Below are 184,029 nucleotides of genomic sequence, written 5' to 3'. Positions count from 1 at the left end.
TTGACCCACTCCAGCAGCGTGTGGGTCGAGCAGCCGATCTTGGCGGCGATCGAGGCGCAGGCGACCCAGCGCGAGGAATGCTCGGCCTCCTGGTCGAGCACCAGCCGCACCGCGCGCTCGCGGACCTCAGGGGAAAACTTGTTCGTCGTCTTGCTCGTCATGGCTCCATCCTACTTGGAAGTTGGAGCCTCCGGCAGACCCGGGGCGGTTCAGCTCTTGTCGAGCGAACACTTCAGCGTCGACGGCACGCTCGTCGCGGCCTGGGCGTCGATGAAGAGCTTCAAGGCCAAGGACGGCCCCGGGGACAGCTCCGGTCCGGCCGACCCGCCGGCCCCGGGCGGGCGCAATGCCGAGGCCGACTTCCGAGGCGAGAAGCGCTCGAACGCGACCCATGCCTCGACCACCGACCCGGACGCCAAGCTCTACCGCAAGGGTCCCGGCATGGAGGCCAAGCTCGCCTTCCTCGGCCATGCCTTGATGGAGAACCGCTCCGGCCTCCTCGTCGATGCTTGCCTGACGAAGGTCTCCGGCCACGCCGAGCGCATCGCGGCGCTGGCGATGATCGAGCCCCGGGCCGACCGCCCACGCCCGATCACCCTCGGCGCCGACCGCGGCTACGACGCCGAGGACTTCGTCAACGAACTGCGCTCGATGAACGTGCGGCCGCATATGGCGCAGAACCTCACCCGAAGCCGCGGCCGCTCGGCCATCGACGGCCGCTCGACCCGTCATCCCGGCTATGCCGTCAGCCAGCGCATCCGCAAGCGCATCGAGGAGGGCTTCGGCTGGATGAAGGCCGTGGCCGGGCTCGACCGGCCGAAGCTGCGTGGGGTCGATCGGGTCGGATGGGCCTTCACCTTCGCGGCCGCCGCCTACAACCTCGTGCGACTGCCCAAGCTCATCGCCGGAGCATCCTGATGGCCGCCCGCGACTGCGCCCTGATCGGCCGCTGGCGTATCGTCCAATCCGATCGGTGGGGGGCGGGCGATCTCGACCTCCTCGGTCCTGCGACGATCGCCTTCGACGACCGCGGACACGGCGAGATCACGGTCGGAGCACTCACCGCGTCGCTCCGACTCGAATGGCTCGGACCACCGTCTTCTTCCGCTGGCACGGCTCGGACGACATGACCGAGGTCACCGGAGAGGGCTCCGCCGAACTCCAGGACGACGGCACCATCGAAATCGAGTTCACCTACCACGACGGTGACGACGTGATCCTCAAAGCCGTCCGCGAGCCGACTTCTTCAACAGCCTGCTAGTCGACCCCCACTCATTCTGGTGCGGAGTCACTTTGATGCTGGCTCTCTTCCGAGATCTCTTGCCGAAGCTTCGGCCCGCGAGCGAGTCGCCGTCCGAGCGCTGTCACGAACGCCTCGTACCGCTCGCCGGCCTTGGCGCGAGCGGCTTGAGCGGCAGGCTCCGGCAATGCCGGCGTCGTCGTCAGCCAGAACCGTACGAAGATGGCCAGCGTCTCGACCGAGATACCGATGTCGCGCTCCACGCGGGTCATGCGCCGGTCGAGCTGGTCGAGCCGCTTGGTGATGGCTGCCTCCTGCCGCTCCGCCGCGTCCGGTGAGAGAAAGGATGCAATGCCGGCCTCTGCGACCAGCGACAGAGAGTGACCGCGCCGGGCGGCGTGCGCAGAGAGGGCCTTCATGACGTCCGGCTCGAGATAGACGGAGAGCCGCTGCTTCTTCGGTGATTTCGTCATCGCTGGCCTCCTAAAGCTCGATGCCGTCGCCCGGATCGAGCGAAGCCTGACGTGCGACCTGCCTCATGTTCTGGTTCATGCGGCTGAGACGCGCGGCGTCGTCATCGGCATCGTCCGCCGGGTCGATCTCGAACTCGTTCTCGATCGGCGCCACCTTGGCGATCGGCTGCACTCGGCTCAGTTCGGGTTGGCGGCGACGCTCCGAGTCGGTCGTGTCCTCATCGTCCGGATTAGCTCCAGTTGCGGAGATCAGGATCTCCGGTGAAGGCGGCAATGCCAGTTTGCTCCAATCGTCGGTCGAGACCGTGACCGGCTTCGTTATCGTGGGCGGCGGCAGCACTCGTTCCTGAAAACGGCGGTCCTCGTAATAGCGCGCCTTCTTGGCGCGGATCGGCGGGGTGCCCGCGACCATGACGATTTCGTCGCAGGGCGGAAGCTGCATGATTTCGCCGGGCGTGAGCAACTGCCTGGCAGTCTCCGACCGCGACACCATCATGTGGCCGAGCCAGGGCGAAAGCCGGTGGCCGGCATAGTTCTTCATCGCCCGCATTTCGGTTGCGGTGCCGAGCGCATCTGACACGCGCTTGGCCGTTCGCTCGTCATTGGTCGCGAAGCTGACGCGGACGTGGCAGTTGTCGAGGATCGAATTGTTGGGCCCGTATGCTTTTTCGATCTGGTTGAGCGACTGAGCGATCAGGAAGCTCTTGAGGCCGTAGCCCGCCATGAACGCGAGCGCAGATTCGAAAAAGTCGAGACGCCCGAGCGCCGGAAACTCGTCCAGCATGAGCAGTAGTCGATGCCGGCAGCCCTTCGCCTGCAGGTCCTCGGTGAGACGCCGGCCGACCTGATTAAGGATCAGGCGGATCAGCGGCTTGGTCCGGTTGATGTCCGACGGCGGCACCACGAGGTAAAGCGTGGACGGCCGCTTGCCGCCGACGATATCGGCGATGCGCCAGTCGCAACGGCGCGTCACCTCGGCGACGACGGGATCGCGGTAGAGGCCGAGGAACGACATGGCGGTGGAGAGCACGCCGGACCGTTCATTGTCTGATTTGTTCAGGAGCTCACGCGCGGCCGATGCGATGACCGGGTGCGGTCCGGCTTCGCCGAGATGCGCGGTCTTCATCATGGCCGCGAGCGTCGACTCGATCGGCCGCTTCGGATCGGACAGGAATGCGGCGACACCCGCGAGCGTTTTGTCGGCCTCGGCGTAGAGGACATGAAGGATCGCGCCGACCAGCAACGCATGACTGGTCTTTTCCCAGTGATTGCGCTTCTCGAGCGAACCTTCCGGGTCGACCAGGATGTCGGCGATATTCTGGACGTCGCGAACCTCCCATTCTCCTTTGCGGACCTCCAGCAGCGGATTGTAGGCGGCCGACTTCGCGTTGGTCGGGTCGAACAGCAGCACGCGGCCGTGCTGTGACCGGAAACCCGCTGTCAGCGTCCAGTTCTCGCCCTTGATGTCATGGACGATCGCCGAGCCCGGCCAGGTGAGCAGCGACGGTACGACCAGGCCCACACCCTTGCCGGAGCGGGTCGGCGCGAAGCACAGCACATGCTCGGGCCCATCATGGCGCAGATAGTCGCGATCGAGCTTGCCGAGGACCACGCCATCGGGACCGAGCAGGCCGGCGGCCTTTACTTCGTAATCCCGCGCCCAGCGTGCTGAGCCATAGGTCTCGACGTTCTTCGCTTCACGCGCCCGCCAGACCGACATGCCGATGGCCACCGCGATCGAGATGAAGCCGCCGGATGCGGCGATATAGGCGCCCTCGACGAAGATCGGCGGCGCATAGGCGTCGTAGAAGTACCACCAAGGGAAGAAGGACCAGGGATAGTAGATCGGCCAGCCGGCGATCTCGAACCAGGGTGGCCCGAGCTGGGACTGGAAACCGAGCCGGTAGGCCGTCCACTCTGTCGCCGCCCACGTCGTGAAGAGCACGATCATTAAGACGGTGAGGATCTGGCCCCAGAGGATTTTCGTCGCCGACATGGCGTGGTCCTTTCTTGATTACGGTCTACAGGCCGAGGCCGCGCTTGCGGCCAAAACTCCAGTCGACCCCGCCATCGCCGCGGGCGACGCCGGAGACCTGCTGGCCAAGGTGCTTTTCGAGCGAGGGCGACCAGGGCACGAGCTGGAAGCCGAGACCGTCGTCGATCATGGCGAAGCGGCCCGACGCGAGCGCGATGCGCTGCCGATAGGCGCCGGCGACATAGTCACCGGTCCCGGCCTTGGCGAACGGGCGCCCGGTCTCGGCCGCGAGCGTCGCGCCGAGCGCTTCGACTTCGCGCTGGCGTAGCGTGTCGATCAGGTTGCGTGAGAAGATGACGCTGCGGCCGTGGCGTTCGGCCAGACGTTGCTCGATCAGATGCTCGGCGCGTCGGTCCATCGCGTCGCGCACCTCGGCTCCGAATCCGCCGCCGCCAAGCGCAACAGGGTCGCGGGCGATCACCTGCCGGTCGAGCCAGGTCGCGCCGGTCGCGGTGACCTGAGCGGAGATATCGAGATCGGAGCGCACGGCAAGTGCGACGCGGCGCTGCCCCCGCGCGTCGTCGAATTTCCGGAGCTCGACGATCGAGCCCGGCGCGCTATCGCCGGCTGCCTCGAGATCGGGAAGTTTGATGTGGTGGGTGCGGCCATCGACCCCGTCGACCACGGCATAGGCCGTGCCCTTCAGCTCGTCGTCGAGGCCCCGCGTCACCAGCCGGCCGACGACAGGGTCATTCAGACTTTCGCCGGCAAGCACATAGCTCGCGGCGCCGCGCTCGATGCCGCGGTCGGTCAGCGCACGATGCATGCGCTTGATGATATCGCCGCGCTCGCCGAGCTCGCGCAGGGTCGCCTCCGCCTTCTCGGAGATCGTCCATTGGCCGGGACCAATCTCGTCGGCGAGGCCGAGCCCTTCGAGCTTGCGCAGCCGCCCGACCTTCAGGGCGTGGAATTCATCCGGCTGTCGATCGGGATGCGGGGCGAGATCGACGACGCCGGTCCTGGAGGCATCGCGCGCGAGCTGACGATCAAGATTGGTCCAGCGCTCGGACTCGACCTGGTGCTCAATGGTGCGACGGATTTCCTGGTCGGTTCGCGGGCCCAGTTCTTGGGTGATGAGATCGCGTGCCCGATCCCGCATGCCCTCCTTGATGTAGTCGCGCGAGATAACGAGGTTCTCGCCGTCGTCGCGCACGCCGCGCATGATCAGATGCACATGCGGATGCTCGGTGTTCCAGTGATCGACGGCGACCCAGTCGAGCCGGGTGCCGAGATCCTTCTCCATCTGCCCGACCAACTCACGGGTGAAGCCCTTGAGGTCGGACATCTCCACCGCGTCGTCGGGCGACACGATGAAACGGAAATGGTGGCGGTCATTCTCGCACCGCTCCGCGAACGCCTTGGGATCGGCGTCATCCCCGCCGGGACCGAACAGCCGGGCCTTCTCTCCGTCGCGGGTCACGCCTTCGCGGCGGAGATAATTGAGGTGGGTGCCGAGCGGCGCGTTGCGTCCGCCTTGGCGCACGACGCGGGCCTTGACGACGGCGCCCCGCGAGCGGGCGGTCAGCAGCCGATTGGCCTGCACCGCCGCGCGCTGACCGCGGCCGAAGCGCGAGCGGTTGCCGGGCCCGATCCTTCCTTGCCGCGATACCGCGCCGCCGGCCTTCTGCGCGGCGGCGAGTGCCTGCGCGATGAAGGGTCTGGCCTGCTGGGCGCGGGTCGAACGAATGCGGCCTGGGCGGATGCGGAAATCGTCCTCGGCGCTCATGGGCAAGGCCCCGCACATCGCGCAAAGCCGAGGAAATTATTGGGAAAGCGCGGCGCGCGCAGGCTGTGCCGATCAGGCGCACATCGCGTAAACGCGCTATAACCTCTTGAAAAACCACAACCGCATAAGGCCGCACATCGCGGCCCTTTATCCTGCCATCGTACGGTTGTGGTGACTGCCCCTCCCACTTCTGACGCCAATTCCACGCCAGAACCCGACAATGCCACAGGGAGTGCGAAGCTCATCATCGCGGCCCCGCACTGTCGGGTCGCGCCACGAAGAGACCATCCGATCGCGATGCAGGCGGCGTTTGATCGCGAACGGACTCCGGCGCGGGTGGTGCAACCGCATCACTCTCGGTCTGCTGCGGATTTGCACGCGGTCTGCTATCGACCTGCACGATGAAAATCGGCGCACGGGTCCAGGCGAGCGGATCGGCGGTCGCTACCGTGACGGGGGCGGCAAGATCGCCGCCGCCGATGATCGGTGCGAGAGCGGCGACATAGGCGCGCGTTTCGGCCGGCAATGGGCGGCCGATGGCGCGATATTCCTCGTAGCGCCCGGGACCGGCATTGTAGGCCGCCAGAAAGCCAGGTGAGCCGTAGCGATCGTGCATCTCGCGCAGATACGCCGCGCCCGCCATGATGTTGTCGCGCGGGGCGTAGGGATCATTCCCGAGGCCATGTCGGGCGCGCAAATCCGTCCAGGTCGCCGGCATGATCTGCATCAGGCCCATCGCGCCCTTGGGCGAGATCGCGCGCACATCACCGCGGCTCTCGACGCGCATGACCGCGCGAATCCACCGCTCCGGGATGCCGAACCGGCGCGCGGCGTCTGCGATGTGACCGGCGTAGGGATCGCTGGGTGATGCGCGCTCCACCGGCGTGTCCTGTGCGACGGCCGGGGCTGCCAGCGGAAGGGCGGTAAGCAGGCCGGAAAGGAGAAGGAAGGCTGTGCGTCGGACGGTGGGAAACCGTTCGACGACAGCGCGATGGCGGCGGGCCGGCATCGCTCAGTCCCGCTCGCTGCGCCTGGGCGGGCGGTTCCAATGCAGCCCCCAGGCGGACTTGTCGTCGGCCGACTGGAACAGGTTGGCGCGGATCGGCTGGCTGAACGTCGGATCGTCAAGCTGCAGTGAAACGTATTCGCCGGCCTTCTCGCCGGTGCGTTTCCAGCCCGCTCCAACCTCGGGGCCATCGTCATCCGGTCCGAGATGGACGCGATAATCCGGCGCGTTCTCCGCGTCAGATTGCTCGGCGGGCACGAGCACGAGCACGAGTTCGGCGTCGAGGCCGAGCGTTTTGACACGCCCGGCATAGCCAGACGTGGTGCGACTGAATTGACCGATCAGGGACATGATTGCCTCCTTGGATGTGCGGTGAGGTCGGAAATGGGTACGTCGTCACCGCGTCGACGCGCGCCAGACGAAGCGGCCGTCGCCGTCCTCGTCGGTGTAGAGAGGGATGGCCCGGCCGATCACGGCGGAGGCGGGAAGCGGGCCGAAGTATCGGCCGTCGAGGCTGTCGCGGACCTGCCAGTTCATCAGGAACAGTTCGCCCTCAGCCACGACGCGGCAGCCCTGCCAGACGGGCAGCGGATTGCCGCGACGATCGCGGTCCAGCGCCTCGCCCATCGACACTGCGTCGACGGTGATCGCGAAGCCGGTCCTGCAAACCCGCTGCCCAGGAAGCGCCACGACGCGCTTCACCAGCGGCACGCCGCGGGGCAGGTAGCCGCCCTCGGCGAGGAAGGTCGCGAGCGGTTCGGGCGCACGCACGGCGACCAGATCGGTGACGTCCGGGGACGGGTCGGGCTCGATGGCGTAGAGCCCGATCGGCGTGCTGGCCGACGCGTTCCAGACCAGCTTCGGCGCGAAGGACACGAGGGACAGGATACCGAGCACGGACACCGCACCCGTCGTGGTGATGGCGTAGCCAAGCCGGGTCATGCGCCGATCCTCCGCGCCAAGAGGAAGGCGCGGTGGCGCTGCATCGTGTAGGTGCGCGGCGTCTCGCCGACGGCAAAGCGATTGTGGACGTGCCGCCAATGATCGGGCGCGACCTCAAGCGGATCGATGCCGGTCGCCTCGATCCCGTCGATGTGCTGGAGCACGCGCTCCACCTTCGGCCAGCCATCGACGCGCAGCAGGATGTCGCCGCCGGGCGTCACGGTCGGGATGGTCTGGCAGGCTTCGCCGGGAGCGACGGCGCGCAGAATGTCGAGCCGAGAGAGCACGGTGCCATGCTCGTTCGCGGCCCAGCGCACCAGCGCGAAGGCAGCGCCGGGAGGGAAGAAGAGGATGCGGCGGCGGCGGTCGAGAACCTGTTCGCGGACCTCGTGGCCGAAGCGGATCCAGTGCTCGGTCTGCTTCTCAATCCAGACGAGCTCGACCTGAGTGAGATCCTCCGGCGGCGCGTGAGGGGCGCGGCCGGCGCGCGCGGATGCGGCGGCAAGGCCGGTCATTGGGCGTCTCCTTGGGCTGGTGGGAATTCGCGCTCGAACAGCGCGCGCAGCATGTCGGCGACCGTCTGGCCGCGCTGGAAGGCCGCGATCTTGATCCGGCCACGCATGTCGGCGGTGACATCGATGGTCAGCCTGGCCGAGAAGTCATCGGCGGGCAGAGCGCGCTGGATCTGGCGATCGGGCGCCTTGATCCAGCTCTCCGGATCACCGGGCCGGGATGCGAAGCCGCGCTTTGGGGATCGTTCGCTCATACGCCGATCCTCGTCACCTCGGCCGCAAGAGCGGCGATCTCGCGCGCGCCCGGACAATCTTCGTCCTGCTCGGCGGCGATCCGTCCGGTCTGCACGACATCGGCGAAGATGATGCGCTGACCGATGGTGGTGGCGAGCAATGGCGGATCGTGGTCGGCAAGCGTCTCGGCGGTTTCGCGGGCGAGCACGGTGCGCGCCGCGCAGCGGTTCAGCACGAAGCGGGCGGCGAGCCGCGGGCGGTAGATGCGCGCCTCGCGCAGCAGCGCCAGCATCTCTGCCGACGCCCAGCCATCGAGCGGCGACGGCTGCACAGGGATCAATACGAGATCGGCGGCAAGCAGCGCCGAGCGCATCAGGCCGGCGACGCGTGGCGGCCCATCGATGATGACATGGTCGGCGTCACGAGCCAGCTCGGGCGCCTCGCGATGCAGGGTGTCGCGCGCCAGGCCGACGACACCGAAGAGCCGCTGCAATCCCTCCCGGCTGCGCTGCTGCGACCAGTCGAGCGCCGAGCCCTGTGGGTCGGCGTCGATCAACGTGACGCGCTTGCCGCTGCGGGCCCATTCGCCGGCGAGATGCAGTGCCAGCGTCGTCTTGCCGACGCCGCCCTTCTGGTTGAGGAGCGCGACGATCATGACGGTCTCCCGGCGATCGGGGACTCGTCCACACGGGGCGAATAAGCGGGTTCCGTTAGAAAGATTCCGAAGGAATCTAGGTTAGATAAGTTACGGGGCTCGCAAGCTGCTGATTCAGCGCGAGGAATCGGCGATTCCGGTCCCCGATAGCACGAGAGTCTGGTCCCCGATGGCACGATAGCGCCGGTCCTTGATAGCACGAGACTATTCACAGCTTATCCCCAGGGCGAGTTGTCGAGCGGCGATGGCGGCGCGGGATGCCGAGCGCGTCGGGATCGGTGGGTGCGAAGGACAGAATTTCGGGCCCGCCGAGGCATTGCTCGATGGTGAGGCTGTAACCCGGCAGCGGCTGGCGGCGGACGATGTCGCGCAGGTCGTAGGCGAAGTGCTTGAGCGGCGAGAGGCTGCCGGACTTGGCGTGCAGATGCGGGAAGTCGAAGCTCCACCCGAACTCCTGCTTGCCGCCGTGCTTGCGCACGAGGCGATAAAGCCAGCGCTCCAGCCCGCCGGTGAGATCGAAGTATTTGCGGTCGATCGTCAGCACGAGCGCGTCGTCGAGGACGGCGCCGTAAAACCAGTCGGGAATGATCAGTTCGAGGCCGAGGGGACGGCCGCGGTGATCGGCGCGTTCCTTCCATTCGTTGATCCAGGAGAAGCGGTGCATCCGCCGCTCGGTCGGCTGGCGGATCGAGGTCGCGACCGTTGTCGATTGCAGCCGATCCAGGGCGGCCTTGAGGCGGTCGTAGTCGCGAAGCGACACGCCGCGGCCAATGAAGTTCAGAATTTCGTAGGGGGTAGTCGCCATCAGGCGCGAGGGGCGCAAGCCGACGTCGCGCGCTTCGACGATCTGCGAGGCGGCCCAGATCAGGACGTCGGCGTCCCAGATCGTGGCCATGCCATGCTCAGGAACGGCTTCGACGCGGATCTTCACCGAGCCGGCCTTGAAGTCGATTGGCGCGAGGCGCTTCGACTTGGCGAGCGAGAAGAACGGGTAGGCCATGAGATCCTGCGCATCGCGCGGCGCGAGATCGCCGGGCAGCGCCCGGAAGAGATCGAGCTGCGCGCGCTCATCGGGATGGGTGTGGCGGGACGACACGGCAGGCCACCTCAGCGCGCGTAGCGGCCGCCGGCGGTGGCGGAGGAGGCGGTGGCCTGGCGCTTTGCGGGCAGGACGGTGCCGCCGCGCGGATCGGAGGTCGAGGTGACGAGACCCCGGTCGGCCCAGCTCTGCAGGTCCTCGACGGAATAGACGACGCGGCCACCGAGCTTGCGATATGTCGGGCCGGTTCCGTAGGTGCGGTGCTTCTCAAGGGTGCGCTCGGACAGACCGAGGAAGCGGGCCGCTTCCTGAGTTCTCAGATAGCGCGGCGGTATATTGGCGGCTTTTTCGGCCATGATCGAACCTCCGTGGTCTCGCGGGTGGCCGCTGCGAACAAGCGGCGGGTTGCGAGCACGGTGGCGTGGCGACGGCGCCTCGGGCAGGAACGAAGTTGGGAAACTATTTTCGATACCGAGCGCAGATCAGCGGGAGCGGCGCGGACGGCGGAGCAGCGTGCGGTAGCCGCCGCGCACGTAAGACATGCCGTCGCGCGCAAGCCGGGCGATCGTTATCCGAACCGGGCTTTCGACCCACGTCGCGGCATCATGTTTGAGGTTGGGAAAGAGTTGTTCGGCGATCTTTCGGTAGCTCGCGCTCGCCAACCGGGCGTCGAAAACGCGGAGCATCAGGCGTGCCCGGTGACGGCGCTGCGGTGTGAGGCGTGGATCGGGCGGCACACGCTTTCCGAACATAGCCTGCCAGAGACGCTCGATGGCGATCAGTCGGTCCAGCGTCAGTTCGTCGAACATGACGAACGCGCCGAGGGGACGACTATCATCGGCATCGGCGAGGACGACGTCGTAGGGCTCGCCCCGTAGCGCAAGCCGGATCAAAGCCGCATCGTGCTCGACAATGGCATGGGCCTGCAGATCGTCAACGCGGACGCTGAGATCTCCCGCTGGGCTCGGCCCGGCCGTGAACGGAAGCGTCGCCGGATCGGTTTGCGGGGTCCAGAAGATCGGCTGAAAGAGCGCGGACTTGCCAGGGGCAGCGGCGAAATCGCAACCCCCATTGTTCAGCGAATTCCCGGGAGACATCCTCTGTCAGCCGGCCGTTGGCCAGCAGTTCCTGATAGGATTTTCTATATTCGGGATTGCGACGCAAGAACTCCCAGGCAAGATCGCCGGGCGTCAATTTGTCAATATAGTCGTAGGCGGCTTCAGACCGCCAACTTTCATCCTCGGACATCCTCCACCGCCTCTACGCAATATTTTACAACGCGAGTTGCGCAGCGGATACGATTCCCGGTTGAATTGAGCGCGGGAAGAACGAAGTGGCCGCAACGTGATGCGGTTTGTGCATCACCTCAGTGCAGGCGGCCCTGAAGCAGCTCGCAGAAGCCGCTGGTGGTCATCCATTTCGCGCGGTTGAGATGGCTCGTGTAGATGCGCTGAGCGCGCTCGGGTTCGGCCTTGGCGTCGAGACCGAATAGGAGTTCGACGACCTCACGCCAATCGGCGCTTTCCGCGTCGGCATCGAGCAGCCGAACATAGAGCTTCAGATGCGCCTCGTCATAAGCGGTCAAAGCCGCGCCGGCCGGCGGTTGATCAAGAAAATCGTCTTTGGTCACAACATCCCCCGATCGCGAGATGTATCCAAACTGGAGGAGAATGTTAACGATGAATTCATCGGAAAAATGACGCAAGGCCCTGATGCGGGAAGATGTGGCAACGCCACGATCTGTCGAACGTCAGGTTTCCTTCTTTGCATCAACGAGCAGCACTCCCTTGCCCTGATCGGAGTTCAGGAAGACGATGCCCGCGTGCTCGAAAGCCCTTCTCACCTCATCGCGCGTACTCTCAAAGACCTCGAGGCCACTGGCGGATTCGAGGCGCTTAAGCGCGGTCAATGAGACCCGGGCCTTGTCAGCGAGCGTCTCCTGTGTCCAACCCAGCAACGCGCGTGCGGCCCGAAATTGTCGGGCGGTGATCATGCATGATCACCTCCCACACGGACCTACGCGTACGCCAAGACTACGACTATAATAGTCGTTCTTGGCAGGATCTTCCAGCCGGAAGTGGCTGTTTGGGCTCTCTACAGTCGATTGGGCCGCAACTGATTCGGTCGCCGCAGAGCCGAAGGCCCCGGCCTTCCGGCCGGGGCCTCGCGCGGGGCCTCAATCGCCCCGCCGCCCGTTGGGGCGGGACCAGATCAGCGAGAAGGTCTCGCCTTCCTCGTCGTCGAAGAGGTTGGCATAGATCGGGGCGTTGAAGCTCGGATCGTCCAGCTTGAGGCCCAGATAGTCGCGGCCCTCGTTGGAGCGCTTGGACCAGGCGGCACCGATCTCGGCGCGGCCGACCAGAACCCGGTGGCTGGGGGCGTTCTCACCGGTGGCGCGCTGGTCGGGGACGATGCGCACGTTCTTGGCCTGGACGCTGAGGGTGACGATTTCGCCGGTGAACTCATTCGAGCCGGTCTTCTTGAAGGTGCCAATGGTCGCCATTGTAAGTCTCCGTTTTCCGTTCCCGAGCCCGCACCATTGCGGCCTCGATGGCGATCGGCAGGCCGGAGGCGATCGACGGCGCACCCCGGAGGGGCCTGACAGCCAAGGAGGGCTTTCTTGTCTCGCGAGGAATGGCGGCGCAGCCGGCAGGGGAAGAAAGTTTGACGCGGCTGTTGCGTCATAGGCGATCGAGGCGCAGCCGGTCTTCGGCCAGATCAGGCCATAGAAGAGCCGTTTGGAGCGGTCGAGGCACGGTCAGATAACGGAGAAGATGGCGGCGGTCCCGCATCGGCAAACCGGCGTCACCGCAGTCTCACCGGCTTCGTTTCCTCCGGCCGGGCATCAGCGCTGCATTGTGACCCGCCGCCGCTAAATGGCAAATCGCCACGCCGGCTGTTCGGTGTGGCGCCAAGAGATGGTCCTGACACGGCCACCGCTCCAACGAGAGCCGCTTTCCTGGGCCGGCGTCGATCCGCGCTCCACGCTTCATCCCAATCGCCTAAGACGACGTCGGCGACCGCTGCCATCGCTGGCCTCGCCCGCCAACGGCGATGACGATGATTAGGCTCGCGCGAGATCCCGGCCAGAAGGGCCCGGGGCCGCTACTAGTCCTGCAACCCGAACAAAGGCGGTGATGCCGACCGCGATCGCACTAATGACGGAGAAGGTGATCTGCCATCCGGCGGACGGCATGAGGTGTTTCACAATGCCATGCGTGGCGTGGAATCCAGCAATCGCCGCCGGCGCGACGAAGGCGATGGCTACGAGGAGCTTTAGCCACATCGGCCGGACGAAGGTGATCAGTAGGTAACCGGCCGCTAGCGTGAGGGCAGCGGCGACGGCCCCGACGAGGACCGCGCCGGGGATGCCGGCGCCGGTGCCGTGCGCCCAGGCGCCCGCGGTCACGCCGACGAACGCCAGCAGCGCGAAGACGGCCAGCGTGAACAGCAGCCAGCAAAGCAGGCCGATGGCTGCGAGGGATGCAAGTATTGCGAGGATGATCATGGTGGTGGACTCCGTGAGAAAAAGTCTGACGGTCGCGCCTCCACCACCACCACCACGGCGCGCTCGAACTATAGCTGAAAATCGGCTGCACGGGGAGCGGAAGTCGCGTGCGACTTCCGCGCGGCGGCGCCGGTTCGCCCCGGTTGTGGGGCGAAGGGATCGATCTCATGGACGATCGCGGCCATGTCGCCGTCGTATACTCGCTGGCAGGCGTCACCGAGAGGGTGCTGTCGCCGGCTTGGAAGATGACGATGGCGGTGATCAGGCTGGTGGCGAGGCTGAAGGCATAGGCGTGTGCATCGTTGAAGGACATCGATCCGGCTCCTGTTATGAGCGGAGGACCATCCCCCGCTGACAGGCGCCCGACGTGTCGGACTGAGCGCTGCAATCACCGCACAGGCGCAGCCGCAGCGGCGGCATGCTCGCATAGCCGACCCTTTATGGGTTGATGGCGTCAGGCGATCAGTCTGACCAAGGATCAGCGCAGAAGAGAGGGGGGTGCTCGGCGTCGAAGGCGCACAGGTCGGCCTCGGATCGCGCTAGCCAGCGAAACGCTCGAACAAGAAAGGTATAGCCGCTCTCAGTTATCGGCTGACCGTGAGCGATCAGGATTTTCTCGGTGGGCCATCCGTGACGTCGGCGGCCGATCTGCGGGACGTTGCGGTTCTTCGCCCAGAGCGAGGCGATTTTTTCGGCGCCCTTCGGTGGCTTGCCGTGGATTAGCACCATGTCGGGATGCTTCTCGTGGACCTGTTCTAGCTTGGCCCAAATTAGCCGATGGTCGTCATAGTCGAGCCCGCTCAACTACCAGTCTGCAAGTCGAGGTTTTTCAGCGGCAGCTGCCGCACGCGCTTGCCCGTGGCGGCAAAGATCGCGTTCATAACCGCAGGAGCCGCCACAGCAATCGTGGGCTCGCCGACACCGCCCCAGAACCCGCCCGATGGCATGGCGATAACCTCGACCTCCGGCATCTCGTCGAGCCTGAGCACGTTGTAGGTGTCAAAGTTCTGCTGCTCGATGCGGCCCTCTTTGACCGTGCACTCGCCGTAGAGCAAGGCGGAGAGGCCATAGACGAACGAGCCGGAGACCTGAGCTTCCACCTGCTGCGGGTTGACGACGTGACCGGGATCGGTCGCCGCGACGATGCGGTGGATCTGCAGCTTGCCCTGGGTGACCGAGACCTCCGCGGCACCGGCGACGTAGGCGCCAAAGCCCATGATCTGGGCGATGCCGCGATGGCGGCCAGCGGGTGCCGGGGTGCCCCAGCCGATGCCTTTCGCCGCCGCCTCGAGTACCGCGAGGTGTTTGGGATGACGGTTCATCACCCGGCGGCGAAACTCCAGCGGGTCAACGCCGGCGGCCTGCGCCAGCTCGTCCATGAAGCACTCGAGATAGATGGCGTTCTGGTTGAGGTTAACTCCGCGCCAGGCCCCTGGCCTCACGTGCGTATTGCGCATCGCGTGGTCTATCAGGAGGTTCGGGATCGTGTAGCCGATCGCCATCTCGCTGCCGTCCGCAACCAGGCCCTGGAACACCAGGGGATCACCATTGGCGCTCATCAGGTTGGGCATCGCGTAGTGGGCGATGGATTGCCCAGAGATGCGCATGTGCAGCGCTTCGAGATTGCCCTGGGCGTCCAGCGAACCGCGCAGGCGGCACTGCGTGATCGGATGGAATCGACCCTGCATCATGTCCTCTTCGCGGGTCCACATCATCTTCACTGGCGTGTCGGGGACTTGTTTGGCGATGAGGGTCGCCATCCGCACGTAGTCGCTCTGCAGCCGGCGGCCAAAGCTGCCGCCGATGCGCATGGTATGGATCTCGCACGCCTCGGGCGGAACGCCTGCCGCGGTCGCCATGATCGCGAGCGCCGCCTCGGCCATCTGGGTCGGTCCCCACATCTCGCAACGCTCGGGGGTCCAGCGCACGGTAGCGCACAGTACCTCCATGGGTGCGTGGTTCTGGTAGGGATAGCTGTAATCGGCCTCAATGATCCGCGACGCCTTCGCGAGCGCGGCGCGGGCATCGCCCTGGCGGTTGCCGATGAAGTTGGTTTCGGCGGTGAGACCCCCCTTCAGCTGCGCGGCAATGGTCTCGCTGGAGACCTTGGCGTTCTCGCCCTCGTCCCAAACGATCGGCAGCGCTTCGAGCGCGGTCTTGGCGCGCCAGAAGGTGTCGGCGACCACGGCCACGGTTTCATCGTCGACCTTCAACACATGCCGTACGCCGCGCATGCCGGTGACTTTGCTGGCGTCAAAGCTCACCAGCTTACCGCCATGCACGGGACAGGCCTTCGGCAGCGCGACCAGCATGCCTGGCATTGTGAAATCGGTTCCGTAGACCAGCGAGCCGTTGAGCTTGTCGGCGGTGTCGAGCCGCTTGAGCGGCTTGCCGGCGATCGTCCAGTCCTTCGGATCCTTCAGGGTCACATTGGTCGGCACCGGTAGCTGGGCTGCGCGCGTGGTCACCGCGCCATAGGTCACGCTGCGGCCGGTGCGCGCATGGGTGACCAAACCGTTGGCGCCGGCGCATTGGGACGCGGGGACGCCCCACGCTTCGGCTGCAGCCTGCACCAGCATGACGCGCGCGGTGGCGCCGGCCATGCGGACGTAGTCCTGTGATCTGCGGATCGCGGTTGAGCCGCCGGTGGCCATGTCGCGCCAGGGCCGGTTGCGGCGGCGGTTCTCGCCGGGCTTCACCAGCTCGAATCCGACATCTGCCCAGTTACAGCCGAGTTCCTCGGCAATCAGCTGTGCCAGGCCCGTAAGCGCGCCCTGTCCCATCTCCGCGCGCGCGGTACGGACGATGACCTTGTTGTCGGGCTGGATGACGATCCAGGCGTTGACCTCGCGGTCGGCCGTCTGTGCGAGCGACTGGCGCGGACCCGAGAGAGAGAACGCCAGCGTGAACGCACCGGCTGCCGAGGTTGCCAGGAACGCGCGGCGGGTGGGCGATGGGAGGGTGGTCGTGTTCATGACGGGCGCTCCTTAGCCACGGTTGGCCGCAAGACGGGTCGCCGCCAGCTTCACGCCGGCGAGGACGCGCGGATAGGTCCCGCACCGGCAGATGTTGCTGATCTCGCTGCGGATCGCCTCGTCGGTCGGGTTGGGGTTCTGGGCGAGTAGGGAAGCGGCCGCCATGATCATGCCGGTCTGGCAGAAGCCGCACTGCGCGACGTCGAGCTCTGCCCACGCCTCCTGAACAGGATGGGGTTTCTCGTTGCCCAGGCCTTCGATCGTGACGATCTTCTGGTCCTCGGACACCGCGCTGGCGGGCATCGCGCAGGAACGCACTGCGCCGCCATCGATATGCACGGTACAGGCGCCGCACTGGGCGACGCCGCAGCCATACTTGGTGCCGGTGAGACCGGCGTGCTCCCGGATCACCCACAACAGCGGGGTATCGTCCTCGACGTCAAAATCCACGATTTTGCCGTTGATGTTGAACTTGGCCATGCGGTTCTCCCAACCGTTGCAAGCGTCAGTTTAAGGCGTTCAGGCTTTGCGGATCGGCGTTTATGCTGGCGCGCTCGCCGGCATTGGGCATCCTTCCGTGAACGCCCCTTCGAACTACATTTCTTGTTCCCACCAGCCGCGGGTGTTCACGTTAGCGGCGTCAGCGAGAGCCTCCAGTTCGACAATGTCGTCGCTGGTGAGCGTCATGCGGGTGGCTCGGACCAGGCCATCGATGTAGTTGGGCCTGGTGACGCCGATGATCGGCGTCGCGCCCTTGGCGATGGCCCAAGCTGTCGCGACATCAGGCGCTGCTGCACCGTGGCTTTGGCCGATCAAGGCGAGCTTGTCCGTCAGGGCCTTCAACTGAGGCAGCATGCCATTGTAAGCCTGCGCCCGGTTGGTGCCTTCCGGCAGCGGGTTGTCCGGACTGTACTTGCCGGTCAGGGCGCCCTGTTCCAGAACCATATAGGCGAAGAACGGGATGCCCTGGTTGCGGCAGTAGTCCAGGATTCCGGCATCCTCAGGGCTACGGTAGACAAGGCTATAGTGGTTCTGGATGGCCTCGACCCGGAACCCGGCTTCGCCGAGGATCTGGTTGGCTTGCTTGATTTCGCTCAGGTTGTGATTTGAGACGCCGACATGTTTGACCTTCCCGTTTTTCAGCAACGGGATCAGGTGCGGAGTCCAGCGCGCTACGTCGGCTGGATTGTGGATCCAGTAGAGGTCGATGTAGTCGGTCCCAAGGCGGGTCAGGCTCTGCTCCAGCATGTCCGTCACCGGATCGTCGCCGGCTCCCGCGGCCTGCGGGGTGAACTTCGTGGAGAGCTGATAGTCGCTGCGGGCGAAGCGCTTCAACACTTCCCCGAGTACGGTCTCTGAACGGCCCATGCCGTACACGATGGCGGTGTCCCAGAGAGTAAGTCCGGCCGCATGTGCCTTGTCGGCCACCTCTTCCAGGCCAGCCTGAGTCATCGGGCTGCCGAAGTAGCCGTCGCCAGTCTCGCCGCTGTCACCCCAGGCCCAGGTGCCCAGTGCGACTGCGGGTATCTTGAGATTATCTATTGCCATGTTTGTCCCATACTTGTTCTGCGGCCAGGGCCTGCTGTGACCCCACGCGTCCCAGACATTGTGATACGCGGGAGCCCAGACCGTTAGCCTGATGCGCCGAGATTTCTGCCCGATCCTCCGGGACGCTGCGGTTTCGCGTTGCCGCACTTCCGCGCGCGTGAGATGGTCGGCTCATGGAAACACTGAAGGAAATTTCTGCGATAATCGCTGGGTACGTCTCGAAGGATGGCTTCCAGGCCACCCCCATCGAACGCGTGACGCTTGTTCGATCCTCCACGGTCACGATGCCGATGCCGAATGTTTACCGGCCGCAACTGTGCCTCGTCGCGCAGGGGCAGAAGGAGGTCACGCTGGGCGACCGCGTATTCAGATATGCACCGGGGCGCTATGGAGTCGTGACTTACGACCTACCCGCTGTCGGCCATGTGGTCCAAGCGACGCCTGACAAGCCCTATCTCTGCCTCAACCTCGATTTCGATCCGGTGATGCTGGGGGACTTGGCGTCGCGCGTGCCGCCGCCACCGGGAGCACCATCGCCGCCCATAGGCAAGACGGTGTCCGATGCCGGCGCCGGTCTGCTCGACGCGGCGCTGCGCCTGCTGCGCCTGCTCGACGATCCGGCAGCACTGCCCGTGCTTGGGCCGCTTGCCGAGCAGGAAATACTCTATCACCTGCTCGCCGGCCCGGACGGCGCCAGGATGCGTCACATCACCTCTGGCCAGGGTAGAGTGGCGCAGGTCGGCCGCGCCATCGCCTGGATCGGGAAGAACTTCCGGGAACGGTTCAGCATCGAGCGGCTTGCCACGGAAGTAGGCATGAGTCCGTCGAGCCTGCACGAGCATTTTCGCGCCGTGACGGCGATGACACCGCTGCAGTTCCAGAAGCAGCTCCGGCTGCAGGACGCGCGCAGTCTGATGCTAGTCCAAGACATCGATGTCGCGACTGCCGCCTTGAGCGTGGGTTACGAAAGCTCATCGCAGTTCAGTCGCGAATATCGCCGCCACTTTGGAGAACCGCCTGCGCGCGACATAGCACGCTTACGCGCTTCGCCGGACTTGGCAGTGGTAGCTTGAGTTCAGCTTACCGACGTCGGCGTACCAACGTTTAGCTAATTACAGCAATGTGAGGTGGTCCCGGAGTTTTGGACAGGGGCTAAGATATCCTGAACGCGAAGAACGGACGGGAATGAAGATGACACGAAAGCGCTATTCGGGTAAAGATTCGCCCGTGCGCTTCCATTCGTAAGTAAAAGAGAAAGCGGGCGTGGCCCGGCGCGAGCGCGCGTGGCAACACGCTAAGTGTAGGTCGGGAGACAGGCGGCGCTCACGCGCCGCCGAACTTCCAGACCGGGATGCCGAGCTTCCTGGCCTTGTCGGCGAGGTTGTCGTTGATGCCGGTGCCGGGGAAGTGCATCACGCCCTTGGGCAGGATTTCCAGCATCTCGTCGTTGCGCTTGAAGGGCGCTGCGCGGCCGTGCTTCGTCCAGTCGGGAGCGAAACCGATCTGCGGCACGTTCCGGTTCGTCGCCCAAAGGGATGCGATCTTCTCCGCGCCCTTCGGCGACTTGCCGTGGATCAGCACCATGTCCGGGTGCTTTTCGTGCACCTGGTCGAGCTTGGCCCAGATCAGCCGGTGATCGTTGAAGTCGAGCCCGCCGGTGACGAGAATTTTCGGACCAGCGGGAAGAAGGATCGTCTGCTCAGCGCGCCGCTTTGCCGCCAGGAAGTCGCGGCTGTCGATCATCGCCGAAGTCAGATTGCGATGGTTGACCCTTGACCCGCTGCGCGGAAGCCAGGTCTTGCCGACGTGGCGCTCGTAATGTTCGGCCGCCTGGTCGCGCATCAGCTCGAAGGCGTTCTGACGTTCGATCAGGGTCTGCCCCTCGGCGATATGGCGCTCCAGTTCGACCGCCTTCACTTCGCTGCCGTCCTGTTCACGCTGTCCACGGCGTTGCGCCTGCTCGTTGTCGTCGAGTTCGCGCGCGATCCGGTCGGTGGCGCGGTGAAAGACGTTGACAGTCGACCAGAGGAGATCATCGAGGTCGGGTTCGAGGCGAGTGTCCTCCAGCGTCCCGATCAGGGCGTCGAAGATGTCGGCGATCGCCCCTGCGACTGCATTGCCATCGGGGAGAAGTCGCTGGTCTGGTTCATCCTCGAAGGGACGGTAGCCGTGGAGCTGGAGTTCGTGGAGGACATGGTCCGTGGGAGATGAGGCGTGATGCGGTTCGAAGTCGTCGTGCTCGCTCATGGGATGCTCCGTCGGTTGGACCGCGACCGTCGCGGCCTTCATGGCGACGAAAGCCGGCGGGCGGGCCGGCCCTGCACCCGGAGCGCAGCACAGGGCTGGAGCGTCAGCGGAGGATGGCGAAGGCCGACGATTTTGCTTCGCGATGGAAAGGCGCGGCAAGCGCCGCCGGAAAATCGTCGGCCGCAGCCATTGCTGGGCAGGCCCGTTTGCTGGCCGATCGCCCTCTCGAAGGCCGAGGCGCGGTCCCCCTCTGATGGTTGGTGCATCCGCGCGAGCATGACGACGCACCGCTGTTGCCGTTCTGGCGTGCCGGGCTATGCCGCCAGCGCCATGAACCTTGCGACGTCCTGAGGTGCGATCTGCATCCGCGACCGATGCCGGAGATGCTCGATGCCCAGGGCGCGGAGATCCTCGTTGAAGTCGCCGAGCGCCGGCGAGATGACGATCGCCTCGATCCCGACAGCGTTGGCCCGTTCGACCAGGCTGTCACGCGCACCGTCACCCGCCGGATCATTGTCGCGCACGATGTAGAGCCGTCGCAGCGTATCGGGGAACAGGATGGCGGCGAGATGTGCAGCCGAGAGCGCCGCCAGCATCGGCATGTCGGGAAGCACCTGTCGGAGCGACAAGACCGTCTCGATGCCTTCGCCGGCCGCCATCACCTCGCCGCCGATGCCGAAGCGCACCGCGTTGCCGAGCAGGTCGCCCATGGCTCGCCTCGGCGTGTCGATCGGCGCCTTGTCGCGCGATCGGGGATCGAGCCAGGTTCGGTGCGCGCCCGTGATCTTGTCGTCGAGATCGGTGACAGCGGCGATCATCGCCGGCCATGTCTCGGTCGGCGCGTGCTCGTCGGGCCGATAGTAGCAGCGTGGGTGGAAGCGGAGGTTTCCGGTTCCTCGCAAATCCGTAATGCCGCGTTCGCGTAAATACGCTTGCACGATTGTGCCCGTTATCGGCTGCGACATGCCGATCAGACGCCGCGCTGCTTCCGGCGAGCCGCTCGGTGCCGGGCGTCGGCGCTCCTGAAATCGTGGCTCCGGCTCGGCTAGTGGCATGCTGAGGAAGGTCCTGGCTTCGTCGGCGACGTCCTTGAAGTCGATCAGACCGCAGCTCTCGCGGATGACGTCAAGAAGGTCGCCATGTTCTCCGGTCGCGGCATCGGTCCATTTGCCGGCGGCGCCTTTGCCGCTGTCGCCGCCCTTCAGCCGCACGAACATCGAACGGCCAGGCGTGTTGCGCGTATCGCCAACGAGCCAGTAGCGGCCTTCGCGGTGGCCGTTGGATAGATAGTGGCGACAAACGGCCTCGGCCTGAGCCGCCAGCCGTCGCGCGAGGTCTGTGGCGGGTTGCATCACTGACTCCGAGATGAAAAATGGGCCCGCCGTTGCCGGCGGGCCCTCGGGGGACGTGTTGCTCCTTCGGCTATTCAGCCGCGATCACATGCATGTCGATCTCGGCCGGCTCATCTTCGATCTGCGGCTCGGTTTCCGCCATGGCCGTTTCGCCGCCATCCTCCGCCGTATCTTCGACTTCACGGCCGCCGGACTGGCCAGTCTCGACGGCTGATACGTCATCGACCGCGGTGACGAGGTGGCCGGGCGTGCGCAGCGGCTCCGGCAACCAGCCGGATCCGGCGAGCAGTTCCCGCGCCTTTTCGGCCATGTCGCCCTTCTTGAGGTGCTCGATACGATCGCCAGCACGCGTGCCCTTCGCCTCGCGCACCGACGCGAGAATGCGCGCCTTGGTGACGCGACCGAGATAGGTGTCGATCGTCGGCTCCCATCCGGCCGCCACCATGTCGAGATCGACCGCCTGGGCGAGCTGGTCGGCGTGGGCGAGCGCGCGGGGCCGACGATTGTAGGCCTCATAGATCGCGTTGACCGACAGCGACACGCAATGGGCAAACAGGCTGTAACGGCTGTCGCCGTCGAACGCCTGCAGCGCTTCCCACAGATCGCCAGGCTCCTTCGGAAGCGCCGCCACCCAGGTCTGATGGCGGCCATCGATCGCCGAGGCCAGGCTGCTGTCATTCAGTCCTGGCGCCTGCGCGCCGAAATTGACGCTCTTCAGGTCGAGCTCCAGGCAGGTGTCCGAGCCATAGTGATAGAAGGCCCGAAGCGTGAGCGCATGGAGCGCAGCGAGGAAGGCGACATCGGGCTGCTCGCCGAGCGCGTGGCGCAGGGCCAGCGTGCGATGGGCGGTCAGCTCAGTCATCAAGCGGTCCGGGATCGGCTTCAAGCCATCGTCTTCCTCGGAGTCTGCCGCAGTCTCGATGTCCGCAGTGAGGTGATCGTCTTCATTCTCCGCGCGCGCCGCGATGACGTTGGCGCCGCCTTGGATATCAGGACCAGCTTCCGGCTCGATCGGGCGTTCGTCCTCGGGGCGGACATAGCCACGCTCGACCCGCAGCTTGCCCGACCCGTCAATGCTGACGAAGGCGCCGGCGTGCGCGATCTGTTCGGGATCGAAGACCATCGGCCGATCGTCGAGCGCGCTGATTGCGGTCTCGATCTCACCGAGCCGTTCGTCCACCTCGTCGGGCAGATCCTCGGCGTCGGCATAGGCTTCCTCCAACGCGTCCAACTCGGCTTGCAGGGCATTGCGGGTGGCCTGTTCTTCCTCGGTGAGAGCGGGCTGCTCGCCACGGAGGTGACGCAGGCCGTAGGTGTGTCCGTAGGGGAAGTCCGGCGCCACATCGATCCACTTCCATCCTTCGGAGGAGATGGCTTCGGACTGCTCGCGCAGCTTCTCGGCCACCAACATGTCGAGGAGGCCGACATCCTGCAGCCAACCGCCGTCGTCGCCCTGGAACAGGTCGTGCATGATGATTCCGCCAGCTTCGGCGTAGGCTTCCGGCCCGACAAACTGTGCACGCTTGTCGGCCGCGCGGACCGCGCCCTCGGTGAGCATCCGGCGGATGAGATGCGGTTCCTTGCTATAGGCCTGCGCAAGGCGCTCGAAGACTTGCTCCTGCCGCTCATGGTCGCCGTTGACCGTGAACGCCATGAGCTGATCGAGCGTCATGCCGTCGGCGGCATAGACGTCGAGGAGTTTGGGCGAGACCGACGCCAAACGAAGGCGCTGCTTCACGACCGACACCGAGACGAACTGGTTGGCGGCGATCTCTTCTTAGGACATGCCCTTCTCGCGAAAGGCCAGGAAGGCCCGGAACTGATCGAGCGGATGCAACGGCGCGCGCTGGATGTTTTCGGCCAGCGAATCCTCCTCCGCCATGCCGCCTTCGCGGATGACGCAGGGGACGGGCGCGTTCTTGGCGAGGCGCTTTTGCTTCACGAGAAGTTCGAGAGCACGATACCGGCGCCCACCGGCCGGAATCTCGAACATACCGGTCTCATTGCCGTCGGCGTCGCGCACCGGCCGAACCGTGATGCTCTGCAGCAGCGTTCGCCGCGCGATGTCCTCAGCCAGCTCCTCGATCGAGACGCCGGCCTTGATCCGCCGGACGTTCGCCTGGGAGATGACGAGCTGGTTGAAGGGGATGTCGCGCGACGACGACAGGGTGATTTTCTTCGCAGCAGTAGCCATGGGGATGTACTCCGCGACGGGCGCCGTGAGACTCTCTCTCAGCCCTAAACCCGTCACGGAGCGAAGCGCCGCCCTCTTCCTCTAAAGGGGGCAGCACCACGAACCGGCAACCGGAAAGACACGGAAGCGCAAAGCCAGAGACGCGGAAAACCGCATCCCCGGCTTCACGGAAGTCAGGCCGCTCGGTCGAGCAGCTTCTTCGCCTTGGCCTCCATGTCGAGGCGGGCGTCCTGATGCGGCTTGTCGCGGGCCACGGCGGTGATGCCCTGCACGAAGTCGAAGATGCTCTCGGGCGGGCGGCCTTCCTCGGCCAGCACCGTGTCGATGATCTTGCCAGCTTCGGCCTTGGAGAAGCCGCGACGACGCAGGAAGTCGGTGCGGTCCTCGTCGGTTCTTGCCACGATCCGCTCGCGGGCCGCCCTGATGCCGTTTACGAAAGGCATGGGCGACGAGTTGGCGAAGTTCAACAGCGCTGGGGCAGCCTCATGGGCGAACCGGTTTGCGGCGTACTTGCTGTGGCGGATGGTGATTTCCTCGAAATCCTCCACGCCCCACAAATTTCGATTTTGGCAGACAGCGCGGAGATAGAAGCTCGCCATGCCAAGCGTCTTGGCGCCGACCTCGGAATTCCAGCAATAGAAGCCCCGGAAATAGAGGTCGGGCGATCCGTCCGGCAGTCGGCCGGCCTCGATCGGGTTCAGGTCGTCGACCAAGAACAGGAAGACGTCGCGATCGGAGGCGTAGAGCGTCGTCGTGTCCTGGGTGATGTCGACGCGCGGATTGTAGACGCCGGTCGACCAGTCGAGGACGCCCGGCACCTTCCAGCGCGTGTCGCCCGTGCCGTTGCCGGCGATGCGTTGCACGGCTTCCACCAGTTCCGCGTCGAATATCCTCCCATAATCCGGGCCAGTGACGGCGCGCAGTTCCATGCGGCCGTCATCGGTTTCCAGCGTCTTGATCTGCTCGGCGCGATTGGAGGTCAGGCCATATTGCAGATTGATCGCAGCGAGCGGCGCGGGAAGCTGGCGCAGATAGGCTGCCGGGGCACCGACCAAGCTCGCGAGTTGGCCGAAGCTCCAATGGGTCGGCGCGATGGGAGTATCCGTGCCGGGCAGGGTCAATGCCAGCCGTTCCGGGTCGCTGCGGTTCGCCTCGACATGGATAAGCGCGCTTTCCACCACGCGGGCCCGGCTGCGATCGGCGCGGTCGCGCACTGATCGCCCCAGTTCGGAGAGCGAGAGGTAGCGTTCGTCGGCCGGACGCGAGAACCACTCAGACGAGACGCGGCCGACGCGCTCGCCGCGGCTGACATCCACCTTATAACCGCCGGTCGTGTCACGGCGCGCATCGAGAAGTTGCATGTTCATGGGACCAATCTCCGCGACGGGCGCGGGAGCCTCTCTCCCAGCTATTCACCCGTCACGGAAACCAGTCCGCACTCTCACTCTCGGGGGGCGTTGCGGGGCCTCCCCGCAGAAGGGGTCGGTCGAGACCTTGGGCTCGGCCGCAGGGGAAGGCTTTCCCCCTTTTGATAAACCGGTGGAAACTCAGCAGGATTGCTGCTGATATTTGCGCTACAACTGCAGGAACAGAGAAATGATTTGGGGGTGGAAATGAAATGCGCGTTCGGCGACTGACGATTACGAATTTCCGCGGCATCTCTCAGGGCAGTGTAGATTTCGCCGGCCATACGCTTCTGGTGGGTGGCAACAATATTGGAAAGTCGACCGTGTGCGAGGCGCTCGACCTCGTCCTGGGACCGGAGAGGCTTTTTCGAAGACCCGTTATTGACGAGCACGACTTCCACTGCGGCCGATATTTGGCGCCGGACGGAATCCCCGTCGAAATCCGCATTGAGGCTCTCCTTGTCGATCTCTCCGAAGAGGCAACACGCCGGTTCGGCAGTCATCTGCGCCGGTGGGACGATCAGGCAGGCACTTTCATCGACGAAGGGGAGAACGGGCTCGACCAGGCCGACGCGCCTGGCGCGGTCTGGGCCCTGCCGCTGCTGTTCGTCGGCCGCTACGACCGGGACGAGGATGATTTCGTCGGGAACACCTTCTTCGACCATCCGACCAAGGAAGTGGATGCTCTCGACGAGGAGACCGAGATCAAGCTCGGCCAGGGGCGCGTTCCGTTCACGCGCGTGCATAAGCGGCTTTGCGGCTTTGTGTTTTTGCGGACCCTTCGGACGGGGTCCCGAGCGCTGAGCCTGCAGCGGGGCTCGTTACTCGATTCTGTCCTGAAGCTCGGCGGGGCTGGCGCAGTCGAGATGTGGCAGGACACGCTCGGACGGCTGCAGGCGCTCGACCCGGCAATCGGTGAGATCGAGCAGTTAAAGCACATTCGCGCCGAAGTCCGGTCGCGCATGGGCCGCTTCGTCAACCTCGCGCCAGGCGATAATTCCACGGCGTTCTTCGCGTCGGATCTGACCCGCGAGCATCTGCGCGAGGTCGTGCGCCTGTTCATCGCAGCACAGCCGGGGCAGCATCTCGTGCCGTTCGGCCGGCTCGGCACCGGCTCGATCAACCTATTGGTCTTCGCGCTGCTGACCTTCATCGCTGAGCTGAAGGACAAGCAGTCTGTGATCTTCGCAATGGAGGAGCCGGAGATCGCTCTGCCGCCGCATACGCAGCGCCGTGTCACACGCTTCGTGCTGGCCGAGATGGGGCAATCCATCGTCACGTCCCATTCGCCCTATGTGATCGAGCAATTCGATCCGGCGCAGATTGTCATCCTCAACCGCGACGAAGGTGGTGCGCTGACGGGCCAGCCAATCGACGCTCAGGCGGTGAAGCCGAAGACGTACCGGACCGAGCGGCGCCAGTTCGCCGAAGCGATCCTGAGCCGGGCGGTGCTGGTGGTCGAGGGCTCGACCGAGGCGTCGCTGTTTCCGGTCGCATCTTCGATCATGGAAGACTCGCTGCCTGCGGACTCTTACATGCATTTCGATCTTGCCGGCGTCAGCGTCTTCGACGCCGGCGCGGACAATGCAGTGCCGCGTCATGGCCCGATTTTCTCGGCTCTCGGCAAGCTCGCCTTCGGCTTCTACGACAAGCCGAACGCCGCGTTTGGTCAGGATTCCCTCGACAAGCTGAAGAGCTACACCCAGGTCTGGGAGTCACCCGAGAAGGGGATCGAGAACGTCCTTATCAAGCAGATGCCGATCGCGGTCGTGCGGCGCTTTCTCAACGAGGTGAAGGATCGGTCCGATTATCCCGCTGTCGGGGCCTATGATCCGGCGGCCGGCGATGCCGACGTTGCGGCGCTGGCGACCAAAGTGCTCAAGGCCCGCAAGGGCGAGGCTTATGGCTATGCGGCGATGCTGATCGCGCAGTGCCAGACCGCGGCGGAACTGCCCGCGACGATCCGCGAGATCCTGGAGGCGATCCATAAAACGCTCAGCGCCGTGCCCGAAGACATTGCGGCACCTGTGCCTGGCGATTTCGAGGACCTGCTGGGATGAAGCTGGAGCTGTGCGACAAGCGAAAGGCGATCATCGCGCAGGCCGGGCACCTGCTGGTGCTCGGTGGACCGGGCTCAGGCAAGACGACGATCGCGCTATTCAAGGCACAAGGCCGATTCGCGACGCTTAAGCCCGGTCAGGAAGTTCTGTTCCTGAGCTTCTCTCGCGCGGCGATCCGTCAGGTCCTCCTACGCTGCAAGGAAATCCTGACGCCGAGCCAACGCCGGGCCGTCGTGGTCCAGACCTACCACGCTTTCTGCATGGAGATGCTGGAAGCACATGGGCGGCTGTTGCATGGGCGGCCGGTGCGTTTTCTTTATCCCGGCGAGGAACGGCTTCAGAAGTCCGCGTTCGACGGGGACTGGAGCGTCGAGCGCCAGCGTCAGGCAGCAGAAATGGGGCTTTATTGCTTTGACCTTTTTGCGGCGGGCACGGCCGATCTGCTCGAAGGGTGCGCGGCGCTACGCGGGCTGGTCGCTGATCGGTTCCCGATGATCATCGTCGATGAGTTCCAGGACACCGACGACAATCAGTGGCGGATCGTGCGGGCGCTCGCCCAAGTGACCGACGTGTTCTGCCTGGCGGATCCCGAGCAACGGATCTTCGATTATCGGGACGACATCGATCCTCGTCGGCTGGACATTCTGCGCGAGGCTGTCGCGATTGCCGAATTCGATCTCGGCGGCGAAAACCACAGGAGTCCGAACGCCGGCATCCTCCAGTTTGCCGATGCGGTGTTGCGCAATCAAAGTCCGCTGCCGGTGACACCTGACGTCAAGCAGGTGAGCTATTGGGGGAACGCGTTCCCCGCGACGGTGCATGCGGCGGTGATCTGGACGTTCAGCGCGTTGCGAAAAAAAGGTATCGAGAAGCCGAGTGTCGCGGTGCTGTCGCGGAGCAACTCGCTGATCTCCGACCTCTCGGTGATCCTTTCGGAACCTCACACCTACAACAATCAGCCGCTCTCCGTCATTGAGCATGATGTTGTATGGGATGCGGAGCTATCGGCTGCGGCGGCAATCGTCGTCGCGTCGATCCTGGAGTGGCCGACGGGGCCGGCTGCGGAGAGCTTGGCGCGGACACTTCGGGTGATCGCCGGCTTCTACAAGCTGAAGAACGCGGAAGAGCAAACCAACACAGCAGCCGAGAACGCTCGCAAATATGACGAGGCTGCGGCCAAGGTGGCGAAAGGTGAGGAACCGCGGATCAAGGCCGCGAAGGCATTGGTCGCCGCTCATGCAGCCGGTCTCGCGTTGATCGGCGAGCCGGTGGCGGACTGGAAGGCGGCGCGTCGACTGCTCCAGGATATTCCCGCGCTCAGCGAGCTGTTCCGTGAGGTGCGGCTTGTCCGCCTCTTCAGGGCGACGGATACTTTGGCGTCGGGGCTCGGGGAGCGCTGGCTCGTTTCAAGCAGTTATGCGGGCGCGAGCGATCTCGTGAAACGCATTCTCGAGCAGGAACGCCTCATCGCTGCCGAGCGCGACTCTCAGAGCGGCTGCATTCTGATGAATATGCACAAGGCCAAAGGCAAGGAGTTCGATGGCGTCGTGCTAGTGGAAGGCGCCTTCAAGTCGGGCTTCTTCGACGAACGCACCGAGCAACCCCCGTTCGAGCGCAGCCGCCGCCTGTTGCGGGTAGGGCTGACGCGGGCCCGGACCCTGGTGACGATTGTCCGGCCGCAGAACGCCCGGGCGATGGTCGACTAGACGTTGGGGGCGGCATGGCGACGGAGACCACAGGCACGGGAAAATGGACGCAAGCGGGCGTGCCGCACAAGGGCTGGACATGCGTCGATATCGAGGAGTTGGAGGAGCAGGATCACCTCTGTGAGATGTGCGAGGCCCGCCACGTCCGCTTCGTTCATGTCATGGAGCATCCACGCTACGCGGCCGCGCTGCGGGTCGGGTGTGTCTGCGCCGGTCACATGGAGGAGGACGTCGCCGGCGCCCGCAAGCGCGAGGCCGGATTTAAGGGCGAGCGAAACCGTCGCAGGCGCTGGCTGAGTCGCGACTGGCGGATATCGACATCCGGGAACGAGTTCCTGAACACCAACGATGGCTTCAACATCGTCGTCTATCCAAAGGGATCGATCTGGGGCGCGCGGGTGGAGCATCGCGCCAGCGGTTATCAGCGTACCTCGAAGCTGCCCTATCAGACCCAGGACCAGGCGAAGCTCGCCGCGTTCGACGCAATGATCGGCATGAAGCACAGCGAGCCTTGGCGGCGACCATCGGTTCAAAGTGACCGTGGAGGCACTGCATGAAGGCCGATCCAGCCGAGATCATCCGCCTTCTATCCAAATTCACCGGGCCAGATTTGACCCACACACTAGGGCAGATCGAAGGGGCTGTGCGAGGTGTGTCAGCTGATGACTGCGACGCCTTCTTGGAAGGCGCCGGCGCCGGACGGGAGGTGCTCGCCGCCGCTGGGGAAATGAAGCGCCTTGCTGGTCAAATCAATGTCACGATCCACGCTCTCGGCATCTTGCTGTGCTTGCCGCATATTCTGGACCCGGGTGAGAAGGTTGAATATGTTTCGCTTGGTGCCGGCAACACCGGGCGGGAATTCGACTTGGAGACAAACCTGCGGGTAGCGGAGTTCAAGTTCATCCGCTGGCGGGGCGGTGCGGAAACGATCCGCCAGAATTCGATCTTCAAGGATTATGTGCTGCTGGCGGAGAGTCCGACGCCCAAGCGCAAGTATCTCTATGTTCTCGGGACACATCATGCGCTCAAGTTCCTGCATGGCGGGCGTGCTCTGAGCAGCGTCCTCAGCCGGAATGACAAGCTGCAGAAGATGTTCTTTGATCGCTTCGGAGACAGGTTTCGGACGGTGCGGGAGTACTATGCTGCGCATGCTGGCGTTGTACGGATTGAGGACGTTTCCCCGTGGCTGTCGGAGTTGGCCGAGGACCTCCTCGACGAGACTCTATTAGAGGAGGCCACAGGGTAGTGGCCGGTCGCATTAGGCTCGAGCAGCAGGTTGTTCGGCGGAATAGAGGACTGGTTTCCAGTCATCCGCCATGGCGCTCACTCATACGGTAGCTCGCCCAGGAGGCCGATCATCAGATCACCGTCGTAAAGCGAGAATGGGATCTCAACGTAGTGGTCGGGATGGCGTGGCAAGGCCCGCCCGTCGTTCGGGCCATTTTTGGTATGGCCACACACCTGTTCGCCGTCTTCCTTGATGTAAGGCAAAATTACCAAGCGCCCGTGGTTGGTCGATCGGATCGTGCCTTCCTTCCAGATGGTCGCACCGTCGGATTCCCGCGTCGACGAGGTCTCTTTGACCTGCCAGCCGATTCCTCCATCCTCCTCGTACCAGAAGACGATGCCGTTGGAGACCAGCACCCGCTCGCCGCGCGCTAAGGCTTCAGCAAGCAGCCGTTGGACGCTCGCGAGCTGGAGCAACTGGTTGGCGCGGGGAAGAAGGATTTGGCGAATTTTCGCTTTTGCTTTTCCCCAATGCGCGTCGGCGGGGAGATCAAAGCCATTCGCGATCTTGGCACGCTCAGCGGTCATCGCCGCCTTCTCGCCGGCGATATAGGGTTTTGACCAGACGCCATCTAATCCTCTGTACAGAAGCACCTGGGTCCAACGGCTATTCGACCTACCGACCTTGGCAAGCCTCAGATAGGGCATCTTGCTAAGCTGTTCGGCGAGATCGTGGCGGTAGTGCTCAGACTCTGGCGCGAGCATCAGCGACGCGGGTTCTGGCCGTTCGTCGGCCTGGTGCCGGCGTAAGGCCTCCGCGAGCATCAGCGCCTCCTCATCTTGAAGGCGTTGTTTAGACTGGAGAGCTTTATTGATCTTTAGCTCCAGCGATCGTTTGGCGACGGGGTTCATCTCGCGAGCGGCGAGCGACTGTTTCAAGGTCGGATTGAGCGCGTTTGCGGCGGCGATCGCGGAGGGCTGATCGGGATAGTGATCGGCGAAGACCGCGTCGTTTTCACCTGGAACCAGACGTTCTCGCCAGATCGGGGCAAGTTCACCCTTATCAACGAGCTCTTGCATGAACCAGCGCTCGTGCAGGGGCCGATAATGCGGCCAGACCGCGAGAATGATGTCAGAGGAGCGGTTTAGGTCGGTCCATTTTAGCATTCTATCTCCGGCCGACTGGGGACATCTGTATTTCTATCGTTTCGTTCAGGATGAGCACGGTTCTGTCTGGCACATACTCAGGAAACCGCTAACTGCCTTCAATCGGAAGCGGCTTGCCGCTGAAGACGATGAGGCTGTCCGGCTCGGATGCGAACCACGCGTAGCTGCCCCAAGCGAGGCTGCTGACCGTCTTGCGGAAGGGCTGTCCCGCACGATCAAGATAAGCCGTCACGAAGGCGACGTGCTCGGACGGAAACCCGGCACCCTCCGAAATCTGGAGTAGGGCGGCCTTACGTGCCTCGTTAACCGGCCCATCGGTGTGCACCACCTCGATAAAGACAAGCAAGGGATGGGAGGGACCCAAGTCAACAAGAACGATATCTGGTAAACTCTTGTCGGCCGGGATCGTGAGGCCGATGGCCTTGGCCAGCTCGTCATCGCGCGCGACAACCTTGTTGCCGCTCTCGCTCAAGGCGATCACACCAGGCTTCCGAAGGAATTTCGGGGCAAAGACCTCGATAACGGCTTTTGAGATGTCCGCGCTGGGACCAGTGGTCATTCGGCGGGTTTCGCCGTTCGGAAACGTAACGAGTTCATAGTCTCCGCCGCCGGCCGCGCCTTTGCGGACGATAGCGATACGGGCCAGCGCGCCCGCATTTAGGTGCTTTGCCCGCCAGGCGGCCGCCTTTGCAATGAACGTCGCTTCATCCAGGTCGGGTGCCAGCAAGGCCGCGAAATCAGACTGCAGTGCATACCGCCCGGCCGGAGACGTCGTCGACAGTCCAGGCCGCTCGATCACGGCGCCGTTCTGAATAAGCGCATATCGGATCGTGTCATCGCGGATCGATTCCCGCGTGTTGACGGCATACCAGCGGCCCGGCACGTCCGCCTTGCTCGGCCGGATCGATGCCTTCGCCCACTCGAGGCGCGCGTCGTCGCTGGCTTGTCCGGCTTGCTGATCGGTCATGCGCGTGACCTGATCCGGGCGTATCCAGTTGCCTGTTCCTTCCACCGCGCCGGCGTAGATCATGACGAAGATGGTTTTCGCCGATATCTCCCAAATCGAGCGATCACGATTGGCCGACCCTTCCGGAAAAATTACCGGTAGGCGGGCATGAATTTCGCCCCAAGATAGAAGCGGCGGGAGGCTCATGCTTTGAGTCCGTAGAGGCCGCGCAGAGCCTTTTCGATCGCGGCCCGCGTCGCGCCCTGGCGGACCAGCCGTTCGATCGGGGCCATCGCAGAAGCCTGAGGAAGAGGGATGGCCTCTAGCTCGAAGGCGGAAACGGCGACGCTCCCGCTAATGCAGCGGAACACCTGATCGACCGTTTCGCTGTTGAGCACTGCGGCTACCGCAGCGGGCGAGACCTTCGGCGTGCCGATCGCGCGCACCATGTTGAGGTGGTTCTCAACGACCACGCCACCATGCGCCTCAATGAATTCCTGCGACAGCTCAGCCGCGATGAGGCGACGCTGCTGCTCTTTCGCGGTGGTTCGTTGGACGAGCACACAGCTCCGGTCGACAACCAGCCATTCATCGCCCTTTTCGGGTTTGAAGAAAGGAGCGTGGTTCTTCTTGTCGGCGCGGAATACGAAGCGGCCGTCGGCAGTCACAGCTTCCGCCCAGATGAGAGGATGAAGGCCCCGACCAGCTCTGGCGCGCATCTGTGGCTTGAAGCGATTCCATACGAGCGGGCCCGTCGAAACCCCATAGCCCCAATCGGCGAGCCGGTATGGCAGATCTTCCGCCGCGGCGATCAGCGCCACGTGAGCCGGCTCCCGGGGAGCGAGCCAGGGTGCGGTCGCGTCGGTGGGCAGGCCCACCTTGCCGTTCTTCGTGAGCCGCGCCTGCCGCTCGCTGTCGACGTTGAGGTAATGGACTTGGAATCGCGTGCGGGCGCCGCCCTTCTGATAAAGGGCGAGGAGCGTTTCCTGCAGCACGTCCTCAAAAACGCCCTTGCGCGCATGGACGAAGTCGATGGCGACGGGCGGGGCTTCCTCGGCTAGCAGTTGCCTTAGCGCCGCGTAATACTGCCCGCCCAGCACACTCGTTGGCGTGAGGTAAGCGATGACGCCGCCGGGCCGTGTCCATCGCAGCGCGATGTCCGTGAAAACACCATAAAGATTGGCATGGCCGTAAAGGCTACGAGCATAACGGACACGCTGCGCGGCCGTCAGTTGTACCCGGCCATAGGGTGGGTTACCGACAACGAGATCGAAGATCGCATGCGCCTGCTCCTCCAGCGTGTCGCACACCTTGATGAATACGGGAACCTCGCGGCCGCTGGCCTGTGCGAGGTCGGAAAGAGTAATCTCCAAGGCGGCCTGCGAGAGGGAGGCTGCGTGAGGGTCCAACTCCATGCCAGAAAGCCGTGTGCCGAGTTGGGCGAGGATGAAGGCCGGTTCGCTGCCTTCTAGGCTCGCGCGCATCCTTGCGGCCGCTTCCAGAAGGAAGGCGCCGCCGCCGCTAGCGGGATCGAGTACGCGCGCCGTTCTCCAATCAACGCCGCCCTCAGTTGCCAAATCAAGAAGGCGCTGAGTCAACGCAGCGGGTGTGTAGAACGCACCAAGGGAGCTGCGCTCCTTGCCGGGGAGCAGGGTTGTGTAGAGGCTGGTGAGGACATTGCAGCCCTCCGTGACAGGCAGGGCGGCAGCAAGGCGGCCCATGGAGTCGGCCAATTGCTCCGCCGTGGTATCCAGCTTGCCCTTCGTGATCGCGAATGGGGGGCTCAACTTCGCCCCCGGGGCGACTTCCTCGGCGAATATCTCTAGGGCGGCGCGAGCGAACCTCGCAGCGTAGCCGGTGCGTCGTGTTTCCGGGATAGTCTCAGACCACGCGCGTGCCATTATCCGCGCACGGGCCAATTCAATACGGATCGGCTCCAGATCCAGAGCCTTGGATTTGCTGCGCGTATTCGGTTTCGACAGCGCTACGTTCATGCTGCTTGGCCCCCACCCGCATGTTGAACGTCGAGTGCGCGATAAAGCGTCGATCGCCCGACCTGCAGCGCACGCGCAATATCCGCCGGACGTTCGCCAGCCTCCAGCAAGGCGCGCGCACGTCTCACCTGCTCGGCATTCATCGCCTTACGGCGCCCGATTTGGACGCCGCGCATGCGCGCCGCTGCCAGTCCGGCTTTTGTGCGCTCTGCAATCAGCGCCCGTTCAAATTCGGCCAGGGAGCCCATAAGATGAAACACGAGGCGACCGCCATCGGTCGTCGTGTCGATGTTCTCGGAGAGAGATTGGAAGCCGCAGCCCTTGTCGCCCAGTTCTTGAACAATGGTGATGAGGTGGGAGAGGGAGCGGCCGAGGCGGTCAAGTTTCCAGACCACGAGAATATTGCCGGGGCCGCACCGCGCCAGCGCTTGGTCGAGACCAGGGCGCTTGGTTGACGCGCCGGAAACTCGATCTTCGTAAATCTTCTTGCAGCCGGCAAGGCGCAAGGCGCGGCGCTGAAGATCCAGGGTCTCGACGTCGGTCGAAGCTCGCGCATATCCTATTTTCATGCGCCTGTTCTGGGACAGCGTTTCGGGACTCGCAAGCATCAGATTCTATTTGCCCCCTAAAGCGTCCCAAAAACGGTCCTTTTCAGGACGGTGTTGCTGTTTCGCAACGCGCATGAGAACATAGCATGAACAAGAGTACAGGTCTATAGCCCAGGGGTGAAGCTGGCTTTTCACAACGGGGGAATAGGGTAGAGTCGGCAGTTGAACGTGTGTTGATGAAGTATCATTCAGCTTCCGTGCTGGACGATAGTCCCCGAAACCTCGATTCATGGAATAAGCCGAAAAAATCCAATGATTTCAAAAGCGGCGTTTTTTGACGGGGTAGCTGACGGTATATGTCAGATGCGAATATTTTTTTCTGTTCGTTTTCAACGGATTATGGAGGCGATTGATAATCGAGTGGGAATGAGGGATACAGGCAGCGGCATCAGCTTTGGCTCGGTGGTGGTTTTCGCCGTTGCCCGGTCGCCGCGTCCCGACGTCCGCCAGCGGGAGCGGACGCCAGGGCCACAACTCAGACGGTCTGAACGGTGCCACCGTCGATGACGAACTCGGCGCCATGGATCGCAGCGGCGCGCTCCGAGGCCAGGTAGGCGATCAGATCGGCGACCTCATGGGGTTCGGCCGCACGGCCGATCGGGATGCCGCCAAGACTGTCCAGGACGACCTGCCGCGCCTCCTCGATCGTGCCGCCATTGGCTGCCTGCAGACGCCTGAGCAGGTCGTTCGACGATTCCGTCATGATCCAGCCGGGGGAAACGGTGTTCACGCGAACGCCTTTCGGACCCAACTCCTTGGAGATCGACTTGCTATAGGTCCTGAGCGCGGCCTTGGCCGCGGCATAGGCGGTGGTCGATTGGGGAAGCGGCAGGACCGACTGGATGGAGGTGACGTGCACCACCACGCCATTGCCCCGTTCGATCATCTGCGGCACCAGAAGGCGATCGAGACGGACCGTGGCCAGAAGATTGAGGTTCATCTCGGCAAGCCAGTGGTCGTCGGTCAGGGCGACAAAGCCGCCGCCCGGCGAGGCCGAGCCGCCGATCACGTGGGCGAGGATGTCGATGCCGCCCAATCGCTCGAGCGCCACCCTGGCCATCAACTCGCCGCCCGCAGCCGTCGTCAGGTCCGCCTGCACGAACTCAACGCCTTTGATCGGCTCCACGGAAGCGCGGGCGGCCGTGATCACGCGGGCGCCGCCGGTCCGGAAGCGGTCGACGGTCGCGCGGCCCAGACCCTTGGTGCCGCCGCTGACGAGCACACGCTTTCCCGCAAACTCGCTCGGATCAGCCTTGAAGGTCATAGCGTGATCTCCAGGGCCCTGATCGCGTCGTGTTCAAGCGTGAAGCGATAGGTGAAGCGGATCGGACTGCCCTTGAAGTCGCCATGGGCAGGGCCTTCGGCCACGACCTGACCATTCTCCTGGCGGACGGCAGCCGGCGTGAAGATCGCCCTGACGGGGATCACCTCGTTTTCGAACAGTTGCCGCAGTTCGGCCTGACCCTCGAACCGCTTTCCGTTGTCGAGGATGACCGCGTCGCGGGTGAAGGGTTCCAACATGCCGTCCACGTCGAGACAGGCATTCGCCTCGACGTAGTCTGCGATGGGTTTGGGCAGTTCGATGGGCATTGCTCGGCTCCTTGATGGTGACCGGGCCAATCTAGGGATCGACATTGAACGCGATAATCGGGACAAAGCAGCATGTGTCATTTCGAAAGTCAGGACAGTGCCGCGGCAGACCTTGATCGAACTTGAGGCCGTGCTCGCCATCGTGCGGCGCGGATCGTTCCGGGCTGCGGCGCTCGATCTTGGCGTCTCGACCACGGCACTCAGCCATGCGATCGGCAAGCTTGAGGGTCAGCTTGGCGTCCGGCTGTTCAATCGCACCACGCGCAGCGTCTCGCTGACCGATGCCGGACGAATCTTCGTCGAGCAGGTCGGCCCGGCGCTCGAGGCCATTCATGGGGCGATGAGCACGGCGCGTGCGCAGCAGGAGACACCCTCCGGCACCTTGAGAATCAACGCCTTCGCCACCGCCGCGCGGGAGATCCTGGCGCCGCTCGTGCTGGAATTTCTCCGGCGCCATCCAAAGGTTCACGTCGATCTGGTCACCGAGGGGCGGCTCGTCGATGTGTTCGCGGAAGGTTTCGATCTCGGGATCCGCAGCGCGGACCTCATACCGAACGACACGATCGCCATCCCGCTCGGGCCTGTCCGGCGGTTCGCCGTGGTGGCGACGCCCGCATTCCTGGGCAGCAGGGAGGTCCCCGGCCTGCCGCATGACCTGCTGAAGCACCCCTGCATCCGCGTTCGCCTGCCGAGCGGCGCGCTCTATCGGTGGCAGTTCGAGAAGGACGGGCAATCCATCCAGCTCGACGTCGAGGGACCGATCACGCTCGATGAAGCAACGCTTGCGCGGATCGCAGTTCTCGACGGTGCCGGATTCGGGTTCTTCATGGAGCCTGACATTCGTGAGGATGTCGCCGCCGGTCGCGTCGTGCGGGTCCTGGCGGATTGGACACCGCCTCTGGCCCCCCTGTGCCTATACTATCCCAGCCGCAAAAATCCCTCGGCCGCGTTCAGGGCTTTCATCGGGCTTGCTCGCGAACTCGCTGCACGTCCGGACAAGCGAGCCGGAACGGGAAGACGTGCCATGACTGAGGCCTTACCCAGATGAGCTACAAGGCGTCGATCCCCTCCCGCGAGCGCCGCATCAAGCGAATCTGCGTCCGGGTCGGCCTTCACCTGATGACCGCGCAGAAGCCGGACAAGCAGGTTCTCGCGCACGGCGGCTACATGCTGCGTGACGCAGAGACGATGACGATCGTGCTGGGAGACAAGGGCTATCTCTTTTCCGCCGACCTCGACGAGGTCGAGGCCTATCTGGACGCTCTGGCCTGACGCCGATGCGCTCCCTCCAGCGTTGACGGCCTGTCAGTTCGCGGCTGGTGACCACGGCCATGGCGGCTTGATCTTGGCGGACTGGGCGCCGACAAGGGACGGGCCTCGGGCGATCGCAAAGCGCGATCCGCCCGGCGGACAGGGGTGCCGGGCCGGATGAGCAAGCTTTATGAGGAACTGGATTATCAACCGACGCCGATCGGCGCGCTGAGCCTGCGCAGGCGGCGCCAACTGTCGCTGGATGTCGATGTCTACGAGATCAAGCTCGGCGAATCCTATCTCATGTCGAGCCTGTTCACCGCCTCGGAGATCGCGCTTGCGGAGCGCGGGCTTGCGCTGCTGGACGGGCAGGGGCTCGACGTGGTCGTCGGCGGGCTCGGCCTCGGCTACACGGCGCAGGCTGTGCTGAGGAACAAGGCGGTCGCCAGCCTTGTGGTCGTCGACATGCTGGAAGCCGTGATCGACTGGCACCGGTCCGGGCTTCTGCCGATGGCGCCGGAAGTGGTGAGCGATGGGCGCTGCACGCTGCTGCACGGCGACTTCTTCGCCATGGCGGCCGGCCAGGCCCCGTTCGATGCCGAGGCCCCCGGCCGTCGTTTCGATGCCATCCTCGTCGATATCGACCATTCGCCGGAGGACCTTCTGGACGAGCGCAGCCTCGGCTTCTACCGCCCGGACGGCTTGCGGGCGCTGGCCGCGCAGTTGCGACCCGGCGGCATCTTCGGACTGTGGTCGGACGCGCAGCCCGATGAGGCGTTCACCGGCCGGCTCGCCGAGGTCTTTGCCGAGGCCTGGGCCGATCCGGTGACATTCCACAATCCGCTTCTGGACAGCCCCTACACGCAGACCGTCTATTTCGCCCGCAAGGGGCCCGATAGCCAGGCCCCGTCCTGACCCTGCGCCGAGGGGTTTTCGCGCCGGTCCGGATCAGGTTGCCGGCTCCCGGGGAATCGCGTTCAACCGGGCGGCTCACGAGGCCAGCCGATGTCCGTCACCCTCTCTGGGATCACCACTTGCGACACGGTGCGCAAGGCGCGCGCCTGGCTCGACCGTGAAGGCATCGCCTACCGGTTCCACGATTTCCGTGCCGAGGGGCTGGATGCAGGGCGTCTTGCAGGCTGGCTGGACATGCTCGGCTGGGAGACGGTGCTCAACCGCCAGAGTGCGAGCTTCAAGGCCTTGCCGGAGGCGGACCGCGCGGGGCTCGACGAGGCGAAGGCTGGCCGCCTGATCCTGGACAATCCGACCCTGGTGAAGCGCCCGGTGCTGGAGCACGCCGGACAAGTGACCGTTGGTTTCAAGCCGGAATCCTACGCCCGCATCTTCGATCGAGGGTAAGCGCCCGTCACCGACCCGGCTCGTGACCCCGCTTGGAGGAAGGCCTTCCGTGCGGCAGATTCCGGCGCCTCAGGCCTGGCTGGCCCTCCGCCGCAGGACGATCCAGGCACCGAGCGCGGCGCCCGCCAGCATGACAATCGTCGAGATGTGGCTGAGCGCCAGGGCGGCCGCGTAGTTGTCGAAGCTGCGCGAGCCACGGATGGCAAGTGCGAGGTGCAGGAGCGCAAGCCCGATCCAGTATCCCACACCGCCCCCCGCCACCACGGCGACGACCAGGCGCAGCGACCGGGAACTGGCGGGATTTGTCCTCTCGCCGGTGACCTTGTCTGCGATGGCCCTGGTCGAGCGGCGGGCAAACCAGACGGCGAAGGTGGCCCCGATGATCGCGCCGATGACGGCCCCGACGGGTCCGATCATGAAGACAAGTCCCATCGCGGCTGCGCCCTCGCGCTGGGAGACCTTGAACACCTCGAAGGCGACAAGCCCGATGGCGATGGTTGCGGCAAACCCGGCCACGAGACCGACGAGCCCCCCGGCAATTCCCCAGCCCCACGGCTTCATGCGACAGCCCCCGCGGCCCGGAAGCGGCCGACGGCGGTCTGTCTAGTGCGTGCGGATTTCGGGCCTATGGCTCGCCCTTGCGGGCATGTTTCCGCCAGCCGTGCCTGTCAGCCGGGTCCTCGGGTTCAGGGCGCGTTGGCCGGCCGTGGCGGCGGCACGGGAGCAACGAAGCCAAGGGCGGCGGCTGGCGGCGCCGGGGCTGCTGCCGGAGCGGCCTGATCGATGGCGCGCCCGCCGCCCAGCGGGATCTGCCGGATGCCAGGAGCACCCGCCGCCTGCTGCGTCTCGGTGGCGGCAGGTTCGGCTGCAGGATCCTGCGACGGTTCCGGATCGGTGGATATGACCGGCGGGCGGATCGGCGCCGGCTCGGCGGGTACGATGATGCGGGCCTGTACCTTGGCCGGTTGGGCGGGCGGGGCGGGCAGCGCGACGGCTTGCGAATGCGCCGAGGCGAGGGCCGGCGCGACGGGAGCAGCCGCGACCGGCTGTGCAGGACCGGGTGCCGCGGCGGCAGGGGCGGCGGCCTGAGGCGCTGCACCGCCACCGGACAGGGCCGTGACGATGGTGTCGCGATTGGCAAGCGTGAAGGCACCGGCCGCCACGGCCGCGAGGCAGATGGCGGTGGTGGTCAGCGCGATCCTGCGCCAGCGCTGGCGCTTCATCCGCCTCGCCACGGCACGCTCGCGTGCCGGATCGTAGGCGTTCAACATGTCCGGGCCGGCTTCAGAAGCCAGCGTCGCATCGGTCATGGTGGTGCGGGAAGGGGTCATGCCATCCGTGCCTGTTGGGGAGGGTTACGGCTAGCATCGCAGCGAGGGCGATACCAGCGGTTCGATGTTTTGCCTCCATGGCAGGCCGCCTTACGCGGCAAAGGTGCTGTGAGCCTCAAATGTGGCACGGATGCGGTGGCGCGGGCGCTTTTCCTCCGTGTCGAACTTCGGTTCGCATGCTCTGCCCCGAACCTGCCCGGTTTGCGTCGCAACAGGGGAGTTGGTAGGGTCCGCGCCGCTCCGGTCCGGCACCGCCGCCCGCCTGCGGGCTTCACGTCTGGATGTTCCGATGCCCGATATTTTCGACGAGGTCGAAGAGGACCTGCGCCGCGCGCGCTTCGAGGCCCTGTTCAAGAAGTACTGGCCAGCCCTCGCGACCGTTGCTGCCATCATCGTGGTGGTGGTCGGCGGATGGCGCTTCTACGACTGGCGCCAGGCCCAGCAGGCCGCTGCGGCGGGCGCCCGCTTCGAGCAGGCGATCCGCGCAACGGGCACCAGCGCCGAAGAGGCTGACCGCATTCTGGTGGCGCTGGCGGCCGACGCTCCGTCGGGCTACCGCATCCTGGCCCGTTTCCGGCAGGCGACGCAGGTTTCGGCTGCTGATCCCCGCGGGGCTGCGCAGGCCTTCGACCGGCTTGCGGATGATCCCGGCATCGGCCCGCTGTTCCAGGATCTCGCCCGCATCCGGGCGGCCTATCTGCTGATCGACATTGCCGATCCCGCCGAGGTGACGCGCCGTGTCGAGCCGGTGGCGGCTTCGGGCCGTGGATTTCGCCATTCCGCCCGCGAACTCATGGCCATGGCGGCCCTCAAGGCAGGCGACCGCCAGGGCGTCGAGCGCTGGGTGAAGGCAATCCAGGACGATCGCGAATCGCCGCAGGGCGTGCGCGGCCGGGCCGAACTCATCGCCACCGTGGCGGGGGCCACCGGCTCCTGACCCGTTTTCTTCCGACTTTCCGGACCTGATTCATGACCGCTTCCATGACCACCCGCCGCCAGGTGCTCCGCGCCGGCCTTCTCGGCTCTCTGGGTCTCGGCCTTGCCGGCTGCGAGACCCTTCAGGACATTCCCGCCATGTTCGAGCGGCGCCCGCCGCCACTGCCGGGACAGCGCGAAGCCGTCTTCCCCGAAGGCGTGCCGGGCATCGACCGCGGCATTCCCCAGCCGGCCAATGCGCCCCCGGACGTCGCGCCTCCGCCGCCCTCGGCCGAGCCTCCCCCCGAGGAGCAGCCCCGGCGCGGGCGCTGAACCTGAAGGACGATGGCATCATGGCCTTCACCCTCGCCATCGTCGGCCGACCGAATGTCGGCAAGTCGACCCTGTTCAACCGCCTCGTCGGCAAGCGCATCGCGCTGGTCGACGACCGGCCGGGCGTGACGCGCGACCGCCGCGAGGGCGATGCCAGGCTTGGCGACCTCGACTTCACCATCATCGACACGGCGGGGCTGGAGGACAGCCGCGAAGGTTCGCTCGAGAGCCGCATGCGCGGGCAGACGGAGGAGGCCATTCGCCTTGCCGATGCCGTGCTGTTCATGACCGATGCCCGCACCGGACTGACGCCGGACGATGCCGCCTTTGCCGAGATGGTCCGCAAGTCCGGCAAGCCGGTGATCCTTGCGGCCAACAAGAGTGAGGGCAAGGTCGGCATGGCCGGTGCCTATGAGGCCTTTTCGCTCGGGCTCGGCGATCCAGTTCCCCTGTCGGCCGAGCATGGCGACGGCCTGAACGAACTCTACGAGGCGCTGGCCGCCCTGATGCCGGCACCGGTCCACGAGGACGACGAGGAAGAGGACGGCGAGGACGACGGAATCAGCGCCGGCGACAAGGTGGTGCCGCCCGAGGATCCCGAAAAGCCGATCCCGGTTGCCATTGTCGGCCGGCCCAATGCCGGCAAGTCGACACTCGTCAATGCGCTGATCGGCGAGGAACGCATGCTGACCGGCCCCGAGGCCGGCATCACGCGCGATGCGATCGCGGTCGACTGGGACTGGGGTGGCCGCCGGTTTCGCCTCGTCGATACGGCGGGCCTGAGGAAACGCGCCCGCATCGAGGACAAGCTGGAGAAGCTATCGGTTGCCGATGCCCTGCGCGCCATCCGCTTCGCCGAGGTGGTGGTGGTCTGCATGGACGCCGAGAAGCCCTTCGAGGACCAGGACCTGCGCATCGCGGACCTCGCCGCCAAGGAGGGCAGGGCCGTGGTGCTGGCCTTCACCAAATGGGACCTCGTGCCCCACAAGGGCGGCAAGGCGGCGAAGCTTCGCGAGGAGGCGGACCACTGGCTGCCGCAGATCCGCGGCTGTCCGGTGGTTGCCAATTCAGCCGCCACGGGGCAGGGGCTCGACCGGCTAATGCAGGCGATCCTCGATGCCCGCACGCCCTGGCAGAAGCGCATTCCCACGAACACGCTGGTGCGCTGGCTGCAGGAGACCATCGACCATCACCCGCCGCCGGCGGTGTCGGGCCGGCGGATCAAGCTGCGCTACATGACGCAGGCCAAGACCCGACCGCCGACATTCGTCGCCTTCTGTTCGCGCCCCGAAGCGCTGCCCGAGAGCTATCTGCGCTATCTGGTCAACGGCTTGCGCGAGAGCTTCGACCTCGTCGGCACGCCGATCCGATTCCACATGAAGAAGACCGACAACCCCTATGCCGAGACCGGTCGGAAGATCCGGTAGCGGGGCGGCAAGGTTCTTCAGCGGGGTTTCCGGTACCTGGCCGCGATGGCGGCGTTGCCGTCCGCATCGACCAGCCGTGGCGCCTTTCGAGCCTCTGCCGCCTCAGGCCGGCTCGCGAAAGCTCTTCCAGCTCCTCGCCGGGTAGTCGTAGAGGCGGCCCGTCTCCGTGACGCCGGGCAGGCACATGGCAAGGATGGCCGCGGCCGGGCCTTCGGGACCTTCCAGCGTCTGCGGGTCCTCGCCGGGCATGGCCTGCGCGCGCATGGCGGTGCGGATCGGGCCGGGATTGAACAGGTTGACCCGGATGGCCGTGCTCCCGGTCTCGGCTGCATAGGTCCGGGCGAGCGCATCGAGCGCGGCTTTCGTGGCCGAATAGGGCCCCCAGAACGGCCGGCACTTGCTCGCTGCGCCAGAGGTGACGAACACCGCGCGGGCCGCGCCCGCTGCCTGCAGCAGCGGATCGAACGAGCGGATCAGCCGCCATTGCGCCGTCAGGTTCACGGCGACCGTATGGTCCCATTCCTTGGGGATGACGTGCCCGAGCGGCGCGATGGGACCGAGAATGGCGCCATTCGCCACCAGCACGTCCAGCCGGCCCCAGCGCTCGTGGATGGCGAGCCCGAGGCGGTCGAGCCCCTCGGAATCGCGGATGTCCAGCGGCACCAGCGTCGACGGCTCGCCGCCGGCCGCCCTGATGGCATCGTCGAGCGCCTCGAGACCGCCCTGGGTGCGCGCCACGGCGACGACATGTGCGCCGGCCGCCGAGAGCGCCAGTGCTGTCGCCCGGCCGATGCCACGGGACGCCCCTGTGATGCAGGCGATCCTTCCGGAAAGAGGCTTTTCTGCCATGGGCTTGCGCGCAAATCCTGAACTTGTCTCTCAGCTTGCCTCGGCCAGCAACGAGAGCTGCTTGGCGGCTTCACCGACCAGATCCGTGATCGGTGTCGGATAGTCGCCGGTGAAGTAATGGTCGGTGAATTGCGGGTTCACCGGGTCGCGGCCCTTCTCGCCGAGTGCCCGATACAGGCCGTCGATGGAGATGAAGGCGAGCGAATCGACCCCGAGATAGGCGCGCATTTCGCCGATGCTCATGTGAGAGGCGAGCAGTTTGTCCTGTTCCGGCATGTCGATGCCGTAGAAGTCGGGAAACTTGATCGGCGGGGAGGCAATGCGGAAATGCACCTCGCGCGCGCCGGCATCGCGCATCATCTGCACGATCTTGCGGGAGGTGGTGCCGCGCACGATGGAATCATCGACCAGGACGATGCGCTTGCCGGCAATGACGGCGCGGTTGGCGGAATGCTTCAGCCGCACCCCCAGTTCGCGCACCGATTGGGTCGGCTGGATGAAGGTGCGCCCGACATAGTGGTTGCGGATGATGCCGAGCTCATAGGGAACGCCGGCGGCCTGGGCGAAGCCGATGGCGGCCGGAACGCCCGAATCCGGCACGGGAACGATGACATCGGCCTCGACAGGGGCTTCGGCGGCCAGGATGGCGCCGATCTGCTTGCGCAGGCCGTAGACATTCTTGCCGTCGACGATCGAATCCGGCCGGGCGAAATAGACATACTCGAAGATGCACGGCCGTTTGCGCCGACCGGGGAAGGGCTTGATCGATTCCAGGCCCTTCTCGTCGATCACCACCACCTCGCCGTTCTCCACCTCGCGCACGAAGCGGGCGCCGATGATATCGAGTGCCACCGTCTCCGAGGTGAGGATGAACTTGCCGTTCAACTCGCCGATCACCAGCGGGCGGATGCCGAGGGGGTCGCGCGCGCCGATCATCTTCTTGTTGGTCATGCCGACGAAGGCATAGCCCCCCTCGATCTGGCCGAGGGCATCGATGAACCGGTCGACGAAGCGGTTGCGCCGCGAGCGGGCAACGAGATGGAGAATGACTTCGGTGTCGGATGTCGCCTGATAGATCGCTCCGTCGGCGATCAGCCGGCGGCGCAGGGTCAGGCCATTGGTCAGATTGCCGTTGTGGCAGACGGCAAAACCACCGGTCTCCAGTTCGGCGAACAGGGGCTGGACGTTGCGCAGGATGGTCCCGCCGGTGGTCGAATAGCGTGCATGGCCGATGGCGTTGTCGCCCGGCAGGCGCTCGATGACCTCGCGGCGGGTGAAATTGTCGCCGACAAGGCCAAGGCGGCGCTCGGAATGGAAGCGCGCACCGTCGAAGGAGACGATGCCGGCTGCCTCCTGCCCGCGGTGCTGGAGTGCGTGCAGGCCAAGGGCGGTCAGCGCAGCCGCATCCGGATGGTCATAGACGCCGAAGACGCCGCACTCCTCGTGCAGACGATCTGATTCCAGATCCCGGTCGTCTGCCATGGCGTGGCCGTCCGCCTCGTGATGGCGGACTTCAAGGGAATGCGTCATCGCATCCTCGTCCTCTGGAGGCTTCGGTCGTCAGCCCGTCGCGTCATATGCGGGCTGATCCGCCGGATCAACAGGGTCCACCCCATGCACTGCGGTCATGCGTTCAGCGAAGGCCGCCGTTCACGGGCGGGGAGCCGCCGGTGCCGGCGTTCCGGCCGGCGGTGTCGCGGGTGCGCCCGCGGCGGGTGCTCCGGTCGCCGGCGCCCCGGGCGTCGCCGGAGCGGTGCCGCGGCCGAGCCGGCGCAGGATGTCCGAACCCTCGATATCCTGAGGCAACTGGGCGATCAGCCAGTCCTTGGTGCGCTCCAGGACGGCCAGGGACTTGGCCTCCTTCACCCAGTTCGGCCGGGTCGCGTCCGGCACGAGCCAGACGAAGAAGGCATAGGCGACGACGACGATGACCAGGCCGCGCGCAAGCCCGAACAGGAAGCCGAGCGAGCGATCGAGGACGCCGATCTTGGAATCGAGGATGGCGTCGGAAATGCGGATCGTGATCAGCGAGACGACGACAAGCACCACCAGGAACACGCCGGCAATGACGGCTGCCTTGGAGAGGAGTTCGTTGGGAATGTGCTGCTGGGCGATCGGCAGAAGCCGCGGATAGGCATACCAGGTGGCGAAGGCGGCCAGCGCCCAGGAGGCGATCGACAGAACCTCACGCACGAAGCCGCGGACCATGGCCAGCAGCGCGGAAATCAGCATGATCGCGGCCAGGCCGATATCGAGATAGGTCACCGGCATCGCATGGGGCTCCGCATGGACTGACTGCGCCGGGCGAGTCGAGGGCCCGCGACCTCGCGCTTATAGCGGGGCGGGCTGGCCGCGTCACCCCGTCGCGGGGGTGGTTTCAGGGCGCGAGGGCACGGCAAAGCCGGGCGGAAACGACACGCCCATCGAGACATAGATGCTGACGAGCTGTTCGACGCCGATGGCGGACGGCCGCACCCATTCCTCGGGCACGAAGATCAGCCCCCCGCCGATCGGCACCGGAGCGGTGGGAACGAGGATGCCGAGATAGCGCCGGCCATCGACCATGACAGGCTCGTGGCTCGGCAGGAGGGCGAGAACGGCCGCCCCGTCGGACTCGCCAAAAAAGCACCAGACGGGGCTCATGGATTTCAGCCCGTCCGCGTCCTTGTTGCGGTCGACCATCGAGACGAAGCGGCGGGACAGCTCATAGACCGTGCCGACGAGCGGAATGCGGCGCATCACCTGGGCGAGCGCCTCCTGCAACCGTTCCTGCAGCAGGATGGCGATGAGGCCGAGCACATAGACCACTGCCATCACCACCAGCGTGCCGATCAGATAGGCCACCGCCGAGGAGGACGAGAAGCCGAGCCCGATGGACGTCAGCGAGCGGCCGACGAAGGTTCCAGGTCCCACGAAGCCGTAGATGAAGACGACCGCCCAGCCGATGACGCCGGCCGTCACCGCAAGCGGCAACAGCAAAAGAACGCCCGCGAGGAAGACGCGGCGCATATAGGCCATGTTGAGGGCTCCGAACCGGTGGCGATGCCGACATGGATCATCCTATTCGGACAGTCCTGTGGCAATCGCGCCGGGTGACGCGGATCGCGTGTCCAACGCCGCCTGTCGTGTGGCGGCCCCTTGCTCGCTCAGGCCGGCGGCGATCCGGCGCGCGCTGCTAGTTGAACCAGATCGCGAAGCCCAGGAAATTGCCGCCGAAAATGCGCTGCCAGGCCTGCCACTCGTCCCGCGAGAGGGTGTCTCCGGCGCGCAGATAGGGAATGGCGGCATGGCCGGTCACCCACAGCACGAAGTCGAAATCGCGCGGCTCCGCAAAGACCCTCGACAGATCGATGCCATGGGTAAAGCGCCAGTGCGGCACCAGCCTGCGGCCCTCGAGAACGGCTTCGAAGGAGTCGAGCGCCTGGAACCAGGCGGCGACCCGCTCGGGCGTCACGGTCAGCGCCTGGACCGCCGCGTTCCGCTGGCTGGGGGAGGGCACCCACTCCAGGTCGTCGTCGGTTTCCGCCTGGATGGCCGCCCAGTTTATCCGGCTGAGGGTCACGACCTGCTTCAGGTGGTCGCGCACGGCCAGCATGCCGCGGGTGAGATGGTGGCTGGCGATCTCGGCGGAACTGTCCTGGGCCTGCGCAAGGACCGGCGTGCCGAACGCCAATGCGGCGACCAGCACCAGATGTCTGAACGTCGTCATCAAACGTCTCCTCAGGGCGAAGGCCGTCAACCGTCGCGCCCGCGCCGGATGGACGCTCTCCGGGAATGGATTGTCCCGCCGCGATGTTTCTGACGCACGACGGGCGTCGGCATCATCCGAAACAGCCCGGGCGGCTCACATGGTACTGGCCGTCAGCCGCCTTCGACGGAAATGCCAAGCTCGCGGATCAGCTTGCCCCAGCGGTCGAGCTCGGAGGCCATGAAGGTGCGGAACTCTGCGGGCGAGGAGGATCCCGCCTCCATGCCCATCGTGGCATAGCGCGCCTTCAGGGTGGCATCGCCCATGGCGGTGGCGATTGCGGCCTGCAACTCGTCTGCGAGCGCCGGCTGCGCGCCGCCCGGCAGATAGACGCCAAACCAGGCGGCGAAATCATAGCCGGGCACGGTCTCGTTGGCGGGCGTGTATTCGGGCGCCAGCGGGGAGCGCGCCTTCGAGGTGATGGCGAGCGCCCGCATCTTGCCTTCGCCGACATGGGGGCGGACCGAGGTGAGGATATCGACGATCATGTCGATGCGGCCGCCGAGAATGTCGGCGGTGGCGAGCGCCGCGCCGCGATAGGGCACGTGCTTCACGTTGATGCCGGCCATGCGGATGAACACCTCGGTGGACAGGTGCAGGCCGCTGCCGACGCCGGCGGAGGCATAGGACAGTTCGCCCGGCTTCGACTTGGCCAGATCGATCAGTTCCTTCAGCGTGCGCACCTGCATGTGCGGGCCGACGCAGATGAGGCTGGGGCCCGAGCCGATCATCGAGACCGCGACCACCTGGTTCATCGGGTCGAAGTTCCGCGAGGGATAGAGGAAGGGCATGGTGGCGATCGCCGAGGAGGTCAGCAGCACGGCGGTGCCGTCGTTCGCTGCATTGAGCGCGGTGCGGTAGCCGATCGAACCGCCGCCGCCGGGGGCGTTCTCCACGACGATGCGGGCCTTCAGGACCGGCGCCAGCTTCTCGGCGAGCAGGCGGGCCGCAACGTCCGTGCCGCCGCCGGCCGGGAACGGCACGATGAGCCGGATCGTCTTGTCGGCGAAGCGGCCCTGGGCGCGGCCGAGGGAAGGGGCTGCCACGGTCGCGGCAAGGCCGGTCAGCAGGGTGCGGCGGCGAAGGGTCAGGGCCATGACGATGCTCCGGTCGGGTTCTGACGTCACTGTATCAAGAACCAGACCGGCGTCCATGGTTCGTGCAGGCGGTCTCAGGATCGCGGCTCGGGCGGCCTGCCCGCCACGCCGGCCGCCGCGATGTCCGCGACCATGGTCGACAGGTGGCCCACCGTCTGGGTGGCAAGCCCCGGCTCGGCAGCATCGCCACGGGAGGTGTCCGGCATGACGGCGCGGGCAAAGCCGAGCTTGCCGGCCTCCTTCAGGCGCGGCGCGGTCTGCGCCACCGGCCTGACTGCGCCCGACAGGCTTACCTCGCCGAAATAGACCGCATCGGCGGGCAGGGGCGTGCCGGAGAGCGAGGAGACGAGAGCCGCCGCCACCGCAAGGTCGGCCGCCGGCTCGCCGATCCTCAGGCCTCCGGCGACATTGAGATAGACGTCATGGCCGCCGAGGCGGATGCCGCAATGGGCGTCGAGAACCGCCAGCACCATGGCGAGGCGGGCCGGATCCCAGCCGACCACCGCCCGCCGCGGCGTGCCGAGCGAGGAGGCGGCGACCAGCGCCTGGATCTCCACGAGCACAGGGCGCGTGCCCTCCATGCCGGCGAAGACGGCGGTTCCCGGCGCCCCGAGATCGCGGCCGGCGAGGAACAGTTCGGACGGGTTCGGCACCTCGCGCAGGCCCTTGCCGGTCATTTCGAAGACGCCGATCTCGTCGGTCGGTCCGAAGCGGTTCTTCATGGCGCGCAGGATGCGGAAATGATGGCCGCCCTCGCCCTCGAAGCTCATGACCGCATCGACCATGTGCTCGACCACGCGGGGGCCGGCGATCTGACCGTCCTTGGTGACGTGGCCGACGAGGATGATGGCCGCGCCGGACTTCTTGGCATGGCGGATCAGCACCTGGGCCGCCGAGCGGACCTGGCTGACCGTGCCGGGCGCGCTTTCGACGGTCTCGGTCCACATGGTCTGGATGGAATCGATGACGACGAGGCGCGGCGTCGCGCCCTCCGAGAGCGTCGCCACGATGTCCTCGACATTGGTCTCCGCGGCCAGTTCCACCGGCGAGGCGGATAGCCCCAGACGTTCGGCCCGCAGCCGCACCTGGCCGACGGCCTCCTCGCCCGAGATATAGACGACCCGGTGGCCCATGCGGGCAAGGCGGGCGGAGGCCTGGATCAGCAGGGTCGACTTGCCGATGCCGGGATCGCCGCCGATCAGGATGACCGAGCCCTTGACCAGTCCGCCGCCGAAGACGCGGTCGAGCTCGCCGACCTGCGTCTGCGTCCGCGGGGCATCGTCGTTGGCGCCGTCAAGGCCGGCGAGGGCGAAGGTCCGCCCTTTCTTTCCGGGCTTGCCCGGCCGCGCGCCGACGCCGGTCGCGGCGCTCTCCTCGGCAATCGTGTTCCAGGCGCCGCAACTGTCGCATTTGCCCTGCCAGCGGGTATAGGCCGCCCCGCAGGACTGGCAGACGAAGCTCGTGGGGGAGCGGGCCATCTCAGCCGGCCGTCTGGCGGTGATAGCGGCGGCCGAGGCTGGTCAGGATCTCGTAGCCGATGGTGCCGGCGGCATCGGCCACATCGTCAACGCCGATGCCGTCGCCGATCAGCACGACCAGATCGCCCGGCCGAACGTCGCCGGCCTCGGTCACGTCGATGGCGATGAGGTCCATGGAGACACGCCCGGCCAGCGGGCAGAGGACCTGTCCGATGCGCACGCTTGCGCCAGGCTTCGCATCGCTTGTCCCGGCGGCGCGCAGATAGCCGTCGGCATAGCCGACCGAGATGATGGCGATGCGGCTCGGCCGCGGGGCGGTCCAGGCGCCGCCATAGCCGACCGTCTCGCCCGCGCGGACGGCGCGAACCTGCACGACGGGCGCTTCCAGCCGCACGACCGGTTCGAGCGGCGCCCGGCCCGCGACGAAGCGGGCGCCATAGAGGGCGATGCCCGGCCGCAGGAGGTCGTGGCGGGTGGCGGGCAGGGTGCAGCCGGCCGAGTTGGCGAGCGAGGCCGGCACGCCGGGATACAGCGCCCGTACCTGCGCGAAGCGGTCGGTCTGGCGGGCGGTGAGCGGGTGGCCCGGTGCGTCGGCGCAGGCCAGGTGGCTCATGACCAGGGCCGGCTCGAAAGCGAGTGCCGCCGGGCCGGGCTCGGCCAGCAGGGCGGCTTCGGCAAGGTCGAGGCCGAGGCGGTTCATCCCCGTGTCGACATGAACGGCGGCGGGCAGGCGCCGCCCGACGGTCGCGCAGAAGGCGGCAAAGACCTCGACCTCCTCGCGGCTGCCAAGCACCGGGCGGATGTCGAGGGCGGCATAGGCATCCAGCGCGCCGGCGAACAGGCCGTTCAGAACATAGACAACGGCTCCTGGCGCGACCGCCCGCAGGCGCCGCGCCTCCGACAGGTGGGCGACGAAGAAGGTGCGGCAGCCGGCGGCGGCGAGCGCCGGCACGGTCGTCTCGATGCCGGTGCCATAGGCGTCGGCCTTGACCACCGCAGCGCATTCGGCCCTGGGGCCCATGGCCGCGAGAGCCCGCCAGTTCCGGGCGAGCGCGCCAAGGTCGATGGTCAGATGCGCGCCGGCCTCGTCCGGCGGAACGGCCGCCGCGGGTGTCTGCGTCATGGCCTCACTCGAACCGCTCGGGCAGCCGGTCGGCATCGGCGATGTCGGAGAAGCGGGTGACCGAGTCCTCGAACTGGAGCTGCACCGTGCCGGTCGGACCATGGCGCTGCTTGCCGATGATCACCTCGGCGCGGCCATGGACCTGCGCCATGTCGGTCTGCCACTTCAGGTGCTCCTCGGTGCCGGCCTTCGGCTCCTTGTTCTTCAGGTAATATTCCTCGCGGAACACGAACATGACGACGTCGGCATCCTGCTCGATCGACCCCGATTCGCGCAGGTCCGAGAGTTGCGGCCGCTTGTCGTCGCGCGACTCGACCTGGCGTGACAGCTGCGAGAGCGCCATGATCGGGACGTTCAGTTCCTTGGCGAGAGCCTTCAGGCCCGTGGTGATCTCGGTCAGTTCCTGCACCCGGTTCTCGCCCTTCTTCGACGAGCCCGACAGCAGCTGGAGATAGTCGACCACCATGAAGTCGAGACCGCGCTGACGCTTCTGGCGCCGGGCGCGCGCGGCCAACTGGGCAATCGCCAGGCCGCCGGTGTCGTCGATGTAGAGCGGCAGCGACTGGATGGTGCGGGCGGCCTCGCTGAGGTCGTAGAACTCCTGCTCGGTCATGTCGCCGCGCCGGATCTTGTAGGAAGGGATGCCGGCCTGCTCGGCCACGATGCGGGTGGCGAGCTGGTCGGAGCTCATTTCCAGCGAGAAGAAGCCGACAATGCCCCCATTGGTCGTCTTGTGGCTGCCGTCGGCCTCCACCTCGAAGCTGTAGGCCTTGGCGATGTTGAAGGCGATGTTGGTGGCCAGCGCCGTCTTGCCCATGCCGGGTCGGCCGGCCAGGATGACCAGGTCGGAGGATTGCAGCCCGCCCATCCTCTGGTCGAGATCGCGCAGGCCCGTGGAAATGCCCGACAGCTTGCCGTCGCGCTGATAGGCCGCCGCCGCCATCGAGATGGCATTGGCCATGGCGTCGGTGAAGCGCTTGAAGCCGCTGTTGTATCGTCCGGTCTCGGCCAGCTCGAACAGGCCGCGCTCGGCCGTCTCGATCTGGTCGCGCGGCGTCAGGTCGACCGGCGCGTCATAGGCCGAATTGACCATGCCCTCGCCGATCTGGATCAGGCTGCGCCGGATCGCCAGGTCATAGACGGCCTGCCCGTAGTCGCGGGCGTTGATGACGGTGGTCGCCTCGGCCGCGAGCCGCCCCAGATATTGCGGCACGGTCAGCCCGCCGACCTCGATGCCGGCATCGGTCAGGTAGGTCTTGAGCGTGACGGGCGTGGCGATCTTGCCGGCATGGATCAGCTGACCAGCGATCTCGTAGATGCGCTGGTGCAGCGGGTCGAAGAAATGCAGGGGCTTCAGGAACTCCGAGACCCGGTCGAAGGCCTCGTTGTTCACCATGATCGCGCCGAGCAGGGCCTGTTCGGCCTCGATGTTATGCGGGGCCTGGCGAAACGGCAGGTCGGCCGGACCGATCGGCTTCAGGGCAGGCAGGGCGGACATGGCGGACAGGGTCCCGGGTAGTGGCAGCGTGGCCCCGTCCTAGCAGGGGCGGGGCTCCGGCGCGTCACCAGCGATCAAGAGGGGCTCACTTACCCCCGATTCGCACAGGGCCACCAGATGCAAGGCCGCCGAGGGGCCGCGCGGCTTGACTCCGCGAAGTCCGGCAGCGCCGGGGTCGACGGGCACCGTTGCCAAAACAACACGCAACGCCTCAAGCATTCGAAGGTGATTCATGTCTTCACCTGGCCTGCGCATTCGGGCTGCGAAGGAAACTGAACGTTAAGATTAACATGCGAACCCTTGGGGCGATCCCGCTGATGCGGTGAACAACTGGTTAAGGGACGCTCCGATGTTCAAGCGTGTTGCATTGCCTGTCGCCGCCGCTGCGGCGCTCTTCGCGTCCGGGGCCCAGGCGGCCGACCTGGGCGTGCCGCTGCGTGGCTCGGAGGTCGTTGCGCCTCACTACGAGCAGGTCGACAAGTGGAGCGGGGCCTATATCGGCGGCCATGTCGGCATGCAGATGTGGCGCAATTCCGGATTCCATTCGGATGCGCTCGGCGCCGCCAACCCGAACTTCCCGAACTATTCCTACGACTACGGCGGCGCGCGCTTCAGCTACGGCCTGCACGCCGGCTTCCAGCGCCTGTTCGGCACGTTCCTGCTCGGCGCCGAAATCGACATCGACGGCCCGCAGGGCGCCGTCGCATCGCCCTGGTACAACGGTGACGTGGCCTATTCGGGCGGTGTGGCCGGCAACATCTACCAGCAGCGCATGCGCGCCGACTTCCAGGGCTCGCTGCGTGCCCGCTTCGGCTTCGTCCATCACAAGACGCTGTTCTACGCCACGGCCGGCCTTGCCTGGGGCCGGTTCACGGTCTGCACCGTGCTCGACGACTGCATCAACGGCGCCAACCACGTCGTGCGCTATTCGTCCTGGCGCATGGGCTGGACCGTCGGCGCCGGTATCGAGCACAAGTTCAGCCAGAACTGGTCGGTGCGCGCCGAATACCGCTACACCAACTTCGGCTCGCGCACCTGCCTCGGCAACGATCCCTGCTCGATCGATCCCAATGCGTCCGACATCAGCAACCGCATCGAAAGCCATGCGGTGCGGGTCGGCGTGACCTACCTGTTCGGCGCTCCTGCCGCGCCGGTGGTTGCGCGCTACTGATCCTCCAGCGCATCTCTCCAGACAGAAACGCCCGGCGCAAGCCGGGCGTTTTCGTTTTCAGGGGAGGCCGGCCGCAACCCGGGCCGGCCGCCGTGCCGTTACTGGCCGCTGTCGCCCTCGTCCCCGAACTCTTCCGGATTGAAGGTCTCGAAGGTCGGCTCCTCGGCCCGCTGCGTCAGGTCCTCGCCCATGATCTGGCGCTCGGCTTCGGCGTTGGAGCGGGCCACATTGACCGTGATCGTCGCAGTGACTTCCGGATGGAGCGACACGACGACGCGATGCAGGCCGATGGTCTTGATCGGCGTGTTCATCTCGACCATCGAGCGCGAGATCGTGATGCCGGCAGCGGTCACCAGGTCGGTGATGTCGCGGGGCGACACCGATCCGTAGAGCTGACCGGTCTCGCCGGCCTGGCGGATGACGCTGTAAGACGTGCCGTCGAGGCGCTCGGCCACGGTCTGGGCCTCGTTCTTCAGTTCGAGGTTGCGGGCCTCGAGCTGGGCCTTCATCGAATCGAACTTCTTGCGGTTGGCCTCGGTCGCGCGCAGGGCCTTGCCGCCGGGCAGCAGGAAGTTGCGGGCATAGCCGGGGCGAACGGCAACGACTTCGCCCATCTGGCCAAGCTTGGCGATGCGCTCGAGCAGGATCACGTCCATCTGTCTTCTCCTTGTGGTGTCCGGACGGTTGTCAGGAATTGGCCGGCGGGGTTGGGGGGCTCCGGCGAGCCCGTATGTCGAAAAGCACGTCGGCGAGGCCGGCGAGCGCCACGAAGATCATGGGCCAGCCGATCACGAAGGTGACGGCATAGAGGAGGCCGAGGGCGAAGCCGCGCGCCGACCAGCCACGGGTCAGGTCGTGCAGCAGCGCGAACCCGGCCAGGGCATTGATGGTCAGGCCGACAGCCAGCACGATCATGCCGACATGGCCGAGCAGGCCGGGTGCGAACGAGGCGAGCGACCCGAACAGCAGCGCGCCGGCCGTCCATTTCGGCAGACGCAGGGCCGGCAGGTCCGGCCAGGGGCGGGCGAGGCGGCCGGATGCGCGCACCACCCTGCCGGCGATGAACAGATTGAGGGTCGTGACGAAGGTCCAGACGATCCCCGCGGCCAGCGGCAGCGCGGCCGCCATGAAGGTTGCGAGCGCGGCCGGATCGACATTGCTCAGGTTCATCAGGCGAAGCGTGCGCTCGACCGACTGGCGCAGGGAGGCCTGGTAGGTGTCGAAGTCCAGCCCGAACACCACGGCGATGCCGAACAGCGTGAGACAGATGGCAAGGGCGCCGATCGCCGACAGGATGACGCCCGGGGGCACCCAGACGGCCTCCTGCTGCTCCGTGCCGGCGGCGGTGACGCGCATGCTCAGCGCCAGATAGGTCAGGATCCAGGCGGGAAGGCCGATCGAGAAGAAGAAGAACACACCGAGCTGCGAGCGCAGCGCCAGCGACAGGGCAAGCGCGCCGATCGTGCTGGCGAAGGCACCCGCGTAATGCCCCCAGCCCAGGCCGACGATGAGAACGGGAAGCGCGGCGAAATAGAAGAGGACAAGCGCCAGCGGGCTGCCCGACGCCAGCGTCGAGAAGAGAAAGGCGGAGGCAATGCCTGCCCCGAAGGCTGTGGCGAGGGTCGGTCCCATCGTCAGCTGTCCCGCTCGGCTCCCGAGGGTTAGGGGTTATCCCCAACTCCAGCCGCCGTGGCGATCCTTGCCCGGCGACCGACGATCAATGCACGTCGAATGCGGTCGGAATGCATTCGGGTGGCGTCCGGCGCGGGATGAGGGTCCCGCGCCGGCCAGCCGGTTACTTGATCACGTAGGGCAGCAGGCCCAGGAAGCGGGCGCGCTTGATCGCCTGGGCGAGCTCGCGCTGCTTCTTGGCCGAGACGGCCGTGATGCGGGACGGCACGATCTTGCCGCGCTCGGAAATATAGCGCTGCAGCAGACGCACATCCTTGTAGTCGATCTTCGGCGCGTTCGGCCCGGAGAACGGGCAGGTCTTGCGGCGACGGAAGAAGGGGCGACGGGCGCCACCGGATGCCATAGACATGCTCACTCCTCCGTCGTCTCGGCGTCGCCGCCGGCATCGCCTTCACCGTCACGCTCGCGGAACCGGCGGGCACCGCCGCCGCCACCGCCGCCGCCCGGACCGCGTCCGCCACGATCGCCGCGATCACCACGATCCCCGCGGTCGCCACGATCGCCGAAGCCACGGTCGTCGCGCTCGCGCTTCTGGAGCATGGCCGAGGGGCCTTCCTCCAGAGCCTCGACGCGCACCGTCATGAAGCGCAGGATGTCTTCGTTAATGGACATCTGGCGCTCCATCTCGGCCACCGCCGCATGGGGGGCGTCGATGTTCATGAGCGTGTAGTGCGCCTTGCGGTTCTTGCGGATGCGGAAGGCGATCGACTTGAGGCCCCAGGGCTCGACCTTGGCGATCGAGCCGCCATTGGCCTCGATCACGCTGCGATACTGGTCGGCCAGGGCTTCCACCTGCTGGGACGTCACATCCTGACGCGCCAGGAAGACATGTTCATAGAGAGCCATACGGCCTGTCTCCGGTTCGAGTGACGCTCAATCGGCGCGAAGCCCCTCGAGCCCTGGACAGGCCCGACAGAATTCTCGAAGGCGGAGACACCGGATGACGGAGGGGAGGACCCCGACCTGCAGGCACGCCTGCCATCCGTTCAGCCACCGGCCGACCGAAGCGAAGGGGCTCTCATACACGAAAGACCTCGTGAAGCAACCCGAATCGGCGATCCGCGGGCCCGCCGTGGCCTTTGCGCCTTGACACCACCGCAGGCGGATGCCAGTCGGCAGCCCCTTCTCTCGTCACGGGGCCATCCATGAGCGCAGCGTTCACCTTTCCGGGGCAGGGCAGCCAGGTCGTCGGCATGGGCAAGGCGCTCGCCGACAGCTTCGCGCAGGCGCGCGCGGTTCTCGATGAGGTCGACGACGCGCTCGGCCAGAAGCTTTCCACCCTGATGTGGGAAGGGCCGATCGAGACGCTGACGCTGACCGAGAATGCCCAGCCGGCGCTGATGGCCGTCTCGCTCGCGACGATGCGCGTGCTTGAGGCCGAGGCCGGCCTCGACCTTGCCCGCGACGCGGCCTTCGTCGCCGGGCACTCGCTGGGCGAATATTCCGCGCTTGCGGCCGCCGGGACCTTCACGATCGCCGATACGGCGCGGCTTCTGCGCGTGCGCGGGCGCGCCATGCAGGCGGCCACGCCCGTCGGGACCGGCGCCATGGCTGCCATTCTCGGGCTGGAGTTCGGCGACGTCGTGACGGTTGCGGCGGAGGCTGCGCAGGACGAGGTCTGCCAGGCGGCCAATGACAATGGCGGCGGGCAGGTCGTCATCTCCGGCCACAAGGGGGCCGTCGAGCGCGCCTGCGAGATCGCGAAGGCGCGGGGCGCCAAGCGCGCGATCCCGCTGCCGGTCTCCGCTCCGTTCCATTGCGCGCTCATGCAGCCGGCGGCCGATGCGATGGCCGAGGCCCTGTCGCAGGTCGCGGTGAAGGCGCCGGTGGTGCCCCTGGTTGCCAATGTGCTGGCCGCGCCGATTTCGGACCCCGCCGAGATCGTCCGCCGCCTCGTCGAGCAGGTCACCGGCACGGTGCGCTGGCGCGAATGCGTGGCGGCCATGGCCGGACACGGCGTGACGACATTCTATGAGGTCGGCACCGGCAAGGTGCTCTCCGGCCTCGTCCGCCGGATCGCCGACGGGGCGAGCGGCATCGCCATCGGAACGCCCGAGGACATCGCGGCCTATACGGCATCGCGGGCCTGAGGAGGACAGCATGTTCGATCTGACGGGACGCAATGCCCTCGTCACCGGAGCGACCGGTGGAATCGGTTCGGCGATCGCCACGGCGCTCCACCGCCAGGGCGCCACCGTGACTCTGTCCGGCACGCGCCGCGAGAAGCTGGAGGAGCTTGCCGCAACGCTGGGCGAGCGGGTCCATGTGATTCCAACCAACCTCTCCGTCGCCGCGGAGGTGGAAGCCCTCGTGCCGGCCGCCGAGGCGGCCATGGGCGGTCTCGACATCCTCGTCAACAATGCCGGGATCACGCGCGACAACCTGTTCATCCGCATGAAGGACGAGGAATGGGACCAGGTGATCGCCGTCAATCTGACCGCCACCTTTCGCCTCATGCGCGCTGCGTCGAAGCTGATGATGCGCAAGCGCTGGGGCCGGATCGTGTCGATCACCTCGGTGGTCGGTGTCACCGGCAATCCCGGTCAGGCCAATTACGCGGCCTCCAAGGCCGGGATGATCGGCATGACGAAATCGCTCGCGGCCGAGGTCGCCAGCCGCAACGTCACGGTCAACTGCCTGGCGCCCGGCTTCATCGAAACGGCGATGACGGATGTGCTGAACGACAAGCAGAAGGAAACGATCCTCACCCGTGTGCCGGCCGGCCGGCTCGGCCAGGCGGAGGAGATCGCGGCCGGGGTCGTCTACCTCGCCTCGGCGGAGGCCGCCTATGTCACGGGCCAGACACTGCATGTCAACGGCGGTATGGCTATGATTTAAAACATGTTTTTGCCAGCACGGGCGCCCGCTGGCAAATCGCTAAGCCCTGTGATAGAGAGCCATCAGGTTCGGGCAGGGGGCGACCCGCAGCGATCCGAAATTCACGGCGAAGCGGCTCGCCACCACCCATTTTCGAAAGCCGCTCACCGGTCCGGCACGTGGACGGTGGTCAATCGTCGGATGGAACGAGGAATATCTCATGAGCGATACCGCTGAACGCGTGAAGAAGATTGTGGTCGAGCAGCTCGGCGTCGATGCCGAGAAGGTCGTTCCGGCCGCGAGCTTCATCGACGACCTGGGAGCGGACAGCCTCGACACCGTCGAGCTGGTCATGGCATTCGAAGAGGAGTTCGGTGTCGAAATCCCGGACGATGCCGCCGAGACGATCCTGACCGTCGGCGACGCGGTGAAGTTCCTCGAGAAGGCGGCCAGCGCCTGAGTGGGCGCAGGCTGGCCGTACGGACTGTCCGAGAGGGCCGGGGAGCGCCCAGCGCCTCCGGCCTTTCTTTCTCCGGCTCCAGGCAGGTGATCAGATGATGCGGCGCGTTGTGGTGACCGGACTCGGCCTGCTCTCTCCGCTCGGCTGCGGCGTGGAGACGACCTGGTCGCGGCTGCTCGCCAGCCGCAGCGGGGCCGCGAAGGTCGAGAACTTCGACGTTTCTGACATCGCAGCCAAGATCGCCTGCCAGATCCCGCGCGGCGATGGCACCGACGGCACCTTCAATCCGGACCAATGGATGGAGCCGAAGGAGCAGCGCAAGGTCGACGACTTCATCATCTATGCCATGTGCGCGGCCAGGCAGGCGCTCGATGATGCCGGATGGCACCCGAAGACCCCCGACGAGCAGAATGCTTCCGGGGTGCTGATCGGATCCGGAATCGGCGGCATTGACGGCGTGGCCGAGGCGGCCCTCATCCTGCGTGAGAAGGGGCCGCGCCGCATTTCGCCGTTCTTCATTCCCGGGCGGCTGATCAACCTCGCCAGCGGCTATGTTTCGATCGCCCACGGCCTCAAGGGGCCGAATCATTCCGTCGTCACCGCCTGCTCGACCGGCGCTCACGCCATCGGCGATGCGGCCCGTCTGGTGGCGTTCGGCGATGCAGACGTGATGGTTGCCGGGGGTACCGAATCGCCGGTCAGCCGCCTGTCTCTGGCCGGCTTTGCCGCCTGCCGGGCGCTGTGCACCGATTTCAACGACGAGCCGACGCGCGCCTCGCGTCCCTATGACCGCGACCGTGACGGGTTCGTCATGGGCGAAGGCGCCGGCGTCGTCGTTCTCGAAGCCTACGAGCACGCCAAGGCGCGTGGCGCCAGGATCTACGCCGAGGTGATCGGTTATGGTCTGTCCGGCGATGCCCATCACATCACCGCGCCCGCCGAGGACGGCGATGGCGCCTTCCGCTGCATGCAGTCCGCTATCAAGCGCGCCGGCATCGGCGCCGCCGATATCGACTACATCAACGCCCACGGCACATCGACCATGGCCGACGGCATCGAACTGGCCGCCGTCGAGCGGGTCGTCGGCAACGCGGCCTCGCGCGTGTCGATGTCCTCGACCAAGTCGTCCATCGGCCATCTGCTCGGCGCGGCGGGGGCGGTCGAGGCGATCTTCTCGATTCTCGCGATCCGCGACCAGGTGGCGCCACCCACGCTGAACCTCGACAATCCCGCCTTCGAGACGACGATCGACCTGGTGCCGCACCAGGCCCGCAAGCGGTCGATCGAGACGGTCCTGTCGAACTCCTTCGGGTTCGGCGGAACCAATGCCTCGCTGGTGTTCCGGGCCGCGGCCTGAGCGTCGAACCCGTCTTTCGCCACATTCCCTGCCCATCAAGGGGCGAGCGAAGAGCAGCGATCCAGGCCAGCTGAATGAATGATTTTCCCGGACCGGGCCCGTCGCGGAACAGCCCCCGGCAGACTGTCGAAACACCACGGGCATCGCTTCAGCCGGAGGCCGCGCGTTCGGGGCCGCCGGCATCCCGCCATGCGCGCAAGCAATGGGTGGTCGTCGGCAATCTCATCATGTCATTGCTGCTGGTCGGGCTCGTCGGCGGGTTTCTGGCCACCGTCTATGCGCGCCAGGCCTTCGTCGCGCCCGGCCCGCTGCCGCAGGAAAAGGCGGTCTTCATTCCGCGCGGTTCGGGCATCGACCAGATTGCCGAGACATTGGAACGCAACAACGTCATCTCCGATCGCCTGCTGTTTGTCGGTGCGGTGCATGTGCTCGGCCGCAGCAACGACCTGAAATGGGGCGAATACCTGTTCCCGCGCAATGTCTCCACGGCCGAGGCACTGGCGATCATCATCGAGGGCCGGTCCATCGAGTATCGCCTGACGATCCCCGAGGGGCTGACCTCGGAGCAGATCGTCGGCCGTCTGCGCGACAATGAGGTGCTGACCGGCGAGATCGCCCGCGTCCCGCGGGAAGGATCCCTACTGCCCGAGACCTACCGGTTCACGCGCGGCACGACGCGCCAGCAGATGATCGACCAGATGACGCAGCACCAGACGCGGTTGCTGCAGCAGATCTGGAACCGGCGCGCCCAGGATCTTCCCATCCGCAGCGCCGAGGAACTGGTCATCCTCGCGTCCATCGTGGAGAAGGAGACCGGCCGCGCCGACGAGCGGGCGCGGGTCGCCGGCGTCTTCATCAACCGGCTCAACCGGCGGATGCGGCTGCAGTCCGATCCGACCATCGTCTATGGCGTTGTCGGCGGCCGCGGCACGCTGGGTCGCCCCATCAGCCGGGCCGACATCAACCAGTTGACGCCGTTCAACACCTACCAGATCGACGGCCTGCCCCCGACGCCCATCGCCAATCCCGGCCGGGCGGCCATGGAGGCTGTCGCCAATCCGGCCCGTCACCGCGACCTCTATTTCGTCGCCGACGGCACCGGGGGCCATGCCTTCGCCGAGACGCTGGAGCAGCACAACCGCAACGTGGCCCAGTGGCGCGAGATCGAACGCAACCGTGCCAGTCCCGAGGCCGTCCGCGACCGCACCTCGGCCGATATCCTGCCGGCGGCGCCGGCCGTGCCCGCGGCGCGCACCACGCCGGCCGGCCGTCCCACCCGCTGATCGGGCAGCGCCTGCCAGCCGGGCTTGACCCCGCCCCGTCGGCACCGTAACGCGGGAGCCCGGTTCGCCCTGCGCGGTCCGTTCGAGGTGACAATGGCCCTTTCCAGCATGACGGGATTTGCCCGCACGGACGGCGCAACCGGACCCGTGTCCTGGGCCTGGGAGGTCAAGTCGGTCAATTCCAAGGGGCTCGACCTCAAGCTGCGCCTGCCTCCGGGGCTGGACGGGGTCGAGGCCGCCGCCCGGACGCTCGCGTCCTCGCGCCTGTCGCGCGGCAGCGTCTTCGCCAATCTCACGGTCAAGCGCGAGGCGGCCACGAGCCGCGTGCGCGTCAACGAAGAGGTCCTGGCGCAGGTGCTGGAGGCCGTCCAGATCATCTCCGCGCGTATCGATGCCCGCGCACCGTCGATCGACGGCCTGCTGGGGGTCCGCGGGCTGGTCGAGATGGAGGAGCACGAGGACACGCCCGAGGAGCGGGCCGTGCTCGAGGCAGCCATCCTGGCGGGACTGGAGCGCGCGCTGGACGGCCTTCTGGTCATGCGGCGGCAGGAAGGTGCGGCGCTCGCCGCCGTCCTCGGCCAGCGGCTCGACGAGATTGCCGCGCTGACGCGTCAGGCCGAGGACAATCCGTCCCGCAAGCCCGAGGCGATCCGTGCCCGGCTGGCCGAGAGCCTTGCCGCGCTCCTGGAGCCCGGACGGGGCTTCGATCCGGACCGCTTGCACCAGGAGGCGCTTCTGATGGCCGCCAAGGCCGATATCCGCGAGGAACTCGACCGGCTGGTCACCCATGTCGCGGCCGCGCGCAAGCTGGTGGCAGAGGGTGGGGCGGTCGGCCGTCGCCTCGATTTCCTCGCCCAGGAGTTCAACCGTGAGACCAACACGCTGTGCTCCAAGGCCAACGATGTGTCGCTGACGGCGATCGGGCTGGAGTTGAAGGCGGTTGTCGAGCAGTTCCGCGAGCAGGTGCAGAACCTGGAATGATCCCGCTATCCGGAGGGGAACCATGGACCCGGTCACGGCCCGCCGCGGACTGATGCTGATCCTGACCTCGCCGTCGGGTGCCGGCAAGTCGACGCTGACCCGCCAGCTCCTGCAGGAAGAGACGGACATCGCCCTTTCGGTCTCGGTCACCACGCGGCCGCGGCGCAAGGACGAGATCGACAAGGTCCACTACCATTTCATCGACCAGCAGCGCTTCCTGCGCATGCGCGAGGCCGGTGAACTGCTGGAATGGGCGGAGGTCCACGGCAATTTCTACGGCACGCCGCGGCAGCCCGTGGAGGATGCGCTGTCCGCCGGCAAGGACGTGCTCTTCGACATCGATGTGGCCGGCGTGCGCCAGCTTGCCGAGATGGTGCGCGAGGACATGGCGACCGTCTTCCTCCTGCCGCCCTCCGTTGCCGAGCAGATCGCCCGGCTGCGGCGGCGGGCGAGCGACGAGGAGGCCTCGATCCTGCGGCGCCTGAAGACCGCCCGCGACGAGATCGGCCACTGGAGCGACTTCGACTACATCCTGGTCAATGACGATCTCGGCCGTGCCTTTTCGGAGCTGCGGGCGATCCTGCATGCCGAGCGGCTGAAACAGCGGCGCCGGCCGAAGCTGGAGGCGCTCATTGCCCAGCTCGCTGACGATCTCGACCGGGTGCTCGATGCCGGCAGCCTTTCCGGGTTCGGACCGTCGCCGCCCTGATCCCCGTCAGCCCGCCTCGACGAGCCGGGCCAGGGTGCAGAAATCCGCGACGGAAAGAGTTTCCGCGCGCGCCGTCGGATCGAGACCGGCAGCGGCGATGAGCTCGGCCGGATCCCTGCCGAGGCCCTTCAGGCTCTGCCGGATCATCTTGCGCCGCTGGCCGAAGGCGGCCTGGGTCACGCGCTCCAGCGTGGCCGTGCGGCAGGGAAGCGGCTCGGCACGCGGGACCAGGTGGACCACGGAGGATGTCACCTTCGGTGGCGGCACGAAGGCATTCGGCTTCACATCGAAGGCGATCCGCGCCTCGGTCCGCCAGCCGGCCAGGACGCCGAGACGGCCATAGGCCTCCTCGCCCGGTCGGGCGACGATGCGCTGGGCGACCTCCTTCTGGAACATCAGGGTCAGCGACTGGAACCAGGGCGGCCAGGGGCCGGCCGTCAGCCAGCCGATCAGCAGGGGGGTGGCAACATTGTAGGGAAGATTGGCGACGATGCGGGCGGGGCCCGACCCGACGAGGGCCGCGACATCGGCCTCCAGCGCATCGCCCTCCACCACGGTGAGCCGCCCCGGATAATGACCGGCTATTTCCGCCAGCGCCGGCAGGCAGCGCCGGTCGCGCTCGACGGCAACGATCCGGGACGCGCCGGCGGCGAGAAGGGCGCGCGTCAGCCCGCCGGGGCCCGGACCCACCTCCAGGACCGTCACGCCCTCCAGCGGCCCCGAGGCACGCGCAATGCGGCTGGTCAGGTTGAGGTCGAGCAGAAAGTTCTGGCCGAGCGCCTTCTTGGCCATCAGATCGTGGCGGGCGATCACCTCGCGCAGCGGCGGCAGGTCGTCGATCGGTCCCATCGTGAGCGGTCCGGAGGCGTCAGGAGCGGGGGGTCGCCAGCCGTCCGGCGAGCGCGATAGCATGGATCAGGCTCGTCGGCAGGGCTTTTCCGGTTCCGGCGAGGGTGAATGCCGTGCCGTGGTCCGGCGAGGTGCGGATGAAGGGCAGGCCGAGCGTGACGTTGACCCCCTCGTCGAAGGCCAGCGTCTTTGCCGGCACCAGAACCTGGTCGTGGTACATGCCGAGCACGACGTCGTAGCTTTCACGCGCGCGCGCGTGAAACAGCGTGTCGGCCGGGTGCGGCCCCGTCGCGACCATGCCGAGGCGGTTCATCTCGGCAATGGCCGGGGCGATGATGTCGGCTTCCTCGCTGCCCATCAAACCGTTCTCGCCGGCATGGGGATTGAGCCCGCAGACGGCGATGCGCGGGCGCGCGATGGCGAACCGCGTCGCCAGGTCATGGGCGACCACCGCCGCGGTCTCGACGATCAGGTTGACGGTCAGGCGGCCCGGCACGTCGCCAAGCGGGATGTGGATGGTCACGGGAACGACGGCCAGCGCCTCGCTCCAGATCATCATCACGGGCCGGACCGGCCCGGCGCGGAACGGCCGGGACAATTCGCCGAGAAACTCGGTATGGCCCGGATGGGCGAACCCGGCGGCGGCCAGCACTGACTTGGCGATGGGGCCTGTGACGATCGCCCGCGCCCGCACGGAGCGGATGTGCTCGACCCCCTGGCGGATGGCTTCGATGACCAGCTCGGCCGTATCGGATGTCGGCTCCCCGGGGCGATCGGCTGTCCCGCTGGCAATCTCGACCACCGGCAGGCCGAAGGTGAAGCTCTCCACCGCTTCCTCGGGCAGCGCGGGGACGACGGGAACACCGAGACCAAGGCGGGCCGCCCGCGCCTCGATCAGATCGGCATCGCCGAGCACGTAGAAGGGCGGCAGGCGGTGTGCCGCCCGGTCGCGCCACGCCATCAGCGCGATATCCGGTCCGATCCCGGCCGGCTCCCCCATCGACACGGCGATCGGCAGCATGGCGTTCGTTCCCTGAAGGACTGCGACCGGCGCGCCCGCCGGCCCTGTGGCTCTCGCATCCGGGACGACGCGGCTGCGCTCAGCGCCGGGCCGGACGGCCGCCGCGTGCAGACCGATGCTCGATGACGGCGGTCCGCCGCAGGCGTGCCAGATAGTCGGCCGAGATGCGGCGCATTTCGGCGGTCTGGAGCTCTTCGCGAACCTGGTTGCGGACGGTCGTGTCGCTGGTGTTGATCTCGGAGCGGGAGCAGACCGCGATCATTTCGATGCCCTGCTGCGAGCGGCTGGGCGGTGTCAGCTTGCCGATCGCCGTCTGTTCCAGCACCTGGCGAAAGGCCGCACTCAGTTCCGCGCTCTGGCGGCGGAACTGCTCGCGCACGGCCGCATCCGGCAATTGCCGGACCTGATCGAGATCCGTGGCGCAGCTGGAGAAGCGGCTGCGCAGGGCATTGGCCTCCGCCATGCGCCGCTGCACCCTGGCTGCGGGGGCCGTGGGGGGAACCAGCAGGACCACCGGGCGAAGGACATATTCCATTGGGCGGCTGGAGCCGCTCTGGCGGCGGGCAATGGCGTCGGCGAGCTGGGAGTCGGTGACAAAGATCGTGCGGCCGTAGCGCGCGCCCACGATATTGGACCACGACAGATCGGCTCGAAGCTTGCCCTTGTAGACGCGCGGCTCGATCCCCTGCGAGCGCAGCACCTGGTCGAAGCCGCGCGGATCGATGCCGGACCGCTGGGCGACCTGCGCATAGGCGGCATTCACCTGGGCCTCGGTCGCCGCCGCGCGGAAGCGCAGCGCCTCCGAGTACTTGACGCGGTCGGAAATCAGGTCCTCCAGCGCCTGCTCGCGGGAGTGCGCACGGCCTTCGCGGAGCTGAAGCAGTCGCTGACGCTGGGGAATGTCGAAGCTGGTGATCGGCAACCCGTTCACCACGACGATAACCTGCCCCTCCTGGCTTCTGGCCGGCGACGGCGCCAGGCCGAGAGGGATCGCGAGGGCGGCGGCCAGGCCTGCAGCCAGGACCGGACGGAAGAGCGAATGCATCGCGGGCATGTCAGCGCCTTCCCTTTCTTGGGTTCGATGATCGGGTTCGTGAGACGGTTCTCCTGCCGCAAGAGCTTGGCGCAATCGGGGCGCCGGGATCACTGCGAAGGCGGATTGAACCAGTTGGAAGCGTTTTGTGACAGGGAGATCTCGCCGATGGTCCGCAGGTTGAAGCGGAACATGAAGCGGTGGACGTCCCGAGTGGCCAGCGCACCGCTCTGTGTAATGATCTCGGCGCCGAAGTCGCGGGAATAGTAAACGCCGAGCTGCATGGCATCGTCGAGATAGTTCAGGCCAAGCGTCAGGCCCTCGACCTTGTTGCGTTCGACCAGCTCGGATGCATTGGCGGCAACGAGATTCTGTCGCTGGAAGGCAAAGCGTGCCGCCCCATAGACGGTCCAGTTCGTTGCCAGATTGTAGGACATGGCGGCGCCGATGCCGCTTCGCGCGACAAGTTGCCCCAGGACGGGCTGCGGAGCCAGATAGGCGAGGGTGCCGGTGAACGCGACATTGCCGAAGCGGCCGGTGGCCTCGAACTCGCCGCGCTGCATCGCGAAGGTCCGCTCATCGAAACGCCCGCGGGCGGAGAAGCGGAAATCGCGGTTCCACATATAGGTGAACCGGCCAACATAGTCCGAGCGCTGCTGGTCGAGACCCGAGTTTGCGCCGACGCTCGCCATGTCGAGGGTCGTGCCGGTGACTGCGGGGTCGCCATAGGCGAAGGAGTTGATGCCGAACAGGTGCATGGACTGGCCGAACAGCACGTTCACGGTCGCGCCATTCACGAAGCGATGGGTGATGTTGAGCCCGTAATTGAGCCGGCCACCGCCCTCGATGCGGTCCCATCCGGAGAACTTGTTGTAGCGGAACAGGCTGGTGTCATCGAAGACCAGGCTCTGGGCATCCTCATTGGGGATGAAGCCGATATTCTGCTCGCTTGGCCGTGCAATGAACTGGACGACCGGTTCGATGGTCGTCGTTCCATACTGGCTCGCCGCGATCCACGGGTAGCGGTAGGTCATGCCGACGGTCGGCATGAAGCGCGTGTAGATCCGGTCGTCACGGGCCAGATTTGTGAAGGAGCCAAGGACCTGGCTGTTGTCCTTCAACTGGTGATAGGTGATGTCGCCGCGCACCGAGACGAAGGGTTCCCAGACCTGGCCGAGCGCATCGGTGATGCGCCGCCGCCAGGCAATCTCCGCCGAGGCGCGGCTGTAATTGCCGTCGATGCCGTGGACGATGCAGTTGCGCGGATCGAGGTTGGTCGACAGAAGGGTCTGGCCGCGCGGCTGCGTCCGGTCGCAGATCATGGGCGCGAGCGGATTGTTCGGGTTGGTCGGATCGACCGCGAAGGGATTGCGCACCGAGACGTCGGCCGCTTCGCGCGACAGGCTCACGACGCTGGTGCGCCAGGAGAACTCGCCCCCCGCCACGGAGCGGTCCAGCACGCGGAAATAGTCGAGGACGGGGTGGGTGACCGGCAGGATCTTGTTGTCGATGTCGGTCGCGGTAATGCCGATGTAGCGGGTGGCTGACAGATTGAACCAGCTGCGCGGGCCCTGGCCGCGCAGGAACACCGTGGAATTGGCCTCGGTCTGGTTCGGCAGCAGCAGCGAATAATCCCGCAGGAAGGCCGTATCGGACATGAGGTTCAGGTCCCAGCCGACCGACCAGCGCTCGGTGACCCGGAACATGCCGGTCGTCTGAAGGATGCCGCGGAAGTCGCGGTTGCCGACCTCAGGCGTGATGCCATCGGAATAGGTGAATGCGTTGCGGTCCTGCTGCCAGATGGCGGCGCCGCGCAGCGTGTAGTAGCCGCTCTCGAAGCCGTGCCGCCACTCGAAGATCGGCATGAAACCCTGGCGGGCAAAATAGCGCGGCGACAGCAACAGGTCGTAGTTGGGCCGGATGTTCCAGAAATAATTGACTTCGACGCCCGGGCCCGTGCGGTTGGAACCGGCGACGCCAGGCATCAGGAAACCCGACGCCTTGCGGACGGTCGGATCGGGCACGGACATGTAGGGCAGGTAGGCCAGCGGCAGCCCGAACATCTCGAACTGGCCGTTCTCCATGTAGATCGTGCGCTCGGACTCGCGATGGATGATGCGCTTGGACTTGATCTGCCAGGTCGGCGGGCGCGTCTGGTCTGCGCGGCATGAGTCGCATGCCGTATAGACGGCCCGGTGGAAGACCGTCGTCTCGCCGCCCTCGCGGGTGACGTGGGCCGCGCCGATGAACCGCCGGTCCGGCGTTTCCAGGTTCAGCGAACGGACGAAGCCGTCCGCGAAATTCTGGTCGAACTCCAGATCCTGGGCATGCGCGATCACGCCGGACGGCTCGGTCACCCGGACATTGCCGGTCGCGCGGATCCGGTTGGCGCGCCGATCATAGGTGATGGTGTCGGCCTCGACGGTGCGGCCGTCATAATAGATCTGGACGCGGCCGCGCGCGGACACACGATCCGTCCGCTCGTCATAGACAAGCTGCTCGGCATTCACCTGCATCTGGCTGCGCGACGACGTCGTGCTGAAGGTCGGTGCCGGGCCGCCCACGCCGAACAGCGGAGCCGTCAGCGGACGCGCAGCCGGACGGCTTCCGATCTGGGTCGGATCCTGAATGAAAAGATGCGAGTCCGGGAGCGGAACCAGGGTGGTCTGGGCAAGGACCATGGAGCCAAAGCCGAGCGCTGCCGCGATCGCCAATGCGCTCGCGGACAAAGCCAGGGCCGGCCGTGCGATTCGGGCCGCGGAAGCCCGGAGGTGTCTGGGTGTGCCAGACATCACCCGTCCTCCTGCTTCAAAAGCACCATGAAACCCATTAACGCACCAAGAAATGCAGGCGACCAGGCCGCGAGCACCGGTGGGACGAGATTCGTCCTGCCCAGGTTCCCGGCAAGTTCGGACCCCACGTAGAGCAAAAATCCCGCGACGACGCCACCCAGAATCGTCCGCCCCAGTCCTCCGAGCCGGGCAAAGCGCAGCGTGGCCGCGGCCGCGACCAGCACCATGGCGACCAGCAGAAGCGGCCTTGCCAGCAGAAGCTGGTACTGCAGTTCGAAGCGGGCGCTCGGCAGACCCGTCCGTCGCGCGATCTCGATGAACTGCGGCAGGTCCCAGAACGACACCTGCTCCGGCATGACGAAGCTCTGCTGGACCTGTGTCGCGGTCAGCTGTGTCGGTAGCACATGGCTCTCGTGATTGGTCGCTTCCCGATCGACCGGCGTGATGCGGACCTTGCTGAGAAGCCAGTGGCCGTCGCCGAGGGCGGCGCTCTCGGCGTCGATGCGCTGACGGAACTGGCCCTGCTCGGAGAAGACGAGAACGGAGACATTGTTCAGGATGCGGCCGCGTTCGGTGGCCGACGCGGCGTTGATCACGGCCTGGCCATCGCCGGTCGCCTGACGAATCCAGAAGTCCGAACGCTGCTCGGAGAAATAGAGGCGGCCGAACAGCTGCGTTTCTAGCCGCATGCTGCGCTCGCGGAAATCCGAGGCCATCGGATTGTAGAGCGTGGTGGCGGCGACCCCGATCAGCGCCGCAGTCAGAATGGCAGGGGTGAGAAACTGCCAGGCGGAGAGGCCGGCGGCCCGTGCCACCACCAGTTCCAGCTTTCGCGACAGGCCGAGGAAACAGAGCATGGCCCCGACAAGCACCGCGAAGGGCAGGATGATCTCCACGAAGGCGGGCACGCGGTACAGCGCCAGCAGCGCGACCATCGCCGTTGGCGATCTGGTGAAATCCTCGACGCGGCGCAGCTGCTCGACGAAATCCACCGCCAGCACCAGCGAGAATGTGCCGAGGAACGTGCCGCCGACGGCCGCCAGGAACTTCCACGTCATGTAGCGCGAGAAGGTCGAGACCAGCGTCATGCGCCGCGGCCCTCGGCGAACCGCTGGGCCAGGCGCTGGCTGATGGCATCGTTCCAGGCGGCGAGACGGCGGGGTATCCTCAGCCTGAGCCAGCCCATCGCAACGGCGCCGAAGACGATGATGGCGCTGAGCGGCACGGCATAGACCAGCGGCACCGCCCAGGGCTGGCCGGCGACCATCCCGGAAACGGCAAAGCCGAGCCCGCGGATGCCGGCCATGGCACCGATCGCGCCTGCGATCGCTGCGCCGCGGCTCTGCCGCGTCGTGCGGGGCTGTCCCAACATGGCGAACGCAATACACATCATGGCCAGGGGATAGAGCGGCGCGGCGAAACGGTCGTGCAGCTCCTGCCGGAACCGTCCCCGCCACCGTTCCGTCATCGGATCGGCGGGGTTCGGGCTCAGCAGTTCGGAAGTGTGCCGTTCGGAAGGTCTATAAATGGTTTCCGCGGTCTGGGTGAGCTGCGACAGGTCGAAGGCATAGCGGTCGAACACGACGATCGAGGTGCTGCCGTCCCTCAGTTCGCGCCTCTGGAGATTGCCGTTTTCCAGCACGAAGAACGTGCCCTGTGGCTGCTCCGAGATGACCCCGCGCTCGGCCACATAGGTCATGTGAACCTGCTGGTCGCGCCTGTCGGCGACCACGATGCCCAGCAATACGCCCCCGGGCGCGCGGTCGCGGATATGGAAGGTCAGGCCGGCAGTGGCCTGCGTGAACTGGCCGGGCCGGACGATGGCGGTGAGGATATTGGCCTGAACCTGCGTCAGCAGCTGGCGGAAATAGCGGATCGAGGAGGGCGTCACGTAAAGCGACAGTGCCGCCACCATGGTGGCGACCAGGACGGTGAGGATGATCAGCGGCCGCGCCAGCCGGGCCGGCGAGACGCCCGCTGCCGCGACGACGATCAGTTCGGAATCGCCGTTCAGCTTGTTCAGCACCTGGACGATCGCGATGAACAGGGCGATTGGGGCGATGAGCAGGACCAGGACCGGGACGCCGAGGCTGGTCATCAGGAAGAACAGGGCGATCGTCTGGCCGCTGTTCGTGACGATATCGAGCTGCCGCAGGACCTGCGTGATCCACACCACCAGCGTCAGGACGAACAGGCCGCCGACAAAGGCGATGGCCGCCTGGCGGAAAATGTAGCGCTCGAGCGATCCCACGTGCTGCCCTGACTGCCGAGCCCGGTGAGGGCAACGCCGGCGCAAAGGGTTAAGGTTGGAAAGCGGCAATCGCAAGACCCGCGCCCGCACAGACGCCTCCCGTCGCGGCAGGCTACGCGCTAGTGTGGCAGCAACGACCGTCTGCCGATTCCCACCTGCGATGTGACCGGACCATGCCAGATACCCTCAAGATCGCCTTTGAAGCCCTGTCTGCGGACCCGTGCGACCAGGCCGTGATCCTGGTCGGGCCAGACCTGAAGCCGCCCGCGACCGCCGCCGACCTGCTGGCGCCGGTTCCCGATCTGCTCAAGCGCGCCGTGGCCGCCGACGGCTTCAAGGGCAAGTCCGGTTCCTTCGTCGATCTGCTGGCCCCCCAGGGCCTGTCCGTGTCCCGGCTGATCGCGGCCGGCACCGGCAAGGTGGAGGACTGGAAGGAGCAGGACGTGGTGCGTCTCGGCGGCGGGATCTGCGCCAGGCTGCCGGACGCTGCCCTTTCGGCCACCATCCTGTGCGAGACGACGGCCGGCCCGCTCGATGCCGGGCAGGCGGCCGATCTGGCGCTTGGCCTGCGCCTGCGGTTCTATGCCTTCGACCGCTACAAGACGAAGCGCGGCAATGGCGAGGAGGGGCCGAAGCGGCGGACGGTCACGTTCCGCGTCGCCGACCCGAAGGCCGCCCGCAAGGCCTTCAAGGCGCGCGAGGCGGTTGCCGACGGCGTGGACCTTGCCCGCGACCTGGTCAACGAGCCGCCGAACGTGCTGTCGCCGCCGGAATTTGCCCGTCGCGCCAGCGCACTCGACAAGTTGGGCGTCGAGGTGGCGGTGCTCGGCGAGCGCGAGTTGAAGAAGCTCGGCATGGGTGCGCTGCTGGCCGTCGGCCAGGGCTCTCGCAAGGACAGCCAGGTGGTTGTGATGCGATGGGACGGCGGCCGCGATGGCGCCGCTCCGGCCGTTTTCATCGGCAAGGGCGTGTGCTTCGACACCGGCGGCATCTCGATCAAGCCGGGTGAGGGCATGCAGGACATGAAGGGCGACATGGGCGGCGCGGCTGCCGTCACCGGCCTCATGCATGCGCTGGCCGCCCGCAAGGCAAGGGTCAACGCCATCGGCATCATCGGGCTGGTGGAGAACATGCCGGACGGCAATGCCTACCGCCCCGGCGACATCCTCACCTCCATGTCCGGCCAGACCATCGAGATCATCAACACCGATGCCGAGGGCCGGCTCGTGCTCGCCGACCTGCTCTGGTACGCGAGAGAGACCTTCAAGCCGCGCTTCATGGTCAATCTCGCCACCCTGACCGGCGCCATCATGGTCGCGCTCGGCCAGGAGCATGCCGGGCTGTTCTCCAATGACGATGACCTGTCGGGCAGTCTCACCTCGGCCGGTCTTGCCACCGGCGAGCGGGTCTGGCGCATGCCGCTGACCAGCGAATACGACAAGCTGATGGACAGCCAGTTCGCGGACATGAAGAACGCCGGCGGCCGCCATGCCGGCGCCATCACCGCCGCGCAGTTCCTGCAGCGCTTCGTCGGAGACACCACCTGGGCCCATCTCGATATTGCCGGAACGGCCATGAACTCGCCCAAGACCGACCTCAACCGTTCCTGGGGCTCGGGCTGGGGTGTGCGCCTGCTCGACCGGCTGGTGAGCGAGACCTGCGAGGGGTGAGCCATACGCCTGCGCACGCGCCCGCTATCGGATGCACCATGGGTGCCATGAGCGATCGTGTGACGTCGTGACCGAAATCCTCTTTTACCATCTCGACCGGCAGCCGCTGGAGCGCGTGCTGCCGGTTCTGCTCGAGAAGTCGGTGGAGAGAGGCTGGAAGGTTGTGGTGGAGGCGGCGACGGCGGAGCGGGTCGAGGCGATCGACACGCTTCTGTGGACCTATGCGGATGACAGCTTCCTGCCCCACGGCACCGACCGCGAGGCGGATGCGAACCTGCAGCCCGTGCTGGTGACCAGCCAGCCCGGCCGGGCCAACGCGGCCAGCGTGCGCTTTCTCGTGGATGGTGCAGGCTTTCCGGACGATGCAGGGACCTATCAGCGCATCGTCGTGCTGTTCGACGGCCACGACCCGGACGCCGTGGACGGTGCGCGGGTCCAGTGGAAACTGGCCAGGGCCGCCGGCCACGATTGCACCTACTGGCAGCAGGGTGAAAGCGGCCGGTGGGAGCGCAAGGCGTGAGCGAACCTCCCGAACGCCCGATACACCACGGCTTCGTGGATGCCGGCGCGCGTCCCGAATTCGCGCGCATCGGCCTTGCCATCTTCCTGACTGCCATGACCAACCAGCAGGCCGTGCTGCTGGCCGTGGTCTGGCAGGATGCCGGCTTCGCCCATGCCGATATCGGTCTCCTGATCGCGGTCTATGGCGTGCCGCTGGTGCTGATGAGCCTGTTCTCCGGTGAGGTGGCGGGCCGCATCGGGCTCCTGCCCACGGTGCGGCTCGGCGCGGCTCTGGTGGTGCTCGGCCATGCCAGCCTGTTCCTCACCTACGAGAGCTTTGCCGGTTCGTTCGCCTCGCGCCTGATGCAGGGCATCGGCTTCGCGCTGTTCCATGCCCCGATCATGAGCTACGGCACCACGCGCATCACGCAGGTGCGCTTCGTCCAGCTTTTCGGGCTGCTGTCGGCCATGGCGCCGCTGCCCTATGCCTTCGGGCCGATCCTGGCCGAATGGCTCTATCACACCTTCGGCGCGCGCCAGTTCTTCCTGGCCGGGGCGGTGCCGGGCCTGCTGGCGCTGCCGCTGCTCTTCACCATCCGCCCGGGCGAGAAGGCCGAGCCGCCGGTTGGCGGTCTCCTGGGGCTGATGACGTCGCGGCGCATCGTGATGCCCATGCTGGCGGCCATCGTCTATGGCTCCACCTTCGGCTTCATCAGCGCCTATATGGCGCCAGTCATGCTGGAGAGGGGGCTGACGGTCGGGGCCTTCTTCACGGCCTTCACGGTGTCGATCTTTGCAGTGCGGCTCGGCCTTCTCGGCCTGGTCGAGAACATCGACCGCCGGCTGGTGATTGCCGGTGGCGCCGCGTCGCTGGCGGCCGGCATTGCGCTCGCCGCCTTCGCGACGACCATGCCCATGGTGGTTGCGGCCGGCCTCGTGTTCGGCCTCGGCCATTCCATCGGCTTCCCGGTCATCTCGGCCTGGGTCTGCGACGGCACGCCGCCCGAGCAGCGCGCAACGCCCCTTGCGCTGTTCAACGCCACCTTCTTCGCGGCCATCACCTTCATTGCCCTGCCGGCGAGCCTTGCCATCGACCGCTTCGGCTACGTTCCCGCCATGATGGCGATCTCGGTCTTCGGCCTGACGCTGTCCGTGGTCATGACCGCCGCCTGGTCGCGCCGGTTCCGCAGGCCCTGACACGCGCCGATCCGCAACTGCCGGACAAAACTGGCTTAAGTGCGGTATGCTGCCACGCTGCTGTCATAACGCTGGCAGCAGACCTGCGCGACAACAGCATCGGGCACGGATGCGACAGCGTCCGACAATGACGGGACGACAGCATGCGACCCTCCGACCGACTGTTCCAGATCATCCAGATCCTGCGCCGCTCGCGCCGTCCGCTGACGGCCGAGGCCATTGCCGGCGAGCTCGAAACCTCCAAGCGCACGGTCTATCGCGACATTTCGGCCCTCGTCGGCCAGCGCGTGCCGATCCGGGGCGAGGCGGGTCTCGGCTATGTGCTCGACGGCGGCTTCGACCTGCCGCCGCTCATGCTCAGTGCCGAGGAGATGGAGGCGGCGGTGCTGGGTGCGCGCTGGGTAGAATCTCGCGCCGATCCCGCCCTTGCGAAGGCTGCCGGCGACCTGATCGGCAAGCTGGCGGCCATCGTGCCGGAACATCTGCGGGACCTGGCCTTCGACCCGGCCTCGCGCATGGCCCCGGCCTGGGAACAGGCGCCCGACCTCATCGACCTGGCGCGCGTGCGCAAATGGATCCACGAGGGCCGGAAGATCGGCCTGAGCTACAAGGACGAGCAGGGCCGCGAGAGCCAGCGCATCATCTGGCCGGTTGTGGTCGGCTATTACGACTGCGTGCGCCACCTGATCGCCTGGTGCGAGTTGCGCAAGGATTTTCGCTCGTTCCGCACCGACCGGATCGTCGGCGCCGAGTTTCTCGAGATGCGCTATCCGGAGCGGCCTGGCGTTCTGCGCGCCCGCTGGCAGCGGACGCTGAAGGAGGCCTAGCCGGCCGCCTCCATCTCGCCGCTCAGGTCCAGCCAGCTCTCCTCGGCATCGGCGAGTTGCTGCTCCTTCGCGGCTCGGGCCTTCAAGGCGGTGGCGGCATTGGCGGCATGGGCCTCGAAGTAGCCGGGCTGCGACAGGATGCGGTCGATGCGGGCGATCTCCTCCTTCAGCCGCGCCATCTGTGCCTCGGTCTCGGCAATGCGCCGCGCGAGCGCCTTCTGCTCGGCCCGCGGGGCGGGCGGCGGCGCGTCGGTTGCTGCGCCTGCCGCTGCGGGGCGCGCCACGGGCGCTTCCGGCTCGCTGCCCGAGAGGACGGCACGGCGATATTCGTCGAGATCGCCGTCGAAGCTGCGCACCGAGCCGCCCGCCACCAGCCATAGCCGGTCCACGGTCGCCTCCAGCAGGTGCCGGTCGTGCGAGACGATCATCACCGCGCCGGAATAGGCGTTGAGCGCCTCGACCAGCGCCGCGCGGCTGTCGATGTCGAGGTGGTTGGTCGGCTCGTCGAGGATCAGCAGGTGCGGCCCCTCGAACACGGCCAGCGCGAACAGCAGGCGCGCCTTCTCGCCACCCGACAGGGAGGAGACGCGGGTATCGCTGCGCTCGCCGGAAAAGCCGGCACGGGCGCAGGCGGCGCGCACCTTCGCTTCCGGATCGGCGGGCATCAGCCGGCGCATGTGCTGATAGACCGTCTCGCCCGGCCGCAATTCATCAAGCTGGTGCTGGGCGAAATAGGCGATCGTCAGCTTGTCGGCGCGGACGATCCGGCCGGCCATGGCCTGCAGCCGGTCCGAGACCAGCTTGAGAAAGGTCGATTTGCCGTTGCCGTTGGCACCCAGAAGGCCGATGCGGTCGTCGTCGTCGATGCGCAGCGACAGGCGCGCCAGGATCGGACGGCCCTCCGCATAGCCGACCGATGCTCCCTCCATGGCAATGATCGGGGGCGAGGCCTTGCGCTTCGGCTCCGGGATGATGAAGGGCGGGACGTCGGTCTCGACGATGGCGGCGACCGAGTCCATCTTCTCCAGCATCTTCAGGCGCGACTGGGCCTGCCGGGCCTTGGAGGCCTTGGCGCGGAAGCGGTCGACGAAGGATTGCAGATGTGCCCGCCGGTCCTCCTGCTTCTTCGCCGCCTTCTCGCGCACGGCCATCTCGATCGCGCGCGAACGGGCGAAGGTCGTGTAGGAGCCGCGCCAGAGCGTCAGCTTCTTCTGGTCGAGGTGCAGGATGTGGTCGACGGATGAGTCGAGCAGGTCCCGGTCGTGGCTGATCAGCAGCACGCTGTGCGGATAGCGGGACAGGTAGTCCTGCAGCCAGAGCGTGCCTTCGAGGTCGAGATAGTTGGTCGGCTCGTCGAGCAGGAGCAGATCCGGCTCGGCGAACAGGACGGCCGCGAGCGCCACGCGCATGCGCCAGCCGCCGGAAAAGTCCGAGCAGGGTCGCATCTGCGCCTCGGCATCGAAGCCCAGGCCGGCGAGGATCGAGGCCGCGCGTGCCGGCGCCGAATGGGCGTCGATGTCGACAAGCCGGGTCTGGATCTCGGCGATGCGGTGGGGGTCGGTGGCGGTCTCGGCCTCGGCCAGGAGGCGCGCGCGCTCGGTATCGGCCTTGAGCACGAAATCGACGAGACTCTCGGGGCCGCCGGGAGTCTCCTGCGCAACGCCGCCGATGCGCGTGCGGGCGGGCAGGCGGACATCGCCCTCATCGGCCTGCCAGTCACCCTGGATCACCCTGAACAGGGTGGTCTTGCCGGTGCCGTTGCGGCCGAGGAAGCCGACGCGCGCCCGGGGCGGCAGCGAGACGCTGGCCTTCTCGATCAATACGCGCCCGGCAACGCGCACGGTCAGGTCGGTGATCTGCAGCATGCGCCGCCTTTTGGCCGAGGACGGCGCCCGGCGCAAGGCGGCAGCGGTCTCCCGACGTTTTGCCACCCATCCGTGTGGCCGGATGTGGCGTTTGCCTCATCGGTGCTAGGCTTTGTCTGCCCCGACCGCTGAACGAGTCGGACACGGAGATGCAGCACATGAACGGGTCCATGAAGAAATATCTTGCCGAATTCATCGGTTCGGCCGCGCTGGTGATCATCGGCTGCGGCGCGGTGGCCATTGGCGGCCTCGGCGGTGCGCTGGGGGCCGGCCAGCCCCTGTCGCCCCTGGCCATCATGCCCATCGGGCTTGCCTTCGGCCTGGCGGTCACCGCCATGGCCTATGGCATCGGGCCGGTGTCCGGCTGCCACATCAATCCGGCCGTGACGGTCGGCGTCTGGGCGGCCGGCCGCATGCCGACCTCCGAGGTTCCCGGCTACATCATCGCGCAGTTCGCGGGCGCGATCGTGGGTGCCGCCATCCTCTATGTCATGCTGGCCGGCAAGGCGGGCGGTTATGACGTGGCCACCGCCGGCCTCGGTCAGACCGGCTGGTCCGGCTATTCGATGGGATCGGCCGTCATCGCCGAGTTCGTGGCGACCTTCCTGTTCCTGGTGGTCATCCTCGGCGCGACCTCCAAGGCGGGGGCCGGCCCCGCAGCGGGACTTGCCATCGGCCTGGCGCTGGCGGCGCTGCATCTCGTCTTCGTGCCGATCTCCGGCAATTCGGTGAACCCGTCGCGCTCGTTCGGGCCGGCGCTGTTCGTCGGCGGCACGGCGCTGACGCAGGTCTGGATGTATCTGATCGTGCCGACGGTTGCCGGTGCTGCTGCCGGCTACCTGTTCAGGTCTAAGACCCTCGAGGGCTAAGCCGGCGGGCTGCCACCGAAAGCTGAAGGCCCGCCGCCCCGGTCTCGGGATGGCGGGCCTCGCAACCGCACGGGCCTTGTGGGTGGGGGGCGATGACAGCCCGCGCGACTACCCGGAATGGTCAGCGGCAGATGCGCACGCGGCGCGGCTCCGGACCCCAGGGCGTTTCAACCCAGCGACGCTCGACCCAGCAGGTCGGGGCCACCGGATAGGGACGGTAGGCGCCGTAGTGGGGCCGGTAGTAGCCATGCGGGCGCGGATAGCCATGAGGGCGGCCGTAGCCATAGTGGGGCCGGTGCCAGCCGCCGCCGTACTGAACGGCAAGCGGGGCGGGCCCGATGCCGATACCGATCGACACCTGCGCGTCGGCCCTGGACGGGGTGAAGGCCGCGGCGCCGAGAGCGGCCAGGCCAGCGAGAGCGGGAAGAAGGAACTTGCGCATCCTGCATATCTCCAGTCGCCACGGCCACATCACACCGGCCGTCATGGAGCGATCATCGTCGCGGAGCGCTGAACCCGTTCTGAGCCGGGGCTTCATCCCGGGTTCATCGAATTGCGGCAAGGCGGGGGCTGCGTCTGCGGACGCGGCGCCCGGCACCGTTGCGGGGGCACCGCCGCGCTGCTAGAAGCGCGCACCTCAACCCCCACAGCCTCCCAAGGGACCCGCAAGAATGGCCATCGAGCGCACGTTTTCCATCATCAAGCCGGACGCCACCCAGCGTAACCTCACCGGCGCCGTCAACGCCGTGATCGAGGAGGCGGGCCTCAAGATCGTCGCCCAGAAGCGCATCCGCATGTCGCTGCCCGAGGCGCGCCGCTTCTACGCCGTGCACAAGGAGCGGCCGTTCTTCGGCGAGCTCGTGGATTTCATGGTCTCGGCCCCGGTGGTTGTGCAGGTTCTGGAGGGCGAGAACGCCGTCGCGAAATATCGCGAGGTAATGGGCGCGACCAACCCGGCGCAGGCGGCCGAGGGCACTATCCGCAAGCGGTTCGCCCTCTCGGTTGGCGAGAACTCGGTTCACGGCTCGGATTCGGTCGAGAACGCGAAGATCGAGATCGCCCAGTTCTTCTCCGAGAACGAGATCATCTCGGCCTGAGCCATCGGCGCAGGCGACGCATGCGAAAAGGCGGGCTCCGGCCCGCCTTTTTCATTGGCCCGCTGTGGCATAGACTGGAAGACCTCCAGTCCAGCCCGTTCCCCGGAGCCGCCGTGAACGCCCCGCTCAAGATCGAACGCCTGAAGTCGACCTGCCCGCACGACTGCCCTTCGGCCTGCTCGCTGGAGGTTGAGGTCATCGACGGCCGCATGATCGGCCGCGTCCATGGCGATCCGGACCAGAGCTACACGGCCGGCGTCGTCTGCGCCAAGGTCGCGCGCTATGCCGAGCGCATCCACCATCCCGACAGGCTCCTCCATCCGCTGATCCGCAAGGGGCCGAAGGGGTCGGGCGAGTTCCAGCGCATCTCCTGGGACGAGGCCATGGCCATGACGGCCGAGAGGTTCCTCGACGCCGAACGCCGCTACGGCCCGGAGACGGTCTGGCCCTATTACTATGCCGGCACGATGGGCTTCGTGCAGCGCGACGGCATCAACCGCCTGCGCCACGTCAAGAAATATTCCGGCTTCTACGCGACCATCTGCACGAACATGGCCTGGTCCGGCTTAATCGCCGGAACGGGGCGGCTCGCCGGTGTCGATCCGCGCGAAATGGCCAAGTCCGACGTGGTGGTGATCTGGGGCACCAACCCGGTGTCGACGCAGGTCAACGTGATGACCCACGCCATGAAGGCGCGCAAGGAGCGCGGCGCGAAGATCGTCGTCATCGACATCTATCGCACCGACACCGTGAAACAGGCCGATCTCGGCCTCGTCGTCAAGCCGGGAACGGATGGGGCGCTCGCCTGCGCGGTGATGCACGTGCTGTTCCGCGACGGCTACGCAGATCGCGAATATCTCAAGGAATACACTGACGTACCGGACGATCTTGAATCACATCTTCAGGCCAGGACGCCCGCCTGGGCGGCGGCCATCACCGGATTGTCGGTTGAGGAGATCGAGGCCTTCGGCAAGCTCGTCGGCCAGAACCGCAAGACCTTCTTCCGCCTCGGCTATGGCTTTGGCCGCCAGCGCAACGGCGCGGCGAACATGCATGCGGCCTCCTGCATCCCGGCGGTGACCGGCGCCTGGAAATATGAGGGCGGCGGGGCCTTCCACAACAACGGAGCCATCTATCACTGGCGCAAGTCGCTGATCGAGGGGCTGGACGTGAAGGACGCGGCCATCCGTGTGCTCGACCAGTCGCGCATCGGCCCCGTCCTGACCGGCGAGCGGGCAGCACTCGCCCGCCCCGACGGCTCGGACGGGCCGCCGGTCACGGCCATGATCATCCAGAACACCAATCCGGTGAATGTCGCGCCCGACCAGACCAGGGTGGTTGCCGGCTTTGCCCGCGAGGACCTGTTCACGGTCGTCCACGAGCAGTTCATGACCGATACGGCGAAGATGGCCGATCTCGTCCTGCCGGCGACCATGTTCATGGAACACGACGACATGTACCAGGGCGGCGGGCACCAGCACATCATGCTCGGCCTGAAGCTGGTGGATGCGCCGGGCGAATGCCGCTCGAACCACGAGGTCATCACCGACCTTGCGACCCGCGTCGGCGCGGACCATCCCGGCTTTGCCATGAGCCCGCGTGAGATCATCGACTGGACGTTGCAGAATTCGGGCTGGGGCACGCTGGCGGAGCTGGAGACCACCAATTTCCGCGACGTGCAGCCGAAGTTCGAGGAGGCGCATTACCTCAAGGGTTTTGCCTATGGCGACCGGAAGTTCCGCTTCCGGCCGGACTGGCCGAGCGTCCCTTACGCCAATATCGGAACGCTCGGGCCGGTGGGGTCCATGCCCAGCCTGCCGGACCACTGGGAGGTGACCGAGGCGCCGGATGCCGAATTCCCGTTCAGGCTCGCGACCTCGCCGGCGCGCAGCTACCTCAACTCGACCTTTGCCGAGACGCCGTCGTCGCGCAAGCGCGAGGGCCGCCCGGAGGTGATGATCAATCCGGCCGATGCCGGGCGCCTCGGCATCGCGGCCGGCGCGAAGGTCGAGGTCGGCTCGCCGCGCGGCACGGTCATCCTGCATGCCAAGGTGACCGACCAGACCCGGTCCGGCACGCTGATCGCCGAGGGGCTGTGGGCCAATTCCGACCACGAGGGCGGCCGCGGCATCAACACGCTGACCGGGGCCGATGCGGTGGCGCCGTTCGGGGGTGCGGCCTTCCACGACAACAAGGCGTGGGTGAAGGCGGTCTGACCGCGCTCACGCCAGCCGGTATTCCGTCGCGATCATCCGGAGCGCTTCCGGGTAGATCCGGTGCTCGGCTGCCAAAACGCGCCTGCCGAGCGTCTCGGCCGTATCGTCCGCCAGCACCGGCACTGCTTCCTGCAGGATGACCGGCCCGGCATCGAGGTCCGGCACGACAAAATGCACGGTTGCGCCGTGGGTCGTGGCGCCATCCGCCAGCGCGCGCGCGTGCGTGTCGAGGCCCTTGTAGGCGGGCAGCAGCGAGGGGTGGATGTTGATCATCTGTCCCTCCCACTTCGCCACCAGCCAGGGGGTGAGGATGCGCAGAAAGCCGGCGAGGCAGACGATGTCGATCCGGTGGGCCTCGAGTTCCGCCTGCACCGCGCGCTCGAAAGCCTCGCGATCCTTGCCGAAGCGCGTGTGGTCGACGGTCGCGGTGGCGATGCCGTTCGCCTCGGCCAGCGCCAGCCCGCCGGCGCCGGGCACGTTCGACAGCACGAGGGCGATCTCGGCGGGATAGTCGGGCGCCTTCGCCGCCTCGACGAGCGCGGCCATGTTGGATCCGCGCCCGGAGATCAGCACGGCGACGCGCTTGCGGCTCACAGCGCCAGCGCCCCGGTGAAGGTGACGCGCGGCTCGCTGGCGGCCGGCACGATCGTTCCGAAGGTCACCACCGTCTCTCCGGCAGCGGCGAGGGCGGTCCGCACCGCTTCCGCCTCGCTGGGCGCAACCACCACCACCATGCCGATCCCGCAGTTGAAGGTGCGCACCATTTCGGCCTGGTCCAGCCCGCCGACCTTTGCCAGCCAGCCGAAAACCTTCGGCACCGGCACGGCGTCGAGGTTCACCGTCACACCCAGCCCATCCGGCAGCACGCGCGGAATGTTGTCGACGAACCCGCCGCCGGTGATATGGGCGAGCGCCTTGATGGCCCCGGTGCCGCGATGGGCGGCCAAAATGCTCTTCACATAGATGCGTGTCGGCTCGAGCAGCGCCTCGCCCAGCGTGCGGTCCGGCGCGAAGGGGGCAGGGGCGTCCCAGCCGAGGCCGGAGACGGTCACGATCTTCCTGACCAGCGAATAGCCGTTCGAATGGACGCCGGAGGAGGCAAGCCCGAGCACCACGTCGCCTTCAGCCACATCCGCGCGCGGCAGCAGCGTGCCCCGCTCGGCCGCGCCGACCGAGAAGCCGGCCAGGTCATAGTCGCCCGCGGCATAGAGGCCCGGCATTTCCGCCGTCTCGCCGCCGATCAGCGCGCAGCCGGCCTGCCGGCAGCCGGCGGCAATGCCGAGCACCACCTCGGCGGCCGCTTCAGGCGCCAGCTTGCCGGTGGCGAAATAGTCGAGGAAGAACAGCGGCTCGGCACCCTGGACCACGAGATCGTTGACGCACATGGCCACGAGGTCGATGCCGATCGTGCCATGTCGGCCCGTCTCGATGGCGATCTTGATCTTGGTGCCGACGCCGTCATTCGCCGCGACCAGAACGGGGTCCGTGAAGCCGGCCGCCTTCAGGTCGAACAGGCCGCCGAACCCGCCGATCTCGGCATCGGCCCCGGGACGTGCGGTCGCCCTCACCATCGGCTTGATCATGTCGACCAGCCGGTTGCCGGCGTCGATGTCGACGCCCGCCTGCGCATAGGTGAGGCCGTTGGTCGGCCCGGTCTTCGGAGTATCGGTCACATCGCGCCTCTTCTGTCGGCCCGATTAGCCCCAGTTGATCCCCGCCGCAACGGCCGGGCGCGGCTGGCGCCGCCTTTTCCAGAGGCGAAGAACTGATTGTCACGCCCGCGCGGCTTTCCCTCGCCGCCCCGCTGTCACATGGTTGACGCCGGCATGGCCGCATCGCATGAGCGCGGCAGAGGGGGCAGGCATGACGAAAGCCATCACAGACGACCTGAAATCCGGCGCGCTCGTCTACCACCGGCTGCCCCGGCCCGGAAAGCTGGAGATCCAGCCGACCAAGCCGCTGGCAAACCAGCGCGACCTCGCACTGGCCTATTCGCCCGGGGTTGCGGCCGCCTGCGAGGCGATCGTCGCCGATCCCGCCCAGGCGGCGGAACTGACCGCCCGCGCCAATCTCGTGGCGGTCGTCTCCAACGGCACCGCCGTACTCGGCCTTGGCGATATCGGCCCTCTGGCCGGCAAGCCGGTGATGGAGGGCAAGGCGGTCCTGTTCAAGAAATTCGCCGGTATCGACGTCTTCGATATCGAGATCGACGCCCGCGAGGTGGACCGGATCGTCGACGTGGTGGCGGCGCTGGAGCCGACCTTCGGCGGCATCAACCTGGAAGACTTCAAGGCCCCGGAATGTTTCGAGGTGGAACAGCGCCTGCGCGAGCGCATGGGCATTCCGGTCTTCCATGACGACCAGCACGGCACCGCCATCATCGTCGCCGCCGCCGTCACCAATGCGCTGGCGCTCGCCGGCAAGCAGATCGGCGCGGTGAAGATCGTCGCCTCGGGCGCGGGCGCCGCCGCCATTGCCTGCCTCAACCTGCTGGTGGAACTCGGCGCCAGCCCGGACAACATCTGGGTCTCCGACATCGAGGGTGTCGTCTACAGGGGCCGCGAGAAACTCATGGACCGCTACAAGGCGGTCTATGCCAAGGACACCGCCGCCCGCACGCTGGCCGAGATCATCGAAGGCGCCGACATCTTTCTCGGCCTGTCGGCGGCTGGCGTGCTGAAGCCGGACATGGTCAAGCGCATGGCGCCGGGACCGCTCATCATGGCGCTGGCCAATCCCAATCCGGAGATCATGCCGGAGGAGGTGCGCGAGGTGCGCACCGACGCGATGATCTGCACGGGCCGGTCGGACTATCCGAACCAGGTCAACAATGTCCTGTGCTTCCCCTACATCTTCCGCGGCGCGCTCGACTGCGGGGCGACCGCCATCAACGAGCCGATGAAGCTGGCCGCCGTGCGCGCCATTGCGGGGCTTGCCCGCGAGGCGCCGTCCGATGTGGTCGCGCGCGCCTATGGCGGTGAGGTCGGCACGTTCGGTGCCGGCAATCTCATTCCCTCGCCCTTCGATCCGCGCCTGATCCTGCGGATCGCGCCGGAGGTTGCCAGGGCGGCCATGGAAACCGGCGTCGCCACCCGGCCGATCACGGACTTTCCCGCCTACGAGGCCCAGCTTTCGCGCTTCGTGTTCCGCTCCGGCCTCCTGATGAAGCCGGTCTTCGACAAGGCCCGCCAGGCCCCGAAGAGGGTCATCTACGCCGAAGGCGAGGACGAGCGGATCCTGCGTGCCGCCCAGGTGGTGGTGGAGGAGGGGCTGGCCTATCCGGTGCTCATCGGCCGGCCGGCGGTGGTCGAGCAGCGGCTGGAACGCTTCGGGCTGTCCATCCGCAGGGACACGGATTTCGCGCTCATCGATCCGCAGTCGGATCCCCGCTACCGCGACTATGTCGCGACCTATCACGACCGGGTCGGCCGGCGCGGTGTCTCGGCCGATGCGGCGCGCACCATCATGCGCACCGCCACCTCCGCGATTGCCGCGGTGGCTCTGGAGCGCGGCGACGTCGATGCCATGATCTGCGGCGTGGAGGGGCGTTTCAACACGCATCTGCGCCACATCCGGCAGGTGATCGGCCTGAAGGACGGCGCCGACGGGCTGGCGGCGCTGTCGCTGCTCATCACCTCCAAGGGGCCGCTGTTCATCGCCGACACGCATGTGACGCCCGATCCCTCGCCTGAGGAACTGGCCGACATGGCCTGCACGGCCGCCGAGCACGTGCGCCGCTTCGGCCTTGAACCGAAGATCGCGCTGGTCGCGCATTCGGACTTCGGCAGCTACGACGACGACACCGCCACCAAGATGCAGGAGGCGCTGAAGCTGATCTGGGAGCGCGCGCCGGAGCTGGAGGTCGACGGCGAGATGCACGCCGACACGGCCTTGCTGCCGGAACTCAGGGAGCGGATCCTGCCGCAATCGCGATTGAAGGGCGTCGCCAACGTCCTGATCATGCCCAACCTTTCGGCCGCCAACATCGCCTTCCAGGTCATCAAGGTGCTGGCTGATGCGCTGCCGGTGGGTCCGATCCTTGTCGGTCAGGCCAAGCCCGCGCACATCCTGACCTCGTCGGTCACGGCACGCGGCGTCGTGAACATGACGGCGCTGGCGGTGGTGGAGGCGCAGGGAGCGATCGTCGCATGACCCTGCGGCAGTCAAGACACCATTAAGGCGGCCGCCCTAAACTGTTGAAGAACATGCGCGATCAGGCTGGCAGGCATCCCTGTGCGCATCCTTCGGTGGGGCGAATGTGAGCGTCGGCTCGGGGACGAGAAAGCTGGCACTGATCCTGGCTGCGGTCACGGCGATCAGCGTCCCCGCAGCCGCGTATTTCGCGGCCGAGGCGTTCATGCGCCACAAGCTGCAATCCTATCTCGACACCACGGCCCAGACCGTTCTGCAGCGCATCGACGGCGCCGTCGACCGGGCTCTCGTCAGCCTGCACGATGCCGAGACGCGCAATGTCGCCGGTTGCTCGCCGACGGATCGCGAGGCCCTCAGGGTGCTGGTGTTCGAATCGCCGGTCCTGAAGGAACTGGCTGTCCACGGACCGGACGGCGCGGTCCGCTGCAACAATATCGGCTCGCTGGTGCAGATCACGCCGGCGTCCACGCCGTTCGTGACCGCCAATCCGCGGGTCAGCCTGGCCGTGGCGGTGACCCGGGGCGCCCACGGGCGCGCACTTCGGGTGTTCTGGAACCCCGACGGCACCATCCTGTATGGCGGCATCATGTCGGTCGGCCTGTTCGTCCCGCACCAGGTCATCCAGCGGGGCAATTCGGGTCTCGGCATCGACGTGGAACTGGTGCCGGGCGGCCGGCTGGTCTCGGTGCGCGGGGCCGGCGCCGTCGAGGGCAGCAGGCAGTTCAGCGCCGTCGCCGTGTCTGGCAGCTATCCGATCCGGGTCGTGGCGACCGCATCGGAGGGCGCCTGGCGATTGGAGCATGGCGGCATCATCTGGCTGGCCGTGGTCGTCGGGATCGTGCTCGCCGGCCTGATGGCGGCGGTCCTGCTGGCCATCTGCCGCCGGCGCGACCCCATGGCCGACATGCACCGGGCGCTCGTCAATGGCGAGTTCATTCCCTACTACCAGCCCATCCTCGACATCGATACCGGCCGGATCATCGGCTGCGAGGTGCTGGTGCGCTGGCGCAAGCCGGACGGAACCATCATCCCGCCGGGGGCCTTCATCGGCGAGGCCGAGCGCTCGGGCTTCATCTTCCCCCTGACGCTCGACCTGATGCGGCAGGCGGCCGCCGAAGTCGGGTCGCTCTATGCTGCGCGGCCGCACATGAAATGCGGCTTCAACCTGTGCGCCGCGCATTTCCAGGACCAGTCGATCGTGGAGGACGTCATCAACGTCTTCTCCGGAACAGAGCTGAAGCTGAATCAGGTTCTGCTGGAGGTCACCGAGCGCGATCCTCTACCTGACATGGAACTGGCGCGCGCGATCATCGCGCGGTTCCAGGACCTCGGCGTGCGCGTGGCGCTCGACGATGTCGGAACGGGCCATGGCGGCATGAGCTACCTACTCAAGCTGCGCGTCGACGTGATGAAGATCGACAAGCTGTTCATCGACGCCATCGGCTCCGAACGCCAGTCGACCGCCATTGTCGACAGCCTGATCGACCTTGCCGCGCACCTGAACCTGGACGTGGTTGCCGAGGGGGTCGAGACCTTCGACCAGGTGGAGGCGCTGCGCCGCCGCGGTGTCAGGAGCGCGCAGGGCTATGTGTTCGCGCCGCCGCTGCCGGGCTCGTCCTTCGTCCAGCTGGTCGAGGCCATGGAGCCGGCCGCCGCGACCGCCTGGCTGCCGAGGAAGAAGTCCCTTCGGGGATGAGGCCGCCATATGCAGGCTGAGGCGATGCCGTAGCCGGGTCCGTTCAGGTGACGCAGGCTTCAGTCAACGCAGTCTTCAATTGACGCGGCCGCGCCTGAGATCGGCCTCGATCCTCAGCGCCGAGCCGCCGCCCAGCCGCGCGCGATAGACCTGCACGTTCTCCATGACCCGCTGGACGTAGTTGCGCGTCTCGGAGAAGGGGATCATCTCCACCCAGTCGACCGGATCGACGGAGGGGTCGCGGGGATCGCCGAAGCGCTGGATCCATTCGCGCGCCCGCGCGCGCCCGGCATTGTAGGCAACGAAGGTCAGCACGTAGCTGCCGTTGAACTCGGCGACCAGTTCGCCAAGATGGGCGGCACCAAGCTGGGCATTGTAGGCAGGGTCCGAGGTCAGGCGGCCCTGGTCGTAGGACAGGCCATACGTGCGCGCGGTCGCGCGCGCCGTGCCGGGCATCAATTGCAAAAGCCCGCGCGCGCCCGCGTGGCTGACGGCCCGCGGGTCAAAGGTCGATTCCTGCCGTGCGATGGCAAAGACCACCGCCCGGTCGACCTCCGGCCCGACATGGCGGTAGGCCGGGATGCCGATGGTCGGGAAGGCGTGCAGGTCGAAGGGCAGGCCGCGATTGTTGGCGAGCCGGCCGAGGACGGTGGCGCCGCGCGCATCGCCCGCGCGGACCGCCCGCTCGCCGGCCGCCTGCAGCAGGCCGTGATCGGTTGCCCTGAGGCCGAGATCGGCGAGCACCGTGCGCGCCAGCACCGGCTCGTTCAGCCGGTAGAGGATGTCGAGCACGCGCACGGCGGGGGATGCCGCCGCAGCGCTGGCCTGGGGACGACGGACCGGCTGGTCCTGCATGCCGAGGCGGGCACGGGCGAGCTGGCCGTAATAGTGGCTGGAATGGCGGGCGGCCGCCTCGAAGGCCTGGCGCGCCGCACCCTGCTGGCCGGCCGCCTCCTGGGCGCGGCCGATCCAGTAGAGGGCCCTGGACTGCGACATGGGCGTTGAGGATGCCTGCCGCACGGCCTGGAAATGGCGCAGCGCCAGAGCCGGATCGTTGAGGCGGCGCAGCGCCAGCCAGCCGGCATGGAACTCGGCATCGATCCGCGCGGTCCCGGAGCGGACCGGATGGGTCGCGACAAGCTGGTAGGCGGCCCGGGTGTCCCCGGCCTCGAGCAGCTGGCGGGCGACGATCCGCCGTTCGGTCCACCATTCCTCGGGCTTGCCGAGCAGGGCGGGATCGCGCGGCGCGGCCATGAGGATGGCCGCGGCCTCCTTCGGCTTGTCGCCGCGGCGCAGCACCTGGGCCCGGGCGAGCAGATAGGCCGGGTCGCGGTGCAGCGAGGAGGGCACGGCGGCCAGCAGGCCCGGCCCGTTCGGCCGGCGCGCACCGACGGCGAGCACGGCGCGGGCCAGCGCCACCTGGCCGCCGCCGAGCCGCTGGGCGGCGCGCAGGGCGGTCGCCTCCTGGTTGTCGTGCAGCATGCGGTCCATGCGCGCCTTGTGGTCGGCGCGGGTGATAACCGATCCGAAGCCGGCGAGCAGGCGCCGCTCGTTGTCGGCGGAGAGGTCCTGTTCGCGCCAGATCTCGCGGGCCATGCGCGCCGAACGCTGGCCGTCGCCGGCCTCCTTCAGGGCGAGGGCGAGTGCAATGGAGCCCTTGGCGCTCTGCGGCTGGCTGCGGGCGAAGAACTGGCGCACCTGCGAACCGGCCACGTTGTTTTCCAGCAGCATGCCCTCGGCCCGAAGGCGGATGCGGCGGCTTGCCGGGAAGGCCGGATGCTGGCGCAGGAAGGCGGCGGCGCGTTCGAACGAGACGCCGTCATTGGCCATCAGGATCGCCCATTCGCCGAGCACCTTCGCCACCGGATCGCGCACCTCTGCGAGGCCAGCCGTAGCCTGGTCGATGCGGTTGCCGCGAGCGGCGGCGAGAATGCGGCCGAGCGCTGCGACATCGGCATCGCTGACCGCCGCCGACGACGGGCTCCAGCTTCGCGAAGCCGGCGGGATCGAGCCGGTGGTGTCGGGTGCGGCGGCGTCGCGGCTCGCCATCTGGACGGGAAGTTCCGGCTCGACGTCCTGGCTCATGGCGCAGCCGGAAGCGACCAGCGCTGCGGCGGCCACCCCTGCCAGCAGCCAGAGGCGGGGCAGCGCGGGGATCAGCCCCGCAGGGGTCCGATGCACGGGAATCGCATGCGAAGGGATCATGATCGACATGGAGCTCCGTCCTGATACGCGACGCTGGACGGCCTCATCCGGCAGAAGGATTGCGGCCTTTGCCCGGCCGTTATCGGGCCGTTTTCCTTGACGAGTTCTGAACGGGAGGGGGACAAACCGACCGGCTTGGTTAAAAGCGCGTTGATGCAAGCCCCGGCGCCGCCAGCGGTTTTCGCCGATCAGCGGATTTTTCGGCGGAAAACTTGCTTCCCCGTCCGCGGCCGGTGGCATGATGGCCGTTCTCGAGCCGAACCGGGCCAGAACTGCCCCATCCCATCCGACCGGAGCCGCCGCCGTGACAACCGCCCGCCCTCGACCCTTGACGTTGCCGCCGCCACAAGGCTTTGTGACCGGCCTTTCGCGGCCCGTCCGCACGCTTCGCCCCTGAGACCCGCCTTCCGGGAGACTTCCGCCATGACCGCCGCCATGTTCAGGGGCTCCATGCCCGCCCTCGTGACACCGATGCGCGACGGCAAGCTGGACGAGAAGGGCTTCCGCGCCCACGTCAACTGGGTGATCGAGGAAGGCTCGCACGGCATCGTTCCGGTCGGCACCACCGGCGAGAGCCCGACCCTGACCCATGACGAGCACAAGCGCGTGGTCGAATGGGCCATCGAGGAGGCCGCCGGCCGCGTGCCGGTCATGGCCGGCGCCGGCTCCAACAACACGGCCGAGGCCATCGACTTCTCGCGCCATGCCGAGAAGGCCGGCGCGCAGGGCCTGCTGCATGTCACGCCCTACTACAACCGGCCGAACCAGGAAGGGCTCTACCAGCACTTCAAGGCGATCGCGGAAGCCACCTCGCTGCCGATCTTCATCTACAACATCCCGCCGCGCTCGGTGGTGGACATGACGGTGGAGACCATGGCGCGGCTCGCCGAGATCCCGAACATCGTGGGCGTGAAGGATGCGACGGCGAAGGTCGACCGCGTCTCGGCCCAGCGCGCCGCCTGCGGCAAGGACTTCATCCAGTTGTCCGGCGAGGACGGCACGGCCCTGGCCCATATGGCCCATGGCGGCCACGGCTGCATCTCGGTGACGGCCAATGTCGCCCCGAGGCTCTGCGCCGAGTTCCAGAACGCCTGCATGGCCGGCGATTTCGCCAAGGCGCTCGCGATCCAGGACACGCTGTTCCCGCTGCACCAGGCGGTGTTCCTCGAACCGAGCCCGGCGCCGTCCAAGGCGGCGCTCGCCCTGCTCGGGCGCATGTCGGAGGAGACGCGCCTGCCCATGGTGCCGGTGACGGAGGCAACGCGCGGCGCGCTGAAGGCGGCGCTCGTCCATGCCGGCCTGATGAACTGACGGGGATCGATAGCAAGCGCCATGGCGGCCAAGCCGGACCCCAAGATGAAGATCATCGCCGAGAACCGGCGCGGACGCTTCGACTACGAGATCCTCGACACATTCGAGGCCGGCATCCAGCTGACCGGCACCGAGGTGAAGTCGCTGCGCGCCGCCAAGGCGACCATCGGCGAGAGCTATGCGGGGCCTTCCGGCGAGGAGTTCTTCCTCTTCAACTGCAACATTCCGGAATATCTGCAGGCCAACCGCTTCAACCACGAGCCGAAGCGGCCGCGGCGCCTGCTGCTGCACAAGCGGCAGATCGCCCGGCTGACCGGGGCGGTGCAGCGCGACGGGCTGACCGTGGTGCCGCTCAAGCTCTATTTCAACGAGAAGGGCCTGGCGAAGCTGCAGATCGCGCTCGCTCGCGGCAAGAAGCTGCACGACAAGCGCGACACGGAGAAGAAGCGCGACTGGCAGCGCGACCAGGCGCGGATCATGCGCGACCGGGGGTAGGGGCGCGGCCGTCGAGGGGAAGGTGGGCTGTCGCGGATCGGCCTGCAGATCGGTGCTGCGTCCTTCGAGGCTCGCTTGCGCTCGCACCTCAGGATGAGGAATGCCGGTGAGTGGCCCATGCGGCGACGACGAGCGATTGCGGCTTGCGCATCGGTCCTGCGTCCTTCGAGGCTCGCTTCGCTCGCACCTCAGGATGAGGAATGCCGGTGAGTGGCCCATGCGGCGACGACAAGCGACAGCCGCGCCCGTGCGTCGGGCATGCCAGTCTCCTCCGTCCTCATCCTGAGGTGCGAGCGAAGCGAGCCTCGAAGGACGCATCAGCCAGCCTGCAGGGCGTGCTCCACCCGGGACCGGCAACCATCAGGCCTGCCCCCAACGAAATCGGCCCCACCCGTGAGGATGGGGCCGGCGATGGCCATCGGTCCTGCTGCACCCATGGGGGGCATCAGGCGCAGCAGGGGCGTCAGGCCATGGCCTTCTGGAAGTTGGCGGCAGCCTTGTCCCAGTTGACGACGTTCCACCAGGTGGTCACGTAGTCCGGGCGCCGGTTCTGGTACTTGAGGTAATAGGCGTGCTCCCACACGTCGATGCCCATGACCACGCCCTTGACACCGTCCATCAGCGGGTTGTCCTGGTTCGGCGTGGAGACGACGGCCAGCTTGTTGTCGCGGCCGACCACCAGCCAGCCCCAGCCCGAGCCGAAGCGGCCGACGGAAGCCTGGTTGAACTGCTGGCGCATCTTGTCGGCATCGCCGAAGGCGGCGGTGATCGCCTGGGCGAGGGCACCGGAGGGCTGCTTGGCGCCGCCGGGGGTCATGATGTCCCAGAAGTGGACGTGGTTCCAGTAACCGCCGAGCGCGTTGCGCACGCCGGTGCGCAGGCTCTCCGGCACGGCGGACAGGTTGCGCAGCACCTTCTCGGTGTTGGCGGGGGTCAGGTCGGTATAGGTGCGGGCGGCGTTGTTGAGGCCGGCGAGGAAGGCTGCGTGATGGCGGGAGTGATGAATCTCCATCGTCATCTTGTCGATATGCGGCTCCAGCGCATCATAGGCATAGCCGACCGGAGGCAGCGTGAAGGGGCCGGGGGCGGCCTGCGCCCAGACCTTGTGCCCGGCCGGGATCGACATGGCAGCGCCAACGGCAGCAGCGGTTCCGAAGAGCCTGAGGGCGTGACGGCGGTTCATGGCTTTTTCTCCCGTGAATTGGGACCTGCCTTGCGTGCGGGTCCTGACGGGAACACCTGACGACGCCTTCATGGATGCGGGAGGGCGGATCACGAAACCGTGAATTCAGCCGCGGTCAGGAGCCGAGCGGCCCGAGAGGCGCCCACGGCACCACCGCGTGCAGCCCGATGGCGACAGCCGCCAGCCCGAGCAGGAGGGCGACGACCGGCCAGCGGTCGAGCAGCGCCAGCACGAAGGCCGGCAGCACCAGGACCAGGGCATAGACCGTGGCGAGGATCAGCCCGAACGACGCATGGCCGTCGCGCGGACCCGGCGGCGTCGTGAGGCTCGCCACCATGGCCGCCAGCCAGAACAGCGCGCCGACGGTGGCGGCGAGAAAGGTCGCCAGGCGCAGCGCGCGGCGGGTTCCCGGAGACATGGGCCGGCCCTTTCGTCCTTTGGGCGCCTTGAGGAGGCGCCCGGCTTGCAGTCGTGACGCGGCCGGATGGCCGCCTTGTCAGGGCGCCGCGTCGAGGTGCCGGCGAACCGCCGAGAAGACGGCGCGGAACATGGTCGGCGTCAGCACGCCGGTATTCGTGTTGTAGCGGGAGCAATGATAGCTGGAAAACAGGGTCAGCCGCCCCAGCACCTGCACGCCGCCATGGGAGAAGGGCAGGCGGGACGGCCGCTCGCCCAGCGCCCGGACCGTGCTGTCATGGCCGATGCGTCCGAGCGTGACGATGGCCGACAGCTGCGGCAGGTCGGCGATGGTGGCGGACAGGAACGGCCGGCAGGTGTGGATCTCCTGCGTCGTCGGCTTGTTCTCCGGCGGCACGCAGCGCACCGCATTGGTGATGCGCGTGCCGACCAGTTCGAGCCCGTCATCGGCCCGCTCGTCATAGGTTCCGCGGGCGAAGCCGAAGGCGATCAGCGTCTCGTAGAGCAGGTCGCCGGCCCAGTCGCCGGTGAACGGCCGCCCGGTGCGGTTGGCGCCCTGCAGGCCGGGCGCCAGCCCAACGATGAGCAGGCGCGCGTCACCGGGCCCGAAACTGGCAACCGGGGCGTTGTGCCAGTCGGGACTGAGGCCGCGGTGCTTCTGGCGGAAGGCGGCCAGCCGCGGGCAGAGCGGGCAGTCGCGGGACGGATCGGTGCCGGTGGTCATGCCAGCGCCGTTCAGCGCTCGCCTTCGTCGGCCAGCGGCCGGGTCGGGGCGATCGGCCGCGGCGGGCGCGGGCGGTCGCGCACGAAGCCGGGCATCTCGCCGGCCGGCCGGACCGGGCGCTCGGAGGGGTCGCGGCCGATCCGCTGCGACAGATGCGCCAGGTCGATGAACTCGTCGGCCTGGCGGCGCAGCTCGTCGGCGATCATGGCCGGCTGGACCGAGACGGTGGACACGACCGAGACCTTCACGCCGCGGCGCTGGAGCACCTCGACGAGGTAGCGGAAGTCGCCGTCGCCGGAGAAAAGCACGACATGGTCGACGCGCGCCGACAGTTCCATGGCATCGACCGCCAGCTCGATGTCCATGTTGCCCTTCACCTTGCGGCGGCCCATGGCATCGGTGAACTCCTTGGCGGCCTTGGTGACCACCGTGAAGCCGTTATAGTCGAGCCAGTCGATCAGCGGCCGGATCGAGGAATATTCCTGCTCCTCGATCAGCGCCGTGTAGTAGTAGGCGCGCAGGAGATAGCCGCGCGCGCGGAACTCCCCGAGCAGGCGCTTGTAGTCGATGTCGAAGCCGAGGGTCTTGGCCGTGGCGTGAAGGTTCGCGCCATCTATGAAGAGCGCAATGCGTTCCTGTCCGGTTGACATGGCCGGAAATCCTTTCGTCGGGGCAATCGGCGCGGGCCTTGAAAACGGATCGTCAAAAAAGAGCCGCACGCGGGCAATGGATCGGGTTGACTGACCGCGCGGGCCGCGCAGTCCGGAATGGTTCTAGCATGAGACCGGATCGGTCCGGCAAGCCTGTTCTTGCGTTTTCAAGCCTGTTCTTGCGTTTTCAGGCCTGTTCTTTCGCTGCCGGGCCTGTACTTGGGCCAGCCAAGTCTATCAGAGTGGAAGTCTGGTGGCGGTTCAGGCCGGCCGCAGGCGCTGCGCGAAGAAGGCGAGGATCGCGTCGCGGGCTGCAAGCGTCGGCTCGCCGTCGGCGTCGATGAGATGAGCCGTGACGACGCTGTGCGGGGTCGCGACGAAGCGCGCGAAGAACGGCGGCACGTCCGGATTGGCCGCGCTGTCGGGCAGCACATGGCCGATGAAGCGGTGTCCGAGCGCCCGCTCATAGGCGGCGAAGCGCCCGGCCTGGCAGAAGCGGTCGCCGGCAAAGCGGTAGGCGAGAACGGTGAGGTCGTCGCGCTCCAGCCGCGCGCGGACGGCGGCAAGCTCGTCCGGCGGGCTTTCCACCGCGTCTGGGTTGTCGAGCGGCAGGGAGGGTTGGGCGAGGACGGGCGCCAGCACCGCCGGCTCGAGCATCATGGACAGGGCGAAATTGCCGGTGAAGCACATGCCGATGGCGCCGACACCGGGTCCCCCGCAGGCCGCATGGGCGTGGCGGGCCAGCGCCTTCAGCCAGTCGGTCACCGGGCTCGACCCCTGGAAGGCGAGGGTGCGGAACTCCGCGCTGATGCAGGCGTGCTGGAACACCGCGCCGCCCTCCCGTGCGGTGGCCACCGCCCCGTCGCGCCCGAACAGCGACGGCATCCAGACGGTGAATCCGGCCTCGCGCACCCAGCGGGCGAAGCGCGCGACATGCGGGCTGATGCCGGGCATCTCGGCCATCACGATGACCGCCGGGCCCGTGCCGGCGACGTGGACGGTCTTCGTCACGCCGGCGCAGGTGATGAGGCGGGCCTCGAAATCATCCAGCGGATCGTCCTGCGTCAGGTCGCGTCCCGCCATCGGGTCCTCCGCCATCTGGTTTCGGATTTTGAACCGAGCCGGTTCTCCGCTATCTGAAACCGGATGTCAAACCCAGATACCGACCGATCGCCCCGCCGCCGCGCCATGGTCCCGCGGCAGGACTGCCCGATGGCGCTGGCCGCCGAGGCGATCGGCGACCGCTGGACTCTGCTCATCCTGCGTGAGGCCTTCTATGGGGTGCAGCGCTATGACGACATGCGGCAGGACCTCGATGCGCCGCGGTCCATGCTGTCGGACCGGCTGGCCCGGCTGGTGGAGCGGGGCATTCTGGAGCGGCGGGCCTATCAGGAGCCGGGGGACCGGGCGCGCCACGCCTATGTCCTGACGCCATCCGGACGGGATCTGGCGCTAACCCTTGCGGCACTGACGCAATGGGGCGAGGCGCATGTGCTGGGGCGGCCGGCTCCCGTCGGACTGGTCGACAGGCAGACCGGCCGTCCGCTGCGTGTCGCGCTGGTGGACGAGGCGGGCAGGGCGGTCGATGCCGCCGCGGCGCGGCTGGTGAGGCGCCCGGAGTGATCGGGCGAGGCTTGAAGCAGGCAACTAGGCCTCGATAGCCGGCAAGGCCTCGGTAGCCAGCAAGGCTTGCAACGGGCGGCCGGTGCGGCTATACACCCGCTCTTTCCGGACATCCGCCCCTACGGGGCCCGTCACGATTCCAAGGATAACCGATGGCTCGCGTCACCGTCGAGGATTGCATCGACAAGGTCGAGAACCGTTTCGATCTGGTGCTGGTCGCCAGCCACCGCGCCCGCATGCTGGCCGCTGGCTCGCCGATCACCATCGATCGCGACCGCGACAAGAACCCCGTCGTCGCCCTGCGCGAGATCGCCGATGCGACCATCTCGCCGGACGACCTCAAGGAAGACCTGATCCACTCGCTGCAGAAATATGTGGAAGTGGACGAGCCGGAGCCGGATACCGTGCCGCTGATCGCGGCCGGCGGCGCCGATTCCGACGATGTCGATGTCGCCATGGACCGCATGAGCGAGGAAGAGCTGCTGCGCGGCCTCGAAGGCCTCAAGCCGCCGGAAGACACCGACGACGACGACGGCCTGTAAGTTTCAGCGGGACGCCGCCCCTGAACGGCTTTCGGAGGGCGGCCACGGGCCGCCCTTTTGCATGGCAGGGCGTCCGAGGCGGCCTCAACTGCCGTGCGCATTGAAAAGGCCGGCGGAAGCGCTGATCTTCTCCTGATGATCCCCGCGAAGGCGCCGCGCCCATGATGCGGCAGTACGAACTGGTCGAGCGCGTCAAGCGCTACAATCCGCAGGCCGACGAGGCCCTGCTGGACCGCGCCTATGTCTATGCCATGCTCGCCCATGGCAGCCAGAAGCGGGCCTCGGGCGACCCCTATTTCTCCCATCCGCTGGAAGTGGCGGCGATCCTCACCGATCTGAAGCTGGACGATGCCACGATCGTGGCGGCGCTGCTCCACGACACGATCGAGGACACCGACGCGACCAAGGACGACATCCGCGACAAGTTCGGCTCGGCCATCGCCGAACTGGTGGACGGGCTGACCAAGCTGAAGAAGCTGGACCTCGTCTCCAAGCAGGCGGTGCAGGCGGAAAACCTCCGCAAGCTCCTGCTCGCCATCACCTCCGACGTGCGGGTGCTGCTGGTGAAGCTCGCCGACCGCCTGCACAACATGCGCACGCTGCACTATGTGCCGGCCCCCAAGCGCGACCGCGTCGCCCAGGAGACGCTGGACATCTATGCGCCGCTCGCCGGCCGCATGGGCATGCACGACATGCGCGAGGAACTGGAGGACCTGGCCTTCCGCCAGATCAACCCGGACGCCTACGAGGCGCTGACGTCGCGGCTGTCGCGCCAGCGCGAGGCGAGCGGCCGGATCATCGAGGAGATCGAGGCCCAGCTGACCCGCAAGCTGGCCGAGCAGGGCATCGTGGCCGATGTCACCGGCCGGCAGAAGAAGCCCTATTCGATCTACCGCAAGATGGAGCGCAAGTCGGTCTCCTTCGAGCAGCTGTCGGATGTCGTCGGCTTCCGCGTCATCGTCGAGACGGTGTCCGACTGCTACCGGGCGATCGGCGTGGTCCACACGACCTGGCCGGCCGTTCCCGAGCGCTTCAAGGACTATGTGTCGACCCCGAAGGGCAATGACTACCGCTCGATCCACACCACCGTGATCGGGCCCGGCAGCCAGCGCGTGGAAATGCAGATCCGCACCCGCACCATGCACGAGGTGGCCGAATACGGCATCGCCGCCCATGCGCTCTACAAGGACGGGGTGGAGCTTGGCACGTTCGAGACCGAGAGCCGGGCCTATGCCTGGCTGCGGCACACGGTGGACATGCTCGCCCATGGCGACAATCCGGAGGAATTCCTCGAGCATACCAAGCTCGAGCTGTTCTCCGACCAGGTCTATTGCTTCACGCCCAAGGGCCGGCTGATCGCCCTGCCGCGCAAGGCCAACTGCATCGACTTCGCCTATGCGGTGCATACCGATATCGGCCACCACTGTTCGCGGGCGCGGATCAACGGCGCCGAGCGGCCGCTGGTCACCGAACTGCAAAACGGCGACGAGGTGGAGATCATCACCGACCCCAAGGCGACACCCTCGCCGGCCTGGGAGAACATCGTGGTCACGGGCCGCGCGCGCTCCGCGATCCGCCGCGCCACCCGCACCGCGACGCGCGCGCAATATTTCGAGCTTGGCCGCCGCATCGTGCAGAACCTGTTCAACCGCGCCGGCAAGGCCTTTTCCGACGAGGTGGTGAAGCTCGGCCTGAAGCGCCTCGCCCGCAGCACGGTGGAGGATGTGTTCTGGGCGGTGGGACGCGACGAGATCCCGGCCGAGGATGTGCTGAAGGCGGTCTATCCCGACTTCAAGGCCGAGACCCCGCTGGGACCGAAGCCGACCGCCGACTGGTTCGGCGTCGACGGCACGAGCGACATCAAGTTCCAGGTGCCCGAGACCGAGGGGGCCATCCCCATTCGCGGCATCAATTTCGACCTGCCGGTGAAATTCGCCGCCGATGGCGGGGCGCTGCCGGGCGACCGCATCGTCGGCATCATGACGGCGGGCGAGGGCATCACCATCTATCCGATCCAGTCGCCGGCGCTGGCCGCCTTCGACAACGAGCCGGAGCGCTGGCTGGACGTGCGCTGGGACCTGGATGTCGCCAAGCCCGCGCGTTATCCGGTGCGGATCGCGGTCATGTCGCGCAACGAGCCGGGCTCGCTCGCCCGCGTTACCCAGGTGATCGCCGACAATGACGGCAATATCGACAACCTGCGCATGCAGCGGAAGACCGCCGACTATACCGAGGTGGTGATCGACATGGAGGTCTGGGACCTGAAGCACCTGACGGCGATCCTCGGCGGCATCAAGAGCCTGTCGATGGTGGCATCGGTGGACCGGGTCTTCCAGTAAAGCGTCGCGGCCTGCCGCCCGCCCGCCGGCGGTTGGGGAACGATGCGCCCCGGCCGGGGTTGTTTCTCCTGCCACCCCATTGCGACGATGCCGGCGACCTCATGCCGGCCCGCGCGTGCGGCGAGGAGAAGCATCATGCCCCATACCGTTTCCTCCCTGTTCAGGACCTATGCCGAAGCTGCGGAGGCCGTGGAGCGGCTGCGTGCGGCGGGCTTTCCCGACAGGGCGATGTCGCTTCTGTCCAACGACCCGACCATGGACCGCTCCGAGCTTGCGCCCTACCAGCCCCATGAGGAGCCGGAGGACGGCGATGCGGTCGCCACCGGCGCGGGCGTCGGCGTCCTGGCTGGCGGCGCGGCCGGGGCCGTGGCTGGGCTCGGCGTGCTCGCTATTCCGGGGGCTGCGCCGCTGGTGGCGGCCGGCTGGCTTGCCTCCACGCTTGCCGGGGCGAGCGCCGGCGGGGTTGCCGGCGGCCTCATCGGCGCGCTCACCTCGGCGGGGGTCACGGAGGACGAGGCGCGCGCCTATGGCGAGGGCCTGAAGCGCGGCGGCACCTTCGTCGTCGTCCGCGTCTCGCGGTCCGATGCCGGTGACCGCGCCGTCGACATCCTCAGCGAGGTGTCCGCCGGAACGGGTTGATCCCGGCCGCGTTGGCCTTCGGGCAGTCCGCCCGACAGGAGACGACGATGGCAAAGGGTGGCGCCGGGGCAGAGGCCGTGATGCCCGATCCGATGATCCGGCAGGGGGTGCTGAATCTGCACGCGGTGCACGTCACGAGCTACAATCTGGAACTGCGCGACGAGGACGGGTTCATCGGCGACAAGGCCTCGCGCGGGGCCTTTTCCGAGGGGCTCGACGCCTGGCGCAGGCGGCTGCGCAAGATCGACGCCGATCCGATCGGCGATGTCGGGACCGAGGACCTCTCCAAGAGCCAGATCGACAAGCTGATGGAGAGCGACGACGTCGAGGCCGCGGCCCTGATCCACGGCGCCATCGAGGCGTTTTCGCAGGACCTCGCCGAGGTCATCCGCCGCTATCGCCGCACCAAGGGCTGGAAGCCGGTGGAGCGGATCGTTGCCGGAGGCGGGTTTCGCGAGAGCCGCGTGGGGGAACTCGCCTTTGCGCGCACGGCGCTGCTGCTGAAGGCCGACGGCATCGACATCGACATCGTGCCGATCAGCAGCCATCCCGACGAGGCGGGCCTGATCGGCTCGGCCTATCTCGTGCCGCATCCGATCCTGGCCGGCCATGACGCGCTACTGGCGGTGGATATCGGCGGCACGAACATCCGCGCCGGCATCGTGCGCTACAAGATGAAGAAGGATACCGCCTCGCTGAAGGCCAAGGTCTGCCATTCCGAACTCTGGCGCCATGCCGACGATGCCCCCTCGCGCACCGAGGCGGTGAAGACGCTGGCCGGCATGCTCGAGGACCTGATCGCGCGGGCGAAGAAGAAGGAGCTGAAGCTCTGTCCGGCCATCGGCATCGCCTGTCCCGGCATGATCGGCGAGGACGGCGCGATCCACAGCGGCGGCCAGAACCTTCCCGGGGGCAATTGGGAGAGCGAGCACTTCAACCTGCCGGCGGCGCTGGAAAAGGCGGTGCCGGAGATCGACGGCCAGCAGACGGTGGTCGTCATGCACAATGACGCGGTGGTGCAGGGCCTGTCCGAACTGCCGGCCATGAAGGACGTCGACCACTGGGCCGTGCTGACCATCGGCACCGGCCTTGGCAATGCCAGCTTCCGCAACTGGTCGGCAGAGGACTGACCGGCGCTTGCCACCTGAACGGTTTCCCGGTCCACCGGCTGCCCGGCACGCCCGGCAGGGTGGGCCGGCTTGAACAGGGGCCGGCTTGTTCACCGCCCGCACCCATTGCCGCTCCCGTCAAACCCGGACGGAGCCGTGACCGGGGGCCCTGACGATGGGCGTGCCGGGTTTTGCATTGCCGCCACAGATTCCCAGGGATTGTTCAGCAGCCGTTCAGGTGCGGCCTCCGACTGTGGCGTCATGGTCTTGAAGTGGATCAGCTGGCAAATTGTCCAGACGATCTTCCATGGACCATGTATCGCCTCTGAAAGTTCTGACGAATGGAAGACATCGCTGCGCCAGGTGATGCGTTGTGATCTATTGGTCAGCGTGAAGGATGCGATACGGGGCTGATCGTCATCTGAAGTCTGCTATCGTTGTTGTCTATATGGCAGTTGCCGACATCATTGCGTTGTCATTCTGCCGTAGCGTCAATGCGATTGCAGGGTCCGGGGGGCCTGTGGTAGGTGCGTAACGGGGCAGTCGTGTGGTCAACACCCAGGGGGCATTCCTTTGAATCAGCACGTTTGTGTCGTGGCTGCTTCCGCGGCCCCTGTTGTCGTGGCCCGTCGGGGCCGGTCGTCGCACAGGTTGAGCCATTCGGCGGCAATGTCCCCAACGGGCCGACCGGCCTGTCTGTTTCCGCACAGGCCAGCCCCCAGGTGGAACGCTCCGCCGAGGGGAAAGGGCATGCAAGCGCCCGCAGGGACGAACGACCCGGAGATCATCGGGATCGCAACGATCCCGTCCGGTGCGGCCAGCCTCACTTCCACACTGAACGGGGCCGGCGACCTCACGCAAACGCTGCGGACAGAACCCGTGCATCCGACCGTCACGTCGCGACAATGCGAAGCCAACGCCACTGGGGGGCTCACATGAAATATTCGACCATTCGTCTTTTGCTCGGTGTAGCGGGGCTCGCCTCCCTGTCTCTGGCGAGTCCGGTGCTCGCACAAGGCAACCGGGACTTCTGCGGGCGCTATGCCGCCAATATGGCGGGGGTCGGCCAGGGCGCCGTCGCCCGCAATCCGGCCTGCCTCGACTACAACAGGGGCATCCACGGCAATTACCAGACCCATTTCGACTGGTGCATGCGGACGTCGCCGGCAGCGGTGCAGGGTGCGGAGGCCCACATCCGCCGCCTTGTTACGCAGTGCACCGGCAATGCACAGCCTCCGCGTCCGCAGCAGGCCGCACCGAGGCCCCAATCGTCGCCAGGAACGGTCCGGTTCACCGGGACCTGGCGCTGGTCGAACGGCAATATTCTGCCCGCCACCTTCGAGCTCTATCCCGCTCGCCGTGGCGAAGCAGGCTACTGCTACGGGACCGGCGGCGGCCGGCGCTGCTTCGACGTGCGCTACACGCTGCAGGGCAACTCCTACACCTTCACCAACAACGGCACGGACTGGTTCGTCATGACCTCTCCCGAGCCGGGCGTGATGAACGGCCGCTACTGGCATCGCCGCTCCGACAGCATCGGTCCGCCGGCTGCGACGATCAGCATGCGCTAGGACGCCGTCGCGGGGCGCCCGGCCAGCACTGGGTTCTCAACACGCCGATCGCGGCGCTCCTCGCGCGGCCCTGACGCCGTCTATCCAGCCCTTTTCGAACCTCCGCCGGTTCGCCGGCTCTTCCAACCGGAATCCCCATGTCGAGATTGTCTCTGCTGACCCTCGCCGCCCTGCTCGTCTCCAGTACCGCTTTCGCGCAGGGAGCGCCGGGAGATGCCACCTTCTGCCGGCAATATGCCGACACGGTCGCCACCGCCGCCGAGGACGCGATCCGGTCCAACCCCGCCTGCCTCGACCCCGGCCGCGGCGTCCACGGCGACCGCGACATGCACCGCCAGTGGTGCGCCCGCACGCCGCAGGACCAGGTCGAGGGCGCGTCGGTCCATGTCCGCCGGCTGGCGGCCCGCTGCGGCGCCCTGCTCGTGGCACCGCAGGAATACGGCGGCTATGCCATCGTCGGCGACGGCCAGATGGAAGAGCCCTACGGCCGCGCACGGCAGTGGCAGGTGAGCGCCGCCTTCAGCGGCCGCCTGTTCATGTACTGCGTGGCGGAGACCCGGATCGGCGACAGCACCGTGCGCATCGGCGTCGACCGCGCCATGCCCGGCGACGGCAGTCAGTGGCAGCTGGCGGTGCCGGTCAAGTCGAACCCCAACTGGCAGGGCCGCCTCGAGATCGACGGCAGCGAGCCCGCCGGCCGCGCCGGCGCCGACGTCAGCGGCACGGCCGTCTTCGACTGGACCATTGCCTGGCTGAACATGGGCCAGGTGGACGCGCTGCGGAACGGCGGCCAAGCTGCGATGGGCGTCGGCCGCGCTGATTTCGCTTTCAGCCTCCAGGGCATCGCAGCCGCCATCACCAAGGTGGAGGAATGCCGCCAGCGCCTCGGCCGCGCGACGCCGGCCTCCGCCCCGGCCGCACCGCAGGTTCAGGGCCGGCCGCAACCCGTCGCGCCCGCGCAGCGCCAGGCGCAGGCCCAGGCGCCGCGCCAGCCAGCGGTGGTCAACGCGCCGACCATCTTCGCCCTGCGCTCCAACACCGGTCTGTGCGTGCGGCATGTCGGCGGCAATGGCCCCGGCGCCTCCGATCTCGTGCTGTCGCCGTGCGACGCCGCCACCACGTTCAACTTCGTCTCCACCGGAGACGCCATCCGCCTGTGGCAGCGCCATGGCACCTGCGCCAGTGTCAACCGCATGCCGGAGCCGCCGGAGGAGGTCATGATGATCTCGTGCCGCGACACGCAGGACCGCTGGCGCTTCAACGAGGGCACCGGCCAGATCCGCAACGGTGACAACTACTGCTGGACCGTGGACCGCGCCCCCCGGCCCGGAGCGAAGATCGTCGGCACTCCCTGCCGGCCGAATGCCGCCAACCAGCGCTTCGACGTCCAGACGTGACGGAGGCGGGCCCCGCCGTCGTGGCGGGGCCCGTTGCGCCGGGGTCCATGAAAGTCGCGGGCATCGCACGTCCCGGCGCGACCCTGCCACCGTCGTCCGGTGCTCGCCCTCATTGACTTTCCACCCCCATTCATCGTCTCTCCCGTCAAACCCTGACGGACGCGCCACCCATGACCCCTGACGACGTGCTTGCCGAATTCCGCGCCGCCGGCGCGCTGCTCGAAGGCCATTTCATCCTGTCCTCGGGGCGGCGGAGCCCGGTCTTCCTGCAGAAGATGTTCGTGTTCCAGGACCCCGAGCGCACGGCCCGGCTCTGCGCGGCGCTGGCGGAGAAGGTGCGCGCGCGCTTCGGCCGCATCGACTATGTCGTCTCGCCGGCGGTCGGCGGCATCGTGCCGGGCTACGAGACGGCGCGGCAGCTCGGAGCGAAAGCCATCTTCGTCGAGCGCGAGGAGGGACAGTTCCGCCTGCGTCGCGGCTTCGCCATTCCCGCCGGCGCGCGCGTGCTGGTGGTCGAGGATATCGTCACCACCGGGCTGTCGACCCGCGAGTGCCTCGCGGCGATTGCCGGCCATGCCGGCGAGACGGTGGGGGCGGCCGTGCTGGTCGACCGTTCCGGCGGCACGGTGGATGTCGGCGTGCCGCTGGTCTCGCTGCTGTCCTGGTACGTGTCCGACTATGCCGCGGACGCCCTGCCGCCGGAACTTGCCGCGCTTCCCGCCGTGAAGCCCGGTTCGCGCGGCATCCAGGGCGCGTCTGCCGGTCCCGGGGCGGCTTCGTGACGGAGGAGGGCGCCGGGCCGGCGCCGGCCTCGCGCTCGAAGCTGCTGGTCGGGCTGTTCGTGGTGCTGATCGGCCTCGTCGTGGCCGTGCCCAATGGCTGGCCGCTGGTGCGCTACTGGCAGGCGGGCCAGGGCGAGGCGGTGACCGCCAGCTGGGCCGGATCGCAGACCACCTCATCCTCGCGCGACACGGTGGGCGTGCCGGCCTACACGTTCCAGCGGCGCATCGGGCCGATCGTGCAGGACTGCCGGGTCAATCTCGTCCAGTACCGGCATGCCCCCGACGGCCGGCCGGCGCGCGAGACGCTGCAGGTGGTGCCCGGCACGACCTGCGAGGACATCGTGGTGCTCGACGATCCGCCGCGCGAGCGCATCCCGCTGGTGCTCATCGGACTTGCCACCATGCTGGCCGGGCTCGCCCTCACCGGCCTCGCGCTGAGGAGCCGCCCGACGTGATCATCGGCATCGGCTCGGACCTCTGCGATATCCGGCGCATCGAGCAGTCGCTGGCCCGCCACGGAGAGCGCTTCACCCACCGGCTGTTCACCGAGGTGGAGCGGGCGCGCGCCGAGGGCCGGGCGCACAGGGCCGCCACCTATGCCAAGCGCTTCGCGGCCAAGGAGGCATGCGCCAAGGCTCTCGGCACCGGCATCCGGCGCGGCGTGTTCTGGCGCGACATGGGGGTGGTCAACCTTGCCTCCGGCCGGCCGACCATGGAGCTGACCGGGGGCGCAGCCGCCATGCTGTCGGCGCTCACGCCGGCCGGGCACACGGCCGTCATCCATCTGTCGATCACCGATGACCAGCCCTGGGCGCAGGCCTTCGTGATCATCGAGGCGCTGCCTCTGACCATTTCCCCCGACATGTCCGCGGCGGGCTGAACGGGCGTTCAGGCACGCGCCACGATGCCGCCACTCTTCATTCAGAACGGGTTCAGCGCGGAACCGCTAGGTTTCCTGCACGTTGATCGGTGGAAACCGGCTTCGCGGCGATCTTCGCCTGCGGCCGTCCGTTCACGAGAAAGGGGATTTCCATGATCTCTCGCACGATGAAGATGGCAGCGGCCGGCCTTGTGGTCGCCACCGGCCTCGTCGCCACCATGGCGCCGGCCGAGGCTCAGCGCTATCGGCGCGGCAATCCGGGCGCGGCGATCGGAGCCGGCATCGCGCTTGGCATTCTGGGGATCGGAGCGGCGGCCATCGCCGCCGACCAGCGCCGCCAGGCCTATGAGCGCGGCTATGGCTACTACGGCGGCCCCGGTTATGCCTACGGCCCGGCCCCCTATGCCTATGAGGAGGCGCCGGCCTATTACGCGCCGCCGACCGTCTATTGCCGCCCGAACCGGTCTGCGGACGATCGCTACCCGCACACGTTCGATCGCTGCCGCCGCTACTGACGGCAGGACGGCTTCACGGGAACGGGCGTGGCCTTGCGGCTGCGCCCGTTGTCGTTTCAGTTCACCAGCGTCAGCACCAGCGGGATGGTGATCACCGCGATCAGCGTCTGGACGGTGAGGATCTCCGCCATCAGGGGCGCGTTGCCGCCCATCTGGCGGGCGAGGATGTAGGAGCCGGACGCGGTCGGCATGGCCGCCGAGAGCACGGCGACCTGCAGCGGCACGCCCGAGACGTCCAGCAACATGGCGATGCCGCCGGCCATGGCCGGCATGAGGAACAGCTTCAGGGCCGTGGTCAGCCAGGTGACGGGGCGCGGGCGCAGCGCCTTGCGCACCTCCAGGCCCGCGCCGACCAGCAGCAGGCCGGTGCCGAGCGCCGCCGCTCCGATGATGTCGCCGAACCGCATGACGATGACCGGCAGCGAGACGCCGGACACGTTGAGCAGGATGCCGATGGCCGACGACCAGATGAACGGGTTGGTGACGATGGCCCTGAGGGTCGGCCCGAGCACGATGGGCTTGTCCTGCCCGTAGCGCTGCAGCATGACCACCGCCAGCACGTTGAGCAGCGGGATCATGGCGGCGACCGAGATGGCGGTCAGCGTCAGCCCGGTCTGGCCGTAGAGCGCGCCCGCCGTGGCGATGGCGACGAAGGAGTTCCAGCGCGTCGCGCCCTGGAACACCGAGGTGAAGGCCGGCCCGTCGACCCCCATGCGCCGCGCGAGCAGCGGCTTCAGCGCCAGCAGCAGCGCGGTCATGAGCAGGATGCCGGCGATCAGCGCGAAGCCCATCGCGAAGACCGGCACCGTGCGCAGGTCCGCCTTGGCCATGGTCATCATGATCATGGCCGGGAAGAAGACGTAGTAGGTGGCGCGCTCAAGGCCGACCCAGCCGGCATCGTCCATGAGCTGGCGCGCCTTCAGGATGGCGCCGAGCACGATGACGAGAAAGACCGGGGCAAGGCTTGAGACGACGGTGAGCATGGGGCGGGCCGGGGCACGGGCGCTCCTTCCACCACGCGGCGATGCGGCGCGCAACTGCGCGATGCGCATGGGGGATGTCTGAAAGGGGCGAGAAGGAGGCCGGGTAAAGCGGGAGCAATGGATGTTTCGGCCTGATGCGCGCCGCCTTCGCAGGGTGGCGCCGGCGGTGATCCCCATGGTGCCGGGAGCAATGCCCTTGGCGCCGGCCGTCATCCCCGGCGAGGCCGAAGGCCGAGGGAAGGGGATCCAGATGCCTCCTAATGCGGGGCGCGGCCTGACCTCTCGCACGGCATGGAAGCGACAGGGCTGGATCCCCTTCCCCTCGCTGCGCTCGGCCGGGGATGACGGATAATCCGGCCATCCACGATGTGGTCCCGGTGGATCAGGGGACTTGAGTTGCCTTGCAGACGGGTCCTGCGTCCTTCGAGGCTCGCTGTCGCTCGCACCTCAGGATGAGGAGGGAGCGGATGGCATCCGGGCCGCGAGTGATATCGGCATCGCGCTTCAGACCGTGCTGCAACTAACCTCCCTCCTCATCCTGAGGTGCGAGCGACAGCGAGCCTCGAAGGACGCAAATGGCCGATGCAGGGCGCGAGCACCGGTCGCGGCTATTTCTCGAGGAAGTCGAAGTCGCAGCCCCGGTCCGCTTGCGTGACGTGGTCGAGATAGAGCTTCCTGTAGCCGCGCTGGCGCTGGCGCATGTGCTTCGGCTTCTTCCACGCCTTGCGGCGAGCGGTCAGCTCCTCTTCCGATACCAGAAGATCCACGCGGCGGTTCGGCACGTCGAGGCTGATGCGGTCGCCGGTGCGCACCAGCGCGAGCGGCGAGCCCTCGGCGGCCTCGGGCGTGACATGCAGAACGATGGTGCCATAGGCCGTGCCGGACATGCGGGCATCGGATATGCGCACCATGTCGGTGACGCCCGCGCGCGCGAGCTTCTTCGGGATCGGCAGCAGGCCGGCCTCCGGCATGCCGGGATGGCCCTTCGGACCGGCATTGCGCATGACGAGAATGTCGTCGGCGGTGACGTCGAGATCCGGATCGTCGATGCGGTTGGTCATGTCCTCGACATCCTCGAAGACGACGGCGCGGCCGGTATGGACCATCAGGTCCGGCGAGGCCGCCGCCGCCTTGATGACCGCCCCGCCCGGCGCCAGCGAGCCGCGCAGGACCGCATGGGCGCCGGTCTTCTTCAGCGGCTGGCCGAGCGGGCGGACGATCGTCTGGCCGGGCACCTCCTCGGCGCGCGCGGCCCAGTCGCCGAGCCGTTCGCCGGTGACGGTCGGCGCATCGAGGTCGAGATGAGCGGACAGTTCCTTAAACAGCTTCGGCACGCCGCCGGCCCAGTGGAAATGTTCCATGTAATTGGCGCCGGCGGGCTTCAGGTCGAGCAGAACGGGCACCTCGCGGCCGAGCCGGTCGAGTTCGTCCAGGTCCCAGGTGAGCCCGAGCCGGCCGGCGATAGCGGCCATGTGGACCACCGCATTGGTGGAACCGCCGATGGCCTGCAGCACCACCATGGCATTCCTGAGCGAGCCCTGCGTGATGACATCCTTCGGCTTGCGGCCGCCGGTCGCCATCTTGACCGCCTCGCGGCCGGAGGCTTCCGCCGCGCGGATGCGGTCGGCATGGGTGGCGGGAATGGTGCCGGTATGGGGCAGGGCCATGCCCAGCGCCTCGGTCAGGCAGGCCATGGTCGAGGCCGTGCCCATGACCATGCAGGTGCCGACGGTGGGGGCGAGGCGCTGCGAGACCGCCTCGATCTCTGCCTCGTCGACCTTGCCGGCCCGGTGCAGCGCCCAGAGCCGGCGGCAGTCGGTGCAGGCGCCCAGCACCTCGCCCTTGTAGTGGCCGACCAGCATGGGCCCGGTGATCAACTGGATCGCCGGCACGTCGGCGGAGGCGGCCCCCATGAGCTGTGCCGGCACGGTCTTGTCGCAGCCGCCGATCAGCACCACCGCGTCCATCGGCTGGGCGCGGATCATCTCCTCGGTGTCGATGGCCATGAGGTTTCTCAGGAACATCGAAGTGGGATTGGCGAAGCTCTCGTGGATCGACACGGTGGGGAAGGCGAAGGGCAGCCCGCCGGAGAGCATGATGCCGCGCTTCACCGCCTCGACCAGCTGGCGCACATTGCCGTGGCAGGGATTGTAGTCGGAGAAGGTGTCGGTGATGCCGATGATCGGCCGGTCGAGCGCATCGTCGGAAAAGCCGGCCGCCTTGATGAAGGCCTTGCGCAGGAACAGCGAGAAGCCGGGATCGCCATAGGCGGTCAGCCCCTTGCGCATGCCGGTCGGACCCTTGGGCTTTTTCGCCATGATGCGGTTCCCCGAGTTCTTCTGGAATCGCACCAAAGCACGGCCGGTTCGGCAGAGCGAGGCACGGCGGAGACGGGCAGGGTCGCGCCGTCCGCCCCTCAGGTCGCTTTCTGTCGCGGGCGGGAAGCGAGCGCCCGCTCGACCGTTTCCGGAGCGTGATCGATCACCCTCAGCAGGTTGAGGGCCATGCGGTCAGGCCGGCGGCGCTTCTGCTCCCAGTCCCTGATGGTTGCGGCGGACAGACCGAATCGCGCTGCGAACCTGTCCTGCGAAAGGTTGAGCCGCTTGCGGATGGCTGCGACATCGACCTCGTCGACATCGAAACTGCGTGCCGCCGACGCCTCGCCGCGTGCAATGGCATGGGCCTCGCGGGCGCTTTCGATCAGCCTCGAACCGAGTTTCGACATGGACCTATCTCCGCTTGATGCCTGCCCGATAGTCCCTGGCAATCATCGGCAAGATGGTCGCCAGCTCATTCCTCTCGGCCCTGGAGAGATTGGCTTTCTCGCCCCTGCCATCGATCGCCAGAAGGAAGACCGGCACGTCGTCTCCACCGAAATAGTAAATCGTCCGATAGCCGCCGCTCTTGCCAGCGCCTGACGGGCGAACCGCATCTTCCGGGCACCGCCCGTCCCGGCAATCAGGTCGCCAGCCAGAGGATCTGCGGCGATGACCGATGCGATATGCTGCAGTTCATCGTCCGTGAGTCCGGCCCGTTTGGCATCGCTATCGAAAGTCGGGGTCGCCAGCACGCCCTGCATGGCTGATATATACGGCAATGCCGTATAGTATGCAATGGCGGGTTGCGTTCTGGCACATCAGTCCGGAGAGTTCGACTGTGCTCTATTTCGCCTACGGCTCGAACATGAACGTGGCCCAGATGGCCCGCCGGGCGCCGCACGCCCGGCCGCTGGGCATCGGCAGGCTCGATCATCACCGGCTCTTCTTCACATGCGACGGCTATGCCGCCGTCCGCTTCCGCCGGGGAGCGAGCGTCTATGGCGTGGTGTGGCGGATCGAGGCCCGGGACGTGGCGGCACTCGACCGCTACGAGGGGGTCGCGGAGGGCTGGTACGTGAAGCGCATGGTGCCGGTACGGATCGCCGGCCGCTCGGCCCTCTGCCTCGTCTATGACGGCGGCACCGTCCTGGAGGGTCGCCGGCCGCGCCGGACCTATTTCAACGAGGCGGTGGTCGGCTCCGCGCTCGCATGGAGCCTTCCCGACCGCTATATCGCGGGGCTTGGCCGCTTCGCGCGGCACGGTTTCCGGGGCTGATCCGACATGAGCATGCTTGCCCACCTGCTTTCGCGCTTCGTGAAGAATGGCCGGCTGACGGTCATCCACCACGACGGCACCCGCGAGGCGTTCGGCTCCGGCGGGAACGGCCCCGAGGTGACGGTGAAGCTGCATGACGCGCGCGTGCAGCGCGAGCTGTTCTTCAACCCGGAACTCGCATCGGCCGAGGCCTATATGGACGGCCGGCTGACCATCGAGGGCGGCAAGGTGCTGGACCTGCTCACCCTGTTCTCGGTGAACCGGGCAGGTCTCGGCGCGCATCCGGTCCAGCAGGCGCTGCGCAAGGTCTGGCGGGCGCTGAGGCGGCGCCACCAGTCCAACAAGGTCGGACAGGCGGCGGCGAACGTGTCGAGCCATTACGACCACCCGCGCGCCTTCTACGAGCTCTGGCTCGATGAGACGATGAGCTATTCCTGCGCCTATTTCTCGCAGCCGGACATGACGCTGAAGGATGCGCAGGTCGCCAAGATGCGCCATATCGCGGCCAAGCTCGCGCTCGAGCCGGGCATGACGGTGGCCGAGATCGGCTCGGGCTGGGGCGGGCTTGCGACCTATCTCGCCGCGGTCTGCGGGGCGAAGGTGACGGCCATCAATGTCTCGCCGGACCAGCTCGCCGCCTCGAAGGACCGCGTGGCCTCGGCCGGCGTCGCCGACCGCGTGACCTTCTTCGAGAAGGACTATCGCGAACTCACCGGCACGTTCGACCGGGTCGTCTCGGTCGGCATGATGGAGCATGTCGGCGTCAATCACTTCGACGACTATTTCGCCACCGTGAAGCGGCTCTGCGGGCGCGACGGCTATGCCATGATCCACGCCATCGGTCGCATGTCACCGCCCGGCACCACGGCGCCGTTCATCCGCAAATACATTTTTCCGGGCGGTTATGTGCCGGCGCTGTCGGAGGTCTTCGCCTCGACCGAGCGGACGGGGCTGTGGGTGGACGATTGCGAGGTGCTGCGCCTCCACTATTACTGGACCATCAGGGCCTGGCGGGAAAATTTCGAGGCCGTGCGCGACCAGGTGGTGGCCATGCAGGGCGAGCGTTTCGCCCGCATGTGGGAGTTCTACCTTGCCGCCGTCGAGCTCGGTTTCCGCGACGGCTCGAACATGGTCTATCAGCTGCTGCTGTCGGAACGGCGCGACGCCGTGCCGGTTACCCGCGACTTCATTACCCAGCGCGAAGCGGAGCTGACGGGGCGGGAGGGCGTGCTGCCATGGCGATCCACCTGACCATTCGCGGTCTCGTCCAGGGGGTCGGCTATCGCCAGTGGTTCCGCCGGCGGGCGCTGGAGCTCGGGGTCTCCGGCTGGGTGCGCAACCGCAGGGACGACACCGTCGAGGCCCTGATCTTCGCGGGTGACGAGGCCTACGAGCAGCTCCTGCGCGACGCCATGAACGGCCCGCTCGGCGCCAAGGTCGATGCCATCGAGGAGAAGTCGATCACCTTCAGCCATCCCGAACGGGAGCAGGTCGAAGGGTTCGAGATCCGGCCGACGGTCTAGACGCCCGATCGTGCTCCGGCCGGCGGCCTGCACCAGGCAACTGCATCCTTCGAGGCTCGCTGCCGCTCGCACCTCAGGATGAGGGGGGCGGTGCATGGCGCCTCGGATAGCTGAAGCGGGACGGCCGGTCTGCAGGCGACACGGATGCCAGTCACCAACGGTGCTCGTCCCGAGGTGCGAGCGAAGCGAGCCTCGAAGGACGCAAATGGCTGGTGCAACGCAATCTCCCCGGCAACGCCACCATGACCCCCTGCAGCTTGAGCCCGGCGTCAGCTTGCCCCCGGCCCCCAGATGGTCTCCTCCGTCCAGCCGAGCTCCGCGAACTCGGCGGCCCTGAGCGGCGCCTCGCCGATGGAGAAGAACTCGTCGAGTTGCGGCGGCCTGACCGATGTTCCCGCCAGCATGGCGTGAGCCTGTCCGCGATGGTGAGTCTGGTGCTGGAAAAGGTGCAGCAGCAGCCGGTCGCGGCGCTCGACCTGCACCCGCCGGATCCGGTTGACGTGGACGGTCTCGCCAAGGGCGGCCTCGGTCAGCGCCTCGCAGACCGCGATCAGCCGGCGGTCGACCGCCGCCTGCTCGCGACGGAGGTCGTCGATGGCCGGGCAGGGCACCACGACATCCCAGGCGCGGGGGCCGAGATCGCCGCCCTCCAGCGCGTCGACATAGAACCAGTCGATGGTCAGGTTGTGGTTCAGCGTGGCGGCAAGGCTTGGAAAGAAGCTGGTGCGGGTCGCGGCAAAGGCTTCCGGCGTCAGCGCCGCGCAGGCGGCCAGCAGCCGGTGGTTGGCCCAGGCATTGTTGTAGGCCATGGCGCGGTAGGTCTCGACCATCGAGGCGGGCATGGCATCTCCTGCGGTCTGGCGGTCCATCGTCCCCGAACCCTGCCCGACCGCCATGCGCTGCGTGGCATCAGCCTCACGGGCGGCACGGCCGCTGTCAGGCAGACCCTTCTCAGGCCAACCCGTCGCCGCGACCCGCCCGCATGCGCCGGAAGCGCTGGACGATCGCCCACAGGGTCGGCGACTGCTTGACCTCGCGCTTGGCGGCGGCCCTGGCGGCCATTGCGCGGGTGGCGAGCTGGCCGCGCCAGGTGACCGCAATGAACTGGTCGAACAGCGGCTCGACCCGGTCGCAGAGGTTCTGCTTGTACTGGGCCTCGCCCGCACCCAGATCGAAAACCGTCAGACCTCGCTCGCAGCAATAGCGCACGAGATGGTGCAGCAGCAGCTCGCCGGGGCTGTCCTTCTGGATGTCGCCGGGCGCCATCGCGTTGAACATGCCTGAATAGCGGCCGCGGGCGATGGTGCCGCCGAAAATGGCGACCGGCTCACCGGCAACGGTCAGGGCGCAGAGTTCCAGCGCCGGGTCGGCCTGGCCGAGGCCCGCCCCGGCCGCATCCAGGATGAAGCTGCGCATGCCGGGTTCGGCAAAGACGTTGTGGATGCCGAGAGCCCGGAAACGTTCGGCCTTCCAGACAAGGAAGAGGTCGGCAAGGCGCTGGATGTCGGACGGTGTTCCGGCAACCGTGAAGGCGACCGGGCCGATTTCGGCCAGGTTGCGCTCCTTCTTGCGCATCTTGCGCCGCGAGTTCGGCGAGACCACCCGCGCCAGCACGGCTTCGGCATCGGCATCGAGGTCGAGCCCGTAGCCGAAGGAGGGCGAGGGGCGGTGGGACAGGGCCGCCAGCGGGTTGTCGACCCCCTCCCAGACATGCGGCTGGCCGGTCAGCGCGAACAGGTCGATGCGCGAGGGGGCCGCCTGGGCGATCTGGCCGAGGACGGAAGCAGCGCCTGCGGCGCCCAGCACGCGACCGGCATCGGGCCGCCACAGGCCCATGGAGAAATTGACGTGGCTGCCGCCGATGAACCGGGCAAGGCCCAGCCCCTGACGTCGCTCGATCGACAGCGGCATGAGCCCGAGCGGCGCCCCGAGGGGATCGTGAATGGCGGCAAGGCAGAGGCTGCGGGTGCCGCCGAGATGGCGCTGGAAGGCCTCCTGCCAGGCGAAGAGCTGATAGCCGCTGTGCGGACAAAGCTGCTGCAGGGCGGTCCAGAGCGGGGCGGCGGCGGCGAAACTGTCAAGGATCCGGACATGGCCCCTGCGACCGGCCGATGCGGCACCGGAACTTCCGGCCGGATCGACGGCCAGGGCGTCGATCGTTGGCGTCTCGACCGTCTGCGACATGATGCACCACCGCTTGGATGGGCGCATGCCTATCAAACAAGTCTCAAGATTTCGTTGGCAGGATGGTGAGCCGGTCCGGTTCGGGCCGACGGTTCGGGGGTGAGCGGGATGGGCGATCTGCGCAACACGGTGTTCAGGGCAGGGCTCGAGGCCCTGTATTTTACCGGCGCCCACCGGATGCTCCGCCCTGTCTTCGGCGGGCTCGGCGCCATCCTCATGCTGCACCATGTCCGCCCGGCCGCCCCGTCCGACTTCGCCCCCAATGCGCTGCTGGAGGTGACGCCGGACTTTCTGGACAGCGTGGTCGAGCGTGTCCGCGCCTCGGGCTTCGACATCGTGGCCATGGACGAGGTGCCCGGCCGGATCGCGGCCGGCGGCGAGGGCCGGCCCTTCGTCGCCTTCACCTTCGACGACGGCTATCGCGACAATGCCGAGCACGCGCTGCCCGTGCTGAAGCGCCATGGCGTGCCCTTCACCATCTATCTGCCGACCGCGTTTGCCGAGCACGAGGGCGAATTGTGGTGGCTGGTCCTGGAGGAGACGATCCGCACGCAGCGGTCGGTGACGGCCCGCATCGGCGGCGGCATCGTCCATTTCGACTGTTCCACCGCAAGCCTCAAGAACGAGGCCTGGGGCGAGATCTACTGGCACCTGAGAAGCCAGCCCGAGACCGAGCTGCGGGCCTATGTCCGCGACCTCGCCGAGCGCCACGGCATCGATTTCCGCGAAACCTGCCGCAAGCTGTGCATGGACTGGGACGAACTGGCCGCGCTCGGCCGCGACCCGCTGGTCACCTTCGGCGCCCATACGGTGAGCCACATCATGCTCGCGAAATATCCGGACGACGTCGCCCGGCAGGAGATGCTGACCTCGCGGGAGGTCATCGAGGCGCGGCTCGGCCGGCCGATCCGGCACTTCGCCTATCCGGTGGGCGATTCGACCTCGGCGGGGCCGCGCGAGTTTGCGCTGGCCCGCGAACTTGGCTTCGCGACTGCCGTCACCACCCGGCCGGGTCTGGTCTATGCCGAGCACCGCGACCATCTCACCGCCCTGCCGCGGGTCTCGCTCAACGGCCATTTCCAGGCGCTGCGCTATCTCGACGTGCTGCTTTCGGGCGCGCCCTTCGCCTTTTTCAACAGGTTCCGGCGGGTCAATGCGGCCTGATCGGGCTTCCCTTCAAAATCCGCCGCGACCCCGTCGCGAGAAGGCCTGAATCAGATAGTTTGTGCATCCCGCGCGGCGAGCCGCCGCACGCCTTGCACGAATGGCCGATGTCAGAGCCCTCCGGAACCAGACCCTTTTCTCCCTTCGAATGGATGCTCTCGCTGCGCTACCTCAGGGCGCGGCGCAAGGAGGGCTTCATCTCGGTCATTGCCGGATTCTCGTTCATCGGGATCATGCTTGGGGTTGCCACCCTCATCATCGTGATGGCGGTGATGAACGGCTTCCGCAAGGAACTGCTCGGCAAGATCCTGGGCGTGCAGGGCCATATGGTGCTGCAGCCGATCGACACGCCGCTGACCGACTTCGCCGAGGTCGCGGCCCGGCTGATGCGGGTGCAGGGGGTGCGGCTTGCCGCTCCCGTCATCGAGGGCCAGGCGCTGGCCTCTTCGCCGTTCAATGCGGGCGGCACGATCGTGCGCGGCATGCGGGCGGAGGACCTCACCCGCCTGCCGCTGATCGCCGCCAACATCAAGCAGGGCGGCCTCGACGATTTCGACGCCGGGCAGGGCATCATGGTCGGCCAGCGGCTCGCCAACCAGCTCTCGCTGCGGCTCGGCGACAACCTGACCCTCGTGTCGCCGCGCGGCGCGGCGACGCCCATGGGCATGACGCCGCGGATCAAGTCCTATCCGATCGTGGCGATCTTCGAAGTGGGCATGACGGAATATGATTCCGCCTTCATCTTCATGCCCTTCGCGGAGGCGCAGGCCTATTTCAACCGGGAGGGGGATGCGTCCTCCATCGAGGTCTATACCGACAATGCCGACCGCATCGAGCACTACCGACGGGTGGTGTCCGAGGCGGTCGAGCGACCGGTCTTCATCGTCGACTGGCGCCAGCGCAACGCCACCTTCTTCTCCGCCCTGCAGGTGGAGCGCAACGTCATGTTCATGATCCTCACCCTGATCGTGCTGGTGGCGGTGCTCAACATCATTTCCGGCCTGATCATGCTGGTGAAGGACAAGGGCCGCGACATTGCCATCCTCCGGACCATGGGGGCGACGCGCGGCGCGGTGATGCGCATCTTCCTGATCACCGGCGCCTCGATCGGCGTGGTGGGCACGCTGGCCGGCTTCGTGCTGGGGGTGGTGGTGTGCCTCAACGTGCAGCGCATCCAGGAGTTCATGTCCTGGGCGACCGGCACCACGTTGTGGGACCCGACCGTCCGGTTCCTGACCCAGATCCCGGCCGAGATGGCGATGGGCGAGACCATTTCCGTGCTGGTCATGGCGCTGATCCTGTCGCTGCTGGCAACCCTCTACCCGTCCTGGCGGGCGGCCAGGCTCGATCCGGTCGAGGCGCTGCGCTATGAGTGAGAACACCGTCGTGACCAGCGAACCCGCCGCTGCCGCTGCGCCGGCCGGCCAGCCGCAGCCGGTGCTCTGGCTTCAGGCCGTCGTGCGCACCTACCGGCAGGCCGGTGCGCCGCTGGAAATCCTGAAAGGCGCCGAGTTTGCCGTCTGGCCGGGCGAGAGCGTGGCGCTGATGGCCCCCTCCGGCACCGGCAAGTCGACGCTCCTGCACATGGCCGGCCTCCTGGAACTGCCCGACGGCGGTGAGGTGTTCATCGGCGGTGCGGCAACCTCGAAACTGCCGGACAGCGAGCGCACCCGCATTCGCCGCGACGAGATCGGCTTCGTCTACCAGTTCCACCATCTGCTGCCGGAATTCTCCGCGCTCGAGAACGTCGTGCTGCCGCAGATGATCAAGGGCCTGACGGCGGCCGAGGCGCGCAAGCGGGCCGCCGAACTGCTCGGCTATCTGGGGCTGGGCAGCCGGGTGCATCACCGCCCCGCGGAACTGTCGGGCGGCGAGCAGCAGCGCGTGGCCATCGCCCGCGCCGTTGCCAATGCGCCGCGCATCCTGCTGGCCGACGAGCCGACCGGCAATCTGGACCCGAAGACTGCCGACCATGTGTTTTCGGCGCTCGGCCAGCTGGTGCGCGCCTCCCAGCTCGCGGCCGTCGTTGCCACCCACAATGTGGATCTGGCCGCCCGCATGGACCGCCGGGTCACCATCCGCGACGGTCAGGTGGTCGAGGTCTGACCGACGGGTTCGCCCGGTAGATATCTGAGAGTCCTGACGATTGCACGCGACTGCGGCGGCGGCGCAGCCGTTAGTCGCCGCTCGCAAATCCAGCATGTTCTTTTTTTGTTCGCACCTCTTGCAATGAGAACAAAAAGCGAACATAGTCGCTTCGTGGCGTTGTGGAGGAGTGAGCGATGATCCGGTCTCTGATCGAGGATGTGGCGGCGCTGGTGGCCCTGGGCCTGTTCACGGGCATGGTGACGGTCTGGGCGCAGGCCCTGCAGGGTCTTTGACGCCGGCGGCAGCCTCTGCCGTGGATGACGGACGGTTTGCAGTCCGTCAGTGGTTGAAAGGGGCGGGTGGTGCCGTCCATGGTCGGGCGGTTCGGGGGCGTGGCGAGTCGGACAGGAAGGGACGGCACGATGACGATGAGGACCTTTGTCCATCTGCGCGTCCATTCGGCCTTCTCGCTGCTGGAGGGCGCGCTGCCCATCGGCAAGCTCGCCAAGCTGGCGGCCGCCGACCGGATGCCGGCTTTGGCGGTGACCGACACCAACAACCTGTTCGGCGCGCTCGAATTCTCCGAGAAGATGGCCGAGACCGGCATCCAGCCGATCGTCGGCCTGACCCTCGCGGTCGATTTCGCCGATCGCGAGGTTGACCCGCGCCGGCCCGGTCTGGCCGTGGCGCGGCCGCGCATCGCGCTTCTGGCCCGCAGCGAGGCCGGCTACCGCAATCTCATGGCCCTCACCAGTCACGGCTTCATGACCGGCGCCGATCAGGGCGATGTCGCCGTGCCCCTTACGGTGCTCGCCGGTCACGGCGAGGGGCTGATCGCGCTGACCGGCGGTCCCGACGGGCCGCTCGACCGGGCGTTTCGCGACGGCCAGCCGGCCCTCGCCGCCAGCCGCCTCGACCGGCTCTCGGCGATCTTCGGCGACGGGCTCTATGTGGAGTTGCAGCGGCACGGCCTCGAGGAGGAGCGTCAGGTCGAGCCGGCCCTCGTGGAAGAGGCCTATCGGCGCGGCCTGCCGCTGGTCGCCACCAACCAGTGCTATTTCGGCGCAGCGAGCGACTACGAGAGCCACGACGCGCTGATCGCCATTGCCGAGGGCCGCATCCTGGCCGATCCCGACCGGCGCAGGCTGACCCCCGAGCACCGCTTCAAGAGCCAGGCGGAGATGGCCGCCCTGTTCGCCGACCTTCCCGAGGCAGTCGAGTCGACGGTGGAGATCGCCCGGCGCTGCCACGCCCGGCCGCGCAAGCGCAAGCCGATCCTGCCGCGCTTCACGCTGGAGGCGGGCGGGGTCGTGGTGGACGAGGCGGCCGAACTTGCCCGCCAGGCCCGCGAAGGGTTGGCGCTGCGCCTTGCCGCCCATGGCCGGGCGCCGGGACTGACCGATAAGGACTATGCCGACCGGCTCGATTTCGAGCTCTCGATCATCGGGAAGATGAAGTTTCCCGGCTATTTCCTCATCGTTGCCGACTTCATCAAATGGGCCAAGGCCCAGGCGATCCCGGTCGGGCCGGGGCGCGGCTCGGGCGCCGGCTCGCTGGTCGCCTATGCGCTGACCATCACCGACCTCGATCCGCTGCGCTTCGACCTTCTGTTCGAGCGCTTCCTCAATCCCGAGCGCGTGTCGATGCCCGATTTCGACATCGACTTCTGCCAGGACCGGCGCGACGAGGTGATCCGCTACGTGCAGGCGCGCTATGGCCGCGACCAGGTGGCCCAGATCATCACCTTCGGCACGCTGCAGGCCCGCGGCGTGCTGCGCGATGTCGGCCGGGTCCTCGAAATGCCCTATGGCCAGGTCGACAAGCTGTGCAAGCTGGTGCCGCAGAACCCGGCTGCGCCCGTCACCCTGGACAAGGCCATCGAGGGCGAGCCGAAGCTGCAGGCCGCCCGCGACGAGGAGCCGGTGGTCAGGCGGCTGTTCGACATCGCCACCCGGCTGGAGGGTCTCAACCGCCACGCCTCGACCCATGCGGCCGGCCTGGTCATCGGCGACAGGCCGCTGGTCGAGCTGGTTCCGCTCTACCGCGATCCGAAGACCGACATGCCGGTCACCCAGTTCAACATGAAATGGGTTGAGAATGCGGGACTGGTGAAGTTCGACTTTCTCGGGCTGAAGACGCTGACGGTGCTGCAGACGGCGGTCGACCTGCTCAAGGCCCGCGGCATCGCCGTCGACCTCGCCGCCATACCGCTCGACGACGCGAAGTCCTACGACATGCTGGCCCGCGGCGAGACGGTCGGGGTGTTCCAGGTGGAAAGCGCCGGCATGCGCAAGGCGCTCGTCGAGATGCGGGCGAGCCGGTTCGAGGACATCATCGCGCTGGTGGCGCTCTACCGGCCGGGCCCGATGGCGAACATCCCCGTCTATTGCGCGCGCAAGCACGGGCTGGAAAAGGCCGAGTATCCCCATCCGCTGCTCGAGCAGGTGCTGGCCGAGACCCACGGCATCATCGTCTATCAGGAACAGGTGATGCAGGCCGCGCAGATCCTCTCCGGCTATTCGCTCGGAGAGGCCGACCTTCTGCGCCGCGCCATGGGCAAGAAGATCAAGGCGGAGATGGACCAGCAGCGCGAGCGCTTCGTCACCGGCTGCGTGAGGCAGGGCATTGCCAAGGCCAAGGCCGACGAGATTTTCGACCTGCTCGCCAAGTTCGCCGATTACGGCTTCAACAAGAGCCACGCGGCGGCCTATGCGCTGGTCGCCTACCAGACGGCCTGGCTGAAGGCCAACCATCCGGTCGAGTTCATGGCCGCGTCCATGACGCTGGACCTGTCGAACACCGACAAGCTGGCGGAATTCCGCAGGGAGGCGCTGCGGCTCGGCATCAGGGTGGAGCCGCCCTGCGTCAACCGCTCGGGCGTCACCTTCGATGTCAGCGAGGGGCGCGTGCTCTATGCGCTGGCGGCGGTCAAGGGGGTCGGCGCCCAGGCGGTCGAGGCCATCGTCGCGGCGCGTGGCGCGCGGCCCTTCGCCGACCTTGCCGATTTCGCCCAGCGCATCAATCCGAAGGCGCTCAACCGGAAAACGCTGGAAAACCTTGCGGCGGCGGGTGCCTTCGACGCACTGGAGCCGAACCGCGCCCGTGCGATGGCGGCCGCCGAGCGCATCCTGGCGGAGGCCCAGCGGCGCGCCGAGGGCCGCGCCCTCGGCCAGGACGAACTGTTCGGCGGCGGCGGCGGGCAGGGCGGACTGGCACTCGCGGAGGTCGAGCCCTGGCTGGCGGGCCGGCGGCTCGACGAGGAGTTCAAGGCCATCGGCTTCTTCCTCTCCGGCCATCCGCTGGACGATTATCGCGCGGCGCTCCAGCGCCTGAGGATCGAACCCTTCGCCGCCTTCGCCCAGAGCGTGCGGCGCGGCGCGAGCGCGGGCCGGCTCGCCGGTGTCGTCACCGGCCGGCAGGAGCGGCGCACCCGCACGGGCAACAAGATGGGCATCGTCACGCTGTCCGACCCGTCGGGCCAGTACGAGGCCGTGCTGTTCTCCGAGGGGCTTGCCGCCTATCGGGACCTTCTTGAGCCCGGCCGCGCCGTGCTGATGGCGGTGGGGGCCGAGTTGCAGGGCGAGGAGGTGCGCGTGCGCATCCAGAGCGTCGAGCCGCTCGATGATGCAACCCTGCGCGTGCAGAAGGGATTCCGCGTCGTCGTCGAGGGGCCCGGCCCCGTCGACAGCATCGCGAAGCGGCTCACCGCACGCGGGGACGGCGAGATCAGCCTTGTGATGATGCTGCCGGACGCCGGCAGCGAGGTGGAGCTGAAGCTGCCGGGCCGCTTTGCCGTCTCGCCGCAGATCGCTGGCGCGATCAAGGCCGTGCCGGGCGTGCTGGAGGTGGCGGAACTCTGATCGCTGCGCGCACGCCCTCGCTCATGGCCTGAGACCCCTCAGCCGGCCGGGCAAGGTGGCGATCGCCGTCTCGTCGGCATTGGCGAAGGCAAGGCGGATATGGTCGTCCTGTCCGGGACCGAAGAAGGAGCCGGGCAGGCCGAGCACGCCCCGTTCGACCGCCAGCCGCTCGGCGACGCGTTCGGCCGGCACGCCGTCGAACGGGTGGCGCAGATAGGCGAAATAGGCGCCGATGGAGGTTGCCGACCAGCCGGGGGCCTCGGCCACCACCTGTTCGAAGGCGGCGATGCGGGCATTGATGGTCGCGCGCATGGCCTGCCGCCAGGGCGCAACCGCCTCGATGGCCCAGGCCAGCGCGGCCTGGGCCGGCCGCGCCGCGCAGATCTGGAAGCTGTCGAGCACCTTCAGGATCGAGGCCATGGCCTTTGGACCTGCGGTGATCGCGCCGGTGCGGTGGCCGGGAATCGCGTAGGATTTCGAGAAGGAATAGAGCTGGACGACATGGTCGCGCCAGTCGTCGCGCGCCAGCAGGCCATGCGCCCGGACGGTGCCGTCGGGCAGGAAGTCGCGATAGGTCTCGTCGAGGATCAGGGCCAGTCCGTGCCGGCGGGCAAGCGCCGCGAATTCCGCGATCAGGCCCTCCGGATAGATGGCTCCGGTCGGATTGTTCGGCGTCACGAGCACGATGGCGCGCGTCGCGGGCCCGATCAGCGCCTCGGCGGCGGCGGGGTCCGGAACGAAGCGGTTCTCGGCCCGGCAGGTGAGGGGCTGGACGGTCACGCCGAGCATCTGCAGCGTCATCTGGTGGTTGAAATACCAGGGCGCCGGCAGGATCACCCCGTCGCCGGGAGCGGCGACCGCCAGCACCGCCGCCACGAAGGCGAGGTTGCAGCCGGCCGTGATGGCGACGTCCTGTGGCCCGACATCGCCGCCATAGATCGCCGACACCTCGGCGGCATAGGCGCGCCTCAGCGCCTCGTCGCCGAGGATCGGGCCGTAGCGCGCCACCTCCGCCGTGCCGGCCGCGCAGGCGAGGCGCTCCAGCAGGTCCTGAGGCGGCGGCGCGCCGGGGGCGGCCTGCGAGAGGTCGATGGCCGGCCCGAAGGCGCCGTCATAGCGGCTCATCCAGGCCCGGGCGGCCGGGATCGGCGGCGTGCCGGTATCGACGACGCCCGGGTTCAGCGCGAACAAGGGCTCACCACACGCCGGTATTGGGCATGGAGGCCCAGGGCTCGGATGGGGCCTTGGCCTCGCCCTTCTGCAGCAGTTCGATGGAGATGTTGTCGGGCGAGCGGATGAAGGCCATGACGCCGTCGCGCGGCGGCCGGTTGATGGTGATTCCGGCGGCCATCAGCGCCTCGCAGGTGGCATAGATGTCATCGACCTCATAGGCGAGATGGCCGAAATTGCGCCCGCCGGTATAGGTTTCGGGATCCCAGTTGTAGGTCAGTTCCAGTGTCGGGGCCGGCCGCCGGCCGGCTGCGATGTCGGCCTTGGCCGCAGCGACATCGTCCGCCGCGCACAGGAAGACCAGCGAGAAGCGGCCCTTCTCGACGTCCATCCGGCGGACCTGAACCATTCCGAGCCGGTTGCAGTAGAAGTCGAGGGACTGGTCGAGATCGGTCACACGGACCATGGTGTGCAGGTAGCGCATGGGGCCTCGCAGGGGATGGAAGGGCGATGGACGCGGAGTTGACGACGCAGGTGGACGATCTGGCAAGCCTGATCCGGCAGGCCAGCCGTGCCGTGGCCTTCACCGGCGCCGGCCTGTCCACCGAATGCGGCATTCCGGACTTCCGTTCGCCGGGCGGGCTGTGGACCCGGAACAAGCCGATCCCCTTCGATGCGTTCCTGGCGAGCCGCGAAGTGCGCAGCGAGGCCTGGCGGCGCAAGTTCGCGATGGATGCGACCTTTTCCGCCGCGGTGCCGGGTCGCGGTCACCGGGCGCTGGCCGGCATGGTCCGCTCCGGCCGGCTTGCCGGCATCATCACCCAGAACATCGACAACCTGCACCAGGATTCGGGCGTGCCGGACGGACAGCTGATCGAGCTTCATGGCAACGGCACCTATGCCCATTGCCTCGACTGCCGGCAGCGCTACGACCTGGACTGGGTGCGTGGGCGCTTCCATGCGGCCGGCGGTCAGGCGCCCGACTGCGAAGCCTGCCTCGGCCCGGTCAAGGCTGCCACCATCTCGTTCGGCCAGGCCATGCCCGAAGAGGAGATGCGGCAGGCCGTGCGCTGGACGCTGTCGAGCGACCTTTTCCTGGCCATCGGTTCCTCGCTGGTGGTCTATCCGGCCGCCGGCCTGCCGGCCTCGGCGCGGCAGAACGGCGCACGCCTCGTCATCATCAACGGCGAGGAGACGCCGCTCGACGCCATGGCCGACCTGGTGATCCGTGCCGATATCGGCACGGTGCTGGAGGCGGCGGGCGATCGCCTTGCGGCATCAGGGCTCTCCTGATCCCCCGTCAACACGCTGTGCACCACTTTGTTGCCGAAGCGGTGGACGGGCCGAAATTTGGGCTTCCCGCAGGCAGGACGGGTGTTATCCTTTCATCGAGAATCAGGGCGGGGTGGGATCGAGGCCAGCGATCCCGATACAGCGGCGGTGAGTGCGATGACGTCGGACAAGTCCGACCCGGAGGGCCTGGGCGCCAAGAGCGCCGACATGGTTCGCAACCAGAGCGCGACGGTGGCCGACGAGGTTCCCGCCAATCTGGTCGAGGTGTCCGGCACGATCAAATGGTTCGATGTGGCCAAGGGTTACGGCTTCATCGTGCCGGATGACGGCGGACCCGACGTGCTCCTGCACGTCACCAGCCTGAGGCGCGACGGCTACCAGACAGCCTATGAGGGCGCCCGCATCGTGGTCGAGGCGATGGCGCGCCAGCGCGGCCTCCAGACGTTCCGCGTGGTCTCCATGGACGACAGCACGGCGGTGCATCCCTCGCAGCTGCCGCCGCCGCGCACCCATGTGTCGGTGACGCCGACGAGTTCGCTGGAGCGCGCCGAGGTCAAGTGGTTCAACCGGCTGCGCGGCTTCGGCTTCCTGTCGCGCGGGCCGGGCACGCCCGACATCTTCGTGCACATGGAAACGCTGCGCCGCTACGGCATGACCGAGCTGCGGCCCGGCCAGTGGGTGCTGGTGCGTTATGGCGATGGCGACAAGGGCCTGATGGCGGCAGAGGTGCGTCCGGACGGCGCCTCCTTTCCCTCTTCCCACTGAGCCGCTAGAACAGCGGTCATGCTGATCGATCGCCGCCTTGTTCTCGCTGCCGGCTTCGCCTCGCTCGCGGGGGGGACGGCCCTTGCCCGCACCCCGCTCACCCAGCTGACCATCGTCACCCGCGCGGGCGCACGCCATCCCTTCCAGCTCGAACTGGCGGACACGCCCGAGAAGCGGTCGCGCGGGCTGATGTTCCGCCGCAGCCTGCCGGACGGGCAGGGCATGCTGTTCGAGTTCGGCGCCCGGGAGACCGAGGTGACGATGTGGATGAAGAACACCTACATCCCGCTCGACATGATCTTCATCCGCGCCAACGGCGTCATCCGCAACATCGCCGAGAACACCACGCCGCTGTCGGAGGCGATCGTGGCCTCGGACGGGCCGGTGAAGGGGGTGCTGGAGGTGATTGCCGGCACGTCGCGGCGCCTCGGCATCGCGCCCGGAGACCGGGTGGAGCATCCCTGGTTCGGCGGCTGAGCGGGCGGCACCGCGCGCCTTGCCCCCCGACCGGCGCTCGGCTATGTGCGGGTGAGACGGGGCGTAGCGCAGCCTGGTAGCGCGAGAGTTTTGGGTACTCTAGGTCGCTGGTTCGAATCCAGTCGCCCCGACCAAACCGGAGGATGAACGTGGTCGCGCGCATCTACAGGCCGGCCCGGACCGCCATGCAGTCCGGCCAGGCCAAGACCCATTCCTGGCGTCTGGATTTCGAGCCGGAGGCGCCGCGCACGGTCGAGCCGCTCATGGGCTATACGAGTTCGACCGACATGCGCCAGCAGGTTCGGCTTGCCTTCGACACGAAGGAAGAGGCGATCGCCTATGCCGAGCGCAACGTCCTCGCGTATCAGGTCTTCGAGGACGAGCAACCGAAGCGGCGCATCGCCGCCTATTCGGACAATTTCAGGTTCAACCGCGTCGGCGCCTGGACCCATTGAGGGCCGGCGGCGGGGCGGGCGGACATCAGGTCCCGTAGCTCAGCCGGATAGAGCGACAGCCTTCTAAGCTGTTGGTCGCAGGTTCGAATCCTGCCGGGATCGCCAGCCGTTCAGGCCGTGCCGGCCGACTCAAGCCGCCTGCGCGCCAGCCAGATGCCGACAGTGGCGAGCGCCACCATCCAGACCTTGCCGAGCACAAGGCCGGGAAGAAGCGCGACCGAGCCGAAGGCGAGGTAGAGGAACAAGGCCGAATCGATGACGGTGCCGACCAGGCTGGATGCCAGGACGGCGGCGATCAGGCGCTTGCGGGCAAGCGGGGTATAGACCGCCGTGTCGGCCAGTTCCGAGAACAGGAAGGCGGCGGCCGATGCGATGGCGAGCGCGGCGGGCGCCACGGTCCATGACAGCGCCGCGCCTATCGCGATGCCGGCCAGCGACCAGCCGATGCCGATGGTGCGCTGGACGATGTCGCGCAGCACCAGCGCCAGTCCGATCATCAGCACGCCGCTCGGGGCCATCAGCCCGAAGCCGACGGGGATGAGGCACGGGCCGCCGGGTACGCAGACCGTGCCGGCATTGCCGATCAGCCAGTTGGCGGCGGGGATGGTGGCGACGAAGCCGGCGAGGGCGAGATATCCGATCATGATGGGTGCAGTGCAGCGAAATCCGGGGAGGGGCGGCTATAGCCGGACCGTCGCGCCGGCGCCAGCTCCGCCGGCGTCAACCCTGCCCCGTGACAGTATGCCCCGCCGTGACAGCGCCCGCGCGCGGGACTAGAAGGCATCGGGGCCGGAGGGCCGCCGGACGGGGAGGCAAGGCCTCTGTCCTTGTCGGCGGCGCGGGCCGGCAGGTTGCAGAAGGATGCCGATGACGACCGGGGCCGAGAACCGACCGCTGCCCGAATCGCCCGCCCGTCAGTTGACGCCGCGCGGCTTCGGCGAGGCGCTGGCCGGGGGACTTGCCCGGCTGGTGCGGCCGCCGCGGCCCATGGCCACGCCGGCGTTCCGGATCTTCGCGGGCTGGCCGGAGCGCATCTGCGCGGCGCTCGTCGGGCTCGCGCTGGTGCTGTTCGGCATGGCTTATCTCGACACGCCGATCCTGCGCATGGCCGGCCGGTTCGAGGGCTGGTGGGGCACGGTCTTCACGATCGCAACCGATATGGGCCGCTCCGACTGGATCCTGATTCCGTCCGGTGTCGCCCTTCTGGCGCTGCTGGCACTGGCCTCACCGGCGCGCTCCCTGGCCGACCGCGTGCTGCTGGCGCTCGCGGCGCGCTTCGCCTTCGTGTTCCTGGCCGTCGGCGGTTCGGGCCTGATCATCTCCATCGTCAAGCGCATCATCGCCCGCGGGCGGCCGCGATTCTTCGACGAGTTCGGCGCGCTCTACTTCCAGTTTCCCTCGTGGAGCCCGCATTTCGCGAGCTTTCCCTCGGGCCATTCGCAGACCGCCTTTGCCTCGGCGCTGGCGCTGGCCTTCCTGTTTCCCCGCTGGCGCCTCTGGCTGATCGGGGCGGCCTTCGTCATCGCCTACAGCCGCGTGGCGGTGGACGCGCACTATTTCACCGATATCGTGGTTGGGTCCCTGTGGGGCGCGTGGTTCACGCTGATGACGCGCGAATTGTTCGCGCGCCGGGGCCTCGTGTTCACGCCGGGCGCGGACCGGCGGCCCTTCGCCCTGCCATGGCGGCGCGTGCGGGCAGCCGTTGCCGCCCGCCTCTCGCGCGCGGGCTGATCAGACGGAGGCCTTCATCCGCTCGAAGCCGGCGGCCAGGTCCGCCTGCAGATCGGCCACGTCCTCGAGGCCGATCTGGAAGCGCAGGGCCGTGCCGCCGGGGTTCCAGGTGGTGACCGAGCGATAGGGCGAGCAGTCGAAGGGCACGACGAGGCTCTCGTAGCCACCCCAGGAATAGCCCATGCCGAACAGTTCCAGCCCGTCGAGGAAGGCGGCAAGCTGCTGTTCGGAGACCGGGTGCAGGATGACCGAGAACAGGCCGGAGGCGCCCTTGAAGTCGCGCTTCCAGATGTCGTGGCCGGGATGGTGCGGCATGGCCGGGTGCAACACGGTCTTGACCTCGGGCCGGGCGGCGAGCCAGTCGGCCATGGCGCGGCCCTGACGGCCGGCCTCGTCGAGGCGCAGCTTCATGGTGCGCAGGCCGCGCAGGGCGAGGAAACAGTCCTCCGGCCCCGGCACGATGGCCATCAGGTCATAGGTGTCGCGCAGCATCTTCCAGCAGCGCTCGTTGGCCGTGACCATGCCCATCAGCAGGTCCGAATGACCGCCGAGATATTTGGTGCCGGCTTCGATGGCGATGTCGACGCCGCGCTCGTGCGGCGGGAAATAGAGGGGCGTGGCCCAGGTGTTGTCCATGACGACGATGGCGTCGCGGGCATGGGCGACCTCGGCGATGGCCGGGATGTCCTGCATCTCGAACGATTGCGAGCCGGGCGCCTCGGTGAACACGACCTTCGTGTTCGGCCGCATCAGGTCGGCGATGCCCGCGCCGATGACCGGGTCGTAATAGGTGGTCTCGACGCCGAACCGCTTCAGGATGGTGTTGGAATATTCGCGGGTGGGCCGATAGACCGAATCCGTGACCAGCATGTGATCGCCGGCCTTCAGGCAGGCTTGCAGCGCCACCACGATGGCGGCGAGGCCCGAGGGCACGAGCACCGCGCCGGCGGCGCCCGAAATGTCGGCCCAGGCCTCCTCCAGCGCGCGCGTGGTCGGCGTGCCGCGGGTGCCATAGACATAGGGCTGCCGCCGGGCCTTCAACTCGTCATAGGTCGGATAGAGGACGGTCGAGCCGCGGTAGATCGGCGTGTTGACGAAGCCGAACTGGTCGGCCGGCTTGCGCCCGCCGAGCACAAGGCGCGTGCGGTCGGCGAGGCTCTTGGGGTTGGACGGACCGGCCATGATCGCCTCGATGTTCGCAATGCGCGGATTGCAGGGAGCGGGAAGGAACCGGTTTTCCCCGGCGGGGATGCGACCCGTCAAGCCCTTGACCCCCGCCAGAAGATGGCCTGTGATGCACGAATGCGGGGTCTCGGGACCGTGCAGCCCATCGAGAGGCCACACCCGATACCCGCGGAAGACAACAAATCTGCCTTGAGAACAGAGTGGAAAGGCTGCCCCCCATGAAACGGATTGTCTCGACCATCGCGCTTGGCGCGGTCCTCGGTCTCGCCGCCTCGGCGGCCCAGGCCCAGGCACCGACAACGCTGCGCAACATCCAGAACAAGGGCTTCGTCCAGTGCGGCGTGACCCAGGGTCTGGCCGGCTTCTCCATGCCGGACAGCGCCGGTAACTGGACCGGGCTCGACGTGGACCTGTGCCGGGCGCTCGCCGCGGCCATCTTCAACGACCCGACCAAGGTGCGGTTCTCGCCGCTCTCGGCCAAGGACCGCTTCACGGCGCTCCAGTCCGGCGAAATCGACGTGCTGTCGCGCAACACCACCTGGACGCTGCAGCGCGACACTTCGCTCGGCCTGAACTTTGCCGGCGTGAACTATTACGACGGCCAGGGCTTCATGGTCCGCAAGTCGCTGAACGTGAAGAGCGCGCGCGAACTGTCCGGCGCCTCGGTCTGCGTGCAGACCGGAACGACGACCGAGCTCAACGTCGCCGACTTCTTCCGCGCCAACAACATGCGCTACGAGCCGGTGGTCTTCGCCAGCGCCGACGAGACGGTGAAGGCCTATGATGCCGGCCGCTGCGACGTGTTCACGACGGACGCGTCCGGCCTTTATGCCGAGCGCATCAAGCTGGCCAAGCCGGACGACCACATGGTTCTGCCGGAGATCATCTCCAAGGAGCCGCTCGGCCCGGTCGTCCGCCACGGTGACGACCAGTGGTTCGACATCGTCAAGTGGACCCACTTCGCGATGGTCACGGCCGAGGAACTCAACATCACCAAGGCCAATCTCGACCAGATGATGCAGTCCACCAATCCCGAGATCCGGCGCGTTCTCGGCGTGGAGGGCAATTTTGGCGAGGCGCTCGGCCTGACCAAGGACTGGGTAGTGCGCATCGTCCGCCATGTCGGCAATTACGGCGAGATCTTCGACCGGAATGTCGGACCCACGACCCGCCTCGGCATCCAGCGCGGCCAGAACGCGCTCTGGACCAAGGGCGGCCTGCAATACGCCCCGCCGATCCGCTGATCGCGACGTCACGTTGCGGTGCAATTACGACTGGACATAATCACCGTCCCGGGTCCACGATCCGGGACGGTTTGCCGGTGAAGAGTATGGCTGGGCCGCCTCCGGGCGGATCAAAAGCCCCTCACCGCACCAGAGAAGGGGATGGCGATTATGACGGACGGCACATTGCCGGCTCGCGGGGGCAGTGCGCCCAAAGTGGCGTTCTTTAACGATCCGAAGACGCGAAGCCTGATCTTCCAGACCCTGGCCCTGGCGCTGCTCGTCTTCATCCTGTTCACGGCGGTGAACAACGCCGTCACCAACCTCAGAAACCAGAACATCGCGGGCGGCTTCGGCTTCCTCAACCAGACGGCCGGCTTCGGCATTTCCCAGACGCCGATCGCGTGGGAAGAATCGATGTCCTACGGCCGGGCCTATCTCATCGGCCTGCTGAACACGCTGCTGGTCGCCGTCGTCGGCATCTTCTTCGCCACCCTGCTCGGCTTCATCGTCGGCGTGGCGCGCCTCTCGCCCAACTGGGTGATCGCCAAGATCGCCTACTGGTATGTCGAAATCATCCGCAACCTGCCGCTGCTGTTCCAGATCCTGTTCTGGTACCTGGCCGTGCTGGCGGCCATGCCGACGCCGCGCAATTCCTATTCGCTGTTCGGGCTGCTGTTCGCCAACCAGCGCGGCATCACGGTCCCACGGCCCGTGTTCGAGACCGGAGCGGGGCTGATCGGCATCGCGCTGATCGTCGGCCTCGTGGCGGCGTTCGCGGTCCGCCACTGGGCGCGCAAGCGCCAGGAGGCGACCGGCGAACAGTTCCCGGTGGTGGCCACCATGACCGGGCTCATTCTCGGGCTGCCGATCCTGGCCTACCTCGTCTCGGGCATGCCCATCTCCTTCGACCATCCCCAGCAGGGCCGCTTCAACCTGACCGGCGGCATGACGCTGATCCCGGAATTCGTCGCGCTGACGGTGGCGCTCGTCGCCTATACCGCCGCCTTCATCGGCGAGATCGTGCGCGCCGGCATCCAGGCGGTCAGCCACGGCCAGACGGAAGCCGGCCGGTCGCTCGGCCTGCCGGAGGGGCGCATCCTCAACCTCATCGTGATCCCGCAGGCGCTGCGGGTCATCATCCCGCCGCTGACCAGCCAGTACCTCAACCTGACCAAGAACTCCTCGCTGGCGGTCGGCATCGGCTATCCCGACGTCGTCTCGGTCGGCGGCACCATCCTCAACCAGACGGGCCAGGCGATCGAGGTCATCGCCATGTGGATGGGCTGCTACCTGACCATCTCGATCGCCACCTCCATCTTCATGAACTGGTACAACCGGCGCATCGCGCTGGTGGAACGGTGAGGAGCGGGACATGACCACCTCCTTCACCCGCGGAGAGATCCTCCAGCCGCTGCCGCCGCCGGCCAGTCTCGTCGGCCCCTGGGGCTGGGCCCGGGCCAAGCTGTTCTCCAGCCCGCTGCAGACGCTCCTGACGCTGGTGGGCGCCTATATCGCCTATGTGCTGATCTGGACCTTCGTCGATTTCACCATCATTCGCGCCGTGTGGACCGGCGAGGATCGCGATGCCTGCCTCGACGAAAAGGTGGGGCGCAGCGTCGGGGCCTGCTGGCCCTTCGTCTGGGCCAAATTCGGCCAGTTCATGTACGGCTTCTATCCGGTCGAGGAGCGCTGGCGGGTCAACCTGACCTATATCATCGCGATCATCCTGCTGATCCCGCTGCTGATCCCGAGCCTGCCGCACAAGGTGCTGAACGCGGTGCTTTTCTTCGGCGCCTTTCCGGTCCTCGCCTTCAACCTTCTCTACGGCGGCTCGATCATCAATCCCTGGCTGAGCGCCATCGGCTGGCTTGCCCTGATCGGCGGCGTCACGCTGATGGTCGGCTATCTGATGAGCCGCGTGGAGGAAAATCCCAATACGCTGTTCCTGCAATACGGCTTCGCGGCGCTTGCGGTCGGCGTGCTCGCGCTGGTCATCGTGCGAACCGGCATCGTCGATGCGCCGGCGCTGCCCATCGTCGAGACACGGCAATGGGGCGGCCTGCTGGTGACGCTGGTGGTGGCAACCACCGGCATCGTGGCGGCCCTGCCGATCGGCGTGGCGCTGGCGCTCGGCCGGCGGTCGAAGATGCCGATCATCCGCTTCCTGTCGGTTGGCCTGATCGAGATGGTGCGCGGCGTGCCGCTGATCACCGTGCTGTTCTTCGCCACCTACATGCTGCCGCTGTTCCTCGAGCGCTCGCCCGACGCGATGGTGCGCGTGCTGGTCGGCGTGTCGATCTTCTCCGGCGCCTACATGGCCGAGACGATCCGTGGCGGCTTGCAGGCCATCCCGAAGGGCCAGTTCGAGGGCGCCATGGCGCTTGGGCTCAACTATCCGCGCATGATGGGGCTGATCGTCATGCCCCAGGCGCTGAAGCTGGTGATCCCCGGCATCGTCAACTCCTTCATCGGCCTGTTCAAGGACACGACGCTGGTCTCGATCGTTGCCATCTTCGACCTGCTCGGCGGCATCCGCGCCGGGTTCACCGACCCGCAATGGGCAAGCCCGGTGACGCTCTACACCGGCTTTGCCTTTGCCGGGATCATCTATTTCGCCTTCTGCTACTTCATGTCCCGCTACTCGATCTTCGTCGAGAACAGGCTCAACACCAGCCTGCGCCGCTGACGGCGCCGGACCGCGACGACAAGGCCTTCCAGGAGTTCCGCATGTCCAGCCCGTCTCCCGCCCGGATGCCGACGACGACCAACGAGGTCGCCATCTCCATCACCGGCATGCACAAGTGGTATGGCGAGTTTCATGTCCTGAAGGACATCAACCTGACCGTCCATCGCGGCGAGCGCATCGTCGTCTGCGGGCCGTCGGGCTCCGGCAAATCGACCATGATCCGCTGCGTGAACCGGCTGGAGGAACATCAGCAGGGCCAGATCATCGTCGACGGGATCGAACTGACCGACGACCTGAAGCGGATCGACGAGATCCGGCGCGAGGTCGGCATGGTGTTCCAGCACTTCAACCTGTTTCCGCACCTCTCCATCCTGGAGAACTGCACGCTCGCGCCGATCTGGGTGAAGAAGATGCCCAAGAAGGAGGCCGAGGAGGTGGCGATGCACTACCTCAAGCGGGTGCGCATCCCGGAGCAGGCGCTGAAATATCCCGGCCAGCTGTCCGGCGGCCAGCAGCAGCGCGTCGCCATCGCGCGCGCGCTTTGCATGAGCCCGAAGATCATGCTGTTCGACGAGCCGACATCCGCCCTCGACCCGGAAATGGTCAAGGAGGTGCTCGACACCATGGTGAGCCTCGCCGAGGAAGGCATGACCATGATCTGCGTCACCCACGAGATGGGCTTTGCCCGGCAGGTGGCGAACCGGGTCATCTTCATGGATTACGGGCAGATCATCGAGATGAACGAGCCGAACCAGTTCTTCTCGAACCCGCAGCACGAGCGGACCAAGCTGTTCCTCAGCCAGATCCTGCACTGACCGGCTCGACGGAGGGGCGGCCGTGACTGCCCTCGCGAGCCATCTGCTGCCCCTGTTTGCTGCCGCCTCGCTCGGCCTCCTCGCCGGCGCGCTGCTCGCCGAGGACCGGCTGCTGGTGCCCTACTGGCGCACGCTGCCGGCGGAGGCGTTCTATGCGCTCCACCCGACCTATGGACCGCTGCTGTTCCGCTTCTTCGCGCCGCTGACGATGGTGGTGCCGCCTGCGGCCGTGCTGGCCGCCGTCCAGGTGACCCTCCAGTCCGGACTTGGGCCGCGCAGCCTCGCGGCCATCGCGGCGGCGGTGCTGAGCTGCAGCCTGGTCGGCATCTACCTCGTCTATTTCAGGGCGGCGAACGAGGCCTTCCTGCGGCGCGCCGTGCCGGCCACCGAGCTTGCGGCGGTCCTGGCCAGCTGGGCCGCCTGGCACCGTGCGCGCGTCGTCGTGTGCGTGGCCGCCTTCGGCCTGTCGCTGGTGACGCTGGTCGCCTGAGGCGGGCGCCGCGACGGGCCGACGAAACGGCCGGCTCAGGCCTTCGGCGGCGAACCCGCCGGCGGCCCGGTCTCGACGGCACAGTCGTCGCGCGCGCCCCATTCGGACCATGAGCCGTCATAGAGGCCTGCCGGCTGCTTGCCGAGCGCATCGATCGCAAGCCAGAGGATGGCGGCCGAAACGCCCGAGCCGCAGCTGGTGATCACCGGCCGGTCGAGATCGACCCCGGCGGCCGAGAAGGCCTCGCGGATGCGCTCCTGCGACACGAGCCTGCCGTTCTCGACGAGGCCGGCGAACGGCACGTTGAGCGCGCCGGGCATGTGGCCGGACTTCAGGCCGGGGCGTGGCTCGGCCGTCTCGCCGCGGAAGCGGTCGGCGGGCCGGGCATCGACCACCTGTGTCCGCCCATTGGCCAGCGCCTTCTTGACGTCGCCCAGATCGGCGACCGCGCCGTGGTTCTTGCGGGCGGTGAAATGACGGGCCTCGCGCCGGCGTGCCGGGCCGGTCTCGACCGGCCGGTCCTCGGCGACCCATTTCGGCAGGCCGCCGTCCAGGATGAACACGCGATCGACGCCGAAATTGCGGAACATCCACCACACGCGCGGCGCCGAGAACAGGCCGATCGCGTCGTAGATGAGCACCGACTTGCCGTCGCCGATGCCGAGCGCGCGGCAGGCCGAGGCGAAAGCCGCCGATGACGGCATCATGTGCGGCAGGTCGCTGTCGGCATCCTTCACGGTGTCGATGTCGAAGCGCTGCGCGCCCGGAATATGGGCGGCGGCGAATTCGGCCTCGGCGTCCCGCCCCATGGTCGGCAGGAAATAGGTGCCGTCGAGGATGACGAGGTCCGGATAGTCGAGGTGCTGGGCCAGCCAGTCGGTGGAGCGCAGCCAGGGCGAGGGCAGGGCGGTCATCGTCACTCCTTACGCGAACACGACGCGCACGCGCCGGTTCTGCTTGCCTTTTTTCTCGATCGACGAGACGACGAGCTGGCCGATCTCGCGGGTGTTGCGCACATGGGTGCCGCCGCAGGGCTGCAGGTCGATCCCCTCGATGGCGATGAGCCGCACGCGGCCCGAGCCCATGGGCGGCTTCACCGACATGGTCTTGACCAGGCCCGGATTGGCTTCCAGCTCGGCATCGGTGATCCAGCTTTCGGTGATGGCTGCATCCTTGGCTATCAGGTCGTTGAGCCGGGCGGTGAGCTCGTCGCGGTCGAGGCCGGCCTCGGGAATGTCGAAGTCGAGCCGGCTCTCCTCCGCGCCGATGGCGCCGCCGGTCACCGGGAAGGGCAGCGCGACCGAAAGCAGGTGGAGGCCGGTATGCATGCGCATGCGCGCGAACCGCACCGGCCAGTCGAGGCGCGCGGTGACGGTCTCGCCGATCGCCGGCAATACCGCGCCCGGTGCCAGGACGTGGGCGATCTCCTCGCGGCTGGTGCCATAGACGGCGGTGGCCACCGTCAGTGCGCCGCCGGCGGTCTCCAGCAGGCCCTGGTCGCCCGGCTGGCCGCCGCCGGTGGGATAGAACACGGTGCGGTCGAGCACGACGCCGTGGGCGCCATCCTTTTCGGTGAAGCCGATGACGGTCGCCTCGCAGCTCGGGAGGTAGGCGTCGTCGCGGAACAGGAACTGCGTGGCCATCAGGTCACCGGCATGAGATCGACGAGCGGGAGGGAGCCGCGCTCCAGCCAGGCCGGCACGGGCAGGCCCTTCGAGCGCAGGAAGGCGGGGTTGTAGATCTTGGAGGCATAGCGGAAGCCGTAGTCGCAGAGGATGGTCACGATGGTGTGGCCGGGGCCGAGCTGGCGCGCAAGGCGGATGGCGCCGGCGACATTGATGCCGGTGGAGGGGCCGACGCACAGGCCCTCGTGCTCCAGCAGGTCGAACATGACGGGGATCGCCTCCTCGTCGGGAATCTGGAAGGCGATGTCGACGGGCGCGCCCTCGATGTTCTTCGTCACGCGGCCCTGGCCGATGCCCTCGGTGATGGACGAGCCGGCGGACTTCAGCTCGCCGTCCGTGAACCAGGAATACATGGCGGCGCCGAGCGGATCGGCACAGCCGATGGTGACCTTGGGGCTGCGCTCCTTCAGCGCCATGGCGATGCCGGCCAGCGTGCCGCCCGAGCCGATGGCGCAGATGAACCCGTCGATCCTGCCATCCGTGTCGCGCCAGATCTCCGGGCCCGTGGTCTCGATATGGGCCTGACGGTTGGCGACATTGTCGAACTGGTTGGCCCAGAAGGCGCCGTCCGGGTTCTCGCGGGCGATGCGCTCCGCGGTCCGGGCCGAGACCTTCACGTAGTTGTTGGGGTTGGCATAGGGGACGGCAGGCACCTCGATGAGGCTGGCGCCAAGCTGGCGCAGGGCGTCCTTCTTCTCCTGGCTCTGGTTCTCGGGGATGACGATGACGCAGTCGAGCCCGAGCGCGCGCCCGACCATGGCGAGACCGATGCCGGTATTGCCGGCCGTGCCCTCGACGATCGTCCCGCCGGGGCGCACGAGGCCCCTGGCCATGGCGTCGCGGATCAGGAACAGCGCGGCCCGATCCTTCACCGACTGGCCGGGGTTCATGAACTCGGCCTTGCCGAGGATCGTGCAGCCGGTCGCATCGCTCGCACGGCGCAGCCGGATCAGCGGCGTGTTGCCGATGGCTTCGACGACCGAGGGATGGAAGGGCATGGGGCACTCCGGGCCACACAGGGCGGAGGGCGGACGCTATCCGAGGCCCGCAGGCCGCTCAAGCCTCCGAAGGGCAGGGGCGCCGGCAGTCCCCGTCACGATCGCGCATAGACGAATTGCCGGACGTCGATGGTGCCGGCCCTGAACCCCGCCTCGCAATAGGCGAGATAGTAGGTCCACATGCGCTTGAACCGATCGTCGAAGCCGAGCCGGGCGACATCCTCCCAGACGGCGAGGAAGCGGCGGCGCCATTCCTCCAGCGTGCGCGCATAGTCCCGGCCAAAGGCTTCCTCGTCGACGAGGGCAAGGCCGGTGGCGCGCGGCAGGTCGCGCATGTGGGAGGCGGTCGGCAGCATGCCGCCGGGAAAGACATAGGCGCGGATGAAGTCGATCTCGCGCAGGTAGTCGTCCCACAAGGGCTCGTCGAGCGTGATGACCTGGATGCCGGCCCGACCGCCGGGCTTCAGGCTGCGGGCGACCGTGTCGAAATAGGACGGCCAGTACTCCCGGCCCACCGCCTCGAACATCTCGATGGAGGCGATGGCGTCATAGGTGCCGGTCTCGTCGCGGTAGTCCTGAAGCTTGATGGTGACGCGGTCGGACAGGCCGGCCTCCGCCATGCGGCGCGTGGCATAGGCATGCTGCTCGTCCGACAGGGTGAGGCCGGTGACGCGGGCGCCGAACTCGCTGGCCGCAACCTCCGCAAAGCCGCCCCAGCCGCAGCCGATCTCCAGCACGTGGTGGCCCGCCTTGAGCCCGATCTCGCGAGCGAGCCGGCGATATTTGTCGCGCTGAGCAGAGGGCAGATCAGCCGCCCCGGCGCCGAACCATGCCGAGGAATAGGTCATGGAGGGGTCGAGCCAGGCCCGGTAGAAGGCATTGCCGAGGTCGTAATGGGCGATGATGTTGCGCCGCGCCTGCGCCTTCGTGTTGCGGTTGCGCCAGTGGCGGAAGCGCTGCATCAGCCGCGCGAACGGATTGTAGCGGGTCAGGTGGCGCACGGCCTCCATGTTCACGCAGAAGAAGTAGAGAAAGCCGGCGGGGTCCGGACTGTCCCACTCGCCGCGGATGAAGGCCTCCGCGAAACCGGCATCGCCATCCAGGATCAGGCGGCGCGCGAAGGTGAAGTCGCGCACGATCATGTCGGCCTGGGGGCCGGGTTCCCGACCGCGGAACACCAGGCGCCGGCCGTCGGGCAGGGTCAGGGTCAGCGTGCCGGCGCGAATCTTCAGGGGATAGCCGAGGGCATAGCGCGCGAAGCGGGGCAGGCCGGCAGTGACGCGGCCAAGGGTCTCGCGCGTGACCTCGATCGTCTCTGACAATCCACCGCCGGGGTGGCCGGTCGTCTGGCTGGTCATGACATCATCGCCCATTGCCGAACGGATGACGGGTGGATCCGCCTGGCTCGCGCGCCGGAACAGTTCCATGCGTTCGGCGCATGCAAGCCAAACGGCGAGGGGCCCTTTCCGGTTCCCTCCGCCACAATCCTAGTAGAAACACCTGCTGAATCAACGCCGTCCTGCAACCGGGCATTGTGCGTTGCATCATCGCGGCGCGCGGTCATGGCGAGGCCTCGGCACGCGGAGCGAGCGAACCGAAGGCCTCCAGCGCGCGCTGGCGGGCGCGGTCGTGGTCGACCACCGGCCGCGGATAGGTCTCGCCAAGCCGGATGCCGGCGCTGGCGAGCACCTGCGGGGAGGCGGTCCAGGGCGCGTGGATGGCGCTTGCCGGCAGGCCGCCAAGCTCCGGCACCCAGCGGCGCACATAGGTGCCGTCGGGATCGAAGGTCGTGCCCTGCTTCACCGGGTTGAAGATGCGGAAATAGGGGGCGGCATCGGCCCCGGAACCGGCCACCCACTGCCAGCTGGCCGGATTGTTGGCGACGTCGGCATCCACCAGCGTGTCCCAGAACCAGGCCTCGCCCTCGCGCCAGTCGATCAGAAGGTGCTTGGCGAGAAAGGAGGCGACCACCATGCGCACGCGATTGTGCATCCAGCCGGTCTGCCAGAGCTGGCGCATGCCGGCATCGACCAGCGGATAGCCGGTGAGCCCGCGCTGCCAGGCCCTGAGCGCGCCGGGATCGCCGTGCCAGGGAAACGCCTCGAAGCGCGGCTGGAAGCTGGTGCGGTGCAGGTCCGGCCAGTGGAACAGCAGGTGATAGGCAAATTCCCGCCAGCCGATCTCGGACAGGAACTTGTCGAGGCCGCGGGCGCTGCCCGTGCCAGCGGTCATGGCGGCCGCGTGCCAGATCTGGACCGGCGAAATCTCGCCGAACCGCAGGTGGGGCGACAGGGCCGAGGTCGAATCGCGATCGGGCCGGTTTCGGTCGGCCGCATAGCTGTCGAGCGGCCCGTCGAGGAAGGTGGTCAGGCGTTCTCGGGCTCCGGCCTCGCCGGGCGTCCACCAATCGGAAAAGCCGGCGGCCCAGTCCGGCGAGGTCGGTTCGAGGCCCCAGTCGTCCAGCGCCTCGCTGGCAAGGCCCTGGCTGCCGTCAAGAAGGCGTTTGGGCGCGGACAGGGCCGGGCGCGGGTCGCCGAGTGCCTGATGGGCGCGCCAGAACGGCGAAAACACCTTGAAGGGCTCGTCGGAGCGGGTGCGCACCTGCCAGGGCTCGCGCAGCAGATTGGCGGAAAAGCTCTCGGCGGCGATGCCTTGGTCCTTCAGCGCGGCCTTGATCGCCTGATCGGTCGCGACGCCGGCGGCATCGTAGCGGCGGTTCCAGGTCACCAGACCGGCGCCGGTCTCGCCAGTGAGTGACAGGATGACCTCGCGCGGGTCTCCCGCCCTGAGCAGAAGCCGGCCGCCACGGGCAGCGATGTCGGCCCCGAGTGCCCGCAGGCTGCGCGACAGCCACCAGCCGGCCGCGCCCTGCAAGGGGCGCCGCCCGGTGCCGGTCTCGAGAATGTAGATCGCAACGACCGGACGCCCGTTCTGGCAGGCGGCATCGAGCGCCGGATTGTCAGCGAGGCGCAGGTCGTCGCGGAACCAGACGATGGCGGGGGCGGGGGATGACATCGGGAGGTTTACGTGTCCGGCAGCGGACCGGATCAGGTCACGATCCCCAACGGGCGCCCGCATCATCGGACCCGGGACGACGGCCGCGACCGACAAGGCCGGCCCGTTCAGAAGACGGCATGGTCGCCCCGTTCGATCGATGCCTCGCCGGCCAACAGTCGCTCATAAAACGCGAACAGCGACTCGGTCCCGGTCGAAGGGGTAGCCGAGGCATCGTAGCGCCCCGTCGCCGGATCGAGCACGAGCATTGATTCGGTCGCGTAATAGCGCCCGATGCGCGCCAGTTCGGCCTTGTCGGCCAGGCGAGGGAAAACATGCCCGAGGGCGCCCAAACCGCCGACGATCGTGTCGAGCAACCGCAAGGGCACCTGCCTGAAGCGCGGGGGGCGCCCGCAGAGGCGAAACAGATGCTCCCCCTGCTGTCGCGGCGTGATCGCATCGCCCGGTCCGCCGATCGGCAGGATGCGATCATGGCGGCCCGTGTCGCTGAGGCAATCGGCAAGGTATCGACCCAGATCCATGTCGCCGATCGGCTTGCAGGCGGTCAGCGTGCCATCGCCAAACACCAGGAACGGCTTGCCCTGCCTGACCCGGTCAACCTGTCCCGACAGGGATTTGAAGAAGGCTGTCGGCCTGATGATGGAATAGGTGAGGCCGGATTCGACCAGTTCCGTCTCGAATGCCAGCTTGGCCTGCTGAAAGGCCAGAAGGGGCTTCTGGACGCAGATTGCCGAGAGCAGCACCATATGGCTCACGCCATGGTTCCGGGCGGCCGCAAGCGCTAGGGAATTGGCCCGGTGGTCGATGGCCCAGGCATCCCGCGGCGCGCCGGTGCGCGAGGCGAGGCACGACATCAGGGCGTCGAATGGCTCGCCGCAAAAGCCGTCGCGCGCGATTGATTGGGGATCGGTGACGTCGCCGAAGCGCAGACGGGTTCCGGCGAGCAGCCTGGCGCTGTCGTCCGGTGTGAGGGAGCCGCCCGTTCCGGCACGCGGGCGCAGGAAGCAGACGACCTCATGGCCACGCTCGACCAGCGCGCGTGCCGTGGCCCGACCGATCGTGCCGGTCGCGCCGAGCAGGAGCACGCGCCTGCGGGCGGGACCGTGCGATGAACCCGGGCTGGCGGTCTCGATCATGGGTCCTTCGCGGGAATGGATGGGTCCTTCGCAGGCGTGAAGGGGCGCTTGCGCCCACGAAATTTGAGCCGGCCGAACGCCGCCATGGCACACTCTGCCGACGATCGGCCGCGTATGATGGAGACATGCCGCGGTCCGACCCGCAAGTCGATCAGAATGGGTGACCCATTGCGTGCATTCTGGCCTTCGGCGATCGCGGCCCTTGTCGGCGTCGCCTGTATCGGTGCCGGCGTCTGGCACCTGGAGGGCGAGCGCTCGGGGCTTGTCATCGTGCATGCCGATGTCGGCAGGACGCCGGTGACCGTCTACCAACGCCCCGCAGGCGCCACCGCTCCGGCCGTTGTCATCGCGCACGGCTTCGCCGGCTCCCGCCAGCTCATGGAGGCCTATTCGCTCACGCTGGCGCGGGCCGGCTATGTCGTCATGGCCTTCGACTTCGAGGGCCATGGTCGCAATCCGACCCCGATGTCGGGCGATGTCACGCGCATCGATGGCACGACCCGGCTGCTCATGCGTGAGACCGGCCGGGTGATCGATGCCGCGCTGGCCTGGCCGGGCGTGGACGGGCGTGTGGCCCTGCTCGGCCATTCGATGGCGTCGGACATCATCGTGCGGCAGGCGATCGCCGACCGCCGGGTGTCGGCGACGGTGGCCATATCGATGTTCTCCGAGGCGGTGACCGCCACCGACCCGCCCAACCTGCTGATCGTTTCGGGAGAATGGGAAGCGACGCTGCGGCAGAACGCCCTGCGAAACGTGCGGCTGGCAGAGCCTTCGGCAGTCGAGGGGGCGACGGTCGGCGATCCGTCCGCCGGCACCGGGCGCCGGGCGGCCGTCGGACCCGGGGTCGAACATGTCGGGGTGCTGTATTCGACCACCGCCTTGCAGGAGGCCCGCACCTGGCTCGATGCGGCATTCGGACGCGTGAGCAGCGGCCCGGTATCCGCCTCGGGCGGTCCCATCGTCCTGCTGCTGCTCGGCATCGTTGTTCTCGGCTGGCCGCTGTCGCGCCTGCTGCCCCGCGGCGAGATCGAGCCATCCAGGCTGTCGCTTCGCACCTTCCTGATCGTCGTCGCCTTGCCGGCGACCGTCACACCTGTCCTGCTGCGGTTTGTCGATACCCGCTTTCTGCCGGTCCTGGTGGCCGACTATCTGGCCGTCCACCTGTTCGTCTATGGCGTCCTGTCCCTCGTCCTGCTGGCCTGGTGCCGCATCCGGATCGGCCCCATTGCATGGATTCCGGCTCTGGCGCTGGCAGCCTGGGGCATCGTCGTCTTTGGCGGCGCGCTGGATCGCTACGTCGCGTCGTTCTGGCCGATTGCGGCCAGGCTGCCGATCGTCGCCGCCATCGCTGTCGGGGCGTTGCCCTGCATGCTGGCCGACAGTCTTGTCACGGAGGGCGGGCGCGCCGCGCTCTGGCGGCGGTTTGCCGCGCGTGCAGCCTTCATCGCCTCGCTGGGTGCCGCCGTGGCGCTTGATTTCCAGCGGCTGTTCTTCCTGCTGATCATCATCCCCGTGATCGTCCTGTTCTTCACGATCTTCGGCCTGATGGGAGGCTGGGTCGGCCGCAGAACGGGCTCTCCGGCAGCGGCCGGCGTCGCGCTCGGTCTGACGCTGGCGTGGGCGATCGGCGTCAGCTTTCCGATGTTCGCGCCCGGGTGAAGCGTCCCGGCGGCTGGTCTCGGTCGCCTGTCGCCAACGCCTTGCGGGGGCGATGGCCGGGACCCGAAACGAAAACGCGCCCGGAGGCGTTTCCGAGCGCGTTTTCTGAAAATTGGCTCCCCGGGCCGGATTCGAACCAGCGACCAACCGGTTAACAGCCGGTTGCTCTACCACTGAGCTACCGAGGATCACTGCCTGAAGCGAGTGAGCGGCGCGAATAACACAGGACGTTCGCGCTTGCCAAGCGCTAATCTCGTCGCCCATGCGCAGGGCCGCGATCCTGACGCCAACAGGCATGGCGGCCTCATGACGGGCCCGATGGCGGCAGCAAGGCAGGGATCACGGGAGGCAAGGTGGCGGGCGGCAGCACCATGGACGGACAGGCTCCGAGCCGGATCGTGATTCTCGGCCGGACCTTTCCCCTGCCGCGATCGCGCCTGCGTCGCCGCCTGCTTGGCTGGGGGTTCATCGGCGGCGGCATGCTGAGTTTCCTGCCGGTCCTCGGCCCGTGGATGTTTCCGGTCGGCCTGTGGGTTCTGTCCGTGGACAGCCACCGTGCGCGGCGCATGCGGCGCCGCCTGACCATCCGGGTCGGCCGGCGCTGGCCACGGCTCAACGAGCGGCTGAAACCGCCGCCGGCAAGCGGCTGAGATCGGGCAAGCCGCGGCCCACCCGGCGTCAGGGACCGAAGACGGCGAGCAGAATGCCGGCAATGAGGATCGCGCCCCCGAAGTGGAGCAGGATGGAGACAAGCAGGCGTCCGATCGGAAAGGGCCTGCCGGGCACATCCTCGGTCCCGCCCGCGCGGCGGTTCAGCCAGACCGAGAGAGCGAGGAGAAGAGGCCCCAGGATCAGGGCGGTGACCTTCAGGACGGTCATGATGCGCCGGAGCCCTCGGAATGGTCCCCCATCGCCCGTCGGCCGGTTGCTGGCTTCGCACCGGTGAGCCGCCTTCCGACCGGTTCCGATACCCGCTGCAAGCCGGCTGCGCAGCAAACAGGGCAGTTCAGGAGATTGGGTGGAGGCCTCGCCCGGTCCCGCGGGGTTTCGGCGGATCAGGAAGTAAGCGCAGGTGAGGGGCAGGGTTCTGGACGGCACTTTGCGGCCTTCGTCAGTGGTCAATCCCTCACCTTTTGGGGGGTCTGATCGTGGTGTACGGCCGCAAGTTCACTGACGAATCACGCCGGGCTCTCTCCCAGAAGGTCCGCGCCACGATGGCCGACCCAGAGGTCCGCAAGCGGATCTCCGATCGGACGAAGGAGGGCATGCTTGCCGCCGCTGGCATGGCGCCGGAGTTGACGGCGCTGCGTGTCGCCTGGCTGCACGCGCGGCCAGCTGTTCGCAACCGGTTTCTGGTCGAGCTGATGAACGCCATGGTCGAGGCTGCCGATGTCAGCCGCACCTGAATTGCCACTGCCAGCGAAGGTCCTGATCCCAAAACCGCTTCGCATGGATTGGGTGGATGACATGGCGCTTGATGGCAACCTGTCGCCCACGGCCTTCCGCGTGGCTTGCGTCATCGGGACGTTCTTCAACAGTCGTTCGGGCGACACGTTCGTGAGCTGCGAAACCGTCGCCGAGCGAATGGGAAAATCGGTTCGCACGGTATGGGCTGCGATCGATGAGCTTGAGCGTGCCGGATATCTCGCCGTCGAGCGCCGGGAGCATCGTCCGCGCACCGAAGACCAGGCGCGGATCGCAGGCGGCCGGGGCGCGAAGAACCACTATCGGCCCGTGCTCAAAACCTCGCAGAAAGTTGCGACGTTTAGGGGTGGAAACCCTGCAACTTCTTGCGAGGTTTCGGGGGCAGAAACCTCGCAACTTTCTGCCGTAAACCTCGCAACTTTTCGCAGTCGCTCTTTATGTAACCCTGAAGATATTAACCCAAGGCGCGCGCGAGCGTCTGCGCGTGAGGCCGAGCCGGCAGCACTTGGCACGGCGGGCGAGCGTCTGCGGCAGAGCATCGGCGAGGCCCAATTCCGGAGTTGGTTCGGACACGTCGTGTTCGAAGGGGCCAGCGACGGGGAGCTGCGGCTAAGCGCACCGAGTGCCTTTGTCGCTTCTCGCATCCGGCAAGACTTCGTTGCTGCTGCCCTTGCCGCCTGGCGCGCCGAGCATCCCGGTATCCGGGCGCTGGCCGTGGCCGTCAGGCCCGATGAGGCCCGCCGATGACGCTCCCCGACCATCTGCCCGCCTTCCTCTCCCCACGCCCCCCAGGAGCCCAGAATGCTGACCGACGAACAGATTGCCGACGAGCGGCGCACCGCAATCGCCGAGTGTTTCCGACAGGAAGCGAAACGCTTGATCGATGCCGGGAACGACCCACGCGAGATCATCGATGAGCTGATCCTGCTCGGCCTCAGCGGTTCTCTCGTCGTACATGGCATCGGCTTCGCGACCAACCTTCACAGCCTCCTGGAGGCCGCGACCGTGCGGCTTCACCAGCGGCTTGAGGCAGACCAACCTGGCCGCACTAGCCACTGACGATCCGGGGTTGACGAAATGCCGAATCGGGGCAACTGTCTAATCGTCCACTGTTCGGGAGGGCACCAGCGGGATGCTGGGCCACTCGTTCAGGGCACCTTCGGCACCAGCGGGATGCTGGGTCAGGGCTTACAGGGTCGGTTTACGGCCCCGTCGCTTTGTGTTCGCTGAGGGCGCCCTCCATGACACCACAGAACCAATCTCCAGCCATCCATGCCCTGCCGATTGCGATTGACGTTGCCAGCGCCCAACGCGCGGCCGGCCGCATCGAAGGCTATGCCTCCGCCTTTGGCGGGGAGCCGGACGCCAATGGTCGCATTATCGCCGCCGGGGCGTTCGCCAAAACACTTGCCGAGCACAAGGCCGCCGGGACGATGCCGGCGATGCTCTGGGCTCACGACATGGCTCAGCCAATCGGGCGGTGGCTTCACCTAGCGGAAGACAGCTACGGCCTGAAGGCCGTCGGCCAACTCAACCTTCGCACTGCCCGCGGCCAGGAGGCCTACCAGCATATTCAGGCTGGCGATGCGCTGGGGCTCAGCATCGGCTGGGCTGCTCGCCGCGGAGGCATACGCCGCGACGAGACGCGCGGTGCAACCATCTTCACCGATGCCGATCTGCTCGAAATCTCGGCCGTGACGATCCCCGCAAACAAGCGGGCGAAGATCCAGCAGGTGGCGTCGATCGGCTCGCAACGTGAACTCGAACAGGTCCTGCGATCGCACGGCATGCCGCGCGCCGCTGCTGTGATGGTGGCGACTCGAGGATGGTCTGCGCTGGCAAGCGAAGACCCGCGCGCCGCGACACGCGCGGCTCTTGCTGAACGTCTCGCTCAGGCCACCGAGCGCATCAAACGTCTCGGCCAACCGAGGGGGTAGGACCCTCGAAAAGTCCAACGAGATCGCGCTTCGGACCGGTCCTTCAACGCCGGAAAACCGGCCGCGAAATTCCCGGAAATCTTTTTTTCTTCAAGGAGATCGACCATGAGCCGTGCAGCAACTGCTCCGAAAATGTTTGTGGCCAGTGTCGGCGGCGCTGCCACGAGCGAGGATGACCTCACCGCCGCTTTCGAGGCACACAATGCCGAGGTGATGTCGGCGCTGGAGCGTATGGAGGCCGAGAACGGCCGCCTTCGTGCCGAGAACGAGCGTATGGGCAAGGTTGTCATCCCCGCCGCCGCCCGTCGAGGTGCGAACGCAGGCGCATCGCATTCGGCCGGCGCTTCACCGCGCCGCAGCTGGGAAATGGTCGGCAACGTCGCCGACCTGCAGGCCGCCGAGCGCCGCGCCGAGCACGAGGCCGCGCTCGCCAACTTCATGCGCAGCGGCGATGCTGTCGACCTCATCACCGATCGTGCTGCCAACTCGGTCGATTCCGATCCCGATGGCGGCTTCCTCGCGCCGATGGAAGTCAACGCCACGATCATGCAGATGCAGCGCGACATCAGCCCTATGCGGCGGCTGGCGCGCGTCGTCCAGACCTCGGCCGACACCTATGCCCATCCCGTCAGCCGGGGTGGCACTGAGGCTGGCTGGGTCGCCGAGAAGGACGATCGCCCCGAGACCGATGGCCCGCAGCTGTCCTTGCTCACCATCCCCTCCAACGAGGTATACGCTCAGCCTGCGGCGACGCAGAAGCTCATCGACGATGCGCGCTCGAACATCGCCGTCTGGCTGGAATCGGAGATCTCGACCACCTTCGCCGAGAAGGAGGGCGCGGCCTATATCTCGGGTAACGGCGTCGGCAAGCCCATGGGCCTTCTGTCGCTGCCGATCGTCGCCGAGCGCGATAATGTCCGCGACTGGGGCAAGTTCGAGTATGTCCCCACGGGCGCCTCGGGCGCTTTCCCTGCCGCCCAGGCCGATCCGCTGGTGGACCTCATGTTCCGCCTCAAGGCCGGCTATCGCCGCAACGCGCGCTGGCTGATGAACTCGGCCACCGGCGCGGTGATCGCCAAGTTCAAGGACGAGAACGACAACCTCATCTGGCGCCAGTCGCTCGATGCCGCGACGCCTTCGAATCTGCTCGGCTATCCGGTCGAGTTCGACGAGAACATGCCGGACATCGGCGCCGACGCCCACGCGATCGCCTTCGGCGATTTCCAGCGTGGCTACATCATCACCGACCGGATGGACGTGCGGTTGCTGCGCGACCCCTACACCAAGAAGGGCTTCGTCCTGTTCTACGCCACCAAGCGGGTCGGCGGCTCGCCGGACGATACCCAGGCCATCAAGTTTCTGAAGTTCTCGGCATCCTGATTGGCGGCGCGCCGCCGGTAACGGCGCGCTTCCATAGGCCGGTCGGGTGCCGGCACACCTGGCCGGCCTTCTCTTCAAGCCGCGGCACTAACCCGCCGCGCATCTCCGCCGGCCGGGCCGGATGTACGCCCGGCCGGCGGAACCATCGAAACCGCTCGGAACCTCTGAAGGGTTGAACCATGGTCAAGCCGCTTGTGATGCCCTTCCGGGCCGACGTCGAGCCCGCCACCCGCGCGATCGCCACGCTGGCGCGGGCGGTGGCCACCGGCATGGGTTCGGTGTCGGCCTCCGCCCTTGCCTCTCACCAGGCCACCGGTTCTGCGCTGGGCGGCATCACCACCAAGGCGGGATCGACGGCGCGCGCCATCGCCGGCCTGGCCGTCGCCTATCAGGGCACCATTGCGGCCGTCTCGGCCTTCGCCGCGGCCACGGCCGCCGGGGTCGCGCAGCTCGATCGCTTCAGGGAGATCGCTGAAAAGGCGGCGGCCTCCGGAGTCGGCACGACCTTTTTCCAGAGCTTCGTCGTGGGAGCGGAGCGTCTCGGCGCCAAGCTCAGGGACGTGGAGCGCGATTTCGCGGCCCTGGAGCGATCCACCCGCACGCGCTTCTCTGCCGAGTCACTGACCGGATCGTCGAACAAGGCGGTCGAGGCCTTCGAGAGGGCGTTTCTGGACGTTCCGGTCTCGATGACATCGACCGCGCTGCAGGGCCTCAGGGACGCTACGGACCCACAGGAGGCGATCCGACAGGTGCTGCAGGGCCTGACGGACCTGGAGGCGCAGGGCCGCCGCCTCGAGGCGATCGACATCGCCCGCAATCTCGGCCTCACCGACATGGCCGAGCGGGTGGAGGCGGGCCGCGCCAAGTTTGCCGACCTCTACTGGCAGGTGCGCGAGCTCGAACAGTCCGGCCTGCGCGATGGCAGTCTGGTCTCGCCAGAGCTCATCAAGCGGGCCGAGGAGCTCAAGCTGAAGTTCGAGGAGAACGCCCGCGTCCTCGGCCAGAACATGCGTCCGATTCTGGACGAGTGCGTCCGCCTGGCGCTGGCCATGGGCGAAAACGCCGCCTGGACGGCCGAGCAGTTCAACCGTGTTGTCGGTGTCCTCGGCGGCATTGTCGGGTTTCTCCGGGAGGCCGCCAATCTGGTCGGAATGCTGGGCCGCAGCGACCTTGGCGTCCGCGTAACCGCCGAGGCCCGCATCGCCGGACTCCGCGAGGAGATTCAGGAGGCGCAGCGTCAGCTGGACGCCCTTCCGCGTCCCAGGGTGACCGAAGAGGTGCGTCCGGATGGCGGTGGCTTCGGCCTGGCGCCGGATCCGCTGGGCGCGCAGCGCGAGACGCTGCGGGCACGCGTCGTCCAGATGCGCGGCGAGATCGAGGCCATCAGCCAGATGGCGGCCGAGGAGCGCCGCGGCCGGGCGCTGGCCGGGCTTCCGCCTCCGCCCGGTGTTCCGATCGATCCGACGAGACGGTCGCAAACGGGCGCGGCCACGGGGGGCACTGCTGGCGGCTCCTCGGCCGACGAGACCGACAAGCGCACCGAGGCGGTCGAGAAGTTCATGCGCGCCCAGGAGCGCGCCATTGCCCTGTCGCAGGTCGAGCTGGCGACGGTCGGCCGATCGGCGGTGGAGCGCGCCCGGTTGACCGAGGTGGTCAAGGCCGAGGCCCAGGCGCGCGAGCAGGGCGGCCGGCTGACCGAGGCCGAGCGCGACAAGGTCGCGGCACTGGCGGCCCAGCAGCAGATTCTGAAGAACGCCATCGAGGACGCGACGGCGGCCCAACGGGCGCTGTCCGACGCCCTGAAATATGGCGGCGACCGCCTGATCGATCTGGTGTTCCGCGGCGGCAAGGCCTCCGACATGCTGCGCGGACTGGCCGCGGAGCTGGCGCGCGCCGCGCTGACGGGGCAGGGCATGTTCGCCCAGCTCATGGGGCTCGCCCCGGCCGCCGGCTCGCCCGCCGGCGCCCTTGGCGGGCTGCTCGGCCTTCTCGGCGGGCTGTCCGGCGGTGGCGGCGCCGGTGGCGCGCTGTCGCTGTTCAGCCTGTTCCATGCGGGCGGCGTCATCGGCGCCGGCGGCGCGCCGGTCCTGGCGCCCACGGCCCTGCTGGCGGGTGCGCCGCGCGCCCATTCCGGCCGGCGGCTCGGCGCCGACGAGGTGCCCATCATCGCCCAGCTGGGCGAGGAGGTGCTGACCCGCAACCAGCGCCGGGCCACCGCCCGCGCCCTGGACATGGCCGACCGCGCGGCCGAGGCCGCTTCAGGCCGCGGTGGCGGCAGCAGCGTGACGATCGGCGATATCCGGGTCGATGCGCCTGGCGCCAGCCGTGCCGATGCCGAGGAGATCGCCCGGCGGGTCGATCAGCGGATCCGAGAGGTGACCGTGCCGTTCCTGCAGAGCGAGAACGCCCGAGGGGTTGAGATCGATCCGTATACGCGGGTTAGTTAGCTCGACCCTCTCCCTATCATTCTGCAAAATAATCTAATATTTTCAGCATAGTGACAGGGACGAGCCTCAGATGATAAATAGAATATGATCTTTTATCCAATGCATCGCGAGACAAATGCAGTGCCCGCTGGTATCACGATCATTCCGAAAATAAATAAGATCAGATAACCTATATCCGCGCCGGTGTTAGGTGGGACATCAACCGGAATCATTATTTTTCTTATCTCGCTCTCAATATATTCTGTGTGTGATGTGATTCTTGCATGAAAATCATCAAGAAGCGCAATAATTTCATTATCAGCCCCATCGGCCGTGAAATTGTGGTTGCCTTTCGTAATGTCATCAAGTCGCTTATGAAACCCCTCTGCAATGAAGGCAATTATGTTCATCTTGATTGCTGTTGATTTGCTGAATAGCAACTTGTTTAGCGGTGACCATGCCTTGAATTCTGCGAACTTCTGAGCGAATGCATCACTGTTGCTCGCGTCCATTAGATCGCGAAATCGCTTGTAGGCCTCATACCGTTCTTTGGTTATATCCAAGCGCAACTTTTCCCTCGCGATCCGCATCTGCGCGAACGCGACGATTCCGGCGCCAAGTGCCACCATTGCGGCGATGATCGGCCCCGAGAACGCTTGGACGTATTGAACGCAAACGGAGAGTGTTGATCCGCTCAAGGTGCCTTCCTTAGCCGAACGCCCGGACCTTCCCCGTTCTCATCGACGAAGATGACGCCGGCTGCTTCGAGCGCGGCGATCACCGTCGCTGCAGCGTGGCCTTGGCCTGAGCTTACTTCCGTTTCAAGTCGGGTGACGGTGTTGCGGTGGACCCCTGCGCGCTCGGCCAGGTCACGCACCGTCCAGTTGAGAAGCCCGCGCGCTGCCCTGAATTGTGCACTTGTCACCATAATGATCCTGAACTATTGTGCGTCTGTCACCATCATGGTGACGGTAGCACAATCGAAGGGCTCTACCAATGCCGAACACCCCTGTTCCGGCAGCCGCTACCGGCTTGCCGTCTGCCAGCTCATCCCGCCGCGCATTCCTCGGCGCGTCGATCGCCGTGGCGCTTGCCGGCTCGCCGGCGGCTGCGGAGGCCGCTGAATGCCCTGCCGTGCTGGAGCTTGCCCGGCGCCGCGGCGAGGCCCTGGCGGCCATCAGCGCCGCCCAGGCGGCCATCCCGCCGGCCTACACGCGCTGCCTGGCCCTGTGGCCGGTGGCGCCGGGCACGCTGCGCGTTGCCATCGGCAGCCCGCATGACCGGATGGGGCTGACCGAACGGGAAACCGACCTGGACGGGGAAGCCGTGCTGCTGGACGGCGACGGGGCGGGATCCGGGCCGGCGGTGCGGCAATGCATCTATTCGGCCGAGGCGCTGGCTGACGCACTGGCCGAGCGGCCGATGCTTCCCGGTATTCGCAGGCTGACGGCAAAGCTGCAGCTCGCCAGGCAGCACGAGGCCCGCAAGATCGAAGCGCTCGAGGTGTCCGGATATGCCGGGGCCGGCGAGCGGTTCTGGCGGGCGCTGCGCGATTATGACGAGGTGGTCTATGCCCTTGCCGAGGCGCCGGCGCGCACGCTTGCCGGCGTGCTGGCCAAGGCGGAGGCGCTGGCCGAATCGCAGGCGCTGGCGACGGCCGCCACCGAGGCCGCCGAGCGGCAATGGGACGGGCCGAAGGGCCTGCGCAAGCTCGTGGGCCTGCCTGCCGAGCAGGCTTTCACGGCGCGGCAGATGCTGGGGCCTGCGATCGCGGACGATCTCGTGCGGCTGCTGCGTTCAAGCTTGACAAGTTGAGAAAGTGCCAACAATTATGTTGGTGATTTCTCAAGATCGGAGTTTGGCCGTGAGCCTCCGCACCCTCTACGCCGTCGCGATGGCCGATGCCACGGGTATCGATGCCAAAGAGCTCTATGAATACGAGCGGGCGATCCGCGAGGCCGGCAGCTTCCCTGGCGCGGTGAAACCTGGCCCCGGCGGAGGCACGGCCGCGACCGCCGCCAACACTGCCATCCTGCTGCTGGGGCTGCTGGCGAGCAGCTCCAAGCGCAACTGCGGGCCGAAGTCGGACCTGGCCGGCGCGGCCGAGCCGGTTGACCAAAACGGTCACATCATCGTTTGCCCCCTGACCGCGAAGCGCACGCTTGCCCAGGCTTTGACGGTGCTGCTCGATACCCCGGACATGGCCAACGGCATCGAGCGCATCGAGCACGTCGAGCGCACCTATGTTACGCGGATCGTGACGAAGGGCGGCCAATCGGTCGACTACCGTTCGGGCGATCCGGCCGTGCCGGCTGGCTTCCGCGCTGTTCGAACGCTCGACGGCAATGCTCTCCACAAGATCGCCCTTGCGATAGAGCGCCTCGGCGAGGGAGAGCCGGTTGCGGAGGAGGCAGCCTGATGGGGCGCCGATCAGCCGTGCTGGCGGGGCGGGCCGAGCCGCCGATTCGCTTCGGCCTCTGCGATGTCGAGGCCGCCGCGTCGGTGGGGGTCGGGGTCAGTCTGTTCCGCTCGCTCGTGGACAAGGGCCATATGCCCCGCCCGCGAATGATCGGCAGCCGGCGGATATGGGACGCCGAGGAGGTGCATGCCGCCTTCAAGCGCCTTCCGCATGACGGGCCGGAGATCCTGCAGGACGATGACAAGTGGGGAAGGGTGGTGCCCTGAGGCGGCATGGTGACGATCGCGGTCCGCTACAGATATCTGGTCGAGGAGACGGACCGCCACGGCAACCGGCGCCTCTATGTCCGGTTCGGGCAGGGACCGCGCAAGCGCCTGCGCGAGGAGCCAGGGACGGAAGCGTTTCGCGCCGAATACGAGGCGGCGGTGGCTTGGCTGCGGTCTGGCGCACCGCGGGCCGATGATGGGCGGCCGAAGCTCGCCCGTGCGGTGCCCGGCTCGTTCCGCGCGGCCTGGATGGCCTATCAGGCCTCGGCCGAGTGGAAGGCCTTCGACCCGGAGACGCAGAAGGCCCGCCGGCGCCTGTTCGAGGCCATGTGCCTGGAGCCGCTCGACCGTGACAATCCCGACCTGCTGATGGCCGATTGCCCGGTGGCCCGGATATCGCGCAAGCACGTCACCATGTTGAGGGACCGTAGGGCCTCGGCGCCGGAACAGGCAAATCACCGCCTGAAGGCCCTGCGGCCGTTCTTCGCCTGGCTCGGCCGGGCATGGGACCTGCCGCAGGATCCGAGCGAGGGTGTCGCCAAGTTCCGGCGGGAAAGCACGGGCCATCACACCTGGACCGAAGACGAGTTCGGCCAGTTCCTGGCCGCGCACGGGGAGGGGACGCAGGCCCGCCTGGCTTTTGCCCTCGCGCTGTTCACCGGCCTGCGGGTGTCCGACCTTTCAAGGGCTGGACCCCAGCACGTTCGCGGTGGACGGCTGTTGCTGACGCTGCACAAGAACCGCAACGTTCGGCCGGTCCAGCTCGACATTCCCGTGCACCCGGCGCTGGCAGCTGTCATCGGGCAATCGAAGGTCGGCAACCTCGCCTTCCTCGTGACGGCCTTCGGACGGCCCTTCACGGCCAAGGGGCTGAGCAACAAATTCAAGGACTGGTGCATCGCTGCAGGCCTGCGGCACTGCACGGCCCATGGCATCCGGAAGGGCAGCGCGACACTCGTCGCCGAGGCCAGCGGATCGGAACACGCGCTGATGGCGCTTTATGGCTGGACCGACCCGAAACAGGCCGGACGCTACACGCGCGCGGCCCGCAAGAAGCGCCTCGCCGACGATGCCGTGGCGAGACTTTCCGAGAACAAAATCCCTCACCTTTTCGGAGTGGTTCCGGAACGTGAGGGGAAACCGACCCGAAAGCCGAGGAAAACCAATGATGGTTGAGAAAGGTGGAGGCCTCGCCCGGAATCGAACCGGGGTGCAAGGATTTGCAGTCCTCTGCGTAACCACTCCGCCACGAGGCCATCCGCTCGCGCCGGTCGGCCGGTCCTGAGCGGGCTTCGCTCTAGCACGGGGAAAGCGCGGCCCGCAACCAGCCGTGCGCCATTGTTCACGGCCGCCTTGCCAGGATCGCCTCCGCGCCGCTAAGACGCTGATCGGCGGGGCCGCTCCGGGCGGCCGGCAGGCGAGGACCGGACGATGATCGATTATGCGCGCGCCAGGCGAACCATGGTCGATACCCAGGTGCGCGTGAACGACGTCACCGACAGCCGCATCGTCGATGCGCTGATGGTGGTGCCGCGCGAGACCTTCGTGCCTGAGCAGCGCCGGGCCCTGGCCTATCTCGACGACGACCTTCCGCTGAACGTGCCCGCGCCGGGCGTCGCCGCACGGTTCCTGATGGAGCCGATGGTGTTTGCCCGCATGCTGCAGGCGGCGGCCATCGGCGAGGGCGACCGGGTTCTCGACGTGGGCTCGGCCACCGGCTATTCGGCCGCCGTGCTGGCCCGGCTCGCCGGATCGGTCGTGGCGCTGGAGGCGGACGAGGTCCTGTCCGCCGAGGCGCGTCGCAATCTGGCGGGGCTGGCCGGCGTCACGCTTGCGGACGGTCCGCTGGCGGACGGTGCCGAAGCGCATGGTCCCTTCGATGTCATCCTGGTCGAAGGCGCCGCCGAGCAGGTGCCGCAGAGCCTTCTGTCCCAGCTTGCGGATGGCGGCCGGCTCGTCGCGGTGGTCGGAACCGGCCGCGCGGCAAAATGTCTTGTCCACGAGAAGCGCGGCGGCGAAATCAGCGTCCGGGCCGCATTTGATGCAGCAATACCCTCATTGCCCGGATTCGAGGCACCGCGCGGCTTTGTTTTCTGACCGCGCACCCGGCCAGTGTGGCCCTGATGCCCCACCTGCGGCCCGAAGTGCGGCCCAGACCGCCTTTGGGCTTCCGTCCCGGTACCGAATTCTTTAACGACTCAGATTAACCCTTTGGCTACGGGCGGACGAGCCGGGGAAACTTTGATGCAGGTGTCCCATATGACCGGAGCCACGGTACCTCGTGCCCGCTCCGCGGCTGTTTTTGCAGCCGCGCTTTCCGCCCTTCTCGCCAGTCTCGCAGCATCCGGCCCGGTCCTCGCCCAGTCGATGGACCAGACGCTGATCCGGGCCTATCGCAACAATCCCGACCTCAATTCCGCGCGCGCTGGCGTGCGGGTCGCCAATGAGGGCGTGCCCGCGGCGCTGTCCGGCTACCGGCCCTCGGTCAATGCGACGATCGGCATTGCCGGCCAGTATTCCGAATCGAGCGCGGGCACTCGTGCCTATCCGCCGCCCGGCTCGCCCGGCTTCAACACCTCGTCGCGGACCATGCCGCGCTCGGCGACGCTGTCGGTGACGCAGCCGCTGTTCGACGGCAACCGGACCACCAACACCGTGCGCCAGGCCGACCAGAACGTGCTGGTGGCGCGCGAGACGCTGCGCAACACCGAGCAGATCGTGCTGCTGGCCTCGGCGACGGCGCATATGAATGTGCTGCGCGAGCAGGCCGTGCTGGACCTCAGGCGGCGCAATGTGGAGGTGCTGCGCGAGCAGCTTCGTGCCACGCGCGACCGGTTCAATGTCGGCGAGGTGACGCGCACCGACGTGGCGCTGGCCGAATCCGCTCTGCAGGGCGCGATCGCCGTGGTCAACGGCGCGGAGGCCGATCTGGCGACTGCCCGCGCCGTCTACCAGCAGCAAGTCGGCATCGCGCCGGGGCGGCTGGTGCCGGCCCGCACGGTGGAAGCGCTTCTGCCGCGCCAGCTCGACGGTGCCATCATCGCCGGCCAGAGCGAGCATCCGGCCATCCGCGGCGCCCGCCACGGTGCCGACGCCCAGCTCCTGCAGGTGCGCATCGCCGAATCGGCCCTCTACCCGTCGCTGTCACTGACCGCCGCGATCACCCGCGCCGCCGAGCAGTCGACCGCCGCCAACCAGTCCGTCTCGGGCTCGATCGGGGCGACGCTCACCATCCCGATCTTCGCCAATGGCGGCCGTGACTATGCGGTGATCCGCCAGGCCAAGGAAGCCCATGGCCAGCGCCGCATCCAGATCGAGACGGCGGCCGCCAGCGTGCGCCAGGCAGTGACCCAGGCCTGGGCCGCGCTGCAGGCGGCGCGTGCGCAGATCCAGGCCGCCGAGGTGCAGGTGCGCGCCCAGGAGATCGCCGTCAACGGCATCCGCGAGGAGTACAAGGTCGGCCAGCGGACCATCATCGATGTGCTGAACGCCCAGCAGAACCTCACCGAGGCGCGCGTCTCGCTGGTGCGGGCGCAGCGGGACCGGGTGGTGCTGTCCTATTCCGTGCTCGGTGCCATGGGCCGGCTGAATGCGCCGCGGCTCTCGCTCCGGACGGAAATCTTTGACCCCACGCAGCATTACCAGCAGGTGCGCGACCAGTGGATCGGCGTGCGCACGCCCGACGGCCGCTGACAGATCGCCATCTTCCTGTGGATGGCCGGGCGGACGTTTTGCCGGGCCTGCAAGGCGGTGCATAGTTGAAACTGTTGATTCGTTGCCCGTGAGGGCCTGCGGTGCAGGCTGGTCCGGGTTCGTGCGTGCAACAGTCGGGGTGGGCGGGGATGTCGCAGACGGCCAAGGCCAGTGAACCGTCGATGGAGGAAATCCTCGCGTCGATCCGCCGGATCATCGCCGATGACGAACCGGCCAAACCTGCTGCCAAGCCGGCCGCGGCGCCGGCGCCCGTCGCCGACGAGGCGCCGAAGTCGCAGGACGACATCGACGCGCTGCTTGCCGGCTTCGACGACATCCCCGAAGAGGAGCCCGCTCCGCCGCCTCCGCCGCCGCCCGCGGCCCGGCCGCCGGCAAGGGTCGAGCCGGAGATTCTCGAGTTGAGCACGGCCGATGCGGTCCAGGACCATGTCGGCATCATCCGGCCGATGTCCCAGCGCGCCGACATCGACTTCATGGATTCGCCCATGCCCGCGCCGGCTCCCGTTCCGGCGCCGCGGCCGGTCGTGGCCGAGGGGCCCGCGCTTCTGTCGGCCGAGGCCCATGCGGCGGTCGGCGCCGCCTTCGGCTCGCTGGCCAACACCATGTTTGCCGGGGGCTCCAAGACCATCGACGACGTGGTCAAGGAGATGCTGCGGCCCATGCTGAAGACCTGGCTGGACGACAATCTGCCGCAGCTTGTCGAGCGGCTGGTGCGCGCCGAGATCGAGCGCGTCTCGCGCGGCGGCGGCTCAGGACGCTGACGGCGGCGGCCCGATCCGGCGCAGGCCAAGCCCGAACCAGGCAACCAGCAGCGGCAGCAGCACGGCTGCGCCGATGAACAGAGGCGCGGCGCCCGCCCTGTCGAAGACGGTGCCCGCGATCGCCACGCCGACCGTCTGACCTGTGAAGAAGGCGAAGGCGAACACCGCGAAGGATGCGCCTCGCGCCTCCGGGTTCATCTGCGTGACCAGGATCTGCAGCGCGTTGTGGAAGCAGGCGAAGCCGGCGCCACCGAGGGCGATGGCCGTCGCCATCAGCCAGAGCGGCGGGGCGGCCGCGAAGATGAGGAAGGCCGCGACGAACAGGATCGCGGAACCGGTGATGAGGTTCGCCTGGCTGAAGCGGGACAGCAGCATCGGCCCCGACCAGGCATAGAGCACGGCACCGCCTGCGCTGAGCGCGGTGAGGGCGCCGATCAGCGTGTAGCTGATGCCATAGGCGTTGCGCAGATGCGCGCCGAGGAAGGTGAAGGCCCCGAAGAAGATCGCCGCCTCCAGCGTGACGGTGATGAGCACCAGCCGTGCCGCCGGAGACTTGCCCAGCGACAGCATCTGGATGATGGCGGTGACCATTCCGCCGGCCGTTCGCGCCGGCCGGGCCGCCAGCACCGGGTTGCTGCGCATCTGCACGAGCAGGATGACGCCGGCCAGCGTCAGCACCGCGCCCACCATGACGAAAACGCCCTGCCAGCCGACGAGGTCGGCCACGATGCCGCCGATCGCCTGGCCGCTGACCGCCCCGCCGCTCATGAACACCATGTAGCGGGCAAGCACGGCCTGCCGGCGCGCCATGGGGATGGTGTCGCCGATGAAGGCGAGGCAGTTCGGAATGATCGCCGCCCCCGTCAGCCCGGCGGCGAGCCGGAACAACGCGATCTGCTCGAGACTGGTGGCAAGCGCGCTGACCATCGTGAACAGGCCGCACAGGATGGTGCCGATGGCCACCACGGCGACCTTGCCGAAGCGATCGCCCAGCGGACCGGTGACAAGCTGGAAGACGCCGTAGGCGACCGAATAGGTGGTGACCACGATGGCGGCGGCGCCCGGAGTGGTCATGAAACTGTCGGCCAGCTTGGGCAGCAGCGGGTCGCAGAAGCGCAGTGCCGCAGACGAGGCGAAGGAGGCCGCACCCAGCACGAGCAGCGCGCGCCAGGGAACCTTCGGGTCGGCCGCGCTCGCGGGCGTCACTGACATCAGGGGCACAGGCCATGTCCGCTGCATCGCGGCAAGTCACGCCGCCGCATGGCAGAAATGTTGACTTCCGCGCGCAGGCGCGGCTTTGGTGCGCACCCCAGATCCCTGTCGCCGCGCTCCCGGACCCCCATGCTCGAAAAGACCTATTCGCCGAAGGATATCGAAGCCCGCATCGCGGCGCTCTGGGAGGAGGCGGCCGCGTTTCGCGCCGGCCGGCCCGAGCGCGCCGGCGCCGAGCCCTTCTGCATCGTCATCCCGCCGCCGAACGTCACCGGCTCGCTGCACATGGGCCATGCGCTCAACAATACGCTGCAGGACGTGCTGTGCCGCCTCGAACGGATGCGCGGCAAGGACGTGCTCTGGCAGCCGGGCACGGACCATGCAGGCATCGCGACCCAGCTCGTGGTCTCCCGCCAGCTTGCCGACCGGCAGATCCAGATGCGCGATCTCGGGCGGGACGCGTTCGTCGAGAAGGTGTGGGAGTGGAAGGCCGAGAGCGGCGGCCTGATCTTCAACCAGCTGCGGCGGCTCGGCGCCTCCTGCGACTGGTCGCGCGAACGCTTCACCATGGACGAGGGCCTGTCGCAGGCGGTCCTCAAGGTGTTCGTCGATCTCTACCGCAAGGGGCTGATCTACCGGGACAAGCGGCTGGTCAACTGGGACCCGGAGTTCCAGTCGGCCATTTCCGACCTCGAGGTCGACAGCCTGGAGGTGAAGGGCCACCTCTGGCACTTCAAATATCCGCTGAAGGACGATCCGACGCAGTTCATCGTGGTGGCGACGACGCGCCCCGAGACGATGCTGGGCGACACGGCGGTGGCCGTTCATCCGGACGATGAGCGCTACACGGCACTGGTCGGCAAGACCGTCGTGCTGCCGCTGGTCGGCCGCGAGATCCCGATCGTCGCCGACACCTATTCCGACCCGGAAAAAGGGTCCGGTGCGGTGAAGATCACGCCGGCTCACGACTTCAACGACTTCGAGGTGGGTCGTCGGCACAATCTCGAGCTGATCAACATTTTCGACGCCTCGGCGGTGGTGAACGAGAATGCCCCGGAGGCCTATCGCGGGCTGTCGCGCTTCGAGGCGCGCAAGCGGGTGGTCGCGGACCTCGAGGCGCTCGGGCTCGTCGAGACGATCGAACCGCATACCCACATGGTTCCCCATGCCCAGCGCGGCGGGGCGATCGTCGAGCCCTGGCTCACCGAACAGTGGTATGTGGATGCCGCAACGCTGGCGAAGCCGGCGCTTGAGGCCGTGCGCAGCGGCCAGACCCGCTTCGTTCCGGAGCGCTTCGCCGGCGACTATTTCCGCTGGCTGGAGAACATCCAGCCCTGGTGCATCTCGCGGCAGCTCTGGTGGGGGCACCAGATTCCGGCCTGGTATGCCGAGGACGGCACGTTCTTCGTCGCCATGAACGAGGCGGAGGCGCAAGCCGATGCGGACCGGCATTTCGGAAGGGCAGGGGTGCCGCTCACCCGCGACCCCGACGTGCTCGACACCTGGTTCTCCTCCGGCCTCTGGCCATTCTCCACGCTCGGCTGGCCGAAGGAGACGGCCGAACTGAAGCGCTTCTATCCGACCTCCACGCTGGTCACCGGCTTCGACATCATCTTCTTCTGGGTCGCGCGCATGATGATGCTCGGCCTGCATTTCATGGAGGAGAAGCCGTTTTCCGACGTCGTCATCCACGGCCTGGTGCGCGACGACAAGGGCCGCAAGATGTCGAAGACGATCGGCAACGTGGTCGATCCGCTGGGCCTCATCGACGAGTTCGGTGCCGATGCCCTGCGCTTCGCGCTGGTGGCCCAGGCCAGCCTCGGCTCGGACGTGAAATTTTCGCGCGCCCGCGTGGAGGAATACCGGAACTTCGCGACCAAGCTCTGGAATGCGGCGCGCTTTGCCGAGATGAACGAGTGCCGCCGCGTGGCGGGCTTCGACCCGGCGAACGTCAGGTCCACGCTCGCGCGCTGGATCGTCGGCGAGACCGCCAAGGCCGTCGGCGAGACCGAGGCCGCCATCGGCGCCTACCGCTACAACGAGGCAGCGGGAGCGGCCTATCGCTTCGTCTGGAACATCTTCTGCGACTGGTTCCTGGAATTTGCCAAGCCGGTGTTCACCGGCACCGACGAGGCCGCCAAGGCGGAGATCCGGGCAACCACCGCCTGGACGCTCGACCAGATCCTGAAATTGCTGCACCCGTTCATGCCCTTCATCACCGAGGAGCTCTGGCAGGTGACGGGCGAGGCCGGGCCCGCACGCGACACCGTTCTGGCGCTGGCGAGGTGGCCCCGGCTGGCCGGCCTCGAGAATGCCGAGGCCGAGGCCGAGATCGGCTGGCTGGTCGATACCATCACCGCCATCCGCTCGATCCGCGGCGAGATGAATGTCGCGCCGGCCTTGCAGGTGCCGCTGGTTCTGGCTGGCGTTTCAGAGAAAACAAGCGTCAAGGCAATGCGTTATCGCGATCTTCTCATGCGGCTTGCGAGACTGTCGGGGATCACGACCGACAGCGCCGCTCCGAAAGGCTCGGTCCAGCTGGTGGTGCGCGGCGAGACCATCGCGCTGCCGCTCGCCGGGCTTGTCGATATCGCCGCGGAGCGCGTGCGCCTCGGCAAGGCGCTGAAGGAAGCAGAGGCGGATATCGCGCGCTGCGATGCCAAGCTGGGCAATCCCAATTTCATGGCACGGGCGGCCGAGGAGGTCATCGCCGAGCAGCACGACAAGCGGGCCGAAGCGAACGAGCGCAAGGTGCGCACGGCCGCCGCCCTCGCGCGGCTCGACGAGATCGGCTGAGAGGCGCGTCGGGGCGTGGCCGGCGCCGGCAGGCAGGCCGCAACCGGGGCGTCGCTGCGGCGGTCATGTGGGCTGTCCGATGCCCGTTAGCAGGGGCGGCGGAAGTTCGTGCTCTTTGTGCAACAGTTCCAAACTGCTCATGCTGGCACAGGCCGTTCACCATCTTCCGCCCCAATCCCGCCACAGGGCAAAGTGAACTCATTGCGCAACGAGAAACGCCGATCCCCGGCGGCCCTCACCGTGCATGTGTGGCCCGAAACCCTCCATGTCTGCCTGCCCCTGCGACACCGTTCAGAACGCCTCTGATGATGCCGGCTTGCCGGCCCTCGGGGCATTTGCGGCAGGCGGCCACAGGCTCGACACGATCGGGCCTGAAGCGGCCAAGGGGTCGCTCCAAACCCGCCTTAACGCCGCCGGATTGCGGGAGCCAATGGGAGACCCAATGGCCCTGCAGGGTGCCCGAGGCGGCTCCGGGGCAATCTGGACATTCACCCGGCAGGCAGCCCCTGCACGGGTCGGCGCGACGGCCCCGGTGGCCGGCGCCTCAGACAGGCACGTCCATGTGGAATTCTGAGCGTTCGTTCCTTGGTGTCCTTGTGTTTGCGCTGGCGGTTCTTGCCGGCCCGGTCGGCCCGTCGCCGGCTTCCGCCTTCGACGGACGCCCGACGGATGCCCGCTCGCCGCTGGACGCGTTCCGGGCCGGTGCGCGGGCCCTGCGCGACGGCCGCGCGGAAGAGGCCGTGACCGCCCTTCAATATGCCGCCAGCGCCGGCCACCTCGCTTCGGCCTGGCGGCTTGGACGCATGTACATGGACGGGCAGGGCGTGGCGCGCAGCGACCTCAAGGCCTTCGAGACGTTCCAGCGCATCACCCGCGAGCGCGGCGACGAGAACCCGGGTTCGCCCGAGGCGCGCTTCGTGGCCTCGGCCTTCGTGGCCCTCGGCAATTATCTGGTCGAGGGCATTCCCAACACCCATGTGCGGGCCAATCCGCAGCGGGCCTTCGAACTCTATTTCTACGCCGCCTCGACCTTCGGCGATGCCGACGGCCAGTTTCGCCTCGGCCGGCTGATGCTCGAGGGGCAGGGAACGCGCCGTGACCCGGTGCAGGCCGCCCGCTGGCTGTCGCTGGCCGCGGCCAAGAGCCATCATCAGGCGCAGGCCGTGCTTGGCCACATGCTGTTCATCGGCCGCGACGTGCCGCGCCAGGCTCCGCGCGGCCTGATGTTCCTGACGCTGGCGAGGGAAGCGGCTGGCGACACCGACACATGGATCACCGAGCTCTATGACGAGGCGATGCGGGCCGCCTCCGACGACGAGCGGGGCGTGGCGCTGCGCATGGTCGAGAACTGGCTGAAGACGGTCCGCCGCTGACAGGACACGGACAATGACCCTGGTCGACAGCCCCCGGTTCACCCCGCACGGCCTCGACCATCCGGTCGAGCAGCTCAAGCCCCTGCGCTTCCTGCGAACGCTGATCCGCAATCCGCTCGAGACCTGGCCGCAGGCGCTGTTCGAGGAGCGTTCGCTCTGGCTGAATTTTGCCAGTCGGCCGCTGCTCTTCGTCATGGATCCTGCCCTGGTCGAGGAGGTTCTGGTCTCCAGGGCCGAGATCTTTCCGAAGGCGCCGATTGTCCAGCGCGCGATCGGTGCGGCCGTCGGCACAAAATCCATCTTCACGGCCGAGGGGGCCGATTGGCGCTGGCAGCGCCGGGCGTCGTCGCCGCCGTTCCGCCATTCCACCATCCTCGGTTTCGTGCCGGCCATGGAGACGGCGGCTGCAGAGATGGCCGGCCGTCTCGCGGCGTCCCGGCCCGGCGAGCCGGTCGATCTGGCGGAAGCCATGATGGAGACGACCTTCGAGGTGATCGTCTCGACCATGCTGTCGGGGCGCGGCCAGTTCGACGTGGAGCGCTTCGGCGCCGAGATCAGCCATTATTTCGAGACGGTGGGCTGGGTGGCCGCCTTGACGGTGCTGCGCCTGCCGATGTGGCTGCCCTATCCCGGCAAGCGGCGGGCGCGCGCCGGCAACCGGTTCCTGAAGGCGGAGATGGCGCGCGTGGTCGCCGAACGCCGCGCCCATCCGAGCCCGACGCCGGACCTGCTCGATGCGCTGATCGCCGCCAAGGACCCCGAGAGCGGCCGGGCCATGACCGACATGGAACTGGCGGACAACCTGCTGACCTTCGTGGTGGCCGGGCATGAGACGACGGCGCTGGCCCTGACCTGGGCCCTGTGGCTGACAGCGAATGCGCCGGACGTCGAGGAGCGCCTCCTGGCGGAGATTGCCGAGGTGGCCGCGACCGGGCCGATCACCGAGGCCCATGTCGACCGGCTGGTCTATGTGAAACAGGTGATCCAGGAGGCCATGCGGCTCTATCCTCCGGCCCCGCTCATCCCGCGCATCGCGGCCGAGGACACCCGGCTCGGCGATGTCGAGGTGAAGGCGCGCACGCCCGTCTATGTGCCGGTGTATGCCGTCCACCGGCACCGCCTGCTCTGGGATGCGCCCGACAGCTTCGTGCCCGAGCGCTTCGCGCCGGACAGGGCGAAAACCTATGCCCGCGGTGCCTATCTGCCCTTCGGCGCGGGCCCTCGCATCTGCATCGGTGCGGCCTTTGCCCTCATCGAGGCCGTCGTGATCTTCGCCACGATTCTCAGGGTCGTGAAGCTGTCGGCCATTCCCGGTCACCGCCCGAAGCCGAACACGCGGCTGACGCTGCGGCCTGACGGCGGCATGCCGATGCTGGCGGCTCGGCGCTGAGCTAAAGCCTCAATTCGCACCAGACGGGCACATGGTCGCTCGGCTTCTCGAAGCCGCGGACGTGCCGGTCGATGCCGGCGGTCACCAGCCGGTCGGCGGCCTGGGGCGAGAGCATCAGGTGGTCGATGCGGATGCCGTTGTTCCGCTGCCAGGCGCCGGCCTGATAGTCCCAGAACGAATAGAGGCCGGGCGAGGCATCGCAGGCCCTGAGCGCGTCGGTGAAGCCGAGGGCGGCCAGTTGCCGGAACCGCGACCGGGTTTCGGGCTGGAACAGCGCATCGCCAACCCAGTCCTGCGGGTTCTTCGCATCCTCCGGCATGGGAATGACATTGTAGTCGCCCGCGAGAATGAAGGGCTCCTCCAGTGCCCGGCGGGCGCGCGCATGGGCGATTAGCCTGTCCATCCAGCCGAGCTTGTAGGGGAACTTCTCCGTGCCGACGGGATTGCCATTCGGCAGGTAGAGCCCGCCGATTCGGACGGCGCCGGCACCGGTGGAGACGACCGCCTCGATATAGCGGGCCTGTTCATCCGCCTCGTCACCCGGCAGGCGCGGCGTGACGTCCTCAAGCGGCAATTTCGAGAGGATGGCGACGCCGTTATAGGTCTTCTGGCCGTGGGTCGCGACATTGTAGCCCGCCGCCTCGAAGGGCTCCCGGGGAAAGGCCTCGTCGACGCATTTCAGTTCCTGCAGGCAGACCACGTCCGGCTTGCGCTCGGCGAGCCATGCGAGAGTGTTCTCGACCCGGATCTTGATCGAATTGACGTTCCACGTGGCAATAATCATGACAGGACCTGCGATTCTGGCCGTGGCAGTCTAGCGGCAGCCTGGCATGCGGTCGCCCCCGCCACGTCAGCAGCCCGAGAGGGAGATGAAACCCATGTGGATCGACAGTGAGGCAGCGCTGAAGGCGCTTTACGGCCCGGCGAGCGAGACCTCGCTCGCCAAGGAAGTTCCGGCGCTGACGCCGCAATACAGGGCGCTGGTCGAGGCCTCGCCGTTCTGCGTGCTGGCGACGGCCGGCCCCGAGGGCCTGGACGCGACGCCGCGTGGCGATCCGCCCGGTTTCATCCGCGTGCTCGACGAGCGGACGCTGTTCATCCCCGACCGGCGCGGCAACAACCGGATCGACAGCCTCCTGAACATCGTGCGCGATCCGCGGTTGGCGCTTCTCCTGCTGGTTCCGGGCGTGGCGGAGACGCTGCGCATCAACGGTCGTGGCCGCATCACCACCGATCCTGCGCTGCTGGAGCCCGCCACCGTCGACGGCAAGGCGCCGGCGTCCGGTCTCGTGATCGCCATCGAGAGCGTCTATTTCCAGTGCGCCAAGGCGCTCGTCCGCTCGCGGCTGTGGGATCCGGAGGCAAGGCGGGAGCGCTCGGACCTGCCGAGCCCCGGCCAGATGCTCAAGGGCGCCAAGTCCGGCATCGATGCCGAGGCCTATGACCAGGCGCTGCCCGCGCGCATGAAGGCGACGCTCTACTGAGGCTCAGACCGAGAAGCTGGTGCCGCAGCCGCAATTGGCTACGGCATTGGGGTTCCTCAGCTTGAAGGCGGAGCCGATCAGATCCTCGACCCAGTCGAGTTCCGTGCCTTCCATGTAGGGCAGCGAGATCTCGTCGACGAGCACGGTGGCGCCGCCCTTCTCGATGACGAAATCGTCGTCGTTCCGCTCGGTGGTGAAGTCGAAGCGATACTGGAAGCCGGAACAGCCGCCGCCCTCGACCGAAATGCGAAGCATGGATCCGGGCGGCTCTCCGGCCATGATCGATCCGATCCGGGCGGCGGCACGGTCGGTGACGGTCACGGGCGCGGCGGCGACATCGGCGGCGGTCATGGGCAGGTCTCCCCGGTTCAAGGCCGGAAACACGCGAAGGTCTGGCGCCGGACGCTTGCCGGGGCCGTCACCAATAGGTATGTGCGCCCCACCGGGTGGTCAATCGGGCCGGCTTGCCGGGCAGGGCAGGGGCGCCCGCAGGACATGCGAGGAAGCCGATGGCGGTTGCGAGCTATTTCTATCCGCCGCTCGCGCCCTTTGCCTGTGATGCGCGCCTCAGCCGCGGCCGTCTCGTTGCCGAACCCGCCTCGCCGACCCGCACCGAGTTCCATCGCGACCGCGACCGCATCGTCCATGCCACAGCGTTCCGGCGGCTGAAGCACAAGACCCAGGTCTTCGTTTCGCCGGAAGGCGACCATTACCGCACGCGGCTGACGCATACGATCGAGGTGGCGCAGATCGCTCGCTCGCTCGCGCGCGCGCTGGGGCTGGACGAGGATCTGGCCGAGACTCTGGCGCTGGCCCATGACCTCGGCCACACGCCGTTCGGGCATACCGGCGAGGAGGCGCTCGACGAGGTGATGCGCGCCTATGGCGGCTTCGACCACAATGCACAGTCGCTGAGGATCGTCACCCGGCTGGAGCGGCGCTATGCCGGTTTCGACGGGCTGAACCTGTGCTGGGAGACGCTTGAGGGCCTGGTCAAGCACAACGGCCCGCTGCTGGCCGCCGATGGCACGCCGGCCGAGCGCTACCGCGAGCGGGGCATTCCGGTCGCGATCCTCGACTACGATGCCATTCACCCGCTGGACCTTGCCACCCATGCCAGCGCGGAGGCCCAGGCCGCGGCGATCGCCGACGACATCGCCTATGACGCCGCCGACATCGACGACGGCCTGCGCGCCGGGCTGTTCACGCTCGACGATCTGGGCGCCGAGGTTCCGCTGGCGCGCGCCTTTCTCGACGAGATCCGCGCCCGCCACCCGACGCTGGAGAAGCACCGCGAGATCAACGAACTGACCCGTCGCGTCATCACCCGGCTGGTGGAGGACGTGATCGGCGAGGCGCGCGACGCGCTTGCCGCGCTCAGCCCGGCTTCGGCAGACGATGTGCGAACGGCCGGCCGGACCATCGTCCAGTTCTCGCCGACGATTCGCGCCTATGACGACGGCATCAAGACCTTCCTCTATGCCAACGTCTATCGGCACCCCCGCGTCGTGCCGATCCGCCGCGATGCCGCGGTGGTGATTGGGGATCTGTTCGCCGCCTTCTTCGACCATCCGCGCGCCATGCCGCCGCAATGGTCGGCGGGGATCGAGAACCTGGACGAGGCCCGCCGCGCCCGGCGCGTGGCCGACTACATTGCCGGCATGACCGACCGCTACGCCCTCGACGAACACCGCCGGCTGTTTGCCCATACCCCCGATCTGCGTTGAGGCAGCGGGGCGCCGCCGCGTCAGAACCGGCGCAGCACCATCCGGCAGGCATGCAGCACGAGCAGGACACAGACCCAGGCGAGGATGATCGTCGAGCAGAGCAACAGGTACCAGGCGATCGCCTGGGTGTTGAGGATCGTTTGTGGCAAGTCGATGCTCTGAAACAGGATTTCAGACAACAGTCCGAGGGACAGGGCGGCGAATCCGGTCGAGTGGCACCGGGCGTCGATGGCTTCCTCCTCGTCCGAGAGCATGGTCGGATACAGCCCGAGCTTGCCATTGATGTAGGCCCGCTCCTCCACCACCACCCCGTAGCCGATCAGCATGGTCGACAATCCGGCGAGGATCGCGCGGGCGCGGTCGCTGCTGCCGGTCCAGTTGGCCAGTTCCACCGCCAGTTCCACCACACTCGGTGCGAGAATGAGCAGGACGGCTGCGTTGAGCAGGGCGACGGCCAGCCGGTGCGTGAGAGCGGTCTTCCAGAAGGGATGGGCGGCAAGCGCGCCGGAATGTTCTGTCATCGGTCTGTCCATGGGATCGGCGGAATGCAGGGAACGGCCGGCGGAACCTAGCCGCGTTTGCCCCCTCGTGCGATCTGCGGTAGAGCCGGCCTCCGCTTTTCCCAGGTCGCAGAATGAACATTTTCGCCGATTTCACCCAGCATGTGCGCGAGGCCGTGGTCTCGCTCGGTGCCGAGGGCGTCGCCGTCCCCGAGGCTGCACTGGCGCGCATCATCGTCGAGGCGCCGCGCGATGCGAGCCACGGGGACCTTGCCACCAATGCCGCCATGGTGCTGGCCAGGGAGGCCGGCCTGAAGCCGCGCGACCTCGCGGAAAAGATCGCCGGACGGCTCGGCGCGCTGGGCGATGTCGCGAAGGTGGATGTTGCCGGCCCCGGCTTCATCAACCTGACGCTGCAGGCGGCGGTCTGGCCGCGGGTGCTGAAGGCCGCCGTGCTGGCCGGCAGCGATTACGGCCGGGCCGGCATCGGCGGCGGCACGCCGGTGAACATCGAATATGTCTCGGCCAACCCGACCGGCCCGATGCATGTCGGCCATTGCCGCGGCGCGGTGTTCGGCGATGCGCTTGCCAACCTGCTCGATGCCGCGGGCTTTGCGGTCACGCGCGAATATTACATCAACGATGCCGGGGCCCAGGTGCAGGTGCTCGGCCGCTCGGCCTATCTGCGCTACCGCGAGGCGCTGGGCGAGACGATCACGATCCCGGAAGGGCTTTATCCCGGCGACTATCTGAAGCCGGTCGGCGAGGCGCTCAAGGCGAAATATGGCGCGAGCCTGCACAACGCGCCCGAGGAGGAGTGGCTGCCGATCTGCCGGGATGCCGCGATCGAGGCCATGATGGGCGAGATCCGCGACGACCTTGCCGCCCTCAATGTCCGCCACGCCGTGTTCTTCTCCGAGCGCTCGCTGCAGGCCCCCGTCGACAAGGTGCGCGCGGCCATCGAGGAACTGCGCGCCATGGGCCAGATCTACGAGGGCGTGCTGGAGCGGCCGAAGGGCGCCGACGATGACGACTGGGAGGAACGCGAGCAGACGCTGTTCCGCTCCACTGCATTTGGCGACGATGTCGACCGGCCGCTGATGAAGTCGGATGGCAGCTACACCTATTTCGCCTCCGATATCGCCTATCACCGCGACAAGGCCGAGCGTGGCTTCCTGAGCCAGATCGACGTCTGGGGTGCCGATCACGGCGGCTATGTGAAGCGGATGCAGGCGGCGCTGCGGGCCATTTCGGCAGGCAGGGCAAGCCTCGACGTCAAGCTCGTTCAGCTCGTGCGCCTGTTCCGCAATGGCGAGCCGGTGCGCATGTCGAAGCGCTCGGGCGACTTCGTCACGCTGCGCGAGATGGTCGAGGAGGTCGGCCGCGACGCGGTGCGCTTCATGATGCTCTACCGCAAGAACGACGCCACGCTCGACTTCGACCTCGCGAAGGTTCTGGAGCAGTCGAAGGACAATCCCGTCTTCTACGTCCAGTATGCCCATGCGCGCGGGCGCTCGATCCTGCGCAATGCCGCTGCCGCCATGCCGGACCTGCCGCTCGACCCGGAAACGCTGGCCGGTGCGGCGCTCGCCCGCCTCGATGACACGGGCGAGACGGCGATCATCCAGCGGCTCGCGCAATATCCCCGCCTGATCGAGGCGGCTGCCCAGGCGCACGAGCCGCACCGCATCGCCTTTTACCTTTACGAGCTGGCGTCCGACTTCCACTCTCAATGGAATCGCGGGAAGGATTCGCCCCATTTACGCTTCATTATGGAAAATGATCCACAAATGACGTCGGCGCGCCTTGCGCTGGTCCAGGGTATCGTGACCGTTCTCAGATCGGGTCTTGCGATCCTCGGCGTTGAGGCCGTCGAAGAGATGCGTTGATCGCGCCGCGCGTTGCAGCGGCGCCCACCGACGGCGGGGCCCATGGCCAACGAGAACAGTTTGCGTAGCTATCGTGACTATGACGCCTATGACCGGGAGGGCCGGTCGGGCCAGACGGTCGCGGGCAGCGACGGCGATCCGCTCGCCGATCTGATCCGCATCATGGGGCGCGACGACGCCTATGCCGAAGTCCTCAAGAGCATTGCCGGGACCCAGAAGCAGGCTGCCGGCGCGGCCGCGCCCGAAGCGGGTGCCGCCGAGGAGCCGCTCGACCTGCCGGCCATGGACCTGCGGGGTTCGGTTCCCCTCCAGGCCGAGGAAACCGACTGGGACGACCTCGAGGCCGAGCTCGAGCACTTTGCCCGCCAGAACCCCGATCACGACCAGTTCGGTTCGCACCAGCCCGGTCACGACGGTCAGGACAATCAGGCCGGGTATTATGACGAGGACGAGGCTCATGCCCCGGTCCGCGCGGCCCATGAGGGCTGGGACGGTCGCAGCGATGCCGATCTCGAGCGCCTGCTGGAGGATGAGTTCCATCGCAGCGCCGCGGAATCCGAGCCGCATTGGGATGCGGCCGCCCATGATGGCCTGACCGACGCAGAGCTTGAATCGCATCTGGCCCGCACGCTCGACCGTGACGGCATCAATGCCGGCCATCTGGCGGCCGGAGCCGGGCTCGCCGCGGGCGGTCTGGCCGCCGGCGCAGCGGTCGCCTCCTGGCGCTCCGGAGCCGTTGCAAGCCAGCCGCAGGGTCATGCGGCGATGGCGCACGCTCCCCATGCCGGTCCGGATGCCGGCATTTACGCCGAGGCCGACGACTTTGCGCCTCCGCGCCGTCGCCGGGCCGGTCTCACGGCCATTCTGGCTGTGGTGGGACTGGCCGTGGCCGGTGGCGGCGGCGTGCTGGCCTATCGGGCGCTGACGGGCGGCGCCACCGTGACGGGCGAGCCGCGCGTCATCCGCGCCAATTCCGGGCCCGTGCGCGTCGCCGTCCAGCCTCCGCAGGCCGCCGCGGCAGCCACCGAGCGGGCCGCCGAGGGCGAGCGACTGGTCGCCCGCGAGGAGCGTCCGGTTTCGGCCCGCGAGCAGGAGGCCCAGGTTCAGGCGCCTCCGGCCGCGCCGCGTGTCATTCCCATGGGCACAGCCTCGCCGCGCGCGCCGGTCGGCACGGTCGCCGATCCCGGCCCTCCGCCGGTGAGGACGGTTCAGGCAACGCCCGTGACGGGCGAGATTGCGGCCCGTCCCCCGGTGCCGTCTGCGCCGGTCGCCGCCGCTGCGTCCCCGTCGCCCTTTGGCGCCGAGGCACCGCGCCGCGTCCGCACAGTTCCCGTCGGGCCTGATGGCCGGCCGGTTGCGCCCACGCAGCAGGCCGAACGCCCGGCGCCGCCGCCTGGCGGTCTGCCGCTGTCGGTCGTGCCGACGCAGCCGATCCAGTCGCGACCGACCCAGGTTCAGGTCACGCCGGTTCAGGTGGTCCCGGCACAGCAGGCCGCCGTTCCGGCCCCGCCGACCGCCGGCCTCGCCGCGGCCGACAGCCGTTCGGCGCCCGCGCCCCAGCCGCGGCCCCCGGTCCGGGTGGCGCGTGCCGAACCCGCCGCCGAGGCGCCGGCCCGCAGCCAGCCCCGCGGCGCCGGTCCGCTTGATCTCGATCCGCAGCGCACCGCCTCGGTCCGTCCGCAGGCGCCGGCCGCTGGTGGCACCTTCGTGCAGATCTCCTCGCACCAGTCGGAAGCCGAGGCGCGCAGCGCCTTTGCCTTGGCCCAGCGACGCTTCCCGGTGCTGCAGGGCCAGTCCCTCAATATCCGGGCGGCCGAGATTCCCGGACGCGGCACCTGGCATCGCCTGCGGGTCGGCCCGTTCAGCCGGTCCGATGCGGCAAGCTTCTGCGAGCGTTACCGTTCGGCGGGCGGCTCCTGCGTCCTGAACTGACGCCATGGCCGTCTCTGCTCTCATCGTCGGCTGTTCGGGCACGGTCCTGACAGCCGACGAGCGCGCCTTCCTGCGCGATGCCGATCCCTGGGGCCTGATCCTGTTCCGGCGCAACTGCACCGATCCCGTGCAGGTGAAGGGTCTTGTCGATGATTTCCGTGCGACCGTCGGGCGTGCCGATGCGCCGGTCCTGATCGACCAGGAGGGCGGACGCGTGCAGCGTCTCGGGCCGCCGCACTGGCGCAAATTTCCGCCCGCACGGCTGATCGCCTCGCTCGGTCACAACGACCCCCTGGCAGGCCGCGAACTGGTCCGGCTCGGCGCCCGGCTGATCGCGGAGGACCTGCGCAGCCTCGGCATCACCGTCGACTGCGTGCCGGTGCTCGACGTGCCGGTGCGCGGGGCCCATGACATCATCGGCGACCGCGCCTATTCCGACCGGGCCGAGGAAGTTGCGCGGCTCGGCAGGGCCGCCGCCGAGGGCCTCATCGCCGGGGGCGTCCTGCCGGTCATCAAGCATATTCCCGGGCACGGCCGGGCCGGCGCCGACAGCCATCATGCGCTGCCTGTGGTGGACACGCCGGTCGACGAGCTCGAACGCACCGACTTCCTGCCGTTCCGCACGCTCACCGACATGCCGCTGGCGATGACCGCCCATGTCGTTTATGCGGCGGTCGATCCCGCCCATCCGGCCACGACCTCCCGCAAGGTTATGCGGCAGGTGGTGCGCGGCTCGATCGGCTATGATGGCCTCGTCATGTGCGACGACCTGTCCATGCAGGCCCTGTCGGGGACGCTTGCCGAGCGCACGCGGGCGACCTTTGCGGCCGGCTGTGACATGGCGCTCCACTGTAACGGGAACCTCGCCGAAATGGCGGCGGTGGCCGCCGAGACGCCGGTGCTGCGGGGCAAGGCGCTGCAGCGCGCCAGGGCGGCCCTCGCCCGCATCCGGCATGCGCCGGAGCCGATCGACGTGGCGGAGGCCGCCGAGCGCTTCTTCGCGATCATCGAGCGGGGCCGGATCGATCCGTCCACAGCCTTTGCGGCCGATCACGCGCTCAGCGTCTGATTGCGCTAGGATCGGGTTCCGATCCTCAAGCCTGCGTGTTCCATGGCGCGACCGCCCGACAGATTTCCGGCTGCCCTGACGTTCGGCGAGGATGCCGACCGTGCCGAGGGCGAACCGGCCTTCGTCGTCGATGTCGATGGTTTCGAGGGGCCGCTCGACATGCTGCTGGCGCTCGCGCGAAGCCAGCGCGTCGATCTCGCGCGCATTTCCATCCTGGCGCTGGCCGACCAGTATCTCGCCTTCATCGAGGAGGCGCGGAAGATGCGCCTGGAACTTGCAGCCGACTATCTGGTCATGGCGGCGTGGCTCGCCTACCTGAAATCGCGGCTGCTGCTCCCCGATCCAAAGCACGACGACGAGCCGAGCGGCGAGGAACTGGCCGAGGTGCTGGCTTTCCGCCTGCAGCGGCTTCAGGCCATGCGCGAGGCGGCCGCCAAGCTGATGAACCGGCACAGGCTCGGCCGCGACGTTTTTGCGCGCGGCGCGCCGGAGCCGGTGGTCGCCGTGGCGCAGCGCCGCTGGGAGGCGACCATCTACGACCTTCTCACCGCCTATGCCCGCCAGCGGCAGACGACGGCCCTGTCCCATGTCGAGATGGTTCACCGCCAGGTCTGGTCCCTGTCGGAGGTGCGCGCGATTCTGGAGCGGCTGCTCGGCACGGCGATGGACTGGACCCCGCTGGACGTCTTCCTGGCCGACTACCTCGTCAGCGAGGATCGCCGGGCCAGCATGATCGCATCGAGCTTTGCCTCGACACTGGAACTGGTGCGCGAGGGGGCGGTGGAGGTTCACCAGGACCGGCCACTCGGCCCGCTCTACCTGCGCCGGCGGCGCGACGAACCGGGTTCCCCGTCCGGCGCGACATGATACAAGCCGGAACCATGGCGAGCGAGGAAACGGCCGGCAAGGCCTCTCTGGCAGCGGAGATCGGCGAGCCCGTCGGGGTCAGCGACGGGCCGGTGGAGCAGTTGCGCATCGTCGAGGCCCTGCTGTTCGCAGCCTCCGCCCCCCTGTCGGAGCAGGACCTTGCCCAGCGCCTGCCGCGCGGCGCCGATGTGCGTTCGCTGCTGGTGACGCTGCAGGCGTTCTATGCCTCCCGCGGTGTCAATCTGGTGCGCACCGCAGGCAAGTGGACCTTCCGGACCGCCGAAGACCTCAGTTTTCTGCTTCATACCGAAAAGCCCGAGGAGCGCCGGCTGTCGCGGGCCGCGCTCGAGACGCTCGCGATCGTCGCCTATCACCAGCCTGTCACCCGTGCCGAGATCGAGGACGTGCGCGGCGTGACGGTGGCCAAGGGCACGCTCGACCTGCTCCTGGAGACCGGCTGGCTGCGCATCCGCGGGCGCCGCAAGACACCGGGACGCCCCGTGACCTTCGGCACCACACCCGCCTTTCTCGAACATTTTGGCCTCGACGCCATTGCCGATCTTCCGGGCCTCGATGAGCTCAAGGCGGCCGGCCTGCTCGACGGGCGCGTGCCACCTGGCTTCCAGGTGCCGGTCCCGAGCGACGACCCCACGCTGCGCGAGGACGAGGAGCCGGACGACGGAGCGCTGCTGGACTTCTCGCTGGCGCCTGAGCCGGAGCGCGGGAGCGAGGCATGACACCTCCCGGCCCGGAGAGCGGCGCGCGCTGGGGACGGCGCGGCACGGCCGGCACGGCGATCGCGTCCTCGCTTGCCTTCGAGGGCCTGAGCCACGGCTATGGCCGCGTGCGGGCCCTTGCAGGCGTCGACCTTGCGATAGCGCCCGGCGAGGTGGTGTGCCTGCTCGGCCCGTCCGGCTGCGGCAAGACGACATTGCTCCGGGTCGCGGCCGGAATCGAACGCCCGCTGTCCGGCCGGGTCCTGATGGACGGCCGCGAGGTTGCCGGGCCAGCATCCTTCCTGCCGCCCGAGAGGCGCGGCGTCGGGCTGGTGTTCCAGGACTTCGCCCTGTTTCCGCACCTGACCAATCTCGCCAATGTGATGTTCGGTCTGCGCGCCCTGCCGCGCGGCGAGGCCGACGCCATCGCCCGCCATGCGCTCGACCGCGTCGGACTGGCGGACCATGCGCTGGACTATCCCCATGCGCTGTCCGGCGGCGAGCAGCAGCGGGTGGCGCTGGCGCGGGCGATTGCGCCGAGGCCGGGCATCCTGCTGATGGACGAGCCGTTCTCGGGCCTCGACAGCCGCCTGCGGGATACGGTGCGCGAGGAGACGCTCGCGGTGATGCGCGAGATCCGGGCGACCTGCGTGGTCGTCACCCATGATCCGGAAGAGGCCATGCGGATGGCCGACCGGATCGTGCTGATGCGCGATGGACGGGTTGCCCAGAGCGGAACGGCGGCCGAACTCTATCGCGCGCCCGTGGATATCGAGGCGGCGCGCTTCTTTTCGGACATGAACGAGGTGCCCGGACGGGTGCAGGGAGGCAAGATCGCCACGCCGGTCGGATATTTCCCCGCGCCCGGCCTCGCCGACGGGACTGCGGCGGTCGCCGCCATCCGTCCGCAGTCGATCCAGCCCCGGCCCCCCGGCATGTGCGTTCCCGGCCGTCTCGTCAGCCGGCGCTTCCTCGGTGAGGTGGAATTGCTGGAGATTGCGGTGGCCGGTCTCGATGCGCCGCTCAAGGCGCGGGTGCGCTCGTCGGAGGGGCTCAGGCCGGGCCGCGACCTCGGCGTCGACGTTGCCGCAGCCGAGGTTCTTGTTTTTGCCGTACCTGACGCATAGTTTCGCACTCGACACGGCGGCTTGCGCCGAACAAAACCATGCGCGCCGCGGACCGTGGGTTACCGGCGGGCAGAGCGGTCAAGGAGTGAATGATGGGTACCTTTAGCGCCTGGCACTGGATTCTGGTGGCCATTGTCGTGCTGCTGCTGTTCGGCCGCGGCAAGATCTCCGAGTTCATGGGCGATGCGGCCAAGGGCATCAAGGCCTTCAAGAAGGGCCTGGCCGAGGAGGATCCGCCGGAGCAGAAGCCGGTGGCGCCCGCAACGACCATCGACCACCAGACGCCGCCCGCCACGCCTGCCACGCCCGCTACCCCTGTGGCGGCGCCGGCCGAGACAGCCTCCTCCTCCGCTCCGAAGGCCGGTTGACGGCTTGAAGGGTTGAGGCCGTGTCGGCGGGTTCCGGCACACACAGGAGCGGGCGCGCCGGGCGCGCCCACGGGTGGTGGTGATGTTCGATTTCAGCTGGAGCGAGATTGCGCTTGTCGGCATCGTTGCCTTGTTGGTGATCGGGCCCAAGGAACTGCCTGGCGTCCTGCGCGGGATGGGGCAGGCGCTCGCCAAGCTCCGGTCCATGGCATCGGACTTCCAGTACCAGTTCAATCAGGCGCTGCAGGAAGCCGAGGTCGACAAGGTCAAATCCTCGATCGACAGCGTCAGCGATTCGGTCTCGAAGAGTGCCTCGTTCGATCCGATCGACTTTGCGCGCGACAAGATCCAGTCGACGGTCGACGAGGTGAAGGGAGCCCTGAATCCCGCCGATCCCGCGGCGGGCACGATCGGGCCGCCGGCGCCGGATGCGGTTGCCCAGGCCATTCCCGCGCCGCCCGGCTACACGGTCGATCCGGCATCGATCCAGAACCAGCTTGCCGCTCCGCCCGCGGCTGACAAGCCGCTGCCTCTGTCCGGTGCCGCGTCCGAGCCCCCGGCGGCCTTCCAGGCGGCGGTCTCCGGCGACACGGGACAGGCGGACAAGCCGGCCGATGAGCCCGCCGAGCCGCCGGCCAAGCCGCGGCGCAGCCGGAAGGCAGCCGCCGAGGCTCCCGAGCCTGAGCCCGGGGCAGGGACAGCAGATGCCCCCGTCGAAGACGCGGCGCCGAAGAAGCGCGCCCGAAAGGCCAAGGAATGACCGCCCCACCTGCCAAGGAAGAGCGGCTGAAAGCCGACGAGGATGCTATCGACGCCTCGAAGGCGCCGCTGATCGATCATCTCATCGAGCTGCGGTCGCGCCTGATCAAGGCGATGCTCGGTTTTCTCGTCTGCTTCATCTTTTCCTTCGCCTTCTCGAAGCAGATTTTCCAGATCCTCGTGCTGCCCTATGAATGGGCGGCAGACTACCTGTCCATTCCGCGTTCGGACGTGCGGCTGATCTACACCGCACCGCTGGAATATTTCTTCACCCAGCTGAAGATCGGCATGTTCGGCGGCGCCTTCCTGGCGTTTCCGGTCATTGCCATCCAGCTCTACAAGTTCGTCGCGCCCGGCCTCTATTCCCACGAGAAGGATGCGTTCCGGCCCTATCTGATCTGGACGCCGGTCTGCTTCTTCGCCGGCGGGCTCTTCGTGCTGGTTTTCGTGATGCGCGCGCTGATGCTGTTCTCGCTCAGCATGCAGCAGGCTCCCTCCGATACCGCGACGGCCATCCAGTATCTCGGCCGGGTCGAAGATTATCTCAGCCTGATCATGACGCTGATCTTCGCCTTCGGCATCTCGTTCCAGCTGCCGGTGATCATCGCGCTGCTGGGCCAGATCGGGGTGGTGGACACGGAGTTCCTGCGGTCAAAGCGGCGCTACTTTATCGTCGTTGCCTTCGTCCTTGCTGCCATCCTGACGCCCCCCGACGTGATCAGCCAGCTGTCGCTCGCACTGCCGCTCTGCGGACTTTACGAACTCAGCATCTGGATCGTTGCGCGCATGGAGCGGCGTCGGGCCGCCGAGCGGGCGGAGGAGGATGCGGCCGAGGCTGCCGAGGAGGCTGCCGAAGCTGCCGCCGCCGCGGCCAAGGACGACGCGCCGGCCAAGCCCGCAGGGTGAGGCCGGCCGCCGCCGGCATTGACCTTGCGCTCGGCCGGCGGCTAGACAGCCCCTCCAACGCGAGGCAGCCATGTCCATCATCGACAGCATCCGGACCACCGTGCTGGTGCCGGTCCATCGCGAAGGCTACCCGTTCATCGCGATCGCGGTGGCGGGAACGCTGCTGCTCCTGTGGTTCGGTGCCTGGCTGACCTGGCCCATGCTGGCGCTGACCGTCTGGGTGGTGCTGTTCTTCCGCGACCCGGCTCGTGTAACGCCTGTCAGGGCGGGCCTGGTGGTGGCGCCAGCCGACGGGCGCATCTCGCGTGTCGGCAAGGCGGTGCCGCCCGCCGAACTCGGCCTGGGCGATGCTCCTGTCCCCTGTGTTTCCATCTTCATGTCGGTCTTCGACTGCCACGTGAACCGCTCGCCCGTGGCCGGACGACTGGTCAAGCTTGCCTACCGCCCGGGACGGTTCCTGAACGCCGATCTGGACAAGGCCTCCGAGGACAACGAACGGAACGGCCTGGTCATCCGTACGGATCATGGCGATTTCGGCGTGGTGCAGATTGCCGGACTGATCGCCCGTCGGATCGTCTGGTGGGTGGAGGAGGGCGCCTCGCTGAGTGTCGGCGAGCGGTTCGGCATGATCCGGTTCGGCTCGCGCGTCGACGTCTATTTCCCCCTCGGCGCGCAGCCGCTGGTCGCGGAAGGCCAGCGGTCCATCGGCGGCGAGACGGTGCTGGCCGATATGGGCTCGACCGAGCAACAGCGGCTGGTGCGGGTTGGCTGACGCCCGCACCTATCCGCGCTAGGCTGACGCCATGTCATCGCTGTTCCAGCCGTTCACGCCCGACCGCAACGAGCCGCCCCGCCGTCGCTTCCGGCCGGTGCCGCTGCGCCTGCTCATTCCCAACCTGATCACGCTGCTGGCGCTCTGTGCCGGACTCAGTGCCATCCGGATGGCCATCGAGGGGCGGATCGACTTTGCCGTCTATCTGATCCTTTTGGCCGCCGTGCTCGATTCGATGGACGGGCGGATCGCCCGCCTGCTCAAGGGCACGTCGAAATTCGGCGCCGAACTCGACAGCCTGGCTGATTTCGTCAGCTTCGGTGCCGTTCCCGTCGTGGTTCTCTACCTGTGGGGGATGAACCAGGCCGGTCCCATCGGCTGGATCGCGGTGCTGGTTTTCGCGATCTGCGGGGCGCTGCGCCTTGCCCGCTTCAATGTCCAGATCGACGACCCGAATCGCCCGGCCTGGATGGGCAATTTCTTCACGGGCGTGCCGATACCTGCCGGCGCCGTGCTGGTCATGCTGCCGATCTATCTGGACAATGTCGGTGTGCCGCGCGGGCTGATCCATCCCTGGCTCGTCACCGGCTACACCATGGCGATCGCGTTGCTGATGGTGTCCAAGCTGCCGGTCTTCTCCGGCAAAAAGCTTGGCTCGCGGGTTCCGCGCGAAATGGTCCTGCCGCTGTTCGTCGTGGCGATAGCCTTCGTCGCCCTGATGATCAGCTATCCCTGGACCGTGCTGGCCGTCGGCACGGGACTGTATCTGGCCTCGCTCCCCTTCGGTGTCGCCAGGGCGCGGGAACTGGCGCGCGAAGAGGCTGCCGCCAGGGCCGCGGGCATTGAGACCGGGGCCGAGGATGCCGCGCTGGATGATCCGGTTGCCGCCGAACCGCCGGACCCGGCGGAGGGCCGCTGATCAGCGACCGCGCCAGCGGCCGATGGCCGCCACCCGCTCGCACAGGGCACTGGCCGGATAGGCTCGGCGCAGGACGGCAAAGGCTTCGGCATCGGTGGACGGGATGAGGCGCGCGAGCGTCAGGACCATTGCATCGCCATCGTCGACGGGCCGCCTGAGCGACAGGGTGCCGGTCGGTACTGGATGCGGCTCGGCCACGACGGCCTCCGATGGCTTCGGTTTCAGACGACTCGCTGCACTGGGACTGTTGAAGCGAAAGGGTCGCCCCTGAAGGTTAACGATTCGTGTCACGACAGGAATGCCTGAATCCGGCCCGCGGTTCCGGCCCGTTCGAGCGGCATGGCGGACGTCCTGTTGCCTAACATCTCGGCTTGCAGGGGATGCGGACCGAATCCAGAATTGGACAAAAGGGGTGACGATGCAGGGTGTGGAGGCGGTCGAGGGAAGGGCGTGGCGGAAGCCTGCGCCGGCGCTGGAGCGCGCTCAGGGTGCCGCGCGTCTGGTTTTTGCCCGCCGTGGCGACGCAACCGTCCTCAGGCAGGCCTATCAGGAGGCCGCTGTCCGGGTGCTCAGGCCGCGGGTCGAGCCCGGCGAGGACATTGAGGCCGTGCTGATCAACACCGCCGGCGGGATCACCGGCGGTGACCGGTTTTCGCTGGATATCGCGCTGGAGCCGGGCACGCGGGCAACGGTGACAACCCAGGCAGCGGAGAAGGTCTATCGCTCGTCGGGCGGCATCGGCACGCTGACCACCGCCATCCGGCTCGACAGCGGGGCGCATCTTGCCTGGCTGCCGCAGGAGACGATCCTGTTCGATGGCTCGGCGCTGGAACGCCGGCTGGACGTCGCCATGGCGCCGGACGCAACCCTCATCGCGGCGGAATCTATCGTGTTCGGCCGCATTGCCCGCGGCGAGCGCGTGGAGGCGGCCTCGCTGTTCGATCGCTGGCGCATCCGCCGCGGCGGGCGGCTGATCTTCGCCGAGGGGCTGAGGCTCGAGGGTCCGGTGGCCCATGCGCTGCTTGCCAGGGCGGCCGGCGCCGGCGCGGTTGCCAGCGCGCTGCTGCTGGTTGTCGCGCCCGATGCCGAGCCGCGGCTGGAGGGGTTGCGCGAGCGGATCGACACTCTTGCCGCCGAGGGCGTCGAAATCGGCGCAAGCGCCTTTGAAGGCATGCTTGCGGTGCGCCTCGTGGGGAGAGATGCTTTCGCCCTGCGGCTGGCTCTCGCCGCGCTTCTCGAACATCTGCGCGGGCCGCTGCCGCGCGTCTGGTCCTGCTGAGGAAGCCTCATGAACCTGTCCCCGCGCGAGAAGGACAAACTGCTGATCTCGATGGCCGCAATGGTCGCGCGCCGGCGCCTGGAGCGCGGCGTGAAGCTGAACTATCCGGAAGCGATCGCGCTGATCTCGGATTTTGTCGTGGAGGGTGCCCGCGACGGCCGCTCCGTGGCGGACCTGATGGAAGCCGGCGCCCATGTCATCACCCGCGATCAGGTGATGGCGGGCATTGCCGAGATGATCCACGACATCCAGGTGGAGGCGACCTTTCCGGACGGCACCAAGCTCGTCACCGTCCACGACCCGATCCGCTAGGAGCCAGCCATGCTCGACCTGCGCCCCAATTGCGAATGCTGCGACCGCGACCTGCCGCCGGATGCGCCGGACGCAATGATCTGCACCTTCGAATGCACATTCTGCGCTGACTGTGCCGCCGATCCGCTCAAGGGCGTCTGCCCCAATTGCAGCGGAGAGCTCGTGCGCCGTCCGGTCCGCCCGGCGGCGAAGCTGGAGCGTTTCCCGGCGTCCACCAGGCGTGTCCTCAAGCCGCAGGGCTGCGCGGGAGCAACCCCATGAAACCCGGCGAGATCATTCCTGCCGAGGGCTCCATCGAGCTCAACCAGGGCCTCAACAGCGTGACGCTGACCGTCTCCAATACCGGCGACCGGCCGGTGCAGGTCGGCTCGCACTACCATTTCTTCGAGACCAATCCCGCGCTTGCCTTCGACCGCGACCAGGCGCGCGGCATGCGCCTCGACATTCCGCCGGGAACCGCCGTCAGGTTCGAGCCCGGCCAGACCCGCACCGTGACGCTCGTGCCCTATCGCGGCTCCAAGACCGTCTACGGCTTCCGCCAGTCCGTCATGGGCAGGCTCTGAGCGCTTCCGGGAGATCTTCATGCCCTACAGGATGACCCGCGGCGCCTATGCCGACATGTTCGGCCCGACGGTCGGCGACAAGGTCCGGCTCGCCGACACCGAATTGTTCGTCCAGGTGGAGAAGGATTTCACCACCTATGGCGAGGAGGTGAAGTTCGGCGGCGGCAAGGTGATCCGCGACGGCATGGGCCAGAGCCAGATCACCAACCGGGCAGGGGCGGTCGACACCGTCATCACCAATGTCCTGATCATCGACCACTGGGGCATCGTGAAGGCCGATGTCGGCCTGAAGGAGGGCCGCATCGCCGCCATCGGCAAGGCCGGAAATCCCGACGTCCAGCCGGGCGTGAACATCATCATCGGGCCCGGCACGGAGGCCATCGGCGGCGAGGGCAAGATCCTCACCGCCGGCGGGTTCGACGCGCATATCCACTTCATCTGCCCGCAGCAGATCGAGGAGGCGCTGATGAGCGGGCTCACCACCATGCTCGGCGGCGGCACGGGTCCGGCCTCCGGCACCACGGCGACCACCTGCACGCCCGGCCCCTGGCACATCGCGCGGATGCTGCAGGCGGCGGAAGCCTTCCCCATGAACCTTGCCTTTGCCGGCAAGGGCAATGCCTCGCTGCCCGATGCGCTTGTCGAGCAGGTGGAGGCGGGGGCCTGCGCGCTCAAGCTGCACGAGGACTGGGGCACGACTCCGGCCGCCATCGACAACTGCCTGTCCGTCGCGGACGACTACGACGTCCAGGTGATGATCCACACCGACACGCTGAACGAGAGCGGCTTCGTCGACGATACGATCGACGCGTTCAAAGGCCGCACCATCCACGCCTTCCACACCGAAGGGGCGGGCGGCGGCCATGCGCCCGATATCATCAAGGTGGCCGGCGTCGAGAACGTCCTGCCGTCCTCCACCAATCCGACCATGCCCTACACCGTGAACACGATCGAGGAGCACCTCGACATGCTCATGGTGTGTCACCACCTCTCGGCCTCGATTCCCGAGGATGTCGCCTTTGCCGAGAGCCGCATCCGCAAGGAGACCATCGCCGCGGAGGATGTTCTCCACGACATGGGCGCGCTCTCCATCATGGCCTCCGACAGCCAGGCCATGGGCCGGGTGGGCGAGGTAATCATCCGCACCTTCCAGACCGCCCACAAGATGAAGGTGCAGCGGGGTGCGCTGCCTGAGGATGTCGGCACCGGCGCCGACAATTTCCGGGTGAAGCGCTACATCGCCAAGGTGACGATCAATCCGGCCATCGCACACGGCCTGTCAAAGCATATCGGCTCGGTGGAGGTCGGCAAGCTGGCCGATCTCGTGCTGTGGGAGCCCAAGTTTTTCGGCGTGAAGCCGGCGCTGGTGCTGAAATGCGGCACGATCGCCGCAGCCCCCATGGGCGACCCCAATGCATCCATCCCGACGCCTCAGCCGATGCATTACCGGCCGATGTTCGGCGCCTTCGGCAAGGCGATGACGGCCTCCTCGGTCACCTTCGTGTCGAAGGCGGCCCATGAGAAGGGCGTCCACCGGGAACTCGGGCTCGAGCGGATCGTGCTGCCGGTGGAGAACACCCGCGGTGGCATTTCCAAGAAGAGCCTGATCCATAACGGCGCGACGCCGCAGATCGAGGTGCATCCGGAGACCTACGAGGTGCGGGCCGACGGGGAGCTGCTGACCTGCGCGCCGGCGACCGAACTGCCCATGGCGCAGCGGTATTTCCTGTTCTGATCAGGCGTTCGCCAAGGGCCTCCAATTGGGCTATTGCGTCCTTCGAGGCTCGCTTTCGCTCGCACCTCAGGATGAGGAACGGGGTCAATGGCATCAGCACGGGTGAGGCGCGGTTGGCACGCTTCAACCGCCACAGATGCAGGCCTCACCCTCCTCATCCTGAGGTGCGAGCGAAAGCGAGCCTCGAAGGACGCACTTCGATTCTGCAAGGCGCCCCAACGACGAGACGTTCCATGATCCGCGCCACAAAAGTCCTCGATCCCCATTCCTTCGCCGAAGGCTCGGTCATCGACCGCGTCGTGCTCGACTATGACGACCGCCATCGCCGCCGGCTCGCGATGGAGGGCGTGGAGGGCACGGCCTTCCTGCTCGACCTTGCCGAGGCCGTGCCGCTCGTCTCCGACAGCGGGCTGGAACTGGAGGATGGCCGCGTCGTCATGGTCGTGGCTGCGGCCGAGCCGCTGGCCGAAATCCGCACGAGCGATCCGAACCACATGGTCCGCGTCGCCTGGCATCTCGGCAACCGCCACCTGCCGACGCAGATCATGGGCACGCGGCTGCGCATCCGGCGCGATCACGTCATCGAGGACATGGTGCGCGGCCTCGGCGCGAAGGTGGTGCCCATCGAGGCGCCCTTCGACCCCGAAGGCGGTGCCTATGGCCACGGCACCGTGACCGGTCATGATCATGGGCATTCCCATTCGCATTCGCACGGGCATTCCCACGACCATCATCACCATGGTCATGGTCACGATCACGGTCACTCCCATGCGCCGAAGCCGCGCGACGTGCTGGCCGTGAAGACAGGGGGCCATGTCCACGACGATGCCTGCGGCTGCGGACACGACCACACCCATGATCACGCCCACGACCATGGCCACGGGCACGCGCACGGCCATCGGCACGACCACAAGCATGACTGAGCCGGCCGCTCCGGCGGCGCTCTATCGCCTGCTCGCCTGGATGTCGCCGGCCTATCCGGTCGGCGCCTTCTCCTATTCGCACGGCATCGAATGGGCGGTTGAGACGGGCGACATCACGAGCCTTGGGACGCTGGTCGACTGGCTGGGCGTGGTGCTGCCCGAGGGGTCGGGGCTGGCTGATGCGACCTTATGCGCCCATGCGCACCGGGCGGTCACCGCCCGCGACGGACAGGCGCTCGCCGAAGTTGCGGAACTTGCGCTCGCCTTCCAGCCCTCGAAGGAGCGACGGCTGGAGACCTCGGCGCAGGGCAATGCCTTCATGCTGGCGACCGAGGCGGCCTGGCCGGCGCCGGGGCTTGCCTTGCTGCGTGCCTCATGGACGGACGCCGTCGCCTATCCGGTGGCGGTGGGGGCGGCGACGGCGGCCCATGGCATCGACGAGGCAACCGCCATCCACGCCTTCCTCCACGCTGTGGCCGCCAATCTGATCTCGGCGGCGGTGCGGCTCGTCCCGCTTGGCCAGACGGACGGACAGCGGGCGCTGGCCGGGCTTGAACCGATGGTCGTGCAGACGGCCGCCGCTGCGCGCGTGACGGCGCTCGACGACATCGGCGGCCATGCCCTGCGGTCGGACCTCGCCTCCATGCGCCACGAGACACAATATACCCGCCTGTTCAGGAGCTGACCCATGCCTTCACCCCACGGACCTCTGCGCGTCGGCATCGGCGGACCGGTCGGCTCCGGCAAGACCGCACTCATGGACGCCCTCTGCAAGGCGCTGAAGGGCACTTACGAGATCGCGGCGATCACCAACGACATCTACACCAAGTGGGATGCGGAATATCTGATGCGCTCCGGCGCGCTGCCGACCGAGCGCATCATGGGTGTCGAAACCGGCGGCTGCCCGCACACCGCCATCCGCGAGGACGCCTCGATCAACCTGGCGGCGGTGGCCGAGATGCGCCAGAAATTCCCGGAACTCGACCTGATCCTGATCGAATCCGGCGGCGACAATCTCGCCGCAACCTTCTCGCCGGAACTGGCCGACCTGACGATCTACGTCATCGACGTGGCGGCGGGTGAGAAGATCCCGTCGAAGGGCGGGCCGGGCATCACGCGCTCGGACCTTCTGGTCATCAACAAGACCGACCTTGCCCCGCTGGTGGGTGCGGACCTCGGCAATATGGACCGGGATTCCAGGCGCATGCGCG

182 protein-coding genes, 4 tRNA genes and 5 pseudogenes are annotated in these 184,029 nt (G+C 67.4%); 103 read left to right on the top strand and 88 right to left on the bottom strand.

The window, feature by feature from the left end:
- Positions 1–161 (bottom strand): annotated as a pseudogene (locus ACTIFS_RS17545) (IS3 family transposase); the annotation flags it as partial.
- Between the two features lie 46 nt (positions 162–207).
- On the opposite strand from ACTIFS_RS17545, the pseudogene ACTIFS_RS17540 reads away from it, so the two are divergent.
- Together ACTIFS_RS17540 and ACTIFS_RS17535 are read left to right on the top strand one after the other, a co-directional pair.
- A pseudogene (locus ACTIFS_RS17540) lies at positions 208–918 on the top strand (IS5 family transposase); the annotation flags it as partial.
- Positions 919–1,081: 163 nt separating this feature from the next.
- A complete protein-coding gene (locus tag ACTIFS_RS17535; protein WP_439575409.1) occupies positions 1,082–1,261 on the top strand; it encodes a hypothetical protein in 180 nt (59 codons plus the stop codon).
- Positions 1,262–1,272: 11 nt separating this feature from the next.
- Here ACTIFS_RS17535 and ACTIFS_RS17530 read toward each other — a convergent pair whose 3' ends face one another.
- The 17 genes from ACTIFS_RS17530 to ACTIFS_RS17450 form a co-directional block, all read right to left on the bottom strand.
- Complete coding sequence (locus ACTIFS_RS17530) at positions 1,273–1,713, bottom strand: CopG family transcriptional regulator (protein WP_439575408.1); 441 nt, start codon at positions 1,711–1,713, stop codon at positions 1,273–1,275.
- Positions 1,714–1,723: 10 nt separating this feature from the next.
- Positions 1,724–3,709 carry a conjugal transfer protein TraG gene (locus ACTIFS_RS17525; protein ID WP_439575407.1) on the bottom strand — a complete coding sequence of 662 codons (1,986 nt, stop codon included), beginning with the start codon at positions 3,707–3,709 and terminating at the stop codon, positions 1,724–1,726.
- Positions 3,710–3,734: 25 nt separating this feature from the next.
- Entirely contained in the window at positions 3,735–5,474 is a 1,740-nt protein-coding gene (locus tag ACTIFS_RS17520; protein ID WP_439575406.1) for a relaxase/mobilization nuclease domain-containing protein, read from the bottom strand.
- A gap of 244 nt (positions 5,475–5,718) precedes the next feature.
- Positions 5,719–6,483, bottom strand: coding sequence for a lytic transglycosylase domain-containing protein (locus ACTIFS_RS17515; protein WP_439575405.1), 765 nt, complete (start codon positions 6,481–6,483; stop codon positions 5,719–5,721).
- Between the two features lie 3 nt (positions 6,484–6,486).
- The gene (locus tag ACTIFS_RS17510) at positions 6,487–6,831 is read right to left on the bottom strand and encodes a DUF736 domain-containing protein (protein WP_439575404.1); all 345 of its coding nucleotides are present in this window, start codon (positions 6,829–6,831) and stop codon (positions 6,487–6,489) included.
- 45 nt (positions 6,832–6,876) lie between these two features.
- A complete protein-coding gene (locus tag ACTIFS_RS17505; protein WP_439575403.1) occupies positions 6,877–7,422 on the bottom strand; it encodes a S26 family signal peptidase in 546 nt (181 codons plus the stop codon).
- The gene (locus tag ACTIFS_RS17500) at positions 7,419–7,937 is read right to left on the bottom strand and encodes a DUF2840 domain-containing protein (protein WP_439575402.1); all 519 of its coding nucleotides are present in this window, start codon (positions 7,935–7,937) and stop codon (positions 7,419–7,421) included. The genes ACTIFS_RS17505 and ACTIFS_RS17500 overlap by 4 nt, the downstream gene beginning before the upstream one ends.
- Positions 7,934–8,188: a hypothetical protein gene (locus ACTIFS_RS17495; protein WP_439575401.1), complete on the bottom strand. Its 255-nt coding sequence runs from the start codon at positions 8,186–8,188 to the stop codon at positions 7,934–7,936. The genes ACTIFS_RS17500 and ACTIFS_RS17495 overlap by 4 nt, the downstream gene beginning before the upstream one ends.
- Positions 8,185–8,823, bottom strand: coding sequence for a ParA family partition ATPase (gene parA / locus ACTIFS_RS17490; protein ID WP_439575400.1), 639 nt, complete (start codon positions 8,821–8,823; stop codon positions 8,185–8,187). Before parA ends, ACTIFS_RS17495 begins: the two co-directional genes overlap by 4 nt.
- A gap of 208 nt (positions 8,824–9,031) precedes the next feature.
- Positions 9,032–9,919: a replication initiator protein A gene (locus tag ACTIFS_RS17485; RefSeq protein WP_439575399.1), complete on the bottom strand. Its 888-nt coding sequence runs from the start codon at positions 9,917–9,919 to the stop codon at positions 9,032–9,034.
- A gap of 11 nt (positions 9,920–9,930) precedes the next feature.
- Positions 9,931–10,218 (bottom strand): helix-turn-helix transcriptional regulator, encoded by a 288-nt coding sequence (locus tag ACTIFS_RS17480; RefSeq protein ID WP_439575398.1) that lies wholly within the window; start codon positions 10,216–10,218, stop codon positions 9,931–9,933.
- Between the two features lie 126 nt (positions 10,219–10,344).
- Positions 10,345–10,791 (bottom strand): DUF2285 domain-containing protein, encoded by a 447-nt coding sequence (locus ACTIFS_RS17475; RefSeq protein ID WP_439575418.1) that lies wholly within the window; start codon positions 10,789–10,791, stop codon positions 10,345–10,347.
- Between the two features lie 4 nt (positions 10,792–10,795).
- Entirely contained in the window at positions 10,796–11,110 is a 315-nt protein-coding gene (locus ACTIFS_RS17470; protein WP_439575397.1) for a transcriptional regulator domain-containing protein, read from the bottom strand.
- 118 nt (positions 11,111–11,228) lie between these two features.
- Positions 11,229–11,492 carry a DUF2285 domain-containing protein gene (locus ACTIFS_RS17465; RefSeq protein WP_439575396.1) on the bottom strand — a complete coding sequence of 88 codons (264 nt, stop codon included), beginning with the start codon at positions 11,490–11,492 and terminating at the stop codon, positions 11,229–11,231.
- A 120-nt stretch (positions 11,493–11,612) separates the two neighbouring features.
- Positions 11,613–11,855 carry a helix-turn-helix domain-containing protein gene (locus ACTIFS_RS17460; protein WP_439575395.1) on the bottom strand — a complete coding sequence of 81 codons (243 nt, stop codon included), beginning with the start codon at positions 11,853–11,855 and terminating at the stop codon, positions 11,613–11,615.
- A gap of 183 nt (positions 11,856–12,038) precedes the next feature.
- On the bottom strand, positions 12,039–12,365 hold the full coding sequence (locus tag ACTIFS_RS17455; protein ID WP_047630848.1) for a DUF736 domain-containing protein: 327 nt from the start codon (positions 12,363–12,365) through the stop codon (positions 12,039–12,041).
- Positions 12,366–12,926: 561 nt separating this feature from the next.
- Entirely contained in the window at positions 12,927–13,370 is a 444-nt protein-coding gene (locus ACTIFS_RS17450) for a hypothetical protein (RefSeq protein ID WP_439575394.1), read from the bottom strand.
- Between the two features lie 167 nt (positions 13,371–13,537).
- Here ACTIFS_RS17450 and ACTIFS_RS17445 point away from each other — a divergent pair, with 167 nt between their 5' ends.
- Positions 13,538–13,660 (top strand): hypothetical protein, encoded by a 123-nt coding sequence (locus ACTIFS_RS17445; protein ID WP_439575393.1) that lies wholly within the window; start codon positions 13,538–13,540, stop codon positions 13,658–13,660.
- A gap of 355 nt (positions 13,661–14,015) precedes the next feature.
- Here ACTIFS_RS17445 and ACTIFS_RS17440 read toward each other — a convergent pair.
- The 4 genes and pseudogenes from ACTIFS_RS17440 to ACTIFS_RS17425 form a co-directional block, all read right to left on the bottom strand.
- Positions 14,016–14,168, bottom strand: a pseudogene (locus tag ACTIFS_RS17440) (DUF2493 domain-containing protein); the annotation flags it as partial.
- Between the two features lie 2 nt (positions 14,169–14,170).
- Entirely contained in the window at positions 14,171–16,345 is a 2,175-nt protein-coding gene (locus tag ACTIFS_RS17435; protein WP_439575392.1) for a molybdopterin cofactor-binding domain-containing protein, read from the bottom strand.
- A gap of 12 nt (positions 16,346–16,357) precedes the next feature.
- Positions 16,358–16,825, bottom strand: coding sequence for a (2Fe-2S)-binding protein (locus tag ACTIFS_RS17430; RefSeq protein ID WP_439575391.1), 468 nt, complete (start codon positions 16,823–16,825; stop codon positions 16,358–16,360).
- A 114-nt stretch (positions 16,826–16,939) separates the two neighbouring features.
- Positions 16,940–17,893 (bottom strand): aldo/keto reductase, encoded by a 954-nt coding sequence (locus tag ACTIFS_RS17425; protein ID WP_439575390.1) that lies wholly within the window; start codon positions 17,891–17,893, stop codon positions 16,940–16,942.
- Positions 17,894–18,066: 173 nt separating this feature from the next.
- Here ACTIFS_RS17425 and ACTIFS_RS17420 point away from each other — a divergent pair, with 173 nt between their 5' ends.
- Positions 18,067–18,966 carry an AraC family transcriptional regulator gene (locus tag ACTIFS_RS17420; RefSeq protein WP_439575389.1) on the top strand — a complete coding sequence of 300 codons (900 nt, stop codon included), beginning with the start codon at positions 18,067–18,069 and terminating at the stop codon, positions 18,964–18,966.
- A gap of 250 nt (positions 18,967–19,216) precedes the next feature.
- On the opposite strand, the gene ACTIFS_RS17415 is transcribed toward ACTIFS_RS17420, so the two are convergent.
- The 4 genes and pseudogenes from ACTIFS_RS17415 to ACTIFS_RS17400 form a co-directional block, all read right to left on the bottom strand.
- Entirely contained in the window at positions 19,217–20,140 is a 924-nt protein-coding gene (locus ACTIFS_RS17415; RefSeq protein WP_439575417.1) for a DUF2493 domain-containing protein, read from the bottom strand.
- Between the two features lie 314 nt (positions 20,141–20,454).
- Positions 20,455–21,492: a DUF7146 domain-containing protein gene (locus tag ACTIFS_RS17410; protein ID WP_439575388.1), complete on the bottom strand. Its 1,038-nt coding sequence runs from the start codon at positions 21,490–21,492 to the stop codon at positions 20,455–20,457.
- A 70-nt stretch (positions 21,493–21,562) separates the two neighbouring features.
- Positions 21,563–23,686 (bottom strand): annotated as a pseudogene (locus tag ACTIFS_RS17405) (ParB/RepB/Spo0J family partition protein).
- A 173-nt stretch (positions 23,687–23,859) separates the two neighbouring features.
- Positions 23,860–25,053 carry a DUF932 domain-containing protein gene (locus ACTIFS_RS17400; RefSeq protein WP_439575387.1) on the bottom strand — a complete coding sequence of 398 codons (1,194 nt, stop codon included), beginning with the start codon at positions 25,051–25,053 and terminating at the stop codon, positions 23,860–23,862.
- Positions 25,054–25,304: 251 nt separating this feature from the next.
- On the opposite strand from ACTIFS_RS17400, the gene ACTIFS_RS17395 reads away from it, so the two are divergent.
- From ACTIFS_RS17395 to ACTIFS_RS17380, 4 genes are read left to right on the top strand one after another with little or no spacing between them, the layout of a single operon-like run.
- Complete coding sequence (locus ACTIFS_RS17395; RefSeq protein ID WP_439575386.1) at positions 25,305–27,152, top strand: ATP-dependent nuclease; 1,848 nt, start codon at positions 25,305–25,307, stop codon at positions 27,150–27,152.
- Positions 27,149–28,858: a UvrD-helicase domain-containing protein gene (locus ACTIFS_RS17390; RefSeq protein WP_439575385.1), complete on the top strand. Its 1,710-nt coding sequence runs from the start codon at positions 27,149–27,151 to the stop codon at positions 28,856–28,858. Before ACTIFS_RS17395 ends, ACTIFS_RS17390 begins: the two co-directional genes overlap by 4 nt.
- A gap of 14 nt (positions 28,859–28,872) precedes the next feature.
- The gene (locus ACTIFS_RS17385) at positions 28,873–29,415 is read left to right on the top strand and encodes a hypothetical protein (RefSeq protein ID WP_439575384.1); all 543 of its coding nucleotides are present in this window, start codon (positions 28,873–28,875) and stop codon (positions 29,413–29,415) included.
- Positions 29,412–30,104 (top strand): hypothetical protein, encoded by a 693-nt coding sequence (locus ACTIFS_RS17380; RefSeq protein ID WP_439575383.1) that lies wholly within the window; start codon positions 29,412–29,414, stop codon positions 30,102–30,104. Before ACTIFS_RS17385 ends, ACTIFS_RS17380 begins: the two co-directional genes overlap by 4 nt.
- A 77-nt stretch (positions 30,105–30,181) precedes the next feature.
- Here the strand turns inward: ACTIFS_RS17380 and ACTIFS_RS17375 are convergent, their stop codons facing one another.
- From ACTIFS_RS17375 to ACTIFS_RS17350, 6 genes are all read right to left on the bottom strand, one after another.
- Positions 30,182–31,252 (bottom strand): hypothetical protein, encoded by a 1,071-nt coding sequence (locus ACTIFS_RS17375; RefSeq protein WP_439575382.1) that lies wholly within the window; start codon positions 31,250–31,252, stop codon positions 30,182–30,184.
- A gap of 88 nt (positions 31,253–31,340) precedes the next feature.
- On the bottom strand, positions 31,341–32,405 hold the full coding sequence (locus tag ACTIFS_RS17370; protein WP_439575381.1) for a BsuBI/PstI family type II restriction endonuclease: 1,065 nt from the start codon (positions 32,403–32,405) through the stop codon (positions 31,341–31,343).
- On the bottom strand, positions 32,402–34,192 hold the full coding sequence (locus tag ACTIFS_RS17365; protein ID WP_439575380.1) for an HsdM family class I SAM-dependent methyltransferase: 1,791 nt from the start codon (positions 34,190–34,192) through the stop codon (positions 32,402–32,404). The genes ACTIFS_RS17370 and ACTIFS_RS17365 overlap by 4 nt, the downstream gene beginning before the upstream one ends.
- Positions 34,189–34,761, bottom strand: a complete 573-nt coding sequence (locus ACTIFS_RS17360; RefSeq protein ID WP_439575379.1) for a recombinase family protein — start codon at positions 34,759–34,761, stop codon at positions 34,189–34,191. The genes ACTIFS_RS17365 and ACTIFS_RS17360 overlap by 4 nt, the downstream gene beginning before the upstream one ends.
- A gap of 514 nt (positions 34,762–35,275) precedes the next feature.
- The gene (locus ACTIFS_RS17355; protein WP_439575378.1) at positions 35,276–36,064 is read right to left on the bottom strand and encodes an SDR family oxidoreductase; all 789 of its coding nucleotides are present in this window, start codon (positions 36,062–36,064) and stop codon (positions 35,276–35,278) included.
- A complete protein-coding gene (locus ACTIFS_RS17350) occupies positions 36,061–36,390 on the bottom strand; it encodes a nuclear transport factor 2 family protein (RefSeq protein ID WP_439575377.1) in 330 nt (109 codons plus the stop codon). The genes ACTIFS_RS17355 and ACTIFS_RS17350 overlap by 4 nt, the downstream gene beginning before the upstream one ends.
- A 97-nt stretch (positions 36,391–36,487) precedes the next feature.
- Here ACTIFS_RS17350 and ACTIFS_RS17345 point away from each other — a divergent pair, with 97 nt between their 5' ends.
- From ACTIFS_RS17345 to ACTIFS_RS17330, 4 genes are all read left to right on the top strand, one after another.
- On the top strand, positions 36,488–37,438 hold the full coding sequence (locus tag ACTIFS_RS17345) for a LysR family transcriptional regulator (protein ID WP_439575416.1): 951 nt from the start codon (positions 36,488–36,490) through the stop codon (positions 37,436–37,438).
- Positions 37,435–37,662 (top strand): hypothetical protein, encoded by a 228-nt coding sequence (locus ACTIFS_RS17340; RefSeq protein WP_439575376.1) that lies wholly within the window; start codon positions 37,435–37,437, stop codon positions 37,660–37,662. Before ACTIFS_RS17345 ends, ACTIFS_RS17340 begins: the two co-directional genes overlap by 4 nt.
- Before the next feature lie 156 nt (positions 37,663–37,818).
- Entirely contained in the window at positions 37,819–38,556 is a 738-nt protein-coding gene (locus ACTIFS_RS17335; RefSeq protein WP_439575375.1) for a spermidine synthase, read from the top strand.
- A gap of 90 nt (positions 38,557–38,646) precedes the next feature.
- Positions 38,647–39,000 (top strand): arsenate reductase, encoded by a 354-nt coding sequence (locus ACTIFS_RS17330; protein ID WP_439575374.1) that lies wholly within the window; start codon positions 38,647–38,649, stop codon positions 38,998–39,000.
- A 69-nt stretch (positions 39,001–39,069) separates the two neighbouring features.
- Here ACTIFS_RS17330 and ACTIFS_RS17325 read toward each other — a convergent pair whose 3' ends face one another.
- Both ACTIFS_RS17325 and ACTIFS_RS17320 read right to left on the bottom strand, forming a co-directional pair.
- Positions 39,070–39,561 carry a hypothetical protein gene (locus ACTIFS_RS17325; RefSeq protein ID WP_439575373.1) on the bottom strand — a complete coding sequence of 164 codons (492 nt, stop codon included), beginning with the start codon at positions 39,559–39,561 and terminating at the stop codon, positions 39,070–39,072.
- Between the two features lie 125 nt (positions 39,562–39,686).
- Positions 39,687–40,331, bottom strand: coding sequence for a hypothetical protein (locus tag ACTIFS_RS17320; protein ID WP_439575372.1), 645 nt, complete (start codon positions 40,329–40,331; stop codon positions 39,687–39,689).
- A 289-nt stretch (positions 40,332–40,620) separates the two neighbouring features.
- Here ACTIFS_RS17320 and ACTIFS_RS17315 point away from each other — a divergent pair, with 289 nt between their 5' ends.
- The 3 genes from ACTIFS_RS17315 to der are packed head-to-tail and all read left to right on the top strand — an operon-like array spanning position 40,621 to position 43,006.
- On the top strand, positions 40,621–41,268 hold the full coding sequence (locus ACTIFS_RS17315) for a tetratricopeptide repeat protein (protein ID WP_439575371.1): 648 nt from the start codon (positions 40,621–40,623) through the stop codon (positions 41,266–41,268).
- A 32-nt stretch (positions 41,269–41,300) separates the two neighbouring features.
- A complete protein-coding gene (locus ACTIFS_RS17310) occupies positions 41,301–41,579 on the top strand; it encodes a hypothetical protein (protein ID WP_439575370.1) in 279 nt (92 codons plus the stop codon).
- 20 nt (positions 41,580–41,599) lie between these two features.
- On the top strand, positions 41,600–43,006 hold the full coding sequence (der, locus tag ACTIFS_RS17305) for a ribosome biogenesis GTPase Der (protein ID WP_439575369.1): 1,407 nt from the start codon (positions 41,600–41,602) through the stop codon (positions 43,004–43,006).
- Between the two features lie 102 nt (positions 43,007–43,108).
- Here the strand turns inward: der and ACTIFS_RS17300 are convergent, their stop codons facing one another.
- The 9 genes from ACTIFS_RS17300 to ACTIFS_RS17260 form a co-directional block, all read right to left on the bottom strand.
- Entirely contained in the window at positions 43,109–43,855 is a 747-nt protein-coding gene (locus ACTIFS_RS17300; protein WP_439575368.1) for an SDR family NAD(P)-dependent oxidoreductase, read from the bottom strand.
- Positions 43,856–43,885: 30 nt separating this feature from the next.
- Positions 43,886–45,385 carry an amidophosphoribosyltransferase gene (gene purF, locus ACTIFS_RS17295; RefSeq protein ID WP_439575367.1) on the bottom strand — a complete coding sequence of 500 codons (1,500 nt, stop codon included), beginning with the start codon at positions 45,383–45,385 and terminating at the stop codon, positions 43,886–43,888.
- Between the two features lie 120 nt (positions 45,386–45,505).
- Positions 45,506–46,126 carry a CvpA family protein gene (locus ACTIFS_RS17290; RefSeq protein WP_439575366.1) on the bottom strand — a complete coding sequence of 207 codons (621 nt, stop codon included), beginning with the start codon at positions 46,124–46,126 and terminating at the stop codon, positions 45,506–45,508.
- Positions 46,127–46,210: 84 nt separating this feature from the next.
- Positions 46,211–46,873, bottom strand: a complete 663-nt coding sequence (locus tag ACTIFS_RS17285; protein WP_439575365.1) for a DUF502 domain-containing protein — start codon at positions 46,871–46,873, stop codon at positions 46,211–46,213.
- A 157-nt stretch (positions 46,874–47,030) separates the two neighbouring features.
- The gene (locus ACTIFS_RS17280; protein WP_439575364.1) at positions 47,031–47,564 is read right to left on the bottom strand and encodes a hypothetical protein; all 534 of its coding nucleotides are present in this window, start codon (positions 47,562–47,564) and stop codon (positions 47,031–47,033) included.
- Positions 47,565–47,716: 152 nt separating this feature from the next.
- Entirely contained in the window at positions 47,717–48,700 is a 984-nt protein-coding gene (locus ACTIFS_RS17275) for a Bug family tripartite tricarboxylate transporter substrate binding protein (protein WP_439575363.1), read from the bottom strand.
- 74 nt (positions 48,701–48,774) lie between these two features.
- Positions 48,775–50,178, bottom strand: a complete 1,404-nt coding sequence (gene radA, locus ACTIFS_RS17270) for a DNA repair protein RadA (RefSeq protein ID WP_439575362.1) — start codon at positions 50,176–50,178, stop codon at positions 48,775–48,777.
- Position 50,179: 1 nt separating this feature from the next.
- On the bottom strand, positions 50,180–51,301 hold the full coding sequence (gene alr / locus ACTIFS_RS17265; RefSeq protein WP_439575361.1) for an alanine racemase: 1,122 nt from the start codon (positions 51,299–51,301) through the stop codon (positions 50,180–50,182).
- Positions 51,302–51,305: 4 nt separating this feature from the next.
- Positions 51,306–52,799 (bottom strand): replicative DNA helicase, encoded by a 1,494-nt coding sequence (locus tag ACTIFS_RS17260; protein WP_439575360.1) that lies wholly within the window; start codon positions 52,797–52,799, stop codon positions 51,306–51,308.
- A gap of 349 nt (positions 52,800–53,148) precedes the next feature.
- On the opposite strand from ACTIFS_RS17260, the gene ACTIFS_RS17255 reads away from it, so the two are divergent.
- Positions 53,149–53,970 (top strand): outer membrane protein, encoded by an 822-nt coding sequence (locus tag ACTIFS_RS17255; protein ID WP_439575359.1) that lies wholly within the window; start codon positions 53,149–53,151, stop codon positions 53,968–53,970.
- Between the two features lie 98 nt (positions 53,971–54,068).
- On the opposite strand, the gene rplI is transcribed toward ACTIFS_RS17255, so the two are convergent.
- The 4 genes from rplI to rpsF all read right to left on the bottom strand — a co-directional run bounded on the left by rplI (position 54,069) and on the right by rpsF (position 56,508).
- On the bottom strand, positions 54,069–54,626 hold the full coding sequence (gene rplI / locus ACTIFS_RS17250) for a 50S ribosomal protein L9 (RefSeq protein ID WP_439575358.1): 558 nt from the start codon (positions 54,624–54,626) through the stop codon (positions 54,069–54,071).
- Between the two features lie 31 nt (positions 54,627–54,657).
- Entirely contained in the window at positions 54,658–55,602 is a 945-nt protein-coding gene (locus tag ACTIFS_RS17245) for a DUF2232 domain-containing protein (RefSeq protein WP_439575357.1), read from the bottom strand.
- A 163-nt stretch (positions 55,603–55,765) separates the two neighbouring features.
- Positions 55,766–56,011: a 30S ribosomal protein S18 gene (rpsR, locus tag ACTIFS_RS17240; RefSeq protein ID WP_439575356.1), complete on the bottom strand. Its 246-nt coding sequence runs from the start codon at positions 56,009–56,011 to the stop codon at positions 55,766–55,768.
- Between the two features lie 2 nt (positions 56,012–56,013).
- Positions 56,014–56,508 (bottom strand): 30S ribosomal protein S6, encoded by a 495-nt coding sequence (gene rpsF / locus ACTIFS_RS17235; RefSeq protein ID WP_439575355.1) that lies wholly within the window; start codon positions 56,506–56,508, stop codon positions 56,014–56,016.
- Between the two features lie 299 nt (positions 56,509–56,807).
- On the opposite strand from rpsF, the gene fabD reads away from it, so the two are divergent.
- From fabD to gmk, 7 genes are all read left to right on the top strand, one after another.
- Complete coding sequence (gene fabD / locus ACTIFS_RS17230; RefSeq protein WP_439575354.1) at positions 56,808–57,752, top strand: ACP S-malonyltransferase; 945 nt, start codon at positions 56,808–56,810, stop codon at positions 57,750–57,752.
- 10 nt (positions 57,753–57,762) lie between these two features.
- The gene (gene fabG, locus ACTIFS_RS17225; protein WP_439575353.1) at positions 57,763–58,500 is read left to right on the top strand and encodes a 3-oxoacyl-[acyl-carrier-protein] reductase; all 738 of its coding nucleotides are present in this window, start codon (positions 57,763–57,765) and stop codon (positions 58,498–58,500) included.
- A gap of 199 nt (positions 58,501–58,699) precedes the next feature.
- Positions 58,700–58,939 (top strand): acyl carrier protein, encoded by a 240-nt coding sequence (locus tag ACTIFS_RS17220; RefSeq protein ID WP_439575352.1) that lies wholly within the window; start codon positions 58,700–58,702, stop codon positions 58,937–58,939.
- Between the two features lie 97 nt (positions 58,940–59,036).
- Complete coding sequence (gene fabF / locus ACTIFS_RS17215; RefSeq protein ID WP_439575415.1) at positions 59,037–60,296, top strand: beta-ketoacyl-ACP synthase II; 1,260 nt, start codon at positions 59,037–59,039, stop codon at positions 60,294–60,296.
- Between the two features lie 227 nt (positions 60,297–60,523).
- A complete protein-coding gene (gene mltG, locus ACTIFS_RS17210; RefSeq protein WP_439575351.1) occupies positions 60,524–61,579 on the top strand; it encodes an endolytic transglycosylase MltG in 1,056 nt (351 codons plus the stop codon).
- 93 nt (positions 61,580–61,672) lie between these two features.
- Positions 61,673–62,560 carry a YicC/YloC family endoribonuclease gene (locus ACTIFS_RS17205; protein ID WP_439575350.1) on the top strand — a complete coding sequence of 296 codons (888 nt, stop codon included), beginning with the start codon at positions 61,673–61,675 and terminating at the stop codon, positions 62,558–62,560.
- Between the two features lie 22 nt (positions 62,561–62,582).
- A complete protein-coding gene (gene gmk / locus ACTIFS_RS17200; protein ID WP_439575349.1) occupies positions 62,583–63,269 on the top strand; it encodes a guanylate kinase in 687 nt (228 codons plus the stop codon).
- Between the two features lie 6 nt (positions 63,270–63,275).
- Here gmk and rsmA read toward each other — a convergent pair whose 3' ends face one another.
- The 6 genes from rsmA to lptF form a co-directional block, all read right to left on the bottom strand.
- Positions 63,276–64,118 (bottom strand): 16S rRNA (adenine(1518)-N(6)/adenine(1519)-N(6))-dimethyltransferase RsmA, encoded by an 843-nt coding sequence (gene rsmA, locus ACTIFS_RS17195; RefSeq protein WP_439575348.1) that lies wholly within the window; start codon positions 64,116–64,118, stop codon positions 63,276–63,278.
- Between the two features lie 19 nt (positions 64,119–64,137).
- Positions 64,138–65,139: a 4-hydroxythreonine-4-phosphate dehydrogenase PdxA gene (gene pdxA / locus ACTIFS_RS17190; RefSeq protein WP_439575347.1), complete on the bottom strand. Its 1,002-nt coding sequence runs from the start codon at positions 65,137–65,139 to the stop codon at positions 64,138–64,140.
- A gap of 79 nt (positions 65,140–65,218) precedes the next feature.
- On the bottom strand, positions 65,219–66,193 hold the full coding sequence (locus ACTIFS_RS17185; protein WP_439575346.1) for a hypothetical protein: 975 nt from the start codon (positions 66,191–66,193) through the stop codon (positions 65,219–65,221).
- An 89-nt stretch (positions 66,194–66,282) separates the two neighbouring features.
- A complete protein-coding gene (locus tag ACTIFS_RS17180; RefSeq protein ID WP_439575345.1) occupies positions 66,283–68,886 on the bottom strand; it encodes an LPS-assembly protein LptD in 2,604 nt (867 codons plus the stop codon).
- A 77-nt stretch (positions 68,887–68,963) separates the two neighbouring features.
- Positions 68,964–70,052 carry an LPS export ABC transporter permease LptG gene (lptG, locus tag ACTIFS_RS17175; protein WP_439575344.1) on the bottom strand — a complete coding sequence of 363 codons (1,089 nt, stop codon included), beginning with the start codon at positions 70,050–70,052 and terminating at the stop codon, positions 68,964–68,966.
- On the bottom strand, positions 70,049–71,215 hold the full coding sequence (gene lptF / locus ACTIFS_RS17170) for an LPS export ABC transporter permease LptF (protein WP_439575343.1): 1,167 nt from the start codon (positions 71,213–71,215) through the stop codon (positions 70,049–70,051). The genes lptG and lptF overlap by 4 nt, the downstream gene beginning before the upstream one ends.
- Before the next feature lie 173 nt (positions 71,216–71,388).
- Between lptF and ACTIFS_RS17165 the strand changes: the two genes are divergently transcribed.
- The 4 genes from ACTIFS_RS17165 to ACTIFS_RS17150 all read left to right on the top strand — a co-directional run bounded on the left by ACTIFS_RS17165 (position 71,389) and on the right by ACTIFS_RS17150 (position 75,410).
- On the top strand, positions 71,389–72,885 hold the full coding sequence (locus ACTIFS_RS17165; RefSeq protein ID WP_439575342.1) for a leucyl aminopeptidase: 1,497 nt from the start codon (positions 71,389–71,391) through the stop codon (positions 72,883–72,885).
- Between the two features lie 67 nt (positions 72,886–72,952).
- On the top strand, positions 72,953–73,405 hold the full coding sequence (locus tag ACTIFS_RS17160; protein ID WP_439575341.1) for a DNA polymerase III subunit chi: 453 nt from the start codon (positions 72,953–72,955) through the stop codon (positions 73,403–73,405).
- On the top strand, positions 73,402–74,583 hold the full coding sequence (locus tag ACTIFS_RS17155) for an MFS transporter (RefSeq protein WP_439575340.1): 1,182 nt from the start codon (positions 73,402–73,404) through the stop codon (positions 74,581–74,583). The genes ACTIFS_RS17160 and ACTIFS_RS17155 overlap by 4 nt, the downstream gene beginning before the upstream one ends.
- A 143-nt stretch (positions 74,584–74,726) precedes the next feature.
- Positions 74,727–75,410 (top strand): helix-turn-helix transcriptional regulator, encoded by a 684-nt coding sequence (locus ACTIFS_RS17150; RefSeq protein WP_439575339.1) that lies wholly within the window; start codon positions 74,727–74,729, stop codon positions 75,408–75,410.
- Here ACTIFS_RS17150 and ACTIFS_RS17145 read toward each other — a convergent pair.
- Positions 75,407–77,275, bottom strand: a complete 1,869-nt coding sequence (locus ACTIFS_RS17145) for an ABC-F family ATP-binding cassette domain-containing protein (protein WP_439575338.1) — start codon at positions 77,273–77,275, stop codon at positions 75,407–75,409. The genes ACTIFS_RS17150 and ACTIFS_RS17145 overlap by 4 nt on opposite strands.
- A gap of 158 nt (positions 77,276–77,433) precedes the next feature.
- On the opposite strand from ACTIFS_RS17145, the gene ACTIFS_RS17140 reads away from it, so the two are divergent.
- The gene (locus ACTIFS_RS17140) at positions 77,434–78,144 is read left to right on the top strand and encodes an aquaporin (protein ID WP_439575337.1); all 711 of its coding nucleotides are present in this window, start codon (positions 77,434–77,436) and stop codon (positions 78,142–78,144) included.
- A gap of 121 nt (positions 78,145–78,265) precedes the next feature.
- On the opposite strand, the gene ACTIFS_RS17135 is transcribed toward ACTIFS_RS17140, so the two are convergent.
- Entirely contained in the window at positions 78,266–78,586 is a 321-nt protein-coding gene (locus ACTIFS_RS17135; protein ID WP_439575336.1) for a sulfur globule protein precursor, read from the bottom strand.
- Positions 78,587–78,815: 229 nt separating this feature from the next.
- On the opposite strand from ACTIFS_RS17135, the gene ndk reads away from it, so the two are divergent.
- Positions 78,816–79,241 (top strand): nucleoside-diphosphate kinase, encoded by a 426-nt coding sequence (ndk, locus tag ACTIFS_RS17130; RefSeq protein WP_439575335.1) that lies wholly within the window; start codon positions 78,816–78,818, stop codon positions 79,239–79,241.
- A gap of 113 nt (positions 79,242–79,354) precedes the next feature.
- Positions 79,355–81,457: a molybdopterin-containing oxidoreductase family protein gene (locus tag ACTIFS_RS17125; RefSeq protein WP_439575334.1), complete on the top strand. Its 2,103-nt coding sequence runs from the start codon at positions 79,355–79,357 to the stop codon at positions 81,455–81,457.
- A gap of 6 nt (positions 81,458–81,463) precedes the next feature.
- Here ACTIFS_RS17125 and purN read toward each other — a convergent pair whose 3' ends face one another.
- Positions 81,464–82,051 carry a phosphoribosylglycinamide formyltransferase gene (gene purN / locus ACTIFS_RS17120; protein WP_439575333.1) on the bottom strand — a complete coding sequence of 196 codons (588 nt, stop codon included), beginning with the start codon at positions 82,049–82,051 and terminating at the stop codon, positions 81,464–81,466.
- Positions 82,048–83,130 (bottom strand): phosphoribosylformylglycinamidine cyclo-ligase, encoded by a 1,083-nt coding sequence (gene purM, locus ACTIFS_RS17115; protein WP_439575332.1) that lies wholly within the window; start codon positions 83,128–83,130, stop codon positions 82,048–82,050. The genes purN and purM overlap by 4 nt, the downstream gene beginning before the upstream one ends.
- A 190-nt stretch (positions 83,131–83,320) precedes the next feature.
- Here purM and ACTIFS_RS17110 point away from each other — a divergent pair, with 190 nt between their 5' ends.
- Positions 83,321–85,609 carry an NADP-dependent malic enzyme gene (locus ACTIFS_RS17110; protein WP_439575331.1) on the top strand — a complete coding sequence of 763 codons (2,289 nt, stop codon included), beginning with the start codon at positions 83,321–83,323 and terminating at the stop codon, positions 85,607–85,609.
- Positions 85,610–85,715: 106 nt separating this feature from the next.
- Complete coding sequence (locus tag ACTIFS_RS17105) at positions 85,716–87,305, top strand: EAL domain-containing protein (RefSeq protein ID WP_439575330.1); 1,590 nt, start codon at positions 85,716–85,718, stop codon at positions 87,303–87,305.
- 75 nt (positions 87,306–87,380) lie between these two features.
- Here ACTIFS_RS17105 and ACTIFS_RS17100 read toward each other — a convergent pair whose 3' ends face one another.
- A complete protein-coding gene (locus tag ACTIFS_RS17100; protein WP_439575329.1) occupies positions 87,381–89,519 on the bottom strand; it encodes a lytic transglycosylase domain-containing protein in 2,139 nt (712 codons plus the stop codon).
- 414 nt (positions 89,520–89,933) lie between these two features.
- Here ACTIFS_RS17100 and dapA point away from each other — a divergent pair, with 414 nt between their 5' ends.
- Together dapA and smpB are read left to right on the top strand one after the other, a co-directional pair.
- Positions 89,934–90,821: a 4-hydroxy-tetrahydrodipicolinate synthase gene (dapA, locus tag ACTIFS_RS17095; protein WP_439575328.1), complete on the top strand. Its 888-nt coding sequence runs from the start codon at positions 89,934–89,936 to the stop codon at positions 90,819–90,821.
- 21 nt (positions 90,822–90,842) lie between these two features.
- A complete protein-coding gene (gene smpB, locus ACTIFS_RS17090) occupies positions 90,843–91,316 on the top strand; it encodes an SsrA-binding protein SmpB (protein WP_439575327.1) in 474 nt (157 codons plus the stop codon).
- Positions 91,317–91,779: 463 nt separating this feature from the next.
- Here the strand turns inward: smpB and ACTIFS_RS17085 are convergent, their stop codons facing one another.
- The 5 genes from ACTIFS_RS17085 to ACTIFS_RS17065 form a co-directional block, all read right to left on the bottom strand.
- Entirely contained in the window at positions 91,780–92,499 is a 720-nt protein-coding gene (locus ACTIFS_RS17085; protein ID WP_439575326.1) for a superoxide dismutase, read from the bottom strand.
- Positions 92,500–92,614: 115 nt separating this feature from the next.
- Positions 92,615–92,917, bottom strand: coding sequence for a hypothetical protein (locus tag ACTIFS_RS17080; protein ID WP_439575325.1), 303 nt, complete (start codon positions 92,915–92,917; stop codon positions 92,615–92,617).
- Positions 92,918–92,995: 78 nt separating this feature from the next.
- Positions 92,996–93,640 carry a uracil-DNA glycosylase gene (locus tag ACTIFS_RS17075; RefSeq protein ID WP_439575324.1) on the bottom strand — a complete coding sequence of 215 codons (645 nt, stop codon included), beginning with the start codon at positions 93,638–93,640 and terminating at the stop codon, positions 92,996–92,998.
- Between the two features lie 11 nt (positions 93,641–93,651).
- Positions 93,652–94,290 carry a LabA-like NYN domain-containing protein gene (locus tag ACTIFS_RS17070; protein ID WP_439575323.1) on the bottom strand — a complete coding sequence of 213 codons (639 nt, stop codon included), beginning with the start codon at positions 94,288–94,290 and terminating at the stop codon, positions 93,652–93,654.
- A 261-nt stretch (positions 94,291–94,551) separates the two neighbouring features.
- Positions 94,552–95,373, bottom strand: a complete 822-nt coding sequence (locus tag ACTIFS_RS17065) for a dienelactone hydrolase family protein (RefSeq protein WP_439575322.1) — start codon at positions 95,371–95,373, stop codon at positions 94,552–94,554.
- A 129-nt stretch (positions 95,374–95,502) separates the two neighbouring features.
- On the opposite strand from ACTIFS_RS17065, the gene ACTIFS_RS17060 reads away from it, so the two are divergent.
- From ACTIFS_RS17060 to ACTIFS_RS17010, 11 genes are all read left to right on the top strand, one after another.
- Entirely contained in the window at positions 95,503–95,913 is a 411-nt protein-coding gene (locus tag ACTIFS_RS17060) for a winged helix-turn-helix transcriptional regulator (protein WP_439575321.1), read from the top strand.
- Between the two features lie 152 nt (positions 95,914–96,065).
- Positions 96,066–96,455, top strand: a complete 390-nt coding sequence (gene rpoZ / locus ACTIFS_RS17055; protein ID WP_439575320.1) for a DNA-directed RNA polymerase subunit omega — start codon at positions 96,066–96,068, stop codon at positions 96,453–96,455.
- Between the two features lie 161 nt (positions 96,456–96,616).
- On the top strand, positions 96,617–98,794 hold the full coding sequence (locus ACTIFS_RS17050; RefSeq protein WP_439575319.1) for a RelA/SpoT family protein: 2,178 nt from the start codon (positions 96,617–96,619) through the stop codon (positions 98,792–98,794).
- A gap of 135 nt (positions 98,795–98,929) precedes the next feature.
- Complete coding sequence (locus ACTIFS_RS17045) at positions 98,930–99,433, top strand: hypothetical protein (RefSeq protein WP_439575318.1); 504 nt, start codon at positions 98,930–98,932, stop codon at positions 99,431–99,433.
- A 47-nt stretch (positions 99,434–99,480) separates the two neighbouring features.
- The gene (locus ACTIFS_RS17040) at positions 99,481–100,563 is read left to right on the top strand and encodes an ROK family protein (protein ID WP_439575317.1); all 1,083 of its coding nucleotides are present in this window, start codon (positions 99,481–99,483) and stop codon (positions 100,561–100,563) included.
- 983 nt (positions 100,564–101,546) lie between these two features.
- Positions 101,547–102,113, top strand: coding sequence for a hypothetical protein (locus tag ACTIFS_RS17035; protein ID WP_439575316.1), 567 nt, complete (start codon positions 101,547–101,549; stop codon positions 102,111–102,113).
- Positions 102,114–102,250: 137 nt separating this feature from the next.
- A complete protein-coding gene (locus ACTIFS_RS17030) occupies positions 102,251–103,510 on the top strand; it encodes a ricin-type beta-trefoil lectin domain protein (protein WP_439575315.1) in 1,260 nt (419 codons plus the stop codon).
- Positions 103,511–103,680: 170 nt separating this feature from the next.
- Positions 103,681–104,292, top strand: coding sequence for an orotate phosphoribosyltransferase (pyrE, locus tag ACTIFS_RS17025; RefSeq protein WP_439575314.1), 612 nt, complete (start codon positions 103,681–103,683; stop codon positions 104,290–104,292).
- Positions 104,289–104,747 carry a hypothetical protein gene (locus tag ACTIFS_RS17020; protein WP_439575313.1) on the top strand — a complete coding sequence of 153 codons (459 nt, stop codon included), beginning with the start codon at positions 104,289–104,291 and terminating at the stop codon, positions 104,745–104,747. Before pyrE ends, ACTIFS_RS17020 begins: the two co-directional genes overlap by 4 nt.
- Entirely contained in the window at positions 104,744–105,172 is a 429-nt protein-coding gene (acpS, locus tag ACTIFS_RS17015) for a holo-ACP synthase (RefSeq protein WP_439575312.1), read from the top strand. The genes ACTIFS_RS17020 and acpS overlap by 4 nt, the downstream gene beginning before the upstream one ends.
- A gap of 152 nt (positions 105,173–105,324) precedes the next feature.
- On the top strand, positions 105,325–105,687 hold the full coding sequence (locus ACTIFS_RS17010) for a hypothetical protein (protein ID WP_439575311.1): 363 nt from the start codon (positions 105,325–105,327) through the stop codon (positions 105,685–105,687).
- Between the two features lie 56 nt (positions 105,688–105,743).
- Here ACTIFS_RS17010 and ACTIFS_RS17005 read toward each other — a convergent pair whose 3' ends face one another.
- From ACTIFS_RS17005 to ACTIFS_RS16995, 3 genes are all read right to left on the bottom strand, one after another.
- Positions 105,744–106,670 carry an AEC family transporter gene (locus tag ACTIFS_RS17005; protein WP_439575310.1) on the bottom strand — a complete coding sequence of 309 codons (927 nt, stop codon included), beginning with the start codon at positions 106,668–106,670 and terminating at the stop codon, positions 105,744–105,746.
- A 608-nt stretch (positions 106,671–107,278) separates the two neighbouring features.
- Positions 107,279–108,988 carry an IlvD/Edd family dehydratase gene (locus tag ACTIFS_RS17000; protein WP_439575309.1) on the bottom strand — a complete coding sequence of 570 codons (1,710 nt, stop codon included), beginning with the start codon at positions 108,986–108,988 and terminating at the stop codon, positions 107,279–107,281.
- Positions 108,989–109,086: 98 nt separating this feature from the next.
- The gene (locus tag ACTIFS_RS16995; RefSeq protein WP_439575308.1) at positions 109,087–109,395 is read right to left on the bottom strand and encodes a helix-turn-helix domain-containing protein; all 309 of its coding nucleotides are present in this window, start codon (positions 109,393–109,395) and stop codon (positions 109,087–109,089) included.
- A 431-nt stretch (positions 109,396–109,826) separates the two neighbouring features.
- On the opposite strand from ACTIFS_RS16995, the gene ACTIFS_RS16990 reads away from it, so the two are divergent.
- The 3 genes from ACTIFS_RS16990 to ACTIFS_RS16980 are packed head-to-tail and all read left to right on the top strand — an operon-like array spanning position 109,827 to position 111,787.
- On the top strand, positions 109,827–110,264 hold the full coding sequence (locus ACTIFS_RS16990; protein WP_439575307.1) for a gamma-glutamylcyclotransferase family protein: 438 nt from the start codon (positions 109,827–109,829) through the stop codon (positions 110,262–110,264).
- A 6-nt stretch (positions 110,265–110,270) separates the two neighbouring features.
- Positions 110,271–111,515 carry a class I SAM-dependent methyltransferase gene (locus ACTIFS_RS16985; RefSeq protein WP_439575306.1) on the top strand — a complete coding sequence of 415 codons (1,245 nt, stop codon included), beginning with the start codon at positions 110,271–110,273 and terminating at the stop codon, positions 111,513–111,515.
- On the top strand, positions 111,500–111,787 hold the full coding sequence (locus tag ACTIFS_RS16980) for an acylphosphatase (protein ID WP_439575305.1): 288 nt from the start codon (positions 111,500–111,502) through the stop codon (positions 111,785–111,787). The genes ACTIFS_RS16985 and ACTIFS_RS16980 overlap by 16 nt, the downstream gene beginning before the upstream one ends.
- Positions 111,788–112,056: 269 nt before the next feature.
- On the opposite strand, the gene ACTIFS_RS16975 is transcribed toward ACTIFS_RS16980, so the two are convergent.
- Positions 112,057–112,629 (bottom strand): DinB family protein, encoded by a 573-nt coding sequence (locus ACTIFS_RS16975; RefSeq protein ID WP_439575304.1) that lies wholly within the window; start codon positions 112,627–112,629, stop codon positions 112,057–112,059.
- A 109-nt stretch (positions 112,630–112,738) separates the two neighbouring features.
- Entirely contained in the window at positions 112,739–113,971 is a 1,233-nt protein-coding gene (locus tag ACTIFS_RS16970; RefSeq protein WP_439575303.1) for a GNAT family N-acetyltransferase, read from the bottom strand.
- Positions 113,972–114,079: 108 nt separating this feature from the next.
- Between ACTIFS_RS16970 and ACTIFS_RS16965 the strand changes: the two genes are divergently transcribed.
- The 4 genes from ACTIFS_RS16965 to dnaE all read left to right on the top strand — a co-directional run bounded on the left by ACTIFS_RS16965 (position 114,080) and on the right by dnaE (position 121,083).
- The gene (locus tag ACTIFS_RS16965) at positions 114,080–115,135 is read left to right on the top strand and encodes a polysaccharide deacetylase family protein (protein WP_439575302.1); all 1,056 of its coding nucleotides are present in this window, start codon (positions 114,080–114,082) and stop codon (positions 115,133–115,135) included.
- Between the two features lie 107 nt (positions 115,136–115,242).
- The gene (locus ACTIFS_RS16960) at positions 115,243–116,511 is read left to right on the top strand and encodes a lipoprotein-releasing ABC transporter permease subunit (RefSeq protein WP_439575301.1); all 1,269 of its coding nucleotides are present in this window, start codon (positions 115,243–115,245) and stop codon (positions 116,509–116,511) included.
- The gene (locus ACTIFS_RS16955; RefSeq protein ID WP_439575300.1) at positions 116,504–117,241 is read left to right on the top strand and encodes an ABC transporter ATP-binding protein; all 738 of its coding nucleotides are present in this window, start codon (positions 116,504–116,506) and stop codon (positions 117,239–117,241) included. The genes ACTIFS_RS16960 and ACTIFS_RS16955 overlap by 8 nt, the downstream gene beginning before the upstream one ends.
- Positions 117,242–117,645: 404 nt before the next feature.
- Complete coding sequence (gene dnaE, locus ACTIFS_RS16950; protein ID WP_439575299.1) at positions 117,646–121,083, top strand: DNA polymerase III subunit alpha; 3,438 nt, start codon at positions 117,646–117,648, stop codon at positions 121,081–121,083.
- 21 nt (positions 121,084–121,104) lie between these two features.
- Here the strand turns inward: dnaE and ACTIFS_RS16945 are convergent, their stop codons facing one another.
- Positions 121,105–122,274, bottom strand: a complete 1,170-nt coding sequence (locus ACTIFS_RS16945) for an aminotransferase (protein ID WP_439575298.1) — start codon at positions 122,272–122,274, stop codon at positions 121,105–121,107.
- 4 nt (positions 122,275–122,278) lie between these two features.
- Positions 122,279–122,737 carry a lactoylglutathione lyase gene (gloA, locus tag ACTIFS_RS16940; protein ID WP_439575297.1) on the bottom strand — a complete coding sequence of 153 codons (459 nt, stop codon included), beginning with the start codon at positions 122,735–122,737 and terminating at the stop codon, positions 122,279–122,281.
- A gap of 26 nt (positions 122,738–122,763) precedes the next feature.
- Between gloA and ACTIFS_RS16935 the strand changes: the two genes are divergently transcribed.
- From ACTIFS_RS16935 to ACTIFS_RS16910, 6 genes are all read left to right on the top strand, one after another.
- Complete coding sequence (locus tag ACTIFS_RS16935) at positions 122,764–123,546, top strand: SIR2 family NAD-dependent protein deacylase (protein WP_439575296.1); 783 nt, start codon at positions 122,764–122,766, stop codon at positions 123,544–123,546.
- 156 nt (positions 123,547–123,702) lie between these two features.
- Positions 123,703–124,311 (top strand): cold-shock protein, encoded by a 609-nt coding sequence (locus ACTIFS_RS16930; RefSeq protein WP_439575295.1) that lies wholly within the window; start codon positions 123,703–123,705, stop codon positions 124,309–124,311.
- Positions 124,312–124,329: 18 nt separating this feature from the next.
- Complete coding sequence (locus tag ACTIFS_RS16925; RefSeq protein WP_439575294.1) at positions 124,330–124,788, top strand: DUF192 domain-containing protein; 459 nt, start codon at positions 124,330–124,332, stop codon at positions 124,786–124,788.
- A gap of 57 nt (positions 124,789–124,845) precedes the next feature.
- Positions 124,846–124,922 (top strand) — tRNA-Pro (locus ACTIFS_RS16920).
- 15 nt (positions 124,923–124,937) lie between these two features.
- The gene (locus ACTIFS_RS16915; RefSeq protein WP_439575293.1) at positions 124,938–125,243 is read left to right on the top strand and encodes an ETC complex I subunit; all 306 of its coding nucleotides are present in this window, start codon (positions 124,938–124,940) and stop codon (positions 125,241–125,243) included.
- A gap of 28 nt (positions 125,244–125,271) precedes the next feature.
- A tRNA-Arg gene (locus ACTIFS_RS16910) sits at positions 125,272–125,348 on the top strand.
- Between the two features lie 5 nt (positions 125,349–125,353).
- Here the strand turns inward: ACTIFS_RS16910 and ACTIFS_RS16905 are convergent.
- Complete coding sequence (locus tag ACTIFS_RS16905) at positions 125,354–125,887, bottom strand: VUT family protein (protein WP_439575292.1); 534 nt, start codon at positions 125,885–125,887, stop codon at positions 125,354–125,356.
- A gap of 223 nt (positions 125,888–126,110) precedes the next feature.
- On the opposite strand from ACTIFS_RS16905, the gene ACTIFS_RS16900 reads away from it, so the two are divergent.
- The gene (locus ACTIFS_RS16900; RefSeq protein WP_439575291.1) at positions 126,111–126,974 is read left to right on the top strand and encodes a phosphatase PAP2 family protein; all 864 of its coding nucleotides are present in this window, start codon (positions 126,111–126,113) and stop codon (positions 126,972–126,974) included.
- On the opposite strand, the gene metC is transcribed toward ACTIFS_RS16900, so the two are convergent.
- The gene (metC, locus tag ACTIFS_RS16895; protein ID WP_439575290.1) at positions 126,975–128,156 is read right to left on the bottom strand and encodes a cystathionine beta-lyase; all 1,182 of its coding nucleotides are present in this window, start codon (positions 128,154–128,156) and stop codon (positions 126,975–126,977) included. It lies immediately after the preceding gene.
- Positions 128,157–128,377: 221 nt separating this feature from the next.
- On the opposite strand from metC, the gene ACTIFS_RS16890 reads away from it, so the two are divergent.
- The 5 genes from ACTIFS_RS16890 to ACTIFS_RS16870 all read left to right on the top strand — a co-directional run bounded on the left by ACTIFS_RS16890 (position 128,378) and on the right by ACTIFS_RS16870 (position 133,376).
- Complete coding sequence (locus ACTIFS_RS16890) at positions 128,378–129,403, top strand: amino acid ABC transporter substrate-binding protein (protein ID WP_439575289.1); 1,026 nt, start codon at positions 128,378–128,380, stop codon at positions 129,401–129,403.
- A 150-nt stretch (positions 129,404–129,553) separates the two neighbouring features.
- Positions 129,554–130,747, top strand: a complete 1,194-nt coding sequence (locus ACTIFS_RS16885) for an amino acid ABC transporter permease (RefSeq protein ID WP_439575414.1) — start codon at positions 129,554–129,556, stop codon at positions 130,745–130,747.
- Positions 130,748–130,757: 10 nt separating this feature from the next.
- Complete coding sequence (locus tag ACTIFS_RS16880; protein WP_439575288.1) at positions 130,758–132,071, top strand: amino acid ABC transporter permease; 1,314 nt, start codon at positions 130,758–130,760, stop codon at positions 132,069–132,071.
- A gap of 41 nt (positions 132,072–132,112) precedes the next feature.
- Positions 132,113–132,886, top strand: coding sequence for an amino acid ABC transporter ATP-binding protein (locus tag ACTIFS_RS16875; protein WP_439575287.1), 774 nt, complete (start codon positions 132,113–132,115; stop codon positions 132,884–132,886).
- Positions 132,887–132,908: 22 nt separating this feature from the next.
- Entirely contained in the window at positions 132,909–133,376 is a 468-nt protein-coding gene (locus tag ACTIFS_RS16870) for a hypothetical protein (RefSeq protein ID WP_439575286.1), read from the top strand.
- A gap of 35 nt (positions 133,377–133,411) precedes the next feature.
- On the opposite strand, the gene sseA is transcribed toward ACTIFS_RS16870, so the two are convergent.
- The 6 genes from sseA to ACTIFS_RS16840 form a co-directional block, all read right to left on the bottom strand.
- A complete protein-coding gene (gene sseA, locus ACTIFS_RS16865) occupies positions 133,412–134,290 on the bottom strand; it encodes a 3-mercaptopyruvate sulfurtransferase (protein ID WP_439575285.1) in 879 nt (292 codons plus the stop codon).
- Between the two features lie 9 nt (positions 134,291–134,299).
- Entirely contained in the window at positions 134,300–135,019 is a 720-nt protein-coding gene (locus ACTIFS_RS16860; RefSeq protein WP_439575284.1) for an alanyl-tRNA editing protein, read from the bottom strand.
- Positions 135,019–136,059, bottom strand: coding sequence for a cysteine synthase A (locus ACTIFS_RS16855; protein ID WP_439575283.1), 1,041 nt, complete (start codon positions 136,057–136,059; stop codon positions 135,019–135,021). The genes ACTIFS_RS16860 and ACTIFS_RS16855 overlap by 1 nt, the downstream gene beginning before the upstream one ends.
- A 95-nt stretch (positions 136,060–136,154) precedes the next feature.
- Positions 136,155–137,381, bottom strand: coding sequence for a class I SAM-dependent methyltransferase (locus tag ACTIFS_RS16850; RefSeq protein WP_439575413.1), 1,227 nt, complete (start codon positions 137,379–137,381; stop codon positions 136,155–136,157).
- A gap of 238 nt (positions 137,382–137,619) precedes the next feature.
- Entirely contained in the window at positions 137,620–139,074 is a 1,455-nt protein-coding gene (locus tag ACTIFS_RS16845; RefSeq protein WP_439575282.1) for a cryptochrome/photolyase family protein, read from the bottom strand.
- Positions 139,075–139,181: 107 nt separating this feature from the next.
- Positions 139,182–140,153 carry an NAD(P)H-binding protein gene (locus ACTIFS_RS16840; RefSeq protein WP_439575412.1) on the bottom strand — a complete coding sequence of 324 codons (972 nt, stop codon included), beginning with the start codon at positions 140,151–140,153 and terminating at the stop codon, positions 139,182–139,184.
- Positions 140,154–140,507: 354 nt separating this feature from the next.
- Here ACTIFS_RS16840 and ACTIFS_RS16835 point away from each other — a divergent pair, with 354 nt between their 5' ends.
- Entirely contained in the window at positions 140,508–141,872 is a 1,365-nt protein-coding gene (locus ACTIFS_RS16835; protein WP_439575281.1) for an alpha/beta fold hydrolase, read from the top strand.
- 113 nt (positions 141,873–141,985) lie between these two features.
- Here the strand turns inward: ACTIFS_RS16835 and ACTIFS_RS16830 are convergent.
- Positions 141,986–142,060: transfer RNA gene (locus ACTIFS_RS16830), tRNA-Asn, on the bottom strand.
- Between the two features lie 183 nt (positions 142,061–142,243).
- Here ACTIFS_RS16830 and ACTIFS_RS16825 point away from each other — a divergent pair.
- On the top strand, positions 142,244–142,522 hold the full coding sequence (locus ACTIFS_RS16825; protein ID WP_439575280.1) for a hypothetical protein: 279 nt from the start codon (positions 142,244–142,246) through the stop codon (positions 142,520–142,522).
- A 28-nt stretch (positions 142,523–142,550) separates the two neighbouring features.
- On the opposite strand, the gene ACTIFS_RS16820 is transcribed toward ACTIFS_RS16825, so the two are convergent.
- Positions 142,551–142,751, bottom strand: coding sequence for a hypothetical protein (locus ACTIFS_RS16820; protein WP_439575279.1), 201 nt, complete (start codon positions 142,749–142,751; stop codon positions 142,551–142,553).
- A gap of 386 nt (positions 142,752–143,137) precedes the next feature.
- On the opposite strand from ACTIFS_RS16820, the gene ACTIFS_RS16815 reads away from it, so the two are divergent.
- The 6 genes from ACTIFS_RS16815 (at position 143,138) to ACTIFS_RS16790 (ending at position 149,061) form a co-directional block, all read left to right on the top strand.
- Positions 143,138–143,278, top strand: a complete 141-nt coding sequence (locus ACTIFS_RS16815; RefSeq protein WP_439575278.1) for a hypothetical protein — start codon at positions 143,138–143,140, stop codon at positions 143,276–143,278.
- A 61-nt stretch (positions 143,279–143,339) separates the two neighbouring features.
- A complete protein-coding gene (locus ACTIFS_RS16810; RefSeq protein WP_439575277.1) occupies positions 143,340–144,044 on the top strand; it encodes a helix-turn-helix domain-containing protein in 705 nt (234 codons plus the stop codon).
- A gap of 54 nt (positions 144,045–144,098) precedes the next feature.
- Positions 144,099–144,356 carry a hypothetical protein gene (locus ACTIFS_RS16805; RefSeq protein WP_439575276.1) on the top strand — a complete coding sequence of 86 codons (258 nt, stop codon included), beginning with the start codon at positions 144,099–144,101 and terminating at the stop codon, positions 144,354–144,356.
- A 182-nt stretch (positions 144,357–144,538) separates the two neighbouring features.
- Complete coding sequence (locus ACTIFS_RS16800) at positions 144,539–145,234, top strand: HK97 family phage prohead protease (protein WP_439575275.1); 696 nt, start codon at positions 144,539–144,541, stop codon at positions 145,232–145,234.
- A 105-nt stretch (positions 145,235–145,339) separates the two neighbouring features.
- Positions 145,340–146,614: a phage major capsid protein gene (locus ACTIFS_RS16795; protein WP_439575274.1), complete on the top strand. Its 1,275-nt coding sequence runs from the start codon at positions 145,340–145,342 to the stop codon at positions 146,612–146,614.
- 179 nt (positions 146,615–146,793) lie between these two features.
- On the top strand, positions 146,794–149,061 hold the full coding sequence (locus ACTIFS_RS16790; RefSeq protein WP_439575273.1) for a hypothetical protein: 2,268 nt from the start codon (positions 146,794–146,796) through the stop codon (positions 149,059–149,061).
- A gap of 92 nt (positions 149,062–149,153) precedes the next feature.
- Here the strand turns inward: ACTIFS_RS16790 and ACTIFS_RS16785 are convergent, their stop codons facing one another.
- Together ACTIFS_RS16785 and ACTIFS_RS16780 are read right to left on the bottom strand one after the other, a co-directional pair.
- Positions 149,154–149,738 (bottom strand): hypothetical protein, encoded by a 585-nt coding sequence (locus ACTIFS_RS16785; RefSeq protein ID WP_439575272.1) that lies wholly within the window; start codon positions 149,736–149,738, stop codon positions 149,154–149,156.
- Positions 149,735–149,968 carry a helix-turn-helix domain-containing protein gene (locus tag ACTIFS_RS16780; protein WP_439575271.1) on the bottom strand — a complete coding sequence of 78 codons (234 nt, stop codon included), beginning with the start codon at positions 149,966–149,968 and terminating at the stop codon, positions 149,735–149,737. The genes ACTIFS_RS16785 and ACTIFS_RS16780 overlap by 4 nt, the downstream gene beginning before the upstream one ends.
- 68 nt (positions 149,969–150,036) lie before the next feature.
- Here ACTIFS_RS16780 and ACTIFS_RS16775 point away from each other — a divergent pair, with 68 nt between their 5' ends.
- From ACTIFS_RS16775 to ACTIFS_RS16760, 4 genes are read left to right on the top strand one after another with little or no spacing between them, the layout of a single operon-like run.
- Complete coding sequence (locus tag ACTIFS_RS16775) at positions 150,037–150,855, top strand: hypothetical protein (protein WP_439575270.1); 819 nt, start codon at positions 150,037–150,039, stop codon at positions 150,853–150,855.
- 49 nt (positions 150,856–150,904) lie between these two features.
- Complete coding sequence (locus ACTIFS_RS16770; RefSeq protein WP_439575269.1) at positions 150,905–151,459, top strand: hypothetical protein; 555 nt, start codon at positions 150,905–150,907, stop codon at positions 151,457–151,459.
- A complete protein-coding gene (locus ACTIFS_RS16765) occupies positions 151,459–151,725 on the top strand; it encodes a helix-turn-helix transcriptional regulator (protein WP_439575268.1) in 267 nt (88 codons plus the stop codon). The genes ACTIFS_RS16770 and ACTIFS_RS16765 overlap by 1 nt, the downstream gene beginning before the upstream one ends.
- Before the next feature lie 6 nt (positions 151,726–151,731).
- Complete coding sequence (locus ACTIFS_RS16760) at positions 151,732–152,901, top strand: site-specific integrase (protein WP_439575267.1); 1,170 nt, start codon at positions 151,732–151,734, stop codon at positions 152,899–152,901.
- Positions 152,902–152,907: 6 nt separating this feature from the next.
- Here the strand turns inward: ACTIFS_RS16760 and ACTIFS_RS16755 are convergent.
- Positions 152,908–152,981 (bottom strand) — tRNA-Cys (locus ACTIFS_RS16755).
- A 175-nt stretch (positions 152,982–153,156) separates the two neighbouring features.
- On the opposite strand from ACTIFS_RS16755, the gene ACTIFS_RS16750 reads away from it, so the two are divergent.
- The 3 genes from ACTIFS_RS16750 (at position 153,157) to ACTIFS_RS16740 (ending at position 156,200) form a co-directional block, all read left to right on the top strand.
- Positions 153,157–153,822, top strand: coding sequence for a protein-L-isoaspartate O-methyltransferase family protein (locus ACTIFS_RS16750; RefSeq protein WP_439575266.1), 666 nt, complete (start codon positions 153,157–153,159; stop codon positions 153,820–153,822).
- A 147-nt stretch (positions 153,823–153,969) separates the two neighbouring features.
- The gene (locus ACTIFS_RS16745) at positions 153,970–155,418 is read left to right on the top strand and encodes a TolC family outer membrane protein (RefSeq protein WP_439575265.1); all 1,449 of its coding nucleotides are present in this window, start codon (positions 153,970–153,972) and stop codon (positions 155,416–155,418) included.
- 149 nt (positions 155,419–155,567) lie between these two features.
- A complete protein-coding gene (locus ACTIFS_RS16740) occupies positions 155,568–156,200 on the top strand; it encodes a PopZ family protein (protein ID WP_439575264.1) in 633 nt (210 codons plus the stop codon).
- Here ACTIFS_RS16740 and ACTIFS_RS16735 read toward each other — a convergent pair.
- Positions 156,189–157,412 (bottom strand): MFS transporter, encoded by a 1,224-nt coding sequence (locus ACTIFS_RS16735; RefSeq protein ID WP_439575263.1) that lies wholly within the window; start codon positions 157,410–157,412, stop codon positions 156,189–156,191. The genes ACTIFS_RS16740 and ACTIFS_RS16735 overlap by 12 nt on opposite strands.
- A gap of 129 nt (positions 157,413–157,541) precedes the next feature.
- Here ACTIFS_RS16735 and ACTIFS_RS16730 point away from each other — a divergent pair, with 129 nt between their 5' ends.
- From ACTIFS_RS16730 to ACTIFS_RS16720, 3 genes are all read left to right on the top strand, one after another.
- Positions 157,542–160,208, top strand: coding sequence for a valine--tRNA ligase (locus ACTIFS_RS16730; protein WP_439575262.1), 2,667 nt, complete (start codon positions 157,542–157,544; stop codon positions 160,206–160,208).
- Positions 160,209–160,768: 560 nt separating this feature from the next.
- Positions 160,769–161,581 carry a tetratricopeptide repeat protein gene (locus ACTIFS_RS16725; protein ID WP_439575261.1) on the top strand — a complete coding sequence of 271 codons (813 nt, stop codon included), beginning with the start codon at positions 160,769–160,771 and terminating at the stop codon, positions 161,579–161,581.
- A gap of 13 nt (positions 161,582–161,594) precedes the next feature.
- Positions 161,595–162,971: a cytochrome P450 gene (locus tag ACTIFS_RS16720; RefSeq protein ID WP_439575260.1), complete on the top strand. Its 1,377-nt coding sequence runs from the start codon at positions 161,595–161,597 to the stop codon at positions 162,969–162,971.
- Between the two features lies 1 nt (position 162,972).
- Here the strand turns inward: ACTIFS_RS16720 and xth are convergent, their stop codons facing one another.
- Positions 162,973–163,755, bottom strand: coding sequence for an exodeoxyribonuclease III (gene xth, locus ACTIFS_RS16715; RefSeq protein ID WP_439575259.1), 783 nt, complete (start codon positions 163,753–163,755; stop codon positions 162,973–162,975).
- 94 nt (positions 163,756–163,849) lie between these two features.
- On the opposite strand from xth, the gene ACTIFS_RS16710 reads away from it, so the two are divergent.
- A complete protein-coding gene (locus ACTIFS_RS16710; RefSeq protein ID WP_439575258.1) occupies positions 163,850–164,455 on the top strand; it encodes a pyridoxamine 5'-phosphate oxidase family protein in 606 nt (201 codons plus the stop codon).
- 3 nt (positions 164,456–164,458) lie between these two features.
- Here ACTIFS_RS16710 and erpA read toward each other — a convergent pair whose 3' ends face one another.
- On the bottom strand, positions 164,459–164,806 hold the full coding sequence (gene erpA, locus ACTIFS_RS16705) for an iron-sulfur cluster insertion protein ErpA (protein WP_439575257.1): 348 nt from the start codon (positions 164,804–164,806) through the stop codon (positions 164,459–164,461).
- A 158-nt stretch (positions 164,807–164,964) separates the two neighbouring features.
- Between erpA and ACTIFS_RS16700 the strand changes: the two genes are divergently transcribed.
- Positions 164,965–166,182, top strand: a complete 1,218-nt coding sequence (locus ACTIFS_RS16700; RefSeq protein ID WP_439575256.1) for a deoxyguanosinetriphosphate triphosphohydrolase — start codon at positions 164,965–164,967, stop codon at positions 166,180–166,182.
- A gap of 20 nt (positions 166,183–166,202) precedes the next feature.
- Here the strand turns inward: ACTIFS_RS16700 and ACTIFS_RS16695 are convergent, their stop codons facing one another.
- On the bottom strand, positions 166,203–166,703 hold the full coding sequence (locus ACTIFS_RS16695) for a hypothetical protein (protein ID WP_439575255.1): 501 nt from the start codon (positions 166,701–166,703) through the stop codon (positions 166,203–166,205).
- A 113-nt stretch (positions 166,704–166,816) separates the two neighbouring features.
- Between ACTIFS_RS16695 and argS the strand changes: the two genes are divergently transcribed.
- The 11 genes and pseudogenes from argS to pssA all read left to right on the top strand — a co-directional run bounded on the left by argS (position 166,817) and on the right by pssA (position 178,006).
- Positions 166,817–168,571 carry an arginine--tRNA ligase gene (gene argS / locus ACTIFS_RS16690; protein ID WP_439575254.1) on the top strand — a complete coding sequence of 585 codons (1,755 nt, stop codon included), beginning with the start codon at positions 166,817–166,819 and terminating at the stop codon, positions 168,569–168,571.
- Positions 168,572–168,631: 60 nt separating this feature from the next.
- On the top strand, positions 168,632–170,503 hold the full coding sequence (locus ACTIFS_RS16685) for an SPOR domain-containing protein (protein ID WP_439575253.1): 1,872 nt from the start codon (positions 168,632–168,634) through the stop codon (positions 170,501–170,503).
- A 4-nt stretch (positions 170,504–170,507) separates the two neighbouring features.
- Positions 170,508–171,572 carry a beta-N-acetylhexosaminidase gene (gene nagZ, locus ACTIFS_RS16680; RefSeq protein WP_439575252.1) on the top strand — a complete coding sequence of 355 codons (1,065 nt, stop codon included), beginning with the start codon at positions 170,508–170,510 and terminating at the stop codon, positions 171,570–171,572.
- 42 nt (positions 171,573–171,614) lie between these two features.
- Positions 171,615–172,439: a segregation and condensation protein A gene (locus ACTIFS_RS16675; RefSeq protein ID WP_439575251.1), complete on the top strand. Its 825-nt coding sequence runs from the start codon at positions 171,615–171,617 to the stop codon at positions 172,437–172,439.
- 14 nt (positions 172,440–172,453) lie between these two features.
- A complete protein-coding gene (gene scpB / locus ACTIFS_RS16670) occupies positions 172,454–173,176 on the top strand; it encodes an SMC-Scp complex subunit ScpB (RefSeq protein ID WP_439575250.1) in 723 nt (240 codons plus the stop codon).
- Positions 173,173–174,282, top strand: a complete 1,110-nt coding sequence (locus ACTIFS_RS16665) for an ABC transporter ATP-binding protein (RefSeq protein ID WP_439575249.1) — start codon at positions 173,173–173,175, stop codon at positions 174,280–174,282. The genes scpB and ACTIFS_RS16665 overlap by 4 nt, the downstream gene beginning before the upstream one ends.
- A gap of 92 nt (positions 174,283–174,374) precedes the next feature.
- On the top strand, positions 174,375–174,650 hold the full coding sequence (locus ACTIFS_RS16660) for a twin-arginine translocase TatA/TatE family subunit (protein ID WP_439575248.1): 276 nt from the start codon (positions 174,375–174,377) through the stop codon (positions 174,648–174,650).
- Positions 174,651–174,732: 82 nt separating this feature from the next.
- Entirely contained in the window at positions 174,733–175,410 is a 678-nt protein-coding gene (gene tatB, locus ACTIFS_RS16655; RefSeq protein WP_439575247.1) for a Sec-independent protein translocase protein TatB, read from the top strand.
- 26 nt (positions 175,411–175,436) lie between these two features.
- Entirely contained in the window at positions 175,437–176,315 is an 879-nt protein-coding gene (tatC, locus tag ACTIFS_RS16650; RefSeq protein WP_439575411.1) for a twin-arginine translocase subunit TatC, read from the top strand.
- 67 nt (positions 176,316–176,382) lie between these two features.
- Positions 176,383–177,087: pseudogene (locus ACTIFS_RS16645) on the top strand (phosphatidylserine decarboxylase); the annotation flags it as partial.
- 31 nt (positions 177,088–177,118) lie between these two features.
- Complete coding sequence (gene pssA, locus ACTIFS_RS16640; RefSeq protein WP_439575246.1) at positions 177,119–178,006, top strand: CDP-diacylglycerol--serine O-phosphatidyltransferase; 888 nt, start codon at positions 177,119–177,121, stop codon at positions 178,004–178,006.
- Here the strand turns inward: pssA and ACTIFS_RS16635 are convergent, their stop codons facing one another.
- Positions 178,007–178,204 (bottom strand): hypothetical protein, encoded by a 198-nt coding sequence (locus tag ACTIFS_RS16635; protein WP_439575245.1) that lies wholly within the window; start codon positions 178,202–178,204, stop codon positions 178,007–178,009. It abuts the gene before it with no gap.
- Between the two features lie 220 nt (positions 178,205–178,424).
- On the opposite strand from ACTIFS_RS16635, the gene ACTIFS_RS16630 reads away from it, so the two are divergent.
- The 8 genes from ACTIFS_RS16630 to ureG all read left to right on the top strand — a co-directional run.
- On the top strand, positions 178,425–179,285 hold the full coding sequence (locus ACTIFS_RS16630; RefSeq protein WP_439575410.1) for an urease accessory protein UreD: 861 nt from the start codon (positions 178,425–178,427) through the stop codon (positions 179,283–179,285).
- Positions 179,286–179,294: 9 nt separating this feature from the next.
- A complete protein-coding gene (locus tag ACTIFS_RS16625) occupies positions 179,295–179,597 on the top strand; it encodes an urease subunit gamma (RefSeq protein WP_439575244.1) in 303 nt (100 codons plus the stop codon).
- Positions 179,598–179,606: 9 nt separating this feature from the next.
- Positions 179,607–179,858: a DUF1272 domain-containing protein gene (locus ACTIFS_RS16620; protein WP_439575243.1), complete on the top strand. Its 252-nt coding sequence runs from the start codon at positions 179,607–179,609 to the stop codon at positions 179,856–179,858.
- Positions 179,855–180,160, top strand: a complete 306-nt coding sequence (locus ACTIFS_RS16615) for an urease subunit beta (RefSeq protein ID WP_439575242.1) — start codon at positions 179,855–179,857, stop codon at positions 180,158–180,160. Before ACTIFS_RS16620 ends, ACTIFS_RS16615 begins: the two co-directional genes overlap by 4 nt.
- Positions 180,161–180,179: 19 nt before the next feature.
- A complete protein-coding gene (gene ureC / locus ACTIFS_RS16610) occupies positions 180,180–181,895 on the top strand; it encodes an urease subunit alpha (protein WP_439575241.1) in 1,716 nt (571 codons plus the stop codon).
- Positions 181,896–182,128: 233 nt separating this feature from the next.
- Complete coding sequence (locus tag ACTIFS_RS16605) at positions 182,129–182,818, top strand: urease accessory protein UreE (protein ID WP_439575240.1); 690 nt, start codon at positions 182,129–182,131, stop codon at positions 182,816–182,818.
- Positions 182,811–183,503, top strand: a complete 693-nt coding sequence (locus tag ACTIFS_RS16600) for an urease accessory protein UreF (RefSeq protein WP_439575239.1) — start codon at positions 182,811–182,813, stop codon at positions 183,501–183,503. The genes ACTIFS_RS16605 and ACTIFS_RS16600 overlap by 8 nt, the downstream gene beginning before the upstream one ends.
- Positions 183,504–183,506: 3 nt before the next feature.
- Positions 183,507–184,029, top strand: a 523-nt coding sequence (gene ureG, locus ACTIFS_RS16595) for an urease accessory protein UreG (protein WP_439575238.1), incomplete at its 3' end; no start/stop codon positions are given.

This window comes from Phreatobacter sp., assembly GCF_051860605.1.
Classification (GTDB): Bacteria; Pseudomonadota; Alphaproteobacteria; order Rhizobiales; family Phreatobacteraceae; genus Phreatobacter.
Note: the sequence above shows the minus strand (reverse complement) of the source record. Positions and strands in the feature narration are given on the sequence as shown.

Bases quoted from the DNA above. Each gene is read 5' to 3' on its own strand.
- ACTIFS_RS17535 (WP_439575409.1), top strand. From the start codon at position 1,082: ATGGCTCGGACCACCGTCTTCTTCCGCTGGCACGGCTCGGACGACATG.
- ACTIFS_RS17530 (WP_439575408.1), bottom strand. From the start codon at position 1,713: ATGACGAAATCACCGAAGAAGCAGCGGCTCTCCGTCTATCTCGAGCCG.
- ACTIFS_RS17525 (WP_439575407.1), bottom strand. From the start codon at position 3,709: ATGTCGGCGACGAAAATCCTCTGGGGCCAGATCCTCACCGTCTTAATG.
- ACTIFS_RS17520 (WP_439575406.1), bottom strand. From the start codon at position 5,474: ATGAGCGCCGAGGACGATTTCCGCATCCGCCCAGGCCGCATTCGTTCG.
- ACTIFS_RS17515 (WP_439575405.1), bottom strand. From the start codon at position 6,483: ATGCCGGCCCGCCGCCATCGCGCTGTCGTCGAACGGTTTCCCACCGTC.
- ACTIFS_RS17510 (WP_439575404.1), bottom strand. From the start codon at position 6,831: ATGTCCCTGATCGGTCAATTCAGTCGCACCACGTCTGGCTATGCCGGG.
- ACTIFS_RS17505 (WP_439575403.1), bottom strand. From the start codon at position 7,422: ATGACCCGGCTTGGCTACGCCATCACCACGACGGGTGCGGTGTCCGTG.
- ACTIFS_RS17500 (WP_439575402.1), bottom strand. From the start codon at position 7,937: ATGACCGGCCTTGCCGCCGCATCCGCGCGCGCCGGCCGCGCCCCTCAC.
- ACTIFS_RS17495 (WP_439575401.1), bottom strand. From the start codon at position 8,188: ATGAGCGAACGATCCCCAAAGCGCGGCTTCGCATCCCGGCCCGGTGAT.
- parA (WP_439575400.1), bottom strand. From the start codon at position 8,823: ATGATCGTCGCGCTCCTCAACCAGAAGGGCGGCGTCGGCAAGACGACG.
- ACTIFS_RS17480 (WP_439575398.1), bottom strand. From the start codon at position 10,218: ATGGCCGAAAAAGCCGCCAATATACCGCCGCGCTATCTGAGAACTCAG.
- ACTIFS_RS17470 (WP_439575397.1), bottom strand. From the start codon at position 11,110: ATGTCCGAGGATGAAAGTTGGCGGTCTGAAGCCGCCTACGACTATATT.
- ACTIFS_RS17460 (WP_439575395.1), bottom strand. From the start codon at position 11,855: ATGATCACCGCCCGACAATTTCGGGCCGCACGCGCGTTGCTGGGTTGG.
- ACTIFS_RS17455 (WP_047630848.1), bottom strand. From the start codon at position 12,365: ATGGCGACCATTGGCACCTTCAAGAAGACCGGCTCGAATGAGTTCACC.
- ACTIFS_RS17450 (WP_439575394.1), bottom strand. From the start codon at position 13,370: ATGATCATCCTCGCAATACTTGCATCCCTCGCAGCCATCGGCCTGCTT.
- ACTIFS_RS17445 (WP_439575393.1), top strand. From the start codon at position 13,538: ATGGACGATCGCGGCCATGTCGCCGTCGTATACTCGCTGGCAGGCGTC.
- ACTIFS_RS17435 (WP_439575392.1), bottom strand. From the start codon at position 16,345: ATGAACACGACCACCCTCCCATCGCCCACCCGCCGCGCGTTCCTGGCA.
- ACTIFS_RS17430 (WP_439575391.1), bottom strand. From the start codon at position 16,825: ATGGCCAAGTTCAACATCAACGGCAAAATCGTGGATTTTGACGTCGAG.
- ACTIFS_RS17425 (WP_439575390.1), bottom strand. From the start codon at position 17,893: ATGGCAATAGATAATCTCAAGATACCCGCAGTCGCACTGGGCACCTGG.
- ACTIFS_RS17420 (WP_439575389.1), top strand. From the start codon at position 18,067: ATGGAAACACTGAAGGAAATTTCTGCGATAATCGCTGGGTACGTCTCG.
- ACTIFS_RS17415 (WP_439575417.1), bottom strand. From the start codon at position 20,140: ATGAGCGAGCACGACGACTTCGAACCGCATCACGCCTCATCTCCCACG.
- ACTIFS_RS17410 (WP_439575388.1), bottom strand. From the start codon at position 21,492: ATGCAACCCGCCACAGACCTCGCGCGACGGCTGGCGGCTCAGGCCGAG.
- ACTIFS_RS17400 (WP_439575387.1), bottom strand. From the start codon at position 25,053: ATGAACATGCAACTTCTCGATGCGCGCCGTGACACGACCGGCGGTTAT.
- ACTIFS_RS17395 (WP_439575386.1), top strand. From the start codon at position 25,305: ATGCGCGTTCGGCGACTGACGATTACGAATTTCCGCGGCATCTCTCAG.
- ACTIFS_RS17390 (WP_439575385.1), top strand. From the start codon at position 27,149: ATGAAGCTGGAGCTGTGCGACAAGCGAAAGGCGATCATCGCGCAGGCC.
- ACTIFS_RS17385 (WP_439575384.1), top strand. From the start codon at position 28,873: ATGGCGACGGAGACCACAGGCACGGGAAAATGGACGCAAGCGGGCGTG.
- ACTIFS_RS17380 (WP_439575383.1), top strand. From the start codon at position 29,412: ATGAAGGCCGATCCAGCCGAGATCATCCGCCTTCTATCCAAATTCACC.
- ACTIFS_RS17375 (WP_439575382.1), bottom strand. From the start codon at position 31,252: ATGCTAAAATGGACCGACCTAAACCGCTCCTCTGACATCATTCTCGCG.
- ACTIFS_RS17370 (WP_439575381.1), bottom strand. From the start codon at position 32,405: ATGAGCCTCCCGCCGCTTCTATCTTGGGGCGAAATTCATGCCCGCCTA.
- ACTIFS_RS17365 (WP_439575380.1), bottom strand. From the start codon at position 34,192: ATGAACGTAGCGCTGTCGAAACCGAATACGCGCAGCAAATCCAAGGCT.
- ACTIFS_RS17360 (WP_439575379.1), bottom strand. From the start codon at position 34,761: ATGAAAATAGGATATGCGCGAGCTTCGACCGACGTCGAGACCCTGGAT.
- ACTIFS_RS17355 (WP_439575378.1), bottom strand. From the start codon at position 36,064: ATGACCTTCAAGGCTGATCCGAGCGAGTTTGCGGGAAAGCGTGTGCTC.
- ACTIFS_RS17350 (WP_439575377.1), bottom strand. From the start codon at position 36,390: ATGCCCATCGAACTGCCCAAACCCATCGCAGACTACGTCGAGGCGAAT.
- ACTIFS_RS17340 (WP_439575376.1), top strand. From the start codon at position 37,435: ATGAGCTACAAGGCGTCGATCCCCTCCCGCGAGCGCCGCATCAAGCGA.
- ACTIFS_RS17335 (WP_439575375.1), top strand. From the start codon at position 37,819: ATGAGCAAGCTTTATGAGGAACTGGATTATCAACCGACGCCGATCGGC.
- ACTIFS_RS17330 (WP_439575374.1), top strand. From the start codon at position 38,647: ATGTCCGTCACCCTCTCTGGGATCACCACTTGCGACACGGTGCGCAAG.
- ACTIFS_RS17325 (WP_439575373.1), bottom strand. From the start codon at position 39,561: ATGAAGCCGTGGGGCTGGGGAATTGCCGGGGGGCTCGTCGGTCTCGTG.
- ACTIFS_RS17320 (WP_439575372.1), bottom strand. From the start codon at position 40,331: ATGACCCCTTCCCGCACCACCATGACCGATGCGACGCTGGCTTCTGAA.
- ACTIFS_RS17315 (WP_439575371.1), top strand. From the start codon at position 40,621: ATGCCCGATATTTTCGACGAGGTCGAAGAGGACCTGCGCCGCGCGCGC.
- ACTIFS_RS17310 (WP_439575370.1), top strand. From the start codon at position 41,301: ATGACCGCTTCCATGACCACCCGCCGCCAGGTGCTCCGCGCCGGCCTT.
- der (WP_439575369.1), top strand. From the start codon at position 41,600: ATGGCCTTCACCCTCGCCATCGTCGGCCGACCGAATGTCGGCAAGTCG.
- ACTIFS_RS17300 (WP_439575368.1), bottom strand. From the start codon at position 43,855: ATGGCAGAAAAGCCTCTTTCCGGAAGGATCGCCTGCATCACAGGGGCG.
- purF (WP_439575367.1), bottom strand. From the start codon at position 45,385: ATGACGCATTCCCTTGAAGTCCGCCATCACGAGGCGGACGGCCACGCC.
- ACTIFS_RS17290 (WP_439575366.1), bottom strand. From the start codon at position 46,126: ATGCCGGTGACCTATCTCGATATCGGCCTGGCCGCGATCATGCTGATT.
- ACTIFS_RS17285 (WP_439575365.1), bottom strand. From the start codon at position 46,873: ATGGCCTATATGCGCCGCGTCTTCCTCGCGGGCGTTCTTTTGCTGTTG.
- ACTIFS_RS17280 (WP_439575364.1), bottom strand. From the start codon at position 47,564: ATGACGACGTTCAGACATCTGGTGCTGGTCGCCGCATTGGCGTTCGGC.
- ACTIFS_RS17275 (WP_439575363.1), bottom strand. From the start codon at position 48,700: ATGGCCCTGACCCTTCGCCGCCGCACCCTGCTGACCGGCCTTGCCGCG.
- radA (WP_439575362.1), bottom strand. From the start codon at position 50,178: ATGGCCCGCTCCCCCACGAGCTTCGTCTGCCAGTCCTGCGGGGCGGCC.
- alr (WP_439575361.1), bottom strand. From the start codon at position 51,301: ATGACGCAGACACCCGCGGCGGCCGTTCCGCCGGACGAGGCCGGCGCG.
- ACTIFS_RS17260 (WP_439575360.1), bottom strand. From the start codon at position 52,799: ATGTCCGCCCTGCCTGCCCTGAAGCCGATCGGTCCGGCCGACCTGCCG.
- ACTIFS_RS17255 (WP_439575359.1), top strand. From the start codon at position 53,149: ATGTTCAAGCGTGTTGCATTGCCTGTCGCCGCCGCTGCGGCGCTCTTC.
- rplI (WP_439575358.1), bottom strand. From the start codon at position 54,626: ATGGACGTGATCCTGCTCGAGCGCATCGCCAAGCTTGGCCAGATGGGC.
- ACTIFS_RS17245 (WP_439575357.1), bottom strand. From the start codon at position 55,602: ATGGGACCGACCCTCGCCACAGCCTTCGGGGCAGGCATTGCCTCCGCC.
- rpsR (WP_439575356.1), bottom strand. From the start codon at position 56,011: ATGTCTATGGCATCCGGTGGCGCCCGTCGCCCCTTCTTCCGTCGCCGC.
- rpsF (WP_439575355.1), bottom strand. From the start codon at position 56,508: ATGGCTCTCTATGAACATGTCTTCCTGGCGCGTCAGGATGTGACGTCC.
- fabD (WP_439575354.1), top strand. From the start codon at position 56,808: ATGAGCGCAGCGTTCACCTTTCCGGGGCAGGGCAGCCAGGTCGTCGGC.
- fabG (WP_439575353.1), top strand. From the start codon at position 57,763: ATGTTCGATCTGACGGGACGCAATGCCCTCGTCACCGGAGCGACCGGT.
- ACTIFS_RS17220 (WP_439575352.1), top strand. From the start codon at position 58,700: ATGAGCGATACCGCTGAACGCGTGAAGAAGATTGTGGTCGAGCAGCTC.
- fabF (WP_439575415.1), top strand. From the start codon at position 59,037: ATGCGGCGCGTTGTGGTGACCGGACTCGGCCTGCTCTCTCCGCTCGGC.
- mltG (WP_439575351.1), top strand. From the start codon at position 60,524: ATGTCATTGCTGCTGGTCGGGCTCGTCGGCGGGTTTCTGGCCACCGTC.
- ACTIFS_RS17205 (WP_439575350.1), top strand. From the start codon at position 61,673: ATGGCCCTTTCCAGCATGACGGGATTTGCCCGCACGGACGGCGCAACC.
- gmk (WP_439575349.1), top strand. From the start codon at position 62,583: ATGGACCCGGTCACGGCCCGCCGCGGACTGATGCTGATCCTGACCTCG.
- rsmA (WP_439575348.1), bottom strand. From the start codon at position 64,118: ATGGGACCGATCGACGACCTGCCGCCGCTGCGCGAGGTGATCGCCCGC.
- pdxA (WP_439575347.1), bottom strand. From the start codon at position 65,139: ATGCTGCCGATCGCCGTGTCGATGGGGGAGCCGGCCGGGATCGGACCG.
- ACTIFS_RS17185 (WP_439575346.1), bottom strand. From the start codon at position 66,193: ATGCCCGCGATGCATTCGCTCTTCCGTCCGGTCCTGGCTGCAGGCCTG.
- lptG (WP_439575344.1), bottom strand. From the start codon at position 70,052: ATGACGCTGGTCTCGACCTTCTCGCGCTACATGACGTGGAAGTTCCTG.
- ACTIFS_RS17165 (WP_439575342.1), top strand. From the start codon at position 71,389: ATGCCAGATACCCTCAAGATCGCCTTTGAAGCCCTGTCTGCGGACCCG.
- ACTIFS_RS17150 (WP_439575339.1), top strand. From the start codon at position 74,727: ATGCGACCCTCCGACCGACTGTTCCAGATCATCCAGATCCTGCGCCGC.
- ACTIFS_RS17145 (WP_439575338.1), bottom strand. From the start codon at position 77,275: ATGCTGCAGATCACCGACCTGACCGTGCGCGTTGCCGGGCGCGTATTG.
- ACTIFS_RS17140 (WP_439575337.1), top strand. From the start codon at position 77,434: ATGAACGGGTCCATGAAGAAATATCTTGCCGAATTCATCGGTTCGGCC.
- ACTIFS_RS17135 (WP_439575336.1), bottom strand. From the start codon at position 78,586: ATGCGCAAGTTCCTTCTTCCCGCTCTCGCTGGCCTGGCCGCTCTCGGC.
- ndk (WP_439575335.1), top strand. From the start codon at position 78,816: ATGGCCATCGAGCGCACGTTTTCCATCATCAAGCCGGACGCCACCCAG.
- ACTIFS_RS17110 (WP_439575331.1), top strand. From the start codon at position 83,321: ATGACGAAAGCCATCACAGACGACCTGAAATCCGGCGCGCTCGTCTAC.
- ACTIFS_RS17100 (WP_439575329.1), bottom strand. From the start codon at position 89,519: ATGTCGATCATGATCCCTTCGCATGCGATTCCCGTGCATCGGACCCCT.
- dapA (WP_439575328.1), top strand. From the start codon at position 89,934: ATGACCGCCGCCATGTTCAGGGGCTCCATGCCCGCCCTCGTGACACCG.
- smpB (WP_439575327.1), top strand. From the start codon at position 90,843: ATGGCGGCCAAGCCGGACCCCAAGATGAAGATCATCGCCGAGAACCGG.
- ACTIFS_RS17085 (WP_439575326.1), bottom strand. From the start codon at position 92,499: ATGAACCGCCGTCACGCCCTCAGGCTCTTCGGAACCGCTGCTGCCGTT.
- ACTIFS_RS17080 (WP_439575325.1), bottom strand. From the start codon at position 92,917: ATGTCTCCGGGAACCCGCCGCGCGCTGCGCCTGGCGACCTTTCTCGCC.
- ACTIFS_RS17075 (WP_439575324.1), bottom strand. From the start codon at position 93,640: ATGACCACCGGCACCGATCCGTCCCGCGACTGCCCGCTCTGCCCGCGG.
- ACTIFS_RS17070 (WP_439575323.1), bottom strand. From the start codon at position 94,290: ATGTCAACCGGACAGGAACGCATTGCGCTCTTCATAGATGGCGCGAAC.
- ACTIFS_RS17065 (WP_439575322.1), bottom strand. From the start codon at position 95,373: ATGGCGGGACGCGACCTGACGCAGGACGATCCGCTGGATGATTTCGAG.
- ACTIFS_RS17060 (WP_439575321.1), top strand. From the start codon at position 95,503: ATGGCGCTGGCCGCCGAGGCGATCGGCGACCGCTGGACTCTGCTCATC.
- rpoZ (WP_439575320.1), top strand. From the start codon at position 96,066: ATGGCTCGCGTCACCGTCGAGGATTGCATCGACAAGGTCGAGAACCGT.
- ACTIFS_RS17050 (WP_439575319.1), top strand. From the start codon at position 96,617: ATGATGCGGCAGTACGAACTGGTCGAGCGCGTCAAGCGCTACAATCCG.
- ACTIFS_RS17045 (WP_439575318.1), top strand. From the start codon at position 98,930: ATGCCCCATACCGTTTCCTCCCTGTTCAGGACCTATGCCGAAGCTGCG.
- ACTIFS_RS17040 (WP_439575317.1), top strand. From the start codon at position 99,481: ATGGCAAAGGGTGGCGCCGGGGCAGAGGCCGTGATGCCCGATCCGATG.
- ACTIFS_RS17030 (WP_439575315.1), top strand. From the start codon at position 102,251: ATGTCGAGATTGTCTCTGCTGACCCTCGCCGCCCTGCTCGTCTCCAGT.
- pyrE (WP_439575314.1), top strand. From the start codon at position 103,681: ATGACCCCTGACGACGTGCTTGCCGAATTCCGCGCCGCCGGCGCGCTG.
- ACTIFS_RS17010 (WP_439575311.1), top strand. From the start codon at position 105,325: ATGATCTCTCGCACGATGAAGATGGCAGCGGCCGGCCTTGTGGTCGCC.
- ACTIFS_RS17005 (WP_439575310.1), bottom strand. From the start codon at position 106,670: ATGCTCACCGTCGTCTCAAGCCTTGCCCCGGTCTTTCTCGTCATCGTG.
- ACTIFS_RS17000 (WP_439575309.1), bottom strand. From the start codon at position 108,988: ATGGCGAAAAAGCCCAAGGGTCCGACCGGCATGCGCAAGGGGCTGACC.
- ACTIFS_RS16995 (WP_439575308.1), bottom strand. From the start codon at position 109,395: ATGTCGAAACTCGGTTCGAGGCTGATCGAAAGCGCCCGCGAGGCCCAT.
- ACTIFS_RS16985 (WP_439575306.1), top strand. From the start codon at position 110,271: ATGAGCATGCTTGCCCACCTGCTTTCGCGCTTCGTGAAGAATGGCCGG.
- ACTIFS_RS16980 (WP_439575305.1), top strand. From the start codon at position 111,500: ATGGCGATCCACCTGACCATTCGCGGTCTCGTCCAGGGGGTCGGCTAT.
- ACTIFS_RS16975 (WP_439575304.1), bottom strand. From the start codon at position 112,629: ATGCCCGCCTCGATGGTCGAGACCTACCGCGCCATGGCCTACAACAAT.
- ACTIFS_RS16970 (WP_439575303.1), bottom strand. From the start codon at position 113,971: ATGTCGCAGACGGTCGAGACGCCAACGATCGACGCCCTGGCCGTCGAT.
- ACTIFS_RS16965 (WP_439575302.1), top strand. From the start codon at position 114,080: ATGGGCGATCTGCGCAACACGGTGTTCAGGGCAGGGCTCGAGGCCCTG.
- ACTIFS_RS16960 (WP_439575301.1), top strand. From the start codon at position 115,243: ATGTCAGAGCCCTCCGGAACCAGACCCTTTTCTCCCTTCGAATGGATG.
- ACTIFS_RS16955 (WP_439575300.1), top strand. From the start codon at position 116,504: ATGAGTGAGAACACCGTCGTGACCAGCGAACCCGCCGCTGCCGCTGCG.
- dnaE (WP_439575299.1), top strand. From the start codon at position 117,646: ATGACGATGAGGACCTTTGTCCATCTGCGCGTCCATTCGGCCTTCTCG.
- gloA (WP_439575297.1), bottom strand. From the start codon at position 122,737: ATGCGCTACCTGCACACCATGGTCCGTGTGACCGATCTCGACCAGTCC.
- ACTIFS_RS16935 (WP_439575296.1), top strand. From the start codon at position 122,764: ATGGACGCGGAGTTGACGACGCAGGTGGACGATCTGGCAAGCCTGATC.
- ACTIFS_RS16930 (WP_439575295.1), top strand. From the start codon at position 123,703: ATGACGTCGGACAAGTCCGACCCGGAGGGCCTGGGCGCCAAGAGCGCC.
- ACTIFS_RS16925 (WP_439575294.1), top strand. From the start codon at position 124,330: ATGCTGATCGATCGCCGCCTTGTTCTCGCTGCCGGCTTCGCCTCGCTC.
- ACTIFS_RS16905 (WP_439575292.1), bottom strand. From the start codon at position 125,887: ATGATCGGATATCTCGCCCTCGCCGGCTTCGTCGCCACCATCCCCGCC.
- ACTIFS_RS16900 (WP_439575291.1), top strand. From the start codon at position 126,111: ATGACGACCGGGGCCGAGAACCGACCGCTGCCCGAATCGCCCGCCCGT.
- metC (WP_439575290.1), bottom strand. From the start codon at position 128,156: ATGGCCGGTCCGTCCAACCCCAAGAGCCTCGCCGACCGCACGCGCCTT.
- ACTIFS_RS16890 (WP_439575289.1), top strand. From the start codon at position 128,378: ATGAAACGGATTGTCTCGACCATCGCGCTTGGCGCGGTCCTCGGTCTC.
- ACTIFS_RS16885 (WP_439575414.1), top strand. From the start codon at position 129,554: ATGACGGACGGCACATTGCCGGCTCGCGGGGGCAGTGCGCCCAAAGTG.
- ACTIFS_RS16880 (WP_439575288.1), top strand. From the start codon at position 130,758: ATGACCACCTCCTTCACCCGCGGAGAGATCCTCCAGCCGCTGCCGCCG.
- ACTIFS_RS16875 (WP_439575287.1), top strand. From the start codon at position 132,113: ATGTCCAGCCCGTCTCCCGCCCGGATGCCGACGACGACCAACGAGGTC.
- sseA (WP_439575285.1), bottom strand. From the start codon at position 134,290: ATGACCGCCCTGCCCTCGCCCTGGCTGCGCTCCACCGACTGGCTGGCC.
- ACTIFS_RS16860 (WP_439575284.1), bottom strand. From the start codon at position 135,019: ATGGCCACGCAGTTCCTGTTCCGCGACGACGCCTACCTCCCGAGCTGC.
- ACTIFS_RS16855 (WP_439575283.1), bottom strand. From the start codon at position 136,059: ATGCCCTTCCATCCCTCGGTCGTCGAAGCCATCGGCAACACGCCGCTG.
- ACTIFS_RS16845 (WP_439575282.1), bottom strand. From the start codon at position 139,074: ATGTCATCCCCCGCCCCCGCCATCGTCTGGTTCCGCGACGACCTGCGC.
- ACTIFS_RS16825 (WP_439575280.1), top strand. From the start codon at position 142,244: ATGGACGGACAGGCTCCGAGCCGGATCGTGATTCTCGGCCGGACCTTT.
- ACTIFS_RS16820 (WP_439575279.1), bottom strand. From the start codon at position 142,751: ATGACCGTCCTGAAGGTCACCGCCCTGATCCTGGGGCCTCTTCTCCTC.
- ACTIFS_RS16815 (WP_439575278.1), top strand. From the start codon at position 143,138: ATGCTTGCCGCCGCTGGCATGGCGCCGGAGTTGACGGCGCTGCGTGTC.
- ACTIFS_RS16810 (WP_439575277.1), top strand. From the start codon at position 143,340: ATGGCGCTTGATGGCAACCTGTCGCCCACGGCCTTCCGCGTGGCTTGC.
- ACTIFS_RS16805 (WP_439575276.1), top strand. From the start codon at position 144,099: ATGCTGACCGACGAACAGATTGCCGACGAGCGGCGCACCGCAATCGCC.
- ACTIFS_RS16800 (WP_439575275.1), top strand. From the start codon at position 144,539: ATGACACCACAGAACCAATCTCCAGCCATCCATGCCCTGCCGATTGCG.
- ACTIFS_RS16795 (WP_439575274.1), top strand. From the start codon at position 145,340: ATGAGCCGTGCAGCAACTGCTCCGAAAATGTTTGTGGCCAGTGTCGGC.
- ACTIFS_RS16790 (WP_439575273.1), top strand. From the start codon at position 146,794: ATGGTCAAGCCGCTTGTGATGCCCTTCCGGGCCGACGTCGAGCCCGCC.
- ACTIFS_RS16780 (WP_439575271.1), bottom strand. From the start codon at position 149,968: ATGGTGACAAGTGCACAATTCAGGGCAGCGCGCGGGCTTCTCAACTGG.
- ACTIFS_RS16775 (WP_439575270.1), top strand. From the start codon at position 150,037: ATGCCGAACACCCCTGTTCCGGCAGCCGCTACCGGCTTGCCGTCTGCC.
- ACTIFS_RS16765 (WP_439575268.1), top strand. From the start codon at position 151,459: ATGGGGCGCCGATCAGCCGTGCTGGCGGGGCGGGCCGAGCCGCCGATT.
- ACTIFS_RS16760 (WP_439575267.1), top strand. From the start codon at position 151,732: ATGGTGACGATCGCGGTCCGCTACAGATATCTGGTCGAGGAGACGGAC.
- ACTIFS_RS16750 (WP_439575266.1), top strand. From the start codon at position 153,157: ATGATCGATTATGCGCGCGCCAGGCGAACCATGGTCGATACCCAGGTG.
- ACTIFS_RS16745 (WP_439575265.1), top strand. From the start codon at position 153,970: ATGCAGGTGTCCCATATGACCGGAGCCACGGTACCTCGTGCCCGCTCC.
- ACTIFS_RS16740 (WP_439575264.1), top strand. From the start codon at position 155,568: ATGTCGCAGACGGCCAAGGCCAGTGAACCGTCGATGGAGGAAATCCTC.
- ACTIFS_RS16735 (WP_439575263.1), bottom strand. From the start codon at position 157,412: ATGTCAGTGACGCCCGCGAGCGCGGCCGACCCGAAGGTTCCCTGGCGC.
- ACTIFS_RS16730 (WP_439575262.1), top strand. From the start codon at position 157,542: ATGCTCGAAAAGACCTATTCGCCGAAGGATATCGAAGCCCGCATCGCG.
- ACTIFS_RS16725 (WP_439575261.1), top strand. From the start codon at position 160,769: ATGTGGAATTCTGAGCGTTCGTTCCTTGGTGTCCTTGTGTTTGCGCTG.
- ACTIFS_RS16720 (WP_439575260.1), top strand. From the start codon at position 161,595: ATGACCCTGGTCGACAGCCCCCGGTTCACCCCGCACGGCCTCGACCAT.
- xth (WP_439575259.1), bottom strand. From the start codon at position 163,755: ATGATTATTGCCACGTGGAACGTCAATTCGATCAAGATCCGGGTCGAG.
- ACTIFS_RS16710 (WP_439575258.1), top strand. From the start codon at position 163,850: ATGTGGATCGACAGTGAGGCAGCGCTGAAGGCGCTTTACGGCCCGGCG.
- erpA (WP_439575257.1), bottom strand. From the start codon at position 164,806: ATGACCGCCGCCGATGTCGCCGCCGCGCCCGTGACCGTCACCGACCGT.
- ACTIFS_RS16700 (WP_439575256.1), top strand. From the start codon at position 164,965: ATGGCGGTTGCGAGCTATTTCTATCCGCCGCTCGCGCCCTTTGCCTGT.
- ACTIFS_RS16695 (WP_439575255.1), bottom strand. From the start codon at position 166,703: ATGACAGAACATTCCGGCGCGCTTGCCGCCCATCCCTTCTGGAAGACC.
- argS (WP_439575254.1), top strand. From the start codon at position 166,817: ATGAACATTTTCGCCGATTTCACCCAGCATGTGCGCGAGGCCGTGGTC.
- nagZ (WP_439575252.1), top strand. From the start codon at position 170,508: ATGGCCGTCTCTGCTCTCATCGTCGGCTGTTCGGGCACGGTCCTGACA.
- ACTIFS_RS16675 (WP_439575251.1), top strand. From the start codon at position 171,615: ATGGCGCGACCGCCCGACAGATTTCCGGCTGCCCTGACGTTCGGCGAG.
- scpB (WP_439575250.1), top strand. From the start codon at position 172,454: ATGGCGAGCGAGGAAACGGCCGGCAAGGCCTCTCTGGCAGCGGAGATC.
- ACTIFS_RS16665 (WP_439575249.1), top strand. From the start codon at position 173,173: ATGACACCTCCCGGCCCGGAGAGCGGCGCGCGCTGGGGACGGCGCGGC.
- ACTIFS_RS16660 (WP_439575248.1), top strand. From the start codon at position 174,375: ATGGGTACCTTTAGCGCCTGGCACTGGATTCTGGTGGCCATTGTCGTG.
- tatB (WP_439575247.1), top strand. From the start codon at position 174,733: ATGTTCGATTTCAGCTGGAGCGAGATTGCGCTTGTCGGCATCGTTGCC.
- pssA (WP_439575246.1), top strand. From the start codon at position 177,119: ATGTCATCGCTGTTCCAGCCGTTCACGCCCGACCGCAACGAGCCGCCC.
- ACTIFS_RS16630 (WP_439575410.1), top strand. From the start codon at position 178,425: ATGCAGGGTGTGGAGGCGGTCGAGGGAAGGGCGTGGCGGAAGCCTGCG.
- ACTIFS_RS16625 (WP_439575244.1), top strand. From the start codon at position 179,295: ATGAACCTGTCCCCGCGCGAGAAGGACAAACTGCTGATCTCGATGGCC.
- ACTIFS_RS16620 (WP_439575243.1), top strand. From the start codon at position 179,607: ATGCTCGACCTGCGCCCCAATTGCGAATGCTGCGACCGCGACCTGCCG.
- ACTIFS_RS16615 (WP_439575242.1), top strand. From the start codon at position 179,855: ATGAAACCCGGCGAGATCATTCCTGCCGAGGGCTCCATCGAGCTCAAC.
- ureC (WP_439575241.1), top strand. From the start codon at position 180,180: ATGCCCTACAGGATGACCCGCGGCGCCTATGCCGACATGTTCGGCCCG.
- ACTIFS_RS16605 (WP_439575240.1), top strand. From the start codon at position 182,129: ATGATCCGCGCCACAAAAGTCCTCGATCCCCATTCCTTCGCCGAAGGC.
- ACTIFS_RS16600 (WP_439575239.1), top strand. From the start codon at position 182,811: ATGACTGAGCCGGCCGCTCCGGCGGCGCTCTATCGCCTGCTCGCCTGG.